Annotated in this window: 200 protein-coding genes and 3 tRNA genes (2 of these 203 cut by a window edge); 75 read left to right on the top strand and 128 right to left on the bottom strand. The window is 35.2% G+C overall.

Annotated features, from left to right (window positions below; genetic code table 11):
* Positions 1 to 351, top strand: the 3' portion of a protein-coding gene (locus tag FVB9532_RS05295; protein ID WP_150544163.1) for a GNAT family N-acetyltransferase. 93 nt of this gene lie to the left of the window's left edge; 351 of the gene's 444 nt are visible here — the last part of the coding sequence; its start codon lies beyond the left edge, outside the window; the stop codon is at positions 349 to 351.
* A 322-nt stretch (positions 352 to 673) separates the two neighbouring features.
* Positions 674 to 1,750, top strand: coding sequence for an alanine racemase (locus FVB9532_RS05290; RefSeq protein WP_150544162.1), 1,077 nt, complete (start codon positions 674 to 676; stop codon positions 1,748 to 1,750).
* Here FVB9532_RS05290 and FVB9532_RS05285 read toward each other — a convergent pair.
* A complete protein-coding gene (locus FVB9532_RS05285; protein ID WP_150544161.1) occupies positions 1,739 to 2,539 on the bottom strand; it encodes a DUF2797 domain-containing protein in 801 nt (266 codons plus the stop codon). The two genes, FVB9532_RS05290 and FVB9532_RS05285, sit on opposite strands and share 12 nt — an antisense overlap.
* 91 nt (positions 2,540 to 2,630) lie before the next feature.
* Between FVB9532_RS05285 and FVB9532_RS05280 the strand changes: the two genes are divergently transcribed.
* Entirely contained in the window at positions 2,631 to 4,154 is a 1,524-nt protein-coding gene (locus tag FVB9532_RS05280; protein ID WP_150544160.1) for a GH3 auxin-responsive promoter family protein, read from the top strand.
* A 2-nt stretch (positions 4,155 to 4,156) separates the two neighbouring features.
* Here FVB9532_RS05280 and FVB9532_RS05275 read toward each other — a convergent pair whose 3' ends face one another.
* The 4 genes from FVB9532_RS05275 to FVB9532_RS05260 are packed head-to-tail and all read right to left on the bottom strand — an operon-like array spanning position 4,157 to position 7,698.
* Positions 4,157 to 4,591, bottom strand: coding sequence for a GNAT family N-acetyltransferase (locus FVB9532_RS05275; RefSeq protein ID WP_150544159.1), 435 nt, complete (start codon positions 4,589 to 4,591; stop codon positions 4,157 to 4,159).
* 19 nt (positions 4,592 to 4,610) lie between these two features.
* Positions 4,611 to 5,900: a glutamate-1-semialdehyde 2,1-aminomutase gene (gene hemL, locus FVB9532_RS05270; protein WP_150544158.1), complete on the bottom strand. Its 1,290-nt coding sequence runs from the start codon at positions 5,898 to 5,900 to the stop codon at positions 4,611 to 4,613.
* 14 nt (positions 5,901 to 5,914) lie between these two features.
* On the bottom strand, positions 5,915 to 6,790 hold the full coding sequence (locus FVB9532_RS05265; RefSeq protein WP_150544157.1) for a glucosaminidase domain-containing protein: 876 nt from the start codon (positions 6,788 to 6,790) through the stop codon (positions 5,915 to 5,917).
* Positions 6,790 to 7,698, bottom strand: coding sequence for a 1-aminocyclopropane-1-carboxylate deaminase/D-cysteine desulfhydrase (locus FVB9532_RS05260; RefSeq protein ID WP_150544156.1), 909 nt, complete (start codon positions 7,696 to 7,698; stop codon positions 6,790 to 6,792). Before FVB9532_RS05260 ends, FVB9532_RS05265 begins: the two co-directional genes overlap by 1 nt.
* A gap of 160 nt (positions 7,699 to 7,858) precedes the next feature.
* On the opposite strand from FVB9532_RS05260, the gene FVB9532_RS19425 reads away from it, so the two are divergent.
* From FVB9532_RS19425 to FVB9532_RS05240, 6 genes are all read left to right on the top strand, one after another.
* Positions 7,859 to 8,170, top strand: a complete 312-nt coding sequence (locus tag FVB9532_RS19425) for a hypothetical protein (RefSeq protein WP_194716487.1) — start codon at positions 7,859 to 7,861, stop codon at positions 8,168 to 8,170.
* Positions 8,171 to 8,247: 77 nt separating this feature from the next.
* Complete coding sequence (locus FVB9532_RS05255; protein ID WP_150544155.1) at positions 8,248 to 9,036, top strand: phage tail-like protein; 789 nt, start codon at positions 8,248 to 8,250, stop codon at positions 9,034 to 9,036.
* Positions 9,037 to 9,132: 96 nt separating this feature from the next.
* Positions 9,133 to 9,297 carry a C1orf53 family protein gene (locus FVB9532_RS19420; RefSeq protein ID WP_194716486.1) on the top strand — a complete coding sequence of 55 codons (165 nt, stop codon included), beginning with the start codon at positions 9,133 to 9,135 and terminating at the stop codon, positions 9,295 to 9,297.
* A gap of 131 nt (positions 9,298 to 9,428) precedes the next feature.
* Positions 9,429 to 11,411, top strand: a complete 1,983-nt coding sequence (locus tag FVB9532_RS05250) for a urocanate hydratase (RefSeq protein WP_150544154.1) — start codon at positions 9,429 to 9,431, stop codon at positions 11,409 to 11,411.
* Between the two features lie 126 nt (positions 11,412 to 11,537).
* Entirely contained in the window at positions 11,538 to 12,077 is a 540-nt protein-coding gene (locus FVB9532_RS05245) for a DUF4136 domain-containing protein (protein WP_150544199.1), read from the top strand.
* Positions 12,078 to 12,160: 83 nt separating this feature from the next.
* Complete coding sequence (locus tag FVB9532_RS05240) at positions 12,161 to 13,306, top strand: geranylgeranyl reductase family protein (protein WP_150544153.1); 1,146 nt, start codon at positions 12,161 to 12,163, stop codon at positions 13,304 to 13,306.
* Positions 13,307 to 13,388: 82 nt separating this feature from the next.
* Here the strand turns inward: FVB9532_RS05240 and FVB9532_RS05235 are convergent, their stop codons facing one another.
* From FVB9532_RS05235 to FVB9532_RS05100, 28 genes are all read right to left on the bottom strand, one after another.
* A complete protein-coding gene (locus tag FVB9532_RS05235) occupies positions 13,389 to 13,835 on the bottom strand; it encodes a ferritin-like domain-containing protein (RefSeq protein WP_150544152.1) in 447 nt (148 codons plus the stop codon).
* A 228-nt stretch (positions 13,836 to 14,063) separates the two neighbouring features.
* A complete protein-coding gene (locus FVB9532_RS05230) occupies positions 14,064 to 16,109 on the bottom strand; it encodes an alpha-ketoacid dehydrogenase subunit alpha/beta (protein ID WP_150544151.1) in 2,046 nt (681 codons plus the stop codon).
* A gap of 182 nt (positions 16,110 to 16,291) precedes the next feature.
* The gene (locus FVB9532_RS05225) at positions 16,292 to 17,596 is read right to left on the bottom strand and encodes a dihydrolipoamide acetyltransferase family protein (RefSeq protein ID WP_150544150.1); all 1,305 of its coding nucleotides are present in this window, start codon (positions 17,594 to 17,596) and stop codon (positions 16,292 to 16,294) included.
* A gap of 43 nt (positions 17,597 to 17,639) precedes the next feature.
* Positions 17,640 to 18,236 (bottom strand): acyltransferase, encoded by a 597-nt coding sequence (locus FVB9532_RS05220; protein ID WP_150544149.1) that lies wholly within the window; start codon positions 18,234 to 18,236, stop codon positions 17,640 to 17,642.
* Positions 18,237 to 18,280: 44 nt separating this feature from the next.
* Positions 18,281 to 18,604 carry a GIY-YIG nuclease family protein gene (locus FVB9532_RS05215; protein ID WP_228482254.1) on the bottom strand — a complete coding sequence of 108 codons (324 nt, stop codon included), beginning with the start codon at positions 18,602 to 18,604 and terminating at the stop codon, positions 18,281 to 18,283.
* A 41-nt stretch (positions 18,605 to 18,645) separates the two neighbouring features.
* Positions 18,646 to 19,404: an enoyl-CoA hydratase/isomerase family protein gene (locus FVB9532_RS05210; RefSeq protein ID WP_150544147.1), complete on the bottom strand. Its 759-nt coding sequence runs from the start codon at positions 19,402 to 19,404 to the stop codon at positions 18,646 to 18,648.
* 223 nt (positions 19,405 to 19,627) lie between these two features.
* Complete coding sequence (paaZ, locus tag FVB9532_RS05205; protein WP_150544146.1) at positions 19,628 to 22,144, bottom strand: phenylacetic acid degradation bifunctional protein PaaZ; 2,517 nt, start codon at positions 22,142 to 22,144, stop codon at positions 19,628 to 19,630.
* Positions 22,145 to 22,212: 68 nt separating this feature from the next.
* Positions 22,213 to 23,424 carry a 3-oxoadipyl-CoA thiolase gene (gene pcaF, locus FVB9532_RS05200; protein WP_150544145.1) on the bottom strand — a complete coding sequence of 404 codons (1,212 nt, stop codon included), beginning with the start codon at positions 23,422 to 23,424 and terminating at the stop codon, positions 22,213 to 22,215.
* Between the two features lie 171 nt (positions 23,425 to 23,595).
* A complete protein-coding gene (locus FVB9532_RS05195; RefSeq protein WP_194716485.1) occupies positions 23,596 to 24,024 on the bottom strand; it encodes a hotdog fold thioesterase in 429 nt (142 codons plus the stop codon).
* Positions 24,021 to 24,392, bottom strand: coding sequence for a four helix bundle protein (locus FVB9532_RS05190; RefSeq protein ID WP_150544144.1), 372 nt, complete (start codon positions 24,390 to 24,392; stop codon positions 24,021 to 24,023). The genes FVB9532_RS05195 and FVB9532_RS05190 overlap by 4 nt, the downstream gene beginning before the upstream one ends.
* A gap of 35 nt (positions 24,393 to 24,427) precedes the next feature.
* Entirely contained in the window at positions 24,428 to 25,600 is a 1,173-nt protein-coding gene (locus tag FVB9532_RS05185) for a 3-hydroxyacyl-CoA dehydrogenase NAD-binding domain-containing protein (protein ID WP_150544143.1), read from the bottom strand.
* A 73-nt stretch (positions 25,601 to 25,673) separates the two neighbouring features.
* A complete protein-coding gene (locus FVB9532_RS05180) occupies positions 25,674 to 26,042 on the bottom strand; it encodes a four helix bundle protein (RefSeq protein ID WP_150544142.1) in 369 nt (122 codons plus the stop codon).
* A 157-nt stretch (positions 26,043 to 26,199) separates the two neighbouring features.
* Positions 26,200 to 26,982, bottom strand: a complete 783-nt coding sequence (locus FVB9532_RS05175; RefSeq protein WP_150544141.1) for an enoyl-CoA hydratase-related protein — start codon at positions 26,980 to 26,982, stop codon at positions 26,200 to 26,202.
* Positions 26,983 to 27,060: 78 nt separating this feature from the next.
* Positions 27,061 to 27,561: a 1,2-phenylacetyl-CoA epoxidase subunit PaaD gene (gene paaD, locus FVB9532_RS05170; protein WP_150544140.1), complete on the bottom strand. Its 501-nt coding sequence runs from the start codon at positions 27,559 to 27,561 to the stop codon at positions 27,061 to 27,063.
* A gap of 139 nt (positions 27,562 to 27,700) precedes the next feature.
* The gene (gene paaC, locus FVB9532_RS05165; RefSeq protein WP_150544139.1) at positions 27,701 to 28,456 is read right to left on the bottom strand and encodes a 1,2-phenylacetyl-CoA epoxidase subunit PaaC; all 756 of its coding nucleotides are present in this window, start codon (positions 28,454 to 28,456) and stop codon (positions 27,701 to 27,703) included.
* Positions 28,457 to 28,532: 76 nt separating this feature from the next.
* Positions 28,533 to 28,826 (bottom strand): 1,2-phenylacetyl-CoA epoxidase subunit PaaB, encoded by a 294-nt coding sequence (gene paaB, locus FVB9532_RS05160; protein WP_027885981.1) that lies wholly within the window; start codon positions 28,824 to 28,826, stop codon positions 28,533 to 28,535.
* 78 nt (positions 28,827 to 28,904) lie between these two features.
* Complete coding sequence (locus FVB9532_RS05155) at positions 28,905 to 29,252, bottom strand: four helix bundle protein (RefSeq protein WP_150544138.1); 348 nt, start codon at positions 29,250 to 29,252, stop codon at positions 28,905 to 28,907.
* Positions 29,253 to 29,296: 44 nt separating this feature from the next.
* Positions 29,297 to 30,253, bottom strand: a complete 957-nt coding sequence (paaA, locus tag FVB9532_RS05150) for a 1,2-phenylacetyl-CoA epoxidase subunit PaaA (protein WP_150544137.1) — start codon at positions 30,251 to 30,253, stop codon at positions 29,297 to 29,299.
* A gap of 193 nt (positions 30,254 to 30,446) precedes the next feature.
* Positions 30,447 to 31,520, bottom strand: coding sequence for a 1,2-phenylacetyl-CoA epoxidase subunit PaaE (gene paaE, locus FVB9532_RS05145; RefSeq protein ID WP_150544136.1), 1,074 nt, complete (start codon positions 31,518 to 31,520; stop codon positions 30,447 to 30,449).
* A gap of 72 nt (positions 31,521 to 31,592) precedes the next feature.
* A complete protein-coding gene (locus tag FVB9532_RS05140; RefSeq protein WP_150544135.1) occupies positions 31,593 to 32,165 on the bottom strand; it encodes a TetR/AcrR family transcriptional regulator in 573 nt (190 codons plus the stop codon).
* A gap of 230 nt (positions 32,166 to 32,395) precedes the next feature.
* Complete coding sequence (locus FVB9532_RS05135) at positions 32,396 to 33,010, bottom strand: DUF4230 domain-containing protein (protein WP_150544134.1); 615 nt, start codon at positions 33,008 to 33,010, stop codon at positions 32,396 to 32,398.
* A gap of 84 nt (positions 33,011 to 33,094) precedes the next feature.
* Complete coding sequence (locus tag FVB9532_RS05130; protein WP_150544133.1) at positions 33,095 to 33,745, bottom strand: response regulator; 651 nt, start codon at positions 33,743 to 33,745, stop codon at positions 33,095 to 33,097.
* A 6-nt stretch (positions 33,746 to 33,751) separates the two neighbouring features.
* A complete protein-coding gene (locus tag FVB9532_RS05125) occupies positions 33,752 to 36,580 on the bottom strand; it encodes a CHAT domain-containing protein (protein ID WP_150544132.1) in 2,829 nt (942 codons plus the stop codon).
* Positions 36,581 to 36,734: 154 nt separating this feature from the next.
* Positions 36,735 to 37,205, bottom strand: a complete 471-nt coding sequence (locus FVB9532_RS05120; protein ID WP_150544131.1) for a hypothetical protein — start codon at positions 37,203 to 37,205, stop codon at positions 36,735 to 36,737.
* Positions 37,206 to 37,278: 73 nt separating this feature from the next.
* Positions 37,279 to 39,375: a tetratricopeptide repeat-containing sensor histidine kinase gene (locus FVB9532_RS05115; protein ID WP_150544130.1), complete on the bottom strand. Its 2,097-nt coding sequence runs from the start codon at positions 39,373 to 39,375 to the stop codon at positions 37,279 to 37,281.
* A gap of 326 nt (positions 39,376 to 39,701) precedes the next feature.
* A complete protein-coding gene (locus FVB9532_RS05110) occupies positions 39,702 to 40,805 on the bottom strand; it encodes a hypothetical protein (protein ID WP_150544129.1) in 1,104 nt (367 codons plus the stop codon).
* Positions 40,806 to 41,003: 198 nt separating this feature from the next.
* A complete protein-coding gene (locus FVB9532_RS05105) occupies positions 41,004 to 41,507 on the bottom strand; it encodes a DUF6252 domain-containing protein (RefSeq protein ID WP_150544128.1) in 504 nt (167 codons plus the stop codon).
* A 98-nt stretch (positions 41,508 to 41,605) separates the two neighbouring features.
* On the bottom strand, positions 41,606 to 42,553 hold the full coding sequence (locus FVB9532_RS05100; RefSeq protein ID WP_150544127.1) for a GSCFA domain-containing protein: 948 nt from the start codon (positions 42,551 to 42,553) through the stop codon (positions 41,606 to 41,608).
* 82 nt (positions 42,554 to 42,635) lie between these two features.
* Here FVB9532_RS05100 and FVB9532_RS05095 point away from each other — a divergent pair, with 82 nt between their 5' ends.
* From FVB9532_RS05095 to FVB9532_RS05080, 4 genes are all read left to right on the top strand, one after another.
* Positions 42,636 to 43,148 carry an O-acetyl-ADP-ribose deacetylase gene (locus FVB9532_RS05095; protein ID WP_150544126.1) on the top strand — a complete coding sequence of 171 codons (513 nt, stop codon included), beginning with the start codon at positions 42,636 to 42,638 and terminating at the stop codon, positions 43,146 to 43,148.
* 102 nt (positions 43,149 to 43,250) lie between these two features.
* Positions 43,251 to 46,100 carry an aminomethyl-transferring glycine dehydrogenase gene (gene gcvP / locus FVB9532_RS05090; protein ID WP_150544197.1) on the top strand — a complete coding sequence of 950 codons (2,850 nt, stop codon included), beginning with the start codon at positions 43,251 to 43,253 and terminating at the stop codon, positions 46,098 to 46,100.
* 191 nt (positions 46,101 to 46,291) lie between these two features.
* A complete protein-coding gene (locus tag FVB9532_RS05085) occupies positions 46,292 to 47,356 on the top strand; it encodes a 3-oxoacyl-ACP synthase III family protein (RefSeq protein WP_150544125.1) in 1,065 nt (354 codons plus the stop codon).
* A gap of 8 nt (positions 47,357 to 47,364) precedes the next feature.
* On the top strand, positions 47,365 to 48,213 hold the full coding sequence (locus FVB9532_RS05080) for a glycosyltransferase family 2 protein (protein WP_150544124.1): 849 nt from the start codon (positions 47,365 to 47,367) through the stop codon (positions 48,211 to 48,213).
* A 111-nt stretch (positions 48,214 to 48,324) separates the two neighbouring features.
* Here the strand turns inward: FVB9532_RS05080 and pafA are convergent, their stop codons facing one another.
* Positions 48,325 to 50,016, bottom strand: a complete 1,692-nt coding sequence (pafA, locus tag FVB9532_RS05075; protein WP_150544123.1) for an alkaline phosphatase PafA — start codon at positions 50,014 to 50,016, stop codon at positions 48,325 to 48,327.
* Between the two features lie 116 nt (positions 50,017 to 50,132).
* Here pafA and FVB9532_RS05070 point away from each other — a divergent pair, with 116 nt between their 5' ends.
* Both FVB9532_RS05070 and FVB9532_RS05065 read left to right on the top strand, forming a co-directional pair.
* Positions 50,133 to 50,870, top strand: a complete 738-nt coding sequence (locus FVB9532_RS05070; protein WP_150544122.1) for an MlaE family ABC transporter permease — start codon at positions 50,133 to 50,135, stop codon at positions 50,868 to 50,870.
* Positions 50,871 to 51,635 (top strand): ABC transporter ATP-binding protein, encoded by a 765-nt coding sequence (locus FVB9532_RS05065; protein WP_150544121.1) that lies wholly within the window; start codon positions 50,871 to 50,873, stop codon positions 51,633 to 51,635.
* 10 nt (positions 51,636 to 51,645) lie between these two features.
* On the opposite strand, the gene FVB9532_RS05060 is transcribed toward FVB9532_RS05065, so the two are convergent.
* From FVB9532_RS05060 to porU, 12 genes are all read right to left on the bottom strand, one after another.
* Positions 51,646 to 52,224, bottom strand: coding sequence for a hypothetical protein (locus FVB9532_RS05060; RefSeq protein WP_150544120.1), 579 nt, complete (start codon positions 52,222 to 52,224; stop codon positions 51,646 to 51,648).
* A gap of 9 nt (positions 52,225 to 52,233) precedes the next feature.
* Positions 52,234 to 53,844: a hypothetical protein gene (locus tag FVB9532_RS05055; RefSeq protein ID WP_150544119.1), complete on the bottom strand. Its 1,611-nt coding sequence runs from the start codon at positions 53,842 to 53,844 to the stop codon at positions 52,234 to 52,236.
* A gap of 95 nt (positions 53,845 to 53,939) precedes the next feature.
* Positions 53,940 to 55,376, bottom strand: a complete 1,437-nt coding sequence (locus tag FVB9532_RS05050) for a DUF389 domain-containing protein (protein ID WP_150544118.1) — start codon at positions 55,374 to 55,376, stop codon at positions 53,940 to 53,942.
* Between the two features lie 3 nt (positions 55,377 to 55,379).
* The gene (locus FVB9532_RS05045) at positions 55,380 to 56,468 is read right to left on the bottom strand and encodes a mannose-1-phosphate guanylyltransferase (protein WP_150544117.1); all 1,089 of its coding nucleotides are present in this window, start codon (positions 56,466 to 56,468) and stop codon (positions 55,380 to 55,382) included.
* A 2-nt stretch (positions 56,469 to 56,470) separates the two neighbouring features.
* Positions 56,471 to 57,070, bottom strand: a complete 600-nt coding sequence (locus tag FVB9532_RS05040; protein ID WP_150544116.1) for a SprT-like domain-containing protein — start codon at positions 57,068 to 57,070, stop codon at positions 56,471 to 56,473.
* Positions 57,071 to 57,751 (bottom strand): SDR family NAD(P)-dependent oxidoreductase, encoded by a 681-nt coding sequence (locus FVB9532_RS05035; RefSeq protein ID WP_150544115.1) that lies wholly within the window; start codon positions 57,749 to 57,751, stop codon positions 57,071 to 57,073.
* Between the two features lie 9 nt (positions 57,752 to 57,760).
* The gene (locus FVB9532_RS05030) at positions 57,761 to 58,759 is read right to left on the bottom strand and encodes a M20/M25/M40 family metallo-hydrolase (RefSeq protein ID WP_150544114.1); all 999 of its coding nucleotides are present in this window, start codon (positions 58,757 to 58,759) and stop codon (positions 57,761 to 57,763) included.
* Between the two features lie 61 nt (positions 58,760 to 58,820).
* The gene (locus tag FVB9532_RS05025; RefSeq protein WP_150544113.1) at positions 58,821 to 60,497 is read right to left on the bottom strand and encodes a pyruvate dehydrogenase complex dihydrolipoamide acetyltransferase; all 1,677 of its coding nucleotides are present in this window, start codon (positions 60,495 to 60,497) and stop codon (positions 58,821 to 58,823) included.
* A 9-nt stretch (positions 60,498 to 60,506) separates the two neighbouring features.
* Positions 60,507 to 61,505: a pyruvate dehydrogenase (acetyl-transferring) E1 component subunit alpha gene (pdhA, locus tag FVB9532_RS05020; RefSeq protein WP_150544112.1), complete on the bottom strand. Its 999-nt coding sequence runs from the start codon at positions 61,503 to 61,505 to the stop codon at positions 60,507 to 60,509.
* Between the two features lie 100 nt (positions 61,506 to 61,605).
* Positions 61,606 to 62,088, bottom strand: a complete 483-nt coding sequence (gene cdd, locus FVB9532_RS05015) for a cytidine deaminase (protein WP_150544111.1) — start codon at positions 62,086 to 62,088, stop codon at positions 61,606 to 61,608.
* A gap of 89 nt (positions 62,089 to 62,177) precedes the next feature.
* Complete coding sequence (porV, locus tag FVB9532_RS05010; RefSeq protein WP_150544110.1) at positions 62,178 to 63,347, bottom strand: type IX secretion system outer membrane channel protein PorV; 1,170 nt, start codon at positions 63,345 to 63,347, stop codon at positions 62,178 to 62,180.
* A gap of 40 nt (positions 63,348 to 63,387) precedes the next feature.
* Complete coding sequence (porU, locus tag FVB9532_RS05005) at positions 63,388 to 67,161, bottom strand: type IX secretion system sortase PorU (RefSeq protein ID WP_150544109.1); 3,774 nt, start codon at positions 67,159 to 67,161, stop codon at positions 63,388 to 63,390.
* 208 nt (positions 67,162 to 67,369) lie between these two features.
* Here porU and gldJ point away from each other — a divergent pair, with 208 nt between their 5' ends.
* Positions 67,370 to 69,040, top strand: coding sequence for a gliding motility lipoprotein GldJ (gldJ, locus tag FVB9532_RS05000; RefSeq protein WP_150544108.1), 1,671 nt, complete (start codon positions 67,370 to 67,372; stop codon positions 69,038 to 69,040).
* Between the two features lie 66 nt (positions 69,041 to 69,106).
* Positions 69,107 to 70,381, top strand: a complete 1,275-nt coding sequence (locus FVB9532_RS04995; protein ID WP_150544107.1) for a UDP-N-acetylmuramoyl-tripeptide--D-alanyl-D-alanine ligase — start codon at positions 69,107 to 69,109, stop codon at positions 70,379 to 70,381.
* 8 nt (positions 70,382 to 70,389) lie between these two features.
* Here the strand turns inward: FVB9532_RS04995 and FVB9532_RS04990 are convergent.
* The 9 genes from FVB9532_RS04990 to FVB9532_RS04950 all read right to left on the bottom strand — a co-directional run bounded on the left by FVB9532_RS04990 (position 70,390) and on the right by FVB9532_RS04950 (position 77,944).
* A tRNA-Val gene (locus FVB9532_RS04990) sits at positions 70,390 to 70,464 on the bottom strand.
* Positions 70,465 to 70,512: 48 nt separating this feature from the next.
* Positions 70,513 to 70,587, bottom strand: a tRNA-Val gene (locus FVB9532_RS04985).
* Positions 70,588 to 70,657: 70 nt separating this feature from the next.
* The gene (locus tag FVB9532_RS04980) at positions 70,658 to 71,878 is read right to left on the bottom strand and encodes a bifunctional folylpolyglutamate synthase/dihydrofolate synthase (RefSeq protein ID WP_194716490.1); all 1,221 of its coding nucleotides are present in this window, start codon (positions 71,876 to 71,878) and stop codon (positions 70,658 to 70,660) included.
* 14 nt (positions 71,879 to 71,892) lie between these two features.
* Positions 71,893 to 72,774, bottom strand: a complete 882-nt coding sequence (locus tag FVB9532_RS04975; protein WP_150544105.1) for an energy transducer TonB — start codon at positions 72,772 to 72,774, stop codon at positions 71,893 to 71,895.
* A gap of 4 nt (positions 72,775 to 72,778) precedes the next feature.
* Complete coding sequence (locus tag FVB9532_RS04970; RefSeq protein WP_150544104.1) at positions 72,779 to 73,168, bottom strand: ExbD/TolR family protein; 390 nt, start codon at positions 73,166 to 73,168, stop codon at positions 72,779 to 72,781.
* Between the two features lies 1 nt (position 73,169).
* Positions 73,170 to 73,862 (bottom strand): MotA/TolQ/ExbB proton channel family protein, encoded by a 693-nt coding sequence (locus tag FVB9532_RS04965; protein WP_150544103.1) that lies wholly within the window; start codon positions 73,860 to 73,862, stop codon positions 73,170 to 73,172.
* An 84-nt stretch (positions 73,863 to 73,946) separates the two neighbouring features.
* Positions 73,947 to 75,416 (bottom strand): sodium/proton antiporter NhaB, encoded by a 1,470-nt coding sequence (gene nhaB, locus FVB9532_RS04960; RefSeq protein WP_150544102.1) that lies wholly within the window; start codon positions 75,414 to 75,416, stop codon positions 73,947 to 73,949.
* Between the two features lie 26 nt (positions 75,417 to 75,442).
* Positions 75,443 to 76,669, bottom strand: a complete 1,227-nt coding sequence (locus tag FVB9532_RS04955) for a Glu/Leu/Phe/Val dehydrogenase dimerization domain-containing protein (RefSeq protein WP_150544101.1) — start codon at positions 76,667 to 76,669, stop codon at positions 75,443 to 75,445.
* 138 nt (positions 76,670 to 76,807) lie between these two features.
* Positions 76,808 to 77,944 carry an anhydro-N-acetylmuramic acid kinase gene (locus tag FVB9532_RS04950; RefSeq protein WP_150544100.1) on the bottom strand — a complete coding sequence of 379 codons (1,137 nt, stop codon included), beginning with the start codon at positions 77,942 to 77,944 and terminating at the stop codon, positions 76,808 to 76,810.
* Between the two features lie 92 nt (positions 77,945 to 78,036).
* On the opposite strand from FVB9532_RS04950, the gene FVB9532_RS04945 reads away from it, so the two are divergent.
* The 3 genes from FVB9532_RS04945 (at position 78,037) to FVB9532_RS04935 (ending at position 85,396) form a co-directional block, all read left to right on the top strand.
* Complete coding sequence (locus FVB9532_RS04945; protein ID WP_150544099.1) at positions 78,037 to 79,179, top strand: acyl-CoA dehydrogenase; 1,143 nt, start codon at positions 78,037 to 78,039, stop codon at positions 79,177 to 79,179.
* A gap of 239 nt (positions 79,180 to 79,418) precedes the next feature.
* Complete coding sequence (gene gltB, locus FVB9532_RS04940; RefSeq protein WP_150544098.1) at positions 79,419 to 83,936, top strand: glutamate synthase large subunit; 4,518 nt, start codon at positions 79,419 to 79,421, stop codon at positions 83,934 to 83,936.
* A complete protein-coding gene (locus tag FVB9532_RS04935) occupies positions 83,936 to 85,396 on the top strand; it encodes a glutamate synthase subunit beta (RefSeq protein WP_150544097.1) in 1,461 nt (486 codons plus the stop codon). Before gltB ends, FVB9532_RS04935 begins: the two co-directional genes overlap by 1 nt.
* Before the next feature lie 31 nt (positions 85,397 to 85,427).
* Here the strand turns inward: FVB9532_RS04935 and FVB9532_RS04930 are convergent, their stop codons facing one another.
* The 23 genes from FVB9532_RS04930 to FVB9532_RS04820 form a co-directional block, all read right to left on the bottom strand.
* Positions 85,428 to 86,186: a formyltransferase family protein gene (locus FVB9532_RS04930; protein ID WP_150544096.1), complete on the bottom strand. Its 759-nt coding sequence runs from the start codon at positions 86,184 to 86,186 to the stop codon at positions 85,428 to 85,430.
* Between the two features lie 3 nt (positions 86,187 to 86,189).
* The gene (locus tag FVB9532_RS04925; protein WP_150544095.1) at positions 86,190 to 86,513 is read right to left on the bottom strand and encodes a hypothetical protein; all 324 of its coding nucleotides are present in this window, start codon (positions 86,511 to 86,513) and stop codon (positions 86,190 to 86,192) included.
* Positions 86,506 to 87,117: a sugar transferase gene (locus FVB9532_RS04920; protein WP_150544094.1), complete on the bottom strand. Its 612-nt coding sequence runs from the start codon at positions 87,115 to 87,117 to the stop codon at positions 86,506 to 86,508. Before FVB9532_RS04920 ends, FVB9532_RS04925 begins: the two co-directional genes overlap by 8 nt.
* A gap of 37 nt (positions 87,118 to 87,154) precedes the next feature.
* Entirely contained in the window at positions 87,155 to 88,336 is a 1,182-nt protein-coding gene (locus tag FVB9532_RS04915) for a glycosyltransferase family 4 protein (protein WP_150544093.1), read from the bottom strand.
* Complete coding sequence (locus FVB9532_RS04910; protein WP_150544092.1) at positions 88,333 to 89,526, bottom strand: glycosyltransferase; 1,194 nt, start codon at positions 89,524 to 89,526, stop codon at positions 88,333 to 88,335. The genes FVB9532_RS04915 and FVB9532_RS04910 overlap by 4 nt, the downstream gene beginning before the upstream one ends.
* A 3-nt stretch (positions 89,527 to 89,529) precedes the next feature.
* Positions 89,530 to 90,666, bottom strand: coding sequence for a non-hydrolyzing UDP-N-acetylglucosamine 2-epimerase (gene wecB, locus FVB9532_RS04905; protein WP_150544091.1), 1,137 nt, complete (start codon positions 90,664 to 90,666; stop codon positions 89,530 to 89,532).
* A gap of 13 nt (positions 90,667 to 90,679) precedes the next feature.
* Entirely contained in the window at positions 90,680 to 91,096 is a 417-nt protein-coding gene (locus tag FVB9532_RS04900; RefSeq protein WP_150544090.1) for a WxcM-like domain-containing protein, read from the bottom strand.
* A 17-nt stretch (positions 91,097 to 91,113) separates the two neighbouring features.
* Positions 91,114 to 92,259, bottom strand: coding sequence for a capsular polysaccharide biosynthesis protein CapF (locus FVB9532_RS04895; RefSeq protein WP_150544089.1), 1,146 nt, complete (start codon positions 92,257 to 92,259; stop codon positions 91,114 to 91,116).
* A gap of 38 nt (positions 92,260 to 92,297) precedes the next feature.
* Entirely contained in the window at positions 92,298 to 93,305 is a 1,008-nt protein-coding gene (locus FVB9532_RS04890; RefSeq protein ID WP_150544088.1) for a polysaccharide biosynthesis protein, read from the bottom strand.
* A gap of 31 nt (positions 93,306 to 93,336) precedes the next feature.
* Complete coding sequence (locus FVB9532_RS04885; RefSeq protein ID WP_150544087.1) at positions 93,337 to 94,317, bottom strand: sulfotransferase; 981 nt, start codon at positions 94,315 to 94,317, stop codon at positions 93,337 to 93,339.
* 5 nt (positions 94,318 to 94,322) lie between these two features.
* Positions 94,323 to 95,780: an oligosaccharide flippase family protein gene (locus FVB9532_RS04880; protein ID WP_150544086.1), complete on the bottom strand. Its 1,458-nt coding sequence runs from the start codon at positions 95,778 to 95,780 to the stop codon at positions 94,323 to 94,325.
* Complete coding sequence (locus FVB9532_RS19860; protein WP_262714384.1) at positions 95,780 to 96,124, bottom strand: hypothetical protein; 345 nt, start codon at positions 96,122 to 96,124, stop codon at positions 95,780 to 95,782. Before FVB9532_RS19860 ends, FVB9532_RS04880 begins: the two co-directional genes overlap by 1 nt.
* Positions 96,125 to 96,225: 101 nt before the next feature.
* A complete protein-coding gene (locus FVB9532_RS19855; protein ID WP_150544084.1) occupies positions 96,226 to 96,750 on the bottom strand; it encodes a sulfotransferase domain-containing protein in 525 nt (174 codons plus the stop codon).
* Positions 96,738 to 97,694, bottom strand: a complete 957-nt coding sequence (locus tag FVB9532_RS04865; protein ID WP_150544083.1) for a sulfotransferase domain-containing protein — start codon at positions 97,692 to 97,694, stop codon at positions 96,738 to 96,740. The genes FVB9532_RS19855 and FVB9532_RS04865 overlap by 13 nt, the downstream gene beginning before the upstream one ends.
* A complete protein-coding gene (locus FVB9532_RS04860) occupies positions 97,684 to 98,937 on the bottom strand; it encodes a glycosyltransferase family 4 protein (RefSeq protein WP_150544082.1) in 1,254 nt (417 codons plus the stop codon). The genes FVB9532_RS04865 and FVB9532_RS04860 overlap by 11 nt, the downstream gene beginning before the upstream one ends.
* Positions 98,934 to 100,217: an O-antigen ligase family protein gene (locus tag FVB9532_RS04855; RefSeq protein ID WP_150544081.1), complete on the bottom strand. Its 1,284-nt coding sequence runs from the start codon at positions 100,215 to 100,217 to the stop codon at positions 98,934 to 98,936. Before FVB9532_RS04855 ends, FVB9532_RS04860 begins: the two co-directional genes overlap by 4 nt.
* A gap of 676 nt (positions 100,218 to 100,893) precedes the next feature.
* Positions 100,894 to 102,150, bottom strand: a complete 1,257-nt coding sequence (locus FVB9532_RS04850) for a sulfate adenylyltransferase subunit CysN (RefSeq protein ID WP_150544080.1) — start codon at positions 102,148 to 102,150, stop codon at positions 100,894 to 100,896.
* A 60-nt stretch (positions 102,151 to 102,210) separates the two neighbouring features.
* Positions 102,211 to 103,116, bottom strand: a complete 906-nt coding sequence (cysD, locus tag FVB9532_RS04845; protein WP_150544079.1) for a sulfate adenylyltransferase subunit CysD — start codon at positions 103,114 to 103,116, stop codon at positions 102,211 to 102,213.
* A 59-nt stretch (positions 103,117 to 103,175) separates the two neighbouring features.
* Positions 103,176 to 103,760 carry an adenylyl-sulfate kinase gene (gene cysC, locus FVB9532_RS04840; RefSeq protein ID WP_150544078.1) on the bottom strand — a complete coding sequence of 195 codons (585 nt, stop codon included), beginning with the start codon at positions 103,758 to 103,760 and terminating at the stop codon, positions 103,176 to 103,178.
* Positions 103,753 to 104,196 (bottom strand): DUF2061 domain-containing protein, encoded by a 444-nt coding sequence (locus FVB9532_RS04835; RefSeq protein WP_150544077.1) that lies wholly within the window; start codon positions 104,194 to 104,196, stop codon positions 103,753 to 103,755. Before FVB9532_RS04835 ends, cysC begins: the two co-directional genes overlap by 8 nt.
* Before the next feature lie 4 nt (positions 104,197 to 104,200).
* Positions 104,201 to 104,491 carry a hypothetical protein gene (locus tag FVB9532_RS04830; protein ID WP_150544076.1) on the bottom strand — a complete coding sequence of 97 codons (291 nt, stop codon included), beginning with the start codon at positions 104,489 to 104,491 and terminating at the stop codon, positions 104,201 to 104,203.
* Between the two features lie 338 nt (positions 104,492 to 104,829).
* The gene (locus FVB9532_RS04825; protein ID WP_150544075.1) at positions 104,830 to 106,134 is read right to left on the bottom strand and encodes a nucleotide sugar dehydrogenase; all 1,305 of its coding nucleotides are present in this window, start codon (positions 106,132 to 106,134) and stop codon (positions 104,830 to 104,832) included.
* A 140-nt stretch (positions 106,135 to 106,274) separates the two neighbouring features.
* The gene (locus FVB9532_RS04820; protein WP_150544074.1) at positions 106,275 to 107,279 is read right to left on the bottom strand and encodes an SDR family oxidoreductase; all 1,005 of its coding nucleotides are present in this window, start codon (positions 107,277 to 107,279) and stop codon (positions 106,275 to 106,277) included.
* 664 nt (positions 107,280 to 107,943) lie between these two features.
* Here FVB9532_RS04820 and FVB9532_RS04815 point away from each other — a divergent pair.
* Positions 107,944 to 109,212 carry an OmpA family protein gene (locus FVB9532_RS04815; protein ID WP_150544073.1) on the top strand — a complete coding sequence of 423 codons (1,269 nt, stop codon included), beginning with the start codon at positions 107,944 to 107,946 and terminating at the stop codon, positions 109,210 to 109,212.
* An 820-nt stretch (positions 109,213 to 110,032) separates the two neighbouring features.
* Here the strand turns inward: FVB9532_RS04815 and FVB9532_RS04810 are convergent.
* Positions 110,033 to 112,408 (bottom strand): GumC family protein, encoded by a 2,376-nt coding sequence (locus tag FVB9532_RS04810; protein ID WP_150544072.1) that lies wholly within the window; start codon positions 112,406 to 112,408, stop codon positions 110,033 to 110,035.
* A gap of 9 nt (positions 112,409 to 112,417) precedes the next feature.
* Positions 112,418 to 113,182, bottom strand: a complete 765-nt coding sequence (locus FVB9532_RS04805) for a polysaccharide biosynthesis/export family protein (RefSeq protein WP_150544071.1) — start codon at positions 113,180 to 113,182, stop codon at positions 112,418 to 112,420.
* Positions 113,183 to 113,334: 152 nt separating this feature from the next.
* Between FVB9532_RS04805 and FVB9532_RS04800 the strand changes: the two genes are divergently transcribed.
* Positions 113,335 to 115,275, top strand: coding sequence for a polysaccharide biosynthesis protein (locus tag FVB9532_RS04800; RefSeq protein ID WP_394349647.1), 1,941 nt, complete (start codon positions 113,335 to 113,337; stop codon positions 115,273 to 115,275).
* A gap of 45 nt (positions 115,276 to 115,320) precedes the next feature.
* On the opposite strand, the gene fsa is transcribed toward FVB9532_RS04800, so the two are convergent.
* Positions 115,321 to 115,977: a fructose-6-phosphate aldolase gene (fsa, locus tag FVB9532_RS04795; protein ID WP_150544070.1), complete on the bottom strand. Its 657-nt coding sequence runs from the start codon at positions 115,975 to 115,977 to the stop codon at positions 115,321 to 115,323.
* A 222-nt stretch (positions 115,978 to 116,199) separates the two neighbouring features.
* Here fsa and FVB9532_RS19975 point away from each other — a divergent pair, with 222 nt between their 5' ends.
* From FVB9532_RS19975 to FVB9532_RS04750, 9 genes are all read left to right on the top strand, one after another.
* The gene (locus tag FVB9532_RS19975; protein WP_150544069.1) at positions 116,200 to 119,472 is read left to right on the top strand and encodes a collagen-binding domain-containing protein; all 3,273 of its coding nucleotides are present in this window, start codon (positions 116,200 to 116,202) and stop codon (positions 119,470 to 119,472) included.
* Positions 119,473 to 119,666: 194 nt separating this feature from the next.
* Positions 119,667 to 120,203: an RNA polymerase sigma factor gene (locus FVB9532_RS04785; protein WP_150544068.1), complete on the top strand. Its 537-nt coding sequence runs from the start codon at positions 119,667 to 119,669 to the stop codon at positions 120,201 to 120,203.
* Between the two features lie 42 nt (positions 120,204 to 120,245).
* A complete protein-coding gene (locus tag FVB9532_RS04780) occupies positions 120,246 to 120,452 on the top strand; it encodes a hypothetical protein (protein ID WP_150544067.1) in 207 nt (68 codons plus the stop codon).
* A gap of 2 nt (positions 120,453 to 120,454) precedes the next feature.
* On the top strand, positions 120,455 to 121,303 hold the full coding sequence (locus FVB9532_RS04775) for a FecR family protein (RefSeq protein ID WP_150544066.1): 849 nt from the start codon (positions 120,455 to 120,457) through the stop codon (positions 121,301 to 121,303).
* A gap of 22 nt (positions 121,304 to 121,325) precedes the next feature.
* Positions 121,326 to 123,932: a TonB-dependent receptor gene (locus tag FVB9532_RS04770; RefSeq protein WP_150544065.1), complete on the top strand. Its 2,607-nt coding sequence runs from the start codon at positions 121,326 to 121,328 to the stop codon at positions 123,930 to 123,932.
* Between the two features lie 6 nt (positions 123,933 to 123,938).
* Positions 123,939 to 124,778 carry a DUF4249 domain-containing protein gene (locus FVB9532_RS04765; RefSeq protein WP_150544064.1) on the top strand — a complete coding sequence of 280 codons (840 nt, stop codon included), beginning with the start codon at positions 123,939 to 123,941 and terminating at the stop codon, positions 124,776 to 124,778.
* A 273-nt stretch (positions 124,779 to 125,051) separates the two neighbouring features.
* Complete coding sequence (locus FVB9532_RS04760; RefSeq protein ID WP_150544063.1) at positions 125,052 to 125,447, top strand: hypothetical protein; 396 nt, start codon at positions 125,052 to 125,054, stop codon at positions 125,445 to 125,447.
* 165 nt (positions 125,448 to 125,612) lie between these two features.
* Positions 125,613 to 126,026 (top strand): DsrE family protein, encoded by a 414-nt coding sequence (locus tag FVB9532_RS04755; protein WP_150544062.1) that lies wholly within the window; start codon positions 125,613 to 125,615, stop codon positions 126,024 to 126,026.
* 3 nt (positions 126,027 to 126,029) lie between these two features.
* A complete protein-coding gene (locus FVB9532_RS04750) occupies positions 126,030 to 127,049 on the top strand; it encodes a TQO small subunit DoxA domain-containing protein (protein ID WP_150544061.1) in 1,020 nt (339 codons plus the stop codon).
* A 46-nt stretch (positions 127,050 to 127,095) separates the two neighbouring features.
* Here the strand turns inward: FVB9532_RS04750 and FVB9532_RS04745 are convergent, their stop codons facing one another.
* Positions 127,096 to 131,586, bottom strand: coding sequence for an ATP-binding cassette domain-containing protein (locus FVB9532_RS04745; RefSeq protein ID WP_150544060.1), 4,491 nt, complete (start codon positions 131,584 to 131,586; stop codon positions 127,096 to 127,098).
* A 181-nt stretch (positions 131,587 to 131,767) separates the two neighbouring features.
* On the opposite strand from FVB9532_RS04745, the gene FVB9532_RS04740 reads away from it, so the two are divergent.
* Positions 131,768 to 132,319, top strand: a complete 552-nt coding sequence (locus FVB9532_RS04740; protein ID WP_150544059.1) for a hypothetical protein — start codon at positions 131,768 to 131,770, stop codon at positions 132,317 to 132,319.
* 297 nt (positions 132,320 to 132,616) lie between these two features.
* Here the strand turns inward: FVB9532_RS04740 and FVB9532_RS04735 are convergent, their stop codons facing one another.
* The 6 genes from FVB9532_RS04735 to FVB9532_RS04710 form a co-directional block, all read right to left on the bottom strand.
* A complete protein-coding gene (locus tag FVB9532_RS04735) occupies positions 132,617 to 134,413 on the bottom strand; it encodes an ATP-dependent nuclease (protein WP_150544058.1) in 1,797 nt (598 codons plus the stop codon).
* Between the two features lie 3 nt (positions 134,414 to 134,416).
* Complete coding sequence (locus FVB9532_RS04730; protein WP_194716484.1) at positions 134,417 to 134,848, bottom strand: hypothetical protein; 432 nt, start codon at positions 134,846 to 134,848, stop codon at positions 134,417 to 134,419.
* 132 nt (positions 134,849 to 134,980) lie between these two features.
* Positions 134,981 to 136,180, bottom strand: coding sequence for a response regulator receiver domain (locus tag FVB9532_RS04725; protein ID WP_150544056.1), 1,200 nt, complete (start codon positions 136,178 to 136,180; stop codon positions 134,981 to 134,983).
* Between the two features lie 6 nt (positions 136,181 to 136,186).
* Positions 136,187 to 139,060 (bottom strand): ATP-binding protein, encoded by a 2,874-nt coding sequence (locus tag FVB9532_RS04720; RefSeq protein WP_150544055.1) that lies wholly within the window; start codon positions 139,058 to 139,060, stop codon positions 136,187 to 136,189.
* The gene (locus FVB9532_RS04715) at positions 139,027 to 140,106 is read right to left on the bottom strand and encodes a DNA cytosine methyltransferase (RefSeq protein ID WP_150544054.1); all 1,080 of its coding nucleotides are present in this window, start codon (positions 140,104 to 140,106) and stop codon (positions 139,027 to 139,029) included. Before FVB9532_RS04715 ends, FVB9532_RS04720 begins: the two co-directional genes overlap by 34 nt.
* A 510-nt stretch (positions 140,107 to 140,616) precedes the next feature.
* A tRNA-Asp gene (locus tag FVB9532_RS04710) sits at positions 140,617 to 140,690 on the bottom strand.
* A 460-nt stretch (positions 140,691 to 141,150) separates the two neighbouring features.
* Here FVB9532_RS04710 and FVB9532_RS04705 point away from each other — a divergent pair.
* The 8 genes from FVB9532_RS04705 (at position 141,151) to FVB9532_RS04670 (ending at position 146,621) form a co-directional block, all read left to right on the top strand.
* Positions 141,151 to 142,266: a T9SS type A sorting domain-containing protein gene (locus tag FVB9532_RS04705; protein ID WP_150544053.1), complete on the top strand. Its 1,116-nt coding sequence runs from the start codon at positions 141,151 to 141,153 to the stop codon at positions 142,264 to 142,266.
* A gap of 25 nt (positions 142,267 to 142,291) precedes the next feature.
* A complete protein-coding gene (locus FVB9532_RS04700) occupies positions 142,292 to 142,804 on the top strand; it encodes a hypothetical protein (RefSeq protein WP_150544052.1) in 513 nt (170 codons plus the stop codon).
* A 79-nt stretch (positions 142,805 to 142,883) separates the two neighbouring features.
* Complete coding sequence (locus FVB9532_RS04695; protein ID WP_150544051.1) at positions 142,884 to 143,582, top strand: helix-turn-helix transcriptional regulator; 699 nt, start codon at positions 142,884 to 142,886, stop codon at positions 143,580 to 143,582.
* A gap of 68 nt (positions 143,583 to 143,650) precedes the next feature.
* The gene (locus tag FVB9532_RS04690) at positions 143,651 to 144,073 is read left to right on the top strand and encodes a DUF1761 domain-containing protein (protein ID WP_150544050.1); all 423 of its coding nucleotides are present in this window, start codon (positions 143,651 to 143,653) and stop codon (positions 144,071 to 144,073) included.
* A complete protein-coding gene (locus FVB9532_RS04685; RefSeq protein WP_150544049.1) occupies positions 144,070 to 144,669 on the top strand; it encodes a YdeI/OmpD-associated family protein in 600 nt (199 codons plus the stop codon). The genes FVB9532_RS04690 and FVB9532_RS04685 overlap by 4 nt, the downstream gene beginning before the upstream one ends.
* Positions 144,670 to 144,865: 196 nt before the next feature.
* Entirely contained in the window at positions 144,866 to 145,123 is a 258-nt protein-coding gene (locus tag FVB9532_RS04680) for a redox-active disulfide protein 2 (RefSeq protein ID WP_150544048.1), read from the top strand.
* A gap of 1 nt (position 145,124) precedes the next feature.
* Complete coding sequence (locus tag FVB9532_RS04675; RefSeq protein ID WP_150544047.1) at positions 145,125 to 145,919, top strand: DUF3667 domain-containing protein; 795 nt, start codon at positions 145,125 to 145,127, stop codon at positions 145,917 to 145,919.
* 234 nt (positions 145,920 to 146,153) lie between these two features.
* Positions 146,154 to 146,621 (top strand): DinB family protein, encoded by a 468-nt coding sequence (locus tag FVB9532_RS04670; protein WP_150544046.1) that lies wholly within the window; start codon positions 146,154 to 146,156, stop codon positions 146,619 to 146,621.
* A 54-nt stretch (positions 146,622 to 146,675) separates the two neighbouring features.
* On the opposite strand, the gene FVB9532_RS04665 is transcribed toward FVB9532_RS04670, so the two are convergent.
* The 11 genes from FVB9532_RS04665 to FVB9532_RS04615 form a co-directional block, all read right to left on the bottom strand.
* Complete coding sequence (locus FVB9532_RS04665) at positions 146,676 to 147,605, bottom strand: DUF58 domain-containing protein (RefSeq protein WP_150544045.1); 930 nt, start codon at positions 147,603 to 147,605, stop codon at positions 146,676 to 146,678.
* A 184-nt stretch (positions 147,606 to 147,789) separates the two neighbouring features.
* Complete coding sequence (gene trxA / locus FVB9532_RS04660) at positions 147,790 to 148,107, bottom strand: thioredoxin (protein ID WP_150544044.1); 318 nt, start codon at positions 148,105 to 148,107, stop codon at positions 147,790 to 147,792.
* A gap of 244 nt (positions 148,108 to 148,351) precedes the next feature.
* Positions 148,352 to 150,100: an LVIVD repeat-containing protein gene (locus FVB9532_RS04655; RefSeq protein ID WP_150544043.1), complete on the bottom strand. Its 1,749-nt coding sequence runs from the start codon at positions 150,098 to 150,100 to the stop codon at positions 148,352 to 148,354.
* A 69-nt stretch (positions 150,101 to 150,169) separates the two neighbouring features.
* Entirely contained in the window at positions 150,170 to 151,582 is a 1,413-nt protein-coding gene (locus tag FVB9532_RS04650; protein ID WP_150544042.1) for a glycosyltransferase family 2 protein, read from the bottom strand.
* A 2-nt stretch (positions 151,583 to 151,584) separates the two neighbouring features.
* The gene (locus FVB9532_RS04645; protein ID WP_150544041.1) at positions 151,585 to 152,604 is read right to left on the bottom strand and encodes a HEAT repeat domain-containing protein; all 1,020 of its coding nucleotides are present in this window, start codon (positions 152,602 to 152,604) and stop codon (positions 151,585 to 151,587) included.
* Positions 152,605 to 152,611: 7 nt separating this feature from the next.
* Entirely contained in the window at positions 152,612 to 152,965 is a 354-nt protein-coding gene (locus tag FVB9532_RS04640; RefSeq protein WP_150544040.1) for a response regulator transcription factor, read from the bottom strand.
* A 3-nt stretch (positions 152,966 to 152,968) separates the two neighbouring features.
* The gene (locus FVB9532_RS04635; protein ID WP_150544039.1) at positions 152,969 to 153,718 is read right to left on the bottom strand and encodes an Hpt domain-containing protein; all 750 of its coding nucleotides are present in this window, start codon (positions 153,716 to 153,718) and stop codon (positions 152,969 to 152,971) included.
* A 13-nt stretch (positions 153,719 to 153,731) separates the two neighbouring features.
* Complete coding sequence (locus FVB9532_RS04630) at positions 153,732 to 156,839, bottom strand: PAS domain-containing hybrid sensor histidine kinase/response regulator (protein ID WP_150544038.1); 3,108 nt, start codon at positions 156,837 to 156,839, stop codon at positions 153,732 to 153,734.
* Positions 156,840 to 156,883: 44 nt separating this feature from the next.
* Entirely contained in the window at positions 156,884 to 158,131 is a 1,248-nt protein-coding gene (locus tag FVB9532_RS04625) for a YaiO family outer membrane beta-barrel protein (protein WP_150544037.1), read from the bottom strand.
* Positions 158,132 to 158,264: 133 nt separating this feature from the next.
* A complete protein-coding gene (gene dnaE, locus FVB9532_RS04620; RefSeq protein ID WP_150544036.1) occupies positions 158,265 to 162,653 on the bottom strand; it encodes a DNA polymerase III subunit alpha in 4,389 nt (1,462 codons plus the stop codon).
* 242 nt (positions 162,654 to 162,895) lie between these two features.
* The gene (locus FVB9532_RS04615; protein WP_150544035.1) at positions 162,896 to 163,552 is read right to left on the bottom strand and encodes a DUF6252 domain-containing protein; all 657 of its coding nucleotides are present in this window, start codon (positions 163,550 to 163,552) and stop codon (positions 162,896 to 162,898) included.
* A gap of 143 nt (positions 163,553 to 163,695) precedes the next feature.
* Here FVB9532_RS04615 and FVB9532_RS04610 point away from each other — a divergent pair, with 143 nt between their 5' ends.
* From FVB9532_RS04610 to FVB9532_RS04580, 7 genes are all read left to right on the top strand, one after another.
* Positions 163,696 to 164,259: a 30S ribosomal protein S16 gene (locus tag FVB9532_RS04610; RefSeq protein WP_150544034.1), complete on the top strand. Its 564-nt coding sequence runs from the start codon at positions 163,696 to 163,698 to the stop codon at positions 164,257 to 164,259.
* A 12-nt stretch (positions 164,260 to 164,271) separates the two neighbouring features.
* Positions 164,272 to 164,799: a ribosome maturation factor RimM gene (rimM, locus tag FVB9532_RS04605; protein ID WP_150544033.1), complete on the top strand. Its 528-nt coding sequence runs from the start codon at positions 164,272 to 164,274 to the stop codon at positions 164,797 to 164,799.
* A gap of 50 nt (positions 164,800 to 164,849) precedes the next feature.
* Positions 164,850 to 165,566 carry a tRNA1(Val) (adenine(37)-N6)-methyltransferase gene (locus tag FVB9532_RS04600; protein WP_150544032.1) on the top strand — a complete coding sequence of 239 codons (717 nt, stop codon included), beginning with the start codon at positions 164,850 to 164,852 and terminating at the stop codon, positions 165,564 to 165,566.
* A 73-nt stretch (positions 165,567 to 165,639) separates the two neighbouring features.
* On the top strand, positions 165,640 to 166,815 hold the full coding sequence (locus tag FVB9532_RS04595) for an acyl-CoA dehydrogenase family protein (RefSeq protein WP_150544031.1): 1,176 nt from the start codon (positions 165,640 to 165,642) through the stop codon (positions 166,813 to 166,815).
* Between the two features lie 379 nt (positions 166,816 to 167,194).
* Positions 167,195 to 167,977, top strand: coding sequence for a DUF3050 domain-containing protein (locus FVB9532_RS04590; RefSeq protein ID WP_150544030.1), 783 nt, complete (start codon positions 167,195 to 167,197; stop codon positions 167,975 to 167,977).
* Positions 167,970 to 168,341 carry a hypothetical protein gene (locus FVB9532_RS19415; RefSeq protein WP_194716483.1) on the top strand — a complete coding sequence of 124 codons (372 nt, stop codon included), beginning with the start codon at positions 167,970 to 167,972 and terminating at the stop codon, positions 168,339 to 168,341. Before FVB9532_RS04590 ends, FVB9532_RS19415 begins: the two co-directional genes overlap by 8 nt.
* Positions 168,342 to 168,468: 127 nt before the next feature.
* Complete coding sequence (locus FVB9532_RS04580; RefSeq protein WP_150544028.1) at positions 168,469 to 169,512, top strand: transporter; 1,044 nt, start codon at positions 168,469 to 168,471, stop codon at positions 169,510 to 169,512.
* Positions 169,513 to 169,730: 218 nt separating this feature from the next.
* On the opposite strand, the gene FVB9532_RS04575 is transcribed toward FVB9532_RS04580, so the two are convergent.
* The 7 genes from FVB9532_RS04575 to trmB form a co-directional block, all read right to left on the bottom strand.
* Positions 169,731 to 170,063, bottom strand: a complete 333-nt coding sequence (locus tag FVB9532_RS04575; protein WP_150544027.1) for a 2Fe-2S iron-sulfur cluster-binding protein — start codon at positions 170,061 to 170,063, stop codon at positions 169,731 to 169,733.
* Positions 170,063 to 171,130 carry an NAD(P)/FAD-dependent oxidoreductase gene (locus FVB9532_RS04570; protein ID WP_150544026.1) on the bottom strand — a complete coding sequence of 356 codons (1,068 nt, stop codon included), beginning with the start codon at positions 171,128 to 171,130 and terminating at the stop codon, positions 170,063 to 170,065. The genes FVB9532_RS04575 and FVB9532_RS04570 overlap by 1 nt, the downstream gene beginning before the upstream one ends.
* An 85-nt stretch (positions 171,131 to 171,215) precedes the next feature.
* Complete coding sequence (locus FVB9532_RS04565; RefSeq protein WP_150544025.1) at positions 171,216 to 171,467, bottom strand: NifU family protein; 252 nt, start codon at positions 171,465 to 171,467, stop codon at positions 171,216 to 171,218.
* 4 nt (positions 171,468 to 171,471) lie between these two features.
* The gene (locus FVB9532_RS04560; protein ID WP_150544024.1) at positions 171,472 to 172,605 is read right to left on the bottom strand and encodes an Mrp/NBP35 family ATP-binding protein; all 1,134 of its coding nucleotides are present in this window, start codon (positions 172,603 to 172,605) and stop codon (positions 171,472 to 171,474) included.
* Positions 172,606 to 172,725: 120 nt separating this feature from the next.
* A complete protein-coding gene (locus FVB9532_RS04555; protein WP_150544023.1) occupies positions 172,726 to 173,058 on the bottom strand; it encodes an MGMT family protein in 333 nt (110 codons plus the stop codon).
* The gene (locus tag FVB9532_RS04550) at positions 173,055 to 173,681 is read right to left on the bottom strand and encodes a LysE family translocator (RefSeq protein ID WP_150544022.1); all 627 of its coding nucleotides are present in this window, start codon (positions 173,679 to 173,681) and stop codon (positions 173,055 to 173,057) included. Before FVB9532_RS04550 ends, FVB9532_RS04555 begins: the two co-directional genes overlap by 4 nt.
* Before the next feature lie 7 nt (positions 173,682 to 173,688).
* Complete coding sequence (trmB, locus tag FVB9532_RS04545) at positions 173,689 to 174,363, bottom strand: tRNA (guanosine(46)-N7)-methyltransferase TrmB (protein WP_150544021.1); 675 nt, start codon at positions 174,361 to 174,363, stop codon at positions 173,689 to 173,691.
* 67 nt (positions 174,364 to 174,430) lie between these two features.
* On the opposite strand from trmB, the gene FVB9532_RS04540 reads away from it, so the two are divergent.
* Positions 174,431 to 175,483, top strand: a complete 1,053-nt coding sequence (locus tag FVB9532_RS04540) for a glycosyltransferase (RefSeq protein WP_150544020.1) — start codon at positions 174,431 to 174,433, stop codon at positions 175,481 to 175,483.
* Here FVB9532_RS04540 and FVB9532_RS04535 read toward each other — a convergent pair.
* Together FVB9532_RS04535 and FVB9532_RS04530 are read right to left on the bottom strand one after the other, a co-directional pair.
* The gene (locus FVB9532_RS04535; protein WP_150544019.1) at positions 175,430 to 176,509 is read right to left on the bottom strand and encodes a sensor histidine kinase; all 1,080 of its coding nucleotides are present in this window, start codon (positions 176,507 to 176,509) and stop codon (positions 175,430 to 175,432) included. The two genes, FVB9532_RS04540 and FVB9532_RS04535, sit on opposite strands and share 54 nt — an antisense overlap.
* Positions 176,509 to 177,192, bottom strand: coding sequence for a response regulator transcription factor (locus tag FVB9532_RS04530; RefSeq protein WP_150544018.1), 684 nt, complete (start codon positions 177,190 to 177,192; stop codon positions 176,509 to 176,511). Before FVB9532_RS04530 ends, FVB9532_RS04535 begins: the two co-directional genes overlap by 1 nt.
* A 185-nt stretch (positions 177,193 to 177,377) precedes the next feature.
* On the opposite strand from FVB9532_RS04530, the gene FVB9532_RS04525 reads away from it, so the two are divergent.
* The 4 genes from FVB9532_RS04525 (at position 177,378) to FVB9532_RS04510 (ending at position 184,369) form a co-directional block, all read left to right on the top strand.
* On the top strand, positions 177,378 to 180,134 hold the full coding sequence (locus FVB9532_RS04525) for a TonB-dependent receptor (RefSeq protein WP_150544017.1): 2,757 nt from the start codon (positions 177,378 to 177,380) through the stop codon (positions 180,132 to 180,134).
* A gap of 41 nt (positions 180,135 to 180,175) precedes the next feature.
* Complete coding sequence (locus FVB9532_RS04520) at positions 180,176 to 181,393, top strand: beta-helix domain-containing protein (RefSeq protein WP_150544016.1); 1,218 nt, start codon at positions 180,176 to 180,178, stop codon at positions 181,391 to 181,393.
* A gap of 145 nt (positions 181,394 to 181,538) precedes the next feature.
* The gene (locus FVB9532_RS04515; RefSeq protein ID WP_150544015.1) at positions 181,539 to 183,305 is read left to right on the top strand and encodes a T9SS type A sorting domain-containing protein; all 1,767 of its coding nucleotides are present in this window, start codon (positions 181,539 to 181,541) and stop codon (positions 183,303 to 183,305) included.
* Positions 183,306 to 183,388: 83 nt separating this feature from the next.
* Positions 183,389 to 184,369: a LuxE/PaaK family acyltransferase gene (locus FVB9532_RS04510; RefSeq protein WP_150544014.1), complete on the top strand. Its 981-nt coding sequence runs from the start codon at positions 183,389 to 183,391 to the stop codon at positions 184,367 to 184,369.
* A 157-nt stretch (positions 184,370 to 184,526) separates the two neighbouring features.
* Here the strand turns inward: FVB9532_RS04510 and tyrS are convergent, their stop codons facing one another.
* Positions 184,527 to 185,822 carry a tyrosine--tRNA ligase gene (gene tyrS / locus FVB9532_RS04505; protein ID WP_150544013.1) on the bottom strand — a complete coding sequence of 432 codons (1,296 nt, stop codon included), beginning with the start codon at positions 185,820 to 185,822 and terminating at the stop codon, positions 184,527 to 184,529.
* Positions 185,823 to 185,954: 132 nt separating this feature from the next.
* On the opposite strand from tyrS, the gene FVB9532_RS04500 reads away from it, so the two are divergent.
* The gene (locus FVB9532_RS04500) at positions 185,955 to 186,971 is read left to right on the top strand and encodes an SDR family oxidoreductase (RefSeq protein WP_150544012.1); all 1,017 of its coding nucleotides are present in this window, start codon (positions 185,955 to 185,957) and stop codon (positions 186,969 to 186,971) included.
* A gap of 93 nt (positions 186,972 to 187,064) precedes the next feature.
* Here FVB9532_RS04500 and FVB9532_RS04495 read toward each other — a convergent pair whose 3' ends face one another.
* The 3 genes from FVB9532_RS04495 to FVB9532_RS04485 are packed head-to-tail and all read right to left on the bottom strand — an operon-like array spanning position 187,065 to position 189,646.
* On the bottom strand, positions 187,065 to 187,520 hold the full coding sequence (locus FVB9532_RS04495; RefSeq protein WP_150544011.1) for a DUF4296 domain-containing protein: 456 nt from the start codon (positions 187,518 to 187,520) through the stop codon (positions 187,065 to 187,067).
* Positions 187,520 to 188,860, bottom strand: a complete 1,341-nt coding sequence (locus FVB9532_RS04490) for a dihydroorotase (RefSeq protein WP_150544010.1) — start codon at positions 188,858 to 188,860, stop codon at positions 187,520 to 187,522. The genes FVB9532_RS04495 and FVB9532_RS04490 overlap by 1 nt, the downstream gene beginning before the upstream one ends.
* A gap of 57 nt (positions 188,861 to 188,917) precedes the next feature.
* Entirely contained in the window at positions 188,918 to 189,646 is a 729-nt protein-coding gene (locus FVB9532_RS04485) for a polyprenol monophosphomannose synthase (protein ID WP_150544009.1), read from the bottom strand.
* An 85-nt stretch (positions 189,647 to 189,731) separates the two neighbouring features.
* Between FVB9532_RS04485 and FVB9532_RS04480 the strand changes: the two genes are divergently transcribed.
* Positions 189,732 to 190,403, top strand: a complete 672-nt coding sequence (locus tag FVB9532_RS04480) for a DUF4271 domain-containing protein (RefSeq protein WP_150544008.1) — start codon at positions 189,732 to 189,734, stop codon at positions 190,401 to 190,403.
* A gap of 24 nt (positions 190,404 to 190,427) precedes the next feature.
* Positions 190,428 to 191,174, top strand: coding sequence for a uroporphyrinogen-III synthase (locus FVB9532_RS04475; protein WP_150544007.1), 747 nt, complete (start codon positions 190,428 to 190,430; stop codon positions 191,172 to 191,174).
* A 77-nt stretch (positions 191,175 to 191,251) separates the two neighbouring features.
* On the opposite strand, the gene pckA is transcribed toward FVB9532_RS04475, so the two are convergent.
* Positions 191,252 to 192,850 (bottom strand): phosphoenolpyruvate carboxykinase (ATP), encoded by a 1,599-nt coding sequence (gene pckA / locus FVB9532_RS04470; RefSeq protein ID WP_150544006.1) that lies wholly within the window; start codon positions 192,848 to 192,850, stop codon positions 191,252 to 191,254.
* A gap of 72 nt (positions 192,851 to 192,922) precedes the next feature.
* Positions 192,923 to 193,312 (bottom strand): DUF423 domain-containing protein, encoded by a 390-nt coding sequence (locus FVB9532_RS04465; RefSeq protein WP_150544005.1) that lies wholly within the window; start codon positions 193,310 to 193,312, stop codon positions 192,923 to 192,925.
* A 72-nt stretch (positions 193,313 to 193,384) separates the two neighbouring features.
* On the opposite strand from FVB9532_RS04465, the gene FVB9532_RS04460 reads away from it, so the two are divergent.
* Positions 193,385 to 194,755 carry a saccharopine dehydrogenase family protein gene (locus FVB9532_RS04460; protein WP_150544004.1) on the top strand — a complete coding sequence of 457 codons (1,371 nt, stop codon included), beginning with the start codon at positions 193,385 to 193,387 and terminating at the stop codon, positions 194,753 to 194,755.
* A 139-nt stretch (positions 194,756 to 194,894) separates the two neighbouring features.
* Here FVB9532_RS04460 and FVB9532_RS04455 read toward each other — a convergent pair whose 3' ends face one another.
* From FVB9532_RS04455 to FVB9532_RS04445, 3 genes are all read right to left on the bottom strand, one after another.
* Entirely contained in the window at positions 194,895 to 195,590 is a 696-nt protein-coding gene (locus tag FVB9532_RS04455; protein ID WP_150544003.1) for a zinc metallopeptidase, read from the bottom strand.
* A gap of 3,204 nt (positions 195,591 to 198,794) precedes the next feature.
* Positions 198,795 to 199,895: an alanine dehydrogenase gene (gene ald, locus FVB9532_RS04450; RefSeq protein ID WP_150544002.1), complete on the bottom strand. Its 1,101-nt coding sequence runs from the start codon at positions 199,893 to 199,895 to the stop codon at positions 198,795 to 198,797.
* A gap of 103 nt (positions 199,896 to 199,998) precedes the next feature.
* Complete coding sequence (locus FVB9532_RS04445; RefSeq protein WP_150544001.1) at positions 199,999 to 203,301, bottom strand: leucine--tRNA ligase; 3,303 nt, start codon at positions 203,299 to 203,301, stop codon at positions 199,999 to 200,001.
* Between the two features lie 283 nt (positions 203,302 to 203,584).
* Between FVB9532_RS04445 and FVB9532_RS04440 the strand changes: the two genes are divergently transcribed.
* From FVB9532_RS04440 to FVB9532_RS04395, 9 genes are all read left to right on the top strand, one after another.
* Positions 203,585 to 204,994, top strand: coding sequence for a glycogen synthase (locus FVB9532_RS04440; protein ID WP_150544000.1), 1,410 nt, complete (start codon positions 203,585 to 203,587; stop codon positions 204,992 to 204,994).
* Position 204,995: 1 nt separating this feature from the next.
* Positions 204,996 to 206,264, top strand: coding sequence for a glucose-1-phosphate adenylyltransferase (locus FVB9532_RS04435; RefSeq protein ID WP_150543999.1), 1,269 nt, complete (start codon positions 204,996 to 204,998; stop codon positions 206,262 to 206,264).
* On the top strand, positions 206,264 to 208,174 hold the full coding sequence (gene glgB, locus FVB9532_RS04430; RefSeq protein ID WP_150543998.1) for a 1,4-alpha-glucan branching protein GlgB: 1,911 nt from the start codon (positions 206,264 to 206,266) through the stop codon (positions 208,172 to 208,174). The genes FVB9532_RS04435 and glgB overlap by 1 nt, the downstream gene beginning before the upstream one ends.
* Before the next feature lie 154 nt (positions 208,175 to 208,328).
* Positions 208,329 to 210,743, top strand: coding sequence for a glycoside hydrolase family 31 protein (locus FVB9532_RS04425; RefSeq protein ID WP_150543997.1), 2,415 nt, complete (start codon positions 208,329 to 208,331; stop codon positions 210,741 to 210,743).
* Positions 210,744 to 210,858: 115 nt separating this feature from the next.
* Positions 210,859 to 211,737, top strand: a complete 879-nt coding sequence (locus FVB9532_RS04420) for a cell division protein FtsX (RefSeq protein WP_150543996.1) — start codon at positions 210,859 to 210,861, stop codon at positions 211,735 to 211,737.
* Between the two features lie 28 nt (positions 211,738 to 211,765).
* A complete protein-coding gene (locus FVB9532_RS04415; protein ID WP_150543995.1) occupies positions 211,766 to 211,975 on the top strand; it encodes a hypothetical protein in 210 nt (69 codons plus the stop codon).
* The gene (locus tag FVB9532_RS04410) at positions 211,963 to 212,286 is read left to right on the top strand and encodes a type II toxin-antitoxin system RelE/ParE family toxin (protein WP_150543994.1); all 324 of its coding nucleotides are present in this window, start codon (positions 211,963 to 211,965) and stop codon (positions 212,284 to 212,286) included. Before FVB9532_RS04415 ends, FVB9532_RS04410 begins: the two co-directional genes overlap by 13 nt.
* Positions 212,287 to 212,303: 17 nt before the next feature.
* Complete coding sequence (locus FVB9532_RS04400) at positions 212,304 to 212,564, top strand: DUF3098 domain-containing protein (RefSeq protein WP_150543992.1); 261 nt, start codon at positions 212,304 to 212,306, stop codon at positions 212,562 to 212,564.
* Positions 212,564 to 213,352, top strand: a complete 789-nt coding sequence (locus tag FVB9532_RS04395; RefSeq protein ID WP_150543991.1) for an undecaprenyl-diphosphate phosphatase — start codon at positions 212,564 to 212,566, stop codon at positions 213,350 to 213,352. Before FVB9532_RS04400 ends, FVB9532_RS04395 begins: the two co-directional genes overlap by 1 nt.
* Before the next feature lie 24 nt (positions 213,353 to 213,376).
* On the opposite strand, the gene FVB9532_RS04390 is transcribed toward FVB9532_RS04395, so the two are convergent.
* Positions 213,377 to 213,871, bottom strand: coding sequence for a hypothetical protein (locus FVB9532_RS04390; protein ID WP_150543990.1), 495 nt, complete (start codon positions 213,869 to 213,871; stop codon positions 213,377 to 213,379).
* Between the two features lie 211 nt (positions 213,872 to 214,082).
* Between FVB9532_RS04390 and truB the strand changes: the two genes are divergently transcribed.
* Positions 214,083 to 214,802, top strand: coding sequence for a tRNA pseudouridine(55) synthase TruB (gene truB / locus FVB9532_RS04385; protein WP_150543989.1), 720 nt, complete (start codon positions 214,083 to 214,085; stop codon positions 214,800 to 214,802).
* A 13-nt stretch (positions 214,803 to 214,815) separates the two neighbouring features.
* On the opposite strand, the gene FVB9532_RS04380 is transcribed toward truB, so the two are convergent.
* Together FVB9532_RS04380 and FVB9532_RS04375 are read right to left on the bottom strand one after the other, a co-directional pair.
* A complete protein-coding gene (locus tag FVB9532_RS04380) occupies positions 214,816 to 215,538 on the bottom strand; it encodes a YqjF family protein (RefSeq protein WP_150543988.1) in 723 nt (240 codons plus the stop codon).
* 26 nt (positions 215,539 to 215,564) lie between these two features.
* A complete protein-coding gene (locus tag FVB9532_RS04375; RefSeq protein ID WP_150543987.1) occupies positions 215,565 to 216,170 on the bottom strand; it encodes a thioredoxin family protein in 606 nt (201 codons plus the stop codon).
* A gap of 74 nt (positions 216,171 to 216,244) precedes the next feature.
* On the opposite strand from FVB9532_RS04375, the gene FVB9532_RS04370 reads away from it, so the two are divergent.
* Together FVB9532_RS04370 and FVB9532_RS04365 are read left to right on the top strand one after the other, a co-directional pair.
* Positions 216,245 to 216,820, top strand: a complete 576-nt coding sequence (locus FVB9532_RS04370) for a DNA-3-methyladenine glycosylase I (protein WP_150543986.1) — start codon at positions 216,245 to 216,247, stop codon at positions 216,818 to 216,820.
* 89 nt (positions 216,821 to 216,909) lie between these two features.
* The gene (locus FVB9532_RS04365; RefSeq protein WP_150543985.1) at positions 216,910 to 217,629 is read left to right on the top strand and encodes a DUF2490 domain-containing protein; all 720 of its coding nucleotides are present in this window, start codon (positions 216,910 to 216,912) and stop codon (positions 217,627 to 217,629) included.
* On the opposite strand, the gene aat is transcribed toward FVB9532_RS04365, so the two are convergent.
* The 3 genes from aat to FVB9532_RS04350 form a co-directional block, all read right to left on the bottom strand.
* Positions 217,612 to 218,259, bottom strand: a complete 648-nt coding sequence (gene aat, locus FVB9532_RS04360) for a leucyl/phenylalanyl-tRNA--protein transferase (RefSeq protein ID WP_150543984.1) — start codon at positions 218,257 to 218,259, stop codon at positions 217,612 to 217,614. The two genes, FVB9532_RS04365 and aat, sit on opposite strands and share 18 nt — an antisense overlap.
* A gap of 216 nt (positions 218,260 to 218,475) precedes the next feature.
* Positions 218,476 to 218,853: a DUF3127 domain-containing protein gene (locus tag FVB9532_RS04355; RefSeq protein WP_150543983.1), complete on the bottom strand. Its 378-nt coding sequence runs from the start codon at positions 218,851 to 218,853 to the stop codon at positions 218,476 to 218,478.
* Between the two features lie 7 nt (positions 218,854 to 218,860).
* Positions 218,861 to 219,733: a flavin reductase family protein gene (locus FVB9532_RS04350; protein ID WP_150543982.1), complete on the bottom strand. Its 873-nt coding sequence runs from the start codon at positions 219,731 to 219,733 to the stop codon at positions 218,861 to 218,863.
* A gap of 114 nt (positions 219,734 to 219,847) precedes the next feature.
* On the opposite strand from FVB9532_RS04350, the gene FVB9532_RS04345 reads away from it, so the two are divergent.
* Complete coding sequence (locus FVB9532_RS04345; protein WP_150543981.1) at positions 219,848 to 220,999, top strand: sensor histidine kinase; 1,152 nt, start codon at positions 219,848 to 219,850, stop codon at positions 220,997 to 220,999.
* Here FVB9532_RS04345 and FVB9532_RS04340 read toward each other — a convergent pair.
* The 3 genes from FVB9532_RS04340 to FVB9532_RS04330 are packed head-to-tail and all read right to left on the bottom strand — an operon-like array spanning position 220,996 to position 224,673.
* The gene (locus FVB9532_RS04340; protein WP_150543980.1) at positions 220,996 to 221,385 is read right to left on the bottom strand and encodes an HIT family protein; all 390 of its coding nucleotides are present in this window, start codon (positions 221,383 to 221,385) and stop codon (positions 220,996 to 220,998) included. The two genes, FVB9532_RS04345 and FVB9532_RS04340, sit on opposite strands and share 4 nt — an antisense overlap.
* A gap of 29 nt (positions 221,386 to 221,414) precedes the next feature.
* Positions 221,415 to 222,530: an ABC transporter permease gene (locus FVB9532_RS04335; RefSeq protein WP_150544195.1), complete on the bottom strand. Its 1,116-nt coding sequence runs from the start codon at positions 222,528 to 222,530 to the stop codon at positions 221,415 to 221,417.
* Between the two features lie 7 nt (positions 222,531 to 222,537).
* Entirely contained in the window at positions 222,538 to 224,673 is a 2,136-nt protein-coding gene (locus tag FVB9532_RS04330; protein WP_150543979.1) for a carboxy terminal-processing peptidase, read from the bottom strand.
* 227 nt (positions 224,674 to 224,900) lie between these two features.
* Between FVB9532_RS04330 and surE the strand changes: the two genes are divergently transcribed.
* From surE to FVB9532_RS04295, 6 genes are all read left to right on the top strand, one after another.
* Positions 224,901 to 225,683 (top strand): 5'/3'-nucleotidase SurE, encoded by a 783-nt coding sequence (surE, locus tag FVB9532_RS04325; RefSeq protein WP_150543978.1) that lies wholly within the window; start codon positions 224,901 to 224,903, stop codon positions 225,681 to 225,683.
* Positions 225,676 to 225,957 carry a hypothetical protein gene (locus FVB9532_RS04320; protein WP_150543977.1) on the top strand — a complete coding sequence of 94 codons (282 nt, stop codon included), beginning with the start codon at positions 225,676 to 225,678 and terminating at the stop codon, positions 225,955 to 225,957. The genes surE and FVB9532_RS04320 overlap by 8 nt, the downstream gene beginning before the upstream one ends.
* A 1-nt stretch (position 225,958) precedes the next feature.
* Positions 225,959 to 227,080, top strand: coding sequence for a lipid-A-disaccharide synthase (gene lpxB / locus FVB9532_RS04315; RefSeq protein ID WP_150543976.1), 1,122 nt, complete (start codon positions 225,959 to 225,961; stop codon positions 227,078 to 227,080).
* On the top strand, positions 227,073 to 227,588 hold the full coding sequence (locus FVB9532_RS04310; protein WP_150543975.1) for a C40 family peptidase: 516 nt from the start codon (positions 227,073 to 227,075) through the stop codon (positions 227,586 to 227,588). The genes lpxB and FVB9532_RS04310 overlap by 8 nt, the downstream gene beginning before the upstream one ends.
* A gap of 32 nt (positions 227,589 to 227,620) precedes the next feature.
* Positions 227,621 to 228,112: a DUF4131 domain-containing protein gene (locus tag FVB9532_RS04305; protein ID WP_150543974.1), complete on the top strand. Its 492-nt coding sequence runs from the start codon at positions 227,621 to 227,623 to the stop codon at positions 228,110 to 228,112.
* A gap of 116 nt (positions 228,113 to 228,228) precedes the next feature.
* Positions 228,229 to 229,653 (top strand): ComEC/Rec2 family competence protein, encoded by a 1,425-nt coding sequence (locus FVB9532_RS04295; protein WP_194716482.1) that lies wholly within the window; start codon positions 228,229 to 228,231, stop codon positions 229,651 to 229,653.
* A 40-nt stretch (positions 229,654 to 229,693) separates the two neighbouring features.
* Here the strand turns inward: FVB9532_RS04295 and FVB9532_RS04290 are convergent, their stop codons facing one another.
* Positions 229,694 to 230,233: a thioredoxin family protein gene (locus FVB9532_RS04290; protein ID WP_150543972.1), complete on the bottom strand. Its 540-nt coding sequence runs from the start codon at positions 230,231 to 230,233 to the stop codon at positions 229,694 to 229,696.
* A gap of 70 nt (positions 230,234 to 230,303) precedes the next feature.
* On the bottom strand, positions 230,304 to 230,686 hold the final stretch of the coding sequence (locus tag FVB9532_RS04285; protein WP_150543971.1) for a peptide MFS transporter. The gene runs 1,684 nt beyond the window's last position; 383 of the gene's 2,067 nt are visible here — the last part of the coding sequence; its start codon lies off the right edge, out of view; the stop codon is at positions 230,304 to 230,306.

Genomic DNA, 230,686 nt, shown 5'->3' with positions numbered 1-230,686 from the left:
TACGGAGACCCTAAACAGCATATTTTAAATTGCATTAACTATGCAACTGGCAATCTACCTAATCAAACCGGAGGATTTGCACTTATTGCAAAAGATGAAGATAAAATTGTAGGAGCTACGATAATCAATGAAACCGGAATGTCTGGGTACATTCCCGAAAACATTCTGGTTTACATTGCTGTTCATGAAGATACCCGTGGTCAAGGTATTGGAAAACAATTAATGCAAAAAGCTACCGAGCTAACCAAAGGAGATATTGCACTTCACGTGGAACCTGATAACCCGGCAAAGAAGCTCTACGAAAAATTAGGTTTCACCAATAAATACCTAGAAATGCGACTAAGCAAATAAAACTCTATCACAGACTGCTTTTATGTTGCATTTACCTACTCTTAATTTTAGCCATTAGGCTTTTTAGATTTACAAAAAATAAGCGAACAAAATTAGTATATTAGCATTCCTGAAATGCGCTGGTTTCGTTTTAGACTTTCTGTAGTAGCTACGCTTGCCTTGGAAATCCTGATTTAGTACCTCTCTCCTAATTCTTTAGTGGTTTCGGCTTTACTTCATTGCTGCTTATATTTTTCAAAATTAACATCCAGCTTGGCTTTGAACTTATTCTTATTCGAATAATCAGTTCACTATTCGTATATTTAATGATTAAAAAACAGCTATGGCTTACGTTACCCTAAGCAAATCTTCCTTAGAACATAATTACTCCTATTTACAAAATTTATTTGGGGAGCACGACATGGACTGGGCTCCGGTTTTAAAGATGCTCTGTGGTAACAAAACCTTTTTAGACTATATCTTAAATTTAGGTGAAGAGCAAGTTTGCGACGCCCGGTTAGGTAATCTTCAAATCATTAAAGAGTTACATCCCGAAAAGGAAACCATCTATATAAAACCGCCTTCCAAGAATAGCATTAAAGACATTATTCAATATGCAGATGTAAGTTTTAATACAGAGTATATCACTATCAAGTGGCTTTCGGAAGAAGCAAAACGCCAAAACAAAATTCACCGAATTATTATCATGATTGAACTAGGTGATTTACGTGAAGGAATTATGGGAGATCATCTCATTGATTTCTATCAAAAAGTATTTGAACTTCCCAATATTGAAGTTGCCGGTATTGGTGCCAACCTCAACTGCCTAAATGGAGTCATGCCCAGTAAAGATAAATTGATTCAATTAAGTTTATACGAGCAATTAATTGAAGCTAAATTCGGTAAAAAAATCAAAGGCGTTTCTGGAGGTTCTTCTGTAATGGTTCCATTATTACTGAAAGGACAAATTCCTAAAGGTGTGAATCACTTTCGAATTGGGGAAACGCTGTTTTTTGGTAGTGACCTTTTTGAAAATTCAACAATTGAAGGCATGAAAGATGATGTATTTCTATTGAATTCAGAAATCATCGAAATCACCGAGAAACCCGTTGTTCCGTATGGTAGAATTGAAAATAATCCTTCCGGGGAAAAAACTGAAATTAACGAAGACGATTATGGTTCAACCCAAAAAAGAGCCATTTTAGATATTGGCCTGCTCGATATTTCTAAAGTTGACTTCCTCTTCCCTACCGATAAAACCTTGAAATTTATCGGAGCGAGTTCAGATATGTTGGTACTCGATGTCTCCCAATCTAAAAAAGACTATAAAATTGGTGATACCATTAGTTTTAAAATGACTTATATGGGAGCTCTCCGGGTAATGAATTCAAAATATATTCAGAAAAAATTAATCGACTAATACCTGAAGCTCTACTTTATAGCCTTCGTAGCTTCGTACATTAAAAACAGTATGATCATCAAAAATCAGGTATTGCCCTTTTATCCCTTTTAATTTGCCTTCGTAATCAGGTTGCTTATCAAGGTTCAAGGTTTTTAATTTCTTTGGATATTCCAATACAGGAAATTTAATCTCAGTCTCTTTGTTGGAAGCTAAATAATATTCCTGCACTTCGTCGGGAAGATACTGCTTTAACTTATCACGGGTTTCCTCCAAATTCACATCCTCAATCTCATTTTTCAGCATCGTTCTCCAATTTGTCTTATCAGAAATATGAGGTTTTAGAGCTACTTCTGTAATTCCGGCTAAATACCGATTAGGTACTTCAACAATTTCAATCGCTTCGTGCGCTCCTTGATCTATCCACCTTGTTGGCACTTGAGATTTTCGGGTTACCCCAACTTTTACATTACTCGAATTTGCCAGATAAACAATATGCGGTTGCAACTGTGCTTTTTTCTCATACTCCAAATCACGATCTTCTTCATCTAGATGTGCTTTACTTAACTCTGGTTTCATGATCCAATCTCCGGCACGCGGAGTTTCATAAAAACAATCATAACAGAAACCTTGTCTAAAAATCTTCTTATCCTTGCCACAATTTAAGCACTGATAGCCGATAAAAGTGATACTTATTTTTTTATCCAACAGCTGATTAACGTGAATAAAATCATTTTCAAAAATCATAAAATACTGAACCTCAGAATTTAATTCTGTTTTCATTTTACGAAGTACACCTTTGTATTGCATAAGAAGAAATTTTACCTGAAAGCTTTTGAGGAGCTTAAAATAATTATATTTTTATAGTTAGTACAACCCGATTTTAAATATACGCGATTAAATGCCAATTCCTATAGTAAATTCCATTGCTTCTTGGTTTTTGAAGAAGCGCATCCACCAGATGGAACTTTTCATGAAATACCCAAATGAGGTACAAAATGAACTGTTGCATCATTTAATAGGGATGGCCAAAAATACCCAAATAGGAAGAGAATACGATTTCAAATCGATAAAGAATTATAAAGATTTTGCTGAGCGTGTTCCCATTCAAAATTACGAAAATGTAGAACCGCTAATTGAACGCTCCCGAAGGGGAGAAAACAATATTTTCTGGCCAACTCCCATAAAATGGTTTGCCAAATCTAGTGGCACCACCAATGCCAAAAGTAAATTTATCCCTGTAAGCCCTGAATCTTTAGAAGATTGCCATTATGCGGCCAGTAAAGATTTGCTTTGCCTCTACTTAAACAATAATGAAGATTCTCAATTATTTACCGGCAAAAGCTTGCGTTTAGGAGGAAGTAAAGAATTGTATCGGGAAAATGGAACGGCATTTGGCGACCTTTCCGCTATTTTAATTGACAATATGCCGTTTTGGGCGAGTTACAGCAGCACTCCAAACAGTGAAATCTCTTTGATGAGTGATTTTGAAAAGAAAATGCAAGCGGTGGTAGATTGTACGATTAAAGAAAATGTCACCAGTATTGCCGGTGTTCCTTCTTGGATGCTCGTTTTGCTGAATAACATTATTAAAACCACACATAAATCCAGTTTATTGGAAGTTTGGCCGGATTTGGAAGTTTACTTTCATGGCGGCGTAAGCTTTGAGCCTTACAAAGAGCAATACAGAAAATTAATCCCTAGCGATAATTTTAAATATTATGAAATTTATAATGCTTCGGAAGGATTCTTTGCGGTACAGGACCAGAACTTTAGTAATGAATTATTGCTAATGCTTGACTACGGAATTTTCTATGAGTTTATTCCGATGGATTCTTACGGAAGTCATGAAGAAGAAATTATTCCATTAAGTGAAGTAGAAACCGGAAAAAACTATGCCGTGGTTATTACCACCAATGCCGGTTTATGGCGTTATAAAATTGGTGACACCATTAGATTCACTTCCTTAAGCCCATACCGAATTAAAGTTACCGGAAGGACTAAGCACCATATTAATGTTTTTGGAGAAGAGTTAATCATTGAAAATGCAGAAGAAGCTTTAAAAAAAGTATCCCAACTTACCGATTGTGAGATCGTTGATTACACCGCAGGCCCTATTTTTATGGAAGGTAGCGAAAAAGGGGCACACGAATGGATTATTGAATTTAAAACACCCCCTGATAACTTAATGCATTTTCAAAAAACCTTAGACCAAACATTACAAACCTTAAATAGTGATTATGAAGCCAAACGCTCTAATAACACGACCTTAAATATGCTGAAAATAAACCAAGCCAAACAAGGCTTATTTTATCAATGGTCTAAAAATCACGGAAAACTTGGCGGTCAACATAAAATCCCTCGGCTTTCTAACAAGCGAGATTATATCGAAGAATTATTAGAAATCAATAAACATTTAGAATAGAATCACTTTAAAAACTTACAAAAGTGAAACCCTAAAATGGAGTAAGCATTTTGATGATAAAATTTGTGCGATCTTCGGTTTTCTAAATACGTATTTAATTCAACCGAATTGCAATCTTGCTCTTTCGCCCAATTTTCAATATGCTGAAATAAAAGCTTACCGTAACCTTTAGATTGAAACTTTTGATCTACTACTACATTATCTACTTCCAGTTGCTTTCCTGAATAGAACCTTACCGTAACCCAACCGCTAGAAATAGCTATTAAACTATTGTTTTCTCGCAAACCAAAACAATAGTAATTAGAAAACCCAAACATCTGAAAAAGAAAATCTTTTAATTCTTCTTCAGAAAGTTTGGGATTTAATTGATGTGCTAACGGAATAATTTCAGCAAAATCGTCTTGTGACAACACACAAAATTCAACTTCATTTTTCATCGTTAGACTTTATAATATTCTAAAAATCTTTGTAGGTTACTTTATCTACTGCTTGGATCGTCGCATCTAAATCTTCGGTAGAAAGCGCTTCAGAAATAAACCAAGTTTCAAAAGAACTTGGTGCAATATAAACGCCATTTTCCATCATTCCGTGGAAAAATTTCTTGAAGCGTTCATTATTCCCCAAAGCAGCCGATTCGAAATCGATTACCGGTTCTTTCGCAAAATGTACCGAAATCATCGAACCTAATTGATTGATGGTATGGTCTATTTTATTTCTATTGAGCACATTTTTAATTCCGTCCCTTAGGTAAGCGGTTTTCTCATTAATACTATCAAAAATTTCTCGTTTTTCATTCAACTCAGTAAGCATGGCTAAACCTGCCGCCATGGCTAATGGATTCCCACTTAAAGTTCCTGCTTGGTAAACCGGCCCATTGGGTGCTAAATGGCTCATAATTTCATCTCTTGCCGCAAAAGCTCCGACAGGCAAACCGCCACCAATTACTTTTCCGAAGGTCACAATATCGGCATTTACGTTAAGTAATTCTTGTGCACCACCTGGAGCTAATCGAAACCCGGTCATCACTTCATCAAAAATGAGAAGGATATCGTTCTCATCACACAACCTTCGAAGTCCTTCTAGAAATCCTTTTTGTGGCGGAATACAGCCCATATTTCCTGCCACCGGTTCTAAAATAACACAGGCTATTTCTCCTTGATTGGCGTTGATTAGTTCTTCTACAGAAAGTAAATTATTGTACTGTGCCAACAAAGTATCCTGAGCAGTTCCCTTGGTAACTCCAGGGCTGTTGGGCGTTCCAAAAGTAACGGCCCCACTTCCTGCTTGTATTAAAAAAGAATCACTATGCCCGTGATAGCAACCGGCAAACTTGATAATTTTGTCTTTTTTGGTAAAACCTCTTGCCAGTCTTACCGCACTCATACAGGCTTCGGTCCCACTATTGACCATTCTTATCTTATCGATATTAGGAACCATAGAAACGGCTAGTTGAGCAATTTTAGTTTCTATTTCGGTGGGTGTTCCAAAAGAAGTTCCTTTTTTTGTTTTTTCAATGACGGCATTAATTACCGGCTCGTGAGCGTGGCCTAAAATCATGGGCCCCCAAGAGTTGATATAATCGATCAATTTATTGCCGTCTTCATCATACAAATACGCTCCTTTGGCTTCTTTTATAAAAATTGGATCGCCACCAACAGCACTAAAGGCTCGAACTGGTGAATTCACCCCACCGGGAATATATTTTTTTGCTTCTTGAAAAAGTTGACTGCTTCTTTGGTATATCATAAATTATATTTTTGTTATAAAGACTTCACGTAGAGTTTTTGTCCTATAGCAAGATTGTTTGATTTTAAGTTATTAAGTTTTTTTAATTCCTCTATGCTTAATCCATATTTCTTAGAAATACTATACAATGTATCGCCTTTTTTCACAGTATAGCGAATACTGGTATAATCCACTTTCTTTTCATCATTAGCTTTTCCTTTTCGGTTTCCATTACCTAAAACTTCATCATCATATTTGTAAAGCTCGTAACGCTCAATAATACTAATTAATTTAGCGGGATACTTGGGATCTGTTGCATAACCGGCAGATTTTAAGCCATAAGCCCAAGCTTTATAATCATCACGATTCAATTTGAATAAAGCAGCGTATCTCCTTCTATCTGTTAAGAAAAGTGAGTGATCCCGAAATGAATATTTTGGATTGTTATATTTTCTGAAACATTCATCCAATGCATCATCATCATGATATACTTTTTCACCTTGCCAGCCATTGCATTTTATCCCAAAATGATTATTGGACTTTAATGTTAATTCACCTTGACCAGCATTCGATTCCAAAACCCCTTGTGCCAAAGTAATACTTGCAGGAATACCATAAAGTTTCATTTCATCTTTGGCAATGTCTGCAAAATTATAAACGTAGCGTTCTACGTTATTTTTAAAAACCGGAGCGTTATTCTCTCTTGAACTCTCAGTTTCATTAATTTCCTCAACTTTTCCTTCCGCTACCTTTTTGGGAGTTTTTGCTTCAGAAGACTTTGGCCTTTCTACCACCTCTGTATTAGCTGCTCTTTTTCTTTTATTATAGCCATTACGTTTCTTCTTTGCGCCTCCGCAAGCAGAAAGTATTAACGCTATTATCACAATACTTGTTACTAATTTTAATTTCATCACTTAATTAAAGGTAAATTTTTCTTTGCTAATCGTTGATTCATTCCTTCTATTCCTTGTAATCCTCCTGTATGGATCATCAATACTTTTTTATTATCTAATTTTCCTTTCTTCAACATATCGAAAACTCCATAAGCCATTTTGCCGGTATAAATTGGATCTAACGGAATATTATTTTCTAGCTTAAACTTATTAATAAATTCAATTAACTCCACATTTACTTTAGCATAACCGCCAAAATGATAATCTATTATTAATTGATAGTTCTTTTTTTGGGCAAATTTATCGATTTCTTTTTTCAAAAAATCACCTTTAAGCGCCGGAAATCCATAAATTGTCTGATGTTCTTTGGAAGAATTGATTAAACCTGAAATAGTTCCACCGGTTCCCACTGCACAACAAATAATATCGAATTGACTATCTTCATCGGCTAAAATTTCTTCACATCCTTTTACAGCTAAATCATTCGTACCTCCCTCTGGCACGAGAAAACTATTAGGAAACTCTTTTTCTATGGAAGCTAAAAAATCAGCACTATTCTTTTCTCGATAAGTAGTTCTTGAAACAAACTTAAATTTCATTCCACAGCTATTTGCAAATTCTAAAGTTGGATTGCCTGCTAAGGTTTGTTGAAGATTATCACCCAATTCATCGCCGCGAATAATCCCCACACTTTTTAGACCTCGTTCCTGACAAGCAGCAGCTGTAGCTGCGATATGATTTGAAAAAGCTCCGCCAAAAGTTACTACAGTTTCTTTCTGCTCCTTTTGAGCTTGCAATAGATTATATTTTAGTTTTCTGAATTTATTTCCAGAAACAAACGGATGTAATAAATCTTCCCGCTTAATGTAAATCTCTACAAGAGAACTCTTTAGAATTCTTTGATTTTTTTTAATAGAACCTATCATAAGATTAAGTGAAACAAAATTAGATTATTAAATATAAAAAATCACCGTAAACCCATAAAAAACAGTTAATCGAAAGACTTTGCTCTTTTATCGAAAACTACTAATTTTTAGAAATTTAAATTAATGATATCTCTAATTTTAGCCTTTTTTTTAACTCTTTATGCAAAAATTAATAGCTCTATCTTTTCTTTTTCTATCTATTTCAGGTTTCGCAAAAATTAGAACAGAAACTATAAAGCTAGACAATGAATTAGAGATAAATTCTTTAAATCCCGAAATATTATTTTCGCATTTAGTGTTATCACAAAATAATTCAGCAACTCCAATTATTATTGATTTTGATATCGATAATTCAATTTTAATTTACCGCAGACGAACTGTAAGCCACTATACTTCGGAAAGGGAATCAATTTACGAAAACACATTTGTAATACCTACCTGCAACAAAAACATAACAACAAAACAACTATAATAATTTCATGAGGCGCTAATCAAGAAGTTGACTCAGTAAAAATTAACGTGAAATAATTTATAATTGAAAAATAAACTATGAGAAAATTTTTAGCATTTTTTATTGCTTTGAGTATTTTTAATTTTACAGAAGCTCAAGTAGGTGTCAATACAAATACTCCAGAAGCTGCTTTAGACATTTCAAGTTCAGATTCAGGAATTTTAATTCCTAGGGTTGCTTTAAGCAACAGCACTTCCGCTTCACCAGTAATTAATCCAAACACAGGGGATGGTAATCTCACCAACGGGACCCTTATCTATAATACAGCAACAGCAGGAGACTCCCCTAACAATGTTACAGAAGGCTTTTATTTTTGGAATAACAACCAATGGAATAAACTTTCTTCTAAAGCAGAAAATAAAACGGTAACTACTGGAGTACAGTATTACTCTTATGATATTACTCCACAGGTTTCTCCTAGAATAGATACAATTGTATATAACAAAACTACTGACAAATCTGGCTACTATGATGGTCAACTTGACTCTGAAAATGCGATGACCACAATGCAACCAACTGGAGTAGAAGATGGTTTTGTAATTAAAATAGTAGGAACTTACGAAGTAAAAAATACAGGAACTTTTAATTTCAGTATCGTTTCAGACGATGGTTCTAAGCTTTATATAGATGGTTCTTTAATAGTTAGTGAATGGACTGACGGAAGTGCAAACAATGCATCTGGGTCCGTAAATTTAGCAAAGGGCAAACACAAATTTGAATTTTGGTATTACGAAAATTCAGGAGTTCAAAACTTTTCTATTTCTTGGGGAACAAACCCTGATGGAAACTCTGGTGTAATCAATGCTCAAAGCTTTACAATTGAATAACAACTTTTAAAACTTCAGAATAATAAAACCTTCCTCACTCAGGAGGGTTTTTTATTTACATATTTCCAAAATTTAATGCTTATTTTTGGGAATTACATGAAAAAACGAATCCCCATAGAAGACGGAGATTATTATCTAACCCCTGAGGGTTACCGTTGTTTTACCGAGCAATATCATCTAAAACGTGGCTATTGCTGTAAAAGTGGATGCCGACATTGCCCTTATGGTTATGATAAGAAAACAGACAGTTTCAAAAATTAATAAATGAAACATTTAGTATTAAAATTTAAAATTGCCATTGTTTACAGTCGACATAGAGTTGATATTCGATATCCTTAGTCGAATAATTTTCTAATTGAAAATTAAACCTTTAACTAAAAATCGAAAAACAAATGTACGACTTCAAACAAACCATACTACAAGGAATTCCCAACGAATTACCTCCTAAAAAAGAATATGATCCCACTATCAACCATGCTCCTAAAAGAAAAGAAATCTTATCGGAAGATGAGAAAAAATTAGCCTTGCAAAACGCCTTGCGCTATTTTGAGCCTCAACATCACGCTACATTACTTCCTGAGTTTAAAGAAGAATTAGAAAAATACGGAAGAATTTACATGTACCGTTTTCGTCCAGATTATAAAATTTATGCGCGACCTATTGATGAATATCCCGGGAAAAGTCAGCAGGCGAAAGCTATCATGTTAATGATTCAGAATAACCTGGACAATGCCGTGGCACAACATCCGCACGAATTGATCACTTATGGTGGAAACGGAGCGGTTTTTCAAAACTGGGCGCAATATTTATTGACGATGAAATATCTAGCTGAAATGACCGAAGAGCAGACACTTGCGATGTACAGTGGTCACCCCATGGGCTTATTTCCTTCACATAAAGATGCACCAAGAGTTGTGGTCACTAACGGGATGATGATTCCTAATTATTCTCAACCCGATGATTGGGAGAAATTTAATGCACTTGGTGTAACTCAATACGGACAAATGACTGCCGGAAGTTATATATATATAGGTCCGCAAGGCATTGTTCACGGCACCACAATTACGGTATTAAACGGTTTTAGAAAAATAAAAAAAGAGCCTAAAGGCGGACTTTTTGTAACCTCCGGACTTGGAGGAATGAGCGGCGCACAGCCTAAAGCTGGAGATATTGCCGGTTGTGTGACCGTATGTGCGGAAGTGAACCCAAAAGCAACCCAAACCCGTCATTCGCAAGGTTGGGTAAAAGAAGTGATTGAAAATGTAGACGAATTGGTCACTCGCGTACGAAAAGCACAAGAAGACAAAGAAACAATTTCCATCGCTTATGCCGGAAACGTAGTAGATGTATGGGAAAAGTTTGACGAAGAAAACTTACATATTGATTTAGGAAGTGACCAAACCTCACTTCATAACCCTTGGGCGGGTGGTTATTATCCCGTAGGCCTTTCTTATGAAGAAGCCAACGAAATGATGGCTAACAACCCTACACAATTTAAAAAAGAAGTACAGCGTAGCTTAAAACGCCAAGCTAACGCGATTAACAAACACACTGCTAAAGGAACTTATTTCTTTGACTACGGAAATGCTTTCTTACTGGAAGCTTCTCGTGCCGGAGCCGATATTATGAGTGAAGACGGGAAGAACTTTAGATACCCAAGTTATGTACAAGACATTATGGGACCTATGTGTTTTGATTATGGTTTTGGTCCATTTAGATGGGTTTGTACTTCCGGGAAAGCTGAAGATTTGTTGAAGACCGATGAAATTGCGACTTCTGTCCTAGAAGAATTAAAGCAAGAAGCCCCAAAAGAAATTCAGCAGCAAATGCAAGATAATATTACATGGATTAAAGGCGCGCAAGAAAATAAATTGGTGGTAGGCTCTCAGGCCCGAATTTTATATGCCGATGCTGAAGGGAGAATAAAAATAGCCAAAGCTTTTAATGAAGCGATTGAAGCCGGAAAAATTGGCCCGGTGGTTTTAGGTAGAGATCATCACGATGTCTCTGGAACCGATTCTCCTTACCGCGAAACTTCCAATATTTATGACGGTAGCCGCTACACCGCAGATATGGCCATCCAAAATGTGATTGGCGATAGCTTTAGAGGCGCAACTTGGGTAAGTATCCATAATGGAGGTGGCGTTGGCTGGGGAGAAGTAATTAATGGTGGTTTTGGTATGCTTCTTGATGGTAGTAAAGATGCTGCAAGACGCTTAGAGTCAATGCTTTTTTGGGATGTAAATAACGGAATTTCCAGAAGATCTTGGGCCAGAAATGATGAAGCCATTTTTGCCATTAAAAGAGCTATGGAAAATGAACCTAACTTAAAAGTTACATTGCCCAATAAAGTAGATCCGAGCTTGCTAAGTTAACCCCGCGTTAGGGATGGAGTGATTTGTTGGAGCTCTTTTTGTTTTGTTATTGCTAGCGGAATCGAAAAAACAAAACAAAAAAGCGACTCACGAGAGCCCGCTCGAACGCCACAAAACATTGTTATGATGAAAATAAAAAACTTTTTAGCGCCCTTAGCATTTTTATTGGTGCTTACCTCGTGTAGTTCGATAAGAGTAGCGACAGATTACGACCGTGAAGCCAACTTTAATGAGTACCAAAGTTTTGCTTTTTACAAACCAGGTATTGATAAAGCAGATGTTTCTGATTTAGACAAAAAAAGGATTTTACGTGCAATTGAGTCAGAAATGATTGCTAAAGGATTTACCAAATCTGAAAACCCAGATTTATTAGTGAGCATTTTCACCAAAACCAAAGAGAACATCAATATTTACCAAAATAACTTTGGCTGGGGTTACGGTTGGGGCTGGAATCCTTGGTATTGGGGCAATGGCTACAATACCGTGTCGAGTACTACAGAAGGTACTTTGTATATTGATTTTATTGACGCCAAATCCATGGAATTGGTTTGGCAAGGTATGGGTTCTGGAGCGTTAACGATGGATATGAAAAATAAAATTGAACGTATTCATGAAATGGTTCAAAAAATTATAGAACGTTATCCACCGGGAAGCGACAAGAAGTAAAATTTTGAATGAATTAAAAATAGCCTTGGATTTTCCAAGGCTATTTTTTTATACTATTTTTAGCCCTTGATATAATCAAAAACATGGAAAATTTATTTGATGTTGCTGTGATAGGAAGTGGTCCTTCGGGTGCAACTGCCGCCTATGAATTGGCAAAAAAAGGACTAAAAACCATACTTATTGAAAAAGAAACTTTACCACGCTACAAAACTTGCGGAGGCGGTTTTGTGTATCGCGGGCTAAGAAATATGCCTTTTTCGGTAGATGAAGCCATCGACATTAAATTTAAGGAAGTAGATATTATATTTGGTTCTAAAAATCTTTCCTTTAAAGCGAAAAGAGAAAAACCGATTATCAGCATGGTGATGCGTGATCAATTTGATCATCTTATCGTAAAAAAATCACAGGCTGAAGGAGTTGAATTGTTTGAAAATGCCAAGGTTGAAAATTTAGTATTCCAAGAGAATTATACACAAATAGAAACTTCACGAGGAAAAGTTAATACTAAATTTATCATTGCTGCTGATGGTGCTTTGAGCCCTACAGCCAAACTAGCGGGATGGGAAGAAACCCGGAGAATGTCTCCAGCATTAGAATATGAAATCACGGTAAGCGACGAAACTTTTAAAAAATTGGCTGGATCAGCTAGATTTGATATTGATGCGGCTCCCCAAGGTTATGGTTGGTGTTTTCCTAAAGCAAATCATTTATCGGTAGGATTAGGTTGCACCATGAAATCTAGTAAAAAGGTCAATCTAAAAAAAGCTTATCAGGAGTACCTTAAAATGCTAGGTATAGAAGAAGTTTTAAGTGAGGAAGCGCACGGATTTATCATCCCAACTTCTCCGCGAACTGACGGCTTTGTAAAAAAGAATGTTTTCCTTACCGGTGATGCTGCAGGTTTTGCAGACCCTATTACGGCCGAAGGAATTTCTAATGCAATCGCTAGTGGCATAATGGCTGCTCAAGCTATTATTGAAAGTCAATTAAACTTAGAGAAAGCCAAAGCTATATACTTAGAAAAATTAAACAAAAAGTTACTCCCTGAACTGGAAACAGGTATAAAATTGGCTAAATTTTTCTACGGTCAAAAAAAATTACGCAACATTTTATTGAAGAAACATGGACAGAGAGCTGCAGAATATATGACTAATATTTTTATGGGCGACAGCACTTACCCACAAAATTTCTATGCGGAAGTCAAGAGAAAATTTAAAATCCCTTTTTAAATATAAAAAAGCCTCTTCAAATGAAGAGGCTTTTTGTTTGCTATTTCCAGTCCTGAAATAAGTTGACATAAATTCGACTTATTTACGAAATCACTTCAAAGTTTTTAGCGCTTTGTTGTGCTTCAACAATCTGACTTTTTTGATTATTCAAAATCGTCTTAACCGATGGCGGCAAGCTTGTTTCTGAAATCACTTCATTGTACTCATCAATCGCAGCTTGTTCTCCTCGTTGCACTTCTTCCATCACTTGCTCTTCACTGCTGGAAGCGACTGCTGCTTTTAAATCCATCCAAGCACGGTGAATGGTTCCTGCTGCACTCCCGCCTTTGTCTGGCTCTTGTCCGTAGTTTTTAATTTCAGCTTTAATCTCGTGACCAAAATCGTAACGTTTTTGCGCTTGTTTTTGCAGAAAATCTTTCATTGTTGGATTTTCAATTCGTTCTGCAGCATCTTTATAACCTTTTTCAGCATCATAGTTCTTTTCTAATAGGTTATTCAATTTCTTAGCAACTTCTTTTGTAAATTCCATAGTTTTTTTATTTAAAGATAGCTAGGTTTCTAACTACAAATCAGTCAATTAACTAAGCTTAACATCACCTTTAACGAAGATTAACTCACAAGGCATTAATTGACTATGGAATACATTTTTTTTAACATTCAATATCACAAATTCATCAAATTTTCATAAATTAATGAATATAAAAAAGCACCTCTACAGAGATGCTTTCAGATACTTTTTTAGTTGAGTAAGGAATCTTTAGTAGTTTAATAATTCCTCAATTTTCTTTTTCACTTTTGCAGTAGAAGGAATCATGGTCTCTTCTAAGGTTGAATTTAAAGGTATCGCCGGCATATTTTCTGAACCGATGGTCATTACCGGAGCGTCTAAATATCTAAAACATTCTTCCTGAATTTTTCCGGAAAGTGCTCTGGCAAAACTATTATTGGAAGGCTCTTCGGTTACTACTAAACATTTACCACATTTTTTGACCGATTTCATCACCGTTTCTTCATCCAACGGAGCAAGGGTTCTTAGATCGATGACTTCAATTTGATCTTGCATTCCTAATTCTTCGGAAGCATTCATTGCCCAATGCACGCCCATCCCATAAGTGATAATAGAAATAGTTTCTTTTTCTTCTTGTTTCCAGATTTCTTGCAATACCCAAGCTTTCCCAAAAGGCAGTACATAGTCTTCTGCTGGTTCTATGGAAGTAGCGCCTTTAGTTCCGGGCACTTTGCTCCAATACAAACCTTTATGTTCAAAAATCACCACTGGATTCGGATCGTGATAAGCTGCTTTCAGCAATCCTTTTAAATCGGCTCCATTGCTTGGATAAGCGATTTTGAGTCCACGAATATTAGTGACTACACTTTCTACAGAAGAAGAGTGATAAGGACCTCCACTACCATAAGCGCCAATAGGTACACGCAGCACCATCGACACCGGCCATTTTCCGTTTGATAAGTAACAACTTCTACTTACTTCGGTAAATAATTGGTTAAGCCCCGGCCAAATATAATCGGCAAACTGAACCTCAACAATTGGTTTTAAACCAACGGCAGACATCCCAACGGTAGAGCCAATAATAAATGCTTCTTGAATAGGTGTATTAAAGACACGGTTATCTCCAAACTTCTGCGCTAAGGTTGCCGCTTCACGAAAAACCCCTCCTAGCCTACCACCAACATCTTGACCGTATAGTAAGCTCGTTTTATCTTCATGCATAATTTCTTCAATGGCATGTAAAGCACAATCTACCATGACAACTTTCTCTCCGTTAGTGGGAGAACGCTCACCTTTCTCTTCTGTTATCGTAGTAGGAGCAAAATCATGAGTAAATAAGTCTTCTGGTGAAGGATCATCCGCTTTTTCTACTTCTGAATAATCTTCTTTCACTTTTACACGAGCTAAAGCTTCGATCGCTTCTAATTCATCTTCGGTAAATCCGTTTTCAGCTAAGTATTTTTTCATCTTCGGAAAAGGATCTCGCGTTTTTGCTTCCTCTAAATCATCCCGATAAAATTCCATTCTCACACCTGAAGTGTGATGATTTAACAACGGAACTTTCGCATGAATCAACATTGGTCTTCTTTCTTCCCGAATAGTTTCAATGGCATTTTTTACGGTGGTATAACTTTCTTCAAAATTAGTTCCGTCAATAGAAATAGCTTCTAAACCATTAAAACCTTTAGCGTATTCAGCTGCATTTTGCGCTCGTGTTTCTTTTTCATTGGCAGAAATATCCCAACCATTATCTTGAACCACATAAAGAATCGGCAATTTCTTTAAAACCGCCATTTGAAAAGCTTCTGCAATTTCTCCTTCTGTAACGCATGCATCTCCTAACGAACACACAACAATAGGTTTTTCTGTGTCTTGAATTCCTTCGGTTTCTTTATACCACATTCCCAAGGCAACGCCGGTTGCCGGAATGGCTTGCATCCCGGTAGCGGAACTTTGGTGAGGTATTTTGGGTTTATCATCATCCCGTAAACTTGGGTGTGAATAATAGGTTCTTCCGCCAGAAAAAGGATCGTCTTTTTTAGCAAACAATTGCAACATCAAATCTTTGGGCTCCATCCCAATCGACAATAAAATGGAATCATCTCGGTAATATGGGAACACATAATCTTGTGGTAATAACTGCATCCCAACTGCGGTTTGGATCACTTCGTGCCCACGAGAAGTAGCGTGTACATATTTGGAAACTACCTTAAAATTTTCTTCGTATAACTCGGTCATCGCTTTAGCGGTACAGAGATTACGAAATGCTTGTTTGAGAATATCTTTGGTTATCATTTTCTTTTATTTTGAAACAGGAAACAGGACTTTTTGAAACAAGATGCTTTCTGCTTTTTTAAAAAATTATTCATTCATATCTAATGAATCAATAAAATTTGAAATTTTACTTTGTAACTTTTGAACTTTCTTTTGCAGGTTTTGAAAATTATGTCTTCTCATTAAAATTCAATTATCTTGAATCAAAAAGTCTTTTCAACATCAAAATCTTCAAAATAATCGGCGACTCTTCTTAAAAAGCTTCCGCCTAGAAAGCCATCGACTACCCGATGATCAAACGATAGCGATAAATACATCATTTGTCTGATTTCAATTTTATCACCATCTTCATATTCCATCACTTCTGCACGTTTCTTTATGATTCCTGTTGCAAGAATGGCAACTTCCGGCTGATTGATGATGGGCGTTCCCATCAGACTCCCAAAAGTTCCTACATTAGAAATAGTAAACGTACTTCCGCTGGTTTCATCGTGTTTCAGTTTGTTATTTCGGGCTTTTTCAGCCAACGCATTGACTTCCGCAGCAACGGTTTGTAAATCTTTTTGATCGGCATTTTTCACCACGGGAACAATTAAATTTCCACTAGGTAAGGCGGTTGCCATCCCAATATTAATAGCTTCTTTTACAATGATATTTTTACCATCGACCGAAACATTAATCATCGGGAAATCCTTCACTGCTTTGGCCACAGCTTCTACAAAAAGTGGTGTAAATGTGAGTTTTTCTCCGTATTTCTCTTGAAAGGCTTTTTTATTTGCATTTCGCCAGTTCACCATATCGGTTAAATCTGCTTCCACATAAGCGGTCACGTGTGGCGAAGTGTGTTTTGAAAACACCATATGATCGGCAATCATTTGGCGCATACGATCCATCTCTACAATTTTGCCTTTGCCTTTATCTAATTTCAAATTAGGAACTTGAAATCCTGAAGCTTCAGGAACAGGTTGTGCAAATTGTGCCGGACGTCCTTCTTCTAGGTATTTAAAAATATCGCTTTTTCGTAACCGACCTTCATTTCCGGTAGCCGGTATTCTTGCCAACTCTTCAAAACTAATATGATGTTGCTTGGCAATACTCACCACTAAAGGTGAAAAAAATGTATTTTGATTGGAATTGATTTGATAACTGGAAGATGAATTTGAATTAGAAGTTGAAACCGGTTTTTTAACCGCTTTTGGAGCTGTTTTTTTAGAGGTTTCCTTTTCTAAAGTTTTTGGTGTTGCTTTATTTTTAGAAGACTGTATTTCTCCTACTTCCATTTTAGCAATTACTTGCCCCACTTTGACCACTTCATCTGGTTGAACTAAAATCTGAGTAATGGTTCCATTGGCCGGAGCCGGAACTTCAGAATCTACTTTATCGGTGGCAACTTCAAGAATAGTTTGGTCTTGTTCTACTTCGTCGCCTTCTGCAACCGACCAACTGATGATGGTTCCTTCTTCTATACTTTCTCCCATCTTCGGGAGTTTAATTTCAATTTCTTTCATTACTGAATATTCCTTTTTTGGAAATTGCTCTTCAAATTTAATCTTATTTTTCCCGAAACTCGTTTAAGGTTTTGTAAAAGTTCTCTTGTTTAGGACGATCTTTGGGGATCTCTCGTAAAGGTTCAACCTCTCGTAAACTTTCGTGGCAATCTGCCGGTAAACGTTGGTAAAGTTTTGTTCCTGCGGTTTTCCAAGCGATCATTTCATCAGAAACTTCTTTAACTATTTTTGCGGGATTACCCACGACCAAGCTTCTCTTTGGTATTTTCGTTTCTGCCTTTACAAAAGCCATAGCACCCACGATACATTCATCCCCAATTTCTGCATCATCCATAATTACCGAATTCATCCCAATCAAGCAATTTTCTCCTAAATTGGCTCCATGAATAATGGCTCCGTGACCTACGTGCGCTCCTTTTTTAAGCACAATGCTTTTACCGGGAAACATATGCACGGTACAATTTTCTTGCACATTAACCCCATCTTCTAAAATAATTTCTCCCCAATCGCCACGAATGGCCGCTCCCAGACCAATATAACAGTCTTTTCCTATAATCACATTACCGGTGACCGCTGCCAACGGATGCACAAAACTGCTTTCGTGAATGACGGGGATATGGTTTTTGAATGAATAGATCATATGTATTATTCCTGCGGAGGCAGGAATCTTATTATCGTTTAACTTTATTTTCTTAATCTAGAATTTTTATAATCTAGATTCCAATTTTCTGAAATATCAATCCACCTAGGATTCATTTCCTCAATTAATTTAATTTTCCAATCTCTTTTCCACTTTTTAAATTGCTTTTCTCGCTTCGCTGCTTCTACTCCATTTTCAATTTCTTCTAGGTACACAAGCTTATCACAATTGTACCTTGCTGTGAAAGACTTCGGATAAACTTTCAACTTATGCTCTTTTACTCTTTCTTCTAAATTATCGGTAACACCAATGTACAAAACGCCATTTGGTTTGTTTGTCATAATATAGATGTACCAAACTTCATTCATTTAAAATCACGATCAAAGAGATTCCTGCCTGCGCAGGAAATTTATTGATACTTCTCCAGCTTCTTCTTCGTAAACTCACTCAATACCAACCGCCCACTAATTTTAGCTCGCTCGTTAAGCAATTCATCCCAATCTTCGGTACCACGCCAGAACATTTGCTTCATTTCTTTTACGGCTTCAGGGTTGTAGTTGCATAGGTTTTGAGCAAATTCTTCAATGGCTTCATCTAATTCTTCCGTCGTTTCATAAACTTGTGCATATAAGCCTTTTTGTTTAGCCCACTCCGGAGAATAAAACGAATCGGCATCAATAGCGATTTGGGACATCCCGCATACGCCTAATTTGCGCTCAACCGCAGGACCGACTACAAACGGACCAATACCAATATTTAATTCACTTAATTTAATCGCTGCAAATTTTGTCGCCATACAATAATCCATCGCCGATGCTAAACCTACGCCACCGCCTACAGTTTTACCCTGCACGCGACCAATAATAAATTTCGGGCATTTACGCATGGCATTGATCACGTTGGCAAAACCCATAAAGAATTTCTCTCCGGTTTGTTCATCGTTAATCGAAATAAGTTCTGTAAAACTTGCTCCTGCACAAAACGTACGATTGCCACCAGACTTTAAAATAATGACTAAAACCTCATCATTCTGTCCAACTTCTGTAATTGTATCGGCTAATTTTGCCAAGATATTTCCCGGCAAGCTGTTATGTGCCGGATGAAAAAACTCAATTGTGGCTACTTTATTTTCAATATGCTTTTTTACGTATGCTTCTTCTGTACTCATAAAATCGCTTTTTATTTTTATATTTTTTGGCGTTTCCCTTCGGGTCGGGCTATTCCCTGTGTTTTTTTTGCTCTCTAACACCTTTCGACTCCGCTCAAGGTGACAGCAAAAAAAGATTAGTTTATTCTGAGCGGAGCCGATGGGCTTCTATCCCTAACACAAACCACCCCGCCCTATTGGGACCCCTCCTTCAAAAGGAGGGGAACTTTAATTTTATACTTTTCTATTTCTCTAATAATCCAAACTGCTCAAAATGGTGATTGAGGTGCTTTCTGTGCAACAATTTCCATTCAAATTTGTTGAGCTCGCCAAATACCGCATTTTTCGTAATTGCTTCCGGATGTTCCTGAAAGTAATTTTCGTATTGCTCCTTGGCTTCCTTTAGCTTTTCTTTTGCCGTAGCTAAATCTTCATGTTTCAACTTGAACAATTCTCCTTCTTTATAAAAAGGAAAGTTGAAATTCTTCGGCATTGGTTTATAGTTCCACAAGGTTTCCTGCACCATTTCCAGTTTATCTTCTGGAGTGGCAACCTCAAAATCTTGAATTTCACCGGCTGCAATTCGGTAACTATCTTCTAAATGTTCCACCATATGTTGGGCTGTCATCATCCCCCAATTCGGTTTGGTATCTTCCGTTAACCCATTCAAAGCTTTTTCAAAAACTGAATCGGTAATTTCTGTAAAGGTGGTTTGTTTTTTCTGTACCATCGTTAAAATAGTAGCAATGGCAACCAATTTCTCTTCTTCTTCCGTAGCATTTACATCAAAAACTTCTACATACCATTTTACGATTCCGCTTGGCAATTCTTTTCCTTTTTGATCGCGATCTACTTTTTGCTTACAAGTCAATCGTACATTAATGGTATCGTTATGATACAGCGGACGCAAGAATCTAATTTCTTCTAGACCATAATTTGCTGCTACCGGACCTTTATTTGGGTACACAAACAATCCTGCCGCTGCAGAAATGATAAAATAACCGTGTGCGGTTCGTTGTTCGAAAATACTTCCTTCCAACGAAGTAATATCGGTATGCGCATAGAAGTGATCCCAAGTTAGATTTCCGAAGTTAATAATATCGGTATCGGTAAGCGTTCGGTTATGTGTTTGCAAGGACATTCCCGGTTTGATATCTTCCCAATGATAAGCAAACGGATGTTTTTCTGCTTCTTTATAATCGGCATTCGGTTGGTAAATTCCCGTAATCTCGCTGATGGTCGTTGGTGAACCTTGAATCGCGCAACGCTGCATATAATGCTTAATTCCTCGTTTACCGCCCATTTCTTCTCCACCACCGGCACGTCCCGGACCTCCGTGAATAAGATTTGGTAATGGCGAACCGTGACCGGTACTTTGCTTGGCACTTTCGCGATTCAGTACTAAAATACGACCGTGGTGCGTTGCTGCTTTTACGGTATATTCCGCTGCAACTTTATTGTCATTCGTAGCGATGGAACTCACTAACGAACCTTTTCCTTTTCGAGAAAGTTCTATTGCTTCATTTAAATCTTTATACGGCATTAGGGTACTTACCGGACCAAAAGCTTCGGTAATATGGGCTGCTTCGTTACTAAAAGGATGGTCTTCTCGAAGCAAGATAGGTTTGATAAAGGCACCTTTATCAAAATCGGCACCAATAGCTTTTCCTCCTTCAAAATCACCATATACGATATTCGCCGTTTTGGCAATTTCTTGTACCTGATTTTTAACGCTTTCTACTTGTTTTTTATCAATCAACGTTCCCATTCTCACCTCTTTTAAGCGAGGATCACCGTAGGTCACCTTATCGAGTGCTTGCCCTAAAGCAATTTGTACATCTTCTACTAATTTTTCCGGAACGATAATTCTTCTAATGGCCGTACACTTTTGTCCGCATTTCACCGTCATTTCATTTCGGACTTCTTTGATAAAGAGGTTGAATTCAGGTGTTCCAGGAACGGCATCTTCGCCCAAAATACAAGCATTGAGTGAATCGGCTTCCATCGTAAATGGCACGGACTCTTCGATTAATCTTGGATGCGTTTTTAGTTTTCTACCTGTTGCCGCAGAACCGGTAAAAGTGACTACATCTTGAGATGCGATGGTATCGAAAATATCTTTTTTGGTTCCGCTAATCAATTGTAATGCCCCTTCCGGTAAAATTCCGGAAGCGATAATTACCTTCACTACTGCTTCGGTTAAATACGCACTTTGAGGTGCAGGCAGCACGACTGCCGGCATTCCTGCCATCCAATTGACGGCACATTTTTCTAACATTCCCCAAACCGGAAAATTGAATGCATTGATATGAACGGCAACACCATTTTTAGGAACCAAAATATGATGCGCCATAAATTTACCGCCACGAGAAAGATCAATCGGTTCTCCTTCTACATCGAAAGGCTGATTCGGGAATAACTTACGAAGTGAAGCGTTGGCAAACAAGTTACCAAAACCACCTTCAATATCGATCCAACTATCAATTTTGGTACAACCACTTCGATAACTGATTTCATAAAAAGAACGTTTATGTTTTTGAAGATGAAAGGCCAGCTTCTTCAGCATATTTCCGCGTTCTTGAAAGGTCATTTTACGAAGGGCCTCTCCTTTTACTCTTCCGTATTGAAGTACTTCCGGAGCGTCAATTCCTTCGGTGGTGACATTGGTAAAATGTTCGCCGGTTACCGAATCTAGAATCGGGGTTCCCTCTCCTTGACCGTCGACCCATTGTCCTAAAATATAGTGTTGTGTTTTTTGCATTCTTATGTGTTTTATGTTTGACCTCTCGACTCCGCTCGAGGTGACATTTTGAACTTCAAATTTCCTACCTAAGCCGAAACATTTTCAATGACTGCAGCATAACCTTGTCCTACGCCTACGCACATCGTCACTAAAGCATATCTCTTACCGGTTAATTGCAATTCTAAAGCGGCAGAATGTGCTAATCTTGCTCCGGTAACTCCCAGCGGGTGACCAATAGCAATAGCACCACCATTCGGGTTTAATCTGGGATCGTCATCTTCTAAGCCCCATTCACGAATACAAGCTAAGGCTTGCGCAGCGAAGGCTTCATTCAATTCGATCACATCCATATCATCCATGGTCAACCCTGCTTTTTCTAAGGCTTTATTGGAAGCTTGTACCGGACCAATCCCCATAATTCTTGGTTCTACACCAACTACTGCTGAACTTAAGATTTTTGCCATCGGTTTTAATCCGTATTTTTCTACGGCTTTTTCTGAAGCAATAATGGTGGCAGCAGCTCCATCGTTTAATCCTGAAGAATTTCCGGCAGTTACGCTTCCGCCTTCTTTACGAAAAGCCGGACGTAATTTTGCTAAAATTTCTTTGGAAGTAGAAGGTTTGATAAATTCATCTTTACTAAATTGAATAGGGTCTTTTTTACGCTGCGGAATTTCTACGGTGACAATTTCTTTGTCTAAACGACCGTTTTCTTGTGCCTTGCTCGCTTTCATCTGACTCCAATATGCAAAGGCATCTTGATCTTCTCTGGAGATGTTATATTTATCAACTAAATTTTCTGCGGTAACGCCCATTCCATCGGTGCCATACATGTCGTGCATTTTTGGGTTAACGAAACGCCACCCGAAACTGGTATCGTACATTTTAGCATCGTTCCCAAAAGCACTGGAAGGTTTGGCAATGGCATAAGGGCCGCGCGTCATATGTTCGACTCCACCGGAAATAAACACATCTCCGTCACCGGCTTTTATCGCACGATTGGCGTGAATAATAGCGGAAAGACCACTGCTGCATAATCTATTCACTGTTTCTCCAGGAACAGAATAGGGTAAACCGGCCAATAATGAGCACATTCTGGCCACGTTTCTGTTATCTTCTCCAGCTTGGTTAGCACAGCCTAAAATGACGTCGTCGTAAGCTTCTTTAGGAATGTTAGGATTTCGTTTGACTATTTCTTTGATGACCAAAGCTCCTAAATCGTCGGTTCTTACGGGAGATAAAGTTCCTTTGTAATTTCCGATGGGAGTTCTTATTCCGTCTATAATGTATGTGTTCATTTTTCTCTTCTTTTTAAGTTTTTGCGCAAGGGATTGAGTGATTGTTGGAGCTCTTTTGAGATTCCTGCCTGCGCAGGAATTGAAAAAAGCGACTCACGAAAGCCCGACCCGCTAGGGTTGCGCCCTTACTATTTTAATTTTACACTTCAACAAATTGAGTGTTGCATTTGTTTATTCCCATTTTGCACTGGTTTTATAGGTGACTCCTTTGAAAAGTGCCACTAATTGATTTTCTTTTTTCACTTCAACAATATAAAAACCGAGTTTATTTTTTTGACTTTTCACATCAGACTCTGCAATAATTACATCGCCTTCTTCTAAGGCTTCTATGTGATTGATGGAAGTTTCGATGGAAACGGCTTTATTGCCATACGTATTGGTAGCAAAACCAAATGCCGTATCTGCCAACGAATAGGTGATGCCACCATGTGCTTTTTTCATACTGTTAAGCATCTCTTTTCTCACTGTCATTTTCACCTTGCAATAGCCTTCGCGAACCTCTACAATTTCAATACCTAGCCATTGACTAAAAGCATCAAGGGAAAGCATCCTTTTAGGTATTAGGCGAGGGGAAATAGGTTTTAGGTTATCTTCTTTCATAATCTTTGTGATATTTTCTTGCGAAGTATACTTATCATTTTTGCAAGTTCTGTTAAGTTTTTTCGGTTTTCCTCATTTTTTTCTTCATCAATATACTTTCGAAGAAATGCTTTAGAACTACAAGAAACGCATTCATGCATACTATGATATGCATTACCTAAATAATTATAAAATTGTTTATCTGTTCCAGCAGAACCTTCTGCTATATTTAGAGCGATCGAATCGCTTGCTCTCTTAAATTGTGAGGTCAACTCAAATCTTTCTTCTTTTGGAAACGTTTTGGTCTGATGATGCACAAGTTCCCCAAAATCCATTGCCTTTTGGTAAACTTTTAAATCTTCGAATTTAAAATGATAATTTGACCTCATAATTTTCCTAATTCCTATTCCCTAAAACCTACTACCTAAAACCTATTCCCTTCACGTGCCATTTTTCTCAATAACGGGCTGCAACGGTAACGGTCCTCGTGGTATTCGTTGTAAAGCGCATCCATACTTTCAACACACCAATCGATTCCTTTTTCGTTAGCCCAAGCTAACAATCCTTTAGGGTAATTTACGCCTTTGGTCATGGCTAAATCGATATCTTTTGCGGTGGCGATATTTAAAAACAAAGCATCTGCTGCTTCGTTGATAAGCATGACTAAAACCCGGTCGAGTATTTTTTGGGAAAACTCATTTTGATGAGATCCTGAATCAAGTTCAGGATGACGACTTTTATCAATCTTTCCTTCCTTGTAATCGTAGAAACCTTTTCCGGTTTTACGACCTAAATAGCCTGCTTCTTTTAAACGTTTTTGCGTAAAAGAAGGTTTGTAACGCGGATCGTAATAAAATTCTTTGAACACGGTTTCTGTAACGGTGTAATTCACGTCGTGACCAATAAAATCCATCAACTCGAATGGCCCCATTCGAAAGCCTCCTAAATCTTTTAATGCTTGATCGATGGTTGGAATATCGGCTTTGCCTTCTTCATAAATTCTTAGTGCTTCTCCATAAAACGGCCGTGCTACTCGGTTGACAATGAATCCCGGTGTATCTTTCGCTAATACTCCTACTTTCTTCCAGTCGGCTATAATTTGAACTACTTTTTCTTTTACAGCTTCAGAAGTTTGTACGGCCGGAATAATTTCGACCAACGGCATTAATGGTGCTGGGTTAAAAAAATGAACGCCAATCACTCGTTCCGGATGTTCTAATGCCGATGCAATGGAAGCTATGGATAAAGAACTGGTATTAGAGGCTATAATTGCATCTTCTCGTTGGCAAGCTTCTAATTCGCGAAATACTTTTTGTTTGATTTCAAGGTTTTCGATAATCGCCTCAATCGTTAAATCGGCGTCAGAAAGTTCTTGTATCGTATTTACATAAGTGATATTTCCTTGAATCCTATTTTTTTCAGCTTCGTCAATTCGTTCTTTTTCAATGAGACGAAGTAAAACTTTATCGAGCTTCGCTTCACTTTTGGTTAAAGCTTCTTGGTTGGTATCGTAAACTTTCACGGTACAACCGGCCGTGGCTGCTACTTGTGCTATTCCACTTCCCATGGTTCCGCTACCTATGATTCCGACAGTCATATATTTCAAATTTTTCAGGTTTCATTTCAAAATTCAAATTTAGTTTTAGTTCTAAACCGAATTTTTATGTCTTTTAATTTTTTAATTTATTTTTCTTTTTTGAGGTAGAAATACTTTTAGAAAATATTAAAATAAGCTGATTAGACTCATCTATTAATTTGTCTAATTTCTCAATCTGTTTCAGAAGATTTGCTCCTTTTTGAATTCTTAAATTTGTTTTAGATTCTCTTAGTTCCTTCAAACAAATTTGCATTTTATGAATATAATCTCTTGCAGATTGCGCAGCAATAGCTTCTGAATAATTTAGTGCAACACTCGTAGCTGAACGTATTAATTGACTACATAAATGTTGAGACGCAAAACTTTGATCTGAATGCTTAGTTGCTTTAATACAACTTACAGCAAAATCAATTAATCTATTTTCTAATTCTTCCGAGGTCATATTTCTTTCAAATTTTTATTTTTAATTTCAGTTATCTACATCAAATATTCATGACTTTTATTATATCATCTACCTTCATAAATTACCTAATTAAGTTTTACTACAAGCTCATTCAAATTTGAAATAGAAAATTTGCAATTTCTAAGTTTGAAATAGTTTATTTCCCTTTAAAATTTGGTTTTCTTTTTTCGATAAAAGCGTTTACGCCTTCTTGATAATCTGCTGTGGAAGCGGCTTCAATCTGGTTTTTAGATTCTAAAGCCAATTGCTCTTCTAAATTACTGGTTAAGGATTGATTAAGGGCTTCTTTGGTTAAGGCTAATGCTTTGGTTGGCATTTTAGCAAGTTGGCTAACCATCTTCCAAGTTTCTTCTTCAAAGGAAGCTGCTGAAAAATATTTATAAATCATTCCTATGCGTTCGGCTTCTTCCGCAGAAACTTTATCACCTAACATCGCTAATGCTGATGCTTTTTGAAAACCGATTAATCTGGGTAAAAAGAACGTTCCCGCACTATCGGGAATTAAACCTATCTTACTAAATGCCTGAATAAAGGCAGCGTGTTCTGTAGCAACCACGATATCGCAGGCTAATGCAATATTTGCCCCGGCACCAGCAGCTACTCCATTTACAGCAGCAACAATCGGTTTACCGATGCTCCTGATTAATTGAATAATAGGATTGTAATGTTCTTCTAGAATAGATTTAAAGCCTGGGTTTAGCTCGGGATCGGTCACTTCTTTTAAGTCTTGTCCCGCACAAAAGGCTTTGCCGTTTCCGGTTAATAAAATAGCTCGAACCTCTTTATTGGAAGCGCAGTTTTTTAACTCATCTTGCAATGCAAATGCCATTTCTCGATTAAAGCTATTGAAGACTTCAGGTCGGTTAAGGCTTATTTTAGCTACTTGATCTTTTATTTCAACTTGAATGCTTTTACTCATATTTTTTAGAAAATGAAATTGAAGTCGAAAACCTCTCAACTCTTTTCAATTTCGAGTTCAGATTTGATTTCAATTCCTTCAGATTAAACATTTAAAATAGTCAAACGGTTCTTGGCAGTCGTTGCACTTAAACAAGGCTTTGCAAGCGGTAGAACCAAACTGACTGACCATTTGTGTATTTTTAGAACCACAGTGGGTACATTTTACAACTTGGGTTTCTCCCAGTAAAGCTTTTTTATCGGCGCTAGCTTCTAGTGGTGCGGCAATCCCGTAATCTTCCAAAGCTTTTCTTCCTGCTTCAGTAATCCAGTCGGTGGACCAAGCGGGCGACAAAACTAAATCGACTTTGGCTTCGTAACCGGCCTCTAAAAGTGCGCTTTTAATATCGTCTCCAATCACATCCATCGCCGGGCAACCACTATAGGTAGGGGTGATTTTCACCTCAACAATCCCGTTATGAATTTCTGCTGAACGAACCACACCTAAATCGATAATGGAAAGCACGGGTATTTCAGGATCCGAAACTTGCATAAGAATCGGTTCTAATTCTTCTGAAATATGTGCTTTTTCTTCGATCATTATTTTATGCTTTTCGGTTTTAGGTTAGGATGTCATGCTGAAACAAGTTCAGCATGACACTCCAATTCGATTCTTTCTATGTATTACTACACTTTGACTCGGCTCAGTATGACTATAAGATTCCTGCCTACGCAGGAATTTACCACTTCATTCCGGGATAGGTACGTTGCATGTATTGCATATCGCTTAACAAATACCCCATATGTTCTGAATGGATTCCTTTTTTACCGCCTTCTTGAAAAAATTCTAATACTGGTTTTTGAAGTGTGGCTTCTTCTAAAACTTCAGCTACATTGGCTAAATATTTTTCTTTGAGTTTATCGGTATCCACACCAACTCCTTCTTTTATGGCTTCTATATCGGCTTTGGTCTTATGAAAGAGCTCTTCGGTAAATCGCCACAAATCGTTGATGGCTAGTTGAATTTTTCGGTTACTTTCTTCGGTTCCGTCTCCTAAACGCTTGATCCAATCGGAAGAAAACCTTCTGTGATAGCTTGCCTCTTTTAAACTCTTTTTTGCAATAGCTACCAAGGTTTCATCTTTGCTATTTTGCAATTCATTGAGCAATAAAAAATGAAAATGATCAAACAAGAACTGACGTGCAATCGTGTAAGCAAAATCGCGGTTGGGCTGCTCGACCAATAATACATTTACATATTCACGTTCGGTACGCAAAAAAGCAAAGTCGTCTTCGGTTTTATCTTCCTCAGAAAGTTGTGCAGCATACTGAAAATAACTACGAACCTGACCGAATAAATCGAGTGAAATATTTGTCATGGCGATATCTACCTCCAGCGTGGGACCGTGACCGGTTAACTCTCCCAAACGTTGACCTAGAATAAGAGAATTATCGGCAATCCCAAGAATGTATTTTATTAAACTATCGTTATTCATTAAATTTTATTTTAGTTGAAAAAACTACTTTGATTCTTCTGAAATAGTTTTAGAGATTCCTGCCTAGCCCGGAATTTTACATGTGTTTGACCTCATCGGGTAAATCGTAAAATGTTGGATGGCGATATACTTTATCTGCCGCAGGTTCGAACATTTCTCCATTTTCATCAGGATTGGAAGCTTTAATATGCTTCGATTCTACCACCCAAATGCTTACGCCTTCGCTTCTTCTGGTATATACATCTCTTGCATTTTCCAAGGCCATTTCTTCGTCGGCAGCATGCAAACTTCCGAAATGCCGGTGTTCTAATCCGTTTTTACTTCTTACGAAAACCTCCCAAAGTGGCCAGTTTTTTTTCTTGTCTGACATAACCTTATTTAAATTGAAATTGAAATTGAATTCGAAATTGAAAACAAGAGTTTATCATTTAGATTCAAAGACAACTTATTATTTAATATTTTTTATTCTAGTAACTATTATTCTAATGAGCTGATCATTTTCATCTACTAAATCTGAAATATCAGTTTTTGAAATTAAGTCAGCTTTTACTTGAATATTTAAATTTCTTAAACATTCTCTGAGTTCTTTTAAGCAAATTCTAAGTTTATTAATCTTATCCTTAGAAGTTCCGGCTCCTAATACTTCTCCGTAATTCAAAGCTGCGGAACAAGATGAACGAATTAATTGTTTAGCTAAATAATCTCCCGCATAGCTTAGCGGTTTCTTATCGTATTTTACTATAATATTAGCAGCAAAATCTTCCAAACGATCACTCAAATCAAACTTATTATTCATCTTTCAATTTCAGCTTCATTTTCGAATTCAAATTCGTTGTTTACCTAGCTTGCTTTTTGAACTTTTTTAGCGGCTTGCTTTTCTGAATAAGCCATTGCTGCATCACGCACCCATTCTCCGTTTTCCCAAGCATCAACTCGGGTTTGCAAACGTTCTTTATTACAAGGCCCGTGACCTTTTACTACTTGCCAGAACTCATCCCAGTTAATTTTTCCGAAATCGTATTGACCGGTTTCTTCGTTCCATTTTAAATCATCATCAGGAATGGTTAGGCCTAAAATTTCGGCTTGTGGAACGGTCTGATCAATAAATTGTTGACGTAATTCATCGTTGGTTTTACGTTTCAACTTCCATTTCATCGATTGCTCGGTGTGTGTAGATTCTGCATCGGTAGGACCAAACATCATTAAACTTGGCCACCACCAACGGTTTAGAGAATCTTGAGCCATTTGTTTTTGCTCTTCTGTACCGCGGCAAAGCGTAAGCATAATCTCATAGCCTTGACGTTGATGAAAACTCTCTTCTTTACAAACTCTCACCATCGCACGAGCATAAGGACCAAAGGAAGTATTACACAACGGAACTTGATTAATAATAGCCGCACCGTCTACTAACCAACCAATAGCGCCCATATCTGCCCAAGTTATGGTTGGATAATTAAAAATACTGGAGTATTTGGCTTTGCCAGAATGCAATTGATCGTACAACTCATCACGAGAAATCCCTAGCGTTTCGCAAGCGCTGTAGAGGTACAAACCGTGACCGGCTTCATCTTGAACTTTTGCCAGCAAAGCTACCTTTCTTCTTAAGGATGGTGCACGGGTAATCCAATTTCCCTCTGGTAACATCCCTACAATTTCGGAATGGGCATGTTGAGAAATTTGACGAATATGTGTTTTTCTATATTTCTCTGGCATCCAATCTTTAGGCTCTATCTTTTCATCACGAGCAATTTTTTGCTCGAACATCTCTTCTAAATTCTTTACTTCTTGCTCACTCATAATTCCTTTTTTAGTTGAAATTGAAAATATTCTCTGGATAAGAACCTGTACAACACTTCGACTTGGCTCAGTATGACAATTCAGGTTGATACTACAATTTCAAATTTTTTAAAAGATAATAATTATACTTCTGAAAATAAAACACTTAAACTTAATTTAAGGTTTCTATATGAGATTCCCACCTGTGTGAGAATTATACATCAAAATCGACCACCAGCTTTTCTGATGTGGGTACCGACTGACAACTTAAGACAAAGTTGTTGGCGACCTCATCATCTTCTAACGCATAATTAATTTTCATTTCTACGCTACCTTCAAGTACTTTACATTTACAAGTACTGCAAACCCCACCTTTACAAGCAAAAGGTAAATCTGCTCCGGCTCCTAAAGCGGCATCGAGTACATTATCGTAATCGTCTGTCATCCCGAAATGGAATTCTTTTCCTCCATCGAGAATGGTCACCTCAGTCCCTTCAAATTGATGTTCTATTGCTTTTGCTGCTCTTTTCTTATCTTCTTCTGAAACTCCGGTGACAAACAATTCGTAATGAATTTTATCTGTTGAAAGCCCGGCTTTCTCCAACTCATCCCGTAAGAGGAAAATCATTTGTTCTGGACCGCAGATAAAACATTCATCTACCGATTCTACATCGATCAAGCTTTTGGTAAGTTGTTGAATTTTCTCTTCATCAAACCTTCCGTTAAACAAAGGGATATCGCGTTGCTCACGAGTTAAGAAGTAGAAAATCTCAAAACGCCCGAAATATTTATTTCGCAGTTGTTCTAATTCTTCTTTAAAGATGATCGATTTTGCATTTTTATTGAGGTAGAAAAGTTGAAATTTACTTTCCGGCTCCATCGCCAAATGCGTCTTAATCATCGAGAGGATGGGTGTGATTCCACTTCCGGCAGCGAAAACGATATAGTTTTTTGCCACGCCAGAAGAAACTTTTACGCCAAATTTACCACTAGGAACCATCACTTCTAGATGGTCTCCTGCCTGTAATTCTTCATTTACAAAAGTTGAGAATTTACCGGTCGGTATTTTCTTTACGGCCACTTGCCATTTTTTATCTACCGGACTTGAACATAAGGAATACGAACGCCTTACGTCTTCTCCATTAAAATCTTTTTTTAAAGTTAAATGTTGCCCTTGATTAAACTTGAATTCTTCTTCTAAATCTTTAGGAACATCAAACTCAACAACCGTACAATCGTTGGTTTCTTTGTAAACGCTTTTTACGGTAATTTCGTGAAATTTTGCCATTTCATCATTTTTGATACCTAACAAAACTAACGATTGTTAGTTTAAATTCCAAATGATGCCTGTTAAAGAAGTTTAGCGAATAATTCCGTGAAGTAAATTCTGTTTCATTTCTTCAAATAAAAGCTGCGGAGAGACTTCTTTATTTTTAGAATACCATAAATGAAGTGTTCTTAAAGTAGATAGTAAAGAGAATAAGACTAAATCTATATTGCGCTCTTGCAATTCTTTTTGCTGAATGCCTTGCTCGATGATGTTTCTCATTTTAGCTTCGTAAGTGTTACGCATCATCAAATAATTTTCTAGATCTAATTTTTCCAGATGCATCCAGTCATTATTTAAACAAGCTAAGGCATCGGTTTTTTCGATGGTGATTTGAATATGATTTTCAATCACCGATTCTAGCTTTTTAATAGAACTAATATTCTCCGGTGAAACTGAATTCATATGCTGGGTGAAATTTTCGGCAACATCCAAGATGATAATTCCCAAAATTTCTTGTTTAGAATTGATATGATTATATAAACTTGCGGCTTTTATTTCTAAAGCTTGCGCCAAATCCCGCATAGAAACTGCATTATATCCTTTTTTTCTAAAGAGTTTTGCTGCTGTAGCAACAATTTCTAATTTTCGTCGGGTTAATTTCATAGAATGGCAAGATAATATTTTTAAAGTTTTTATGTGAAAAGGAATTGAAATGAAATTAAGCTCTATTATTAGAAACTAGAGTGCTTCGCTGTTAGAATTAAGAATCTAAACTTAAATTATCTTTATACTGAATTTGATCCAAAATCTCGAAATCAAAGTCTTTTTATTTCTGAATGAGATTTCTGGTCAAGCCCGCCTGCCGGACGGGCAGGCCCGGAATGACGAAAAGTCTATAATTTCAACTCTTGAAGTTCTTCGGAAGAATTAAGGTTTTGCTGATTGTATTGCAACGTCCATCCCATCGAATTGGTAAGTACAAAAAGCTTTTGCAATTCTGAAACCAATCTGTTTTCAGCATTTTTCATCAATACTGAATTTTTGATTTGCTTTTCTAAATCTGATTGAATCTTGTTTTTAATCTTATTATAGTCTTTCGCTTCAAACTGATTCAAGTAATCTTGGGTAACATCGTAATACTTTATATCGGGATTGATGTTGAGTTCCGGTGCTGGGATATGAGTAATTTTCAACACTTTATTTGCTGCATCTACTTCGTATTTCATCTCGCGCAAATCGTAACTTACATTGGCCTTGGCATTCACTACCACTAAGGCTTTTTTACGCGCTGAAAGAAATTTAAACATAAAACTTTCGGTATTCTCGTAATTATAGACCTTAGCATAACTCCCTTCAGAAACGACCAGTTTACTTACATTTTTTATTTCCTTTTCAATTAAATTGGAAGCTTGTAGCAAATCTTCTTTTTCTTGAAATTGGTTTTTGAAGTATTGGTAACCCAAAAAACAAACAAGTGCAACTAAAACGCCGAGTAAAAACTTTCTCATAGGTAGATTTTGCTCCTAATTTACGAGAAACTACTTCAACTTTATTTAATTTGAAATTAGATTAACAGTTTTACCCCCTTTTGACTAAATAAGGTTATGGTTTTTTGCTTTTTGAACGGCTTCAATTTTACTATGTACGTGAAGTTTTTTATAGATATTTTCGATATGTTTTCTTACCGTACTTGGCGATAGTACTAAATACTCTGCGATTACGGTATAGCTATGTCCTTTACTCAAGCTTTCTAAAACTTCAATCTCCCGTTTTGACAGGGAGAGTTCTTCTTGGTCTTTTTTATTTTGTATATGCGTTGGATTTCTAAGTAACTTTAAGGTTTTTAAAGCAATGGAAGGATTCATAGCTGCACCGCCATTAAAGGTTTCTAAAATGCCTTTGTACAATTCATTTGGATTGGTTTCTTTCAACAAATAACCATCTGCTCCGGCTTGGATGGCGTTAAAAATATGTTCATCATTATCGAAAGCGGTAAGCATTACGATTTTAATATGTGGATATTTTTGTTTGATGATTTGTGTGCTTTCAATACCATTTAAAACCGGCATTTCAATATCCATTAAAATAAGATCGATATGAAAATTATCTTCTAACTTTAAAAGCAAATCGCTACCGTTAATTGCTGAAAACTTAAACTTCAGCTCTTCAAAAAAAGATAACTTTTCTTTAATTGCGTGAATTAAAAATGTGTTATCATCGACGATGGCGATTTTTATACTCATAGTGATCTACTTTCCATTAATTACAAAGGGCGCCCAAATTACCGGACTTGCAAATTGCGCTCCATATTTACCCGACAACATTTCTCTTTTTGCTGTATTTACGGCATCTTCTACGCTCATTTGACCCTGATTTAAATTATTGTACACCAAGGTCATTAAAATCATTGTTCCTGCATCGTTCACCGGCCATAAACTTAATAAGGTGTTATTTGCTCCCGCAGTAAGCAAAGCTGAATTCAACCCGTTAACGCCTTCGCCTTTATAAACTTTACCCAACGCAGTTTCACAGGCACTTAAAACCGCCATATCTGCCTTAAGATTTAATTGTGCAATTTCGTGTGCCAATAAAAACATATCTTCTTCGCCATCGCCGCCTGGTGGTTGCATCATCATTACTCCCGAAAGCTGCGGAAAATTGTCTAGCGCAAAACCGTGCGTAGCAATATGTAACCATTTATACTTAGCCAGTTCATCATTTTTATTTAAGCGTTTGATGTCTGACTCTTTCATTTGATCGTTTATCAAAACCGTTGCATCTGGAACTATCATTTTTAAGTTTTGCACTTCTTTTAAAGTTCCTGCCAAATAATTAGCTCCACCAAAGCCTAACAGACTTAATTCTTCTTTTAAATTTACTTTATTTTCTGAAATTTTTTGAGAAAGCTGATTTTTTATTTGATACACATCGGGCATACTCCTGTTTTCTGATCCAGATGTTTTGGGCTTAGCGTAAGTAGCTCCGCCCATCGCCAAAAGACTTTTTCTGGTTGCAGGATAGTTTCTGTTTTGTAAACTTGCCCAAATAGTTGCTGAAGGAATATACTTTACATTAAAATCTTCAATTAAATAATGATTTGAAGAATTGATAAAAGCTTCAAAAGGCATAAAACCTAGCTTTCCTTCGGCACTTATAAGGAGTGTTTTCTTTCCTTGAATTTGATTGGCAACAGGCTGAATTAAGAACTGATACCAATGCTTTAAAAATTCGGTTTGTAAATCGGCAAGCTTCTCGTCGTGTGATTGTAAAAATTCTCTTGAAATACTAATGAATTGATCGTAATCTTTAACTGTAAAACCTTGCTTTTTATCGCTATAACTCACCAATTTACCATCTACGATCTCTTCGTTTAATTTGGTTACGTAATTATTGATCGAGTTGGGTTGCTTGTTAACTATATTGATAAATTTCCGTTTGATAGTTAACCAATCGTCTATGGGAAAATTATAACTGATTTCTGCGGAAGTTGAAGTTATGACGGAAACAATCATTTCTCCCGGCTCTCCATTAGAATAATAGAGCATCACCTCATCGTTCGCTAACAGCGATTGAACTTGCGATAGACTAACTTGTGGAATATTTTTGTTTAGGTTATTTTTTAAAATTCTGCTTCGGTTTAAGTCTTGCGCTTTAAAGAGTTTTTCTGTTTCGTTTAAATTTCGATAAGACATTACCAAACCACTGTAAGCACCAGCGTGATTGTTCATCACCAATAATTGTTCTTGCTGCGGAAGTTTTTTGAGATGGTTTTCTGTAATGGCTATTGCTTTTTCAAATAATTCTGCTGCTTGCCCATAATCCTCATTCATATAGAACATAAAGGCTAAGTTATTGGCTAAGTTTTGCGCGTCTAAATACTTCGCATTTTTCAGCGAATATTCATATTCTTTTTCCACCATTTGTTTTGCTCTCGACTTCTCTCCTCTTTTCCATAATGCCAGTGCATAATTTGTGGCTATTTCACTTTGCAAATCAGGTTCATTAAATTTTAGAGACTCGTTATAAGCTTCGAATAAGTATTTATAGGCCAAGCCTGCAGCACCAGGTTTTCTGCTTTCTATGTAATAAGCGCCAATGGTATTTTTAGCCTTTAGCGCGGCAAACGTGAAATTTATTTTTTCGGCTTTGCTCAATAGGTGTTGAGCTGAAGCGAACTTATTTTCCAAATCATTTAATTCGGCATACGCGTGCATTTTTCGCATAAGCAATTCACATTGTATAAAGCTTGTGTTGAGTAAACCTTCTATATAGTTTAACCCCTGATTGGCTTTTGCGATGATAAGCTCACCATCGGCATCGAAGTAAGATAATCGCAATAAGCTATGCGCTGCCGCAAAACCTAAATGACCCTTTTTTACGATTGGCAATTCTAAAAATTGTTGATAAGCTTTCTGCGCTTGATCCCATTGTTGCGTATCGTAATATGCTGAGGCTCGGTTAAACTGAATTTGCGCTATAATTTCTTCGTTTTTAAATTTTTGGCTATTGAGGTAATTAAGGGTTTCTGTAATAGCGCACTCCTTTTTTTGCCACCATGCTGCTGTACAATCAGCATATATTTTCATAGCACTAATGGCTCCACTTGTATTTTTGTCGGCTTCTTGCGCTACTGTTTTTAACGCGGCAAGATCTTTTTGAAGAAAGCGTTCTAACTGAGAAATGTCTTCTAAAATTTCTGAAAGCACAGCGGTATTTGTTTTTAATTGAAAAGCATAATTCATCAATTTTTCGGCTTCTTGAGGGTTGCCATTTAAAAACGCCGCATAAGCTGCGATGGAGTAAGAACCTAAATCTGCCGGATTTAAAATTTGTACTGATTGCAGGTTTATTTCTGCTTCGCTTAGCTTATTTTCTAATAAACTTGTGTAAGCAGCAAAGGCATAACCGGCATAATCATCGGGATAGTATTGAACTAGCTGATGGGCAATTTGCTTCATTCCCGCAAGATCATCTACTTTATAATATTGTTGAAAAGACTGAACAGTTTCATTATAATCTTGCGCCTTGCAAGCTACCGAAATGAAAAGAAAAAAAGCGAAGGTAATGAAGTGTCTCACGATCTAGTTTAATTGGTTATACCTCAAAGCTCTAATAAATTCAGCTTGAAAGAAATACGACAATTGCCTTATATTTTTTAGAAGTTTCAACAAACTAAAAACCACCTACCAATTAGGTAGATGATTTTAAGTTAAATTCAATAAAATTGGCTAATTATTGCAGTTTAAACTGTCCGTAAAAACCTTCTCCTACAAGAGGTTGTACATTTACTTCATTAAAATTATCGCTGGTATCGAAAGAAACATTGAATGCCAAATCGTGTAAGCATTCATCTTTATAGAAAAAATTATTGGAATCCGGCTCGAAATAATCTTTTGCATAGGGATTTTTTACTTCAACACAATCAAAACCATCGATACTCACAATTAAAGATTCATCTTCTGTAATTTCAAAAGTTGCTGTGGTTCCAATGGCAAAAGGAGAGTCGTCGCTCGCATAATCGTAAACGGTTTCATAAACACCAACAGTATATGCAGGCATATCGATAGCTACCTCATCTGATGCTGCTGCGGCATCACAAACTTGTCCAGAACTACAACCGGAGGTTGAACTATTGCTTTGATCATCGTCATCAGAACAAGAAAACAAGGATATTAAAACCAAACTAAGTACTAATTTCTTCATTACATATATATTTAGATTAATGTGATAAAGATGCACCTTGTTTAATTACAGTACCATAAGGCAATTGACGTATTTATGCTGAATATGATGAAGCCGGAGTTGTAAGAATAATTTTTGTGCCTTCGTATGGAGTTGAAGTTAGCTGAATTTCTCCGTGAATTTCTTTCGCTCTTTTTCTAATATTATTGATTCCGTTGCCTAGTTCAACTTTATCTATAACAAACCCTTTCCCGTTATCTACAATTTCGATTTTGAAAGTATCTTGAATCTTTTCGATATGCACTTTTATTTCTTTGGCTTCAGCGTATTTTAGGGCATTATTAACAGCTTCCTGAATTATTCGATAGATATTCATCCCTACTACAGAAGAGAACTCATCCTCTTGATTAATTTCTGCATCGAATTGAAAACTAAAAACTGTTGTAGGAGATGCATTTCTGGCTTTTTCAATGAAGTTTGAAATTCTGGCCTGCAAATCTTCTACCGTGATTTTTTCTTTATTCATCGCCCAAATCGTATCGCGCAACTCGTAAATGGTTCTACGGGTAAATTCGCTGATATTTTTAAGCTTTTTAGAGATATTTGCTTCCATACCCGGAAAAGCAAAATGAAGATTATCGATACTGGAAATGATAAAAGTTAACTGAGCTCCTATATTATCATGCAAGTCTCTAGAAATTCTTAGCCGTTGTTCTTGTAGTTTATTTTGAGTTTCTATTTTAACCAAAGCCGACTTTAATTCTGATTCTTTTTGTAACTGTCGGTTTTTTATTTTTTGCTGATTGTATAGCAAATACCCCAATAAACCTATGATAAAAGCAAGGGCGATACTCCCATAGATAAAGGTATTTTTGCGCTCTAAGTCTAATTCTTTTTCAGCTAGATTAGCTCGGGTAGTTGCTAGTTCTGCTTCTTTTTTTTCGGTTTGGTATTTGGTTTCTATTTCTTTAAATTTTTCTTGGGTATCAAGTCCTAAAATTTTTTCACTCAACACTTGATACTTTTCTTGGTAACTATAAGCTAACTTATACCTTCCTTTATTTGCATATATTTCTGCTAGCGATTTTGAAATGTATGCTTCCTCTCCAATAAGATCCAAATCTTTAGACTTTTCCAATAGTGAATTCAAAAGTTCTAGCGCCAAATTTTCTTCCTTTAGATAAATATAAGTTTTAGCTAAAATGAAATTATAATTAAATGTCTCTCCAGCGCCATAGCTATACTTATCTAATAAAAATTTATTCTTCTCTAATAATTTTAAAGCTTTATCATATTCTTTATTATGGATTAAGATTTCTGCTTTTTGTATGGAAGAATACAGTTTAAAATACTCTAAACCAACATCGTTGATTATTGAATCTGCTTTCTTTAGGTTCTGTTCTGATTTTTGCAAATCACCTCTATCATAATAAATTCTTGCTAAGTTTTGATACGCTTCTACCTTATAATCATTTACATTATCTTTTAATACTTCCTTTAAATTTAACTGAGCGTATTTAAGCCTTTTATCATGTTGATCTAATTCATTATATATACTACTTAAATTAAGATAGAGTTGACCTTTAATATGGTAATGGTCTGTTTTAAATTCATCTAAAATCCTAATCGATTCAAGGTAAAGTTTAATTGTATTTGGATAATCACTTTTGTAATAGTAAATATTCCCCAAATTTACTTTTGCGATAGCCACACCTAATGTATCCCCTACTTGATCGTAATATTCATTAGAGTTTTGATAATATTCAAATGCTTTATCAGGAAGTTCATTTCGGTTATATGCTTCTGCAAGTTCACTATAAAGATGCGCTTTTAATCCTCGATCTTTTAGCTCCTTCCCTCCTAAAGAATCTGTTAGATTACTATAATATTGAAGGCCTTTTTTAAAATAATATTCTGCACTATCAATTTCTCCTGAGATTCCTTTTTGCGCGATAAGCTTTCTATAAAAATAGCCAATATCTACTTCATTTTTTTGCTTTAACGCTAAAACCATGCCTTGTCTTAAAGCATTATTGGCAGCAAGTTTATCGTTAAATCGTAAATCCCATGCAGTTATTTTATATTCACGTATAAGTGAATCGGGATGTTTCTGAACAGTATTTGTAGAATTTTCTTGTGCAGCTCCTAAATGAGAAATCAAAACAAGTATGAGAGTAATAATTTTCTTCACCGTTAACTATTTAAAGAACTACTTATCTAATTGTATTTTTTGAACCACTAAAACTTCCTCTAAATTGTAGCTCAAAAAATGATACCTATCTAAACAAAGATTTCTTTCTCTAATTTGCTGACTTGCCAGCCGAAACCTCTTTTGTATCAATTTTATATTTTTCTGGTGCTCATAGTTTGAGATACGTTTGAAATGAAAAAAAGTTGAAATAAACACCAACCCAATAAAAATAGTAAAAAATAAAATACACCAACCCATTTGTATAAAATTAGAGAAAAGAACAGCAGGTTATAAAAACCCACCATTCCTTTCTCATCCCACAATTTTTATTTAGTCTTTTCTGCAAATTCTTGGGTATGGAAACTTAAAAATTTACCCAATGCCTTTTTTGTTCCAGCTAAATATTTGGATTTATCGACATCAATAAAAGCCGAATTCTCAATTGTTTCATTATCGGCTCGATAGGCTCTCCCATAAATTGTTTCAAGTCCTACATAATCTACATCTGCCTTAGCAAAACTTTGTATTTTTTCTTTCCCAATAACCCCATCGATATTTAAATCTTTTTTTAAAGTACCAGAATATTGCGCTAAAGGTGAACCTCCTATTTTATATTTCCCTTGAACAAAATCGATAGCATTCACGCAAGAGACTACCTTTTGCTTTGTATTCTTCAAAAGACTCATCGCACCGGTAGTTTTTTCGGTAAAAGAGTAATTCTCGATTGCCGGAAGGTGCAAATTGGTACTTACAGTAATTTTTGCACCCCGACCTTGGTAAGCTTTTTCGTCGTTTAAAAACAAGACATACAAATCTACATCTACGATATTGGCATCATTAAGTTCTGAAGAAAGTTTGCTATAGGTTTGTACTTGCTGAAACCTATCCATATTATTACTACCCTGAAGTCTTGAAACTGCGCCAAAAAAACCTCCCTGCTTTTTTTGACCAGCTTTAGTAAAGCCTTTTACAAAAAATACGCGGTTTTGAGGATAAACGGTTACCAACCCTGGAGCTTCAGACAGACTCATCTCCATATTAGTAAAACGCTCGTAACCTTCATAATAATTAGTATTCGCCGCCGCATCACCTTTTAGGATGGTGTATCCCTTACTTTCTAGATCGCGAATAAAATCTTGATAAAGCTCATTGGTTAATTGTTGTAAGTCTTCTGCACTAATATTATTTAAACCTACCGATAGCTTGGCTTTTGTTTTTCCTGTTAACATTCTTCCTGTAAAACTTCCTCCCTTTTGTGCCTCTTTTTGGTTATAAACTTGATAGTTTATTGAAAAGTTAGCTATATAAATTTCTTTAGAGACCAGTTTCCCATGCACCTTATCTTTGGGCTTAAATTCCCCTAGCGATTGTGCAAATAAATTAAACGCTATAAAGAAGCCCGCTAAACTAAAAATTATATGTTTTTTCATGTGTTAGATTTTTAAGTACACTCCAAAAGTGATCTATTTAACGGGTTGAATCAATACGGCAATTGCCGTATTTTTTTGATAATGAGCTATAAAAAAGCCGGAAAATAAATATTCTATTTTTCCGGCGCTTCATAAAAACCCAAACCTATAGCTGTTTATGCATATTTGAAAACTCCTATTATGGAAACTGCAGTCAGGTTAAAAAGAAACATTAAACGAACCACTGCTAATTTCTTTAAACGTACCGTTTTCTTCATCTTTCGCTTTAAAAGAAAAAGTGCCTTTTATCTTTGCATCGGTTTTCTCACTAATTTTAACTTTCCCGGCTACAGTTTCATCATAAGGAGCTACCCAAGTTTTAGAATTCATCGGGTCATTGATATTTGCTTCTGTATAAATTGCAGTAGAATAAATATTGGCACCTCCTCCTAAATCGTAAGTTCCTACACCATCAAAACCAGAAATTGTAATTGAAATTCCCTTACCATCCACATTAGAACCTTGAATCAATATAGTAGTCATTCCACCAGCAGTTTGCTCTACTGCGGTAGTAGCTATTTCCATGGAACTAAATGAATTGCCATCTACTGTTGCTTTTAATTGTCCTTCAGCAGCACTACCGCCATCCCCTCCATCGTCGTCTTTACTACAGCTTACGAAGACTAACGATAATCCTAAAAATAAATACACTAATTTTTTCATCCTATTTTGTTTTACGCTTCTATTTGAAGACGGTTATTTTTTATAGAACAAAAATGCAATAGATGAAAAGCGCTATCAATAAGGCAATTGACGTATTTTTAAAACTCCATAAAAGGAAATTGCTGCTGAAGCTGCACTATTTGCTGCTGAAGTTTTTGTTGAAATTTTTGATGAGCTGTAGAATTGGGATTAAAGGGTCGATGAGACAGTCCTTGCCTAATCTGTTCGACTTGCTTCATTACCGGAAGAGTTTCTTCTGCCAACCAAGTTTCTTGAAAACGCTCCCAAATGTAATTGACTGCTATTTGATTTGGATGCAGTAAATCTGAAGCATAAAATCGATAATCGCGCAATTCATCCATCATTAATTCGTAGGAAGGAAAATATTTCAACCCATTTTCGCCTTCTAAAACTTGATGTATTGCAGTAATTAAATGTGATTTACTTCTTGTACTTTCTACCAAACCATCTTTAGCGTGCCGAATTGGAGAAACCGTAAACACAAATTGACAATCAGGGTTTAATTGCCGAATATATTCAACACTTGTTTGAATACTTTTTTCTAGTTCTGCTACGGAAGAAAGTTCTTTTGTGAAATTTTTCTGTGGAATCTTATGGCAATTTGCCACATATTCATTTTGATCCACATGTTTATAAATCCAGGAAGTGCCTAATGTGATCATCACGTGCGAAGCTTTTTTTAGAAACAGAAAAGTTTCTTCTAGGGCCGAATTCAAGTTTTTTAAAATTTCATCTTCCGACAAGGCATTCATTCTAGAATGCGCTTCAAAACAGCTATAAATTTCCTGATATTGAAAAATAGCTTTCCCCGTAAATTCTTCTTGCTGAACCACGCGCTGTAAAAACTTTTCTATCGCAAACGGATGAAACAAAATCCCTAACGGATTTTGCAATTGCTGAAACTGATAATACGCAAATTTCTCTCCCATATTTTCTGAAAAACAAGAACCTAACAACAGTACGCTAGACGAATAGTCTATTTTAGGTTGTTCTTGAGGAATATTAAGTTGCGTTTGGAGTTTCAATGGGTAATTTTATTATTGTTTTAAAATAGAATATTTTTATTGCTAACTAACTTTTCAAAAATAAAAGAAAAACTGATATTAAATGGAAATTGAGGTTATTAAAGGAGATATTACAAAACTAGAAGTAGATGTTATTGTAAATGCTGCTAATTCTTCATTACTCGGTGGCGGAGGTGTTGACGGCGCTATTCATAGAGCAGGTGGTTCTCAAATTTTAGATGATTGCAGAGCTATTAGAAACAAACAAGGAAAATGCAAAACTGGAGAAGCTGTAATCACTAGAGCCGGGAATTTGGCGGCAAAAAAAGTAATTCACACGGTAGGTCCGGTATGGAATGGTGGTCACAAAAATGAAGCTAAATTATTAGAAAACTGCTATAGCAACTCCCTTTTATTAGCAGAAAAGCACCAATTAAAAACCATTGCATTTCCTAACATCAGTACGGGAATATATGGATACCCCAAAAAGGAAGCCGCTAAAATTGCGATAGAAACTATTCAAAATTTCTCTTCTTCCATTATTGAAAAGGTAATTTTCGTTTGTTTTGACGAAGAGAATTTTAACATCTATCAGGACAAAGATATATTCTGTTAAGAAATTGTCAACAATTCATCTATTTAAAGTGAATAACTTCAATTAAAAATCAACTTTAAAATTGTATTTTTGCAGCCACAATTACAACAATTTATAAAGCTGATGAATACAGATTCTTTTGCGTTAAGACACATTGGCCCAAGGCCTGAAAATATTTCAGAAATGCTAAAAACCATCGGGGTAGATTCACTCGACCAGTTGATCTACGAAACTCTACCGGATGGTATTAAATTAGAAAAAGAATTAGACTTACCGGAAGCCTTAAGTGAGCAGGAATATTTAGAGCACATCACCAAGCTGGCTCAAAAAAATAAGATGTTCAAAACCTACATTGGTTTAGGCTATCACCAAGCTATTATTCCGCCGGTCATTCAACGAAATATTTTAGAAAATCCGGGTTGGTACACGGCATATACCCCTTACCAAGCAGAAATTGCACAAGGTAGGTTAGAAGCTTTGGTTAACTTCCAAACCATGATTGTAGATCTTACCGGCTTAGAATTAGCAAATGCTTCTTTATTAGATGAAGCCACCGCAGCTGCAGAAGCGATGACTTTGCTTTTTGCAGTAAGAGATCGCGCACAAAAGAAAGATAATGTAGTTAAGTTTTTTGTTTCTGAAGAAGTATTACCACAAACCCTTTCTTTATTAGAAACCAGAGCAGAACCTTTAGCCATAGAATTAGTGGTAGGAAATCATGAAGAGTTTGAATTTTCTTCTGAATTTTTTGGAGCCTTAGTGCAATATCCCGGAACTTCAGGAAAAGTTTATGACTATGCAGGTTTTGTACAAAAAGCTAATGATGCAGGAATTAAAGTAGCTGTTGCTGCCGATATTTTAAGTTTAGTAAAACTTCGTGCTCCGGGAGAATTTGGAGCCGATGTAGTGGTTGGTACTACACAACGTTTCGGGATTCCATTAGGTTATGGAGGACCACACGCTGCATTTTTCGCTACCAAAGAAGCTTATAAAAGAAATATACCCGGGAGAATTATTGGAGTTACCAAAGATGCTGATGGAAAACCAGCCTTAAGAATGGCTCTTCAAACCCGCGAACAACACATAAAAAGAGACAAAGCCACTTCAAATATTTGTACCGCTCAGGTATTATTGGCTGTTATGGCAGGAATGTACGCGGTATATCACGGGCCAAAAGGTTTAAAATATATTGCCAATAAAGTACATCGCTCTACCGCTGAACTAGCTGATGCCCTTGAAAAATTAGGATATTACCAAACAAACGAGTTGTATTTTGATACGATTCAGTTAAAAGCGGATGCTGAAAAAATAAAAGAAGTAGCGGAAGCCAGTGAGATAAACTTCTATTATCCGGATGCTGAAACGGTTTCTATTTCCATTAACGAAGCTACTTCTCTCAACGACTTAAACAACATCATTGCTGTTTTTGCACACGTTGCTGGGAAAGAATCCATCAAAATCACGTCTTTAGAAAAAAGCGTTTTAGAAAACCAATCGGTTTCTCGTGATACAGCATTTTTAACGAATGAAGTTTTCAACAAATACCATTCGGAAACTGAATTGATGCGTTACATCAAAAAATTAGAGCGCAAAGATTTATCCTTGAACCATTCGATGATCTCCTTAGGTTCTTGTACTATGAAGTTAAATGCTGCTTCAGAAATGCTTCCGTTAAGTTATCCGCAATGGGGAAATATTCACCCATTTGTACCTGTAGAGCAAGCTGCAGGTTATCAAGAAGTATTAAAACGATTAGAAGATCAGTTAACAGAAATTACCGGTTTCTCGGCAACTTCACTTCAGCCTAACTCAGGTGCGCAAGGAGAATTTGCAGGATTAATGGTTATTAAGGCTTATCACGAATCACGTGGCGATCACCATAGAAACATTTGTTTAATTCCTTCTTCTGCTCACGGAACGAATCCCGCAAGTGCAGTCATGGCAGGAATGAAAGTAGTCGTTACCAAATCTACCGATAAAGGAAATATTGATGTCGATGATTTACGTGAAAAAGCTATTAAGTATAAAGACAATCTTTCAGCTTTAATGGTCACTTACCCATCTACACACGGTGTATTTGAGTCGGCTATCCAAGAAATCACACAGATTATTCACGACAATGGCGGACAAGTTTATATGGATGGAGCCAATATGAATGCTCAGGTTGGATTAACCAATCCTGGGAAAATTGGAGCCGATGTTTGTCATTTAAACTTACACAAAACTTTTGCCATCCCTCACGGTGGTGGAGGGCCAGGAGTTGGACCTATTTGTGTAGCCAAACAATTAGTTCCGTTTTTACCAAGCAATCCGGTAATTAAAACCGGCGGAAATAATGCAATTTCAGCTATTTCTGCAGCACCTTGGGGATCTTCCTTAGTCTGTTTAATCTCTTACGCCTACATTTCTATGTTAGGACCTAAAGGATTAAAATTAGCTACAGAACATGCGATTTTAAATGCGAACTACGTAAAAGAACGGTTGAACAATCATTTTAAAACGCTTTACTCTGGAGAACGCGGAAGAGCAGCACACGAGATGATTCTTGACTTAAGACCTTTTAAAGAAAAAGGAATTGAAGTGGTAGATATCGCAAAACGTTTAATTGATTATGGTTTTCATTCACCAACCGTTTCTTTTCCGGTAGCAGGAACTATGATGATTGAACCTACCGAAAGTGAAAGCAAAGCGGAATTAGACCGTTTTTGTGATGCCTTAAATTCAATTAAAGAAGAGATTGATGCGATTGAAGATCAAGAAAACAACTTATTGAAAAACGCACCACACACTATGGAAATGCTTACCGCCAACGAGTGGGATTTCCCTTACTCTAGAAAAGAAGCAGCTTTTCCGTTGGAATATGTTGCCGCAAATAAATTCTGGCCATCGGTAAGACGTGTCGATGATGCTTACGGGGATCGTAATTTAATGTGTACTTGCGAACCGATCGAGACCTATATGGATTCTGAATAGATTCAATTTTTACTATAAAACGAAAAGCCCAGTCGATTGATTGGGCTTTTTATTTGCTGATATTTATCATTTTCTCATGAAATAGATTCATTTACTTTCGATTTTTGAAAAAAATCATATCTCTTCATTTTTCTAATCATTTTAAAAAAATTTATGCTTAGTTTGGTGCTTAGGTAGGTAAAAAAGAAACTATGTCTATAAAAATAACAGGAGTGGGTAGTTGTATTCCGGAAACGAAAGTGAAAAATGCTGATTTTCTGGAACATGTATTTCTTAATGAAGATGGAACTCCTATTCCCGGCGGGAATGAATTAATCATTAAAAAATTCAAAAAAATCACAGGAATCGAAGAGCGCCGGTATGCGCATAACGATTTAACCGCTTCAAATTTGGCAGGAATTGCGGCAGAAAACGCCATTAATGATGCCAAGTTAGACCGAGAAACTTTAGATTACATTATCGTTGCTCAAAATTTTGGGGATGTAAAATATAAAAATACACAAAGTGATTCTGTACCCAGTTTAGCAAGTCGGGTTAAAAATTATTTACAGATTAAAAACCCTTCCTGTGTATGCTATGATGTGGTTTTTGGCTGTCCGGGTTGGCTAGAGGGAGTCATCCAAGCACAAGCCTTTATCAAAGCGGGAATAGCTAAAAAATGTTTAGTAATTGGAGCTGAAACGCTTTCACGCGTGGTCGATATTCATGATCGGGATAGTATGATTTTTAGTGATGGTGCCGGCGCTACAATTATTGAAAAAGTAGAAGATGAACACGATAACGGAATTATTGCCCACGAAAGTGCCACTTATGCTAACGATGAAGCTTTCTACTTAACTTTTGAAGCCTCATACAACCAAGAGCTCAAAAGGGAAACCCGTTATATTAAGATGAACGGTAGAAAAATTTACAATTTTGCACTGACTTATGTTCCGCAAGCGATGAAAAATTGCTTGGACAAAAGTGGTTATGGGATTAATGAAGTTAGTAAAATATTCATTCATCAAGCCAACGAAAAAATGGATCAAGCCATTTGTGAACGTTTTTATAAGCTTTACGAAAAAGAAATGCCTGAAAACGTAATGCCGATGAGTATTGCTGAATTAGGAAATAGCTCGGTAGCGACACTCCCTACTTTATTAGATTTAGTAAAGAAAAATCAGCTGGAAAATCAACACATAGAAAAAGGAGATGTTGTTATTTTTGCGAGTGTCGGCGCCGGAATGAATATTAATGCGCTGGTTTATAAAATTTAAAAGTTTGAATGAAATTTTACATCATCATTCCTGCGCATAATGAAGCCGATTGTATTGAAAAAACACTTCAATCCTTAGTTTCACAAACACTTTTACCGAAAAAAGTGTTGGTCGTGAATGATCATTCTACCGATGAAACTTCAAAAATCGTTGAAAAGTTTTCTGCTGAATTTCCATTTATAGAACTTTTCAACAATATTTCTTCTTCCCAACATTTACCGGGAAGTAAAATTATTAATGCCTTCTACAAAGGCTTTCAACAAGTAGATGAAAACTACGATGCTATCTGTAAATATGATGCTGATTTAATTTTTCCGAAGAATTATTTAGAACGCTTAGCAGAAGAGTTTCAGCAAGATAAAAATTTAGGAATGGTCGGCGGCTTTTGTTACATCTACAAAGAAGGCGATTGGAGATTAGAAAGCTTAACCAATAAAGATCATATTCGTGGAGCATTAAAAGCTTACCGAAAAGAATGTTTTAAAGCTATTGACGGGCTCAAACCTTCGATGGGTTGGGACACAGTAGACGAACTGCTTTGCCTTTACCACGGTTGGACAATAAAAACCCTACCCGATTTAAAAGTTAAACACTTACGACCTACCGGAAACACCTACAATAAAGCAGCAAAATTTAAACAAGGGGAAGCTTTTTATAAATTAGGTTATGGATTTCCTATCACTTTTATCGCTTCCTTAAAATTAGCGATGCGCAAAAAGCAACCGCAATTATTGAAAGATTATTTACAAGGATATTGGAAGGCCAAGCAAAAAAAATTGCCTTCTCTGGTAACTCCCGAAGAAGGCAAATGGATTAGAAAATACCGTTGGAAAAAAATGAGGGAGAAATTCTTATAAATTTCTTCATACGTTTTCAATCCATCGTAGGTTTTCCTCTACTTAAGATACCTCCCTACAAAATCTAAGCAAGACCTTGTAGGGAATATTATTAACTGAAAGTAGCAACTTTTATTTATCGATAATTTTATAAAGTACTTCTCCCGTCATTCCATTTGGGAAAGAAATTCCTAACAATGCAGAAATGGTTGGTGCAATATCTGTAATTTCTGTCTGTTCGGTAGTTGCTCCTTTTTTAATTCCTTTTCCAAAGAAAATAAGGGGCACGTGGCTATCGTAACTTAATGCACTACCATGAGTAGATCCTTTTTCAGGATAATCGATGTATGCCGGATCAAACTCAAAATCAATATCTCCACTTCTTTTTTGGTTAAAACCATTTTGCACCAAAGCAGGAATTCCGTTTTGATAAGTTCCGGTCTCTAGCATTTCTCTTGTGAACACCTTATAAATATGCTCGTAATTAAGGATAAAACTCTTTAAGTTTTCGGCAAATTCCTTTTCATTGATATTTCTGCTTTTTAAGCTTTCATGATTAAAAAACACTTGATTATTAGAGATGTTTTCTATTAAATCAATCGCTCCGTACTCGTTTCCTAAATAGTTTTTTATAGCTTCTTCAAATTCTTTCATTGGGAAATAGCCTGAAGGTATTTTTTTTGAATTTAAATATTTAGGGACATCAACCGCTCCGTGATCTGCGGTAAGAAAAACAGTATAGTTCCCTTTACCTACATTTTCATCTAAATAAGTAAGAAGCCTTGCAATATCTTGATCTAAACGTAAATAAGTATCTTCAATTTCTTTTGAATTCACTCCAAAATTATGACCTACATAATCGGTACAGGAATAACTTAAAGTCAATACATCGGTCACCTTATCTTGCCCCAATTGTTCAGCTTCGACAGCGGCAATGGCAAAATCTGTAGTTAAATTGTTTCCAAAAGGTGTATTCTTTAAAATACTCGTAATCCCATTATCTTTACTTAACTTTTTTAAATCGTACGGAAAAGTAGCCGAAGTATTACCTCTAAAACTATATTCATAATCGTTTTCATCGATTCCACTTTCGATATAGGTTTCAATCGGGTAAAGTGTATTCCAAGTTTTCAGGTATTTTTCGGCGCGCTTTTCAGCATTAAAATTTTTCACCCAAGCAGGTAATTCATCAAAATAATAAGAGCTTGAGATAAAATTACCGTTTTTGCCACCTTCAAACCAATAAGCTCCGTTGGCTGAATGTCCTGCCGGTAAAATAGCTCCGCGATCTTTCACGGAAACACCAATGGTTTTTCCTTTAAATTGGGTATTCAATCGGTTTTGATCGGCAAAAGTAGTTGTCACCATTCGGTGCGGTGACATTTTTCCTGCACCAGAAGTGGTCCCTAAAGGTGTTACCGAAGGATCTCCAGCACAATACACCATTTGTTTTTCAAATTTATCATACCAATCATTAGCAATAATGCCATGATTTTTTGGACTTGTACCTGTAAAAATAGAAGCATGACCGGGACCAGTCTTTGTAGGAGCATAATTATAATGGTTGTTTTTACAGTTATAACCTTCATTTATCATTCGTTGAAAACCATCTTCACCAAATCGATCCCAAAACCTAGTAAGATAATCATAGCGCATTTGATCGACGACAATTCCAACCACTAATTTTGGACTTTCATTAATGGTTTTTAAAGTATCTTTGGCCAAAACAACATCTTCTGGATTGGATACTTCGGTTGTATTTTCGGAAGGTTTGCAGCTTATTAACAAAATTGTGAGCAAAAATAAAGCTTGAATTCTTTTCATAAGGAGTTTTACATTTGAATTGCAAAAATAGAAATGTTGAAACTTTTAAAGATTAATTCTTAGTTAAATAGTTTTATGATAATTTTTTCTATTTTAGTTTTACAAAAACTGTGTGAATGAAGTACCTCCACGATATTGGCGAATATTTTTTAATGTTGAAGAAAGTTTTCGGGAGAATGACGAAAACTTCTGTGCTTAGAGGTTTAATTTTTAAAGAAATTGATGATTTAATTATTAGTTCTTTAGGGATTGTTATATTCATCTCTTTCTTTATTGGTGGAGTAGTAACCATTCAGACCGCATTGAACTTAACCAATCCACTTATTCCTAAGAGTTTAATTGCTTTCACCGCAAGACAATCTATTATTTTAGAATTTTCCCCTACTTTCATTTCCATTATTATGGCTGGTAAGGTAGGTTCTAACATTACTTCCAGTATTGGGACGATGCGGGTGATGGAACAAATTGATGCTTTGGAAGTAATGGGTATTAACTCTGCTAACTACTTAATCTTTCCTAAGATTATTGCTATGCTATTATATCCTTTTGTGATTGCTATTTCTATGTTTGTAGGAATCGCAGGAGCCTATGCCGCAGGAGTTCTTGGGGGCTTTGTTGCCGGTGAAGAATTCTTAAACGGCTTGCAAAACGACTTTATTCCCTTTCATTTGGTATATGCTTTTATAAAAACTTTCTTCTTTGCCCTTATTTTGGCTACTATCCCCTCCTATCACGGTTATTACATGAGAGGTGGAGCTTTAGAAGTTGGTAAAGCAAGTACCACTGCCTTTGTTTGGACAAGTGTGGTACTTATCCTTGCCAATTATTTACTAACCCAATTACTTTTGAGCTAGATGATACAAGTAAATAATTTACATAAAAGTTTTGGACAGGAAGAAATTCTTAAAGGAATTAACACCCAATTTTATCAAGGCAAGACTAATTTGATTATTGGTCAATCGGGAGCTGGTAAAACTGTATTTTTAAAGTGCTTATTAGGTTTATTTGAACCTACTGAAGGAACTATTGAATATAATGGCAAAGCCTATTCTAGTCTTGATGTCGAGAAACAAAGAGCATTAAGACAAAAAATGGGAATGGTATTTCAAGGAGGAGCTTTGTTTGACTCGATGACCATTGCTGAAAATGTGATGTTTCCCTTACGGATGTTTACAAAGCAGAAAAAATCTGAAATGATGGATCGTGTAGAAGAGGTTTTACAGCGTGTAAATCTAGAAAACGTCAATCATAAATTTCCTTCTGAAATTAGTGGAGGAATGCAAAAAAGGGTCTCTATTGCCCGGGCGATTGTCAATAAACCGGAATATCTTTTTTGTGATGAACCTAACTCCGGATTAGACCCAAAAACAGCTATTCTTATTGACAACCTCATTCAGGAGATCACAAAAGAATATGAGATTACTACCGTGATCAATACACACGATATGAACTCAGTGCTAGAAATTGGAGAAAATATCGTTTACCTTAAAAACGGGAATTTAGCTTGGAACGGATCTAAAGATGAAATCTACAAATCTGAGGATGAATCGTTAACCGATTTTGTGTACTCTTCTGAGTTATTTAAGAAAGTGAGAAAAGCACAATTAAAAGGCTTGTAAAAAACAAAACTCAATTTTTCCCATAATCAGGATCTAGCTTATATTCCATATACAAAGTCACCTCTTCCCAAGTTCCTGCTGAGGTATAAAACTCTTTTTTAAAGGTAAAATAAGCTATTTCATCCTCCCAAGTAACTTCTTGAATCCAAACCCTAAATTCGTCTTCAAATTCAGGGTAGGTATATATGATATTTAGTTCTGGGCTTTCTTCACTTATTTCAATCTCATAAAATCGATAATTATCAAATAAACAAGTACTATAGCTTTCTTGTTCCAAAATATATTTTGATGCCGGAGTATATACTGCGATTTTTACTATATTACGATTCTCTCTGTAGGTAAAATGGCTAGTATAAGATTCAAGATGAAGTGACATATTACAATAAGTCACTTCATCAAAAAGGTTAGTATTTGCCATACCATCATGATTTAAATCTAAAGGAATATCTGTATAAGCAGCTTCTAACCTATACCAGCCTAAAAGACTATCCCTAAATTCATGGCTTTCTTCCTTGTGTACATCATCGTCATTACCACAAGAAACCAAAGCAAAAAGAAATAATAATAATGCTAGAATATTTGCTTTCATAAAAATAAATTATTGCACTTTTCTAGGTACTAAAGAAAAAGAACATTCATTAGTTTTATACCTTCTTAATCTGTAAATAGTATCTTTAATTTGAATAAAGGGTAAATTCATAACAAGTTCAAATTCATCAATAATAACATTATCACCAAAATGCACCACAGTCATGCCTAAATCATCTGAAGATTCTGTCCATTCCTTTGTTTTTGAACTAGAATGCGTTTCCTCAGAACTAGCCCCATATTTTCCACCTATTTTCACTACATTAAAAAGTTCTCCACTTGCTTCAAATTCAAAGTTGGTATTGTGTTTGGTTGAACTGGAAGTAGTAGAAGTGTTTTTAACCTGTAAATCAACTTCTTCCACTCTAAATCTCCATTCATTACTATAATCATGCAAACGCCATGTTAATACTTCTAAATCTAGAGGTAAGCTTTTTTGTTTTATATCTGTGATTGTATAGATTTTTAAATCTATCCATAATAAACCTATATTTTTTTCACTATAAGTAATATCAAACAAGCTTTCTGGAGTAGCATCAAAAACTTTTACAAGGTCTGGACTATCTGCATTGTAATTAATATAAATTTTAAAATCAAATTTCCCATCCGTCCAAAAACTTCCTTGCGAAGGCGTGCCACTCTGTATTAAAACATCTTCTAAATCCGGATCTGATAAATTATTGTTTACAGAAGAAGGATCTGATATGTTATGAAGGGCATTGTATGGCGTTGAACCTTCTATTCGAAAATCACGTATTGTCTCTGCAAAATTATTAATAAAAGGACCATCAGGGTTTGTTGGGTTAATGGTATAATAAATATAATCTCTTTGCCAACCTAAATTTTGGTGTTTGCCATTTACATTCCAAGCCTCTGCCAAAGTAATTTTGTCAGGGTCGACACCCGCACCTCCACCAGTACCGGTAAGATGATTGTAATAGGGACTTTCAAATTTAAATTTAAAACCATTTGCTGCGGTAAATTCCCTATTTTTATTTCTATCATAATTAGGGAAACTTTCTACTACTACCCTTTCCGATTCTTTAATCACAATTACAGGAAAGCCGGGAATAGCATTTTCATCTAACAAAAAGCTTTGCCCTTCACTATTTATAATGGGGGTCTTTCTGTTATTCAGTAACCTTATGGCAACTAAGGGAACTTCTTCTGTAACATTCCAAGTTTGTGCAGAAAATGAATTTTCCGGTAAAGTAGGCACAAAAATAGTTAATGCTCCAAGAGTACTTTCTATTTGAGATAACTCACTTTCTTTTTCAAAAAATGGCAATAATATTTCTCTAAATGTTTTATCGCCTATTTTTTCATCTCGTATATAGTTATAAAGGATATCATAATCTCCATCAAATTGTTTTATTGCCTCTTCTTTAAGAAATCGACGAAGATTAACATTCTGCACCATCGCTTTATGTAAAGCCATTGCAAATTTTTTCTTTAGCCAGTAATAATCGTCTTCAGTTTTTATTCTTGAACTTTGTGTTAAATTCTGACCATTTACATCATACTGTTGATTAGTTCCTGATATTTCATTATCTGTTACAAAATCATCAGAACAAGAAAATAAGAGTAAAGCAACAACTGCTAAGAAGCTAATTTTTTTCATTTCAATCACGTTTTAATTAAAATAAATTAATACGGATTCAAATATACAAAAATAAATTATACTTAAAAGGGTTGATAAATTTTATTCATATCAACTTAATCCCTTTTAAAGACCAAAGTATCTAAACTTAAGGTATACTGTAACCATTCTTTTAATTTCAACTCATTTTTTTGAATTTCTTGCTGGGGTATTGAATCTGCCCAAACTACTCTAAATTCTGGAATGGTATCGGTGGTATGGAAGTTTGAAATGATTTTATCGGCATAACTAAAACTAGCTAAACCTTCGTAGTTGATCTTTGCTTCTTTGCTAATCTTTTTAAATGGTATTTGATGTTCTGCCAATTTGGAAAGTTTTTTTAATTCTCCTTCCAAAAATGAAATCCGCTCATCTTTATTTAAAATATTCAATGAATCCCTACGCTTAAATTCTCGCATATATTGTAATTGATCGTACGACTCGGTATTTTCATTCTGAAGGATGATCAAAGATGCATCTTGAAGATTTTTATAATTCTTCATTTTGGTTCTCCAAAGGTTAATTACCGAACCCGGGATTTCTTTTCCCAAAAAAGAAACTTCAATTTTAGGATCATTTCCGCCATTGTATGCGAAAATAGTAGCATTTTTCTGAAGGAAAGAATCTTCGTAGATCATCAATTCTTCTTCTACAAATCGAGTTGCTTCTTGTTTAAAGTAAGATTCTTTCAGCATATTATAAAACAAATAAATACTGGGAACCATTACAATAATTGCTATGATAGAGGCTATCTGGGCAATAAACCTTCTTCGCTTGGAATTTGCATATTTTACTAACGGAAATCCTAAAAGTTTAGAAACTACAAATGTGGAAAGTGCAATAAAAGTAGCATTAATAGAAAAAAGGTAAAGAGCTCCACCGGCATCAGATAAATTTCCTTGTGCCAAACCATAACCTACGGTACAAAGTGGAGGCATTAAAGCTGTCGCAATGGCTACACCAAAAATAACACTGGCAATGGTGCCTTTTTTAGTTTTAGCAACAATAAGTGCTAAGCCTCCAAAAATAGCTACTAAAACATCTAGAATGGTAGGATACGTTCTTGCTTCTAGTTCAGAATTACTTCCGGTTAATGGCGAAATCCAAAAGTAAAGAAAAGCGGTAATTACACTCAAACCAACCATCACCCCTAAGTTAATAAGGGAACGTTTTAAGGTATCCAAATCATTAATAGCAACGGAGAGTCCAATCCCTACGATTGGCCCCATTAATGGGGAAATAAGCATTGCTCCAATAATAACCGCTGTACTGCTTACATTTAGACCAATGGAAGCTACAAAAATAGAAAAAATAAGAATCCAAGCGTTATGCCCCTTAAAGGTGATATCTTTCTTTACTGCTTCAATAGTAGAATCACGATCAGTGTCGCTACGTATATCAAGTAAGTCTGAAAGAAAACTTTTAAAGCTTCCAAATGTACCTTTTAAATCTTCAGAAAGTTTCTCTGATTTAGAGGTTGATCCTTCTGTGTTTTTTTCTATGTTTTCTTTCATGGATTAAATAAGGTCTTCTCCAAACTTATCTTTTGCTAAATTTCTTACATTTTTGATTCCTTGTTCATCACCACGTGGATAAATTAACAACACCTCTTCATCTTCAACAATAATGTAATTATCTATATCTTTTAAAACTACTAATTTATTTCCTAATGTTCGTACTATATTATTAGAAGCATTTTCTGTTAAGCTTTTTGAATTGATAAAAACATTCTCATTTTCATCATGATCAAGTTCTTCGTGCAATGCTCCCCAAGATCCTAAATCGTTCCAATCGAAACTAGCGGGTATCACACAAACATTCTCTGCTTTTTCCATAATGGCATAATCAATAGAAATATTTTCGGCATCTTCATAACTCTCATTAATAAATCGCTGCTCTTGCGTAGTATTGTAATAAGGTAGCCCTTCTTCAAATATTTCGTACATCTCAGGAACGAGTTTTCTAAATTCTCCTGTAATGGCTTTTGCGCTCCAAACAAAGATTCCCGCATTCCACAAATAATTCCCGTCAGATAAATATTCTTTTGCAGTATTGTAATCGGGTTTTTCTTTAAAATTAACTACTTTATTAACTTTAGAAGAAGGATTTGTTTGATGTTGAATGTAGCCATAACCTGTATGCGGAAATGTAGGTTGTATCCCTAACGTCATCAATAAATCATCTTGACGCTGGCAGGCATCAAAAGCAGTTTGCAAATCATTTACAAAAGCGTCTTCATCCTCAATCCAATGATCACTGGGTGCAACCACCATCATTGCATCTTCATTTTGCTTCTGAATTTTTAAAGCGGAAAGTAAAATACAAGGAGCGGTATTTCGCATCACGGGTTCCAAAACAATTTGGTTATCGGTCACATTTGGAAGCTGTTGCTTCACCAAATCGTTATACATTCCGTTGGTAAGAATTAGAATGTTTTCTTCTGGAATAAGTCTTGCCAATCGATTAAACGTACGCTGAATAAGTGTTTCTCCCGTTCCCAAAATATCATGAAACTGCTTGGGAAATTTTTTCTTACTTACTGGCCAAAAACGTGAACCTACGCCACCAGCCATTAATATTGCATAATAATTTTTATTCCTATTCATAATTACACCACTTTTACCAATTCTACTTCTACATTAGGCTGAAATATATAAACGCTTCCCGAAGACACTTCTTGGCATTCATACCTTTTTATTCTTTTTTTCCCTTTTTTAAACACCCTGCCATTGTCAATCCTAAAAATACTTCCGTAGGGTATTTCAAAAATATAATTTTTACTGTTTTGCGGATCAAACTGTTTTAAAGCTACAGAAAGTCTCGCATCTGTATCACTACTCGCTTTAGGATTTCTAAAATGATTTGCCAAAAGCGGTAATATATGCTGTGGAAAAATACTCGGATTTATAAATGGTAACATCAACTGCTGAAAGGTATATTTCCATTCCTTTCCGTGAGGTTTGATAAACCTTCCGTATTTCTCAAAAGCAACGGCATGCGCAATTTCGTGAACCAATGTAATTAAAAACCGATACGGATTTAAATTAGCATTTACCGTGATTTGGGCTATTCCATTTTGCTTTCTGTAATCGCCATGCCTCGTTTTTCTTTCATTTACAATTTTAAGGTAAATACCATTTTCAGCAATTAACTCAAACGCAGGTTCTACTGCTCGTTCAGGAAGATATTTATTTAAAATTTCTTTCACTTATGGAGTCGAATTTGATACCTGAAGCAATTTACCATTATAATATTTATTTCCGGTTAAGGCAAAATCAACAATATATGCTGCCATTTCCTCTGCTGTTGTTGGCGGTTCATAACCGGGAAATGCTTCTTCCAGCATTTCTGTCTTTACCGCTCCTAAGGCCAACACATTAAAAGCCGGGCCTTTTTCTTTATATTCTTCAGCAAGTAGTTCAGTTAAAGTAATTATCGCCGCTTTACTTGAACTGTAAGCTGCCAAGCCGGGAAATTTCACACTTCCTTGAACGCCACCCATCGTACTAATATTTACCACATGCCCATCCGTTTTCATAAAAGGAACTACTTTTTGTGTTAATTGAAAAGCTCCTAAGGTATTGGTTTGATAAACCGCCATTAATTCTTCTGATGTAATTTCTTCAAAATTTTTGTTGACCAACTTTCCGGCATTATTAATTAACACATCTACTCTTTTCCAGTTGTCTTTTAAAAACCCTTCTACTTTAGTTAAATCTTCTGCAGAAGAAAGGTCAAAAGAAAAAGTGGTTACATTATCCAAGTTTAACTCTTTTACAGGCTGGTCATTTCTTGACAAGGCTAAAATTTCACAATCTTGTTGAGCCAAAAGCTTAACCATTTCAAAACCTATTCCTCGGCTTGTCCCTGTAATAATAATTCTTTTCATAAAGAGCAATTAGTTGTTTTCGTTCAATTGAATTTCTTTCTCGTTAGAATTCGCCATTCCTTCGATACCCGGAATGACTTGTTCTATCAAATTTTTCATATGGGAAATATCCATTAATTTGGCTTCATCATCTACGTGATGATAATAAGGATAATTTGAAAAATCGAACGTACATAAGGTTTGTGCTGGAATATTCATTTCTTGATAAAAAGGGTAATTATCACTTCTTTTGAACAGTTGAAACTCCTTGGCCTTTTCGAAAAAACCAAACACTTCAGCATTGGCATATTCATTAAATTTTTCAGCCAAATTTGATTCTCCAAAACCAGTTAAATAAGCCAAATAACTGGTATCTTCTAATGGAACACCAATCATTTCAAAATTCAGCATCACATAAATTGATGCGTTTTCTTTTGCTAATCTTTTAGCTAAATGCTTAGCGCCTATCAACCCTTCTTCTTCGGCTGAAAAAAGAACAAACATTAAGCTTCGCTTGGTTTCTTTAGTTGAAAAATATTTTGCCAATTCTAAAATGGAAACGGTTCCTGCAGCATTATCATTAGCACCGTTGGCAATAGAATCTCCATTGACCTGTTTGCTTTCCGGAACAATTCCAATATGATCGTAATGTGCTCCTAAAACAATAATTTCATTTTTCAGTTTAGGATCAGTTCCTTCTTTAAAACCTACCATATTATATCCGGTTTTACCTTTGTATGAAAAACTATCGCAATAGGTTGAAAAATAAGGCCTTAAATGAGCTTTCTTAAATTGCTTTTGAATATAATCAGCGGCTTTTTCAATACCTTTAGTACCAAATTGCCTTCCTTCTAAATCATCTGAAGACAAATAATTCAAAGATTCTTTAATGGATTGTGCCGTAATCTCAGAGGATAATCCTGTTTTTTCGGTTTGATGTTTAACCGACTTTTGTTTTTCGTTGCTTTTTGCTTCTCCACAAGAATAAATGAGGAAAGGCAATGCCAGGTAGAGTAAAAATTTCTTCATATTTAAATATAAAAAAATCCCGTTGGTTTAACGGGATTTTATTCTTATAAATTTATTGGAATTAAGCCAGCATCGTAACCGGATTCTCCATATAAGTTCTTAATGTTTGTAAAAATTGAGCTCCTGTAGCCCCATCAACCGTTCTATGATCACAAGCTAAGGTCAATTTCATGGTATGTCCAACCACAATCTGTCCGTTTTTCACTACTGGTTTTTCAACAATAGCTCCTACCGATAAAATTGCGGAGTTAGGCTGATTGATAATACTGGTAAATTCCTGAATACCAAACATACCTAAGTTAGAAACGGTAAAGGTACTTCCTTCCATTTCTTTAGGTTGAAGCTTTTTGTTACGTGCTTTCCCTGCAAGTTCTTTTACATTTGCACCAATTTGAGTCATTTGCATTTGATCTGCAAACTTCAATACCGGTACTACCAAACCTTCATCTACAGCAACAGCCACTCCCATATGAATATGCTTAGCAATTTTCATATGGTCTGGAGTCCAACTAGAATTTACTTGTGGGTGCTTGCGCAATGCCATGGCAGAAGCTTTAATCACCATATCATTAAAAGACACTTTCACGTCTGGCATCTCATTAATTTGCTTTCTGGAAGCCATTGCGTTTTCCATATCTACTTCAATGGTTAAGTAGTAATGTGGAGCGTTAAATTTAGATTCTGAAAGACGCTTAGCAATGGTTTTACGCATTTGTGAGTTCTTCACCTCCTCAAAGCTTTCTTCTCCTGCCGGTGTATAGGTTTGAACTGCCGGAGCATCAGAAGCTTTCTCTTCTTGTTTTGCTGCCGGAGCAGATTTTTCAGAAGGTTTAAAGTCTTCGATATCCTTTTTAACAATTCTTCCATTCTCACCGGAACCGTTTACCTCATTTAAATCGATTCCTTTTTCTTCTGCCATTTTCTTCGCTAATGGAGAAGCAAAAATTCTTCCGCCATCTTTTGTTTCAGAACTTGAACTTTCTGAAGAGCTAGAAGACTCTGATGAAGATTCCTCTTTTGATTCTTTATCATCAGATGATGCGGGCTTTTTCTTACCTGAAGATTTATTACCAGATTTCGCTTTATCTAAAAACGCAGAAACATCGGTTCCTTCAGGACCTATAATTGCTAAAAGTGAATCTACGGGAGCACCTTCGCCTTCTTCTATACCAATATGCAATAAGGTACCTGAATAGAAAGACTCAAATTCCATGGTAGCCTTATCGGTTTCGATTTCAGCTAAAATATCACCTTCTTCTACTTCGTCTCCTTCTTTTTTCAACCAAGAAGCAACAGTACCTTCTTCCATGGTGTCTGAAAGACGTGGCATAGTAACAATTTCTACACCTTCTGGAATTTCACTATCACTAGAAGAATCATCATCTTCAGAAGACTCTTCTTTATCTGAACTTTCTTCTTCCTCTTCCTTTTCTTCTTTTTCTTTTTTATCCTCAGATTTATCTTCGCCTTTACCTTCGATTAGGTCTGAAATATCCTCACCTTCTTCACCAATAATTGCTAACAAGGCATCTACGGGAGCTCCTTCTCCTTCTTCTACGCCAATATGAAGCAAAGTCCCTTCATAGAAAGACTCAAACTCCATGGTAGCTTTATCGGTTTCAATTTCAGCTAAAATATCACCTTCTTCTACTTTATCTCCTTTTTTCTTTAGCCATTGCGCGACAACACCTTCTTCCATAGTGTCACTAAGGCGTGGCATTTTAATTACTTCAGCCATAATATTTTTTTATAATTTATGAGGTAAAAACGGATAATCTTCTTGTTCGTAAACTACGTCATACATAATATCCTTTTCTGGGAAATCTGACTCGTCTGCGAATTTTTCACATTCACTCACTCGGTCTTTAACGCGTTTATCGATTTTCTTTATTTCGTCTTCGGAAGCCCACTCGTTCTCTTTTATTTTATCTAGAACCTGGGTGATAGGATCAATTTTTTGATACTCTTTTACTTCGTCCTTGGTTCTGTATTTTTGCGCATCACTCATCGAGTGTCCTCTATAACGATAGGTTTTTAAATCTAAGAAGGTAGGACCTTCACCTGCTCGAGCACGAGAAATAGCTTCATCCATAGCTTCGGCTACTTTTTCAGGGTTCATGGCATCTACAGGACCACAAGGCATTTCGTAACCCAATCCGAGCTTCCAAATATCTTCGTGACTTGCTGTTCTTTTAACAGAAGTACCCATGGCGTATCCATTATTTTCCACACAGAAAACAACTGGTAATTTCCAGTTCATCGCCATGTTAAAAGCTTCGTGTAAAGTACCTTGTCTTGCTGCTCCATCACCAAAAAAACAAAGGGTCACATTATCTCTTTTGAAATATTTATCTCCAAACGCCATCCCGGCACCTAATGGAATTTGACCTCCAACAATACCATGGCCTCCAAAGAAGTTATGTTCTTTAGAAAAAATATGCATAGAACCACCAAGCCCCATAGATGTTCCAGTAGCTTTTCCGTAAAGTTCAGCCATTACTCTTTTAGGATCTACTCCTAAACCAATAGGCTGCACGTGGTTACGATAAGCGGTAATCATACGGTCTTTGCCAATTTCCATCGCATGTAGCGAACCAGCTAAAATTGCTTCTTGACCATTGTATAGGTGCAAGAAACCTCTTACTTTTTGTTGAATATATACTTGGGCTAATTTGTCTTCAAATTTACGCCAGAAGAGCATTTCTTCGTACCAATTCAGGTAAGTTTCTTTGGTTATTTTCTTCATGAATTTTTAATTATTTACGCTCTAAAAAAATTGCGAAGTACAAAAATAAAATAATAAGTCTTAACGAGAAAACTCTTTTTGATTAATTATAGAGATCATTTTATAAATAACTACTATCAAACGCTAAAGGTAATATATCTAAAAGGGAGTTTACCTGAATAACCTTACCTATTTCTGCCATAAACATAATTTTTATGGGGGATTCTTGTTTAAATTCGTATTCTGCAATGGCCTGTCTACAAGCTCCGCAAGGTGGAGCGGGAACAATCACTTTTTTATTTTGTGATTTTACAGAAATGGCAATAGTCAAAATTTTCTCATTGGGAAATTGTGCCCCTGCTTGAAAAATAGCATTTCGCTCTGCACATAATCCTGAAGGATAAGCAGCATTCTCTTGGTTATTTCCGGTAATTATTTCCCCATTTGCTAAGTGAATGGCGGCCCCAACCATAAATTTAGAATAAGGCGCATAGGCTTTATCTCTAATTCCACAAGCTTTTTGCATAAGGGATTGATCAGCTTCTTCTAATTCTTCTAAATTATCGTAAACAAAATAGCTTGTTTTAATTTCTTTTTCTGTCATATTAATTGAATTACCATCCAATATAAAACAAAAAAGTACCGAATTAAAATCCGGTACTTTTATTTATAACTTTTATAACTTCTTAGAATCTAATACTCATTATAATTTTCTCCGAAGTTAAATGACAAACTGAATCTCAAACTTCCTTCTAATGGATTGGTCACCGCTTTTGCGGTTGAAAACAAATAGGACGCATCTATATTAATAGCGTTGTACTTAAATCCGGCTCCAAGAGTCAAAAATTTTCTAAATCCTTTTTCTTCACTTTCATTAAAGTAACCTACTCTAAAAGCAAAGCTTTCCCTGTACCAGTATTCAGCTCCAAGCGACCAAGTAATTTCTTTTAATTCTTCACTAAAACCTCCCGGCGCATCACTCCAAGAAGAGAAAATAGCTCCGATAGAACTTTCATTATACCAATCGTCTTCATTTGTAATTCTATTATCACCATTTGTATCGGAAGGTGTTGGCACTAATAATTTATTCATTTCCCCATACACACCTACAGTATTATCTGCATCTAAGATAAAGTCAAAACCTAAACCTGCTTTAAAATTGGTAGGAATAAAATTTTCTTGACCACTATCGTCATATTTTATTTTAGGACCAATATTAGAAATATTAATCCCCCCTCGCCAACGACCATCAAAATCACCATAAGCTATTTCCTCACTTTGATAAAAAGCTGAAATATCAACGCCTATAGAATTTGCTGCTGTAGCATCATTATTTCCTGTTGGGATTTGTAGATTAGATCGTATGTACCTACCGGTAACTGCCATAGAAAATCGCTCGCTCAATCTTAAAGCATAACTAATATCCAATCCCATTTCGTTAGGCTCTACAATTTGCGGCTGTTGATCTGGAGTCTCTCTTAGTTCTACTTCTCCTTGACCAAAATAACGCAAGCTTGCCGCAACAGCACTTTTCTCATTCAATCTATTATAATAGCTAAGCACTCCTAAATTGATATCTGTCACCAATTCTCTTAAATAAGGAACATAAGAAACTCCTACTCCGTTTTGAATTTCAGCAAAAGCAAATTTTGCTGGATTCCATTGTTGTGAAAATGCATCTGGCGAAGTTGCCACCCCTTGATCTCCCATACCTGAAGCTCTAGCATCTCCCGATATTAATAAAAATGGAACAGCAGTTGTGATGGTTCTATCTGATATGGTTGGTGCTTCGGTTTGTTCCTGTGCACTTATATAATTTGAAATAAATACAAATCCTAATAATAATGTAAGCGTCTTTCTCATAAATTACTAAATGTTTGGCAAATATATATTTTTATTTAAACTAGAGGATGACTAGTTTTTCAAATTTCTCTACTTTTTTGTTTGTTAAGGTTGATTTTACAGTTAGTTTATACACATAAACACCTTTACCTATGGCATCTCCAAAATCATCTTTTCCATTCCAAGTAATTTCCCTCGCCAAAAAACCGTCTGTGGTAATCGTTTGATTTTTTGTCCATACAATTTTACCGGATATGGTAAAAACTTGCACCTGAACTTCCAATGGTTCAAAAGGACGGTTATGATTAAACCAGAATTCTGTATAGTTATGAAATGGGTTGGGGTAGTTTAATACCCTTGTGATTTTTAGCTCATCGTCACCGGTAACTCTAAATTGAATTTCTGCGGTACTGGAATTATTGTAAACATCCCAGGCTTTAAAAGTTAACGTATGTAAGCCTTCTTCCAAATCTCTTAACTTATAATTGACAGTCCCTTGGGTATAATCGTCAAGTTCTGTCTCATAATAATCGTTCACTACATAGGGATTAGTTTCATCCCCATCTAAAATTGCCACTAAATCATGACCAATACCACTGGCTGTATTAATCCCATTTTCATCACTTAATTTTGCCAAAAGAAAAGGTGAGCTATTAGTGATTCCTCCAGAGACAAAATTTTCATCATTCATATATAACTGAATTTCTGGCCCTAAATTGTCTTCCGGGGCATTTTCATTTATTCCTCCGACCAAAATCTCATTATTATAACCTGTATTATCCTGAAGCTCATTATTTTTCTCAGCGTAAAAACTTATCCGCCCTTCCCCTACTGGAACAGCTATATCTTTTGGCACCACAAAATCAAATTCGAATTTACCGTTGTTTACGGATGCTTTTCCACGGAAAATGATTTCCCCCAGGGTCGTAAAATCAAAAACTCCTTCACCATCATTATTAAGGGTACTTCTATCAATTCGCTTATCAAAAATCACGGTCGATAATTCACCGTTATAATTGGAAAGCAAACCACCTTCTGCATTTTGAACTTCCCCTCCCAGCTTCACTCTACCCAAAGCTTTTAAGGTATCTATTTCTGGAGAAAAGGGCTGCTCATTAATGGTGGTTAACCTAATTTGAGGATCGGGCATAGCCAATTTCATAGCTGGATCTCCAAAATAAAACACTACTCTTTTATCTGAACCTCCTATATTGTTTTTAGCCTTCCTTACTGCTTCTGCAATTGAATCGTCACCACCATCATAATTAAAAAGAAAAGGTGCTATTTGCTGATTAAAATCTGTACCCGTAGAGACACTTATGGTACGAGTAGTGGTTACCATTGCTGCTGAGCCTCCATTTTCATTCAATAAATTATATTCTCCAGGTGATAATTCTGTTGGATTATCAAAACGGGTAAACTCGCAGGTTACGGTAACAAATAGATTATACTTGTCTTTGTTTTGCCAACTATTGATATTATTAATGGTTACGATTCGCTCTTGTGCTAACCCATTTTCACCTCCATGCCCGAAATAATTCACCACCAACGCACCTACTTCTACAGCTTCGGTTATCGCTTTATTTACATCAGGATAGCGAAAACCTCCTGAAGAAGAAACCTGCCGATAGGCATCGGAATGAATCTTTTTCACATTTATAAAAGGCTTATTTAGTGAAATATCATCTCCTATTTGATCTAGCCCAACTTGCAGTTGGTAATCACCTGGTTTATCTGCATCATCTGAGATAAGCACAAAGTTGTTTCGCCATCTTCCATATGATTCTTTACGCTCATAGTCGATAATTTTATCCACTAAGATTTTAGCTGTCCGATTATTATCTGCTAAAATTCGCCCTACCGCTATATCTAAAATCCCAGGAGACCCCGGCTCTAAATTACCTTCATTAGCACCCATCATGCCATAAAAATCATCTGAAGCTGAAGAACTTGAACCTACAGAATTCCATGACAACCTTTCATAAACAGGCACCATATTATTGTTATTCGGCAATCTATTTTTAAAATCTACTGAAGCATCTCCGAAAAGGCATACATATTTGATTCTTGACGATGGACTTTCTGCATTATCGTAAATATATTTTACCAGATTTCTAATTGCTCCAATATCCTGCTTTCCTGAATTGAACTCTTGATATATATCTTCTAACAGAACAACTTTAATATTCAAATTATCTTTTTCACTTCTAAATTCTGCTAGACGTGTCGCTTGTTGAGAAAGTTCTTTAGGTGTTACCATTAAATAATCTATAGTATTAGAATCATTAAAAGAAAAAATATTCCCTTTAATGTTCACATTCTTTACCGATGGATTATCAATCAATGGTGTATAATAATCTGATGAAACCAATGCTACATATTCCCTTATTTCCCCTAAATTAGCTTTAAAAGAAAAGTTAGGCTGCTGATTATTCTCAACACTTCTTATTTGAGTTATATTGGTTACATCCCAAACTTCTTCTACTTCACTTGTATTACTTAAATTATAAAGAGCAACACCAGATTGACTTGCTGCATCCCTATTTCTAAATCCCAATTGCCTATTCCCTACCTTCAACTCTCTTTTTGCCCAGATATTTATATAATCTAAATAACCTACACTAGCAGGATTACCACTATTATTATAAGTTACATTTACCGTAAAACTATCATTATTAACATTTGCTAAAAAAGTAGCCGTATTACTTTGTCCAAAAAAATCATCATTAATTGCTGCAAAAGAAAGTGTTTGAGCATCTCCATTCAAGCTAAGCTCCATACTAGTCCCTATTTCTGAAACTGCTGCGGCATACACCTTTATTTCTAAGTCTTCTGAAGTTACTAAATTAGGAAAGGTGAAATCGTATGATTGTTCATTTTCTACATCGTAACGATCACCAAACCACCTTCTCCCCACATGAGCAATACTATATAGATCTTCCTCATAATATTGGTAATCATCAAAAGTATTGTAAGTAACTGAAACACCTCCTGAAGGTTCTACATAAGTAGCAACCCGATTACCGTTTGCTCCATCTGCAGTTATATAATAGTAAGACTTATCTGCATAAAGATTTAAATTGGTTTTATTTTCTTCACTCCATCCATTATCAACCGCTTTTCCATAAAACAAAATATAATCACCATTATCAAAACTACCATCTTCACCTCCCACAACTTTAACCGCTAACTCAGGCGGATCATAATATTCATTATCAGCATTTCTCAAAGGAAGCATATCTCCACCGTGCCCTACAATTTTAAGTTGATTTGGATTTATAGCGGAAGTATTCATCCCCAAATTATCCAAAAAGCGCTTAGTGATTTTATGAACACCGGTTTTTTCTACATAAAACTTATACCAATTTCCTGTAGCAAAAATGGAGTTTGACATAGAAGGGGTATCAAAAGTTCTTGCCGAACTAACCGAATTTCGATAATTAAGTACAAAAGAAGTAAGCAAATAAATATTCCCCTGTCTTTTCACGATAGGGTTTAAACTTAGTACGGCATACGATTCCTCTCTCGCTTTAGCATTATCAAGTTCAAATTCAATTTCTGAAACAACTTCTGAAATATTTATTTTTTTTAAAATTGATGCCGGCGCCAAAACATAATTAACATTTGAAATTCCTTCAGCAGAAACACTTCCACTCTTCCATTGATTTTGATAAAGAAAACTTTTCGTTTCATGATCATAAGACAACGAAAGACCAGAAACCTCTTTTTCTTCTAACGATGAATCCCACGCCCCCCAATTCACAGAAAAAGTTTTTTGTTGAGCAAAAGCAAACGCACAGCAGCCTAATAAAAAAAATGTAATTTTAAACTTCATCGACAATAGTAACGGTATTTAAATAATTGTATTATATTTAAAGCTTCAAAAATAAATTTTTATATTGACAATGCACTAAAAATGGTAAGTTATCGTTATAAAAGTGCTAACAGAACTAAAGGTTTTTCACTAATTAACAAAACAATCTTGTTAATTTAGCGTTAATTACTATATTGCAAACCCAAATTTTACAAACCTTATTGTAATTATGAGATTTAATATTGCTCTTAAAACGATGATGATTGTTGCGCTAACTACCTCTGTAGTAAGCTGTAACAAGTCTAAAGACTACAAAGACAATTCTAGAGCCACTGGATGGAGACTCGACGGAAAAGACGGCTCACTGAAGTATCAAACCGACTATAAAGGACAAGAAACCGGACCCGGTTTAGTTTTTGTTGAAGGAGGTACCTTTACTATGGGACGCGTTCAAGACGATGTAATGCATGACTGGAACAACAGTCCTACTCAACAACATGTTCAATCTTTCTACATGGATGAAACTGAGGTGACCAACCGTATGTATTTACAATATTTAGATTGGTTAAAACTAACGTTTCCTCCAACAGAAAAAAAATACACCAACATTTATAAAGGAGCCCTTCCTGATACATTGGTATGGAGAAACCGTTTAGGATACAACGAAACCATGACCAATAACTATTTACGCCATCCTGCCTACCAAAACTATCCGGTAGTAGGTGTGAATTGGATTCAAGCAACTGAATTTAGTAAGTGGAGAACAGATCGTGTAAACGAATTGAATCTTGAAGAAAAAGGTTATATCGGTGAGAACGCAAGATATGCTGCCGATGCTAATACAACTTTCAATACTGAAACCTATATTAACGCTCCTACTAAAGTATATGGCGGGAATGACTCCTTAAGCAAAGGAAGAAACAGCGAAAGACTTGTAGAATTAATTGGTAAAGACAAAAAAGATTCCACACATAGTTTCATACAACGTAAAGACGGTGTTCTTTTACCTGCTTATCGTTTACCAACCGAAGCAGAATGGGAATATGCCGCTTTAGGCCTTTCAGGAATTAGAGAATACAACCAATATAGAGGTAGAAAAAAATATCCTTGGGACGGACAATATACCCGTCAAGGGGGAAGAAGAAAAAGAGGTGACCAATTAGCCAACTTTAAACAAGGAAATGGTGACTATGGAGGAATCGCAGGATGGAGTGATGACGGAGCAGATATTACTGCTGAAATCAAATCATACCCCCCTAATGATTTTGGACTTTATGATATGGCTGGTAACGTAGCTGAATGGGTTGCTGATGTTTACAGACCTATTATAGATGATGAATTTAACGACTTTAACTACTACAGAGGAAATGTATTTACCAAGAATGCTATTTCCAAAGACGGTACCGTTAAACTAGTAACTTCAGACTCTATTGTATTTGACACCTTAAGCAACGGTAGTATTGTAGCGAGAAGTTTACCTGGTGAAATTGTTCAAGAAGCAGTAACTGAAAAAGACACCTACCTAAGAACGCAATTTACTGATAGCGACAACAGAGACTTTAGAGATGGAGATAAAGCCTCTTCAAGATACTACGGACAGTCAACAACTAACGAAAGAATGTACAACTCTCCTCAACATCAAGTAAACGCTATTATAGATTCTACCGGAACATCTAAAGGATTAGATAGACAGTATGATACTAATTCTGACAGAACCACTTTAATCGACAACGAAGTTAGAGTATTTAAAGGAGGTTCTTGGAGAGATAGAGCATATTGGTTAGATCCTGCACAAAGAAGATATTTCCCACAAGATATGGCAACCGATTATATAGGTTTCAGAAATGCGATGTCACGTGTTGGCTCTAAATCTCAAAAAGGAAAAAGAGCAAGAGATTAAATAAAAAATTTCAATTGTTTTCAAAAGCCCTTTCTAACGAGAGGGCTTTTTTTATATCTTTATTCTATGGAAATAAATCAACTACACCACCTATTTTTAGAAAGTACAGGAATTTGTACCGACACTAGAAAACTTAAAAAAGGAAATATTTTTTTCGCTTTAAAGGGAGATAATTTCAATGGAAATAATTTCGCCAAAAGCGCTTTAGAAGATGGAGCTAATTATGTTGTTATTGACGAAAAAAAAGAAACCAATAACAATCGATTTATTCAAGTAAAAGACTGCCTAAAAACATTACAGCAGCTCGCTAATTACCACCGGAAATTCTTGAACATACCTATAATTGCCATTACCGGAAGTAATGGTAAAACCACCACTAAAGAACTTATTAGAGAAGTTCTAAGCAAGAAATTTAAAACCGTTTCCACTCAAGGTAATCTCAACAACCATATTGGAGTTCCCCTCACCTTGCTTTCTATGAACAAACAAACCGAAATGGGTATTGTAGAAATGGGCGCTAATCATCAAGGCGAAATTGAAGCGCTTTGCAAAATCACTCAACCAGATTACGGATATATCACTAATTTTGGAAAAGCCCATTTAGAAGGATTTGGAGGCGTAGAAGGAGTCATCAAAGGCAAAAGCGAACTTTATCGACATTTAATCAAAAATGAAAAGACCATCTTCATCAATTATGATGATGAAATACAAGTTGAAAAAAGCAAAGGCACAGAAGTTATTTCTTTTAGCGAAGGAAATGAAGCCACTTACCAAATTACTTTTGTAAAAGCCTCTCCGTATGTTGAAATATCCACCGAAGAACTGGAAATACATTCCAAATTAATCGGAAACTACAATGCTAAAAATATCGCTGCAGCTATTTGTATAGGATCATATTTTAAAGTACCACAGCAAGCTATAAAAGAAGCCATTGAAACATATTCCCCTAACAACAACAGATCACAAATCATCCAAAAGAATACTAATCAAATTATTCTTGATGCTTACAACGCTAATCCAACCAGTATGAAAGCTGCTTTAGAAAACTTAAAAGCAATGGATACCAAAAACAAAGTGGTTGTCTTAGGAGATATGTTTGAAATAGGCAATACAGCTTCAGAAGAACACCAAAACATCGTTAACTTATTAGAAGAATATAATTTTTCTCAAGCCTATGTCTGTGGAAGTAATTTCCACGGAGTCCACACGAATAACATTCAAAAATTTAAAGATTTTGAATCGCTTTCAAAACATCTAAAAAATACAACTATTAAAAATTCAACCATCCTCATAAAAGGTTCACGAGGGATGAAACTGGAAAGAGTATTAGATTTTATATAAATAAAAAGTGGGCTATACTGGATTCGAACCAGTGACTTCCACGTTGTCGACGTGACACTCTGAACCAACTGAGTTAATAGCCCTTTTCATTTTAAATAAAAAACCCGAAGTTTTCACTTCGGGTTTTTTTGTGGGCAATGAGGGATTCGAACCCCCGACCCCCTCGGTGTAAACGAGGTGCTCTGAACCAACTGAGCTAATTGCCCTCTGTTGCTGTAATGCGAGTGCAAATATAATCGTTTTTTACATTCAACCAAACAAAAAAAATATTTTTTTTTAAATTATTTCAGCTACTGTAAACGTGCTTCCGCCGACATATATCAAATCATTTCTTTTAGCTTTTTCATTAGCAGATAAATACGCATTTTGAACAGAAGAATAAACCTCTCCTTCTAGCTTAAATTTTTCTGAATTTTTTTTTAATTCTTCAGCATCAAGTCCACGTGGGATAGCAGGTTTAGCAAAATAATAACTCGCCTCTACAGGAAATAGAGGTAAAACTTCCTCTAGATTTTTATCATTCACCACTCCTAATACGATATGTAAATGCTCATATTTTTGTTTACTTAATTGATTCATCACATAAGTCAGGCCTTCTTTGTTATGAGCCGTATCACAAATCACTTTCGGTTTGTCTTTTAAAACATCCCAACGCCCTCTCAATCCGGTATTCTTTTTTACCGATTTTAATCCATCTTCAATAGCAGAATTACCTAACTGCCATCCTTTAGATGTAAGCACTTCTAAAGCGCACAAAACAGTTCTTAGATTATATTTTTGGTATTCGCCTTTTAAATCAGATTCTAAGATCGAGGAGAAATCATTATCTTCAGCAAAAAGAATACAACTTTTAGTGGAATTTGCTTTTGCGATAAAAACTTCTTTAGTCTCAGCGTTCGTTTCCCCAATAACAACAGGGATATTTTTTTTGATAATTCCGGCTTTTTCGGCGGCAATTTCCCGATAAGTAGTTCCTAAAAATTGTGTGTGATCCAAACCGATATTGGTGATAACAGAAAGATCTGGTGTCAAAATATTGGTTGAATCCAACCTTCCACCCATCCCAACCTCAACAATAGCGATATCCACTTCTTGTTCAGAAAAATATTGAAATGCCATTCCTACGGTCATTTCAAAAAAGGATAATTGTTGTGTTTCTAAAAAGTTGCGATGCTTCTGAATGAAATCAACTACAAAACTTTCTGAAACTTCCTTGCCGTTTATTTTGATTCGTTCCCGAAAGTCCCTTAAATGTGGTGAAGTATACAAACCAACTTTATAGCCCGCTTCCTGAAAAACCGAAGCTAACATATGACTGGTAGAGCCTTTACCATTGGTTCCTGCTACGTGAACAGATTTGAAGTTATTCTGCGGCTGCTGAAGTACTTCTGAAAACTTTAAAATATTGATTAAATCTTTTTTAAAGGCGGTCTTACCTTGCCTTTGATACATTGGAAGTTGCTGGAACATCCAATCAAGGGTTTCTTGGTATGAAATCATAAAAGGAATACCTATTCGGAAAGCTTAAATTCGTATTCTATATAACCGGTTTGTTTTACGGGGGCATTGGCATCACCGTTGAATTTGGTAGCTAAGGCAGCTCTTCTAGCAGGCTCCATTAAACAACTGGCATTATTAGTGGTTCCTTTAGCTCCGGGAATTGCATTAACCACTTTACCTTGTTGATTAACTTCAATCTTAACGACCACAATTCCAGATTCATTACAATCTTGTACAAACTTTTCTTTATTCAAAGCTTTTCTACCACCTAAACGGTAGTTTCCGTCGCCATCGAGTCCTTTTCCTTGTCCATAGTAAGAAGTAGCATTAGGGTCACCATTAGGATCTCCTTTATCTCCAGATTGATTATCATTACCTTCTCCTCCATTGGCTTTACCGTCTTTTTTAGGTCCGTTAATCAAACTGTTTAACGCATCTGAAGTATTTTTATCCGGTTTAGGATCGGGCTTTTTCACCTCTTCAGGTTTCTCTTCTACCTTTTTGGGAGTCTCTTTAGTCTCTACAGGCTTTTCCTTCGGTTTCTCTTCCGGTTTTTTTTCGTTGACTTTTTTATTTTCTTCTTCCTCTTTTATCACCGGAGCCTCTTCAGTCTCCTGCGTGGTCACCTTTTCATTTACCTCAGGTGTTGTTTCGGTAGGTTGTGGTGGTGTAGGCTGTGAAGTGCTTTGCTGCGGAGCAGATTTTACCGGTTCGGTGGGTTGAACCTCTCCTGAGCCCACGTCTGAAGTTCCAAAATTAACCGCAATCCCATTTTCCGGTGGCGGGTCTAAATAGGTAAAACCGAACAAAAACAACAAAATCAGGATTACTCCTGAGATAATTGCCGTAATCGTTGCCGATTTCTTTTCATATTTAGTTTCAAAAAAAGCCATATAGTTACGGTTTCACCGCTAATACAATTTTGTATTTATTTCTTTTAGCAATATCCATTACATTAACCGCATCTTGAATAGGAACACTTTGTTCTGCTCTTAAAATAATGGTGGGATCTTCTTCACCCCGCAAACGTTTTTGAAGTTCCAACTCCAATTGGTTTTGATTTATTTTTTCTGAATTAATAAAAACCTCCAAATCCTTATTAATACTTACGGCTACATTCTGTTTATTAGAAGTTTTTCCTTTCGCTTTGGGTAAAAGCAAATCTAATGCTTCAGGGGTTACCGCAGGTGAAGTTAGCATAAAGAAGACCAATAACAGAAACACAATATCTGTCATGGAAGACATACTAAATTCTGGACTTACTTTATTTCTTCCTCTTAAATTCATATTAAGCAGGTTCGTTTAATAAGTCTAAGAAATCTACAGCAGTAGCTTCCATTTGATGTACTACTTTATCTGTTTTCACCACCAAATGATTATAGCCAATATAAGCAATAATACCTACAATTAGACCTGCTACGGTAGTTGTCATCGCTACATAAATTCCTTCGGCTAAGGTTCCCATTTCTGCTTGACCACTACTGGAAGCTAATTCATGAAAAGCTAAAACCATACCAATTACAGTACCTAAGAAACCAATCATAGGACCTGCTCCGGCAATAGTTGCTAAAATGGAAACATTTTTCTCCAAGTTATAAACTTCCAATCGACCTGCATTTTCAATAGCGGTATTGATATCCTCCAACGGGCTTCCGATTCTAGAAACTCCTTTTGCTGTTAAACGAGCTACGGGAGAATTTTCTTGCGCACATCTAATTTTTGCGGCTTCGATATTGCCATTAGCAACGTGATCTTTAATTTGGGCCATAAAATTATTATCGGTCTTTGAAGCTGCTTTTATAGCGAACAGTCTTTCAAAATAAATATATAAGGCCACGACTAATAAAATAAATAGAATGGCAATCACAACAGTACCTGCAATACCTCCATCTAGGATTAATTCAATAAAAGACAAGGTCTTTTCTTCTGGCATTTGCTCGGCTGTTTCTTCAGCCGCTTGTTGCAAAAATGTAGCTAGCATATGTTAAGTCAGTTTAATAAAGATAACGTTAAATAAATTCAGAAATTATAATCTCTGCCATAAAGCTAAGTTATTTCTAATTCATTACAAAAAAAACAAAATTCCCAATAAACCTAATCCGGTTAATACAATAGTATAGGGCAAAGCCATCTTTACCATTTTTAAATATGATAAGTTAATTAATGGCGCTAAAGAAGAGGTTAATAAAAACAAGAAAGCTGCTTGACCATTAGGCGTAGCTACACTTGGCAAATTAGTACCCGTATTAATGGCAATTGCTAAACTCTCATAATGTTCTGCTGTAATATCCCCATGTTCAAAAGCATTTTTCACTTCCCCAATATAAACCGTCGCGACAAATACATTATCACTTATAGAAGAAAGAAGTCCGTTGGCAGCATAAAAAATGGCAGGCTGATTGTTCAAATCAAAAGTTAAAGCCCAATCGATGATTGGATGAAACAAATGCTGTTGGTGAATCATCGCTACAATCACAAAAAACACTACGATAAGTCCGGTAAAAGGCAATGCTTCTTCAAAAGCTTTTCCCAAACTGTGCTCATCGGTAATTCCCATAAAAGCAGTTTGCACAATAATTAAGCCTAAACCAATCATACCAACTGGAGCAATATGCATCGCTAATCCGAAGATTAGTAAAACCGCAGATATCGCCTGAACGACTAATCCAAATTTTTCTGAAGAAGTCCTATTTTTATCTTGTTCATCGGTATAATTTTCAATAATTATTCTTGCTACCCGAGGAAGTTTCTGACCGAAACCAAACCACCCTGTGGTTTCTAAAATAACCGTAGTAAGCAAACCGCCTACTAAAACCGGAAGAGTAACCGGAGCCATTTTCACAAAGAAATCTATAAAATCCCATTGCATTTTTTCACCAATAAGCAAATTTTGAGGTTCTCCTACCAACGTACAAACTCCTCCGAGAGCAGTACCAACCACTCCATGCATAATCAAACTTCTTAAAAATGAACGGAACTCTTCTAGAGTTTCTCCACTTAATTCTTTTCTATCTAAAACACCGCTATCATTATAGTCTGTATCTGCCGATTGAATTCTATGATAAACTCCATAGAAACCAACAGCCACACTAATTAATACAGCGGTGACGGTTAACGCATCTAAAAATGCGGAAAGTATTGCCGAAAGCGACAAAAAGAGTAATGAAAGAAAAAGCTTCGATTTGATTTTAGTAAATACCTTACTAAAAATATACATCAGCAAAGGTTTCATAAAGTAAATCCCTGCCACCATAAACATAAGCAGGAAGATGACTTCAAAATTCTGCACGACTTCATGTTTTGCTGCTTCCGGAGAAGTTAATTTTAAAATTAAAATTTCTAAAGCTAACAAACCACCGGTTTGCAAAGGGTAACATTTTAAAGCCATCGCCAAACAGAAAATAAATTCTGCGATAAATAGCCAAGCGGTAATCGTTGGTCCTAACAAAAAATTAAAAAAAACATTTAAGACCAAAAAAGAGATTATGGTATATTTCAACCATAACGGGCTATTGCCCAAAAAATTTCGCAACATTTTTTAAGTTATAAAGTTAGTTGAAGTTAAACGAGTTGTTTTAGGGCAATCTCAAACGCAGTTTTACTAATATTGGTTTTACTGCTATTATTATCAAAGGTATTTTTAATGGCGTTCTTTATTGTCATGGAAGTATCGTTAAAAATAGACTCATCGGTCATTTGCACCCTTCTTTCCATAAAATAAGCAAACACCCTTGCCATTCCGCAGTTAGAAATAAAATCTGGAATTAAGCTTACACGTTGGTCAGTATATTCCATAATACTTCCGAAGAAAATCTCTTTATCAGCAAACGGCACATTTGCCCCACAGGAAATTACCTCCAAACCGGTTTCTATCATTTTAGAAATCTGGTCTTGCTTGATTAATCTTGAAGCGGCACACGGAGCAAAAATCTCAGTTTCCAGACTCCAAACCTTTTCATTGATTTCTTCAAAAGGAATTAAATTTTCTGCATTTAGAGTATTCCCTTTTTTATTAAGGAAGAGTTCTTTTATTTCTTCAAAAGAAAATCCTTCTTCGTTAATTAAGCCTCCGGCACGATCAATAATCCCAACTACTTTAGCTCCCATTTGCGCTAAATAATAAGCCGCTGCAGAACCTACATTCCCAAAACCTTGCACTACTGCACGTTTTCCTTTCACATCACCGCCATAAATTTCGTAATAATGACGAACCGCTTCTGCTACACCATAACCGGTAATCATATCGGCTACTGTATATTTACGGGTAATATCTGGAGAATAAGTTGTGTTTTCTAATACTTTAATCACTCCTTGACGAAGTTGACCTATTCTATTAATTTTATCTGCCTCGGTTGGTTGAAAGTGTCCGGTAAAAACCCCTTCCTGAGGATGCCAAACTCCACAATTTTCGGTAATCGGAATTACTTCGTGAATTTCATCTACATTTAAATCTCCTCCTGTTCCGTAATAACTTTTCAACAAAGGCGAAACCGCTTTGTACCAACGCTCCAAAACACCTTTTTTACGAGGATCTTGTGGGTTAAAATTAATTCCGGATTTTGCTCCGCCAATCGCTGGGCCGGAAACGGTAAATTTCACCTCCATGGTTTTTGCCAAAGAAAGTACTTCATTCATATCTAATCCCTCACGCATACGCGTTCCACCTCCGGCAGCGCCACCTCTCAAAGAGTTAATGACGGTCCAGCCTTCAGCTTCGGTTTCAGAGTCTTTCCAATTAAATACTATTTCAGGTTGTTTATTTTCGTAAAGTTCGAGTAGTTCCTTCATCTGCAAATGTTTAGGTTTTAATTTTTAATCAGATGTTATTCATTCAAATTTTGAGAAACAAATTAAATTTATTGTCCCAAATTTTTGCTCACAAATATAGTTAAACAGATAGGTGTTTGTGAATGAAATCTTAATTTTTTAGGGAAGATAAATTTTACCGGAAGAATGATTTTTTGAAGCTCCCGTGACACTAGCTAAAACGTTAATTTGGTTTTCTAGACGCAAGACCCCTAAAAAGCCAAAAATCAAGGCTTCTTTAAATTCGATTAAATCGGTTTGCGGAAGCACGATTTTTGCAGCTGTTTTTTGCTGAAGCAACTCTATTAAATAAGAATTATAAGCCCCTCCACCGGTTACTAACACTTTTTTAGCAGAATTATTCTGAATATTTTCTGAAAGCTGAAAAGCCACATGCGCTGTAAACGTTGCTATAATTTCTTCGGAAGTACAGCCACTTTCATTTAATAAAGGAAAGATGATGGAATTCACCCATTCAATTCCCAACGATTTTGGTGGTTGCTGCTTATAAAAATTCAACCCATTTAGTCTTGCTAACAATTCCTGATTTACCTCAGCATTTCTTGCAATTTCCCCACCGCTATCAAAAGTAACACCCAATCTTGAAGCATATTCGTTCAGCACCGTATTCATCGGACAAATATCGTAGGCGACACGCTTAATTTTACTTTTCTTCCTTGACTCAATCGAAAGGTCATTTTCAATTTCATGTTCGATTTCAACTCCAACTTCGATTTCTATTTCCTTCGAAATATTCGCAAATCCACCTAAATTCAAACAATAATTATACTCGCCAAACAATAATCGATCACCAATGGGCACCAATGGAGCGCCTTGTCCGCCCAACTCCACATCTTGCACACGAAAATCGCAGACTACTTTTTGCTGAATGAGCTTCGCTAGTTTGGCTAAATTGCCGATTTGAACCGTCAAGCCTTTGTGCGGTTGATGCAACACCGTATGCCCGTGAGAACAAACCGCATCAAGGTGTTCTATAGTATTTTCTCGAATAAATTGTTGAATGATACCTGCTAAGTATTCCGTATAGCGTTCATCTAAATTATAAATATCCTTTAACGGTAATTCAGCAGAATTTTTAAGCAAATCGTACCATTCTTTTGTGTACGGAATAGTTTCCGAATGCAAAATAGTTGCTTTCCAATTGTTTATGTATTCAAATTCGAGGTAAGCTATATCTATTCCATCCAAAGAAGTTCCCGACATCACTCCTAAAACCTTGTATTGTTTTGTTCCCATATTCGCAAAAATAACCGATTATGATTGATAATTTAATCACATAAAGCTATATTTGCGAAGTTTCACTAAATATTTGACAAACACAAAACAGAATGGATTTTAAGCTTACTGAAGAGCATCTTATGATTAGAGATGCAGCAAGAGATTTTGCAAAAGCAGAATTACTTCCGGGAGTCATAGAAAGAGATAATAAACAAGAGTTTCCCGCTGAACAGGTAAAGAAGATGGGAGAACTAGGTTTTTTAGGAATGATGGTTTCTCCAGAATATGGTGGTGGCGGAATGGACACGACTTCTTACGTGTTGGCGATGGAAGAACTTTCTAAAATAGATGCTTCTTGCTCGGTCATCGTTTCTGTAAACAACTCTTTAGTTTGCTGGGGATTGGAGACTTATGGTAACGAAGAACAAAAGAAAAAATACCTTACTAAATTAGCTACCGGAGAATCGATTGGTGCTTTTTGTTTAAGTGAACCGGAAGCTGGAAGTGATGCAACTTCACAAAAAACGACTGCGATTGATAAAGGTGACCACTATATTTTAAATGGAACCAAAAACTGGATCACCAACGGAGGAAGCGCCGATTATTATTTAGTGATTGCACAAACCGACAGAGAAAAAGGACACAAAGGAATTAATGCCTTTATTGTTGAAAAAGGTTGGGATGGTTTTGAAGTTGGTCCAAAAGAAGATAAATTAGGAATTAGAGGTAGCGATACGCACACGCTTAACTTTAACGATGTAAAGGTTCCTAAAGAAAATAGAATTGGGGAAGATGGATTTGGGTTTAAATTTGCCATGAAAACACTTTCCGGTGGGAGAATCGGGATTGCCGCACAAGCACTTGGTATTGCCAGTGGTGCTTATGAATTGGCCAGAGAATACTCTAAAATTAGAAAAGCTTTTGGCACTGAAATCTGCAATCACCAAGCCATCGCTTTTAAATTGGCAGATATGTACACCGAAATTGAAGCAGCTCGCCATTTAGTAATGAAAGCAGCTTGGGATAAAGACCAAGGGAACAACTACGATATGTCTGGCGCAATGGCAAAACTTTACGCTTCCAAAACGGCGATGGATGTTACTGTTGAAGCCGTACAAATTCATGGCGGAAATGGCTTCGTAAAAGAATACCACGTAGAGCGTTTAATGCGTGATGCAAAAATCACTCAGATTTACGAAGGAACTTCAGAAATTCAAAAAATAGTGATTTCCAGAGGCTTACTCCGTGATTAAGAATGGTTATAAATTATTTCAAAAACCCGATTTTTTAAGAATCGGGTTTTTTATTTCCCAATATTTCAGCTTTAAAATAAGAAATAAGGATTTTATTCGATTCTAATTCAGATATTATCAAAAATTCAAGCATTCATTAAAAAATCGTGAAATAAACTGCTATTTTAGGATATAAACCCCTTTTTCTTTACCTTATCATTTCGTTTTTACTAAAAATTTTAAGTTAAAGAAAAAGATATATGAAGCCACAAAAACAGGGACTTTACTCGCCGGAATTTGAACATGATAATTGTGGAGCCGGTTTTATCTGTAACCTCGAAGGGAAGCAAACCAACGACATCATTCACAAAGCAATCGATATTCTTATTAGACTGGAACATCGGGGTGCTGTCGGATCTGATGGAAGAACCGGAGACGGAGCAGGAATCCTGATTGAAATCCCACATCAATTCTTCAAAAAAGTATGTGATTTTGAATTGCCGGAGTTTAAAGACTACGCTGTAGCGATGGTCTTTTTACCCAAAAGTGCGAATCAACTTAAAATTTGTAAAGAAATTTTTCAAGAAGAAATCAGTGCGCAAAAGCTTGATTTAATTGGTTGGCGGGAAGTTCCGATAGACCGTTCTTGCTTAGGAAGTATAGCAAAACTTTCTGAACCTAGCGTTTACCAAGCTTTTATCGTTAAACCAGAAAAAGATTCAGCAGAAGAGTTTAATGCCAAATTATTTGCAGCTCGTAAAATTGCGGAACATCGCATTGATGATTCAGAACTTTCTGAAAAGGATCATTTTTACGTTTGCAGTCTTTCTACAAATACCATTATTTATAAAGGCCTATTAATGCCCAACGACATTAATAGTTATTATCCCGATTTAAATGATGACGATGTAGTGACCAAGTTAGCCTTGGTGCATCAACGTTTCTCTACAAATACCTTTCCTACTTGGGATTTGGCACAACCCTTTCGATATATGTGTCATAACGGAGAAATCAATACACTTCGTGGAAATTTAAGCCGGATGAAGGCCCGTGAAGAATTATTTGAAAATGAATTTTTCGGAGAAGATTTAAAAAAGATTATTCCCATTACGATGGAAGGAAAATCAGATTCTGCTTCTATGGATATGGCGCTAGAGTTATTATTACACACGGGGCGATCCTTACCTGAAGCCATGATGATCATGGTTCCGGAAGCTTGGGAGAAAAACCCGGGAATGTCTGATGAGAAAAAAGCCTTCTACGAATACAATGCTTGTATTATGGAACCTTGGGACGGCCCGGCTTCTATTCCATTCACCGACGGAAATTACATTGGTGCCTTATTAGATAGAAATGGCTTAAGACCTTCTCGTTATACGGTAACCAAGGATGGTTATGTGATTATGGCTTCAGAAACGGGAGTTATCGATATCAAACCCGGAAATGTAGAATTTCACGGACGACTAGAACCGGGAAGAATGTTCTTGGTCGATATGGTAAAAGGTCGAATTATTGAAGATCAAGAAGTAAAATACGATATTGTCACCAAACGTCCTTATCGAGAGTGGTTGGATAATAATTTGCTTCCGTTAGCTAATATTCCCTATACAGGAAACCAAACTCCAGTAGAAAAAGTAGACATCAATAAACGGCAGAAATTATTCGGTTATACCTTAGAAGATATTAAAACCATTATTACTCCAATGGCTACGCAAGGAAAGGAAGCCATAGGTTCTATGGGAGCCGATATTCCTTTGGCGGTGTTATCAGATCAGCCACAATTGCTATTCAATTACTTTAAACAACTATTTGCGCAGGTGACCAATCCACCATTAGATGGTATTCGCGAGGAAATTGTTACCGATATAAGTTTAACCATTGGTGAGGACAAAAACTTGTTCGACATTACTCCGGAGCACTCTAAGAAATTACGCATTCAAAATCCAGTAATCTCCAACGAAGATTTAGACAAAATTAAATACATTGATTACCCTGGCTTTAAAGCGAAATCTATTTCTATGCACTACGAAGCTGAAAAAGGCTTAAATGGTCTGGAAACTCGCTTAGAAGAAATGATTCACGAAATTAATGATGCCGTAGATGATGGTTGCAACATCATTATTTTATCAGATCGAAATATCAACGATAAATTGGCTCCCATTCCTTCACTATTAGCCTGTTCATTTGTGCATCATCGTGTAAAAGACCACGACCGCCGCTCTTCCTTTGGAATTGTGATTGAATCTGCCGAACCACGGGAACCTCATCATTTTGCTTTATTATTTGGTTATGGCGCGAGTGCCATTAACCCTTACATGGTGAATGAAATTATATTTAATCTTGCCAAAGAAGATGAAATTGAAGAAGAACCGGAAGTAGCTGTTCAAAATTACAACAAAGCCATCGGAAAAGGAATTGTAAAAATTATGAATAAAATCGGAATTTCTACCCTCCTTTCTTATCGTGGTTCTCAGATTTTCGAAATTCTCGGGCTTAATAAAAAATTCGTCGATAAATATTTCTGCAATACACCTACCCGAATCGAAGGAATTGGTCTCTATGAAATTGAAAAAGAAATCCAGAAACGCTATCACAAAGCATTTTACCCTCAACCTACCGATGTTGGTCTAGATTTAGATATTGGAGGTGATTATCGTTGGCGTAGAAACGGTGAACGCCATATGTTTAATCCGGCAAGTGTGGCAAAATTGCAACAAGCGGTTAAACAAAATAATCCGAAGAGCTACAGCGAATATTCCAAGCTCATCAACGAACAGAATGAACGCTTAATGACCCTTCGCGGATTGTTTAAATTCCGTGATCTCAACCCGATCCCGATAGAAGAAGTAGAACCGTGGACCGAGATCGTAAAGCGTTTTAAAACCGGTGCCATGTCTTTTGGTTCTATTAGTAAAGAAGCACACGAAAATTTAGCGATTGCGATGAACCGCCTGAAAGGGAAAAGTAATTCAGGAGAAGGAGGTGAAGATGCCGATCGTTTTCATAAAGACTTAAATGGGAACTGGCGAAATAGCGCTATAAAACAAGTTGCTTCCGGTAGATTTGGGGTCTCTATTAATTATTTGAGTAATGCGCAAGAAATTCAGATTAAAATGGCTCAAGGGGCAAAACCCGGAGAAGGCGGACAGTTACCCGGCGCCAAAGTAAATCCAGATATTGCCAAAACTAGAAATTCGACTCCTTATGTTGGATTGATTTCTCCACCTCCACATCACGATATTTACTCTATTGAAGATTTAGCACAGTTAATTTTCGACTTAAAAAATGCAAATCGTGAAGCTAGAATTAACGTAAAATTAGTCTCTAAAGTTGGTGTGGGTACCATTGCAGCCGGAGTAGCGAAAGCAAAAGCCGATGTGGTGCTTATTTCAGGCTATGACGGTGGCACAGGAGCTTCTCCACTCACCTCATTACGCCACGCAGGATTGCCATGGGAATTGGGAATTGCCGAAGCACAACAAACCTTATTGCTCAATAACCTTAGAAACAGAATTACCGTTGAATGTGACGGACAATTAAAAACCGGTCGTGACGTAGCGATTGCGGCTCTATTAGGAGCTGAAGAATTTGGTTTTTCCACCGCTCCATTAGTGGCTTCCGGTTGTATTATGATGCGAGCTTGCCACTTAAATACGTGTCCGGTTGGGATTGCTACGCAAGATCCTGAATTGCGTAAAAACTTTAAAGGAACACCGGAAGATGTGATTAATTATATGTATTTCGTGGCTCAGGAACTCCGCCAGATTATGGCAGATTTTGGATATCGCACCTTGAATGAAATGGTAGGACAAAGTCAAAAATTAGACATGAACCGAGCCATCAAACACTACAAAGCACAAGGTATTGATTTATCCAACATTCTTTACAAGCCCGACATCCCGGAAGATATGCCTCTTTATCGCACTCAAAAGCAAGATCATCAGCTAGAAAAAGTTTTAGATTTTGAAATTCTCAGTAAAGCACATCCGGCGATTTATCGTAAAGAAAAAATGACTTTAGATTTTCCTATTCACAATATGAACCGAACCACAGGAGCTATTTTAAGTAATGAGATTTCTAAGATTCACGGGGAAGCCGGTTTACCAGAAAATACGTTAACTATTAATTTCACCGGTTCGGCAGGACAAAGTTTTGGTGCTTTCGCCACTAAAGGACTTAACTTAAATGTGATTGGAAACACGAATGATTACTTTGGCAAAGGACTTTCCGGCGCCAAATTGAGTGTACGAAAACCTGCTTCAGCCACCTTCAAATCTAATGAAAATATCATTATCGGTAATGTCGCTTTATACGGCGCCATTAACGGTGAAGCCTACATTAATGGTATTGGCGGAGAGCGTTTTTGTGTGAGAAATTCTGGAGCTAAAGCCGTTATCGAAGGCATTGGCGATCATGGGTGTGAATATATGACCGGCGGTATTGCCGTCATTCTCGGAAAAATCGGAAGAAATTTTGCTGCAGGAATGAGTGGCGGTATTGCTTATATCTATAATCCGAAAAATGAATTGGATCATCATCATTTCAATATGGAAATGATCGAATTGGAAGATCCTTCCGAAGAAAATAAAAATGAACTAAAACAACTTATTAGCAATCATTACAAATTCACCCAAAGTAATGTCGCTAAAGAAATATTGGAAAACTGGGAAGCAGCTTCCAAACAGTTTATCAAAGTAATGCCAACCGAATTTAAAAAGGCATTGCAAAAAATTGAAGAAGAGAAAAAGAATAACAACAAAGAATTAAAAACGGCATAATGGGAGAGTTAAGAGGATTTATTGAACACGATAGAAAGACGGAAGAGACCATTGATCCTAACGAAAGGATTAAAAATTATAAAGAATTTGCAAAACCTTTAAGCGAAAAAGAACTCAACACCCAAGGTGCTCGCTGTATGGACTGCGGAATTCCATTTTGCCACAGTGGTTGCCCATTAGGAAACCTGATCCCTGATTTTAATGATGCGGTTTATCAAAATGAATGGAAAAAAGCGGTTCAAATTTTACATTCCACCAATAATTTCCCTGAGTTCACCGGAAGGCTATGCCCCGCACCTTGCGAATCGGCTTGTGTGTTAGGAATTATTGAGCCTCCTGTTGCTATCGAATTAATTGAAAAATATATTGCTGAAAAAGGTTTTGAAGAAGGCTGGATAAAGCCGGAACCTCCACAGATGGAGACCGGCAAACGTGTAGCTGTTGTAGGTTCGGGTCCGGCAGGATTAGCTGCTGCCCAACAATTACGAAGAGCGGGACATACGCTTACCGTTTTTGAACGCGATGAAAAATTAGGTGGACTGTTACGCTATGGAATCCCTGATTTTAAAATGGAAAAACACGTAATTGACCGCCGTATAGAACAAATGGAAGCGGAAGGTATTACGTTTAAAACAGGCATTCATGTTGGAAAAAATTATGAAGCAAAGCAACTAGAAGAATTTGATGCAGTAGTTTTATGTGGTGGCGCTACGCAACGTCGGCCGCTTCCTATTGACGGAGCCGATGCAAAAGGTGTTGTACAAGCCATGGAATTTTTGGCCCATAACAATCGTGTGGTTGATGGTTTAGCCAAACCAAAAGAGGAACTATCTGCAAAAGACAAACATGTGATAGTCATTGGAGGTGGTGATACTGGTTCTGACTGTGTAGGAACTTCCAACAGGCATGGAGCAAAATCGGTGACCAATTTTGAAATTATGCCGATGCCGGCAGAAAATAGAACCAAAGAACATCCTTGGCCTTATTGGCCGTTCACGTTAAAAACAAGTTCTTCTCACGAAGAAGGCGTTGAAAGGAATTGGAGTATTCTTACCAAAGCGTTTATAAAAGACGAAGAAGGTAATCTAAAAGCCTTAAAAACGGTAGCGGTTGAATGGATTAAAAATGAAAATAATCGTCCGCAATTAAAAGAAATTGAAGGATCAGAAAAAGAATGGCCTTGTGATTTAGCTTTATTAGCATTAGGTTTTACAGGTCCTGAAAAAACTTTGGCTGAGCAATTAGGTATCAAGACTAATGAACGTACCAATTTTGAAGCTGAAAAAAATTATCAAACCAATAGAAAGAAATTTTTTGCGGCCGGTGATATGCGCCGAGGACAATCTTTAATTGTATGGGCAATTTCTGAAGGTCGAGAAGCAGCTTATGAAGTAGATAAATTTTTAATGGGAAGCTCAGAACTACCAACAAAAGGACCTGGGGATTTACCGGGAGTTTAGATTATAAATTTTAAAATTGGGGTGTAACCTATTATGATTCCAACTCTTCAAACATAATTTTCACCCCTATTTTTTTTCCTTCACTTTCAAAATATGACAATTCATTATGATCATTAGTGGTTAACGCTCTTAATTTATCAAGTAATTCTTTAGCAGTTAATTTTTCCTCTAAATCTATCTTCCTTATTTTCTCTAAATCTCTTTTTATATGTGAAGAACCTTTTTCAACTTGTTTTGATCTATTGGGATCTAAACTTTTTAAGTCATCAAAAGCTTCAATAAACACTTCTTCTTCCAACTTCAAAACTTTTTGATAGAGTGAATTAGCCGTATCATTTTGAGCAACTTTTATTTCTTTTTGGTGTATAATATCGCCTTCGTCTAGCGCTTCCGACATAAAATGTAAAGTTGCCCCATATGGTTTTCCTTCAATTATTGCCCAGCTTGGAGTATGCCAGCCTTTATTATAGGGTAAAAAAGCAGGGTGTAAATTTAAAAAGCCAATGGATGGAATTGCAAGTACTTCTGAAGGAATTATATAAGGAAAATGAATACCAATTATATAATCTAAGTTTAAGTGTTTTAGTTTTTCAATATTTGCTTTCACCTTAAAGTCATTCCCTTTAAAAATATAATTTTCAGATAAATCGGAGATTTGCATTAAGGTTTCCGAATGACTTTCATTTTCCCCACTACTTACTAATAAAGCTGAAGGCTTATACCCCCTTTCAATTAAAAATTTTAAAATATTACAGCTGACCTGTCTATCTCCTGCAAATGCATATTTCATATCTTACTTTTTTAACTTTTCTACAAATTGTTTAGGAAATGCTACCGCTCCTTCCCAACGTTTAAAAATAAAGGAAGTAGTATAATTTTTATTCTTTTCCTCATGCTCCTTAAACTGATTCATCCAATCTTCTAAATGAAATAAATATTCACAGACCTCATCTTGCTCCCTTTCTTCACATACCAACAAATAATCTTCTAATAAGCCATATAGCTTTCTATTTGCTCTATATATCCGCAAAGCTTGAAAATAGAATTGCTGTTCTTGGTATGCTTTATAAGCTTTTTCAGAACGCCTTATAGCACGCTGTAATTTTTCCTTAATCATTATTGTTTCCTGTAAAATAAGTTGTAGTGACCTGTCCCTCGGAATTAATTCCTTCTGAAATAAACACTTTTTTTACTGTTTTAAAAAGTATTCTTATATCCAGCAAAAAACTAATATTTTCCACATACCATACATCATACTCAAATTTCTTTGGCCACGAAATTGCATTTCGTCCATTGACTTGTGCCCAACCCGTTATCCCGGGTCGCACAAAGTGCCTCTTTTTTTGTTCTTCACTATATAGCGGAAGATATTCCGGAAGTAAGGGTCTGGGACCAATTAAACTCATATCGCCTTTTACCACATTAATTAGTTGCGGAATTTCATCGAGGGAGGTTTTACGTACAAATTTCCCTATACGGGTTAAACGTTTGGCATCCGGCAGTAAATTTCCATGCTCATCTTTTTTATCGTTCATCGTTTTAAATTTGATGATGCTAAATATACGTTCATCTTTACCCGGACGACGTTGAAAAAAAAAGGGTTTGCCGTTATTAGCAATACTTAGACCTAGCCACACTATAATAAAAATGGGGCTTAGCAAAAGTAAACCTATAAATGCAGCTACAAAATCTCCTATGGGTTTTATATAGGTTTTATACATGATAACAAAAGTAAAAGATTTTGTGGTAATAAAAAGTTTAGTTTTCTAAAGAGGAAATGCCCTTTTCTTGAAGTAAAATTTGATACTCTTCTAATAAAGCTTGCCAAACTTCTTCCCGCTGATAGCGATTAACAATCATTTCTCTTGATGTTTGTTGAAGATGATTGTATAAATCATTATTAATTATTAAACGTTCCATTGCTTTTTGAAGTGCTACAACCTCTTTAGGAGGTATGATAAGTCCATTTTCACCATCTTTAATGATTTCATTACAGCCGTTAATATCTGTTACAATACTCGGCAAGCCCATAGCTCCTGCTTGCATCACTACATTAGGAAAACCTTCGCGATAACTTGGAAAAGCTAAGGCATTACTTATCGAAAAGTAAGGACGTACATCTTGCTGAAAACCGACCGAAATGATATTCGAGTTTTCTTCTATTTCTTTTAAAGTTGGATGCTTTAACGGATCTAGCGCGCTCTCAAATGGCCCAACAAGTAGTAATTTTAAATTTTTGAATTTTGATTTTAAATTTTTGAAGGCTTGTACTAATTCATTAATGCCTTTATCTCCGACCAAACGTCCTACAAAAATGAATACAAAGTCATCTGAATGTATGCTTAATTCATTTCTTAATTTCTTTTTGGTATTTTGATTGTATAGTTGCGGATTAAAGTGAGTTGTATCTATTCCGTTAGAACTTCCTTTTCCTATGATTTTTAACTTCTCAGGCTTGGTAAGCTTTTCCTTTTTAATAAAATCATACAAACCTTTACTATTGGGATATACTTTTGTAGCACAACTATAAGTCATTTTTTCTACCATGTCTAAAAGTTTTCTCTTTTTACCGGTAGCTTCCATTAAGGGTAAACCCGCAACGGTATGTAAACGTATAGGCACCTTCGCCAATTTGGCCGCTAACATCCCCACGATTCCTGCTTTTGGGGTATGCGTATGTACGATAGTGGGTTTTTCTTTTTTTAGGTATTTATAAAGTTTAAGTAAAGCCTTTGTATCAGAAATTGGGGTTATCTGGCGCGTCATTTCTACTGGAAAAACATTTAAATCATTTTGTTTTCCATATTTTTTTAACCTATCCGTATCAGAAGAAATCGCCGTAACCTCAAAATAATTTTGCATAAAGCCTAACTGACCCTCTAAGAGTTTTTCTAAGGAAAGTGGAACGGTGGTTATTCGAAGGAGTTTTGGTTTAGTCATTGCTCTATAAAACCTTTAACTTTACCTATATACGTTCTATAATCAAAAATACTTTTGTTCTTCTCAGTATAAAATTCAATATTAGTTTGTTCTTTTGTATCTAATTTAAAAACTTCATCCAAAATTTTAGTAATATCATCCGCATTAATACTATTTATAAGAAAACCGTTTTTACCATTTTCTATATACTCATCTATATTTGAGCTGCGATTCGTAATAACAGCGGTAGCTGCAGAAATAGCTTCTGTTAACTTAGTAGGAAAGCCTGCTTTTGTCGTTAAAGTGTCATCTCTGAAGAAAATAGAATAATGAGATTTTTTCAACATTGAAATTGCTTCTCTATGTGATATTCTACCTTTAAATATCAATACGCCCTTCATCTGATTGACTTTATTTGAAAATGAGGGATATGCAGTTAGAAAGTTTTCTTTGGTAATTCCTATAATATTAAATAAAAAAGATTTTCCAGATATATGAAACTGATATAAACTATCAATAATTAAATCAACCCTATCTTTGGCAGAGGCTACAGCTTCACCTTTCGTAATTAAAAAAGGTGAACCTGCATAAACAAATTTTATTGTATTTGAAGCTTTATGCTTTGCCCCTTCTAATATCCATTTATTATCTTCGATATCTACTAGAGGTGGTAGTAATAATGTGCTAACATTATTATTTAGGTAATAATTATGTAGATATCTGCTTATTGATATTACTCCTGTTACCTTCTTATTATAATATTCCATCCTAAGCTTGACATCTATCCTTTTTATTATGTTTTTAAAGTTTACCTTTTTTGTTACTTCATACCACTCTGTACAATCTGAAAAAGTTTTAATATTATTTTTATTTGCATAACTTATCAACCTTCCCATTGAAAAAGCAGGTAAATTGTAAAAAATAAAAGAATAAATATTGTGATACTTTTCTGTTATGTCTTTGTAAAATTCATATTCTGTTATATACTTTAACCAGTTTATTTTTGATTGTGGGTATTGAATGCTATAGCATTTAAATCCATAAAAACTATTTTCAACATATTTTGATTCTAATTCTTTATAAACTCCCACTAATATTACATTATAACCTATGTCTCGAAGAAGCTTTGCGTTCCCTACAACTCTTTGTGCAGCTGCATTTTTATCTGGTAATTCAAAACCTCCAATATAGATTATTGTTCCTTTACTCATCCCCTAATATTTACTCCAAACTACTCTATTGATATAATCAGTATATCCCAATATAATGCGGACAACTTTTTCTGAAACATTCGGCATGCTGTAATCCGATACTTCTCTAAAGTTTCTTTCTGCCTTAACTTCTTGACCCTGTACTTGTACTAATGCTTGTAAAACACGATCCGGTTGCAAGCCTACCATCATTACGGAAGCTTCTTCCATTGCCTCGGGACGTTCATGCGCTTCCCTGATATTTAAGGCTCTGAAGTTGAGTATGGAAGATTCTTCAGAAATGGTACCACTATCTGATAATACAGCAAAGGCATTTATTTGTAGAGCATTATAATCATGAAAACCTAAAGGTTTTAAAAACTTTACTAATGAATGTACCTTCACCTTTTTTTGTTCAATCATATTTCTTGTTCTAGGGTGCGTAGACACAATGATTGGGTATTGATATTTTTCTGCAATTGCATTTAAACTTTCAATTAACCCGTTAAAGTTTTTATCGGAATTGATATTTTCTTCCCGATGTGCCGATACCACAAAATATTCTCGTTGTTGCAAGGCTAACTTTTCAAGAACAGTCGATTGTTTAATCTCTGGTAAGTAATGTTGTAAAACTTCATACATGGGAGAACCGGTCTTTATAATACGATCGGCCGGTAAGCCTTCTCGTAACAAATATTCTCTTGCAATGCTGCTATATGTTAAGTTAATATCACTTACATGATCTACAATTTTCCTATTGGTCTCTTCGGGTACGCGTTGGTCAAAACAGCGATTCCCAGCTTCCATATGAAAGATTGGGATATGTCTTTTTTTAGCAGGTATCGCACATAGGCAAGAGTTAGTATCCCCTAGCACCAAAAAAGCTTCCGGCTTCACTTCTTCCAGTAAAGGGTCTACTTTTATCAAGATATTTCCCACCGTTTCTGTTGCAGTTTTACCCGCGGCTTCCAAGAAATAATCGGGTTTTCTTATCCCTAAATCCTCAAAAAAGACTTCGTTTAATTCATAATCATAGTTTTGCCCGGTATGGACTAAGATATGTTCTATCGCTTCAGATCGATCCAAAGCTGCCAATACTCGGGATAAGCGTATAATTTCAGGCCGTGTTCCCACCACCGTCATTACTTTTAATTTTTTCATGAGTTGTTAGTTATTAACTTGTAAAATAATCTTTGTCGAATCTATATTCGTCATTCACTTCTCCCAATTGATAATCTGACATAGCTAAAAGTTTGGCTCCTTCATCCAAAGCCTGAATACTGCTTATATACCCTGGAGGCACATACAATATATGGAGTCCCTCATCAGTTAACTCAAAGCTAAGCACTTTTGAATTGGGATTGGGCTCTTCCCAATTGTCAATTAGAATCAGCTTTATTTGAAATCGTCCTTCCAAGGCAGAAAACCATCTTGTTTCAATGCTATGACCTTGCCAGGCTCTTACAAAAGATGTATCTACATTTTCAATGGTGTATATGCGTTTGACTTGGGTTGTATCGAAATCGTTATTAAATTGAATTTCACCTCGCTCGTCTTTATGTTTTCCTCCGTTGATTAGTTTTGGTTGCATGTGTATCTTTGCTTTAGCTATACCTCTTCAAAATAAGTATCCGGTCGTTTCATATCGAAAATTTCATTGACCCACATCACGGTTACCATGTCAGTATCTCCCAGATTTTCGATGTTATGCGTATAGCCAACGGGAATATCAAGGACTTCCAATTTATCTCCCGAAACTATATATTCAATGACTTCTGAAGGTTCATCTACACGTCTAAAACGAATAGCTCCTTTTCCCGATACCACTAAAAATTTTTCATTTTTCGTATGGTGCCAATGATTCCCTTTAGTGATGCCCGGTTTTGAAATATTTACAGATATTTGTCCACGGTCGGGCGATTTTAAAAATTCTGTAAACGAACCTCTATCATCTACATTCATTTTTAAGGGATATGAAAATTGATCTTCCGGTAAATAACTTAGATAAGTTGAATATAGTTTTTTTGTAAATGCTTCTGATAAATTGGGAACCTGCAAGGTTGAACGACTTTCTTTGAATGATTCAATTAATGCCACGATTTTCCCTAATTTAATAGTGTGCGCAACCGCTACTTTGCTGTAATCGCCATGCTGATTTTCCTCGCCAATCAGCGCACTGATAAGTTCCTTTACCACATCATCAATGTACACGAGGCTCATGACCACATTAGGGTCATTCACTTGAATAGGAAACCCATGGGCGATGTTGTGACAAAAAGTAGCCACTGCACTGTTATAGTTGGGTTTACACCATTTACCAAATACATTGGGAAACCGATAGATCAATACCTTAGCCCCGGTTTCTTTACTGTAATTGATGAGCAATTCTTCCCCTGCTTTTTTTGATTTACCATACGGGTTTTCAAGCTCAGCTTGAATGGAGGAAGAAATCATTATCGGGCACGTGTTATGATATTTTTTTAGTAGTGAAAGTAGTTTACTCGTGAACCCATAATTCCCTTCCATAAATTCACTTTGCTCCTTGGGTCTGTTAACCCCGGCTAAATGAAACACAAAGTCTGCTTCTTTGCAGTAAACATCTAATAGTTCAGGATCGGTATTTCTATCAAACTTCAAAATACTTATTGCCGACGGTAAGTCTTTATACTTTACTTTTCCTTCTTTTATGTTATAAAGTTCTGCTGAGAGGTTTTTTCCAATAAAACCATTTGAACCTGTGATGAGTATTTTCATAATAGAATTGCGATTTAATTTTTTAATACGTTACCTATTTATTTCATGATTTCTTGAACAATAGGTAAACTTTTAAGGAGCTTTTTCATTCCCTCTACATCTTGCTGTTCAGTATTATGTGAATTATAATCTTCAATAGCAGAAATCGCTTCTTCTCCTTCCGAAAAATACTGGTCATAATTTAAATCTCGATTGTCAGCCGGTATTCTGTAAAAATCGCCCATGTCTTCTGCTTTAATCATTTCTTCACGGGTACAAAGGGTTTCGTAAAGCTTTTCACCATGACGAGTGCCTATTATTTTCGTGGCGTTATCGGCTCTGCATAATTCCTTTAAGGCTTGTGCCAAATCACCAATCGTACCTGCCGGTGCTTTATTTACAAATAAATCACCCGGATTTCCATGTTCAAAAGCAAAGAGTACCAATTCTACTGCATCATCTAAAGACATTAGAAAACGGGTCATCTTAGGGTCGGTAATCGTAATTTCTTTTCCTTCTTGAATTTGCTGAAGAAACAATGGTATCACCGAACCGCGTGAAGCCATCACATTTCCGTAGCGGGTTAAGCAAACTGTAGTTTCTTTTAAATTTCTTGAAGCAGCCACTGCTACTTTTTCCATCAAGGCTTTGGAGATCCCCATTGCATTGATTGGGTATGCAGCTTTATCGGTGCTTAAACAAATTACTTTTTTCACCTTATTAAATGCAGCGGCATCAATGACATTTTGTGTCCCCAGCACATTGGTTCGTGTGGCTTCCAAAGGAAAAAACTCACATGAAGGCACTTGCTTTAAAGCTGCCGCATGAAAAACATAATCAACTCCACGCATCGCCCGCTCTATACTATCATAATTGCGCACATCTCCAATATAAAACCGAAGCTTATCGTTGCTTAAAGCTTTACGCATATCGTCTTGTTTTTTTTCATCCCGCGAAAAAATACGGATTTCTGAAAAGTGATCTGTCTTTAAGAAACGTTTTAAAACTGCGTTTCCAAAAGAGCCTGTACCACCTGTGATGAGGAGAGTTTTATTATTGATTTTCATTATTTTTAATAATTATTCTTATTTAACTAGACTACTTTTCACCAAAAAAAAGATTAAGTGCAAGTAGTTCAATCTTATTTAAAGACTTTTTCCATCTATTATCATATTTCACTTTTTGACGTCCTTTGTATCTCATTGGATTTCCAGCTACTAAATGCTGCTGAGAAGGATCTATATAAAAACTTTCATTAACTTGTTTTTTGTATTCATTCTTCAACTCTAGTTTTTGTACAACTTTTCCTAAAAAATCAGATGGTTTACTTACAAAATAATCGTAATCTACCTCTAGGTAAGTAAGATCTTTAATATTCTTTTTGATAGCCCTAATTTTAAATCTATATTTCAGTTTAGTAAAAATCACATAAGGCAAAGCTAATATCTCTGAGCGCCCCATTTTTTTTAAACGACGCTTCATCGAGGAGGTTAATCCACGTGAATTTCTATTAATAAATATGACCATAACATCTTTCGGTCTGTATTTTTGTAACAGTAACATCCTTAGAAAACTTTTAGAGGAGTCAATGACAACAGATTTATCAGCAACTTTAGACATAGATTCATACAACAACCAGTTATTTTTAAGCCAATCTATAATTTTAGGCTCAATTTTCAACATATCTTCTAGGGACTTACCACGCATTAAACCTTTATAAACTTTCTTTTCATTATTCTTATTTTCTTTACTTATTTTAAATCCCCCTCTTTCTTTAAAGGAAAATTCACCAAAATAAGCAGTATCAAAGGAAGTTGGTTCTTCAGCTATATTTTTATTTGATTTATCTTTTACTTCATCAAAAACCTTTGACCAATAATCACAACTCCTGAAATCTTTTTTACAAGTACAAAGTGTTTGTGTTTCTACTTTTGTTTTCTTTTGATCTTTTGTTCTCTCTAATTGCCAATTCAAATACATTAGCTCTCCATTTGATATGAATTCGGGATGTGTACCTAAAATACAATCCATCAATGTGGATCCTGTATGCCCCTGAGCTATAATATATACTAGTTTCATATTTCTTACTTTTTGATTCGTTCTATAAACTTCAAATCCTCTCTCCAAAACACTTTAAAATGGAGCAACACCAAACTTACTAGACCAATTATCAAAAGAGAAGACTTCATCACTATACTAGCTTCTCCTGTATATTCTTTGTATAGAAATAAAATAGCTAATATGGCAAATTGAGTTGAAAAATATACAAAAGTCTTATTTGAAAAAGCTCTTATATTAAATTTCTTTGATATATACCATGCACTTAAAAAGTTATATACCATTAATGACAAAGCCGTCCCGACAGCAACTCCATAAAGACCAAAATAAGGTGTAAGAAAAAACATAGTCGCAATACTAAAGAGTAATGCAATTACGCTAAAAGCTGTTAAAGCCTTTGGTCTTCCCATCATCGTTATTATTTGAGAACTTGAGCCTGTAATTGCATTAACAAGTTGTCCTAAACACATAATTAGTAAAATACCATATACTATTTTAAATTCTTTCCCAAAAAAAGTTAATATCATTTGCCCAAAAGTAATAACTACTAAAATAAATACATAATTCCCTAAAGCTAAAAACCTTGTGGATAATCGATAGATGTTTTCTATTTCATTCAATTTATTTTTTCCAAATAATTCTGATATTAAAGGTGAAATCAGCATATTCAGACTAATTAAGAAAAATGAAGAAAAAGAAGCGATTTTTATAGCAACAGAATAAACACCCAAATCTGTTGAATTTAAAAAGTATTTTATGAATAAAGGGGCAAATTTGTCTTGAAAAACCAAAATAAATCCTGTCAGAACTACGGGGTAAAAGCTTCTAACCATTAAAAAATAGTATTTAAATGTTTTAAGATTTGCACCTGTAAAGGCTTTAATTTTAAATGCAACCACTACATAAAACAATGTAGTGAGTATAGCCCCTCCAAAATAAGCGATGATAATGACATTAGAATTAAAGGAAAAAAAATATAGTGTTAGTACTAATATTATCCTAAAGAGAGTCGTGATAAAAAGCCCTATTGAAAAGTACCCAAAATCTTTTAATCCTCTAAAAATTGATGAAAATAGTTGGTTAAGACCTTCAAAGATTATAATACTACTGAACCACCAAAAAACAGGCAGATTGTTAAGGTTATTTTCGAAAAACAGTAGAATTTTATTATCAAATAAAACAAATATGAGCCAAATAAGAAATCCCAAGACAACAGTACCTAATAAGGATGTTGTAATTAAGTTGGACATTCTTGACTTCAATTCATTCTTACTACCCCAAATTGGTAGATAATACATTAAGCCCTGTTTTCCTCCTAAAGTTACTAATGGTGTAAAAAGTGAAACTAAAGAATATAAAAAAACATAATTTCCCAACTTTTCGGCACCATAAAACTTTGCTACCAAAAATGTAAAAATAAAAGATAAAAAGTATTGAAGAATACGCGAACTAGTAATTAATCCTCCCTGTTTAATAAGACTCATTAATTAAACTTTAACCAATCTGTAAATTTTTGACCTGTTATTTTTTCGAGTTCAAAAATGTCTTCTTTATAATATCTATAAAGCCTTTGTTCATCTTGTAAACTCAGTGTCTCAGTCTGATCATTATTCACTTCTCTATTCCAATTTTTATACTTATAAAATAAACGAGTTAAAATTTTGCTATTTGAAATCATTTTATTGACCCTTAAAATTCGAATAATCATGGAAGCTTTTTTCATAAACTTATGCAGAACAACATATTTTATCTTACCAGATGGATTTGCATAATTGAGCTTAGAGGTAGTCTTTTCTTCAACCCCTATAAAGGCATATACTTTTTTCATTACGTCTTGTTGATTTTGAATGAAATCTTCAAACTTGACAATTAACATGTTATTGAGCGAAAAATACTCTAAATAATCACCTAATATTTCAGAATAATTCCCTAAAAAAAATAGTTTAACATTTTCCAGTCCTGCTGCTCTTTTTCTGTTAATTCTCCAAAATTAGCTGAAAGTTTATCTGTATAAGCTTTTGAAAAAGCTTTTTTATCAAAAACCAATTTTGAAACTAAAGAGCTAAAATCTTCTTCTTCACTTAAATTATTGAATTTCCTCATCTTATAGTGAGAAAACGCTCTTTTAGCAGGGTTTCTCAATATAAAAATTAGTTTAACTTCAGGCCCTAAAGTTTCATAAATTCTTTTGGCTGCTAACTTTGAATAAGTCATATAGTTTGTTGAGATATCTCCTGAGACCTTATTAGACTTGTTCTCTGAGAAATAATTTTTCTTATACCAATTATATCCTTTGCTATATCGGTCACCTTTTCCAAAGTATCCAATTTCTTTTCCAGAATATAAGTATATCCCCATATGAGTTTCAAGTATTGAAAAAAGCGTTGTAGTACCTGATTTGGCTGCTCCAGGACAAATAAAACTAGGAACAATATTTTGCTTCATTTCTTCCATATAGTTAAATTCATATTCAATAATTCTTCTAAACGAATAATATTTGGTAGATAGAACTTATAAATCCTATCCCTTTCTTCCTCACTGATTTCAATTTTTTTGCTATCGACAAATGGTGTTTCTAATGTTTTCTTGAATTTTTCATATTTATTAATTCCTACTAGATTTGCTATTTTCCGTTTATATTTCGCAGGTACAAGAAAAGTCGAATTTCTAATTTTTTTTGAAATTGAATTTTTATATGTCTTTCTTTTGTTACTTCTCTGATCTGGTTTATAATCAAATTTATCATCAATATTAAGAAAGTCAGTAATGTCCTTCACACCTTTGTTGATATCAATAATAAATTCTTCGAACAAAATAATTTTAATATTTTCTCGTGAAAAGTATTTAAAATATTCTTCTATAATATCCGCATAAAGGCCAGGATATATATAGCGGCTGTACCTATATCCTAGCGCATCATTTTTATCATTCTTAGCTTCTCCGTAAAGCGTATATTTAAGATGCTTATTAATGTACTCCCGATCATTATTATCAAAATCCTCATAATAATGCAGGGTTTGATCTAGTACCTCTTGAAGTGATTTATTTTCAAAAGTACGAGTTTTCATTAAAAAATGGGAAATTAAACGATCTACAGGATTACGGAGCATTAAAATAATTTTAGTGTCTGAACCTAGTATATTATAAATCCTTTCCGGTATTCGATCAGAAGACATATACTGAGGACAGATTTCTCCTTTAAGTTTATCGTTTTGATGAAAATATGTGTTTAAATAGAATTCTTTACCTTTTTTTAGTTGTTCTTCATTTACGAAAAAACGTGTTTCTTTAATATTTGTTAAATTCAATTCTGGATGAAATTTCAAAATATCATACAAACTACTCGTCCCTGCTTTTGAAGCTCCCGGGCAAACGAAAAAGCTAGTCTTATTTTTCATTTAATATACTTTTATATGCCATAAATAAATCTTTAGCATTATTCTCTTTATCGTGGCGTATTTGCGCTGCTTGTCTCGCATTATTTGATATTCTTAAAGCTAGTTGATCATTTTGAAATATTTCATTAATTTGACAACTTAATTCTACATAGTCATTATTAGAATATAATAAACCAGAATAGTTGTCTTCCACATAAGTAGGAATACCTCCCACATTGGAAGCAACACAAGGTAATCCCAAAATTTGAGCTTCAGCTAAACTATTAGGACTGTTTTCAATAGTAGATGGACATACAAAAACATGTGTTTTTTGTAATCTATCTATTAATTCTGATGCATTAAGCCAACCTGTAAACTCTATGTTTCTTTTCAAATCATATTTCTCTATAAGTCTGATAAGGTAGATATCATATTCAGTCCTCTTTAATTTTGGTATAAACTTACTATTAAAAAAATTTTTCCCAGCGACTATTAACTTTATTTCAGGATAGTCTTTTTTTAAAGTATGAATAGCCTCTAATAGGATATGTAATCCTTTTATTGGATAATGAGCCTGTGTTGTAAATAACTGATATCGATTAACATTCTTAATTTCCCATTGTTGGGTATAGAATTCTTCTCTCAAATTTCTTCCACAATAAAAGTAAGATGCATTTTCATTAATCCCCAAACAATGAAATTTATCCCAGCCTGTTCTACCTAAAAAATACTTTCCTTTCTTTAACAAAAACTCCTCATTTTCTCCTCTAATTTTATACTTCATTTGTCGTTTAACTAAACTATCATTTAAAAATAGCCCTCTAAAGGTATTAAACCTTATAACTTTATATACATCTATATCATTAAAAAATTTTCTCCAAATTTGAGAAACCAATCCTTGTAATGTAAAAACAATTTTTGTCTTATTTTTATTGTCAATTACTAAATTACCAATAAAAAATTCTACTCCTTGAACATCAATAATGTCTGGCTGAAATTTATCAATATAGCGATCTAACTTTTCTTTTAACTTGGCATTATAACTAAAAACTCCTCCTTTTGCTTTTATTTGAATATATTCTATATTGTTTTCTATAAGCTCGAAGGCTTTATAATTGCCAATAGATAAAACTTGAATTTTATTAACCTCTTTATTATTGTTTAAAGAATGAATCATAGAACCTATCCAACCTCCCGAAGATTTTAATTTTTGACTAGATGCAATGTTCTTAATGGGCATTGCTGTAATCCATAGTATTCTCATAGTTTAACTTTTTTTAGAGTTGCTACTGACACAAACAGTAAAATCCATACACAAAATTGCCAGATAGTACCCATATTTACAAATGAATGTTGAGTCATTCCATTTATAAAAATTATAACAAGAGGAAGATATATTATAAAATTTACTTTGTTTATTCTTACTATGTTTTTTTTATAAAAACTATAAAACACATAAAACATATTCAAAAACAACATTAAACCTATAAGACCAACAGCGGCCACTGTCTCTATAATTGAATTATGAGCAACTTGATCTAAATCATATTGCTCTTGTGTATTGTATGCTCCTTTACCTAACATCAAGGCAGTAGGATCTTTCAAAAAAGCATTTAAATAACTTAACCAGAGAGCACTTCTTCCACTAGAAACATCTCCTCCCTTTGGATTCAAGACCCTATCGATGGGAGCATTTATCAATTTTTCTATAAGTGTTGGAAAATAGTAATCACTTGCTATTATAAAAAAGAAAAAGAATATTGAGATTAAAATTCCATTTGCTAGGTATCTAAATTTAAATAGACTTAATAAATAACCTAGTAAAATGAATACAATTGATAACAAAAAAGATCTAGATTGTGTTAAAAGTCCGAAAAAAAACAAAAAAAGCATTATTATATATATATACTTCTTTTTCACCAAACTAGTTAGTCCTAGTATTAATAATAATGCAATAGAAAAAGAAAACTGAGATGAAAGTATATTTGCATTATTTATATCGCCTCCAGAATACCTTTCAGAAGTCCCTAAAACCACACCTCCTTCTAGAAATATACCTATTATTCCCGTAAAAACTACCCCCAACACAAAAAATAATATTGGTTTTATAATTGTTGCTTCATTAATTGATTTTGATACAAAGTAATTTAGTATATAAAAAAGAAGCACGATTTTTAATGCTAATAATAAGGTAGTTAATTCAAAATTAATTATTGAAACTAGTAGACAATAAAAAATCATGATAATACTCACAATTTTAAGTTGAATTGGATTTTTAAAACGAGTAAATAAAATTTTAAGAAAAATCATTATTAATATAATATTAATAATAGATATGCCCCCGCCTCCAATTGTTAACAATCTTTGATTGGGTATAAGAAAAGTAGTCACCAATAGACTTTCATAAGGTTTTAAAATAAAAGCAACAATCAGATATAATCCAAACCCTGAAATACTTATAATTAAATTTTGCTGCCCTAGAGCAAATAACAACTCTATTAAAGCCGCTAATATCAACACCTTAGCCCCTCCCTTCTCAATCATTAACAAATCATATTCTTTAAATATTCAAAATACTTCTCTTTCATACTTTTATTCGTTTCTTGAATGTTTTTACATCATTCCTAATTATTTCCCGTTTATTAACTGGCTTCCCCGTTCCTTTCTTAACTCTACCTCCTATTGACTATAACAATTGATTTTACTTAGAATACTTAGACTAAAAACAAAATTAACTCAATTAATGGTATGAGCGAAACGTACTTAACCATACATAGATATTTAGAAGAACATTAAAAAAAATAACTGTGATTACCTGTTGTATCTTTTATTTCCTTGCTTTATTTTTATTTTCACTCACTCTAATCTGCCTTCCAAGCTTGTTGACACAATTACAACTCTCATATATAGCCTAGTACAACCGGATACTTCCTGCGGTGTTAATTGTATTCTTTTTCAGTTATGATATGAAGGGAGTCTTGTTCATGGATTAGTTATCAAACTATTTTGTTATTCTATGATGTGTTTTTACTTAAACGTTTATTTAATCATCCTTTTCATTTTATACTGAAACCTAAAAACTTCCGATCACGAAACAAACCTATCCTTATTAAGCTTTTATAATCTGTAACTTCGTTTTAAGCTAAATTGCTGCAAAAATGATCAGTATATTATTCGGAAGTTTTAAAAATTATCTCGCTATTTATTTTACCCCTCATTATCAAACAATCATTCCTGCAGCAACGGTTTCATTGCTGCGCTCATCAATGAGAATCAAACTTCCTGTATTTCGATTTTCGCGATAGGCATCTATCATTAACCGACGAGAAGCACGCACCGTAACACGAGCAATATCATTCATTGCTAAATTCTCATCATCTCGAATACGGTCATAGGTATTGATATCTATTTTATAGACTACTTTTTTAATGATAGCTTTTTGTTCATTTGAAGTATGCATTAATGTGTACTTGGCACGTGGCTTGGCAGCTTCATTGTTCAGCCAACAAAGCATTACATCAAATTCTTGTTCAATTTCCGGTTGGTTATTGGTTTTCACCAACATATCCCCTCGACTTATATCAATATCATTCGTTAAGGTGATGGCTACCGACATTGGCGCAAAGGCTTCTTGAACCTCTTCTTCTCCGGCATTAATACTTTTAATGGTCGAGGTAAAACCGGATGGCAATACACTTACCTCATCGCCTACCCGGTAGATCCCGCTAGCAATTCGTCCGGCATAACCTCGGTAATCGATAAATCCTTCTTTTTGCGGCCGAAGAACAGTTTGTACCGCAAAGCGCCCGTCTACCTTATTGATATCACTACTAATATGCATTGTTTCCAACTCGTGCAATAAGGGAGCCCCCTGATACCAATCCATATTAGTAGAGCGGTTAACTACATTATCGCCTAATAAGGCACTTATAGGAATAAACCGTACATCTTTAATTAAAAGTTTAGAAGCAAATTCTTCAAACTGACTCATAATATCTTCATAAACCTCCTCTTTAAAATCGACTAAGTCCATTTTATTGATACACACAATAATATGTGGAATCTGCAATAAAGAAGCGATAAAGGTATGCCGCTTGGTTTGTTCGATCACTCCATTTCGGGCATCTATTAAAATAATAGCTGCATTGGCGGTTGAAGCCCCGGTTACCATATTCCGCGTATATTGAATATGCCCTGGCGTATCGGCAATAATAAATTTTCGCTTGGGCGTAGTAAAATAGCGATAGGCTACGTCAATTGTTATTCCTTGCTCACGTTCATCTTTTAAGCCATCGGTAAATAAGGCTAAATCTACCCCTTCTTGGCCTTTTTTCTTGGTGGTATTCGTCACCGATTCTAATTGATCTTCAAAAATTGATTTTGAGTCATATAACAAACGTCCAATTAGTGTACTCTTCCCATCATCTACACTTCCTGCTGTTGTAAATCGTAATAATTGATTTTTATTTATTTCCATCGTAATCTCTTTATAAATTAACTATGAGCTTTAAAATTGAGTTCAACTTTAGGAATATATTTAGAAATAACCTTCTCGTTTTCGATCTTCCATAGCCGTTTCAGAGCGTTTATCATCACTTCGGTTACCGCGTTCTGTTTGTCGCATAGCTGACACTTCTAAAGCTATTTTTTCTAAAGTATCGGCATCACTTTCTATCCCTCCGGTAATGGTGATATCTCCTAGGGTTCTAAAACGGATTTTTTTTGTTAGAATTTCTTCATGATCTTCTAATTGGAGGTATTCGGAATTCGGAATCCAAGAGCCGTTGCGCCAAACCACTTCCCGTTCGTGCGCAAAATACAAGGAAGGGATTTGAATATTTTCCTTTTTTATATAATTCCACACATCCATTTCAGTCCAATTACTAATGGGAAAAGCTCTAAAATGCTCCCCCTCAAAATGTTTTCCGTTAAGTAAGTTCCATAATTCCGGACGTTGATTTTTAGGATCCCATTGCCCAAAATCATCGCGGTGAGAGAAGAAACGTTCTTTAGCACGCGCCTTTTCTTCATCCCTTCGACCTCCCCCAATAGCACAATCAACTTTATTAGACTCAATAGCATCTAATAAAGTGGTAATCTGCAAAGCATTACGGGTTGCGTTTTTTCCTTTTTCTTCTTGTACGCGTCCTTGATCGATCGACTCTTGAACCGAACCCACGATAAGCCGCGCTCCTAAGTTTTCAATTAAACCATCACGAAACTGAATGGTTTCTGGAAAATTATGTCCGGTATCTACATGCATTAACGCAAAAGGTATTCGAGCTGGATAAAATGCCTTTTTTGCCAAATGAGTTACCAGAATGGAGTCCTTTCCTCCCGAAAATAAAATAACCGGATTTTGAAATTGCGCATATACCTCTCGTAAAATATAGATCGCTTCCGATTCTAATTCATCAAGGTAACTTAAATAGTATTTATTCATAATGATAGCATTATCTAGATTATCTATATTTTTAGTTAAAAAAAGAGAATTTTATGATTTTAACAATAACCAATTTGATTCACCAACTTCTCTAATCCTTCTTCTAAACTCATTCGTTCCGTATCAATCACCATATCGGCTTTTTTTGGCTCTTCATACGGTGCAGATATACCTGTGAAATTTGATATTTCTCCAGAACGTGCTTTTTTATATAGCCCTTTTACATCTCTTTTTTCACACGTTTCTACACTTGCTTTTATATATACTTCTACAAAATGATCAGCGCCTACTATTTCTTTTATGCTTGACCGATCTTTAATCAAAGGAGAAACAAAAGCAGCAATGGTTAATATCCCTGCATCAACGAAGAGTTTTCCTATTTCAGCTATGCGCCGTAAATTTTCTGCTCTACCTTCGGGAGTAAAATCTAAATCTCGATTGACTCCTCTTCTGATGTTATCCCCATCCAATACATACGTATGTAAACCCTGATCGTGCCAATATTTTTCTAAAGCATTGGCCAAGGTTGATTTACCGGATCCCGATAAACCTGTAAACCATATTAATTTTCCCGGGTGCTGATGAAGCCCTTCACGTTCTTTTTGCGTAACTTGAAAATCTTGCTTAAAAATATTCTCACTCATACCCTTTTTTATTCGCTGTTCTTAAGCCATAGGTAGATTTATACCAAACACGTTCGTGCAAATAGTATAAAAGCATTTTACTAAACACCTCCGCTAAACCTATTTGAAGACCTGCAATAGGATTACCTGTTATAAGCCAAGCTAAAGTCATCGTGTCCAGCGTACCTACCAATCGCCATGTTAGGGTTTTGACCAAATGACGCTTACGACTTTCTAATAATTTTCCTTCTTTGGATAAATTTACATTAAACCATACCCGTTCATGAACATAATACAATACCATTTTAGTAATAACTTCTACCGCACCTATACTTAAGCCCATCAGGGGATCGCCGGTAATAAGCCAAGAAAGCAAAATGGTATCTATTGTACCAACTATTCTCCAGGTTATAGTCTTTGCAATATGCCGTTTTTTTTCAACTAACTTAGTTCCCAATTTCTTATGCTTTCAGATACACGTTCCTTATTTTGCCATGGAAACTAGCCACCCGCATCCGAAAATCGAATTCAGTCGCTTTTAATCCTTCTTTTTCATTTATATTTATGAAATGTTCCTTCGGCAGCCATGTTGAATAAATATTTACCAAGGCCGGCATGACTTTTTGATCCACCCCTCTTTGTCTCCCATGTACTAACAAGCAATGAGGTTTTCTCAACTCTTTTAGGCGAAAATTTTTATTTACCATAGTGCTTTCCCTATAACCTTCAGCGATACAAACTATGTTTTTCATAGGCATATGCATTCTTTTTTAAGGCTTAATTCTAAGCGATTTAAAATATGGCGCAAGCTAAGAAATTTTGTCAACTTATACTTTGTACAAAGTAAGGAAGTTTCTCATTCACTTCTATATTACTTTACCCTCGCTTTAGTATTATTTAAGTATTTGTAATCTCCGAAGTGTATTTTTCATTACTAAAAAACACACTCCTTTCGCCATGTGGGCTGGATGCTTTAAAAAATTCACACTCATATTTTCGAATTTAAAAATTCCTAATCCTTTTAAAAGTATAGATAATTATCGGATTCAGTTTAAGCTTCAGCTTACTCCTTTTTTGAATTCAGCCATTCTTATAATTTGGCGTCTATCTTTTGCTTCAAAAAGCTTTTTACATCATATACCACCGCTTTTGGGCCTTTTAGCTTTTCTAAATCAAGCTTGAGGAATTGGTGATGCGACACGGCTAAAACAATGGCTTCATAATTATTTATCGGATCTATTTCCTTATACGAGGTGATGTTATACTCGTGTTTTACCTCTTCAGGATTTGCCCAAGGGTCATATACATCTACTTGAGTTTCATATTCTTCGAGATTGCGTACTACGTCGATGACTTTGGTATTTCGAACATCGGGGCAATTCTCTTTAAACGTAATCCCTAATACCAAGATCTTACTTCCTTTTACCTTGACATCGTTTTTAAGCATCAGCTTAATGATTTCACCGGCTATATATTGCCCCATAGAATCGTTCATCCGCCGACCAGCAAGGATGATCTCGGGATGATAGCCTATTTCCTGTGCTTTCTGCGCTAAATAGTAAGGATCCACCCCAATACAATGCCCCCCAACCAAGCCCGGTCTAAATGGGAGAAAATTCCACTTAGTCCCTGCTGCTTCCAATACTGCCAAGGTATCGATATCCATTTTATTGAAAATTTTGGCGAGTTCATTTACGAAAGCTATATTAATGTCACGCTGTGAATTTTCAATAACTTTTGCCGCTTCCGCTACTTTAATCGTCGGGGCTAAATGTGTTCCGGCCGTAATGATAGAAGCATAAAGCTCATCCACTTGTTTACCGATTTCCGGGGTGCTACCGGAAGTTACTTTTAAAATTTTTTCTACCGTATGTTCTTTATCTCCCGGATTAATCCGCTCCGGTGAATAACCGACATAAAAATCTTCATTAAATGTTAAGCCTGAAGTTCGCTCTAACACAGGCACACATTCTTCTTCTGTAGCGCCGGGATAGACAGTACTTTCATAAACCACCACATCTCCTTTTTTTAAGACTTTCCCTACAGTTTCACTTGCCTTTACCAAAGGCGTCAGCACTGGGCGATTATTTTTATCTACCGGTGTAGGAACAGTAATAATATAATAATTACAGTGTTGAATATCTTCTAGACGAGAAGAACAATATAAACCTTTCTCCACTATACCCGAAACGATATTGGTTATCGGATTCTCTTTGACCAAGACCGATTGCAAAATCTCATCTTCTACTTCTAAGGTATTATCATGACCGGCTTGTAACTTTTGCACCCGCTTCACGTTTATATCGAAACCCACCACGGGATACTTAGTGGCAAAAAGTCGGGCTAAAGGAAGACCTACATAACCGAGGCCTATAACTGCAATTTTTGGATTCATCTTCTTTATTTTAAAGCTCCAAATTTACATTTTTTACATAGAAGTTCAGTAGGTTTTTATACGTTGTCTTTTTTTTTAACAAGAAACTGATTAATGAAACTATGTTAATTGACTCCTTTTAACTAGGCCAACATAATACATTAAAGATTCTCCCAATACCATTTGACCGCTTCTTTTAAGCCTTCTCCGAATGTATGGGTAGGTTGGTAATTCATTTTTTGCTGTGCTTTTGCAATCGAAGCTAAGGAATGTGGAATATCTCCTTGACGATTAGGCCCGTGCTTAATTTCTACCTCAGCAATTTTAGCATCATATTCACTTAAGAAATCCCGCAATTGTTCTGCCATAGCTTTAATCATCGTTCTATCCCCAACGGCCGTATTGTAAACTTCGTTTAAAGCATCTTGGTTTCCGGTAGTGATCGCTAACATATTCATTTGAATCACATTATCTATATAGGTGAAATCTCGCGAATATGTTCCGTCACCATTAATTACTGGACTTTCATATTTCATGAATTGCATCACAAATTTAGGAATCACCGCTGCATAAGCACCATTGGGATCTTGTTTTCTACCAAAGACATTAAAATAGCGTAAACCAATAGTATCTAGATTATAGGTACGTTTAAAATTATCAGCATATAATTCATTTACATATTTGGTAATAGCATAAGGTGACAATGGCTTCCCGATAACGGCTTCCTCTTTTGGTAAGGTTTTAGAATCACCATAGGTGGAAGAGCTGGCTGCATAGACAAAGCGCTTTACTTCCTGATCGCGTGCAGCCACCAACATATTTAAAAATCCGTTCACATTCACTTCATTACTAGTGAGCGGATCTTCAATAGAACGCGGCACCGACCCCAAGGCTGCTTCGTGCAATATATAATTTACTCCACCACAAGCCTTTTGACAGGTTGCTAAATCTCTAATATCTCCTTCTATTAATGTGAAGTTTTCTTTTTCTAAAAGGTGTTGAATGTTTTTACGATGTCCAGTCGCAAAATTATCTAAGCAACGAACGATAGCATGATTATCGACTAGGTATTCACATAAATTAGAACCAATAAAGCCGGCACCACCGGTTACTAAGATAGTTTTGTCTTTTAATTTTCCGGTATCTACGCTAGGAATTTGTATCATTAAATGTTTCGTTTATTGCAAATATAGAATTTGTTCGAAAAGGAAGCTCTTTATTAAAAAAAAAAAAAAAACGAACTCCATAATTTATTTTTTTTCACAATCAATATAAAATACCCATGAACGCAAAAGAAATATCTTTAGAGAAATAATTTCACAATTCCAATCTCTATCTTGAAGAAAATTTATCTCTGTCAATTCACAGAAATGACGGAACGTTTTCAGAAGAAGGAGTAACAGTTTTAGATATCATAAAAATGCGGTTAAAATCTTCGCAATTTGATGTAGTAAATATTTATTATTTTTCATTATTTGTGCCTAAAATCAAGCAATATTTAATACTTTCAAACAGTCTGTTTTCAAGGGAAGCACACTAATCCTATATAACTTCAGCAAGAACACCAAACACAATTAGGTTTTTCTCCATATAATTTAAGAGTAATTATTATTATTTCAAAAAAGTAAACCCAAATAGCATTTAGCAATAAACAAATTACTTTTAATCCTTCTTTATTTACAGAACACTAATTACTGAAGCAAACAGATAGAAACAAACTATTAGTTATATTAATAAAATCATAATTTATAGGCTTTCTTTTCATATTGCACAATCTATTTTTATCTTTACCCAAAAATTCAGAAAACTGAAATAAAATAATTTAATATCATGAAAAAACTTACATTATTATTTTCTTTATTTATAGCTTTTACAGCTATTGCTCAAGAAGAAAACACCACAAAAGAGTACAACCACTGGTCGATTGATGTGATGGGGGGAGTAAATAAACCTGCAAGACCTATGAACAGTGGTTTTTATAGCTCTACACCAGGATTATGGAATGCCGACCTAGGGGTGCGCTATATGATTAACGACAAATTTGGTTTAAAATTAAACTTAGGCTATAACCAACTGGAGAATGATGATAATTCTCGTGAGTTTGAATCTAAATACTACCGCACCAGTATTGAAGGGGTAGTTAATTTAGGAACTTTATTAGGGTTTAGAGAATGGACCAACACTTTTAACTTATTAGGACATGCTGGAGCCGGTGTATCTCGTTTAGATATTGGTGACAATGTACGTTATGCCGACGGAGAAGACTATATGGGAACGGTAGTTGCCGGATTAACACCACAGCTACGTTTAGGCGATCATTTTGCTTTAGTAGGTGATTTAAGTGTGATGGGAAACGTACGCCAAAACTATACATGGGATGGAAACGGAAAAACTTCTACTCGCGGATTTAATGGTATGCTAGTGAATGCATCTGTAGGACTAAACATTTACTTAGGCGGTGCAGAAAAACATGCCGATTGGGTTAATGTATCTAACACTACATTATTACGTGAAGAATTAGAAGCGACCAAAGAAAAAGTAGCTAAAATTGAAGGGGATATGATGGACGAAGATCAAGACGGGGTCCCTAACTACCTAGATAGAGAACCAAATACCACGAATGGTGTTGCGGTAAATTCTAAAGGAGAAGCTATCGATAAAAACGCGAATGGAATTCCAGATGAATTGGAATCTTCTCTAGACAAAAGATATCAAAACAATTCAAACACTACTAGTGGCGAAAGCAACGGAACCATCGAAAAACTACTTAATGAGGGCTACGTGAATGTATATTTTAAATTCAATAGCGATCAACCGGAAACCTATTCTTTGGAAGCCATCAATTACTTAGTTAACTATATGCACGAAAACCAAAATGCTTCTGCGGAATTGGTTGGTTATGCAGACGCGATCGGAGGAGACCAGTATAACAAACAATTATCTGAAAGAAGAGCTAAGAAGGTTTACGATATTGTAATAGCTAGTGGAATAGAAGAGTCTAGACTTAGCTATAGAGGTGCAGGTGTTGATGATTCTGTAGAAAAATCTTCTTCTGATGCTCGACAAATTGTAAGAAGAGTAACCTTTAAACTTAAATAAAAGTTTCTTGATATTCCCCAACAGGAATTAAATAAATAGATAAAAAATAGGCTGTCTTTGTGACAGCCTATTTTTTTGGTTTTACAACAGCCGCCCAACTATTCACCACAACTCAGTCCCCTAAATAGCCCTCGAATTAGCTTAAAAGCAAGATAACTGAGATTTATACATGATCAAATGAAATACAAAACTTACAGCAAAGAAGAACAGTACTTGCCACCTAAGCAAATTCATATAAATATGAAAACTAGTTTTAAACCATGACTCCCTTTACACAAAAAACAACACCCTACTCCCCCCACCTTATTAACTAACTTAGCTATAAAACATCTCCCGAAACCCTATTGAATGGGTAACCAAAAAAGCGGATATAGATAACAAGCACGAGCACCCTTAAAGCGATACATCAACATTCAAGTCTTAATCACACTAGATCAATTCAACTGTATTGGATTCAGCTAAGCGCAATTGAAAACTTAATCTATCTTCCCAAAGACAAAGACTACCACCTACCTACCAACCCTAATCAGTCTATTCACGTAAAAGCTAGGGCTGACATCGGATAAATATCTCACGTTCCCACAAGCCCACCTTAGATTAGCAAGCAAAAATCATCTTTGGGTAGTTGCTTCGTTGGAAAATGTAATTTTATCGATTTATAAAATTATTTGTAAACACTAAAAACCCAAACAGATAAGATAAGATAAAACTTAACCTTGTTTTAATTCAAGATGAAACTAAAGCTAACTTACAAAAACAAAAAGAGTTGAATTTAAAAAAATCCAACTCTACTAATTTAATTTGCAAAACATTATTTTAACTACCAGAATTTCCAAAATGGAGTTTCAACCTCATCATCAGAAATATATCCATAACCATACCCATAATTAACATTATTCTTAACTCCATTCAAAACAATTGAAATATTATTCAACTTATTGTTATTGTTCAAATTTTTAATATGATCAATCAATCTTTTATCGGTCACATCCTGTTTTACCATATACACCGTCACATCTGCATTTTCCGCAATCAAAAGACTATCGGTAACATAAACCGTAGGTGCTGTATCTACAATTATATAATCATAGATCTTTCGCGCTTCGCTAATTAAGTCTGAAAACCTTTCATTGCGCAATAATAATTCTGCAGGATTAGGAGGCACACTTCCGGAATACAGAATATCTAAATTTTCAAAATCTGAAGAGGATTGTTGTATGTACTTCCGAAAGTCGGAAGATTCATTATTAAGATAATCTGAAAGACCGGGTATATTTTTATTAATTTCAAAATATTGATGAATTTGAGGGTTTCTCAAGTCACAACCTATCAAAAGTACCTTCTTGGAAAAAGAAGAGAATATTTTAGATAAATTAAGTGCCGTGAAAGTTTTCCCTTCACCTTTTATAGAGGAGGTAACAAAAATCACTTTATCATGTTCAGCTCCATTTCTTTTAAATTGAGATATAATATTGGTGCGGACTATCCTAAATGACTCCGCCAAAACGGATTGATCACTTCTTGTGATGATCTTGGACGCATTATTACCCAGCAACGGAATTTCCCCTATAATAGGAATGCTCCTATGCAAATAAATTTCCAAGTCTTCCCGACTAGCCACACTGGTTTTAAAAAGAAATTTTAAATACAGAATTCCAAAAGGCAATAACCCACCTATTACCAAGCCCGCTAGCAGAATTATATTCTTTTTAGGAGCCACTGGAAGCGTATTGGTATAAGCATAATCGACTATCTTTATGGTAGGGGAAGTTATCGCATAAGAAAGAGCAGCTTCTTCTCTTTTTTGCAAAAGAAATAAATAAAGACGCTCTTTAATACCCTGCTGCCGAAGAATGGTTTTTAATTCTTTTTCTTTTTGTGGCAAACTATTGATCTCCCCAGAATATTGATTCTCCCTTCCTTCTAACTTTGCATAAGAAGTTTGCAAACCGTTGAGGTACGAATCTAAACTGACCAATATATTGTTTTTAAGCTGTTCTAATTGATCGTTCAATTTTAAAACTACCGGATTTTCTTCTGTAGAAGACATAAGTAGTCGATTTCGTTCGATAATCAACTCGTTATACTTCGCGGTCAATTCGTTTATCGTTTTGCTTTCAATCCCCAAATTTGCGGGTAATAAATCATACTCTGTTTGACTTTTTAATAGATTCTCAAAATCATTAGCGAGTGCTAATTGAGTTTCGATTTTAAATTTTTCAGCCTCAGAATTGGCTTCCTTACTAAATAACTCTTGCACGCTAGATTCAACTGTAACTACATCATTTCTCTCTTTAAACTCCACCAAGCCCGATTCGACCGTATCTAAATCTTGAACCAGCAACTCTAAACGCTCTTCCACAAATTCTTTCGTTCGTTTAGATACAAGTCTATTATCCTCTATCCCATCTTGGTTAAACACATCGATCAAGGTATTGACAATCGCCTCATTTTTACTTCGATTGGAACCATTAATACTAAGACTAAGAATATCACTTTTATCACCTACAGTTACTATCTCCAAGCTTCTAGCGAGAAAATCCAGTAAACTATTTTCGCTTTGATAAACTATTTTATAGGTAGCTTCTTCTTCTGTAAAATTAGGATGCGCCAAAAGTTTTGGTTTTACCAGAAATGAAGTGCCAAATTTATTGATGGTATCGTAAAGGGAATAGGTAAAACTAGAATCCTTGTATTCGTTGTACAAAGTAAATACCGAATCATTTTTAAAACGAAGCTCATAGGCTATTCCCTCTTTCAGCTCGCCATAATCTACATGAAACCACTCTACCTGAAAAGGCACCTCGTTACCAAACAGCAATTCTTCTTCAAAACCCGATATTTTATAATAAGAAGTTTTTAAATTTAATTTTCTTATCACTTCTCGATGGAGACGTCTTGATTTAAAAATTTGTATTTCATTTTGTAAATTTACCTTATTGTAATTAAACAAGGTAGAGGCATCACTTAGGCCCGATAAATCGATCCCACCTTCATCATCTTTTAATATTTTTACCTCTGAAGTAGTTTGATAAATAGGAGTAGCATATTTAACATATAGCACTGCTAATAATATAAAAACTATAACAGAAATTAAAAACCACGGCCAATAACGCAGATACTTATATAATACATATTTTAAATTTTCTTCTTCGCCATGTTGCGTTTGCAAATTACCGGTATTATACTCTTCCATTTCCTTTCCTTATCTAAAAATCAATACTGCTGCACTCATTAAAATTGATACCACGGAAATTACACTTCCTACATTACCTATAAATCCTGCTGATTTTATTCTAGGATTATTAGGTTGTACATAGACCATATCATTTTGTTTTAAAAAATAATATGATGTATTCATCCAATCTGTTTGAGTAAGATCAATTCGTTTTGTGGTTAAAACCCCATTTTCATTTCTAAAAACGAGGAGATTTTTTCGCTCTCCCTGTATGGTTAAATCACCGGCCATTGCCAATGCCTGTGGCAAAGTTATAGTTTCTTCCGATAATGTATAGGTCCCTGGAGCTTTTACTTCGCCCATTACTGTAAATTTAAAATTCACCAACCTCACCTTGACACTAATATCTTTAATAAACTTAGAGAGCCTCTTTTCAAGAAGTTCTTGTACTTCTTGCGTACTTTTACCTTTTACATTTACCTTTCCTAGGCCTGGATAATTTATGTCTCCATTTTTATCTACAAGATACCCTTCCAACTTTAACAATTCAATTTGCCTATTCATTCCAGTAGCTGATATGTTTTTTTCAAACATAAAAGGCATTAGAGTTTCAGGCTCCAATGCGGTTAAGTCTATTTTTAAAATGTCATTCACTTGAATTTTCGGGTGATGGTATATAGAATCTATACCTACGGAAGAAAAATCGTTACTGTCCTGAAAATAAACCACTTGCTCCTTAGTAGCACAACTCCCTAAAGAAATAATCAACACTAAAAATAAAATTTTTTTCATAAGCGCAAATATATATAACTTTTGTTTTTAAAAAAATGTAGATTTGCAACAAATTTTTAAACTACTCCCACACCAAACTATTATTAAAAAGTTAAAAAAAACTCTAATTAAGATTAAAAATTTAAATTTAATCCCTTTATAACTTTAGTGTGTTGAAAAAGAGCTTACAAATAAAAAGAACAACCCTTAAACTTGCGCAAAAAACAGTTAAAAATTATGTCCCTAGATGGATGATTTTTACTATAGATTTATTCTTATGTTTTCTTGCCGTAAATACCGCCTTCTTTTTTGTCTCTACGCTTTCACCCAGTGGCTTATCATTTTTAAATATAACTTGGGAAGCAGGAGTTATATTGCTTACACAATGTGTTTTCTTTTTTATTTTTCGATCCTACCATGGTTTAGTAAGGTACTCTAGCTTTAAAGATGCAATTAAACAGCTACAAGTTACCGTATGTTGTGTCGCAACAGTATTAATCATAAATCATATTGATTTTTATTTTTTCTCTCATAAATTAATTTATGATGCTGGTATTTTGATTTATGGTTTTATCGCTTATTCACTATTATTTTTCTTTAGAATTACCGTAAAAAGAATTTATGAGATACTTAACCACTCTAACAGCAAAGGCATCAGGAAAGCCTATATATTGGGCACTTCGGTTACTGATGTAGCGATGGCTGAAGGTTTGGTTTCTCAAAATTTCAATCAATTCAATATTATAGGATTTATAAGTAATGACAATAATTCTACAAGAAACAGGATTTTCAACTTACCTATTTATAGTATAGAAGAAATAAAAAATTCGAATTACTATTCTAATTCTGTAATTGTTAGTGACCAAACTTTAACCAGACTCAAAAAATCTTCAAAAGACACTATTAATGAATTGTTAGAATTAAAAATAAAAATTTACAAATTACCGAAAATTGTTGATTGGGATCATACGGATTTCAAAAACCTTAAAGAAATAAAAATTGAAGATTTATTAAGAAGAAACCCGATTAAGCTCAACAATAAGAAACTTTTTCAAATCTATGAAAACAAAACTGTTCTGGTTACCGGAGCTGCGGGATCTATAGGAAGTGAAATTGTAAGACAACTTATTGCTTTTGATCCTGAGAAAATTCTTTTACTGGATCAAGCAGAAACTCCTCTACATGAGTTAACAGTAGAATTAAAGAGAGATCACCCTCATCTAAAATTTGAAAAAATTATTGCTAATGTTAGGGATAAAAACAGGATCAATCAAATATTCCAGACCTACTTACCTGAGATTGTTTTTCATGGTGCTGCTTACAAACACGTCCCTATGATGGAAGATAATCCATTAGAATCATTAAGTGTAAATTATAAAGGGACTCGAATTTTAGCTGATCTAGCCATAAAGTATAAAGCGGAACGTTTTGTTTTTATTTCTACTGATAAAGCAGTCAACCCTACCAATATTATGGGAGCCTCTAAGAGAGCTGCAGAACTCTATATACAATCGCTATCAAAAGATCTAAATACCCAAGTCAATTTTATAACTACCAGATTTGGAAACGTTTTAGGGTCTAACGGCTCTGTAATCCCCCATTTTCAAAGACAAATAAAAAATAATGGCCCTGTTACTGTAACTCATCCCGAGATCACTCGTTATTTTATGACAATTGATGAAGCTTGCCAATTGGTTTTGGAAGCCGGAGCCATGGGAAAAGGTGGGGAAATTTATGTATTTGACATGGGCAAACCCGTAAAAATTGTAGACTTAGCCCACCAGTTGATTCGTTTGACGGGATTAACCCCTAACGTAGATATTAAAATTGAATTTACAGGACTTAGACCGGGAGAAAAATTATATGAAGAATTACTTGCTGATAAAGAGACAACTTTACCCACTCATCATAACAAAATCATGATTGCCAAAGCCTCTCATTGTTTTGATCAATCAAAAATCTCTTTACTACATTCCCTTAACTCAAACATAAAGGACTATAAAAAAGAAGAAACCTTAATAGATTTAAAGAAATTAGTTCCTGAATACGCTACTGCTATAAATAAAAATGAAAAAGATAAATCTTACTATACAAAAAAAAGGCTACAGAACTAACTGTAACCTTTTATAGTCTATTATTTTTCTTATTTACTAATTTACCTAAGAATTTAATTTCTTAGCATCTTCTAAAAATTTCTCTAGCCCACTATCAGTTAATGGATGTTTTAATAAACCTTCAATAGAAGAAAGCGGACCTGTCATCACATCTGCTCCAATCCTAGCACAATTCACCACATGCATGGTGTGTCTTATAGAAGCCGCAAGGATTTGCGTTTCGAAGGCATAATTATCATAAACCTGTCTAATATCTGCAATTAAATCTAAACCATCTGTAGAAATATCATCTAATCTTCCTATAAATGGCGAAACATAGGTTGCCCCTGCTTTAGCCGCTAAAAGCGCTTGACCAACAGAAAAGACCAACGTACAATTAGTTTTTATATTGTTATCAGAAAAATACTTAATAGCCTTTACACCTTCCTTTATCATGGGAACTTTCACTACTATTTGTTCGTGAAGTTCAGCCAATTCTTCTCCTTCTTTTACAATTCCTTCATAATCCGTAGCTACTACTTCAGCAGAAACGTCCCCGCTTACTATTTCGCATATATCCACATAATGTTTTAAAATATTATTCTTGCCGGTAATCCCTTCTTTTGCCATCAAAGAAGGATTAGTGGTAACTCCATCTAAAATACCCATATCCTGAGCTTCCCTTATTTGTTCTAAATTGGCAGTATCAATAAAAAATTTCATTTGCTATCGTATTAATCGTTTAGAAGTATAAATAAATAGAAAATTTAGACTAAAAACTAGCATTTAATATTAAATTTTTAATACATACATATGATGGTTACCATCAAAAAAATTTCAAAAAAAAGCACTTTATCGTATATTTTAAACACTTTATAGATTATTGATTATTAATTGTTTACCTGTACTTGTTTTTTTCTTAATTTCGTCTAAAAATCTAACGAAATGTCATTCAGTCTTAAAGAAATTGCTTTTGTAATATTCATGGCCTCATTTGCTTTTTTTTATTCAAATGGGTCCTATGCTCAATCGCCTACATACTCGGCAAAAGGATTTAATGTTTTTATTGAAAATAACATGACCCTTGTCTCCAATGAATCTGAAGGTCCAGTAGCTTGCGGTAATGATTTAACGCTGCAAGGAAACTATCAAGTAGCTGTTAACCATCCCGGTAATTTTACGGTGGGAGGCAATAAAATTGGTCTTTTAGTAGGAGGTAAAGTAAACTATCAATCGGGTAATGCATTACAAGTTAATCAAAATACCTATGTAAAAATTGGAAATGGTCAAAATTCCAATGTTTGGTATTATGACCAGAACAACGCAGCCTCACCTATTCGTGTTACCCCAGGTTCAAACTATAATTCTTCTCCAAGAATAATGTTACAAGCCAACTCGAATCAATTAAATGTTGGGGTAAACAACAATCCTGTTTTTGAAGATAACCTGATAGATTTTTCAAGTGCATTTCAAGAAATGAGAAATATAGCTTCCAGTATTGCTCAATGTAACGGAAATGCTCAATTAACCAACCCTAACGGTCAGCCTATTTCCACTACAAACCTTCCTAATCAAGTAAAAATAAATTTACAAGATGGAATCAATTACTTAAATGTTAGTGGTGCTGACATGAATAGCGTTCAAGTATTCACCTATAACCAACAACCAAGCGCTTCAAAAATATTGGTGGTGAATGTAGACGCTTCAGGGACATTTAATTGGAATGTATGGAACCAAGCAGGAATAGGCTTCCAAAATTGCCCATATATTTTATATAATTTCTACAATACAACTACCTTAAACATTCAAGGTAACTCTACAATCGAAGGTACTGTTTATGCTCCTTTTGCAGATATCGTAAAAACAGTTAACCAGTCTAATATTGAAGGCCAAATTATAGGTAAATCTTTAGTTCATAGTGGTGGTGAAATGCACTATGCAGTGTTCCAACCATCCCTTACAGGCTGCGCTCCAGTTACAGGAGTTGCTCCAACTGCTGAATTCAGTGTAAACTCAGCGGGACAATGTTTAGTAGATAATGAATTTACATTCACTAACACTTCCAATACAGGTACTGCAACTCAACCTGAAGCTCCATTAAGCTACCTTTGGGATTTTGGAGACGGGACTACAAGTACTGCTATGAATCCTTCTAAAAACTATAATTCGGCGGGTACTTACACCGTTGAACTTACTACTACTAATACTTATGGTTCAGATTCTAAATCTATACAAATAGAAGTATTTTCAACTACTACAGCAACTGTTTCTCAATCTACTTTAAACAGTGGCTCCGGAACAGTAACCAAAGAATTTACACTTACCAATAGCAGTCAGTTCACTAATTACTCTTGGGAACTTGCAGGGGTGGGAACAAGTTTATACCCCAACCAAAGTACCGTTAATTTTGATTTTACTCAAGCAGGCTATTATGAAGTTTTTGTAACCACCACCGATCTTAATGGTTGCGAAAACACTACTATGACTCCTGTGACAATAGAGTCTGATGATGTAAATACCGGAAATGACGGTGGTCTAGAAAGTGAGAGTTTAGGAGATGTAGTCTCTAAACAATACGTTAAGCGTAAAAAGAAAAGTATCGCTACCAATTTTAAAAAGGAAAATGCATTAAAATTCAATAAACTTGAACTCACATCCAATAGAACTTCAAGAGGACAAAACGGGCAGACACTTTTAGATATGTTCCCTTCAGAATTGATGCCGGGCAATACATCTTACATTACCTCTCCAACAGATATTTTAGATTACACTGTAGCTGAAGAAGTATTAAGTGTAGATTTTTCTATGGAAGGAAAAACAAAAGGAGTTGTATTAGGTATTAAAACCATCGATAAAGTTTACAACCATACCAAAGCTTCTTGTGATAGATTAAAAGGTGCTGAAATTTTAAAAATCCAATCTGTTCAAATTCAAGGTTACAACTTTATCATGCAAGCCATCAAACAAAGAAACGGTGTTACTGAATACGCTATTTCTTTTGCGGTTGGTGAAAATTCAAACGAAGAAAACTATAGCTTACAAACTAATTGGTATGTAAATGGCTATACCCCTTCTAACGAAGTTTTCAACTTTCAAGTTTGGGCCACAAAACCAGAAAGCACTAAAAAGTTAGTAAAAGATATCATCCAAAACTTGAAGAACCATACTTCAGTTATTCAAAATGAAATTCAAAAGTTACCAAAAACTTATGCTGCTAAAGTAGATAGAGAGGGTACAGATTTAATCTTAAAACTAAGAAGTACACAGCAAGACCAAAATATTGAAATCTTGATGGACGAAGTATATAGCGAAACCAATGGTTTTGCATTAAGATACAACCCCTTTAAATCTGATAACGTGCAAACCGTAAAAATTGACATTAAAGATGGTTATGAGTACGATGGAAGGATTAACGTAAATGGAGAAATTCAAGATGTTTTTTACCATGCAGACGGAAACTGGGGACTAGATTACGATGCTACCTATACTAACATCGAAGAATACCGGGTGTCTAATAACTTCGAAAGAGTTTATCAAGAAGATGAAATGCCTGTCCATAGAAATGTGCATATAAAAGCGCATAGTGAATATGACTATTTAACGCTGTACAAATCTTTATTACCTGGGAATTTACCTTCAGATTACACAGAATACAAATACCTTTCTTTTACAGCTAAAGGAAGTGGCTTATTAGAATTAGGCTTGGTAAAATCTTCTATTGAAGAATGGAAAAAACAATACCGAGCTAACATTAATGTGAAGGAAGAAGAACAAACCTATTATGTACCGTTTGACTTCTTTGCCTCATCCGGAACCAACAAATCTATTACTCCGGATGATTTAACGATGTTAACTTTTACATTTTTACCGGTAGAAGCAGGCACAAATGATTTAGACCTAACTATTGAAAATGTAAAATTCACAAAAACTGCTCCTGCTGGCTACGAAGATTTATTGATCAATATGAAAAATGAGTTCATGGTTTACCCTAATCCTTCAGAAGGAGATTTAAACTGTATGCTGTACAGTGAAGATAAAACTTCTGCAGAACTCAAATTATACGATATTACAGGTAAGATTGTTTATTCAGAAAAAATCCAATTAAGTGAAGGAAGAAATGACCTAAGATTTAATATAAATGTTGCTCCAGGCATTTTATTCTGTAACATTACTTCATCTAAAACCAATTACGGAACTACTAAAGTAATGTTCAAATAAAGAAGAATTAGAATATATCAAGAGCTATCAGAAAACTGGTAGCTCTTTTTTTATTTAACTTGCTTGTATGAATAAGATACAGAAGTTAGCTGTAATAATCCTCTAAGAAAATTTTAATTTTACATTCCAAAACTAACTTCAATTCCCATACTATTTTTTAACAAGTCAAGTTATATAAGCACAGATTAACATCTATGTTTAACAATTCACAAGAAAAAAAACTTATACAAGGATTAAAAAAAGGAAAAGAAGCTAGTTTTAAAAAAGCTTACTTTCTCTATTACGATCATCTTATTGGGGTGGCTAAGCATTTTAATTTTCAATTGTTAACACCCGAAGATTTTGTACATGAAACCTTTTTAAAAGTATACGAAAAGCGAAAACTTTTAAAGGAAGAAGTGGCTTTTGACAAGCAGCTTTTCGTGATCTGTAAAAACCTAATTCTAAATCATCTTCAGCGAGAGCAAAAAGTAATTCGCTTAGAACCTTCTTTTATAAAAGACCATCCAGAAGAAGAATCAATTATAGAAGAATATCAACTTCAAAAAGAAAAGCTGGAAGCGCTTATTAAACAACTACCAGAGCAACGCCAGAAAATTTTTATTCTTCATAAAATCAATAACTATTCTTACCAAGAAATTGCTGAATTTACGCAGCTTTCAACCAAAACCATTGCCAATCATATTTACCTCGCCAATCAATTTATTTCAAAAAAAGTAAAAAAAGCTTAGGAACTTTTTCAACTTCATTTGTCTAGTAAATAAATACATTAGATGGTTGAAGTTTTTAAGACGAATGTCTCCCAAAATAAACAAGCGAACTTTATTATTCAGGAGTTGCAGCTTTACTTTCCCGACTGTCTCATCAATTTCGATTTGGAAGATGTAGATTGTATTCTTCGTATTGAGGGTAATCGTGAAAGTTTTGAAAACATTCCCAATCTTTTAAAGGAACAAGGTTTCCAATGTGAACTATTGTAAAGATGAAAGAAGAATTAGAAAATAAAATAAAAGAAAGCTGGGAGCAATCAGAAATCACCCCACATGCTGATTTACAAAAAGAGACTTCTTGGAAAAAATTTCAAGCTGAAAAATTTCCGCAGAAAAAATCTACTTGGCTCCCTTATGGTATTGCCGCTTCATTTTTAGTCATCATAGCGATTACATCAGGTCTATTATTTCAAAAAAGCGATTTATTTACAGCTCATCCAGCCGTAAGTGAAACCATTATTGAAAATCCAACTTCTCAACTTAAAACAATCTATCTACCTGATAGTTCTAAAGTTGAATTGGCTGCCCATGCAAAATTAAGTTTTCTTTCCGATTTTAAAACAAACCGAAATGTAGAACTTCATGGAGAAGCCGTATTTGAAGTTCAGAAAGATGCAGTACATCCATTTCAAGTAAAAAGTCAAAAAACCACCACCACCGTATTAGGAACTATTTTTAAGGTAAATAATCTTTCAGCGAAACATACCGAAGTTACTTTATATGAAGGCAGTATACAATTGCAAGTAGAAGGTTATTCTAAAAATTGGATCATTGCCCCGGGAGAAGCTTTCGTTCTCAAAGACAATGAAATTGCGATAAATACCTTTAATAGGTTTAAAGAATTTAAAGAAGCACCATTAAAAGATTTTGTGACCTATATAGAGAAAAATTATGGATATCAACTTCTATTTCAAGAAAATATAAGCGATAAAAAAATTACCCTCAAACTTAACCAACGTGAAAAATTAGCGCATATTTTAGAGATTATCACTAAACTCTACCGTGTTAATTATCATCAGAACAAAACAGACCAAAAGATCTATTTTACCCCAAAAAACTAACTCCCAATAAACGTTAACCTCTATGAAGCAATTGCTTTTCCTGCTTTTTTTAATGGGCTATTTTCCCATGAAAGCACAAACCATTCAAATGGAACCAATTCCCAAAACCTTAACAGAACTCATTTCGCTGGTAGAAGACCAAACCTCCTACAGCTTTGCTTACAGCAATAGTGTTCATCTTGACCAAACCTTAGGTACTTCCATTCTAGGTTCCTTAAGTGTGGAGGAGCTTTTAAACAGACTCAACAAAAACAATTCCTATAAGTACGAATTAGTGGGAAACACCATCACCATCAAACAAGCAAAACTCCCTAATCCCCAACGAACCTATACCCTATCGGGAACCATTACCGATCCTGAAAATGCCCCTTTAATGGGAGCCAATATTTATGTGGAAGAAACAGGAACCGGAATATCTACCGATAAAAACGGAAAATTCTCTATTCAGCTTTTGGCGGGCAGCTATACCATCATCGTGAGCTATATGGGATTTATCTCTCAAAAACATAAAATCAATCTAGAGAAGAACATTACCCTACAAGCAAGTTTAGAAGAAGATGGAGAAAGTTTAGAAGAAGTGATCATCACCCAAAACTCAAAAGCAGTCGATATCAAAAAGCCACAAATGAGCATGAACACGCTCACCATGGAAGACATCAAACAACTACCGGTAGCGATGGGAGAACCCGATCCCTTAAAGTCCTTACTGACTTTGCCTGGCGTTACCAATGCCGGAGAAGCCTCCTCGGGTTTTAACGTCCGTGGTGGTGCAGCCGATCAAAATTTAATTTTACTTGATGGGACTCCTATCTATAGTGATTCGCATATGTTCGGCTTTTTCTCGGTCTTCAACGCTGATATTGTCAATAATCTAGAATTATACAAAGGCGGAATCCCCTCACGATTTGGAGGAAGGGTTTCTTCCGTCTTAGATGTCCACCAACATACGGGGAATGATCAGAATTATAAAGCGACCGGAAGTATAGGGTTAATTTCCAGTAAACTCATGGTTGAAGGTCCCATTCAAAAAGAAAAAGGTTCATTTATGATAGGAGGAAGAACCTCTTATGCGCATTTATTCTTAAAATTAGCAGATAACGATAATTCCGTTCAATTTTACGATTTGAATACAAGACTAAATTACCGTTTAGATAAAAAAAATGCCATTAGCTTTTCCGGTTATCATGGAAATGATCTTTTCGATATTGGTGATAGCTTTTCTATTATTTATGGGAATACTATGGGAAATTTTAAATGGGAACATCGTTTTAATGAAGATTTACTTACCCATTTATCTCTATTCTATAGTGATTATAAATTCAACCTCAACCTAGACACTCAAAGTTTTGAATGGAAAAGTGCTATCAAAAGTTATGGCTTAACATACGATTGGAAACATTACCTCTCTGAAGCGATACAACTGGATTACGGTGCAGAAGCTATTTATTATGACATTAATCCCGGCAAACTGGCACCAAAGGATGAAAGTTCTTCGTTAAACTTTAAGCAATTAGATAAGAAATACGCCTTAGAACCTTCTCTCTATCTAGATGTCAACCATAAAATTTCAGAAGAGATCAATTTAAGGTACGGTCTGCGTTATAGCATGTTTTTCCGTTACGGACCTCAAAACATTAATACCTATGCCAATAACCACCCAGCAGTTTACAATCCTACTTTCAATATTTATGAAGAAGCAATTCCCACGGGAAGCATAGACTATAAAAGCGGTGAAGTGATTAAAAGTTTTGGTAATTTTGAACCTCGTGCAGCCTTATCTTTTGCATTAAACGAAACCACCTCCTTAAAAGCAAGTTACAATAGAATGGCGCAGTATATGCATATTATTTCCAATAGCCAATCACCAACACCACTAAACATGTGGACGCCTAGCGGCCCCTTTATTAAACCTCAAATTTTAGATCAATACGCTTTAGGTTATTTTAAAAATTTTAGCAACAAAAAATATTCTTTAGAGACCGAAGTATTTTACAAAAACATTAAAAACCGTGTAGATTATGTAGATGGTGCAGACCTTATTGGCAACAATAACCTCGAACAAGTCCTGCTCAATGGCAAGGCTCGAGCATACGGATTAGAGTTTTTATTTAGAAAAAATACCGGAACATTAACAGGATGGCTTTCTTACACCTTATCGAGAGCAGAACAACGCACCCAAGGAAATACGGCAGAAGATCCGGGAGTAGCGCAAGGGGAATGGTACCTTTCGCCTTACGATAAATTACACAACTTGAGCATGGTCGCTAATTATGAGCATACCGATAAATGGTCATTCAGTGCTAATTTCTCTTTACAATCCGGACAGCCCGTTACGTATCCCAATGGTTATTATGAGATTGGAGGCATTCCTATCCCCAACTATTCCAACAGAAATGAAAACCGATTACCCACCTACCACCATTTAGATATAGCCGCCACTTACACACCTAAACCTAACAAAAATAAAGGATGGCAGAGCTATTGGATATTTAGTATTTACAATGTCTATAACCAAAAAAATGCGGCATCTGTTAGGTTTACCACTAATGAGGATACGGGAGTTAACGAAGCCCGAAGGCTTTCTATTTTCGGAATTTTACCGAGTGTTTCTTATAATTTCAAATTTTAAATCGCTATGACAACTTTATATCAAAAAAATAAACCCATTTGGAGCTATATCCTGCTCTTCAGTTTTAGTATTTTATTCTATTCTTGTGAAGATGTTATTGAAGTAGATGTAAAACCAGGCGATAACCGCCTAGTCATTGATGCTGAAATCCTTTGGAACACAGAAAATTCAGGAAACACACAGCACATCTATTTAAGCAGACTTACGAATTATTATGAAACCGAAACCACCAAAGTTTCTAATGCCGAAGTACAAGTCTCCAATACTAACGGAGATGTATTCACCTTTATAGAAACCGAAGAAGCCGGAACCTATCAATGTAATGATTTTATTCCTGAACTTGGAGCAAGCTATCAATTAGAAGTACTGGTAGATAATGAAGTATATACGGCTAGTGAAACTTTGGTAAGCACTCCAGAGATTATTAGAATTGAACAGGGAGCCGAAGGCGGTTTAACAGAGGATCAGTATGAAGTAATCTTTTACTTCAACGATCCTATAGAAGAAGAGAACTACTATCTCGAAGATTTTAAAGCTGATTTTTTAATCTATCCGGAATACGGAATAAGTAAAGATGAGTTTTTCAATGGTAATGAAATAGACTTTAGCTTTTCAGATGAAGATTTAGAAGTAGGAGATACCGTAGACACTAGATTTAGAGGAATCTCAGCGCAGTTTTATCATTACATGAGCCTTATTTTAGAGAGCTACGGGGCCAATCCTTTTGGAACACCTCCTGCTAATATTCGAGGGAATATTATTAATGAAACCAACGAAGATAACTACGCCTTAGGCTACTTTAGGCTATCACAAGTGAGGGAGTTTTCTTATACAATTGAAGAATGAAGAAGTTTTCAGACTATAACAAACTATCAGTCTTTTGATCAAAAGTAAATAAACAACTGAGCGAAATTAACCTCTGAACGGATTTGGACTTAAAAAGATAAAAAGAGTTCGATGCAGGCTTAGAGGTTTTGTTTCTATAAAAGCACCAATTAAAAATACTATTTTATCCAAAAAGGCGTTCATCTAACAAATCCCGTAAGCCTATAGTTCCAAAAAAACTTGTATTTTAGCGGTATTAGAGGCTCCATCAAAATGATCTATTCAATTTAATTTTTGGAAGTAAGTAAAAAACATACGGCCCTTTTTCATAGTGTTTCTGTAACGCTACTCATAGCCTTGTTATTACTTTCACCTTGCAAGGTCCGAAATTTAATTCAGGCTGAAATTGGAGTAACAACCACTGCAGCCAGCAATAAAAGCAAATCGACACTCAGCAAAACAGCTTGTGTTACTGCTAAAGAAATTGCTACAATTTCATCTGCAAATACTGCAGAAGTTCAACTTTATGCAGTTTTACCAACTCCTATTTCGTTCTGTTGGAACGCAGCTGAAATTAAAAATCAGCCTTGCCTGATAAATGCTTCTCAAACTCGGAGAAACAAATCGGTTCCCCTATACATTCTCTATCAAAATTTCAGGGATCATCTTCCAAATCCTACTTTAGCTTAAGCTGAATTATTGCTTCAAGTATTTCTTTCTATTTCACAAAACGGAAAAGAAAATTCTAGCGTAAGCTTTATACAGCAAATTTCACTTAAGCCATTACTACATTTTTAAAACGCTTATTCAACATAAGGGTTTATTTAACTATATCATCAATTTAATATATGAACAATGAAAAATTTAATGCTCATTTTCTGTTCCTTATTTTTCTTCTTCGGAATAGGAAATTCAACCATAAACGCACAGACCAAAAATAATTATGTGGTGCTTTCTAAAAACATTCAACAACTGCAACCCATTTTACAAACCGCCACAGCACTTCAAGAAGAGGACGGCAATAAATTTGGAGAATTTCATGTGATTTTCTGCGGAAAAACCCTTCAAGAGACTCAAGATAATCCCGAATTTACGGCACTTCTGAAAACGGCTCATAAGCAAGCGGTGAAAGTTTTTGCATGCGGAATTTCATTAAAGAAATTGAACCTCAACGAAAAAGATTTACCGACTGAATTGAAAGTCACCGAAAATGGAATTTTATACGGTTTTCAACTCGCCAAAAAAGGATTTTTAACGCTAAGCATATAAAATATGAATCATTTAACCATAAAAAACGATAGTGGTCTTTTGGCCTTAGCCTTACGACTTGTCGTGGGCTGGACGTATTTTTCTGCTTTTTGGAGAAGAACTGTATTGGCACCCAAACTCGACCCCGAATTTGCCGGCTATATCGGTAAGAAATTTAATCACTTTTTACCCAATGCACTCGGCATCAAACCCCTTATAGAATACCTCGTTGAACATCCCGATATATTATGGATCAATATGCTAGCATTTACCATTATTGAAGGTTTGGTAGGTTTAAGTTTAATGCTTGGAGCGTTTACACGATTAATGAGTATCGGAATAATAGGCTTAGCCCTTGGGATCCTATTAGGTTCCGGTTGGATTGGCACCACTTGTCTTGACGAATGGCAAATTGGGGTCTTAGGGATCGCTGCAGGATTTGTACTGTTTCTTACAGGAAGTGGCAAGTATTCTATGGATGGATATTGGCTTCAAAAGCAATATCCATTCACACAAAAGAAATACTTTGCTTGGTTAGGCTCAGGCAGCATTCCTATAAAAACAAGTATTTTCCCAAAAGTAGTTTTGATAAGTTCTTTGGTGATTTTAGGCATCACGCTAGGCACGAATCATATTTTTCATGGCGGCTTGTGGGGTAAACTTCACAACAAATCGGTGAAACCCAAATTGGAAATCAGTCAAGGAAAAATAAACGAAAACAAGCTTTCTTTTCAAGTTTATCGAACAGAAGGCGTTGATGTATATGGGTCTTGGCTGATAAAAGTGGAAGTTTTTGATGCTGAAAACAAAGAAGTCATCGCTTATCATCAAGAAGACTTAGCGCAACTCGAAAGCCATCAAATCGAGAATAAGTATGTGTCCAAGATTGAACCCGGAAAACATAGTTTGGTCATTCCTTTAGGTGCTAAAGCCACCTTAAGTTTTAAAAATGAACAATTCAAGCATTTATCCAAAGGCAATTACAAACTTAAATTGACCGATATTAGTGGTGCCAGTTGGTCTCATCAACTGGAAAAATCCTAAGCTAACTTCATCAGGGAAATTAAAAAATTTCCCTGATTTTTTTAACCTAATCCAATACCATACCTACTCCTATTTTTTCTAACAAATAAGGGTTATGGTCAATAACGATCACCTCATTGGTTTTACTAAGTTGCCGGAGGATGTTAAATAACAAATCAATATCGGCATAATGCAATCCGGTACTGGGTTCATCTAACAAATAAAGCTGATTTTCTTCAGGCTTCTGAAGCCAATTTAATAATAGCAAGCGCTGTTTTTCTCCAGAAGATAGCGAAGTAACCGCCTGATCAATAGCTAAATGTCCCAAACCTATCTGAATTAACTGCTGAAGAAAATTTTCTACGGAAGATTTTAGGTTAAAATTTTGCAACCAATCTCCTAATTCTGAAATGCTGCAGGCAAGTACCTCTGCAATATTCTTGTCTTCTACTTTAAAACCCAATACCTCTTGTTGATAGCGTGTTCCTTGGCAAAGCTCACAAACCTCAACGGCATTGGCTACTACATCCAAGCTGGTTTCTACCACGCCTTTTCCTTTACAGTTTGGGCATTGGCTACTTTTGTTTTTATAAGAAAAATAGCGCGCCGGTTTTTCGGTTTCCTTGGCAAATAATTTAGTGATCGGGTTCAACAAATCTAAATAATCCACCAACAAGGTTTTGTGATGCGCACGAAGCTTTTTCGGCTCAAAATAATCAACGCCGGAGTAATCTGAAGGAAAATCAATTGATAAACAATTGACCGGTTTTCCTTGTTCAATACTCGGCATTAATACTTCTTTGATCAAAGTTGTTTTCCCAACACCCGATTTCCCGGTGATCGCCGTAATTCCGCCCACAGGAATGGCTAAATGTTCCTTCTGTAAACTGTGTTTTTTAATTTGCTGAAAATGAATATGCTTCTTCCCCTCTTGAAGTTGTACCGGTGCCGCAGCTTTTTTTAGAAATGGATGACATGTAGATGTTTTTAAATAATCTTGCGGACTGCCTTGAAACATCAATGCTCCACCCAATTTCCCGGCTTTCGGTCCAATTTCATATAATTGATCGGCTGCCAAGATAATATCTTTATGATGTTCAATCACAATTACCGTATTTCCCTTCTTAACCAATTCTTGCAACAACTTGATCAAATCAGGAATATTGTCTTGTGATAAGCCTGCGGAAGGTTCATCTAATAAATACGTCACTCCCTGCAATGGGCTATTCAACTGCTTAATTAAGGCTACCCGCTGTTGCTCTCCACCGCTTAAGGTTTTCGATTTCCGATTCAATTGTAAATAATCAATATGCAATTGTTGAGCTCGCTGAAGCGTCGTTTTTAAATGCTCTTCTAAGCGTTTCCCTAAATCTCGATCGATGTTGATGAACTTGGAGCTTCCCGCTAAAAATTCAGCAAAAACCTTAAAATTCATCGTTTTTAATTCGTGTATTGACTTTCCACCAATTTGAATAGCTAAACGTTCAGGTTGTAAACCACTCCCTTCACAATGGCTACATACCTGTGGGGAAAGTAAGGCTTGTAAAGCTTTAATGTTTTTGTTTTTTCGGGTCTTTAAATATTCTTCCCGCAGGTAAGAAAATAAGCCTTCCCAAACCATATTCAATGCTTGCGTTCCTGTTCGGGTTTTGGTTTTAAACTCCCAAATGGCTTCCCATTGTTGATCTGGAATTCCAAAGAAAATAATCTCTTTCCGCTCAGGCGTCAGCTTTTGAAACGGTGTTTGCAAATCGAAACCATATTCCTTCCCCACTTCTTTTAAAATCGCCATATATTGTCCATCAGGATTACCATAATAAGCCAAGGCTTTGTTATGCAAAAACACTCCTTCAGCAATACTTTGTTGCGCATCGATAACCACTTTCTGTGGGTCGGGCAATTGCTCTTCGCCTAAGCCGTCACATATAGCACATTTCCCTAATTCATGCTGATTGGAAAAATGACTTGCCGTCCAATCTTTGCCTTCATATTGTGCCTTTCTGGAAAAAGCAAAACGCAAACTTTTATCTATATCGGTCTGTTTGGCGATATCAGAACGTTCGGTAAAGTTTTTCTCCTTTCGGCTAATGCAAATACTTGGTGTTAAACCTTCAATATGCTCCACTTCTAATTGAAAATTCACGCCCACTCTTGATTGTTCGTAACTTGAAAACTGCTTGGTCATTTCTTGCAGACCATAACCATGCAAGGTATCGATAACCAACGAGGATTTTCCAGAACCCGAAATACCGGTAACCACCGATAATTGCTGCTTCGGAAATTCGACATTCAAATCTTTTAACGAATGTGTTCGCGCTCCGGTAATCGAAATCACATCTTGGCGTTGCGCTTTAGGAAGTGGTGGCTCTTCGTACGGAACTACTTCAGCATTATCGAGCCAAACATCAGCGGCATGTTGAAATAATTCATGATTCTCTATGCAAATAATACCGGCGGTTTGTGTTTTGAGTTGATGTAGGGCTGCCAGTAATTGTTCTACATTTTGTTGGTGCAAACCTATACTGGGTTCCTCTAGAAGCAACAAGGTTTTTTTAGCCGATTTCGCGAAATGCTTTGTCAATTTAATTCGTTGCGCTTCCCCTCCCGACAGGGTATTGGAGGCTTGCCCAAGTTTCAAATAGCCTAAGCCTAATTGTTGCATAAGCGATAAAATCACAGCCAACTTTTTTTCTTCAGAAAAGAACTCAATTGCCTCATCGATGCTAAGTTCATAAATATCAGCAATGTTTTTATGGTTCCAGTTTACTTGTAATACTTCGGGTTGAAAGCGCTTCCCCAAACAATGCGGACAGGTTTGATTGACCGTTCCCAACATGCTCATCGACAAAGTAATCACGCCGGCGCCTTCGCAATGCGGACAACGTCCCGTTTTGTTGTTAAAGGAAAATGCACTTTTGCTAAGTTTTGCTTGTTTCGCATCTTTTGTTTTTGCCAGTAAATCCCGAATTTTATCGGCCAATCCGGTATAGGTAGCAGGATTACTTCGGGGTGTTTTTCCGATAGGCTGATCGTCTACTTGGTACAGCTGAAAGTCATTTTTCTTACAGAAACTAGTGATTTTTTCAATCATCACTTTTGTCTTTTTACGAATGACGCTTAAGCCTTGTTTTTTAGGTTGAAAATCATCCGCATTTGCGGAAGTAGGTTTTTCGGCTTCAACTGATTTTTCTTGTTCAAAGGCTTTTCGGGTAGGTGTTATTAATGCTTCTGCTGTTAAGAAATCTTGTAATTTACCGTTGAAAAGAATTTCCCCTCCTTCAATTCCCGCTCCGGGACCTAACTCGACCACCCAATCGGCCGACCTAATAAACTCGAGGTCATGTTCTACCACCATCACGGTATTTCCGTTGCGGATAAGTCGACGTAAAATATAAAGCAAATGCTGTTGATAGGCAGCAGAAAGCCCAATAGAAGGCTCATCAAATACATATAAAATCCCCTGTAAGCTACTGTTTACTTGCTTAATGAGTTTAATACGCTGCCCATCGCCTGAAGAGATTTCTGTACTTGGGGTATTCAAGGTATAATGCTCCATCCCCAACCGAATTAAATCGAACAATTGCGTCTTTATTTTATCGACTAAAACCTGCTCTCCTTCAGACAGTTTGAGTTGCTGCAGATGATCGTATAAATCATTTAACGGAAGTTGCATCCATTCTTGAAAATTCAATCCTTGCCACAAAAACTGAAGATGATCCGCTTTAATTCGGGCTCCATGACATTTTGGGCAGGTTCGTGAACTCACAAAACGTAAAATACTTTTGTTGCGGTCGAGTCGAAGAATATTTTCCATAATGGGCATCACGCCTTTGTAATAGCCTTCTTCCCGGGGTTTCGCTTTTAATCCTTGCCAACGTAAGCGGGACTCAATACTATGCTTGCCATAAAACACCTGAATACGCTCGCTTCCGTAGAGGATCACATTTTTTTGCTCGTCGCTTAACTCTTTCCAAGGCATATCAACGCTAAACCCATGTGCTTGGCAAACCTTGTTCAATTCCTCAACCGTGACTTGTGAATAGACAATATATCCGTTAGGTAAAGTGGTTACAATAGCACCTTCCCGTAGTGTTTTGTTTTCATCACCAATTAACTTATTTAAATCGATATACTCCTCTTCACCAATGCCACGGCATTGTTCACAGGCTCCTTTGGGATGGTTAAACGAAAAAAGGGACTTGCTCATCTTTTCTTCACCGGCATAGCGGGCAAACAAAACTCTAAAGATGGTAGCGAGCTCTGCTAAAGTTCCAAACGTCGCTTTGATCGATTGAAAGCGTTTGGATTGCTCGACTTTTACCACCGGCGGCAATTCTGTAATGTTATCTACTTCTGCGGTGGGAATGGCTACACTATTTTGTTGATGATAAGCCGGCAAACTTTCTAAAAAATAGCGATAACCTTCATTGGCAATAGTTCCCATCGCAAGGGAAGATTTCCCGGAACCCGAAAGCCCGGTGACTACGATCAATTGGTTTTCAGGAAGGTTTAAGGATACATTTTTAAGGTTATTTTGATAGGCATTTTTAAGGCGCATAAATAGGTATTTGCATGGGTAAAGCTCAAAGGTATAAAGAATTCTAAGGATGGGGTAAGATTCTATGGAAGGCTTTTGTTTAAGAACATTGTATCAATTTCTTATTTTCAGGAAATAATTACCTTTGCATTTATTAACCATTTACTAATTCCATTTTAGTTTATAATAATTTTCAATCCATATGAACAAGTATCACACTACGTCTTTACTTATTCCTATTATCGCTATTTGCCTATTCTTTTCTGCCTGTAATAACGATGATGATGATTCAGCTTCCTCCAATAAAACCGATATTCAATTGGTTACAGGTTTATATGCTAGACAAAGTCCGAATATGCAACCCTTAACCTTAGGAAATCCAAATGTTTTTATGGACTACAATAAGGTTAGCGTTTACCCTATTCCTACCATAAACCAGCTCTCTATATCTGCTAACTATACCCATGAAATCGAAAAAATATGGTTAGTTCCGGCAGAAGAAGATAAAATCTATCAAGATGAAGATTTTAATGCTGTTTTTAATGAATATACTTATAAGGAAGAAAGCATATCCAATAAAGCTATCATACAAATAGAAGACATCAATGCTACAGACCTTTCAGTAAACCTAGAAGATAAAGCTCCCGGATATTATAAAGTATTTATAAAAATAGAGAACACTATCTATTGGGATAATATTTATAAAGTTGGCAACAATGAAAATGGAGATGAGGTATTTAATTATTGGCAGTAGTGGTATGTAAATGAGTTTTTCACAAAACCCAGTGCTTTTACGATTTTAACTTCATTACCACCTATTTAAGTGAAAATAGCTTAAGATTTTTGTCTCTACAATTTGCCTCTATACTTTTATTTCTGGAATTTCCATAACTGTTGTATACGATACGCTTTTATCTGAATTTTTATAATCATTCCAGATTTCGAGTATTCTATTTTTTTTATAAGAGTTTATCATTTTATCTAATTTGATACAGTTCTTTCAAATAAAATCGTTAAAGTCAAAATAGTAATTAATTAGATTATGCTAAAGCTAAATTTTTTCCAGAATACATTTAAAAATTCCTTTTATTTCTTTAAAGTCATCATTTTTTTTCTGCTCCCAATAGTTTAAAAATATTTTATGTAATGATTTAATATTTTCAGATTTGTCATCACCATAAATTTTCTTTGCTATTATAGCATATTTACCTTTAAGATTTTTATCATTTAATTTATTTATATATTTCGATTTATTATTAAAAACACCATCATATAATTGCATAGTTTTCAAAGCTAAATCTTCATCCCATATAATTTCTTCAGGTGTTTTTTTTGGTAAATAATAAACTTGCTCTAAATAATAATCCAAAATTTTTTTTTGAAGTTCTATTTTTTCTAACTGACTTGAGTTACTGTTTAAGTTTAATTTCAATGGTACTCCCGTTTGCAACTTTATCTTTTCCTGTAGATAATTTGTATTTAAATTTTTAGAAGGAATATTACGCCAATCAAGATGATCATTAATAGGCTTTTGATCTCCATCAAAAATCACAAAAGTTTTTGAATCCTTCTCTTGACAAAAAACTTTTATAAATTCACTTTTTATAATTGTCTCTCCTCCTGGGTTAAATTTTGTTAAAAATAAATTTTTTGTTTCTTCTCCTAAATCATTCAAAACTCTGTCAATAATTGATTTTGCTAAAAAATCCTCTACTAAAATGTTTATTTTACTTTTATTAAAATACTCTAAATGAAAAAAAGCCTGTTCAGGAATTAAATTTTCTTTTATTAAAAATCTACCATTACTTGGGTTTTGATAAAAGACTTTTATCGATTCCTTAGGTAGACCACTAACTAAAGAAGGGGAATGTGTAGTTAATACAATTTGATGTTTTTTTTGTTTAATTTGTTCTAATAAAAAATATTTTAGTCGTTCTTGAGCTCCAGGATGTAAAAAAACTTCGGGTTCATCAAGTAAAATTAGCGATTCTTTCTCTGCACTCACAATCTCTCTTACCAACCTTACAATTGCCATTTCTCCACTACCCGCAACTGCCTCAGAATAACTGGCAAATTCAGTAGAAAATAAAACAGAATAACCTTCACTATGAAATAACCTATGTTTAATTGAAATACCTGATTTATATGCCCTCCCTAAGATAAAAGAAATCCATTCTAATTCTTTATTTGATATTATTTCTAATTCTTCATTTAGATTTCTAGTTGAAGAATAAATAGTTTTTTTCTTACCTTTAAAAAGTTTATTGAGAGAAGAGGACTTTCTTCTTAAAAATTCTTGCTTATTTCTTGATTTTCTGTTTTTTACAGTACCGAAATAAAAAAATTTATCGAAAGCACTGAGTTCAGACCTAAAATCGAGATAAACAACATTTTTCTTAATAGGCTTATCTCTATCATTTCTTTTTTTTCTAGTTTCCATTCCTGCCCAAGCTAATGGGCGGCTAGTCTCCCAATAATTAGGATCATTATTCCTTTTTATTCTAGCTTTTATTACTTGTTTAGTTTCCTTCCCAATTCTAAACGAGTACCAAAAAGAATGCCTTTTTCGCTTATCATCATAGTAGTTTATTGGATCAACTTTAGTATCAAACCAAAATCTATAGGGGGTATATCTATCGGGTGCACCATATAATGCGTGTAAGCAAGAACTCTTACCACAACCATTTTGACCAACGAATACTGTTAAAGGAAAATCAAACGTTATACGGGTGTCAATTTCTAGATTTCTATAAAAGGGGAATTGAATAAATTCAATATATTTTTTGAATACCTCGTTCTCTTTAAGATTTTCACATATCTGTATAAGATCATCGAGCTTTTCCTTCATTAATCAACCCTTTAAATTAGGTAAATCTACACCTATTCTATACCCATAACCAAAAGAATTATTAGATATTCTTTGGGCATAATTTTCTTTTAGAGTACAAATGTATTCAAGAGGATAAGACTCATTTCTAAATGAAATTGTCTTTTCAATCTTAACATTATCTTCATCTGAGATATAAGATGAAAAAGGTTTGCATATCCATTCAATTGATAAAGGTCTTCCTTCAATAATACAGAATGTATAATCCCCTGTTTCCGCTCCTTTTAAAGCCGTTTCGATTTTTATTTCTTTTCCATGGATAAAATAAAACTCATTGTTTATTTTGGAGGGTCTTAAGCAATCGCAGTGGGGTGTTATACATAAAAAATAATAATCTTTACTTTTAAAGAGATTACCGAAACCTAATTTATAATTACTCCGATTTTTTAGATTCACGCAGGATACCATAGCAGCATAATCAGCTAAAGCATTATGGAATTGCTCAGTATTAGGACTATCATAAAACTTTATGAGTTCTTTAATAAGATCAAAAGAACTTAAATTAAGATCTAAATTATATTGGGATAATTAATGAATCCAAGACTTAACCACAAAATTCTTAAATGAATTTAAACTGAACTCACCGCCTATTTCGTAATTCTTAGCATGATGAAGAAAAGCTTTCTCATCAACAGTGTTAAATTTTGTTCCAATAGTAGAAAAGTCATTTCTAAACTTATCTTTCAATTCCAAAGAAATTAAATGAATTAAATTATGAGGATTACTGGTTATTGCCTCACTAAAAACATTAAAAAGATCGTTAGGGCTTACTCCGTTTTCTTCACCTTGCTTGTGTAAAATCAATACGATTATTCCACCAAAAGAATAGCAATGCTTTTCGATATGTATTCGATTATTTGTAATCTTTAAAGAATCAACCTCTTTAATTTCATTGCATAAATTAATGTTCGCAATTTGATTAAATCCATCTATATGATTATGACATTTCTGGAAGTAGGAACTAATTTTTTTAATTTTTTCTTCGAAGAGAGGAAAAAATTCTCTTTTAAACTTTTTTTCACCAGCTTCTATACACTTCTCTAGAGGTTCTCCCGATAAACCTTTCGATCTACAACTTTCTTGGTGATTAGAAATAAACTTATCTTTTATTCCGAGTGTATCGAAAAATTTGTTTCTGAATTCCAAAAATAATTCATTTCTTTTGTCATGACTTTTTATAAATTCGTAGAAGAAATCAGAATGGTCTTCAAAGAAAGATTCAATCTCGTCTTGTTCTTCAATAAAATCTTTAAATTCTTGAGTAAAAAGCTCTATTAATTTTCCGTAATCTGTTTCAGTATAATTATTGAATTCCTCCAATAAAGTTTTGGATACATTATCAAGATCCTGAGTTTGAGTATAAATGACCACAAATGGAACATTTTTGTCCCTAATATTATGTTTCAGTATTTCTAAAGTGTCAGAATATTTATTTTTTGAAGTTTGATCTAATTCCCAATCTAGAACCATTAAATCTTTATTACAAAGTAAATTTTTATGCTTTTTCCATTCTTCAATGCCTTGGAATCTATATATATCTAGATCACACTTGCCGTCTTTGCGAAAAGAATAATATAGTTTTTCTGGTTGTTCAGAATTCAAACCTTCCGAATTTCTATAAGGAGCGGCATAGTTATCGTCTATACAAATTGCCGAACGAATAGCATTTCTTACTATTCTGGAGGGAATCTGATCATGAATTGAACCGGTGTTAACTTGACTTTCCAAATTTTTCTATTTATTAATCTTACTTATAACAAAACAGGCTCCGTTTAACTTATTATAATCCTTAGCATTAGTGCTATAAATTTCGTAGCCAGCCGAATTTAGGTTTTTCTTGGCTAGATATAATCCTATTCCTCGTCCATCTTTTTTTCTTGTATAGAAAAGAGCAAAAATATCTTCAAGAGCATTATCATCAATTTTTTCACCAGAGTTCATTATGGCTATATTTCCATTAATTAGCTCTATTCTTATCCGTCTATTTTCTACAGGAATTAACCAATAAATCGCATTATTGATCAGGTTTAGAAATACCGGTTTTATTATGGAGTCAAAGCTGAAAAATTCATAATCTTTAAAATTATCATCAACCGAGAAATCTATTCTATAACGCTTAAATTCATTTTTAAAAAACTCTTTAATATAAGAGTACAATTCATTTCCTGTAATTACTTCACGAGTTCTGCGACTAGTCCTATAAAGAGGTTTTAGAAGTTTATAGTTCATTTCTAGATGTTGAAAAGCATTTCTAAGCTGATGAAAACTATAATTTAGTTCAGGATTTCGTCGTGTGTATTTATCAATTTCACTGATTGCATCATTCATTTGAGAATACATCACATTAAATTGATGATCGATAATCTCAATAGACATTCCCAATTGGGCAAGTTCTTCAAAATCACTTAGACGTTTTTCCAATTTCTCATTTTGTTCTTGATACCAGCCTCTTAAAAAATCATCATCGACATCTATTTGCAGGTTTGAAATGTGTTTTATAAAACCTTTGAATAAATGATCAATTAGGCTTACATGTTCCTCAATAATTTTATCCAAACCTGAAATCTTGGCTGCAATGTCTTCCTTTTTATCCTCGGCAGTAGATCCAAACAGTTTAGAACTTTCGACAAATGCCTCGGTCTGCTGGGTCTTTTCAATTTCAAGACTTTTTTGAATTCGTTCAAAACTTTCTTTGGTAGTTGTTTGAAAACTCTGAAACTGTTTTTCAATGTATTTTATATGCGAACGGTATTTATCATTTAATTCCAGTTTCAGGTTTTCGACATTAATACGTTCTCTTGTTTTATCTACAATCTTAGTGCACTCCTTAAGCTTGTTTTCGGCAATATGATATTGTTTCCTGTAATCATCATACTGTCGTTCCTGCCTTTTAGTGATATTTACACCCTGTGGTTTCTGTACCTTAATATTGTTGAGATAAACTTTTTTATCATTGAGTTTCCCTAAAAGATCATTATAAACATTGTAGTTAATTTCAAGTTTCTTTGTTTCATTAACTAGAGATTTTTCCAGAAGAAGAATTTCTTCCGTAAGCTTCTCAATTTCTTTTTCGTGTTGATTTAATTGTTCAAGAAATGCCTTTTTGGTTTTGGCGTTTTTTCTTTTAGCTGCAGCAGATTGTTTCTTGTATTTTTCTTCAATTTCAGTAATTTGAGATTCGCGTAAAGTTTCATCATCATCACTACTACTAGCGCGGAGATATTTTTTTGCTATATCTACAAAAAAATCGATTAAATCACTTCTAAATTCTCTGTATGCTCTATTTTGTATAAAACCTTCTCGTCCGGCTTTATCCCTTAATTTGGGATTTCGTTTTCGGGACAGGTCAATATATCCAATAAACCTTCGATGGCTGAAAAAATAGTAACCAGCACCTAAACTTCTTCTTTTTTCAAATTCTAAAAAGTCGGTTTCCGTTCTGCCATACGGTAAAACTCGAAAATCATCTCGATAAATATATAAACCACCGAAATATTTTAATTTCTCATTTACTATTTTGTATTCTTCATCATTTAGTAAAGAACTGGATTTGTTACCCTCTAAAGATCCCCATTCTATCTTAAAAGGTCCGTATGGAGTTTCACCTGGGGGGCGGTTAGGTTTAAATGTGTATTTTTCTCTTTTATTAAAAACTTTTATCTCACCGGTAAAGAAACCGTTCTCATCAAATTCTCCTTTTAACCAATGATCAGCAGTTCTCATTTCATCCTGAGTAAAAAAGTCGTTAATGAGATCATATTTTCCAGCAGCATCGTATAAAAGAAAATGCGTTTCGAAATCTTTATTTGGATTTTTCAAATCGTTATGGAGTCCGCTTAATGAACTCCTCAAGTAGTTTATCGAATCATCATTTTGAAATTCTATTCGATCCAAACTGGAGAAATCTAGTAATTGGTCATGAGGAGTAAATATCAGAAATGTTGTGCCATGATAATCCTTTTGACAGAAATCATTTATTACCTCTTGTTCAATAAATTTGTGAATTTTTAGTTTTTGTAAATCAGTGGAGATTTGATTTCTTATTTTTCCCTGTTCTTTCCAATTATCTGATTTTAAATTGGTTTGAAAAGAATTTTTACTTTCATTCAATTTCTTAATGAATTCACGAACAGAATCAAAAGCAAATAATGGAATATTAAGATCCTCGAGGAAAAAATTATAATTATCCAAGATTCTCCAGTCCATCAAAAAAGCATTTGCCGTTTCACCTTTTTTCTTAGTAAGCATTAACATTTGAGGTCCTAAATAAGATACTGATAATCTACCAATTCCTTTTTCTCCCATTGGAATTCTTCTTTTCAGACCAAAAGCAGGATTAATTTTTTCTCCTCGAGCTTTGGAGTCTGTGCCTAACACGAACCATTTATCGTTAATATCTGTTTCAGACATTCCGAAACCATCATCCGATAGAAGAAAAACAGGAGATTGATTGTCCTTATATGAATCTAAATAGAGTTTACAATTCAAGTTTTTAGCATAAGCATCATAACCATTTTTCCAAAGCTCGGTAATAGCTGTTGGTAAATCGGCAATTTGTCCTTTTCCTAAAAGTTCTACTGCTCTTGCTTTTGCCTTAAATGTTGCCATGCTTGCCAATGGTTTTTTATAGAGGCACCAACTGCCTTTGCTAAGTTAGGAGGCACCGCATTACCTATCATAGTTGCTATAGCACCTTGATTATTAGAGTGAAAAACATAATCTTTAGGGAAAGACTGTAAAGTAGCTCCTTCTCGTAAAGATAAACCTCTGTTTTGTTCAGGGTGAGAATATCTTCCTGTACTTGTATAAATAAATCTAGTGGTTATTGTTGGGGCAGGTTTACTCCATTTAAGCCTACCATACACATCAGTGTGACCTTTATGATTTTTATAGCATTCTAGTTGTAATTGCGCATCATTTTCCCAAGCCTTTCTACTACCACCATTTAAAGGTGTTTTTGAAACTCTTAATAAATTAAGATCTGATAGTCGAGCAGTAGAGTGCTGAAAATCACTTAAATCCTTATGACCGTGTTGGATTTGAGGAAAATCTTGATAATTTCCAATAGCTTCTTTAACAGTAATATTTTTTTTATTTATTTTATTTTCTGGAAGTTTAATATCTCCCATAACTCTAGAAGCAATTAATACAAATCTTCTTCTGTTTTGAGGTACCTCAAAGTGTTTTGCATTTAAAACATTGAAGTCAAAACTATAACCTTGCTTGCTCAATGTTTTTTTAAAATTTTCAATAGGACTACCTTTCTTTGTATTTAAACCGGGAACGTTTTCTACAAAAACATAACCAGGCTTGTAAAATAGAATAAATTCCTTAAAATCTTCTAAAAGAAGCCTTCCTTTAGCTGATTTTCGTTTATCTGATTTGATATTAGAATAATACTGACAAGGACTACAACCTACAAAAATTAAATTATTATCGTTTTTTTTAATAGGCAGTAATTCTTGTAATTTCGAGGTATCGAGGTTAGAAACATCCTCATTCAGAAATTTAGAACCGTTATTTTTTTCATAGGTGTCCTTGAATTTAGAGTCTATATCGATTCCTCCTAATACTTCGATACCGATTTGAGAAAAACCACAAGTAACGCCACCGGCGCCACAAAAAAAATCTACGGCTTTAAGGGAATTGCACATTAATTTTTTTATTAAAAATACAATATATTAATTTATTAACAATATGCAATCATTACACTAACACAATTACATAAATAATTTAAAAACACCCTAAATCATGCATATTATAATCAATAAAATTCATTAATGAAACTATTTCTAGCGCTACTTTTACCTACTGCGTGAAATCGCTTTAAATTTTCTTCTGGACATCAAATTCTTGCTGCAAGCCATTACAGTCTTTAAGAAATACCATTCCTAAACCCCAATCTCTTAAAATTTTACCACATTTACTCCAAAAATCTGCATTATAATCATCCAGAAGCAAATCAAAACAAAGATAACTAGCTTTAATGCATCCTAAAAAGAAAATTTATAACTTAAAATAAAAAAAGCCTCTCCTTACTACAGGAAAAGCTTCTCATTGGTTGAACACTTACAACCTACTAAATACCAAATCCTTAAATTTAGTATTCACAACACAACTTCGTAAAAAAAGCCTCAATTTTACAATTGAAGCTTTTTATTTTGCGGTCTGGACGAGACTCGAACTCGCGACCCCCTGCGTGACAGGCAGGTATTCTAACCAACTGAACTACCAGACCGTTGCATAATTGCGAGTGCAAATATAAGCGTGTTTTTAGTTCCTGCAAACTTTTTTTCAACTTTTTTTTACCCTATTCTGCTTCTATCTAAACAAAGCTTTGAAGTTCAATTCTTTAATATCTTATAATTTTTTATTTTAATTTAAAAATAAAAGCATTCGCTTATTCTTTTGTGATTTTTTGAACTATCTTTTTTGGGAACAGGCATGTAGTTTTCAAGGTAGGCAAGCAAGATTTATCGATGGGAATGGCTTTGTTGGCTAACAACTATCAAGGTGAGCTTTTTACTTATGTATTTCGCATTCCTATCTATGTCCACCAACCAGAGACGAGTCGCTAGGATTCTATTTAACTGAGCCGCTGTATGGATTATTACTTCAATGCTCTTCATGATGAATAGTTTTAATAAGAATACAACTAATTCATTTATATTTGAGATAGTGATACTTGGTAAATACTTATGAAAAAAATAATTACAATCACCACATTTATTTTAGTTACCTTCAATCTCATCGCTCAAATAGCGAACGTTGAAGAAAAGTTTGACTTACCAATAGTATTGAGTGAATCATCCGGAGCTATATTTTTTAACGATAAACTTATTATTCATAATGATTCGGGTAATGAAAATAAACTTTATGAGCTAGATACGATTTCTGGTTTAGTTAATAGAACAGTGACAGTTACCAACGCAACAAATGTAGATTGGGAAGATATCACACAAGATGAGACATCCATATATATTGGCGATATAGGCAACAACCGTGGCGATAGAACCGATTTAAAAATTTATATATTAAATAAAAATGATTATCTAAGTTCTTCCAATGTAACAGCAGAAATTATAAACTTTAGCTATTCAGATCAAGTAGATTTTGTACCTAACCCTAATAATACAGAATGGGATGCAGAAGCCCTAATTTCTTTGGACGCAAATAACTTGATTCTATTTACTAAAAACTGGGTCAATGGCACTACAAAAGCTTACTCAATCCCCAAAAACAGCGGAACATTTACGGTAGTCCCATTAACCACAACGCTATCTAGTGGAGGGTTAATCACCGGGGCTACCCACAATCCATCAACAGGAAAAGTATATTCAATAGGTTATAATTCGTCATTACAACCTTTTGTTTGGGTTAGTGAAAACTTCACAAACAATGATGTTTTTTCTGGCACTAATACACAAACAGCACTTACCAGCTTAGCGTTTGAACAAGCAGAAGCGATAACATATATTGGGGCTAATAGGTATTTTATTACATCTGAATCATTTACTATTGGTCCCATATACGATAATGCAAAATTGGTTTCATTTACAACAAATGACGATGTATTATCTACTACAGAACAAGCAGCTAGTGTAGTTCGCTTATACCCAAATCCTGTCCAAGATGTGCTGTATATTGATGGCCTAGAATTTACTTCAATTGAAATTTACGATACCAAGTGTTCACTTGTTTATCGAGGATACAACGAAAAAATAGATGTTTCAGAACTTAACAAAGGGCTTTTTTTGGTTAAGATTAATTTAAAAGATCATACCTATACCACCAAGAAAATAATTAAGTATTAATTGAATATTGATTAAAATAAAAAAAATGAAGAACTTGCTCGTCCTAATATTTATAATCTTTGCTTGCTATTCTTGTCAAGAAACTACTCAGACAAAATTTGAAATTGATGGGGTATCTCTAGTTAGTCCCAAAGGATGGAAAATAACTGACGAAGAAAACTTAGATGACCAAGGTTATTACTTATCAATAGAAAAGGAAGGTTTAAACTCTAGCGGCTTAATTACTCTTTCTTGGATTAACAGTGAATTAGATTTGAATGATTGGATAAACATTCATAAAGACGAAATGAAAAATAATATTGTTTATGAGAATGCTAATTTGATTTTTGGAGAAGAGAGTAAAAACAAGTTCAACGATTTGAACACTACATCTATAAAATTTACTGTTAGTTTGCTTGGACTAAAACATGAGGGTATTATTCACTTTTTTCATGAAAAAGAAAAAACCTTTTCCATATTCATGCAAGAGGCAATTGAAGACAAAGTCAAGAATAAAGATGGATTTGAATTCATTGAGAAAAGCTTTAAAGTCGAATAACAGCAACTACTCATATCTAAAACCATTGGATACCATTTTAGGATACTCTAACTAAGTTAATTTTTCTGACATTTGAAAGATGAATGATAACCATACAAAAAGACTTTCCAGACTTGTTGCTATCTTAACGCAGTTACAAACAAGACGACTTGTAACAGCTACAAAACTTGCAGAAAAATTTGGTGTTAGCACCAGAACAATTTACAGAGATTTAAAAGCCTTGGAACAAGCAGGTGTGCCTATTTTAACAGAAGATGGCAAAGGCTACACATTGATGGAAGGCTACAAAATCCCGCCTATTATGTTCAGTGAAAATCAGGCAAACGCATTAATTCTTGCAGAACAGTTGGTATTAAAAAATAGAGACAGCTCTTTAATTAAGGATTATGCTGAGGCCATCGACAAGGTAAAGGCGGTTTTAAGGCAAAGTGAAAAAGACAAAGCCAATCTACTTTCTTCGAGAACCAAATTTGCAAAGCTTGAAAATTATGAAATCAACAGTACTGTTTTATCTTCTTTGCAAAACGCAATCACTAATTTTCACCTTGTAAAATTAAACTACACCAATGCCAAAAATATCTTGAGTGAAAGAGTGGTTGAGCCCTTTGCCCTTTTAAGCATATTGGAAGGCTGGTTAATGGTTGCCTATTGTCGTTTAAGAAAAGAATTTAGATATTTTAGGTTAGACAGAATTCAAAAATTGCAAATTCAACAAGAGCAATTTACACCTCATCAAATGACACTTCAAGAATTTTTTGAAAAATATCACGCCCAGTAAACACCCTTGACATACTGTTGTCAAGGAGGCATTTTAATTTTGTGGCATTACTAATTAAAACAAAAGTTATGTTACAAAAAATTTCTAAAATCAGTTGGTTGGGGGTATTCCTCTCTTTAGTATTCTATTCTTTTCTCGGTTGGCTTTGGTTCGCGGTATTATTTCCAAATCAATATGCCAACGCATTAGACAAATTAGGTGCAATGCCTGCCCATCCTGACCCCATTTATTTGTATGGACCACCTTTAACACTTCTACCCACAATTATTACAATAGCTTTATTGATGGTAGTGCTCAACATAAATACCAAGAAAGCAGTGATTGAATTTGCCTTCGTAATAGGTTTAGGATTTTTGGTCGCCAACACATTTGACATTGCCATTAATCCCAATATTCCACACCCCATAAGTTATGGAATATTAGTTGGTGGATATCAATTGGTTGGTATATTAGGATCTTGCTTCATTTTACATGCAATACGTAAAAAATGAGTAAACAAGAAATAGAACAATTCTATCCTGAGACCAAACAGCAGTGGCGAAAGTGGTTAGAAAAAAACCACCGTCGTAAAGATGCTGTTTGGCTTATTTTTTATAAAAAGCACACAAGCAAACCATCCATGAATTGGAGTGATGCCGTTGATGAAGCCTTATGTTTTGGATGGATAGATAGCAAAGCTGAAACCATAGATAAAGATACATACCGGCAATATTTTTGTAAACGAAAGCCCAACAGCACTTGGAGTAAAATCAACAAGAAAAAAATTGAAACTTTAACGGCAAAAGGTTTGATGACTAAAGCTGGTTTTGCCGTAATCGATATAGCAAAACAAAATGGTTCTTGGACAATTTTAGACGAAGTAGAAGAATTAATTATTCCATCAGGATTGGAAAAGGCATTTGAAAAATTTGAGAACTCAAAAGACTATTTTTCTTCGTTAAGTAAAAGTAAGAAAAAGGGGTTGCTACAATGGATAGCACTTGCAAAGAAAGACACAACAAGGCAGAAAAGAATTTTTGAAATAGCAGAAAATGCTTCTCAACAACAACTTCCTAAACAATTTAGACCCCAAAAAAGCGACCTATAACAATGCTAAGAATTTCGATTTAAACAAGCCTCTTTATGGGGTTTTGCTATTTGTGTTATTTTAGAAAACAACTAATTTATTTATATTTGGAGAAGTGACATGGTTTAAGCAAATGAAATTGAGTTGATTGGCGTAGGTTGGCAGTAATTTTTCAGAATGAGATGAGGTCAAAAAATCATTAAAAATATTATATTTTATGAATCAAAAAGAGTTATCAAATTTAAGTTTTGAAGAACTTCAACATAAAAAAACATCTATAAAAACGCTTACATGGATGCTTACAATAGTTTTGATTGGTTCTTTAGGTTTCTTTATTTTCATGTCAATTAAAGACGGACTTACACCATTACTTGCAGTTCCTTTTGCTCTTTCTGCTATTCTACCTGCAAATTTTAAAAACATTAAAATTCTGACCCAAGAAATAGAATCCAGAAAAAGCAGAAAGCCAAACTAATATGATGGAGTCCTGTTTTAATTGTGGTAATTCGGTAACAGAAAATTACTGCGCACATTGTGGTCAAAAGAAATATAGTAGAATTGACAAAAAATATATAGTAAACGAACTGCAAGACACCATTTTACAGACCAATAAGGGTTTTTTATTTTCTTTAAAAAACATACTAAAAAATCCTGGAAGAACAGCAAAAGAATTTATCGATGGTAGTAGGATTAGTCACTATAAGCCTATTTTATTAGCTTTTCTTTTAAGTGGAATATCAGCTTTTATTTCTTTCAAAATTATAGGCTTTAAAGAAATCATAGAACAGTATTACTCACAGCAAAATATGAGTTCTCCATTGATGATCGATATTCTATCTTTTACGACAAGCTATAATTCTATAATTATGCTATCTTTTATCCCTTTGTTGGGGATTGTTACTAAGATAGCCTTCAGAAAATGGGGACAAAACTATTATGAACATATCGTGATGAATGCCTACATATTATCGGTTTATACGATCGTAAATATTGTTATCATTTACCCTGTACTATTTTTTTTAAAGACTGATGCAAACTTATTTTTTCAAACTTCAGGGCTATCTATCTTTACCATACCGCTGATCATGATTTGGTTTTTCAAAGGCTTTTATAAAGATAAATCATTGAAAAGTATATTCGTGAGAGTTTTACTAATTATACTACTTTCGTTTTTAGGATTTATAATTTTAATCATACTTGCTATAATTGCAGGGTTTATATTTGCCTTTATTAAAGGACCAGAAGCATTAGAATATATACAACCACAATAAAAACTTCTGCTAAACACCAACAACTACCTCAACAATTTAGACCCAAAAAAAGCGACCTATAACAATGCTAAGAATTTCGATTTAAACAAGCCGCTTTATGGTGTTTTGCTATTTGTGTTGTTTTAGAAAATAAGTAATTTATTTATATTTGAAATAGTGATAGAGTTAGTAATTGCAATGCGTTTATTGACCATATTGGCTGTAATGTGAAATTACATCCTCGAAAACAAAAAAATGACCCAATCTGAACTCATAATTTTAAATTTCACAGAAATAAGGAGAAGAAGTATAAAGCTTTGGAATGGACTCCCTGAGAAATATTACAATTGGAAACCTGACGAAAAAGCAATGAGTGCTTCACAAATGATAAGACACGTTTTGGAAGCTGATTATGGTTGGAATATAATTATTAATCAAGGAGATATGAAAAATTATAAAACACCTTGGGAAAACCGACCATTCATCAACCTAAAAAATGAACTTGAATTTGCTGCGCCTATTAGAAAAACATTTTTAGAAAGTGTCCGACAATTTTCGGACTCAGAGCTAAACGAAATCGAAATTATACATCCAGGACATGAAGGTAAGAAAATCCTTGGAAAATATTTATTACGGATTGGGTACCATGAAGCTGTTCACGCGGGACAATTTTTATCGTACCTAAGAGCCATGAAAATTGACAGACCAAAAATATGGGATTAAAAAACACTACCTCCAATAATGCTAAGCTTTATAGAAGTTTTTAAAAAATAAAAATCATCCAAAACGTTGTCGCTCTACTAAATAAGTGGTCAATACTTTATCAAAAGAAGCATGGATATCGACAGGCACATACTTAATTTGGTACTGCATACATTTTAGTTTTAAGGCTTCAAAATAACTGGTGACTGCTGCCGCATAATTTTCTTTTATGCTATCGGCATACAAATTCACACTTTCCCCACTTTCTACATCAATAAATTTTTTAGGGGAATTATCAAAATCAAATTTTAATTCGTGTTCGCTATCATAGGTATGAAACAGCACCAATTCGTGCTTGTTATATTTTAAATGTCGCAGGGCTTCAAATAAACGATCTTCTTCCTCATCGGCTTGAAACATATCGGTAAACAAAAAGATAAGCGACCTGCGTTTCATCTTTTCGGCAATTAAATGGAGATGGGTATAGGTTTCGGTTTTTCGTTCTTTAACGGGATTTGTGACCAGTTGTTCTAATTGATTCAATAACATTTGATGGTGACGCTCACTTCCTTTTTCTGGAGCATAATAATCGTAAGCATCACTATAAACACTTAATCCTATAGCATCACGTTGCTTTTTTAAAATTTGCATTAAGGATGCTGAAGCCAAGGCAGAAAAACCTATTTTGTTTAAATGGTCAATATGCTGTTGCTTGATAAACGGATAATGCATAGATGCTGAATTATCTATGATTAAATGACAGCGCAAATTGGTTTCTTCTTCGTAACGCTTGGTATAGAGTTTATCGGTTTTGGCAAATAACTTCCAGTCGATATGCCTAGTACTTTCACCGGGATTATAAATTTTATGTTCGGCAAACTCTGCAGAAAAACCGTGAAACGGACTTTTATGCATGCCGGAAATAAAACCTTCTACCACTTGCTTGGCCAAAAGTTCTAAATGGGTAAACCCACTGGTTTGGTTAACTTCGTCTTGTAACTTCATCGTTTTGTTTTTCCTGCAAGGGGTTGAGCGGCCTGTTGGAGCTCTTTTTCTGGACAGCTTTGGCTGAACAGAAAAAAGCGACTAGCGAAGACCCGGCCACGCCAGAGCGTGGTGCAGCATCTCTAAAAATAAAAAAGGTTCGGCAAAAGCCAAACCTTTTTCAAATCTAATTGTCGATTTATTTTTATAGCAAATCATCCAAGGCTTTAGTATAAGTATCTTTAGGAGATACTCCTACTTGACGGTTAACTAACTCTCCTCCTTTAAATACTAAAACGGTAGGGATGTTTCTTACTCCATATTTAGCTGCGAATTCTTGATTAGCATCTACGTCTAATTTACCTACAACAGCTTTCCCGTCATATTCTTTACTTACCTCATCAATGATAGGTCCTACCATTCTACAAGGCCCGCACCAAGCAGCCCAAAAATCTACCATGACAGGCTTATCACTCTGTAATACGGTTTCTTCAAAATTTGCATCTGTTATCTCTAAAGCCATAATTATCTTTTTTTGTTGAATAATCAAAAATACAGAAATATTTTAATCTGTACATCATCTTTTAGATTACATTAGGTTATGCAAATATTGATGTTTTTTATATGAAAATTATTCGGTCTTAATTCATGACTGCTAGTGCTATAGGAATTCTTATACGGATGAATTAAAAACCGCTTAACAATGATTAAAAAACCCGAAGTAGAAACTACTCCGGGTTTTTATATGTAAGGGTAAAAATTAGGGCCTAAAATTTATTTTGCAGATCGGTAAATTGACCACTTACCGTACTGTTTTGATGTCTATTTACAGCACCAAAGACATTGGCGGTTGAAGTATTTCCTTGAAATTCTAAATTAGAATTTGCCTCCATGTTCACATCGCCATAGACGGTTAAATCTCCATTAATTTGAAGTGTACCTCCACTTTTAATTTTTAAATTACCATATATAATTACACTGCCTTCTATTTGTGCGAGAGCATTAGAACTTATATCGAATGCCAGCAAAGGGTTAGCTGTAGTCCCTTGTACTAAAGATCCATTCATGAAAAATTTTCCATTGCTACGTACTTTTAGTGTTTGACTTACGGCAAGGTTACCACAATAGGTCAACTCTCCTTTTACATCTATTCCGCTTATACTTGTTGAACCGCTATATGCTTTTACCTGATTAGCATTTATATTCATCCAAGTTGATCCGTTATATGTCGGAAAGTTTTCACAAGCAATCACTCCGTCCAAGGAAGAACCTTCTGTTTGGGTTAAGCGCTTTAAAATTTTAAAACCACCGGCACCATTAGCCACAAATAAATAATCACCTTTAGCTTTTACGTAATTGGCAGAACCTTCTAAATCGAGTAAACCTATATCATTGATATCGGTTAGATCGTTTCCTACTTCAAACAAACTTACTCCAGCAGCTCCTTGTGCCACAAAAATATGATCTTGAAGTGTTGAAACCGAATTGGTAACAACTTCTGTGGGATCTATGCTTGATGGTAGATCGCTGATGTTGGGTAATGCTAAGGTATTAAGTTGATTTCCTGAATTTAAATCGTAAATCCCTACCCCATCCATACCTTCTGCCGCTAAAAGGTAGTCATTATAAAAAGTGATGGTTCGTTTTGCTTGAGGAACATCTTGAAGCGTAGAAAAATTTAAGCTTGAAGAAAAATTATTGGCATTATACACATGAACTCCTGAGCTACCACTTAAGGCAACAAGCTTATTATTATTTACCCCTAAAGCTCTCAGATCTGTTACAGAAATACTATTCTGTAAATTTCCATTTTGGTTATACTTTCCCACTACGCCATTATCGCCCGAAGCGCCATAAATATTATTGCCTTCTACCGTAACATCTACTCCGGAAAATCCCGGCATATCCATGAGGACGAGATCATCTGATGTAGGAAGATTTTGCACTAATCCTATTTTAAATAAAAGTGCTGGATCTGTACCGGCTGCATTAAGTGAAGGATTAGCTCCTGCGATGTATAGATTACCATTATGATAAACCACTGAATTAATATCGGTATTGGGGAACAGCGCTTGTCCTGCCAACAATGGATTGTTAGGGTCTGAAATATCAATTACATCGATAGCTCCTTTATACACAGCACCTTCTACATTATAAGATACATACGCATAATTATTATGAATGGCTACGTGGGTAGCTCTAAGGGAAACACCATCTATTTCAGGAGGGTTAACACTGGCTATCATAATTAACGGTAAATCGCTGCTTGGCGTTTCTTCTGTAGTACTAAATGTAGTCATTGCTGGTCTTCCTGAAGGATTTTCTCCTATCCCTTTTATCCCTACAACACCAACATCTGTATTACTCAATCGGGAAGCATCGCCTTCTTGAATAATTATTTCTTCGTCCTGAAATTGTTGATCAGGATTCTGGTCACGATCGTCATTTTGACAAGACTGAAGCAAGACAGTAAACACTACTGTCAATCCTAGTAATAATTTCGTAGCTTTTTTCATATCAAATACTTTTTATTACAAAATCAACTCTTTTATCTTTTCTAAGCTTCTTATGCTTTAGCTCATTTTTTATTTAGTAAATCCTTTTCTGGTCATTTTCCCCCAGCCCTTCTTTTTTCTAAATAAATCTATATTCCCTCTTATGGAATACCACATGACTAAAGGGTGAAAAATTAAGGGGTCTAAAAATGAAGCCAATATGAGTTTAAAAATATCTTTCAAGTTTTTGTATTGCTGAAATGAATATTCTTCAAAAAAAATAGCCGTAATCGAAAACAAAACCGAAAGAAAATACACCACTATAAAAAAACTAATGGAATACACCCAATTGACTTGCCCTGTAAAAGTAAGATAGATAAAAAACAGAATTCCTATAAATTCGATGATTGGCGCTAACCATTCGAAGAAAAACCAATAGGGTGCGCTCAACAGTCCTAACGTTTTATAATAGGGGTTAAATAACATACGACGATGGATCCATAAGGTTTCAGCACAACCTCTTGCCCAACGGTTGCGTTGTCTGGATAATACATTTAAATCTTCAGGGACTTCTGTCCAACAAAGGGGATTGGGGATAAAGCCCACTTCGTAGGGTACTTCTTTTTTCCGCATCATTTTCCGCATTCGCACTAAAAGCTCCATATCTTCACCAACAGTCTTCGTGTTATAACCTCCGGCTTCAATAATTAAATTTTTATCAAACATTCCAAAAGCTCCCGAAATAATTAACAAACCATCTATTCTGGACCAAGCCATTCTTCCCATTAAAAACGCTCGGAAATATTCTAATAATTGGGCCCTGGCAATAAAACTTTTAGGGAGTTCTACTTTTACCAATTTCCCATCTTCTATGGTACAAGAATTGGCTATACGAATTACACCGCCGGCAGCGATAACCTTTTTTTTGGTGCTGTTAAGAAAAGGTTTTACCAGCTTTACCAAAGCATCTTGTTCTAAAATACAATCTACATCGATACAACAAACCAGCTGATGTTCGGCGATATTTACCCCAGCGTTGAGCGCATCTGCCTTGCCCCCGTTTTCTTTATCGATAACGGTAAGACTGGCAAACGAAGAAAGTTGTGATTTATAAACGGCTTTTACTTCTGCCGTTGCTATGAAATTATAATGTGGGCTGGTATCTTTTTTGAGTTGAAAAGTAGCAATTAGTTTTTCTAAACTATCGTCACTACTGCCATCGTTAATAATTACTATTTCAAAGGCAGGGTAATTTAGGGTGAGTAAGGATCTTACATTTTCAATAATAGTGACCGACTCATTGTAGGCGGGTGCTAAAATAGATACTGCGGGAAGGTTGGAGGTTTTTAAAAGGGGGACCTCATTCTCCAATAAATTATTTTGTTTGTACTCTCGAAGTTCTAAAAAAGAAAATAAAGCTCCCACTAAATAGCCTAGGTAAACCAGTATGCTATACGCAATAAATAACCAAGCAAATATGGAAAATAAATGATCTACCTTCATCGCTAATGTAGTTTTAGCTGATATTGTGCTTTTTCAAATGCAAATGCTAAAGAAGGATTATTTAAATTAATATCCAGTGCTACAAGCATTTCATAATTTCCCATTTCTGTGATAGCCCGCAAGACTTCTTGTTGCACCAGCAAAACATTGGTTTTCAATGCCTGCATAATGAAAGGCAAAGCTTCTATTATATTTAAAGCAGTTAAGGTACGGATTACTTCTTTTTTAACCTCCGGTTCTTCTTCGTTTAACATAGGGATTAAAGCTTTGGTACTTTCAAATTGGTTAAAAAGACGTATCATCCTAACGGCAAAAATGCGAACGCTCTCCAACCGATGCTTTAAATAAAGGGAAAAGTTGGGCATTTCTCCTAGATAATAATAACGTAGAATATGTTCTATATGAATTTGCTCCCACAGACTTAAGTCATCTTGTAAATGACCTAAGAAAGACAAAGGTTTATTGTCTGCTGTTTTAACGAAATACAGAATGGCATGGGCTTTTAGTTTAGGATGATCACTTAGCAATAGCGGAAAGATCAAATCATCTCTTTTTTTTATATTCAGTTCAGATAACACATACACCGCCTTTACTTTTTCTGCCCAAAAGCCTTTTTTTAAAATATGAAAGAGGTAATCGGCCAAACCTACTTTTTCAAAAAGCAATCTTAAGCGTTCAATATAATCTCCTCGGAAGTTTTCTGTAAAAATCAAGAATTGCTCTATGGCTACTTCCTTAGCTAAGCTTTGCTGCTGAAGGTAGTTTTTAAAGTCCTCAGTAGGCTGCTCTTCATATTCGTCTGAAAACAAATATTCATTAATGAGCCCGGACAGTTTTTTTTCAATAGTTTTTCGTTTGGCTTCGATAACAGATTTCCGATAACGGGTATTTACTATAAATAGTATAAACAGGAAAATCATCAAAAAAAACAACAGGCTTGCGCATAGGTTAAACTTCACGTAAAAAGGTGAACCGTTATAAAATTGCTCAAGCTGTGCTATCAATTGATGATATAAATCCATAGTTAATCTACAATACTCGTTTTACTCTTAAGATAAGCTCGTTAGGGTTAAATGGCTTAGAAATAAAATCTTCTACGCCAAGTTGAAAAGCATTCATCACCATTTTTTCTTGGTTAGCCACCGATAGTACAATAATGGGAATGCTGGGATAATTAGTTTTCGCATATTCAATAAGTTCAATCCCATTCATATAAGGCAACATGATATCTGTAATAATAAGTTCAAACTTTTTCTGTCCGAGTTCTTTTTTTGCTTCTCTGCCATCTAAAGCAAGGACCACCTCATACCCTTCCCTTTTTAACTTAAAAGCTACGGCATTAGCTACCATTTCATTATCTTCTACTACTAATATTGTACTCATTGCTTATAATTTTGGATGGTTTTTTTTGATTTGCTCCATAATTAAATCGTATTGAACCTTAAGCTTCATCACATAAGCTGAAATTTCTTCTTTATTTTCTGCGGAAACTTCATAACATAATTCGTTAGCCAAGGTGGATCCTGTTTCATTATTCAACATTTGAAAGGAAGGCTTTAATTGATGAGCGGTTTCTTTAATCTTATTGATATGTTCCTCATTTAGATTTTCCCTCCACGTTAAAAGATCTTGTATTCTTTTTCCTACAAAATCCCTAAAAGAGATTAAGGATTGCTCTACAAACACTTGATCACCATCAGAAATATCGTTTAAATAATCTAGGTCATAAACTGGATTTACAGTTGGAGCTGCCGTACTTTCATTATTTTTTAGTTGCTCTATTTCTTGCACCAATTGTTTGATATCATCTTTAGCTTGCAAAAAAGGCTTTTTAATAAACTTAGTGGAAGCTAAATATTCTTCTTTATGAATAGTTTCTGAATAATTGACTACATAGGTAAACCGAAGACCTCCTAGCTGGTGTAGATAATCTTGGATTTTCACGGTATCTAAAGGAAATGTTGGTACTGATACAAAAATTAAGCAATAGGACTCCGCATTATCTTTTAAAAACTGAAAAGCTTCAAAACAATTAGAAAAAACTTCGCATTCCCAGTTATTCTTTTTTGCTAAAGCGCTAAATTCAGCTTTATCCTCCTCAACACTTTCAATAAGTATAATTTTAAAATCTTGCATCTATGAAATAAAATTATTCGTAATTAAACTCTCCTATAACTTTTTTAATCGCTTGGTACTTCAAAGGTTTTATAAGAACACTATTCATACCGCTCTCTAAGCATTCATCACGCTCTTTTTGTAATATTCTTGCCGTTAACGCAATAATGGGAGTATCTTGATAAGCTTCTAGTTGACGTATTTTCTCGGTAGCTTCTAAACCACTCATCACCGGCATTTGTACATCCATAAACAGGAGGTCAAACGAAGAATTTTCACATAGGGCTACGGCTTCTTTCCCGTTAACAGCACAAGTTAAATGAGCGGTAGGCAATAGCTTGGTTAAAATCTCTTTAATCAATAAGGTATTTACGGGGTTATCTTCTACAACAAGTACGTTTAGACCTGTAGGGGGTGAGCTAGACATTACTATATCGTCTAATATTTCTTCTTCACCGGGTTCCATTTCCGGCTTGATTACCTTCCCTAAATCTTTAAAGCTCAAAGGTTTTTCAAAAACATACTCAAGGTTTAATTCTTTAGCTGCTTGCCCAACAATTTGATCGTCGGCTATACTGTGCAAAAGCATTATATCTATATCTTTTAGCTTGTCTTCAAAATTATTTCTTAGGTAAGTTATAAAGTCTACCCCATTCATAAAAGGCATATCATAATCTGAGATAATCAAATCAAAATCCTTTTCATTCATTAAGGTTTGGATAGCTTCGACCCCATTAGCTTCTTCCCGACAGTTTACTTTTAGTTGTTGAAGCATTTCGCGTAATATTTCACGGTTTTGCTCATTATCATCTACAACTAAGACATTTGTATACTTTTTTGTACGCAATAAATCTATCGCTTCTTCTGTAGCGATTGGAAAACTTACTTCAAAATAAAAAACACTTCCTTTTCCTAATTCACTGGTTACCTTTAATTCGCTTTCCATCAATTTTAGTAACTGGTTGCTTATGGTTAAGCCCAAGCCGGTACCTCCGTACTTTCTGGTAATGGAAGCATCTTCCTGATCAAAAGCATTGAAAATTTTTGAAAGTTGTTCTTTCGCGATGCCTTTTCCGGTATCTCTTACAGAAAACCTTAACTTCGCATTTCCATCGTTTTCCTGCTCTTTAGCAATACTTACTTTTAATTCTATTTCTCCCTCTTCTGTAAACTTAATGGCATTATTTAAAAGATTGGTCACAATTTGTTTTAACCTTATTTCATCGGCGTATACATTCTTCTCCAAATTAGGCGAAATGTTTAATAAAATTTCTACTTTTCTTTTATTCACCTGATGTTTAAGAATGTCTATCGTTTCTTTGCAGAGTTCATGAATATCTACGGGACTTGTGTTTAACTCTAATTTTCCTGCTTCAATTTTTGAGAAATCCAAGATATCATTAATCACATCTAACAATAGATTAGCCGAATTATTCACCGTCTTTAAATATCCCATCTGATTTTTAGTCAAGGAGGTTTTCATCAGTAAATCTGTAAAACCAATTACCCCGTTAAGTGGGGTTCTAATCTCATGGCTCATATTGGCAAGAAACTCTGATTTTGATTTGCTGGCGGCTTCAGCTTTTTGCCGGGCTTTCACTAAAGTTTTTTCATAATTTTTGGAGTTGGTGATGTCTTGAAAAATACCATATAAACGTTTATTTTTTCCTTCCACCTGTTCCAGCAGCCCAATACTTTTTACCCATCGCTTATTCCCTTTTGCTGTAATAATTTGAAATTCACCTTCAAAAGTCTTTCCTGTGTGTAGGGTTTGCTCAATAGAGGAGCTAATTCGCTCTCGATCTTCCTCCACATAGAAGTTGATGCCTTCTTCCAGCAAAGGCATATAGTCTTCTTCCACTTCGTGGATTTCTTTGGTAGTAGAGCTCCAATAAACCTCATTGCTTTCCAAGTTGATCTCCCAAAATCCTATACCGGCCACCTCATTAACCTCATTAAGCATATTTTGGAGCCGTAACTTCTCATGGTAATTTTCTTTAAGTGAAGTTAAATTAGCGGTATACATTAAAATACCTCCTATTTCGTTCTTATTTATATACCATGGTTTTATCTCCCAAGAAATCCATTGTACACTACCATCTTCACGTTCAAACATAGATTCATCACTAATATCTAAACCCCCTTTTAGACATTTTTGATGTATTTCTTTCCATTCTTCAGGAATTTCAGGGAACACTTTATAATGAGATTTCCCTATAATATTTCTGGTGAGTTTGTAATCGGTCATCCATTTTTTGGAGGCTGCCAAATAACACATATTTTTATCTAGCATAGCAATGGCTGTAGGAGCTTGCTCTATAAAGAGTTTATTTCTTTCGTAATTTTCTTTTTGAATAACCTGGTACTCACGTTCTGAAGTAATATCTATATTAGTACCCAAGATACGGATGGGCTTGCCTGACTTATAAAAAATAACCTTCCCCCTAGATTTTATATAGCGCACATAACCACCAGGCACGATAATGCGAAAGGAATCTTGATAATTACGTTGGTTGATTATTGCTTTTCTAAAATTGTCTTTAACTCTAGTTGCATCCTCAGGATGTATTCTTTTTTTCCAATTTTCTTCAAAAGAGTCTACTTCTTCTTCCGGGGCTAATTCGTAAAGCGCTCTCATGTTATCATCATATTTCATCTCATTGGTAGCAAAGTCATATTCCCAGATGCCAATCATGGAAGAGGACAATGCTATTTGTAATTTCTGAAAAACTTGCTTATAATTTTTTTCCGCTTGGGCTCTTTTAGAGATATTGGTGAATGAAATTAGTACAAACAACCCGGCTTTTGAAGGTAAAGCGTTAAAAACAATTTCTACCGGAAATAGTTCTCCAGATTTACTGACAACTCTGTTTTTATCTTTTAAACCATCTAGAAGTATTTCTTGATTTTTATTTAATTCATATTCGTTAAGAAAAGTTTCTAATTGTAATGTAAATCTATTTTGTTGCTTAACCGGGAAGAGTTCAAGGACATGCTTACCCAATAACTCTTCTTCTTCGTAACCAAATAATTTCAATAATAGATTATTTGGCATTTCAATGTTTCGCTGTTCATTGATAACCAATATAGGATGCGGAACAGCTTTAAAGAAATTATAAAATGACAATGAAGTACTTTGCATAAAAACAATATTAATTATCCAACCGGAGTAAGCAATTTAAAATCTTACAACAGATAAGACATTTGAATAAAAAAGCTATATTCTTGCTGCTTTTTATTTTTTCTGTATTCTAAATTATTGTAATAAACCTTAGCCCCTAGTAGAAGCTTTTTTAAGAATAAATGTTGGTAGGCTACTCCAAAATTATAACTTTCTAAACTTAGCCTTTCCCCTATCTGGTTTTGCACAAAAGTATTATCTGGGGAGGTTCCATAGCCCAAGGAAGCTTCCCAATAATCAAAACGTGTATTTCTATAATAACGAGTTCGAAAAGCTAACACCGGATAAAGAGAAGCATCTTGATAAGTTGAAAAACTTCTTAAGTTGATCCAAAAAGAACCTAAGTATTTGCTACCTCCCATTACTAAAGCATATAAATCTTCGGTTCTTGTTTGTGTATATCTTGCGCCCAACTCTGCTTCCCAACCCTTATTGAAATTATGATAAAAAGAATACCTAGCTTGAAGTTTAGGAAAAATTTCGTCTTTGCTGTAGGCTAAGGCTAAAAAAGAATAGTCTGATTGACTAGTAAAAAAATACGATTGAAGGTCTAATTGCGCCCCCTCTATCTGTAGATTTCCATTAGACCTCCGTTGGTTATAATTTATATTGGCTATGAGTGATCCCCAAGTTCTTTCTCTCACATATTGAAAAGTTCCTAAATGCCAAGGCCCTATCGCTTCTCTATCTATAGCAGTGTAGGTGTAAAGCACTCCTAAACGATCTGTCTTTATTTGGGAGGCCAACAAATAATATTGCTGGGCAATTTGTGAATTATCAGGAAAAGTTTTTCGAGTGTTCTTCAAAAACTCAAGTTGCTCTTGAGTACTTAATAAATGATGGTTCACCTCATTTTTCTGTACATAGAAAGAAACGTCTTCTGGAAACTCCTGTATAGCTAAATTTAAAACACTATCCGATTTTTGGTACCTTTTCTCGTCAATTTCCAGCGAACTCCAAAACTTATAAGCATCTTTATAGTTAGGAGTTTGCTCGATGACCTGCTTATAATAATACCTTGCGCTATCCGGCTGTTTGGTCATTTGGTGAGACCTCCCCAGAAAAAGCTTAAAATCTACATAATCCGGTGTTTCGCGGAGTGCCTGATAAGCTTGTTGTTTTGCTTGGCTATATCTTCCTTTTTTGACATTATTAATAGTTTCAACCAGTAAACTATCCACATTGAGTTGCTGGGCGTTTATTACACCACAACTTATCAAAATTAAAAAATAAAGGAGCTGTATCTTTTTCATATTAGTTACCCTATGCTCCGCTATTCATTCATTTTATTTCACCAAAATGAACAACCTAGTTTTAAATGGAGACTTTCAGGAACCTAATATATAAAATATCAGACTAAGATTAAATTTCTTCGACCAAAAACAACTAATTGACTTTATATGCCAGTTTTTCTTCTTTCAACTGTTCCAACAATTCATTACAGATTTTCACCTTTTGCTTTCTACTGGGCATATGTAGTTTTACCCGTTCTTTCATCTCATAAACCACAAAATTAAGGGTATGGTCGCCTTTAAAAGTTACAAACAAATCTTTTAAAAACTCGATCCGCTCTTCTTTTAATTCATGAACATCCAACTGAATAGTGAGTTTTTTTGCAGACTCTTCCATTACATCCTGTAATTGCTTAAATGAATTAAACTGAATACGGGGATCGCCAGCCTTTCCGGTATCTTTATTTACCCAACCTTGCTTGATAAATGCTTTGATATACACAAAACTATTCATCATTAAAAAGTGGCGGTGTTTTAAGTATTCTTCTCCAAAAATCCTGAACTCATAAGATTCTAAATAATCTTCTACCGTAAATGCAGCCCAGCCTTTACCTGTCTTACTCACACGGTGTTGCACATCAGTAATAATTCCCGCAAAGGAAAGTTCCCGATTGGTCTGACTATGTAAATCACCGAAGTTTTCCAGAGTACTGTTACAAAAATGTTTGATCTCGTGGGTGAAGTCATCCAACGGATGTCCTGAGATATAAATTCCCACCACATCACGTTCTTTTTTAAGTTTTTCCATGGTCGTCCACTCTTCGCAAGGGGGCACTTGAGGCTCGGGGATTTGTACTTCACTAGCTTCGCCAAACAAACTCACCTGAGAGGAATTTTGACTTTCTTGAAATTTCGAAGCAAACTTCATTACTTTCTCTAAAAAAGTAATTCCATCACCATCATCATGGAAGTATTGTGCCCGATGTGTAGGTGTAAAGCAATCAAACCCGCCAGCTAAAGCAAGGTTTTCAAAAGCTTTTTTATTGGCAGCACGTAAATCGATACGTTTGGCCATATCAAAAATAGAACGATAAGCTCCATCTTCTTTTCGGTTTTCCACGATGGTAGCTACAGCTCCACTACCAACTCCTTTTATCGCTCCCATCCCAAAACGCACCGCATTATCTTTATTTACCGAAAACTTGTAATAAGATTCATTTACATCAGGACCTAATACCGGCAACTTCATACGTTTACATTCTTCCATAAAGAAAGTAACGTTTTTAATATTGTTCATGTTATTAGAAAGTACCGCTGCCATATATTCTGCAGGATAATGCGCTTTTAAATAAGCAGTTTGGTAGGCAATCCAAGCGTAACATGTGGAGTGAGACTTATTAAAGGCGTAACTAGCAAAAGCTTCCCAGTCTTTCCAGATTTTTTCTAATTTCTCGGGATCATGACCTTTAGCGGCAGCTTGAGAAATAAACTGCGGTTTCATTTTATCAAGTACCGCTCGCTGTTTTTTCCCCATCGCTTTACGCAATACATCGGCTTCACCTTTGGTAAAGTCTGCCAACTTTTGCGATAGTAACATCACCTGCTCTTGATAAACGGTAATCCCATAGGTTTCTTTTAGGTATTCTTCCATATCATCGAGATCGTAGGTAATCTCTTCATCGCCATGTTTACGTGCAATAAAACTCGGAATATATTCCATAGGTCCCGGGCGGTACAAGGCATTCATCGCAATTAAATCTTCAAACACTGTTGGTTTTAAGGCTTGCATATGTTTTTGCATTCCGGGAGATTCGTATTGAAATATACCTACCGTTTCTCCACGTTGGAAGAGTTTATAGGTTTCTTCATCATCTAACGGAAATGTTTCCGGGTCTAATTCAATTCCGTGACGGCCTTTTACAATTTTGATGGTATCTTTAATAAGCGTTAGTGTTTTTAACCCCAAGAAATCCATCTTCAGCAATCCAGCACTTTCTACCACCGAGTTATCAAACTGGGTGACATACAAATCGGAATCTTTAGCTACAGAAACCGGAACATAATTGGTAATATCACTTGGTGTGATAATCACCCCACAAGCGTGAATCCCTGTATTTCTCACCGAACCTTCTAAAATTCTGGCTTGATTTACAGTTTGCGCTTCTAAATCTTCCCCTTCGGAAATATTAAAAAGCTCATTTATTTTTTCTACTTCTTCACTACGGAATTTTGCTTTCACTCCCTTTTCATCCAAAGCAAAAATCTTATGTAACTTCGACATATCGGGAATTAGCTTCGCAATACGATCGGCATCACTAAGCGGTAAATCCAATACTCTCGCCGTGTCACGAATAGAAGACTTCGCTGCCATCGTTCCGTAGGTAATAATTTGCGCTACCTGATTGGCTCCGTATTTCCCAATCACATAATCCATTACCCGACTTCTTCCTTCATCATCAAAATCAATATCGATATCGGGCATACTTACACGATCCGGATTTAAGAAACGCTCAAAAAGCAAATCATACTTAATCGGATCGATATTGGTAATCTTTAAGCAATATGCTACAGCACTTCCTGCCGCAGACCCACGACCCGGGCCCACCGAAACGTCCATGTTTCTAGCTTCACGAATAAAATCTTCTACAATCAAAAAATAGCCGGGATAACCGGTTTTTTCAATCACTGAAAGTTCAAAGTCTAACCTTTCTCGAATGGCATCTGTAATTTCTTCGTAGCGCTCTTCGGCCCCTTTATAGGTTAAATGTCGTAAATAGGCATTCTCCCCGCGCTTACCACCATCTTCCTTATCTTTTTCATCTAAAAACTGTTCAGGAATTGTAAAGGCAGGTAACAACACATCTCTTGCTAAGACAAATGGCTCTACCTTATCTACCACCTCTTGAATATTGGTAATCGCTTCCGGCAAGTCTTTAAAGAGCTCTTTCATCTCTGCCGCCGACTTGAAGTAGTATTCTTGATTGGGTAACCCGTAACGATAACCTCGACCTCTTCCTATAGGCGTAGATTGTTTTTCTCCATCCTTAACACAAAGTAAAATATCGTGTGCATTGGCATTCTCTTTATCACAATAATAGGTGTTATTAGAAGCTACTAATTTCACTTGATGCTCTTTAGCTAACCGAATCAACACCTCGTTTACACGATCTTCATCTTCTTGCCCATGGCGCATAATCTCCATGTATAAATCATCACCAAATTCTTCTTTCCACCACAGTAGAGCTTCTTCTGCTTGCTTTTCTCCAACATTTAAGACTTTACTTGGCACTTCACCGTATAAATTTCCGGTGAGGACCATCACATCTTCTTTGTACTGTTTGATGACCTCCTTATCAATACGCGGCACATAATAAAACCCGTCTGTATAAGCTTTAGATGACATTTTTGCCAAGTTATGATAGCCTTTCTTATTCTTTGCTAAAAGTACTATTTGATAACCATTATCTTTTCTGGATTTATCGGTATGATTTTCACAAACAAAAAATTCACAACCCACAATTCCGGTCATTTCCCTACCACTGAATGTTTCGCCATTTTCTTCTGCTTCTGCCCGCATCTTTTTGACCTCATCATTATGCCTGGCTACTGCAGAAACAAAATGAAAAGCTCCCATCATATTGGCGTGGTCGGTAAGCGCTACGGCCGGCATATTTTTATCTGCAGCCGCTTTTACCAAATCTTGAACGCTGATGGTAGACTGTAAAATAGAATATTGACTGTGGTTATGCAGATGAACAAAGTCTTCATCTTGCAAGACTTCAATATTCTCTTTTATTTCTTCTTCTGAAAGTTTTGATTGCGGCTCCTGCTTGGCCATTTTCCTCCGAATTACTTCGGAAGCTTTTTTCAGGTTAATGTGCTTTAACCCGATAAGTTGAATGGGCTGCGGATTGGTTTCTGAATAATTTTCAAAATAGTCCGGCGTAACATCTAATTCTTCTGCCGTATAAATTCGCTGTCTTATCAATTCTAAAAAGCAACGAGTTGTAGCTTCTACATCGGCAGTTGCATTATGGGCTTCAGAAAAAGGTTCTCCAAATAAATGCTCATGAAGTTCGGTGAGTGTTGGTAACTTAAATTTACCGCCACGCCCTCCGGGAATCTGACAAAGCTGCGCGGTAGTTTCGGTACAAGTATCTAATACCGGAAGTTCGGTGAGATTTGTTTCAATCCCTTCCCGGTAAAATTCAGCCCCCATAATATTTACATCGAAGCCTACATTTTGACCAACAATAAATTTGGTTTTCCCTAAAGCTTTTTGAAAACGAGCTAAACCTTCTTGCAAAGCAATTCCGTCTTCAGCAGCTAATTCGGTAGAAATTCCGTGTATTTTTTCAGCATCATAAGGAATGTTGAAACCATCGGGTTGAATAAGAAAATCATCGTGTTCAATCAACTTTCCCATTTCATCGTGTAACTGCCAAGCAATCTGAATGGCTCTTGGCCAGTTCTCTGAATCGCTTATAGGAGCATCCCAACGCTTTGGTAATCCGGTAGTTTCGGTATCAAAAATTAAATACATGAGCGGTGACTATTTTTGAAGAATTGAACGTATAAAATTAGAAAAAGATAAGCTTAAAAGAAAGGGAAGTTATCAACAAAAAAAGCCACCTACTTATCAAGCGGCGGCCTTTTAAAACTTGGGGCAAAGTGAATTTAATCAACTTTGTTTTTAAAACGTAATAGTTATCTAAATATTGTATAAAAACAAAAAAACTTCAGAAAATTCCTGAAGTTTTTAAAATAAATAATAGATATATTTTCTTACTGATTACATTCTAAACCATCAATAGTATTCTGCAAAATATTATCTTGATCCCCACAAGCTACTATTTGAGCGTTTAAAGCATTCTTGTAGTTGTTACAAATAGTTTCAAATTCTTCAGAACCTGAATCTTCGCCTTCATAAGCTGTTTGAGCAGCTGTAGTTAATTGTTGTGCTTGGTCACAAGTTAAAACACCTTCATTCCCGCCACCACTTACATTAGTAACAGGTATATCAAAAAAAGAACCTTTATTTACATTAAGCGTATCCTGATTTCCGTTGAGGTATGCATTAAAATAAAACTCTCCAGAAAGTGTAGTTGTAGTAACTCTTGTGATCTCAATAGCTCCGTCCCCTGTATTACCAGTTGAAAAAACCCCTACCCCATTAATTTCATAAGCCGCCTCACTCTGAGAACTAACCCCTAATTGATACGTTCCAACCGCAAACTCAGCTGCCTTTAATGTAATTTTATCTAGCCCTGTCTCTCCAGTTAAAGTTATAGAACTATCTTGATTTTTATAAGCAGATGAAATACTAGTCCTAAAAAACTCACCGTTTACTTCACCTTGAATGGAAGGGTCATTACCTGTAATATCATCACTACAAGCAATAGTAATGGTTACTAAAAGTAAAAGTAGGCTTAATTTTTTCATAAATTTGAGGTTTCTTTAACTATTTGAGTGTTACAAATGTAAAATAAAAATTAATAATATTTTCACTTGATTTAAAAAATAATACAGTACATTTGCAGACTTATTAATAATCGGGGTCGAGAACCCCAAAATTTAATTTAAATATGCCTGTAAAGATTAGATTACAAAGACACGGGAGAAAAGGTAGAGCTTTTTTCTGGATCGTAGCCGCAGATGTTCGCTCAAAAAGAGACGGTAAATTTTTAGACAAATTAGGAATTTACAATCCAAACACCAACCCAGCAACTATTGATTTAGATGTTGACGGTGCTGTGAAATGGTTACAGAATGGTGCTCAACCAACTGATACCGCTCGTGCTATCCTTTCTTACAAAGGTGCTTTATTAAAACATCACTTAGCTGGAGGTGTTCGTAAAGGTGCTTTAACAGAAGAGCAAGCTGAAGAAAAATTCAAAGCTTGGTTAGAAGAAAAAGAAGGAAAAATTAACGCTAAGAAAGAAAACCTTTCTAAAGAAGAGCAAGAAGCTAGAGAAAAAGCCCTTGCTGCTGAAAAAGAGGTGAACGAAAAGCGTGAAGCAGAATACAAAGCTGCTCAAGCAGAGGCAGATGCTGCTGCGGTAACTGAAGAAGGTGAACCGGAAGCAGAAGCTACTCCAGAAGCAGAAACTGCAGAAGAAGCGAAAGCTGAAGAGAAAAAATCTGAATAAATTAGTCTAACGATGCGCAAGGAAGATTGTTTCTATCTTGGAAAAATCGTTAGTAAATTCAGTTTTAAAGGAGAAGTCTTAGTCAAACTTGACACCGATGATCCTGAAAGTTTTTTAGAAATGGAATCAGTTTTTATTGATATGAATAAAAACTTGATTCCATTTTTTATTGAGAAAAGTTCACTTCAGAAATCAAATTTACTTCGAATCAAATTTGAAGAAATCACTGCTGAAGAAGATGCTGACCGTATCCTTAAAAAAGAACTTTATCTTCCTCTTTCCTTTTTACCTGAATTAGAAAACGATCAGTTTTATTTTCACGAGGTTATAGGCTTTAAAGTAACCGACAAAAATTTTGGAGAAGTTGGTATTTTAAAAAGTATCAATGACTCTACACCGCAGGCCTTATTCGAAATTGAACATGAAGGTAACGAAATTCTAGTTCCCGTAAATGACGATTTTATCGATAAGCTTGACAGACCCAATAAAACTCTACACCTCAACGTTCCCGAAGGCCTTATTGAAATGTACTTAGATTAGTCTTTGAGTATTTAGGTAATAGGTTTTAGGAATTAAAAACTCAAAACTTTATGTCAAAGGTATTCCAGTTTAAGCAATTTAACGTTGAGCAAGATCGATGTGCTATGAAAATTGGTACTGATGGCGTTTTATTAGGAGCCTGGGCGAGTTTAGATCAACATCCCGAGTCTATTCTGGATATTGGCGCGGGCACCGGTGTAATTGCCTTAATGCTCGCTCAACGCAGCACTGCTGAATTAATTGATGCCTTAGAAATTGAAGAAAACGCCTACGAACAATGCGTGGACAATTTTGAAAATAGCGATTGGGGCGACCGACTATTTTGCTATCATGCAGCTTTAGATGAATTTGCGGAAGAAATGGAAGGTGAAACTTATGATCTCATTATTAGCAATCCACCTTTTTATGATGAAAATTTCACTTCAACAGAAGAAAATCGAAATTTAGCTCGGTTTACCGAAGCACTTCCATTTGAAGATCTCGTAAAATATTCAGCGCAATTGCTTGCTGAAAAAGGTAGATTTTGCACGATTATTCCGTATAAAAATGAAGAAGAATTTATTCAACTAGCTTCAGAAGTAAACTTATATCCGCAGAAAATCACACGAGTTCGCGGCAATGAAAACTCACCACTAAAGAGAAGTTTACTTCAATTTGGATTTGAAAAAACACTTATCAAAACTTCAGAATTAATTATAGAAATTGATCGCCACGTTTACACCGAAGATTATAAAAACTTAGTAAAAGATTTTTATTTAAAAATGTAGCCGATAATATTGCTCTCTTTTTAAGCTTTCCTTAAATTTACCCATAAATTTTTAAGAATTTCAAAAATAGTTTATGGCAGATTTATTTCAAGCTCCAGATTATTACCATATAGACGACTTACTTACCGATGAACATAAAATGGTTCGTGATGCAGCTCGCGACTGGGTAAAAAGAGAAGTATCACCTATTATCGAAGAGGCAGCACAAAAAGCAGAATTCCCTAAATCAATCGTAAAAGGTTTAGCAGAAATTGGTGCTTTTGGTCCTTATATTCCAGAAGAATACGGAGGTGCCGGGTTAGATCAAATTTCTTATGGTTTAATCATGCAAGAAATTGAACGTGGGGATAGTGGTGTTCGTTCAACCGCTTCAGTTCAATCCTCGTTGGTGATGTACCCTATTTGGAAATACGGTAACGAAGAACAACGTAAAAAATACCTTCCTAAATTAGCTACGGGAGAATTTATGGGAAGTTTCGGATTAACCGAACCCGATCACGGATCGAATCCCGGTGGAATGATCACTAACTTCAAAGATAAAGGCGATCATTATTTATTAAATGGCGCTAAAATGTGGATTTCCAATGCTCCATTTTGTGATATCGCCGTGGTTTGGGCTAAAAATGAAGAAGGCAGAATCCACGGTTTAATCGTAGAACGCGGGATGGAAGGGTTCACCACTCCAGAAACGCACAATAAATGGTCACTTCGTGCATCTGCTACTGGAGAGTTAATCTTCAATGACGTAAAAGTGCCGAAAGAAAATTTACTACCTAACAAAACCGGATTAGGCGCTCCACTTGGTTGTTTAGATTCTGCCCGCTATGGAATTGCTTGGGGAGCGATTGGCGCAGCTATGGATTGTTATGATACCGCTTTGCGTTATGCTAAAGAGCGTATTCAGTTTGACAAGCCAATTGCTAGCTATCAGCTTCAGCAGAAAAAATTAGCAGAGATGATTACTGAAATCACCAAAGCACAATTAATGGCTTTACGCTTAGGCCAATTAAAAAATGAAGGGAAAGCTACTTCTGCTCAGATTTCGATGGCAAAACGTAACAATGTAGATATGGCGATTAAAATTGCCCGTGAAGCCCGACAAATTTTAGGAGGAATGGGAATCACCGGTGAATACAGTATTATGCGACATATGATGAATTTAGAAAGCGTAATCACCTATGAAGGAACTCACGATATCCATTTATTAATTACAGGATTGGACATTACAGGAATTTCAGCTTTTAAATAATTTACAATAATGATGTGATGCTGAAACAAGCCTGCCTGACGGACGGGAAGGTCCAGCATGACAAAAAAACCATAAGCTTCGACAGATTTAGTAGATCTAAATCAAGAAAGCAAATCGAAACAAGGGCAGCGTTTACAGCGTTTGCCCTTTTTTAAATATTTCTCACAGCATTTCTTTTTTAGCTTCACATCTTTTTTGGGCAAAACGTCTTCTGCACGCAAAATACCTTTTGATTGATCGGAATAAAAAATAAGAATATTCAATAGCATAAATCAAAGACCCTTAAAAATCCATTATTTATAGATGAAACTATCGTTAAACTTTCATTTGCATTTTAATAAACAAGAATCGCGCCTTATTTTTGCATAAAATTTAGAGTATGAGCATTATCCGCATTGAGCAAGCTACTAAAGAACTACGTGAAAAGTTACTGAATCATTCTTTATACGAAAAAATTCAGACGCCTAAAGATCTTCAGGTTTTTATGGAACACCATGTTTTTGCCGTGTGGGATTTTATGTCGCTACTCAAAGCACTTCAGTCTAAATTAACCAATACTAATTTCCCATGGTATCCTGTTGGCAATCCTGAAGTTCGCTATTTAATAAATGAAATTGTTTTAGCAGAAGAAACCGACATCAACCTCTACGGAAATCGCCAAAGTCATTACGAAATGTATTTGGATGCGATGAAAAAAGGTGGTGCCAGTACCAAAGCTATTTCAAAATTTATGGAGCAGATTCAGCATGGTACCGATATTTATTTAATTATTGCCGCTTCAGATTTGCCCATTAGTGTAAAAAAATTCATCAAGTTTACTTTTGAAACTATTTATACCAATCGCCCTCATGTAATTGCTGCAGCTTTCACCTTTGGGCGGGAAAATTTGATTCCTGCCATGTTTAATTCAATTATCACCAAAATTCAAGAGCAATTTCCAGAAGAAGATTTAAGGTTATTCAAGTATTATTTTGATCGCCATATTGAATTAGATGAAGATGAGCACGGTCCGATGGCCCTAAAAATGATTGAAGAGCTTTGTGAAAATGACGAACAAAAATGGCAAGAAGTAGAAGAAGCCTCCCTAAAAGCATTGGAAAACCGAATTGTATTGTGGGACGGGATCGAAGAAGAAATCATTCAACAAAAAGTCATTGTCTAAAATTCTTTCCATAATATTTACTGCTCTTTATTTGGTGGCGATGCTTCAACCCGTCGAACCCATCTTACAGTATTGCTTTAACTACAATTACATCGTAGAGGTACTTTGCGTAAACAAAGACAAACCACGTTTAAATTGTAACGGAAAATGTTATTTAATGAAGCAACTTCAAAAACAGAATGATGATAATTCCCCTACAAAAACACAAAACATTCAACTAAAGAATTATCCAATTGGTTTTATAGAAATTGCTGAAATCAGCCAACCTCAACACTTCAACTTTAATAGTAAATCGGATTACTTTTACCTTAATTATTATTCTTTTTTAAGCGAAAATATTCCTTTTCAACCGCCACAAGCTTAATTGTTCTTTCAATTTTAAATGCTGAAAACATTTCGGCATCCAAATTACATTTACGCAATGGTAAACTTCTGTTTCAAATTCAATAAAAAGCAGAAAATAAATTATATAACTTTTAAAAATTCAATTCATGAAAAATATTTTATGGTTAGGTATGGCATTATTTTGTCTTCACCTTAACGCACAAGAAAACAAAAAAGAAGAAAATTTATGGAGTGCTCATCGAGCTAGTAGTCACGCACCTATTGGAGTGATGGGCGACCACACCCATCACAAAGGAGAATTTATGGTTTCGTATCGCTATATGACTATGCAAATGCAAGACCTTCGCTACGAAAGTGATGATGTAAATGAAGAGTTCGTGTATCAAAATTACATGACCGCACCACAAGAAATGATGATGGGCATGCATATGTTGGGAGCAATGTACGCACCTTCTGATGGATTAACTTTTATGGTGATGGCCAATTATATTACTAACGATATGGATTTAACCATGCGAATGTCCAACGATATGGGAATGGCAATGGATACAGATTTTTCTACAAGCTCTTCCGGTTTTGGTGACGTGAGCGTGAGTGCATTAGTAAATTTAATGAACAAAAACCAACAAGCCCTACACGCAGAATTTGGCATTGGCATCCCAACTGGTTCTATCGATGAAAAAGATGAAACCGCCATGTCCAACGGTGAAGAAGTAATTTTACCTTACCCAATGCAAATTGGTTCTGGTTCTTTTTCAACTAAATTGGGAATGACCTATTTGTGGCAAACTGAAAAACTAAGTGGTGGAGCGCAAGCCAATGCTAAGTTTTTCTTGAATGAAAACGATAATGACTACCGCTTAGGGAATCAATACCTAGCAACTTCTTGGTTAGCTTTAGATGCTACTGAAAACTTCAGCTTTTCAGTAAGAGCCGAAGCTAATTACACAGAACAAATTGAAGGAAACAATCCGGTATTAAACCCGATGATGGTAACGACTGCCAACACCAGCAATAGTGGAGGCATGCAATTGAATTATGCTATTGGCGGAAATTACTATTTCACAAAAAATACTTTAAAAGGATTACGCTTTGCTGCGGAAGTAAAATTACCGGCTTATCAAGAACCTAACGGAGTTCAGCTAAAACAAAAATATTCGGTTACATTAGGGACTCAATATTCGTTTTAGTTTTTAAAAGGATAAAATTAAATCTGCGAGACAGTATATATCTTGCAGATTTTTCTTTTACGTCCTAAAATTTCCGAACTATTAAAATCAAGAAAATAGTTGAGCGCATTATAAAATTATAATTCAGACCTACAAGGTTTCCAAAACCTTGCAAGAAAAAAAGGAAAGCCTTATCAAAATTTGATAAGGCTTTTTCCATTATATATTTATCAGAAAGTTTATTCTTCAGGAGCTAATTGCACTTTAAGCCCTGCTAATTCTTCGGTAATAGGAATTTGGCATCCTAAACGACTATTGTCTTCTACGTGAAAAGCTTCTGCAAGCATGGCTTCCTCATCGTCTTGCATTTCGGGCAATTCTGTATCGCTTAGTACGTAACATTGGCAAGAAGCGCACATAGCCATTCCACCACAAATCCCGATGGTTCCTTCCGGAGCTAGTTCGTAAGAACGAACTACTTCCATTAGATTCATATTCATATCGGTAGGTGCATCAATTTCGTGCGTTACCCCTTCACGATCGATGATGGTAATTTTTACGTCTTGTTCCATTAATCGATTGCTTTTACGACCGCTTTGGGAGCTTCTTTTTTGGTTCCATCGAAACCGGTTACTCCGCCAACCGTAGTATATTTCATCACGTATTTTTTATCGGGATAAATTTTCTTGTAAGCGCTTTGACACATCAAGGTCGCTTCATGAAAACCACAAAGAATCAATTTTAATTTTCCGGGATAGGTATTCACATCTCCAATGGCATAAACCCCGGGAATATTGGTTTGGTAATCTAGCGCATTATCTACTTTGATAGCGTTCTTTTCTATTTCTAGCCCCCAATCAGCAATTGGCCCGAGCTTTGGAGAAAGTCCGAATAATGGAATAAAATGATCTACCTCAAGCTGAATTTCTTCGGTAGCTTCACTTTTCTTTTTGATGATTACAGAAGCAAGGTGACCGTTTTCGTCGGCTTGTAAACCATCTACTTCTCCAGGGGTAATTAAATTAATCTTTCCAAGATCTTTTAATTCTTTTACTTTCTCTACAGAATCTAATGCACCACGAAATTCGTTTCTACGGTGAACTAAAGTTACTTCTTCAGCCACATCGGCTAAAAATATACTCCAATCTAAAGCCGAATCACCTCCACCGGCAATGATCACTTTTTTGTTTCGGTACACTTCCGGGTCTTTCACCATATAAGCCACTCCTTTATCTTCAAAATTTGCGATGTTTGGAATCGGTGGTTTTCTTGGCTCAAAACTTCCTAATCCTCCTGCAATAGCTACGATAGGCGCATTATGCTGAGTTCCTTTATTAGTGGTTACCAAAAAAGTATCGTCTTCTAATTTTTCAATAGTTTCTGCTCTTTCAGCTAAGGTAAAACCAGGCTCGAAAGATTTGATTTGTTCCATTAAATTATCGACTAAATCTCCGGCCAACACTTCCGGAAAACCGGGAATATCATAGATAGGTTTTTTAGGGTATAATTCTGCACATTGTCCGCCGGGTTGCGGTAATGCATCTATTAAGTGACATTTTAGTTGAAGTAATCCTGCTTCAAAAACAGTAAAGAGGCCGGTAGGTCCGGCTCCTATAATTAATATATCTGTCTTAATCATAAATTTTATTTCTTAAGATACGAGATGCGATATTAACTTTTAAGACTCAGTTAAAAAATGACAATCATCAGCTTTCAGAAAAATCTTAAGCTTCAATATTGATTACTTTTTCTATTTGCGGAGCGTATTTTTTGATAGTCATTTCTACTCCAGATTTCAGTGTCATTTGGTTCACACTGCAACCTACACAAGCACCTTCTAAACGTACACGAACAACATTGGTTTGTTCATCTATTTCAATTAAAGAAATATCGCCTCCATCATTTTTTAAAAACGGACGGATTTCATCTAATGCTTTCTCTACGTTTTGCTTTAAGTCTTTGCTAATCGTCGTCATATCTCTATTTTTTTACGGCACTGCAACCTGCCATTGTTGTAATTTTAATAGCTTCTGTAGGCGGTATATTTTCGTTTCTCTTTACCGTCTCTTCTACTACATTTCTGGTGATATCTTTTAAAGCATCAGCAATTGGCGTATCTTCCTGCAAGGCTGCAGGACGACCAATATCTCCGGCTTCACGTACACTTTGAACTAATGGAATTTCACCTAAAAATGGAACTTCTAAATCGTCTGCTAAATTTTTAGCGCCTTTTTCGCCAAAAATATAATACTTATTTTCAGGCAATTCAGCTGGAGTAAAATACGCCATATTTTCAATAATACCTAATACCGGCACATTAATACTTTCTTGCTGAAACATCGCTACTCCTTTTTTTGCATCGGCTAAAGCTACATTTTGCGGTGTACTTACAATCACCGCTCCTGTAATGGGCATAGATTGCATAATAGAAAGATGAATATCTCCTGTTCCCGGAGGAAGATCTACTAAAAGAAAATCTAACTCTCCCCAATCGGCATCAAAAATCATTTGGTTTAAAGCTTTTGCTGCCATTGGCCCACGCCAAATTACCGCTTGATTAGGCTTGGTAAAAAAGCCTATAGAAAGTATTTTCACTCCGTAATTTTCTACGGGTTTCATTTTAGATTTTCCATCTACATTTACCGATAGGGGTCTTTCTCTTTCTACATCAAACATAATGGTTGCAGAAGGCCCGTAAATGTCGGCATCCAGTAAGCCTACTTTAAAGCCCATTTTAGAAAGACTCACGGCTAAATTTGCCGTAACAGTAGATTTACCAACACCTCCTTTACCCGAAGCGACCGCCACAATATTTTTAATTCCCGGAATTGGTTTTCCTTTAATTTCTGGAGCTTTATTTTTAGGAGCATCTACCCTAATGTTTACTTTCACTTTTGCTTTTTCGTAAACATGCTTGTGAATAGCTTTCATCACATCTACTTCTGCACGTTTTTTAATGTGCATAGCAGGAGTTTTCAGTACTAAATCCACTTCAACCTCATCTCCAAAAATATTGACGTTTGTTACAACGTCTGCTTCTATCATATTTTGCCCTTCACCGGAAACACTAATGGTTTCCAAGGCTTTTAAAATATCTTTCTTATCTAATTTCATATAGAAATTTTCTTTTCTTCTTACTTAGAATTATTCTAAAGTGCAAATATACGGGATAGCAATGTAATTTTGAAGTTCATCTATTGAATTTATCGATGCTATGTATAAGGCTTATCAATTTTATTCTGAAAGTATTTCCGGTTCCCACAAAACCTCTTGGAAATTTTGAATTTGGTTGTCTTTTACTTGAACACCTTCACTTTCTAAAAGTTGTTGCATTAAATTGGTTCCTGAAAAATGATGCTTGCCGGTAAGCACTCCTTTTCTATTGACCACCCGATGCGCAGGAACATCTTCCCGCTCCCCTGCACCATTCATCGCATAACCTACCATTCTAGCACTTTTTGCAGCACCTATAGCCTTGGCAATGGCTCCGTAAGTAGTTACTTTTCCGTAAGGAATTTGTCGGGCAACTTGGTAAACCTTTTCAAAAAAGTTAGCAGAAGTACTCATGAAAAAGGCTTAAAAATTCTAATTAAGGTGATAATCACCAAGACAAGCATCAAACCAGCCATAAAATAATTAGAATATTTACTGAAAGATTGGGTATGTTTTTCAATTTTAGCAAAACCTATTACGTAACCATAAAGAGTGGCAAAACTCCCCATAGCAGCAGCAAAAGCAAAAATCACCATATCTACCATATCGTAACCTCCTTTTTCAGGAGAAAGGGCAGTACTCAAAGCGACAAAATAAGGAATAGGAAATACGTTAAACAATGCAATCGTCAATCCTTTTAAATAACTTTTACCGGAATCTCCCTTTTTACTGGTTTTTACTTTTTTGTTCTTTTTTGCTTGAATAAAGAAATAAATCATCAATAAAAGAAAAATAACTAATCCTGCCCGAAGCAACATTTTATTGACATAAGGATGCCCTAGAATATACTTGGAAAGCATAATTGCCAAAAAAGATTGAATAAGCACAATGGTACACGAGCCTAAAGCAACAAAAATCCCGCTACGTTTACCTCTTTCTAGACACGATTTGGCGACCGTCATATTTACTAATCCCGGAGGAATCACCCCACCAAGTGCTGCTAAAAAAGTAAATAAAAAGAGCTTCGATTCTTCCAAGGTTGAATTATTTTATGCGAAATTGAATATACGTAATTCTTTTATTTTCTTCAAGGTACTGTTTTTCGTAAAAAGTTTGAATACCAATCACTTCTTCGGGTGAATATTCATTTTTGTAAACGTCGTGATTCGCATGTAAAATTTCGTGTCCTTCCCCGTGTAGCAACCCCAAGGTATAACCGTGCATAAATTCGCTATCAGTTTTTAAATTGACTACCCCGTCTGGTTTTAAAATCTTTTTATACTTCTGAAGAAATTCAGAATTGGTCAATCTATGTTTAGTTCGCTTGTATTTTATTTGTGGATCTGGGAAAGTAATCCAAATTTCATCTACTTCACCTTCAGCAAAAATCTGATCTACCAATTCTATTTGGGTTCTTAGAAAACCTACATTCGGCATTTCTTCTTCCAATGCTGTTTTTGCACCTCTCCAGAAACGGGCACCTTTAATATCGATTCCCAGAAAATTCTTTTCAGGATATTTTTCAGCCAAACCTACGCTATATTCACCTTTTCCGCAGCCAAGTTCTAAAACGATGGGTAAATCATTCTTAAAAAAATCTTGAGCCCATTTTCCTTTCAACTTAAAATTACCATCAACAATTTCATTCCTAGTTGGTTGTACAACATTGTTAAAAGTTTCGTTTTCTTTAAACCTTTTTAATTTATTTTTACTTCCCACGGATATTATTTAATATTTTGGTAAAATTAAATAAAATAAAGCAGAGGTAAATACGCTATCTTTGATTATGGCGAAAAAAAAGATTTTAGTTGCACCGTTAAATTGGGGATTAGGCCATGCGACCCGTTGCATCCCCATCATTAAGGCTTTAGAAATCAATAATTTTGAACCTATCTTAGCCTCAGACGGGAGTGCTTTAGCCTTATTAAAGAAAGAATTTCCTCATTTGAAGTTTTATGAGCTTCCTTCTTATAACATTAAATACGCCAGAAAAGGTTTTTTCTTTAAGTCGAAATTGTTTTTTAAAAGTTATAAGATTTTAAAAACAGTAAATAACGAAAGGAAAATCACTCTTGAGATTTATGAAAAGGAAAAAATTAGTGGAGTTATTTCTGACAATCGATTAGGTGTGTTTTGTAAATTTGTCCCTTCGGTTTTTATAACGCATCAATTAAATGTATTAACCGGAAAGACAACGTATTTCAGTTCTAAAATTCATCAATTTTACATTAAAAAATTCAAAGAATGTTGGATACCTGATTTTGCCAAATCTCCTAATCTTAGCGGGAAATTAGGTCATTTAAAAAAAGAATCGCAATTCAACCTTAACTATATTGGAGCTTTAAGCCGTTTCGAAAAAAAGGAATTACCTATTGAATATGATTTGATGATTTTACTTTCGGGTCCGGAACCTCAACGCACTTTACTCGAAGAAAAACTTTTACTGGAATTTAAAGATACCGACAAGCGAATCATTTTTGTAAGAGGCGTAGTAGAAGAGGTACAAACCAAAGGCACTATTGGTAATATCACAATTTTTAATTATTTAAGCGGAAAAGATTTAGAGGAAGCCATTAATAAAAGTGAAGTTATCCTATCACGTTCAGGCTATACTACGTTGATGGATATTGCTAAGCTGAAGAAAAAAGCTTTTTTTATCCCGACTCCCGGTCAAACGGAACAAGAATACTTAGCGAAAAGACTAAAAGAAAACAGAATTGCACCAAGTTGCTCTCAACACAGGTTTAAGGCTGAAAAATTAAGGGAAGTTAATTTTTACAGCGGATTAAGTTTTAGCAGTACTGGTTTGGACTGGAGCTCTTTGTTTAGACTTTTCTAAAGTAAAAGAAAATTCACTCCCAACGCCAAAATCACTTTCTACATAAATTTTTTCGTTGTGCGCTTCTAAAATATGCTTCACAATGGCCAAGCCGAGTCCGGAACCTCCTTCTTTACGAGATCCACTTTTATCTACTCGATAAAACCTTTCAAACAATCGCGGAATATTTTTTTGTTCGATCCCTTCTCCATTATCAGTAATTCTTACAATTACTTTATTTTTTATTAAGTCTTCAATACTCACTTCAGTAGTCCCTCCTATTTTTCCATATTTAATGGAATTAACCACTAAATTGGTAATCACTTGCTGAATTTTCTCTTTATCCGCATAAATATAAATAGGTTCTTCATAATCGAGATCGAAGGTTAATGAAATGTTCTTTTTGGCAGATTTCATTTCAAATAAATCGAATACATTTTGAATAACTTCAATAATATCAAATTCTTCTTCCCGTAAATGAAGTTCACCCGCTTCCAATTTGGTAATCATATCTAAATCTTTTACAATATAGATAAGTCTATCCAAACCTTTACTTGCTCGGTTTAAATATTTATCACGTACTTTTTTATCTTTTATGGCCCCGTCAATTAATGTAAGTATATAGCCTTGAACAGTAAATAATGGAGTTTTTAATTCATGAGAAACATTTCCCATAAATTCTTTTCGGTAATTTTCTCGGATTTTAAGGGCTTCTATTTCCAGTTTTTTTCCTTCAGCAAATTTTTCAACCTCTCTAGTCAATGTTGCCATATCGGTAGTGACTTGCTGTTTTTGAAGGGAAGAGGATTCTAAAAGTGAAACATTATCGTAGACCGCTTTTACGCGTCGGTAGATAAAATGTTCAATCCTTAATTGAATAATCAAAAAGGCAAGACAATAGCATAAAACAAAGAAAACTGCTGTATGAATAAAAGAAAAGTTTGCATAAAAAACCTGATATGCCGCTAATGCACCAGTGGTAAAAAGGGTAATAAATAAAGATGTATAGAATGCAAACTTATATGATCTTTTAAACTCTTTCGCCATTAAACTACAAACTTGTAACCTACTCCTTTTACGGTTTTAAACTTTTTATCTCCAATTTTCTCCCGAAGTTTTCTAATATGAACATCTATCGTTCTACCGCCAACCACAACTTCGTTACCCCAAACATTGTTTAAAATATCTTCTCTTTTAAACACTTTACCGGGATTAGAGGCTAATAATGAAAGTAATTCAAATTCTTTTCGTGGCAAAATGATTTCCTCTTTTCCTTTGATTACTTTGTACTCGTCACGATCTATCACAATTTCACCAACTTCCATCACATTACTTTCCTCACCTTCTGAACGACGGCGTCTTAATAAGGCTTTTACTTTGCTTAAAAGTAATTTAGGTTTAATGGGCTTAGTAATATAATCATCTGCTCCGGCATCAAAACCGGCCACTTGAGAATAATCTTCTCCTCTTGCGGTCAAGAAAGTAATGATTGTATCTTGAAGTTCTGGTATTTTTCTAATCTGCTCACAAGCTTCTATACCATCCATTTCTGGCATCATTACATCTAAAATAATGAGATCAGGCTTTTTCTTTTTAGCCATTTTCACGGCTTTTGCACCATTATCTGCGGTAACCACCGTATATCCTTCAGAAGATAAATTGTATCCTACAATTTCTAAAATATCCGGCTCATCATCTACTAGTAAAATGGTAATCTCTTGCTTTTCCATGTGTAAAAAACTTAAAAATTGATCGGCGTAAAAGTAAAGATAATATTAAAACACCTAAGTTAACAAATCTTTTATAGTCATAACATTAATAACAATTTAATAACATACTTCGGGTTTATTCTTAACCACAAGCTAACACTTATTGAAGCCTGCTTAGTTTCCTTTGCAACGAAAAGTAAAAGTAAATGAAACGAATTTTTAGTATTTTAATCTGCTTAGTATCCGTGATATCATATTCACAGGAGAAAGGCTCTATTGCCGGGAAGATCACCGACAAGGAAACAGGAGATCAACCGCTGCCATTCGCAAACGTCACTATTAAAAACACCAGTAAAGGAACTACTTCCGATTTTGATGGTCTTTATGAAATCAACACTATCGACCCAGGAACCTATACCGTTGTGTTTAGTTTTGTAGGATATGAAACTTTAGAAGTACCTAATGTAAAAGTAGTGGCTAACAAAGTAACCGAAGTAAATACCGGATTAGGAGCTAGTGCTGCTGCGTTAGATGAAGTGATGATCACTACAGTTGCCAGAAGAGATTCTGAAACCGCACTTCTTTTAGATCAAAAAGACGCTTTAGAAATTAAAACAGCCATTGGTGCTCAAGAACTTGCCCGTAAAGGAGTAAGCAACGCTGAGGGAGCTCTCACCAAAATTTCAGGTGTAAGTAAACAAGAAGGCGAAAAAAACGTATTTGTTAGAGGTTTAGGAGATCGCTATAATTTCACGTCCCTTAATGGTTTACCACTTCCCTCTGACGATCCAGAATACAAAAACATAGCCTTAGATTTTTTCTCATCAGATATTATTAATAGCGTAGGAGTAAATAAGACTTTCAATGCAAGTAACTACGGTGATGTAGCAGGAGCATTGATAAATATTACTTCTAAAGAACTATACAAGAAAAGTATATTACAAATAGGCTTAGAAACAGGTTTTAACAGTCGTGCTGTAAACCAAAATTTTAAGTTACCACAAGGAGCTTCTTGGTTTGGTACAGGTATGAAAAAAGGCGTTGCTCCCATTAACAGCTTAGAAAATTATAATTTTTCTAACTCTTACAACCCTGATCAAAGCCAAAAAAACCCAATAAATAGCGGTATATCTTTACAAGCTGGCAGAAAACTTGATTTTGAAAATGGAAATACCCTAAAAGGATTACTTATAGGATCTGTAGCCAACAATTATGTTTACCAAGAAGGGAATACAAAACAAATCAATGCGCAAGGCTTACCTTTAAGAGATTTAGACTTTAAAAAATATTACTATAACGTATCCCAAATATTAATGGGTAATATTTCTTACGGACATCAATATGGATCCATAAGTTATAATTCATTATTCCTTCACAATAACTCTCAAAATTTGGGTGAATATGCTGGTCAATCTGCTAATATTTCAGAAGAAGTAGGCGATTCAGCCTATATCCTAAGACAACAAATAAACGACAATGTAACTTTTGTAAATCAAATACTAAGTAATTTTGAAGTGAATGATCGCTTTGAAGTAAATTTAGATTTAGCTTACAACACCACCCGTAGTGATGAGCCAGACCGAAGACAAAATACATTTGTAAATGACGGAACAAATTATCGTACAGCGGTAGGAACACCAGCTTACAACCATCGATTCTTTTCAAAACTTAAAGACGATGAAATAGCAGGTAATCTTAAGTTTGACTATCAATTTGGAGGAGAAAGTGCTGATGAGAGTAAAGGTGTTTTAAGTTTTGGCGCCAACTATCGTAAAAATGAACGTCGTTTCGACTTTATACAGTTTAACCATGATTTTGGAAGTCCAATTAATATTGACCTTTCCAATATTGATGGTGTATTCAATCAACAAAATCTAGATGATAATGTATTCCGTTTAGTTACCAGTAATGGTTTCGGTGCCGATTTTAATCCTTTAGCTCCTTTCTTCTATGAAGGAGACAAAACAATCTATGCAGGTTTCGCCAGTGCTTCTTATAATTTCACAGAGAATTTTTCGGCTAATTTAGGTTTACGTTATGAAAATTTAGACCAATGGGTGAATTGGAATACAAATCTTTCCAGTAGTGCTTTTAGTCGAAATGTAGATCCTGCACAACTTAAAGAAAATTACTTGTTACCGAGTTTTAACTTAAAATACAATTTAAGCGAAGATGGTATTTTAAGACTTGCAGGAAGTAAGAGTTATATTTTTCCACAGTTTAAAGAAGTTGCCCCATTTGTTTATGAAGATGTAAACTTCGCAAGTTTCGGTAATCCACAACTTACGCCTTCAGACGTATACAATATAGATGTAAAATACGAATATTATTTTAGCTCCTCTGAACTTGTATCTTTAACCGGGTTTTACAAAGAAATTATAGACCCTATTAGTAGGATAGAGGTAAATTCAGCAGCCAACCAACTTTCCTATATTAATTCAGGAGATAAAGCAACTATAGCTGGAGTTGAGTTAGAGTTAAGAAAAGATATTTTCAATGTTGAAGAAAATGAAAATAACAGCTTCTCTCAAAATCTGTCTTTTGGTATTAATGCCTCTTACTTATATTCTCATCAAGATCTAAAAGATCCATCTACTAATTTTACCAATAAGGAAGATAAATTACAAGGAGCTTCACCATTCCTTTTAAATACAGATCTAACTTTTAATTACAAGAAAAATAATTTTGAAATCACTCCTTCTTTGGTACTCAATTATTTTAGTGACAGAATATATTCATTAGGCGTACAACAGAAAGGAAATATTATGGAAACCGGAATCCCTACACTAGACTTTGTTTTACAATCTAAATTAACTGAGTCTTTAGGGATAAGTATTAAAGCAAGAAATTTAATAGATCCTAATTTCGAGCTTACACAAGAAAATATTGAAGGGGAAGAAACTGTAATTAATACGTTCAAAAAAGGAAGAATTTTTAGCTTAGGAATTAACTATAATTTTTAAAATTTTTTATAAATCAAATCTTTAATTTAAATTTAACAATGATGAAAAAGTTCAAATTTTATTTAACTTCTATGGCAATTGCAGCAATTTTTGCAGCTTGTTCAGATGACGACGACAACAATAGTACTCCAGATAACCCTAATGGAGAAGTTAGAGACGAAATAATTGCCTCTCAAGATGATCCAGATTTAGATCCTGAAGCATTATTTGGAGATGTAACAGGAAATGTTACTTTATCAGCTGATACCGAATGGAATTTAACCGGAGCTTTAGAAGTAAAGGAAAATGCTACTTTAACTATTGAACCAGGAACTGTTATACGTGCTGCCGCAGGTGGTACAGATGTATATATTGCAATTGAGCAAGGCGCTAAGATCGATGCTCAAGGTACTGCTACAGAACCTATACTTATTACTTCTGCTGCTGCTAACCCAAGATCAGGTGACTGGGGGGGGTTAATGCTTGCAGGTTACGCTCCCATTAACACCGGAGATACTGCTGAAACAGAAGTTGCAGGGATAACCTATGGAGGTAATGATGCTGCCGATAACTCAGGTAAAATCAATTATCTTATCTTAGAATATACAGGTGCTCGAATTGGAGGTGAGCAAGAATTTAACGGTCTTACTTTATACGGAGTTGGAAATGGAACTAGTGTAAAAAACATCGTAATTAACAATGGTGATGATGACGGTATCGAATGGTTCGGTGGAACTGTAAATGTTGAAAACGCTTTAGTTATAAATGCTAAAGACGATTGGTTTGACTGGACTGAAGGATGGAACGGTGAAGGTACAAATTTCTACGGTCTTCGTCGTGTTGGATTTAATGATGTAACAGAAGATCCTAGAGGTATTGAAGCTGACAACAACTCTAACAACAATGATGCTTCTCCACGTTCTAACCCAACTATCACTAACTTAACTCTTCATCACCAATCTACCATCACAATGGCAGATATGATTAAAATTAGAAGAGGAAGTAGTGTAACTATTAACAATGGATTAGTTGCTATTGTAGCTGCAGAAGGTGAAGATGCAGGGGAAGCAAGCGATTTTATCGACTTAACAGACGGTTCAGGTCCTGCAAGTTCTATGACTGAAATTAATGTAAGCGCTATTGGTGATATCGACGCAACTGATATTAAAAATGAAGTAGGAGCTACCATTAATGTAACTCCTGGAAATACAGGAACTGATAAATCTATTTTTGATTGGGCTACCCAATGGGTTGGAGAGCTTCCTAACTTAATGGAGTAATCTCACTATAAGAATATCAATTCTCACAAAAGCCACCTTAATGGGTGGCTTTTTTTATTAAAAAAAAGTTATTAACCTACAGATAGTATAGTAACTAATCGGTATTTATTATATTTGTACATATATTTAATTTAAATATCTTTTTATGAAGAAAATTACACTTTTTTTTGCTCTTATGGTTACTTTTTTCTCCTTTGGGCAAACTCCTATTATTACGATGATAGCTGATGGCGACTGTTCTGGTGGAACCCCTAAAGTGGTAGAAATTTATGCTGACGGTACAGTAGATTTTTCTAACTACACGTTACAAAAATCTGCAAATGGAGGCGAATTTGGCTCTAACCTTAACCTAACTGAATTAGGTACAGTAACCGATGAATTTGTTTATCTCTATAAAGACGGAGAGACAGATGGTGGAGAATCTATTTTTGCTGCTGAATTCCCTTCAGCAACAAATACCCTAGCTACTACTTCTGATGCTGTAAACTTTAATGGTGATGACGCTATTAGAATAATTTTAGATAGTGACAGCTCTGTTGTTGACCAATATGGTAACGAAGAAGACGGTACTGGTACCGCTTGGGAATACAAAGATGGTTATGCAAAAAGAAATAATGGCTCTACTCCTAATGGTGCTTTTGTAGTCACAGATTGGACTTTTAACAATTCTGCTTTAGACGGACAAGGAAGCTGTCAAAGTGCTACAATTTTTGAAGATGTAATTGACATTGCTACTTACGAAACTACTGGAGAAGGAGGAGATGCTGCTTTAATAATCACTTCTCCTGCAGATGGTAATATTTTTTCACCAAGCACAACAGAAGTAACTGTAGAATTTGCTGTTTCTAACTTTACGATCTCTTCAAGTGCTACAGAAACAAACGGTGATGGTTATGTTCAATATAGTACTGATAATGGAGCAACATATATCAACAAGTTTGATGCTGAAAACATTGTATTAGCAGATTTAGAATCTGGTGATTATACCGTTATGATTCAATTAGTAGATAATGACGGAAATGAATTAGACCCTACTGTAGAAGATATGGTAACTTTCACCATAGCATCTTTAAATGAAGTTAGTACTATAGCTGAACTTAGAGCAGGTAATGATGAAGATTATTACAAATTAACAGGAGAAGCTGTGATCACCTATTTAAGAGATACTAGAAATCAGAAATATATTCAAGATGATACTGCAGCAATTCTTATAGATGATGCTGCTGGAATAATTACCGGAGAGTATAATATGGGAGACGCTATCCAGAATATTACGGGAACACTTTCAGATTATAATGGTATTTTACAATTTGTACCTTCTGAAGATATCGCTGCGGCAGTTTCTACAGGAAACACAGTAGCACCTCAAATAATTACCATAGCAGAATTCAATACCAACTATGAAGATTATGAATCTGAATTAATTGCTTTTGAGAATATCACTGTTAGTGACATTACTGATGGTAACGGAAATTTCCAAAGCGCAAAAAGCTATGAAATCTCTAATGGAAACGAAACTAGCATTTTGAGAACAAATTTCAGCGAGGCAGACTATATTGACAGTGCACTTCCTACAAGTACCATCAATTTAGTTGGTTTAGGTGCAGAATTTAACCAAACTGCTCAAATCTATCCTAGAAATTCTAATGATATAGATGCTAACTTAGCCACAAAAGCTAACGCTAAAACTAACTTTAGTCTTTACCCTAATCCAGCAAAAGGACAGGTAACTATCCAAACAGAATCTACAAATGCTATTCAAGTACAAGTGTTTGATATTCTTGGAAAACAAGTAATCGCTAAAAAAGTAAGTAATGGTAGCTTAAATATTTCTAGCTTAAATGCGGGAATATATTTAGTAAAAGTTTCTCAAAACGGAGTTGCTTCTACCAAAAAGTTAATCGTGAAATAATCTTATTTCATTCTTATAAATTTAAAGCGCCTCTTAGTAGGCGCTTTTTTATTTTCTATTTTTGCTGAAAATTTCAATCATAAATGAAACTGGAAGAACAACTATTCAACATTAAAAATGAAGATGACTTTCTGCAAACAGCGATTCAGGTATTTCAGTTTCAATATCAAAACAATTCGGTTTACCGAAAATTCTGCGATTTACTAAAAACAAATCCGGAACAAGTAAACTCCTTAGAAGAAATTCCATTTTTACCCATTGAGTTTTTTAAATCACACCTAATACTTTCTTCAACAAAAAAAATTGTAGAAACTTTTACGAGTAGCGGAACCACAGGAAACCTTACCAGTAAGCATGTTGTTACCGATTTAAGTCTTTACGAAAAAAGCTTTATCAATGCTTTTGAAGGTTTTTACGGACCTATTGAAGAGTACACCACCTTAGCCCTACTTCCCGCTTATTTAGAACGCAAAGGCTCCTCTTTAATCTATATGGCCAACTATTTCATAGAAAACAGTAACTATCCGGAAAGTGGCTTTTATTTAGATGAATTAGACGAGCTGGCGAGCATTTTGGAAAAACTCGATGCAACAGGAAAAAAAATACTGCTCATCGGCGTTTCTTTTGCTTTGTTGGATTTAGTAGAGAAACATCAATTCCACTTAAAAAACACAATTATTATGGAAACCGGCGGGATGAAAGGTAGGCGCAAAGAAATGATTAGAAAAGAACTTCATCAAATTCTAAAAATGGGCTTTGGTGTTGAAAGCATTCATTCAGAATATGGAATGACAGAATTACTATCGCAAGCCTACTCTAAAGGAAACGGAATTTTTCACTGCCCATCGCATATGCAAATCCTTCTTCGTGATCCTGAAGACGCGTTAAGCTATGTTCCTGATGGAAAAACAGGCGGAATCAACGTAATAGACCTTGCCAACCTTAATTCTTGCTCTTTTATCGCAACACAAGATTTAGGAAAAAAAATAAATAAAAATGCTTTTGAAATCTTGGGAAGATTTGACAATAGCGACATAAGAGGATGCAATTTAATGGTGCTTTAAGCTAACAATTGTTATTCTTATGTTAATCTCAAGATATTTTGTAATTCAAAGGGAATCTCTTCGTCTTATTAAGTGCTAAGATGAAGTTTTTTCATAATAGATTGGTTAGTTATTTAGAGAGCCCGGGAGTAGTTACCCGGGCTTTCGCTTTTTAAAATTATACCGCTCTAATAATATAGGTATTTTTCTTGCCCTTATTAATAATGATATATTTTCCGCTAATTAAATCTTCTGCAGTAATCGTATAATCTTCTTTCACTTTTTCTTTGTTAACAGATACCGAATTCTCTTTTAAAGCTCTTCTGGCTTCCCCGTTACTAGCTAAAAAATTGGTTTCTACAGCAAGTGCAGCAATCATATCCAATCCGGCTTCAACTTTAGACTTTTCTACATCAGCTTGTGGCACACCTTCAAAAACATCTAAGAAAGTTTTTTCATCTAAAGATTTTAAATCTTCTGCAGTACTTTTTCCAAACAAAACATGAGAAGCTTTAATGGCATTATCCAACTCTTCTTTAGAATGAACCATTTCGGTAATTTCTTCCGCCAAACGCTTTTGTAAAACACGTGCGTGAGGAGCCTCCGCATGTTCCGCAATTAAACTTTCTATTTCTTCTTTCTCTAAGAAAGTGAAAATTTTAATGAACTTTTCTGCATCTTCATCACTCGTATTAATCCAGTATTGGTAAAATTTGTAAGGAGAAGTTCTCTCTGGGTCTAACCAAACATTACCACCTTCAGACTTCCCAAATTTACTTCCGTCGGCTTTGGTAATCAAGGGTGAAGTTAAAGCAAAACCTTTTCCGCCACCAATTCTTCTAATCAATTCGGTTCCGGTCGTAATATTCCCCCACTGGTCACTTCCTCCCATCTGCAGCGTACATTTTTCAGCATTATATAAATGAAGAAAATCGTAACCTTGTACCAATTGGTAGGTAAACTCCGTGAAACTCATCCCTTCACTCGATTCTGAAGAAAGACGCTTTTTCACAGAATCTTTCGACATCATGTAATTTACGGTAATGTGTTTTCCCACATCTCTAATAAATTCAAGAAAAGAAAACTCCTTCATCCAGTCATAGTTATTCACCAATACTGCTCCGTTTTCTTCTTTCCCTGAAAAATCTAAAAATTTAGAAAGTTGCTTTTTTATTCCTTCCTGATTTTTATTTAAGCTTTCCTCATCCAATAAATTACGCTCTTGGGATTTTCCACTTGGGTCTCCAATCATCCCTGTGGCCCCACCAACAAGTGCATAAGGTTTATGCCCACAACGTTGAAAATGTGCCAATATCATGATGGGCACCATACTACCAATATGCAAAGAATCTGAAGTAGGATCAAAACCAATATAAGCAGAACGCATTTCTTCTGCTAAATGCTCTTCGGTTCCCGGCATTACATCGTGTAACATTCCTCTCCACTGTAATTCTTCTACAAAATTTTTGGCCATTTTAATCTAAATTTTACGTATTAATGTTGAATAATTTTCAGCTAATTCATTTTTATGCTGAAATTTTAATAGGTTTGACAAAGATAGGAGAAACTCAAAATTTTCCTATTCAGAAAAGCTTATATTTATACTATGATTCTAGTTACAGGTGCTACCGGATTAGTAGGTGTTCAATTGTTGGCAGATTTACTGCTGAAGGAAGTAAAAATAAGGGCTTTATACCGAACGGAAGCTAAAATTGCTTCCTCCCAAAAAATCATTCAGCAAAAATTAGGTAAACAAGCTGAAACACTTTTAACAAAAATTGAATGGGTGAAAGCCGATATTACCCGCATTCCCGAACTGACTGATGCTTTTGAAGGAATTGACCATGTATATCATTGCGCCGGACTTATTTCTTACGATCCCAAAGACTACAAAGCACTTAGAAAAATAAATATTGAAGGAACCGCCAATGTGGTCAATATTTCGTTAAGTAAAAACATTAAGAAATTTTGCCACGTAAGTTCTATTGCGGCACTGGGAAGCGAATTGAATAACCAAAAAGTAACTGAAAATTCTCCCCGAAATAACGAATTGGAATACGATAACTATTCCATTTGTAAATACGGAGCCGAAATGGAAGTTTGGCGAGCTTCTCAAGAAGGATTAAATGTGGTGATTGTAAACCCCGGGGTAATTATTGGGAGTGGAAATTGGAATACGGGCAGCGGACAAATTTTTAGCCGTATTGATAAAGGTTTAAGTTATTACCTTCCGCTTGTTACTGGTTTTGTGGCGGTGGAAGATGTTAGCTCAGCGATGATTAAATTAATGGAAGCCGAAATAAAAAATGAACGCTTTATTGTAGTGGGAGAAAATCTTTCTTTTAAAGAAGTGCAAGGCAAAATAGCAGAAGCCTTGAACAAACCTCAACCTACCAAAGCCCTACAACCCTGGATGGTATTTTTGGGCTGGATTTTTCAATCGATAGGCAGTTTTTTATTCAACACAAACAAAGAGATTACCAGAAAATCAATCAAAGCAGCTTTTAATAAAACATATTACGATCATACCAAAATAAAAACGGCTTTACCAACTTTCGAATTTACTTCTATTGATAAAGCCGTGAAAACTACTGCTGCTTTTTATGTGGAAGATCAACAGTAATTACCTAAGTATTGTCTTTAAAAAATAAAAATTCTTATCACACTGAGCAGAATCGGATTATTGATGCTGGGGCGCCTCCCGAAGAGTTTTTTTTTAATCCTCTTCCCAATCTTCCTTCACTTCTACTTTTTTAGTAAAACTTTTAAATTTCTCTTTTCCCTTTTCTAAATCTTTTTCTTCTTTAGATTGTTCCCTTTCTTTTTTCACCAAAGAATCCAATAAGGTTTTCTCCCGTTCCAATCTGGCTTGAACGCTATCGTAGATACGCTTGTTTACTTTAAAATTTTCAGCGTAATACGTAGTGCTTTTTACAAACTGCAAACTATCTACTTGGTATTTTTTAAAAATAAGGTCTTTGGTTTGTACGTCCCTTTTTTCAAACTCGATAGAAGACATACTTTCTGCTCCGTCAAGTTTTAAAAGATCTACCAATACATTTACCATCTTCGATTCAGGAATAAGGTTTTCTGGTTGTTCTGCTTTTTCAACATCCTGACAAGCAAAAAACCCAATGCATAAAAAAAGGTAAATAGTTTTAGAAAACTTCATTATCTATCAAATGTTAGACGTTCTGCATTTTTAACGTTTAAAACCTTAAAATTCTTGTACACCAAAGCTCCGTTAACAAACGTATGGGTAATTCTAGATTTAAAAGTGGTTTTTTCAAAAGGTGACCAACCGCATTTATAAAGGATATTGTCTTTTTGCACGGTCCAAGGTGCATTTAAATCAACCAACACTAAATCTGCTTTATAGCCTTCCCTAATATAACCACGCTTTTCAATCTCAAATAAAATGGCCGGGTTATGACACATTTTTTCTACAATTTTCTCTAAGGATATTTTTCCTTTATGATAAAATTCTAACATCGCAGGAAGTGCGTGCTGTACTAACGGCCCTCCACTTGGTGCTTTTGTATAAGGATTGTCTTTTTCTTCTTTGGTATGCGGGGCGTGATCTGTTGCGATCACATCCAGTTTATCATCCAGCAAAGCTTTTAATAAAGCTTCTTGATCTTTCTTGGTTTTAACAGCAGGGTTCCATTTAATTAACGTCCCTTTTTCTTCATACATTTCGTTATTGAACCACAAATGATGAATACAAACTTCTGCCGTGATCTTTTTATCTTTTAATGGCTTTTTATTGCTAAACAGCTCTAATTCTTTAGCTGTTGAAAGATGAAAAACATGCAACCTAGCTCCAGTTTTTTTGGCAAGAGCCACTGCTCTGGAAGAAGATAGGTAACAAGCTTTTTCGCTTCTTATTTCAGGATGGTAAATAATGGGGATATCATCTCCAAACTCTTCTTTATATTTGGCTAGATTATCTTGAATGGTCTGTTCATCTTCACAATGAGTAGCAATTAATAAAGGAGAATGTTTAAAGATTTCTTCCAGTACTTTCTCGTCATCTACCAACATATTTCCGGTAGAAGATCCTAAAAACAATTTTAAAGCGGCTGTATTTTTAGGATTTACTTTTTTAATCTCTTCTAAGTTATCGTTGGTTCCACCAAACATAAACGAATAGTTCGCGTAGGCCTTTTCTGCAGCAATAGCAAATTTTTCCTCCAGCTTTTCTATGGTCGTAGTTTGCGGGACGGTATTGGGCATTTCAATAAACGAAGTGATTCCGCCGGCAATAGCCGCTTTAGAACCGTGCTCGATATCTTCTTTATGGGTTAAGCCCGGCTCTCTAAAATGTACCTGATCGTCAATTACCCCGGGAAGTAAATGTTTTCCTTCCGCATCGATGATTTGTACATCTTGAGATTTTGCGCTAATAATATTGGCCACTTCAACAATCGTATCATTTTCAATATAAACATCACCTTCAAAGACTTTTCCTTCATTAATGATGTTGGCATTCTTTATTAAAATCTTTTTCATCTGCTTTTTTTAATTTTCTATTTTCAGATGTTACTCCGCAAATAAATAATTTTAAACTTAAACCTCTTTACCAAACAAACTTTTTAATTTCATTTTTATTACTCCAAAAACAGCTTCAGAAATAATATTACTACTTAGCTTAGATTCACCTTTGGTTCGGTCTGTAAATATAACAGGAACTTCTACAATATTAAATTTATGAAGATAAGCTTTAAACTTCATTTCAATTTGAAAAGCATAGCCCACAAACTGAATGGTATCTAAATTAATCTTTTCTAATACTTTTCTACGGTAACAAACAAAACCGGCGGTTGTATCCTGGATATTCATTCGGGTGATCAACTTCACATACTTAGAGGCAAAATATGACATTAATACTCTGTTCATAGGCCAATTAACCACATTCACCCCTTTTACATAACGTGAACCAATGGCTAGATCTGCTTCTTGCTTTACACAAGCATTATATAGCCTAATTAAATCATTGGGATTATGAGAGAAATCGGCATCCATCTCAAAAATAAATTCATAATCTCTTTTTAAAGCCCATTTAAAGCCATGAATATAAGCCGTCCCTAAACCCGATTTTTCTGTTCTTACCTCAAGAAATAATCGATCTTTATATTCTGATTGTAATTCTTCTACTTTACTGGAAGTTTGATCTGGAGAATTATCGTCTACCACCAAAATATCAAAAGATGCCCGCTGAGAAAATACGTTGCGTACGATACGCTCAATATTTTCAATTTCATTATATGTAGGGATAATTACGAGCCGCCTCGACATTTTGCCATTTTTGGCAAATGTAATTATTTTTAAGCTGTCTTATTTCAGAAATTGTACCTATTTAGTCTTAAATTTGCAGTAAAAATTGAAGTTGGAAGTTTTTACCAGAAATTACATTTCTAATGACTGGATTACGATTGTTTTCGTAATTATCCTGTTATTGCTGGCATTTTCTAAAAAGTTTTTTCAAGAAGACTTTTTTGATTTCTGGCGTATATTCAAATCCAACAAATATTTTACTTCCCATAAAAGGAGCCTTTCTGTTTTTAATTTATTTTCCTTTTTATTTTTTATAGCTCAAGGACTCTCCATCTCTTTAGGAATTTATTTTCTACTTAAAACTTTATCGCTATTACCTAGTGACACTTCAGACCTCATCATTTTCATACAGATTTACTTAGCATTTAATATTTTTATTGGAGTAAAATACCTAATTGAAAAAATTATAGGAGAAATTTTTAACATCAGTAATTTATTGGATAATTACCTTTTCTATAAAATCACTTATAAAAATTTCTTGGCGCTTGCAGTACTTCCTATATTATTAATATTGGCTTATTCTGTACTTTACATTAAGATTTTTTTATTTATAAGCGTAGGTATTTGGATAATAGCCAATATGGTAGTGTTAGCGAAATACTATTCTCAAAATCAAAAACTTATTTTAGGTAATTGGTTCTATTTTATTTTGTACCTTTGCACTCTCGAAATTGCACCGTATTTCATTTTGTTTAAAGTGATTACGAAAGTTTACTAATATCGAGCCAAAAAAGTCGCAACAATGAAAGTGAAAACAATTTTAATTTCTCAACCTGAACCAAAGGTTGAAAATTCTCCTTATGCTGAATTAGAAGAAAAGCAAAAAGTGAAAATTGATTTTATTCCTTTTATACACGTTGAAGGAGTAACTTCTAAAGAAGTACGTCAACAAAAAGTCGATCTTTCCCAATTTACTGCTATTATCTTAACAAGCAGAAACGCGGTCGATCACTTTTTCAGACTTGCTGAAGAAATGCGCTTTAAGGTGCCAGACTCTTTAAAATACTTTTGCCAGAGTGAAGCCGTTGCTTATTACCTACAGAAATATGTAGTATACAGAAAACGTAAAATTTATGTAGGAAAAAGAACCTTTCCTGAATTAATTCCTACTATTAAAAAATACAAAAACGAAAAGTTCCTACTGCCTTGTTCAGATATGTTGAAACCTGCCATTCCTAAACAATTGGATAAAGCCGGGGTAACTTGGAAAAAAGCAGTTTTCTATAAAACCGTAGTAAGCGATTTATCACACTTAGAAAAAGTATTTTATGATATTGTTGTTTTCTTTAGTCCTAGCGGAATTAAATCATTATTTGAAAATTTCCCAGACTTTAAGCAAAACAATACCAGAATTGCAGTTTTTGGGAATAGCACCATAAAAGCTGCTAAGGAGCATGGTTTAACCGTGAACATTAAAGCTCCCACTCCAGAAACACCTTCTATGACTATGGCCTTAGAGAAGTACATTAAAGAACAAAACAAAAAATAAATCGCTTAGATTAAATAATTACATGAAAAAAGGGCATTGAAAATTCAATGCCCTTTTTGGTTCAAACTTAAAAACCACTAAACAATAGGACCTCCTTTTAAGATCTCATCATTAGCGAAATCATCAAACTTTTCAAAATTATCTTTAAAATAAGAAGCTAGCAAACCAGCTTTCTTATCGTAAGCTTCTTTATCTTTCCACGTCTTCCGCGGATTTAATACTTCTACAGGAACATGAGGACATTCTGTTGGCATTTCGAGTCCAAAAATAGGATGCTGTTCAAAACTAACATCATCCAATTTACCTTCTAATGCTGCCGAGATCATAGCTCGTGTATATTTCAACTTCATTCTAGAACCGGTTCCATAAGGACCACCTGTCCACCCTGTATTGATTAGCCAAACATTTACTCCGGAAGCTTTCATTTTTTCACTAAGCATTTCAGCATACCTGGTTGGATGCAAAGGCATAAATGGTGCTCCAAAACAAGCTGAAAAACTTGGAATAGGCTCAGTAACACCTTCTTCTGTACCGGCAACTTTAGCGGTATAACCACTTATAAAATGATAAGCTGCCTGTCCCGGATTTAATTTACTGATAGGAGGCAAAACCCCAAAAGCATCTGCAGTTAAAAAGAAAATATTTTTTGTATTTTCCCCTACAGAGGGTTGCTGTATATTATCAATATGGTAAATGGGGTAACTTACTCTCGTATTTTGGGTAATGGTAGTATCTTCAAAATCTACTTCTCCATTTTCATCTAAAATAACATTTTCTAATATAGCACCGCGTTTAATCGCTTTATAAATATCTGGTTCCCCTTCTTCAGAGAGATTAATTACTTTTGCATAGCATCCTCCTTCAAAGTTAAAAACCTTATTATTAGGTGTCCAACCATGCTCATCGTCACCAATAAGTTTACGTTCAGGATCTGCAGAAAGGGTGGTTTTACCGGTACCTGAAAGGCCAAAGAAAAGAGCGGTATCATGATCATCACCTACATTGGCAGAGCAATGCATCGGCAACACATTATGATATATGGGTAAGATAAAATTTAGGGCAGAAAAAATACCTTTTTTAATTTCTCCGGTATATCCGGTTCCTCCTATAAGAGCTATTTTTTCACTAAAATTAAGGATTGCAAAATTGTGTTGTCTTGTTCCATCTGTTTCAGGATCCGCTTTAAACCCGGGGGCATTCACAATTAACCAGTCTTCTTGAAAATTTTCCAGTTCTTCCTCCTCAGGACGCAGGAACATATTATAGGCAAACATATTGCTCCAAGGATATTCATTAATTACCCGGATGTTCAATCGGTAATCTTGATCTGCACATGCATAAGCATCCCTTACATATAACTCTTTATCAGAAAGATACTGAGCGACTTTTTTATAAAGAGCATCAAATTTATCTTTATCAAAAGGAATATTAATGTTTCCCCACCATACTTCGTTTTCCGTAATTTCATCTTTTACGATAAAACGATCTAAGGGTGATCTCCCCGTAAACTCTCCTGTGTTCACTGCCAAAGCCCCAGAATTGGCTTCCACTCCCATATCCTTATCAATAGTAATTTGATGAAGTTCCTCTGGAGATAATTGATAATGAAAATCTGCTTTTTTTATTCCGTAATCGGACAACGAAAACGTTTTCGAAGTTACATTGTTTGAAAGCATAAAAATTAATTTGTTGTGTTTGTACAGCAAAAATAGAAATAAAACTTTTAAAGACTAATAAGTTTATAATTTTTATTTCTTGTTCATTCTCAACAAGTTAACAAATAACAACAACCAAGCCAAAATTAAAAGAAGTCCCCCTACTGGAGTTATAAAAGCTATACTTTTAAAAGAAACCCCCGTTAAAGCATAGGTTGACAACAAATAAATAGAACCAGAAAACAAGATAACCCCCACTAAAATCAAGTAAAACACAATGTTCTTAGTTTTTGAAGTAAAAAAAGAAGAATTGGCAACAATAAGCGCTAAAAACGCATGATAGAATTGATATCGCACTCCGGTTTCGTAACTTGTTAAGCTTTCTTCGCTTAAAACTTCTTTTAAACCGTGAGCACCAAAAGCCCCTAGAATAACAGCTAACATTCCCAAAACACATCCAAGAATTAATAGGTTTCTTTGCATGATTTATTTTTTTAAGTAAGATTTTATTAAGTAATTTGAAAGAACTACAAAATTAACCAAGTAATTTTAAACATGCGAAGAATATTATTGATTGGTGCAGGAAAATCTACCTCCTCACTCGTTAAATACCTAAAAGAAAAATCAGAAAAAGAACAACTTCAAATTATCATTGGTGATTTATCACTTGAAAATGCTGAGAAATTTGCAGGAAATCATCCCAATACAAAAGCAATTCAGCTAGATATTTTTAAAGCTGAAGAAAGGCAAACTGCTATCAAAGAAGCAGATATTGTTATTTCCATGCTTCCGGCACGTTTTCATATTGAAGTCGCCAAAGACTGTGTGAATTTCAACAAAAATTTAGTGACCGCTTCTTATGTGAGTGACGAAATGCAAGCTTTAGATGAAGAAGTAAAGAAAAAAGGACTCACTTTTATGAATGAAATTGGTGTAGATCCGGGAATTGACCATATGAGCGCCATGCAGGTAATCGACAGGATTCGAGAGAAAGGCGGAAAAATGCTACTCTTTGAATCGTTTACCGGTGGACTCGTAGCTCCGGAAAGCGACACCAATCTTTGGAATTATAAGTTTACGTGGAATCCCAGAAACGTAGTGGTTGCCGGACAAGGAGGAGCTGCTGTTTTTATGCAAGAAGGCACCTACAAATACATCCCTTACCATCGTTTATTTAGAAGAACCGAATTTTTAGAAATTGAAAACCACGGAAGGTTTGAAGGCCTCGCCAACCGTGATTCTTTAAAATACAGAAGTGTTTACGGACTTGATAACGTTAGAACACTTTACCGTGGGACCTTACGCCGAGTAGGCTTTAGTAAAGCTTGGAATATGTTTGTTCAATTAGGAATGACCGATGACACCTACACCCTACAAAATTCTGAAAATATGAGTTACCGGGAGTTTGTGAATTCTTTCCTTCCTTATTCTCCAACAGATTCAGTAGAATTAAAAACACGCTACAACCTCAAAATAGATCAAGACGATGTCATGTGGGAAAAGCTATTGGAGTTAGATATTTTTAATCCTCACAAAAAAATAGGAATTAAAAATGCAACTCCTGCCCAAGCGCTTCAAAAAATACTAGAAGATAAATGGACACTTGCTCCCGATGATAAAGATATGATTGTCATGTATCATAAATTTGGTTACGAAATAGATGGCAAAACCAGTCAAATCGACTCAACAATGGTACATATTGGAGAAGACCAAACCTATACAGCCATGGCAAAGACGGTTGGTTTACCGGTAGGAATCGCAACACTTAAAATTTTGAATAAAGAAATTACCACACCCGGAGTTTTAAGACCAATTACCAAAGAAGTTTACGAACCCATCTTAAAAGAACTCGCCGAAAACGGAATTGTTTTCCAAGAAAAAGAACGTGAGTATTTAGGCTATAATGTAGACAACGTAGTTGGATAGATTTTAAAAAATTCTTTCCGCTTCGAGATGAGCGACAAACTTTTAAGTTATCAAAAATGCTCGACTCCACTCTAAATCATAAACAAAAAAGCCTTCAACAAAAACAGTTGAAGGCTTTTCTTTATTTAGTATAAAACTCTTAATCTCTTCCTCCTAAAAATATTCCGATGAAGTAAAGCAAAGTTGCTAACGAACCAACTGCTGCAACTACATACGTTCTGGCAGCCCATTTTAAAGCATCTTTAGAATCTCCATATTCCTCTGGAGTTACTACATTTTCAGCTTTTAACCAAGCCAATGCTCGATGACTCGCGTCATACTCTACCGGCAAGGTGACAAAACTGAACAAGGTCCCCATCCCAAAAAGAATAATTCCCGCCAATAACACCATTTGCCCTAGATTAAAAGAAACTATTGCCATCAAAATAATACCTCCTATAATCACAAACTGACTAAAACGGGAAGCCACGCTCACCACCGGCACTAAGGCACTTCTCATTTTTAACCAACCATAAGCTTTAGCATGTTGTACCGCGTGACCGCATTCGTGTGCGGCAACCGCTGCTGCAGCCGCATTACGCTGACTGTAAACCGCCTCACTTAAATTCACCGTTTTCTTTTGCGGGTTGTAATGATCGGTTAATTGTCCCGGCGTCGAAATTACTTTCACATCGTAAATTCCGTTATCTTCTAACATTTTACGGGCAATCTCGGCCCCACTCATCCCATTTTGCAAATGGGTTTTCGAGTACTTTTTAAATTTCGATTTCAGCTTATGGCTCACATACCAACTTACCAGCATAATGAGTCCGATAAGCACATAATATCCCATCATAATTTTATCTTTTTCAGTTTTTTTATAGGATAAAATCAAAAATCTAGCCAAGTTAAATAAGTGACGTTTTGTCTTTTGGGCATCTCCCTGCGGGTCTGGCTGTTCGCTGTACCTGCCTGTCAGCAGGCAGGTCTTTTTATTCTCAATACCTTTCGACTAAGCCCGTCTTGAGCGAAGTCTAAAGACTCAAGGTCACAATAAAAAGCATGCCGTTACCATCCCTGATGCAAAAATTTAGAATATTAAAACCTTACGTAAACAATGATAAAACCCTTCCGACTTACTCCGCTGCCGCTCTATAAGCCACCTTCCTTGAAAGGGAAGGAACTTTTAGTTGATCTAAAATGTCAAGCTGAATTCTATCAAGATTTTTCTTCAAACTCTTCTTACTATTTCAGTATTTTTAAGATGGGATGCTAAAATAAACCTCCCTACCGATAGATTTATCATGAGGTCAAATATCCTGCAAGGTTTATAAAACCTGGTAGGTATCAATTCTAAAAAACCTACAACGTCAAAAAAACCTTGCAGGAATGCTCAACAAAATTCTGCTTTAATATTTACAAGATGAATTGAGGAAAATAAGTTCGACTATCTATAGGTAGGTTCAGTATCACGTAAAGAAACCTAAAAAAGTAAACTCCATATTGTCCTGCAAGGTTTATAAAACCTGGCAGGTATCAATTCTAAAAAAAACGAAAAGGTCAAAAAGACCTTGCAGGAATGCTCAACAAAATTCTGTTTTAATATTTGCTAGATAACTTGGTAAAAATAAGCTTATCCATCAATAGGTAGATTCAGTATCACGTAAAAGAAACTAAAAAAGTAAGCTACATATTGTCCTGCAAGGTTTACAAAACCTGGTAGGTATTAATTAAAAAAAAAACCTACAAGGTCAAAAAAGACCTTGCAGGAATGCTCAACGAAATTCTGTCTTAATATTTGTAAGATGAATTGAAGAAAATAAGCTCGACTATCTATAGTTAGGTTCAGTATCACATAAAGAAACTAAAAAAGTAAACTACAAATATCCCGCAAGCTTTATAAAACCTGGTAGGTATCAATTCTAAAAAAAAACCTACAACATCAAAAAAACCTTGCAGGAATGCTCAACGAAATTCTATTTTAATATTTGCAAGATGAATTGAGGAAAATAAGCTTGCCCATCTATAGGTAGGTCCTGTATCACGTAAAAGAAACTAATAAAGTAAACTACAAATATCCTGCAAGCTTTATAAAACCTGGTAGGTATCAATTCTAAAAAACCTACAAGGCCCAAAAAGACTTTGCAGGAATGCTCAACGAAATTCTATTTTAATATTTGCAAGATGAATTGAGGAAAATAAGCTTGCCTATCTATAGGTAGGTTAAGTATCACGTAAAGAAACTAAAAAAGTAAACTACAAATATCCCGCAAGCTTTATAAAACCTGGTAGGTATTAATTCTAAAAAACGACAAGGTCAAAAAAGACCTTGTAGGAATGCTCAACGAAATTCTGTTTTAATGTTTAAAAGATGAATTGAGGAAAATAAGCTTGCCCATCTATAGGTAGGTCCTGTATCACGTAAAAGAAACTAAAAAAGTAAACATCATCCTGCAAGGTTTATAAAACCTGGTAGGTATCAATTCTAAAAAAAACGACAAGGTCAAAAAAGACCTTGTAGGAATGCTCAACGAAATTCTGTTTTAATGTTTAAAAGATGAATTGAGGAAAATAAGCTTGCCCATCTATAGGTAGGTCCTGTATCACGTAAAAGAAACTAAAAAAGTAAACATCATCCTGCAAGGTTTATAAAACCTGGTAGGTATCAATTCTAAAAAAAACGACAAGGTCAAAAAAGACCTTGTAGGAATGCTCAACGAAATTCTGTTTTAATGTTTAAAAGATGAATTGAGGAAAATAAGCTTGCCCATCTATAGGTAGGTTCACTATCACGTAAAGAAACTAAAAAAGTAAACATCATCCTGCAAGCTTTATAAAACCTGGTAGGTATTAATTCTAAAAAAAAACCTACAAGGTCAAAAAAGACCTTGCAGGAATACTCAACAAAATTCTATTTTAATATTTGCAAGATGAATTGAGGAAAATAAGCTTGCCTATCTGTAGGTAGGTTCAGTATCACGTAAAGAAACCTAAAAAAGTAAACATCATCCTGCAAAGTTTATAAAACCTGGTAGATATCAATTCTAAAAAACCTACAAGGCCCAAAAAGACCTTGTAGGAATACTCAACGAAATTCTGTTTTAATGTTTAAAAGATGAATTGATAAAAATAAGCTCGACTATCTATATGTAGGTTCTGTATCACGTAAAGAAACTAAAAAAGTAAACTCCATATTGTCCTGCAAGCTTTATAAAACCTGTTAGGTATATCAATTCTAAAAAAAACCTACAAGGTCAAAAAGACCTTGCAGGAATGCTCAACGAAATTCTATTTTAATATTTGCAAGATGAATTGAGGAAAATAAGCTTGCCTATCTGTAGGTAGGTTCTGTATCACGTAAAGAAACCTAAAAAAGTAAGCTACATATTGTCCTGCAAGGTTTACAAAACCTTGTAGGTATTAATTAAAAAAAAACTACAAGGTCAAAAAAGACTTTGCAGGAATGCTCAACGAAATTCTATTTTAATATTTGCAAGATGAATTGAGGAAAATAAGCTTGCCTATCTATAGGTAGGTTCACTATCACGTAAAGAAACTAATAAAGTAAACATCATCCTGAAAGCTTTATAAAACCTTATAGGTATCAATTCTAAAAAAAACCTACAAGGTCAAAAAAGACCTTGTAGGAATGCTCAACGAAATTCTATTTTAATGTTCAAAAGATGAATTGAGGAAAATAAGCTTGCCTATCTGTAGGTAGGTTCTGTATCACGTAAAGAAACCTAAAAAAGTAAGCTACATATTGTCCTGCAAGGTTTATAAAACCTGGTAGGTATTAATTCTAAAAAAAACCTACAAGGTCAAAAAGACCTTGTAGGAATACTCAACGAAATTCTATTTTAATATTTGCAAGATGAATTGAGGAAAATAAGCTTGCCTATCTATAGGTAGGTTCTGTATCACGTAAAGAAACCTAAAAAAGTAAACATCATCCTGCAAGGTTTATAAAACCTGGTAGGCATATCAATTCTAAAAAACAAAAAAGCGACTGCCGAAAGCTTACCTACCGGTAAGCAGGCCCGACCCGTAGGGAAACGCCCTATTGATGAACCTCTTCCCAGCCGAAAGCTTCAGCGATGGGTTGATATACGACTTTTCCTTTTATAATGTTAAGTCCTTTAAACAGCGTAGTATCTTCTTTACAGGCTTTTTCCCAACCTTTTTGTGCCAAATTAATCACATAAGGCAAAGTTACATTGGTCAGTGCAACGGTAGAAGTATGCGGAACGGCTCCCGGCATATTGGCCACGCAATAATGTACCACCTCATCAATAATATAAACAGGATCTTGGTGGGTGGTCGCTTTAGTGGTTTCAATACAACCACCTTGATCGACGGCTACATCAACGATTACCGTGCCGTGATCCATTTCTTTTAGCATATCTCGGGTGATGAGTTTTGGGGCCTTGGCTCCGGGTATTAATACGCCGCCAATAATTAAATCGTGTGTTTTAATGTGTTTTCTAATGTTATATTCGTTAGAGAATTCTGTAACAACGTGGCTTGGCATAATGTCATTCACATATCGTAAACGATCCATATTAATGTCGAGAATGGTGACGTGCGCACCTAAACCGGCTGCCATTTTCGCGGCTTGAATCCCAACGACTCCGGCACCTAATATCAAAACTTTTCCTGGAGAAACACCAGGAACGCCACCTAATAACAATCCTTTTCCTTTGACGGGTTTTTCTAAATATTTAGCCCCTTGCTGAATGGACATTCTTCCGGCCACTTCAGACATGGGAGTGAGCAAGGGTAGCCTGCCGTTGGCATCTTGTACGGTTTCATAAGCAATACAAACCGATTTACTATCGATCATCGCTTCGGTAAGTTCTTGATCGGCAGCAAAATGAAAATAGGTAAATACCACCTGATCTTCTTTAATTAAGCTATATTCTTCAGGAATGGGCTCTTTTACTTTTACGATCATATCACTTTTGGCATACACCGCATCGATCGATGGTAAAATTTGTGCTCCTACATGTTGGTAATCTTCATCTGAAAATCCGCTAGCAATTCCGGCGGTGGCTTGTACGTAAACCGTGTGGTTTCTTTTGGTGAGTTCTAAAACTCCGGCAGGGGTCATCCCTACTCTACTTTCGTTGTTTTTAATTTCTTTAGGAACACCTATAATCATAACGATAAATTTTAGTTGCCTAAAAATAAAATTAAAATAAAAAATAAGGGTGTTAAACTTAAAAAAGTTTAAAACACCCTTATCAACCCCTAAATTTATAGGGTTATTTTACAATATTTATGATTTTACCCGGAACAATAATCACTTTTTTAGGGGTTGACCCATCTAATTGTTTTTTGGTGCGCTCATCATTCATCACAATTTCTTCTAATTCGTCTTTCGATAAATCTAACGACAAATCCATGGTGAAACGCATTTTCCCGTTGAAAGAAACCGGATAGGTTTTTGAGCTTTCTTTAAGGTGCTTTTCTTCAAATTTTGGGTAAGCTGCAAAAGCTACGCTGCCTTCATTTCCTAATTTACTCCATAATTCTTCAGCTATGTGTGGCGCGTAAGGCGAAATCAACACGGCTAAAGGTTCTAGAATGGCTTTGGAAGTACATTTTTGCGCTGTCAACTCATTCACACAAATCATAAAGGTAGACACGGAAGTATTGAAACTAAAGTTTTCAATATCTTCAGTTACTTTTTTGATGGTTTTATGTAGTGTTTTTAAGGAGTCTTTACTCGGCTCGGCATCGGTCACAGCAAATTCTTCGTTGTTGTGGTACAATTTCCACAGTTTTTTAAGGAAGTTATGTACACCGGTGATTCCCGCGGTGTTCCAAGGTTTAGCTTGTTCTAGCGGACCTAAAAACATCTCGTACATACGAAGCGTATCGGCACCATAATCTTCACAAATATCATCGGGATTGACAACATTATACCATCTTTTAGACATTTTCTCAACTTCTCTACCTACAATGTATTTACCATCATCCTCTTTGATAAATTCTGCACTATTAAATTCTGGCAACCAAGATTTCAATTTCTCTAGATCTATTTCATCTGAACCATTCACAAAATTGACATCTACTCTAATTTCTTCAACATCATAATTAGACTTCAAGCCTAGTGAAACATATTTGTTCGTACCAGAAATCCTATAAACAATTGCACTTGTACCCAAGATCATTCCTTGGTTGATGAGTTTTTTAAAGGGTTCTTCTACAGGAACGAATCCGCGGTCTTTTAAGAACTTCGTCCAAAAACGCGCGTACAGTAAATGTCCGGTCGCGTGTTCGCTACCGCCAATATATAAATCGACATTTTGCCAATAGTTCAAAGCTTCGGGAGACGCAAACATCTCCTTACGTTTTTCATCTTCCATATAACGGAAGAAATACCAAGAGCTTCCAGCCCAACCCGGCATGGTGTTTAATTCGAGTGGATAAATCTCATTGTGATGTGATTCCGAATCAAGTTCGGAATGACGCTCAGAACCGTCATGCTGAACTTGTTTCAGCATCGCATTCGGCACTACTTTATTATTTTTTGTATCCCAAGCCCAAACATCGGCACGACCTAATGGCGGTTCACCTTCTTCCGTAGGCAAGTATTTTTCAACTTCGGGTAATTCTAAAGGCAAATATTTTTCTTCGATCATTCGCGGCATTCCGTTCACGTAATAGACTGGGAAGGGCTCTCCCCAATACCGCTGACGACTAAATACGGCATCGCGCAAACGATAGTTGGTTTTTCCTTTTCCTTGACCGATTTTCTCTAATTCAAAAATCGCTCGTTTCAAGGCTTTTTTATACAGTAAATCATTTAAGAAATCTGAATTGGTGATCACCGTCCCTTCTTTATCGGCATGGGCGGCTTCCGTAATATCAACATCCTTAAAAATGTTTTTAATTTTTGGCATTCCCGGTTTTCTCTCGAAATGTTTTGCAAAATCAAAATCACGTTGGTCACCACAAGGAACGGCCATCACGGCACCGGTTCCGTAGCTTGCCAACACGTAATCTCCAATCCAAATGGGTACCGGCTCTTTGGTAAACGGATGCTCCGCATAAGCTCCGGTAAAAACTCCAGAAATAGTTTTTACATCGGCCATTCGTTCCCGCTCACTACGTTTTGCGGTCGCTTCTACATAAGCTTCCACCGCTTCTTTTTGTTCAGGCGTGGTAATTTTTGAAACCAATTCGTGTTCCGGAGCTAAGGTCATAAAAGTCACTCCGAAAATCGTATCAGGACGTGTGGTAAAAACGGAAATCCTCTCCCCCGACCCCTCTCCGAAGGAAAGGGGAGCCTGTTTCTCTATGGCTTCAAGAATTTTTTCTAAAACATTATCAAGGTCACCAATAATTTCTTCATTCTTAAAACGGATTACCTTGAAACCTTTTTCTTCTAGAACTTTAGTTCGCTCTCCATCATATTCCTTTGTCGTCTCATGTATTTTTCCATCTACTTCAACAACTAGTTTTTTAGAAAGACACACAAAATCAACAATAAAGTCATCTATCAGATGTTGCTGCCTAAACTTGTAACCTTCTAATTTTTTACTCCTTAATTGTTCCCAAAGGATCCTTTCAGCTTCTGTTGGGTTTGCTCTATTTTCTTGAGCTTTTTTTATTAAAAGATGAGAATTATTTCCACCTGTCATATAACCCGGCTCTGCTTTCGCTTCCCCTTTGGGGAAGGATAGGATGGGGAATTCAACTTGTGCCCCTACCGATTTCCCGATCCAGTTACGTTGACTTTCTTTTAAGCTATCGGTCCAATCGATATCATTTAACCCTTGAAGCAAACGTTCTGCATAGGCAGAAATTCGCATACTCCATTGTTTCATTTTTTTACGAACCACAGGATAACCGCCACGTTCTGAAACGCCATTCACGATCTCGTCGTTGGCTAAAACGGTTCCCAATTGCGGACACCAGTTTACTTCGGTTTCCGCTAGGTAAGTTAATCTATATTTTAAAAGAATTTCTTCTTGCTCTTTTTCTGAAAAGGCTTTCCAATCTTCCGCAGAAAATTCAGCAACATCATCATCACAAGCCGCATTAACGCTTGTGTTTCCTTCTGCTGCAAAGCTTTCAATTAATGCTGAAATGGGTTTGGCTTTTCCTTCTACAACATCGTACCAACTTTCAAAAAGCTGAATGAAAATCCACTGTGTCCATTTGTAATAGTTCGGATCACTGGTGCGTACTTCACGGCTCCAATCAAAGGAAAACCCGATTTTATCAAGTTGTTCACGGTACCGTGCGATATTGGTTTTGGTGGTAATTGCCGGATGTTGACCGGTTTGTATGGCATATTGTTCTGCCGGCAACCCAAATGAATCATAGCCTTGCGGATGCAATACATTAAAACCCTGATGCCTTTTGTAACGCGCATAAATATCGCTGGCAATATACCCTAACGGATGCCCCACGTGCAAACCTGCTCCCGATGGATAAGGAAACATATCTAACACATAAAATTTCTCTTTATCGCTTTGGTTACTAGCTTTAAAAGTTTGGTGTTCTGCCCAATGTTTTTGCCATTTGGCTTCGATCTCGTTAAAGTTATAGTTCATTTTTATAGTTTATCCGTTTGATTAGCACAAAACTGCTTGAAAATTATTGACTGCAAATTTACAATTTTAAACCACTTATGGGAATTTATAGAAAATGGATTGATATAAAAATTAAGTCCTTAAATTTTTCAAAACAAACAGATAATTATCTTTCCATTTCATTAAATTTATACGTATTTTAACAAAATAATGCTTTGAAAATATAAATCTTATAAACTCAAGGCTGTTTTATTACGAATTAACCAAACACAATTCTAAAGATTAATTTTTTGTTTCTTTTATAATGAATGTAATACACATAAGTGCTGAATGTTACCCGATTGCTAAAGTTGGGGGTTTAGCGGATGTAGTGGGATCCTTGCCTAAATACCAAGAAAATGCTGGCGTGAAAGCAAGCGTATTGATGCCATTTTACAATAACCGTTTTACCCAAAAAAATGAGTTTAAAACAATTGCCACGGCTGAAGTCTCCTTAGGGGAGAAAACCTATGCTTACCAAGTTTTAGCACTAAAGAAAAACAGTTTAGCGGTAGAGGTAATATTTATTGATATTCCTGAACTTCTATTTAAAGAATATGTGTATTCTGAGGATGACACGGAACGTTTTACCGCATTTCAAATTGCTGCGTTAGATTGGATATTGAGTTTAAAAGATAAACCTTCCATTATTCATTGTCACGATCATCATACGGGGTTAATCCCTTTTATGCTACAAGAATGTTATAAATATAAAGCACTCAACCAAATTCCTACTGTACTGAGCATTCATAATGCACAATACCAAGGTTGGTTTTCCCATGAATTTATACACTACTTGCCTGCATTTGACATTTCCAGAAATGGTTTATTGGATTGGAATGGAGCTATAAACCCGTTAGCAGCAGGAATTAAATGTGCTTGGCGCGTAACTACGGTTTCTGAAAGCTATATGAAAGAGCTACAAAAAGACGCAAATGGTCTAGAGCTTTTATTAAGTCATGAAAAAGATAAATGTGTGGGTATTCTAAACGGTATAGATACATCGGTTTGGAATCCTGAAACAGATGACATGCTTACTAAAAATTACACCAGCAATAATGTTCAAACAGGGAAAACCGCTAATAAAAAATGGCTCTGTAAAGAGTTTGGTTTTTCTTTATCAAAGCCTTTGTTTTCTTTTATTGGGAGGTTGGTTTACGAAAAAAGTGCCGATCTTTTACCAGAGGTGATCGACAGTATTCTTACTGAAAAAAATTGCAGTATTTTAATTTTAGGTTCAGGAAATAAAGTATTGGAACAACAGCTGGAAGCACTAAAATCAAAACATAAAAGTAATTACAATAAATGTATAGGTTACAATGAAGAACTTTCTCACCGGATTTATGCTGGTTCAGATTTTTTATTGATGCCTTCGAGAATTGAGCCTTGCGGACTTAACCAACTGTATGCCATGCAGTATGGAACCATCCCGATTGTACACAGCACCGGCGGATTAAAAGATACCGTCACAGATGTAAAGCATGGCGGTTTTGGTTTTCGTTTTGACCATGTAAGTGTGGAGAATTGTCTTAAAACTATACAACGGGCAATTACCTATTACGAAGAAGTACCCAACCTCAAAAATATAAGAAAAACAATGATGCATATAGATCACTCTTGGGATGCATCTGCCAAAAAATACAACGACTTATATAAATCTTTAAAAACCAACTAACATGTACAATGAAAGTGTATTATCGGTAATTTTGGGAGGAGGGCAAGGCACACGTCTGCATCCTTTAACCGAAAGTAGATCTAAACCTGCGGTTCCTATTGCAGGAAAATATAGATTGGTAGATATTCCTATTTCCAACTGTCTTAATTCTGATATCAAACGCATGTATGTGCTTACTCAGTTTAATTCAGCTTCCTTAAACAGACATATCAAAAACACTTTCAATTTTAGTTTTTTTAGTTCGGCTTTTGTCGATGTGTTAGCAGCAGAACAAACCCCTAACAACAAAACTTGGTATCAAGGAACAGCAGATGCCGTGCGACAAGGCATGCATCATTTCCTAAAAAATAAATTTGATTATTTTTTAATTCTATCGGGTGATCAATTATACCACATGGATTACAACAAAATGATTGAACAGCATAGGGATACCGGGGCAGATATTACCATTGGAACCGTTCCGGTAAATGCGAAGGAGGCACCAAGTTTTGGAATTTTAAAAACCGATAAGGATAACCGTATTACTTCATTTATAGAAAAACCCAGTGCTGAACTCTTACCTGAATGGGTATCGCCTACCGGACCTGAAATGGAAGCAGAAGGAAGATCGTATTTGGGTTCAATGGGGATTTATATTTTTAACCGGAAGCTTTTGGAAGAATTGATGAATGATGAAAGTACCGTAGATTTTGGAAAAGAAATTATTCCGCAGGCCATTGGAAAAAGGAAAGTGTTTAGCTATCAATTTGAAGGTTATTGGACCGATATTGGGAACATTGAATCTTTTTTTGAAGCCAATATTGGCTTAACCGATTATATCCCAAAATTTAATTTATACGATATTACCAATAGGGTTTACACCCGCGCCCGAATACTGCCTACTTCAAAAATAGTGAACACGCAGCTCGAGAAAACAGTAATTGCTGAAGGCTGTCTTATCAGTGCCGATAAAATAGAATCTTCGGTAATTGGTATTAGATCCAGGATAGGGAAAGGTTCTATTATTAAAAACACCTATATGATGGGAAATGATTTTTACGAATCTTTAGAGGAAATTGAAAGTAAAAAAATAGATATTCTTGCAGGAGTAGGTGAGAATTGCCAAATAAGTTATACGATAATTGACAAAAACTGCAGAATTGGCGATAATACGATTATTGAAGGCGGAAAGCATTTAGAAGACAAAGAAACTGATTCTTACGTTATCAAGGAAGGTATTGTCGTATTAAAAAAAGGTGCGGTATTACCCGTAGGCACAATTATAAAATAATGGCTAAAGTTGATGTTCACAGTCTTTTTTCTGAATTTGATATTGATTTATTTAAAGCAGGAAAACATTTTAAATTATATGAAAAATTTGGTTCCCACCTCATCACCCTAGATGGTGTGGAAGGCACCTATTTTTCAGTTTGGGCGCCTAGTGCAAAACAAGTTTCGGTTATTGGCGACTTTAACTATTGGCATGACAGCGAACATTTACTTAAAGTTCGTTGGGATGGAAGTGGTATTTGGGAAGGCTTTATTCCCGGTGTAAAAAAAGGAAATCTCTATAAATATAAAATTCATAGTCATCACAATAACATCATTACCGAAAAAGCAGATCCTTACGCCAGAAGGTGTGAGCATCCGCCAAATACAGCTTCTGTAGTTTGGAAAGATGATTATGTTTGGAAAGATAATCCTTGGCTCAACAAAAGAAATCATCATAATTCTTTAGGAGCTCCATTTTCTGTATATGAAGTGCATTTATCTTCTTGGAAAAAGAAAATAGAAGAAAACAGATCGCTCTCCTATGTTGAACTCGCAACAGAATTAGTGAATTATGTAAAAGAAATGGGCTTTACCCATGTGGAGTTGATGCCCATTATGGAATATCCTTACGACCCGAGTTGGGGCTATCAAATTACGGGATATTTTGCACCGACTTCAAGATTTGGTTATCCGGAAGAGTTTAAATATTTAATCGATCAACTTCATCAAAACAACATCGGGATTATCCTTGACTGGGTGCCTTCGCATTTTCCGGAAGACAGGCACGGTCTTGGTTTTTTTGACGGAACTCATCTTTATGAACATCCCGACCCCAAAAAAGGTTATCATCCCGATTGGAAAAGCTTAATTTTTAATTATAGTCGTAATGAAGTTAGGTCTTTTTTAATTAGTAATGCCCTATTTTGGTTAGACCAATACCACATCGACGGCATACGGGTAGATGCCGTTGCTTCTATTTTATACTTAGATTATTCTAGGGAAGAAGGTGAATGGGAACCCAATCAATTTGGCGGAAATCATCATTTAGAAGCTATTTCTTTTTTAGAAGAACTCAATAAAGAGGTGTACGCACATTATCCGGATGTGCAAACCATTGCTGAAGAATCTACTGCGTATAGTGGCGTATCCAAACCTGTTCATCTTGGCGGACTTGGTTTTGGAATGAAATGGATGATGGGATGGATGCACGATACGCTTCAGTATTTTTCTAAAGAACCTATTTATAGAAAATACCATCAAAACAATATTAGTTTTTCGTTGACGTATGCTTTCACCGAAAATTTTATGTTGCCCTTATCTCATGACGAAGTCGTTTACGGTAAACGTTCCATCTTAGGTAGAATGCCGGGAGATGAATGGCAGCGTTTTGCAAATTTACGTTTACTCTACGCATATATGTTTATGCATCCCGGTACTAAATTACTATTTCAAGGCTGTGAATTTGGGCAAAGTGAAGAATGGAATTTTAATGAGAGTTTAGATTGGCACCTACTTCAATATGCGCCACACAAAGGCATTCAAGAAACCATCAAAGCTTTAAATAAATTCTATAAAAACGAACCTGCACTTTACGAAAGACAATTCATCCCGGAAGGTTTTGAATGGATTGATTATAAGGATGCTGAAAATTCTATCTTGTCTTTTATTAGAAAAGGAAAAGATCTCAAAGACCAACTGATTGTTATTTGTAATTTCACCCCTACTCCTTTTGAAGAATATCATATAGGAGTTCCGGAGTTAGGAAAAATAAAAGAGGTTTTCAATAGTGATCATAAAGCTTTTAACGGAACCGGTGATTATAAAAACAACATCACTTCAGCAAACAAAACACCTTGGCAATCGCAACAATATTCAGCAACTATCAAAATCCCGCCACTTTCTGCTATTGTATTCAAATACATTTCCTAAAATAAATTCATGAATTGAATTTTACCTCCATTTAACTTTTATAAAAACTTTATCGTTTTTATAATAATTCACTTCATACATTTAAATAAATTTTTTATTAGCAGCTTATATATCAAAACTATTCTGTTAATTTACTTATTATATTCTTTCATCTATGATTACAAATACAGAATTGGAAAAGAAAGGAAATATTTTTCCTTCTAAAATAACAGCCTTCGACAAAGATGTAAATTCATTTACATTTACTACTGAAAATGGCGTAGTTCTTCAAGTAACTATACTTCGTGGAGAATTGTTCAGATTTAGGTATTCTACCAACGATAGATTTGCCAATGATTTTTCTTACGCTATTAATAATCACTATCATACCAGTCACAATCAATTGGAGATGAAAGACGATAGTGAATATTATACCATTACTACTTCAAAACTTATTTGTAAGGTTGCTAAGAAAAACCTAAAAGTAAAAATGTATGATAGCATTGATGGGACATTAGTCAATCAGGATGAACTCGGTTTCCATTGGGAAGAAAGCTATGAGCATGGAGGCGATATTGTAAAAATGAGTAAAGTTTCTCACGATGGAGAAAGTTATTTTGGACTGGGTGATAAATCCAATAACTTAAACCTAAAAGGCAAACGTTTTGAAAATTGGGTCACCGATTCTTACGCCTATGGAAAAGAAACAGATCCTATTTATAAAGCCATTCCTTTCTATACAGGACTTTATAACAAAAAAGCCTACGGAATTTTCTTTGATAACACCTTTAGGTCTTTCTTTGATTTTTCACAAGAACGTAGATACGTTACCAGTTTTTGGGCGCAAGGCGGAGAGATGAACTATTATTTTATCTATGGCCCAAATATGGTTGATGTCGTTAAAAACTACACAGAACTTACCGGCAAGCCCAAACTTCCGCCATTATGGGCATTAGGTTTTCATCAATGCAAATGGAGTTACTTCCCAGAGAGTAAAGTGAAAGAAATCACCTCTACTTTTCGTCAACTTCAAATACCATGTGATGCCATCTATCTAGACATCGATTATATGGATGGGTTTAGATGTTTTACTTGGAACAAAGACTATTTTCCCGATCCTAAACGCATGGTGAAAGAACTGGCAGATGATGGTTTTAAAACGGTAGCTATTATAGATCCGGGAATTAAAATAGATCCGGATTATGAAATATTCCAAGAAGGTTTAGCCAAGGATTATTTTTGCAAAAGAGCCGATGGACCTTACGCAAAAGGAAAAGTTTGGCCGGGTGAATGTTATTTTCCGGATTTCACCAAACCTGAAGTCAGAAAATGGTGGGCAGGACTATTTAAAGAACTCATTGGAGAAATAGGTGTAAGAGGTGTTTGGAATGATATGAATGAACCCGCCATTATGGAAGTTCCCAATAAAACATTTCCTCATGATGTAAGGCATGATTACGACGATAATCCCTGCAGCCACCGAAAAGCACATAACATTTATGGCATGCAGATGGCAAGAGCCACTTATCACGGCGTTAAAAAATTCGCTCATCCCAAACGACCATTTGTAATTACCAGAGCCGCTTATTCCGGTACGCAACGTTACACTTCTACTTGGACTGGAGATAACATTGCCAATTGGGAGCATTTATGGATCGCCAATGTACAAGTTCAACGCCTAGCTACGTCAGGATTTTCATTTGCCGGAAGTGATATTGGAGGCTTTGCAGAACAACCACAAGGCGAGCTTTTTACAAGATGGATACAATTAGGAGCTTTCCATCCGTTCTTCAGGGTTCATTCTTCGGGAGACCACGGAGAACAAGAGCCGTGGACATTTGGTGAAGACATCACCGATATTGTAAGAAAATTTATCGAGTTACGCTACCAACTGCTACCCTATTTATATACCGCGTTTTGGGAATATACAGAAAGAGGAATTCCGCTCATCAAATCTTTGGTGATGTATGACCAAGAAGATGCGAACACCCATTACCGAATAGATGAATTTATTTTTGGGAACAGCATATTGGTATGTCCTGTTCTAGAACCCAATGCAAAAGGAAGACGTATGTACATTCCTCGTGGCAATTGGTACAACTACTGGACCGATAAAATTGAAATAGGCGGAAAGGAAATTTGGGTGGAAGCAGATATAGACACCATGCCTTTATTTATTAAAGAAGGAGCTATCATCCCTAAATATCCCGTTCAGCAATACGTAGGAGAGAAAAAGATTGAAGAAACCGTACTGGATGTTTATTACAAGGAAGGAGTTGAAGATTCTCAATTTTTTGAAGATTTACAAGACGGTTACGATTACACTACCGGCAATTATTGCCTTCGTACATTTAAGCTTACCGGAAGAAAAAACCAATTGGTTATTCAACAACATATAGAAGGCTCGTTTAAAAGTGATTCTAAAACATTTAAAATACAAATCCACGGATTGCCATTTAAAATTGACACCATACAATTAGACAATCAACTAGAAGCCATTGAAGCTGTAGAAGAACATGGATATTTAAGCATTACGGTCAATGAAGATTTCACAGAGTTAGATTTCAATTCAGCAACTTTAACTCCATAAACTATAATCGCTTTTAAACAATCTAGGTGTTCTTTCAATTTTTTAAAACTTTAAACGTTTTAAATATAGGAAACGACAAACTTTATTATTTTTACAAAAAACTTGTGCGGTATATATGAGTTCTTCTTTTGAAAGATATCAGAAAAGACGATTAATTTCGTCTTACTTTTCGGTAATAATTAGTATCTCTCTAGTCCTTTTTTTACTTGGGATTCTAGGAATTTTAGTATTGAATACGAAAAAAGTGGCCGATCATTTTAAAGAACAAATCGCACTTACCGTTTTCTTAAAGGATACCGCTAAAGAGGTAGAAATCGATCAGCTTCAAAAAAGCTTAGCGCTGGCAGACTATACCAAAAGCACGCGTTTTATTTCGAAAGAAGAAGCTGCCAAACAACATAGTGAAGAGATTGGCGAAAATTTCATGGATTTTTTAGGCTATAATCCACTTCAAAATTCGATTGATGTATTTTTTAATGCCGATTATGTTTCTGAAACCCAAATTGCAGAAATTTCCCGTGATCTTTCAGAAAAAAACTTTGTAGACGATGTGGTTTACGACAAGCCATTAATTGCCCTACTCAACGATAACGTCAAACGAATTAGTTTTTGGATTTTAGTGGTGAGTGGCATCTTCCTCTTTATCGCTGTATTATTGATTAACAGTTCTATCCGACTTTCCGTATATTCAAAACGTTTTACCATTAAAACCATGCAAATGGTGGGAGCTACAAAAGGCTTTATTCGCCGACCTTTTATTTGGAAAAGCGTTCGATTGGGAATTATCGGAGCTGTTTTGGCCTTGGGCGGAATGGCAGGTGTATTGTATTACATAAACCAAAGTTTCCCGGAACTTAATTTATTGGCCGATAGAAACTTATTGATCGCTTTATTTACAGCCGTTTTCTTGATAGGAATTATCATTAGTTGGATAAGTACTTTCTTTGCAACCCAACGTTTCTTAAACCTACAAACTGACGAGCTTTATTATTAAAGTATTATCTTTATAAAAAAGAGTTTTTATGGAAACTTTTGAAATTAAAAAGGAGCTACATTCAATCATCGATTCAGGTAACGATAAGTTTGTCAAGAATTTCTATAAAATTGCAAAAAGCTATTTAAGGCAATTGGAAAATGACAAGCGTATTTTTGAAGGCGAAGAAGACATCAAAGAAGGAAAAGTGCATAGTCAAGCAGAAGTTCAGAAAATGATTGAAAGTTGGATGAAGTAACAAAATTAGTAGTTTGGACTTCTAGAGCCACGAAAGATTTAGAAAAAACGGCTCAATTTTACTTAGAACTTTACGGAAAAGAAAAAGCCCTCAATATTCTTACTCAAATTAGAAAGAGTACTGAAATTCTTGAAAAACATTGTGGAGATTTTTCAAAAATTGGGGCTAAAGATGAAAACTTTGCTCATCTAAAACGTAATTATCGAAAACTAATCTCTCATAACTGTAAAATAACTTACCGTGTTGGCAAGCAATATATTTACGTTATTAGAGTTTTTGACACCAGACAAAACCCATCTAAAAATAAATAATTACTTTTGCGATTACTATGGGAGAACAAAAACGTAAACAAGAACAAAAACCGGAACCTTACTTTATTTTCAAAAAGAAAAATTATCAAGTGATGTTAATCGGGATGGCCGTAATTGCGCTTGGTTTTATTTTAATGGCCGGCGGTGGCAGCGATGACCCTGAAGTGTTTAATCCAGAAATTTATAGCTGGCGAAGAATTCGATTAGCTCCTATGTTAGTTTTACTTGGTCTGGGGATTGAGGTTTACGCAATTCTCTTAAATCCGAAGAAAAAATAATGGATGTTTTAGACGCCCTAATCCTTGGAATCATTCAAGGATTAACCGAATTCCTTCCTGTTTCTTCCAGCGGACATTTAGAGCTAGGAAAAGCCATTTTAGGCGACAATAGCATTCCTGAAGAATCCTTACTTTTCACAGTCGTCATGCATTTTGCAACTGCCTTAAGTACCATTGTTGTTTTTAGAAAGGACATTTGGGATATTTTAAAAGGATTGCTTCAATTTAAATGGAATGAAGAAACACAGTTTTCTTTAAAAATCATCATTTCCATGATTCCCGCAGCAATTGTTGGGATTTTATTTGAAGAACAACTTGAACAATTATTTGGAGGAAGCGTTTTATTGGTTGGCTTTATGCTCATCATCACCGCACTTTTACTTTGGCTCGCAGACAAAGCTAAAAACACCGGTAAACCTGTAAGCTATTCCAATGCGTTTGTTATTGGATTGGCCCAAGCTATTGCGTTACTTCCCGGTATTTCTAGGAGTGGTTCTACTATTTCTACTTCTGTTTTATTGGGTAACGACAAAACGAAAGCCGCTCGTTTTTCTTTTTTAATGGTGGTTCCGTTAATTTTAGGAAAAATCGCTAAAGATCTACTCGACGGAAACCTCACCCACACCGGTAATAGCACTGGACTCATTGTTGGCTTTATCGCAGCCTTTATTTCTGGACTTTTTGCCTGTACTTGGATGATATCGTTGGTTCGAAAAAGCAAGCTCAGCTATTTTGCCATCTATTGTTTGATTGTTGGGGTGATTGCGATTGTGGTGAGTTATGTTTAGACATATTCCTGCGTAGGCAGGAATCTAATTTTTAATAAAGATTTCTTTAGTTTTTAGGTTTCTCATTTTTGAAAGAAAGTATGCTAACCCGTCGTATTCTGATTTGCAGTAACCAAACTCAGTTTCTTCAGAATTATTAATACACATATTAAAATGATAAGCGGTTCCTCCAGAAGTGCCCCCACAACTTTTGATAGATTTTTTAGAATTCACTTCTAACTGTTCTACTTTTTTTATAATATTTTCTTTTCTACCTTCAAAAACCTCTACTGTATAGTTATCACCAAAATATTCATGAAAAAAATGAAATTTATCATCATAAGTTTTGATTTTAATTCTACCTCGAAAATGTCCCAAACAACCTTCCAAAACACGATAATTTATATTAATCACTAAAGAATCAGAACCCATAAATTGCCTACTTATTATTTTAGAGAAATCGTTACTTGGCTTTTTAGCTGAATTACAAGAAAAAGCCACACAAATCAACAATAAGAATATCGATTTAATTAAATTCATTGATAAGCATTTATAAAATCCCAGTTTCTATTACAGTCCAAATTAAAAATCCGAGAGCAATATCTACAAAAAATATCCCCCACAATAGTTTGTGTTTATTTTTAAGTAATTTTTTCATTTGAATAGTTTTAGAGGTTTCTTAAAATTACAAAAATGAAATCGTTTTGTAAATAGCAACGAAAAGTTCATCTTTGGGGCGAAATTGAAAATTATGACAACGTTTACCGCAGAAGATTTTAAAAACGGACAGATTTTATTATTCGACAAACCTTTGGAATGGACTTCCTTTCAAGTGGTAAATAAAGTACGTTGGCTTATTCGGAAAAACTGCGGCATCAAAAAAATAAAAGTAGGCCACGCAGGAACTTTAGACCCGCTAGCGACCGGCTTATTGATTATTTGCACGGGGAAATTCACTAAAAAAATTCAGGAGTTACAAGGACAAGAAAAAGAATATACCGGAACTTTTACCCTCGGTTCCACAACCCCTTCCTACGATTTAGAAACTGAAATAGATAAAAGCTATCCCATTGAGCATCTTACTGAAGAAAAACTTCAGCAAACCACTGAAAAATTCGAAGGAGATATTGAACAATTCCCTCCGGTTTTTTCTGCTTTAAAAAAGGATGGAAAAAGACTTTACGAATATGCACGTAAAGGCGAAGAAGTAAAAATTAACGCTCGAACCGTAACTATTTCTTCTTTTGAGCTAACGAACATCGACCTACCAAAAGTAGATTTTAAAGTCTCTTGCAGCAAAGGTACTTACATTAGGAGCTTAGCACACGACTTTGGAAAAGCAGTAGAAAGCGGCGCTCATTTATCTTCACTGCGGAGAACCAAAATTGGAGATTTCCGCGTGAATGATGCTTATTCTATTGACGATTTTATTAAGACTTTACCTGAAAAGAAACAAAACTCAGAAAAGTAAAATTTCAAATCATCTATCCTGTAATCGTTTCTTTTCCCCAAGCGACAACTTGAATCCCTTCAGAATAATGAATTAAATCGGGATTTTCTTTTAATAGAAAATTAAAACGAGAATAATTCACTTTTAATTTATCAATAGCTGTTTTTTGTAAATCCCAAGGTAAATGGTGAATTTCAAATTTATTCACGCTCTTTGGAGTATCTTGAAAAAGAGCGTAGCGTTCCGTTAACCATACATCTAATTCTGTTTTATCATCGATACGTTTTTTCGGTTCATAATTTACCATAAACTCATCGCCATAGGCCTCATTTTTAACAGAAAAATTCCCCGAATAACGTTTTATGTTGGAAAATCTATATGGTAAATCTGATAATTTTTTTGACAAAGCAACCGAAATCTTCTTACTTGCTTCTATACTTAAAAAGTAAACGCCACTCTTCCCTTTATGCCGAACATACGTTCGAAAGTTTAACTCATAAAAATTAGAAATTAAATTGAAAGAAGGTAAATTTTTAGGTCTGATATTTTTCATATCAAAACCAACTAACGAAATCCAAGCTTCATCTTCAAACAGGTCTACCTCTAAAGGCTCAGGAATAAACCTCAATAAGTCTTTTACATTAACTTTATAATGAAGAAAAATAACACGGTTCCATTCTTGGTAGAACTTCCAAGTTTCTTGAGGTATTGACCACGGGCGATGATGAGTTTTATTTAAAATCTCATTGATCTTCATAAAACTATAATAACTTCAATAATTCTTCAATAATTCTTCAATAATTCTTCAATAATAGATCGCCCTTTATCCTTATTGTACCAAAGCTGTAATTGTTCTTTAAGCTCGGCATCTAATTTTCCGTGTTCAAGTTTATAAGCTTCTACCAACTGGGTGGCTGGTGTTGGTCTTGGGCCCCAGCTCCCAATTACTTCTTGAGTTCCCGGATCATAAATAATCAACTTCGGAATAGATTTACCGCCATTGGTTAAAAACTGATTCATTAAAGTTTCGTGTTGATCTCGCAAAACCACTCGCATTTCAATATTCGGGTTTAATTCTGCCATTTTATTCATCACCGGTAAACTATGAGCAGCATCACCACACCAACCCTCAGATATCACCAACCAGATTAACTTTTTATCATAAGCTTTTATTTGAGATTTAGCTTCCTCAGAAATTTTTAAGGTTTTATCCCAACGCTTCATTCTTCGTTGGTTCATCTTTGAATATTCGGTAAGATTTTCGTCTTGTTCAGGTGCCGTAGATCTACTTTCTTGTAGTAAATCATCTATTAATTTTCGATAAGCTTGATAGCTGTAACTTCTAGCTAAACTTGCCTCTATTACTTGAGGTAAAGATGACGTTTTCATGGTTTTCTTTTAAAGCAAAGTTAATATAGGTAAATTAATTTTTAGGTTACTTTTGTTACTAAATCGGGATAAATATGGAGAAAAAACGATGTGGTTGGTGCGAAGGTGACACACTTTATGAAGCTTATCATGATGAAGAATGGGGCGTACCGGTTTATGATGATGATACCATTTTTGAATTTTTGATTTTAGAAACTTTTCAGGCGGGATTAAGTTGGATTACTATTTTAAGAAAACGAGAAAATTTCCGAAAAGCTTTTGACCATTTTGATTATAAAAAAATTGCGGATTATACAGAAGATAAAATTCAGGAATTGCTTCAAAATCCCGGAATTGTCAGAAACAAATTAAAAGTAAGAGCCACCGTAACCAATGCCCAACTTTTTATAAAAGTACAGGAAGAATTTGGAAGTTTTAGCAAATACATTTGGAGTTTTGTTAATGGAAAGCCTATTCAAAATGAAGTAGAAAATTACAAAGAAGCTCCAGCAACTACAACCATTAGTGACCGCCTAAGTAAAGATTTAAAGAAACGCGGATTTAAATTTGTAGGTTCTACTGTAGTTTATGCTCACATGCAAGCCACCGGAATGGTAAATGATCATGAAATTTCTTGTTTCAGGTATCGAGAACTAAAGAACATTAATTAATTGTTATTAAATAATTATCATTTTAGCATCTTGTTTTTCGAAGATTAATTAGTATTGTACTGTTAAAACATCGGAAGCGGACTATATTTATGATAATTGCATTTTCTAATAAATTTAGAATCTTATTATTCTTCTTAATCTTGGTATACGGAAAGCTTTCAGCTCAAGAAAATTTTACAGGATACATTAACCCTGAAGTTTCATTAAAACTAAATAATGAAACACTTTGGTCTTATCAATTTGGCATTGCACAAAGAGATATTGTTTACTATGATATCGAAGACAGAAGAAACTTTAGAGAAGAAATAAAATTTCAAGGTCAATTTATAGAGCTTAACCATTACACCAGCAGAAGTGTAGGTAAATACGGAAAAATTACTGGCGGGGTAAGGTATCGATTTATCGAAATTTATACTAAAAAGCAGAATGAAATTCGATTTAGTGAACAATACACGCATACCCATAATCTTAAAAAATTTGCACTAGCTCATCGCTTACGATTGGCGCAAAGATTTAGAGTTAAAAACACTTTTCGTACACGCTATCGCTTTTCAGTTATTGTACCGCTTAACCCTCAGCTTCAGACAAAAGATCACAAAAAACTTAACTTAGCGACAACTGTAGAAGGTGTTTGGGAATTTGGGAAAGAAGAAACACCAAACTATGGCATTAGGTATAGCAATTACTTAAACTATGCTATTTTTAAGGACACCTCTATTAATTTTGGTTTAGAATATCGTTACCGAGACTTTACAAGAAATCCTTACACACAAATATTTTTGGTAAGTGCTTTAAAGGTTTCCCTTTAAATACTCTAGAAAAACATTACGATTTATCTCTTCTGCGCCAAGACTTTCTAAATGCGGCGTATATACTTGACAATCTATTAATTTTACGCCCTCTCTTTCTAATTGTTGAACTAAATAAATAAAACCATATTTGGAAGCATTACTTACTTTGGCGAACATACTTTCACCACAAAAAATTTTCTGTTCTTTTAAATAGATCCCGTACAAGCCTCCCACCAACTCTTCTTCCTGCCATACCTCAACAGAAGTTGCAAAACCCTCTTGATGAAGTTGGATGTAGGCCGAAATCATCTCTTCAGTGATCCAAGTACCACGTTGTCCTTCTCGCTTAATCTCTGCACAGTTTTGAATTACCTTTTCAAAATTTTGATTATACGTAACCCTAAAAGCTTTTTTATTGAATAATTGACGCATACTTTTAGAAACTTTTAATCGCTGAGGGAACAAAACCATTCGAGGATCCGGACTCCACCATAAAATAGGCTGATCTTCTTCATACCAAGGAAAAATACCAGAACGATAGGCTAACAATAAACGTTCTGAAGATAAATCTCCACCTATTGCCAAAAGTCCTTCTGCATCTGAACTCTCCACGCAAGGAAAAATATTTTCTGCCCCTAAAATATGCATCTAATTGATAAATAATGATTTGATGATAATTAAAATATCTATTTGATTGTCTATTATCAAAAATTTAACGATATTTGAAATAACCTTTTGAGATAAATTTTGTTCATCATTGCTTTTTTTGAATTTCTTTTTAAAAGGTTAACTTAAACCACTATATGAAAATCCGACCCAATGGGTCGGATTTTCGCTTATTTACAATGATATTTTTCTCTTTCTTTAAAAAGGTAGATCGTCGTGATCTTCTTCGTTAAAATCCTGAGCAGGCTCAAATTGATCTGCCGGTGGTACCGGAGGGTTATTTCCTTGAGGTGCGGCAGCTTGTAAATTTTCAATTCTCCACCCTTGAATAGAGTTAAAATATTTGGTTTCTCCCTGTGGGCTTACCCACTCTCTCCCGCGTAAATTAACACCAACTTTTACTTGCTGTCCTACTTGGTAATTATTCAATAAATCACATTTATCTTGAACAAACTCAATCAATAAATGTTGTGGGTATTGTTCTTCGGTAGTCACTACCATTTCACGTTTTCTAAAACCATTATTTCCAAAGGTTTTAGTCTCATCAATCTTTTTAATTTTTCCTTGTACTTCCATCTAATTCTTACTTTTTTGCCAATAAAATTTTCCAAGCGTTAAGCACTTCTTCTTTCTTTAAATATTCCTGTGCAATAGCATGTATTTTTTCTGAAGAGCTTTCGCTTACGTATTCTTTTAATTTATTTTCTTCTATAAATTCTTTTACTTCACTTTCTGAAGGCACACTTTCTAAAGTTGCTAATTTTCCTAGATCATTTCCGGTTAAAATAGAACTTGTCTTAATATCTTCCGGTAATTGATCTACTCCCATCCCCATAGATGAAATAGGTTTCGGAATTTCAAAAATCCCTTGGTTTGCCCTCGAATACAAATTACCTCCCATTCGAGCTACCTGATCGAGTTTAAATTGATCTATTTTCTGATCCTCGTCTAAAACATCTTCAGCAATATGCATTTTCACTACTTCACAAACAACCATGTTTCCCGCGCCACCTTCTTCTCCTAACTTTACAATTTGAGTAACTTTACATTCAAATTGAATGGGAGATTCTTTCACCCGAAAAGGTTTCACCAATTCAGATTCCTGCATCGTTAAACCGGCTTTTTCAAATTCATTCACGCCTTCAGCATAAGCTGTACTGGAAAGTGACATTTGTTGTACAATATCGTAATTTACAATATTTATCACCACTTCTTTAGTTGTTTCAGCATTTTGCAAAGTATGCTTACTAGAGCTATCGCTAATTTTTAACAACGGAGAAAACACCAAAATTGGCGGGTTTGCACTCATCATATTAAAAAAGCTAAATGGCGATAAGTTAGCCTCTCCATTTTCATTAACGGTACTAGCAAATGCAATAGGTCTTGGGCCAACGCTACCTGCCATTAAACCGTATAATTTTTGGGTAGCGGTATCTTTAGGATTTATGGATAGCATTTAGAAAATAATTTTTACAAAGATAACTATAAGAAAGAGGAATATAAAACTGAGAAGAAACAATAATTAAAGAGAAAAACCTTTATATTTAAAACTTTCAAGATTTAGAATCTCATGACATTTAATGATGAAAACCGTTTTATCCGCTGGTTTATTTTAGTTTCTTCTGTAGCTATTGTAGGGATTTTTTTATGGAATGTCTCTATATTTTTCAATAGGCTAAAAAAAGAGGAACGCGATAAAATGGAAATTTGGGTGAATGCTTATTCCGAAATTTTAAACAGCGATTTAAATGAAGATATTCCGGTAGAATTGATGGTTCTTTCCAAGAATACTTCAACCCCGATGATTATCTATAACCAAAAAGATGATTTATACGATAGTCGAAATATTCCGAGAAAGCAAGCAGGAAATAAGGAACAAATTGAAGAATTAGTCACCGAGTTTTCTTCAGAATACAAACCCATTGAAATTGCTGTTAAAGGTGAAAAATTTGGGACTTTGTATTACGGGAATTCCAGTTTGTTGAACAAGTTAAAGTATTTTCCCATAGGTATTTTAATGATTGTGATTCTTTACCTAGCGATGCTCTACTATTTTTATTCGACTACCAAATCACATGACCAGAGCAAGCTTTGGGCCGGAATGGCAAAAGAAACTGCTCATCAAATAGGAACGCCTTTATCTTCTTTGGTGGGATGGACAGAAATTTTGAAACAAGAAAATGTAGATCCTTCCTATGTGGAAGAAATGGAAAAAGATATTTACCGACTTCAAACTATTACCGATCGTTTTTCTAAAATTGGTTCTTTACCGGTTTTAGCCCCTACAGATATTGTAGAAGAAACGGTTTCTTCTTATGAATATTTAAAAGCAAGAAGCTCTAAATTGATCAACTTTTCTTTAAAAGTTCCGAAGGAAAAAATATTGGTGAATTTGAATCCTCAATTATTTAGTTGGACGGTAGAAAATCTAGTAAAAAATGCCATTGATGCGCTAAAAGGGAAAGGAGATATTGATGTAGAAATTATCGATGAACCTAAACGTGTAAACATTTTAATTACCGATACCGGAAAAGGAATAGCTAAATCTAAATACAAAAAAATCTTTAAACCGGGATTCACTACTAAAAAACGAGGCTGGGGACTTGGCCTTTCACTAGCTAAACGAATTATTGAAGAATACCATAACGGCAAAATCAAGGTCCTTAAAAGCGAAGTGGGTAAAGGAACTACTTTTGAAATTAAACTAAAAAAAATAGATTAAAAGTTAGCTGCAATTTCTTTTGCCAGTTTTTCCATTTCGTCACCGGAGAGTTTTGTTTTTTGTTGAAATCTTGCATCTTCCATGGTATGCAGCGGTATTAAATGAACGTGTACGTGGGGCACTTCCAGCCCGATTACCGACATCCCTACTCTTTTACAATCTACCGTTTTTCTAACAGCAAGTGCTACTTTTCTAGAGAATTGCATTAATCCCATATAAGTTTCCTCATCTAGGTCAAAAATCTTATCAACTTCTTTTTTGGGGATGCAAAGAGTATGACCTTTTGAATTAGGGTTAATATCTAAAAACGCAAAAAAATCTTTGGTTTCTGCAACTTTATAACTTGGAATTTCTCCGTTGATAATTTTAGTGAATATAGATGCCATAGTTGTTTTTTAAGTGAAGATAACAAAAATTATGCTTTTACATCGAGTGCATCGCGTAAAGCATTCCCTATTAGCATAAAAGCCATCACCAAACTCATAATGGCCAAACCGGGAATAATGGCCAAGTAGGGTTTCCCTAAAATAATATAACTGTAATGGTCTTTAATCATCGCTCCCCAACTGGGCATGGGTGGCTGCGCCCCAATTCCCAAAAAGCTCAATCCACTTTCAATTAAAATAGCGGCAGCAAAATTAGCAGCAGAAATCACAATGATGGGCGCTAAAATATTTGGAATAATATGTTTTACAATGATTCTGATGTTACCAAAACCTAAAGCTCTTGCAGCTGTTACATACTGCATTTCTTTTACACTCATTACTTGTCCGCGGGTTACTCTGGCTACTTCCACCCACATCGTTAAACCAACGGCGATAAATACTTGCCAAAACCCCTTACCTAATGCCAAGGTAATGGCAATCACTAATAGCAATGTAGGAATTGACCAGGTTACATTAATTAGCCACATAATAGCTGCATCTACCTTTCCTCCAAAATAACCGGCAATCGCCCCTAATCCCATCCCGATAACCAAAGAAATAAAAACCGCCACAAAACCGATAGAAAGGGAGATTCTTATTCCGATAAGCATTCGACTCAACAAATCCCTTCCATATTTATCGGTTCCCAAGAGAAATGTTTTTTCCTGAATGTATTTTTTTTTGATTTCTTCAGCAGAAGTAGCTTTCGGAAAGGTTTCAGCTAAATTATAAGATTTCTCCAAACCTACAATTTCACCTTCATTATAAGTGACGATTCTCAATTCATCTTTTGTAAACGAATAGTGATTGATAGGAATTTCTGTTCCGGTAAATTGCTTCCCAAAAAACAATTGACTGAACCAAGATTTTTCTTCGGAAGGATTTTGATTGGGAAGATGAAGCATCATTACTTCAAAACCGGGAGCTTTGGAATGTATGGGCAAATGCATTTGATTGGCATTTTCTGAATCATCTGGAGTTAAGGCATAAGCGAAAATGGCTATTAAAAAGCATACTACGATAAACCAAAAACTTAAAACGCCCCAGAAGTTTTTTTTAAACCTCTGAAGCGCTAATTGACTTAATGAGTTGGAAGCTGTGTTCAACCGCAACTTAGTTTTTAATATTTGCCCAATCAGATTTTTTCATACTTGACATTCTCAGATCATTTAACACATTAACTGCTTCTTCTACATATACATCTTTGCTTAAGCTTTCGTGCCAACGTTCTCTTTTTTTCTGCAGAGTACTATCTTGAGTAAACATCTTTTCTTCTTTTGGTAAAGATAAAAAACTTAAATCTGTTTTGTATTCAGTAATGGAATCGAACTTTTTAGCTTGTTCTTCATTTTCTGAAATTTCTTTGGAATAAGCTTCATAAGCTAGCGGGTAAATATCCTTTTTTCGCTGTTCGCTAATCCATTTTGCACTTTCATCAATTAGTTGAAGCTGCTTGCTTTCTGCCATTCGTTTTTTACTGCTTTCTAAAGCTTTATCAAAATCTTTGTAACCCTCCCAAACGGTATAATCTGCTGGTTCTATTTTATCCCAAGGCAGTGGGTTTTCCATATCTCTTTCTCCTATATCAATGTAGCTGTAACGATCTGGAACGACCACATCACTCTTCACTCCTTCTAATTGTGTAGAACCTCCATTAATTCTATAAAACTTTTGAGTAGTTACTTTTAACGCTCCCATATCCCCTAAATCGCTGTTTCGCATCCAGCGGTTAAGATCTACTACATTCTGAACGGTTCCTTTACCATAGGTTTGTTTGCTTCCTATAATCACCGCTCTTTTATAATCTTGCATGGCTGCCGCTAAAATTTCTGAAGCCGAGGCAGAAAGTTCATTTACCAAAATCACTAATGGACCATCCCAAAGAATTTCATCATCTTCGTCTTTTAAAATTTCACGCTCCCCGTTTCCAGATTTCACCTGGACCACCGGCCCTTCTTCTATAAACAATCCTGCAATATCAATTACGGTAGCTAAAGACCCACCGCCATTATTTCTAAGGTCCAGCACCAAGCCATCCATATTTTGTTTTTTCAACTCAATGATTTCATCTTTAATATCACTCGCCGCTGTTCTTCTACTGGAGTCTTCCATATCAAAATAGAAACGTGGTAAATTGATTAAACCATAATTATGGTCATTCTTCTTCACCATAGTACTTTTTGCATAAGTTTCCTCAATCTCTACCACATCTCTTACAATCGTGATATCTTCCACAGTACCGTCTACTTTTTTTACGGTTAGTGTAACTTTGGTTCCTTTTGGACCTTTGATTAAATCTACAGCATCGTCTATGCGCATCCCCACGATACTCACCGGCTCTTTTTCATCTTCTTGCTTTACTTTTTGAATTAAATCTCCAACTTCTAATTCTTCTCCTCTCCAAGCAGGACCTCCTGAAATAATTTCAAGAACCTTAATGTTATCCATTTTCTTTTGAAGCCTTGCTCCAATACCCTCTAAACTTCCTGACATTTGAATATCGAAACGCTCTTTATCTCTTGGTGCGAAGTAAAAAGTATGTGGGTCAAACTCTTCTACTATTGCATTTAAATAAACAGAAAACCAATCTTTACGGCCTAAGTCATCATTTATATCAAAAGATTCATCTAAAGCAGTTTTCGTCATCTCCCGAGCTTCTTTTTCTAACTCTTCATCAGACTTTGGCTGAAAATCTTCTTCGTTTTCGGCCTTTGCTTTTTGCTCTTGTTTTAAATCATAAAAATTAGCTAGCGTAGCAAATTTCAACTGTGTCTTCCAACGCTCTTTTAATTCTTCTTTGGAAGATGCATAAGCCATATCATCATAGTTGGTATTGATTTCTTCTTGACTACTAAAGTCAAAAGGCTGCGCTAAAATTTCAGGATAGTAAGTTTCTGCTTCGGCAAGACGTTGTTGAAACTTATCGTAAGTTACCGAGAAAAAATCGATTTTATGATTTTGAATCTGGTCATCAATTTTGTCTTTATAAATATCAAAACTATCTAAATCTTCTTGTAAAAAATATCTTTTTCGAGGATCTAAATCGCTTAAAAAATCGTGATAAACTTTTTCAGAAAATTCATCATTAATATCTTTTGGGTCATAATGGCCTCTACTTAAAACAAATGAAATAAGTTCAATAAGAACCTCATCTTTATCTGAATCTGCATCAAACTCTTTGGTGGTAAAGCTACAAGAGGCAACTGCCAAGAGTAGTCCGAGTAAGAAAATTTTATAATTCCTTTTCATAAATCTTTTTAAATTCATTAGCAATTTCTTCTGTAAACCATTCTAAAATTGTGCCAGTTTAATTTTTTAAGTAGATAATTTAAACTGTACGTTGACAAAAATTTAAAAATAGTATTTTTTTTCAACTTAAAATCATAAAATAAAGATAATGCGAAGGTATTGAATATCCTTAAAAATCTTACAGATTGTGCGATAAATGCTTATTTTAGCTTTATAAAAAATTCCTTATGAGTAAAGAGAAACCCCTAATTTTAGTAACAAATGATGATGGAATTACCGCACCCGGAATTAGGCATTTAATAAAATTAATGAAACAACTTGGTGAGGTAGTTGTGGTTGCTCCCGACAGTCCCCAAAGTGGAATGGGTCATGCCATCACCATCAACGATAATCTGTATTGTGATCCGGTAAAACTTAAGGAAACCGAAAAACATCAGGAATATAGCTGCTCGGGCACACCGGCAGATTGTGTAAAAATTGCTACGCAAGAGATTTTACACAGGAAACCTGACTTGTGCGTAAGCGGAATTAACCACGGCTCTAATTCTTCTATTAACGTCATTTATTCTGGTACGATGAGTGCTGCGGTAGAAGCTGGAACAGAAGGTATTCCCGCCATTGGTTTTTCATTATTGGATTATTCGTTGACCGCAGATTTTGAGCCTACTACTAAATTTATAAAAGCCATTACTAAAAAAGTACTTAAAAACGGACTTCCGGATGGCGTAGTACTCAACGTAAATTTACCTAAACTAGAAGAAAAAAAGATTAAAGGAATCAAGGTTTGCCGTCAAGCTAAAGCACATTGGGTGGAAGAATTTGACAAACGTACCAATCCGCAAGGACGGGATTATTATTGGTTAACCGGTGAGTTTGTAAATGAAGACGGAGGTGAAGACACAGATGAATGGGCTTTGGAAAATGGTTATGTTTCTGTGGTTCCCGTTCAATTCGATTTAACCGCCCATCATACAATTAAAGAATTAAATACCTGGAATTTGAATGATTAAAAAAGAAATTTTCATAGGATTATTTGTAGGTTTATTTGCCAATCTTGCTGGCATATATCTTTATATAATGGGATTTTCACCCGATAGCTTAGAAGGAACTTTAAAAAGTGCGATGGAGGAAGGTTATATAGGAAGCTTAATTGCCCTTGGAGCCATTTTAAATTTTCTTCCGTTTTTTGTTTTCTTGAAGAAAAATCAGCCCTATCGTTCTCGCGGAGTTCTTATTGCTACTTTAATTGCAGCAATCACTATTGTGATTTTCAAATTTAATTAAGATGAAATATTACCTCATTGCCGGCGAAGCTTCCGGAGATTTGCATGCTTCCAACTTAATGAAAGCCCTCAAACAACAAGACCCGAAGGCAGATTTCAGGTTTTGGGGAGGTGATTTAATGCAAAAAGAAGGCGGCAAACTAGTAAAACATTACCGTGAGCTAGCGTTTATGGGGTTTGTAGAAGTTCTTTTTAATTTAAGGACGATTCTCAAAAATATGAAGCTCTGCAAAAAGGATATTTCTGTTTACCAACCCGATGTAATTATTTTTATTGATTACCCCGGTTTTAATTTCAGGATTGCAGAATGGGCAAGAAAAGAAGGCTATAAAACCCATTATTACATTTCTCCACAAATCTGGGCCTGGAAAGAAAACCGTATTAAAGCCATTAAACGTGATGTAGATGAAATGTACGTCATCCTTCCTTTTGAAAAAGACTTTTATGAGAAAAAACATAATTTCCCGGTACATTTTGTGGGGCATCCCTTACTGGACGCTATAGAAAATAGAAAAGAAATTTCTTTTGAAAAATTTACAGAGCAACATGGTTTAACTTCCCAACCCATTATTGCCTTACTTCCGGGAAGCCGAAAGCAGGAAATCACTAAAATGCTTTCGACAATGCTTCAACTTACCAAAGATTTTAGCGACTATCAATTTGTGATTGCTGGTGCTCCAAGTCAAGATAAAGAGTTTTATGAACCTTTTTTAAAGAAAAGCAATGTTTCTTTACTGATGAATAAAACTTACGACTTACTAAGTGTGGCTTCCGCTGCTTTAGTAACCTCGGGAACAGCAACCTTAGAAACAGCTCTATTTAACGTTCCCGAAGTGGTTTGCTATAAGGGAAGTACTATTTCTTATGAAATTGCCAAGCGCGTGATTAATCTTGATTATATTTCTTTAGTGAATTTAATCATGGATAAAGAAGTGGTCAAGGAATTAATTCAGCATGACTTCAATGTGAAAAACCTGAAAGCTGAACTTTCTAAAATTTTAGATGAAAAGCATCGTGAGCAACTTTTTGAAGACTATAAACTACTTCGGCAGAAATTAGGAGGAACGGGAGCCAGCCAAAATACCGCTCAACTTATTTACAAAAAAATCAAATCTGATGCATAAATATATTGTTCTCTGTTTATTAACCATAAGCCTTGTTTCCTGCGGAAGTAAAAAACGGATTGCCGATCATTCTCCGGCTAGTGGCCCAGTAAAAAAGAGTAGTTCTTATCGTTACGATCCTATTCCCGTAGCTACCAGAATTGCCGATTATGCGCTTGATTTTCAAGGAACGCGTTACAAATATGGCGGAACCACCAAACGCGGCATGGATTGTAGCGGACTTATTTACACTTCCTTTTTAAGTGAAAACATTCAATTACCCAGAGTTTCCCGAGAGATGGCTAAAGAAGGTAGAATGCTTCATGTAAATGAAATAAACGTAGGTGATTTGCTTTTCTTTCAAACCAATAAAAACCGGGCCGTCATCAATCATGTTGGCTTGGTGGTCGAACTTGTTCCCGGAAGCGTTAACTTTATTCATAGCACGACTTCTCGAGGTGTTATTGTTTCTTCTTTAAATGAGCGCTATTGGAATAATGCTTTTGTGATGGCAAAAAGGGTATTTTAAAGTTGAAGATTTTTCGTTAACTTTATCTTGTAATGAAGTTAATGAATCATCCCATTTTATTCATTACCCCACTTCTAATTCTTGGTATAATTTTAGGTTTTCAATTTTTGATTCCACTAAAATTAACAATGGTCGGCTTATGCTCGATTTTAATGCTTTTTTGTGGGAGCTACTTTTATAACAAATCTCATTTATTCCCTACTCTTTTTCACACCTTAATCACCGGCTTTTCCTTTATTAGCTTAGGATTTGGGATTGTTCAGTTTCAACGCGTAGAAAATCAACCTCAACATTATTCACATTTTGATTTAGCCGAAGAAGTTTTGGTAACAGGAACCATTTCTGAAAAGCTTAAGACAACTAGTTACTATACCAATTACATTTTGAAAACAGAAACCCTTGGAAAACGTGAAACGCATGGGGAAGTTTTGTTTTCTGTAAAAAAAGATTCGATTAAAAAATTCTTGAAATTGGAGATCAAATTGCAATTAAAGAAAGACTTACAGATGTCTATGCTCCTTTAAATCCTTATCAATTTAATTACCAAGAATACCTAAAGAAGCTAAAAGTATTTAAACAGATAAAAACTGATCATGCTTCTGTGAATGTAATAGCAAAGGGTTCTCCTTCTTTGAAAAAAATGGCTGTTGGCCTACGACAAGAAATCATTAAAAATCTTAATCAAAAAGGATTATCAAAAACACAGGTTAATTTAACTTCAGCCTTATTATTAGGTCAAAAAAAGGAATTAGACCCTGAAATTTACAATGATTTCTCTTCTGCTGGAGTAATACATATTTTAGCAGTTTCAGGCTTACACGTGGGTATTGTTTTAATGATCCTTAATTTTATACTGAATCCACTTGAACAAGTAAGAGGGGGTAAATACTTTAAATACACATTAAGTGTTTTGTGCATTTGGTTTTTTGCGTTATTGGTTGGTTTCTCTCCTTCCGTAATTAGGGCAGCAACAATGTTTACTTTTTTAAACGCAGGCTTGATATTTAAACGAAAGGCTTCTACTATCAATATGCTTTGCCTTTCGGCTTTAGTGATGTTGATATACAATCCTTACCTTATTTTTTCGGTAGGTTTTCAAATGAGTTATTTGGCGGTTTTGGGAATTATTAGCTTTCAACCTTTGATAAAAAGGAAATTTTATATTAAAGGTTGGCTAAGCAGGAAATTGTTTGATGTTCTTTTGGTAAGTTTTTGTGCGCAGTTAGGAGTTTTACCGTTGAGCATTTTCTACTTCCACCAGTTTCCATGTTTATTCTTAGTAGCGAATTTACTTATCATTCCTTGGCTTTTTATACTGATTGGCTTTGGAATAGTAGTGATAACAGCTTCTTTTATTAATTTCGATTTTGCATTGCTTTACGAATTATACGGAAGGACTTTAGATTTTCTATTACTTGTTATTCACGAAATCGCCAGTTATAAAAAACTTATATTCAAGAATATTTATTTCACTAAGGAAATGATGATTTCTTTATATATAATCATTTTCTTCAGCTTCCTATTTTTTAAATATCAACAGAAAGGATTTGTGTTTAGTTTACTCATTTCGGTACTACTTTTTCAATGTATCTACATATATGATTTTTATCAAATAAATCAACAGCAGAAGTTATTTGTATTGCACAAAAACAGAAAATCGATTATCGTAGATAAGACAGGAAATCACTTAAAAGTTTTTATCGATCCATATCATTCAATTCAAAACTCAAGCCTGTTAGAAAACTTTAAAACTCAATTAGCCAGCGAAATAGATACTTTTCAACTTAAGAATTTTCATCAAACACCTATTGGTAAAAATCTACTCATTATTGATAGCTTAGGAATTTGGCAATTGCCAAAAGGCATTCATGCTAATTATGTTTTATTAAGTAATTCGCCTAAAATAAATTTAGAAAAAGTTCTTTTGGAAATAAAACCTCAACATGTGATCGTAGATGGAAGTAACTATTTTTCTTATGTAGAACGCTGGAGAATTACCTGTAGAAAAAAGAAAGTCCCTTTTCACTACACTAGAGAAAAGGGAGCTTTTGTTATTGATTATTGAAACATCTTAGCACAATTTCAACATCACATTTAAAATTTCATTAAAAAGTACCTTCAAAATTTTGCTTATACTTATTCCACGCTTCATTGGTAGTTAGCTTTTTGTAATCGTTATTGGCAATCATCTTTAAATAGATTTCTAAATCTTTTGGAGTATGATAACCGGTAACTGGAGCAATTACATTCGACTCTTCATCAAAAAACACCATACTTGGGTATCCTGAGATTTTAAGAGCGTGTGCAAATAAATGCTGACTATTTCTTCCTTTTCGATTAGGATCGTGATTGGGATTGGTATAGGTGAAATCCTGATAATCTACTTCTTCGGTACCTTCAGCATTAAACTTTACGGCATAGAAATTTTCATTTACAAAATTCACTACATCTTTATTCTGAAAAGTGTTTTTATCTAATAACTTACAAGGCCCGCACCAAGAAGTATACACATCCATAAAAATCTTCTTAGGATTTTCTTCTTGAGCCTCTAAGGCCTCATTCATTGTCATCCACTCAATTTCTTGAGCGTAATTGCTTATGGCTACTCCTAAGAGAAGCACGAAAGTTAAATATATCTTCTTCATAACTATTTTTATTCAAAAACCATTCCAAGACGCTTGGACTATATACATATCAACGCCCGGAAAGAATATATTATTTCACTCCGTGCATTAATTTTTTGAGTACTGGGTTTAAGAAGAAAACCAACACCCCTGCCACAGCCGGAACAATAGTAAATATCAAAAAGAATGTTGAAAGGTTATATTCTTTTGTAATATTTTCAATCTGCCCTCCTAAGACCGCTGCTAATTTATTACCGATAGCGATAGCTAAATACCACATCCCGAACATAAGCGCGATCATTCTCGCGGGAACTAATTTACTTACATAAGAAAGCCCCACCGGAGAAAGGCATAACTCTCCCAAAGTATGGAATAAATATGCCAATATAAGCCAAATCATACTCACCTTCATAGTTCCTGAAACGCCATTTGCACCCCAAGCTAACAATCCAAAACCAATCGACATAATGATAA

It is taken from the genome of Mesonia oceanica (assembly GCF_902499555.1).
Classification (GTDB): domain Bacteria; phylum Bacteroidota; class Bacteroidia; order Flavobacteriales; family Flavobacteriaceae; genus Mesonia; species Mesonia oceanica.
The sequence above is the reverse complement of the archived record's forward strand: the minus strand, read 5'-3'. Positions and strand labels throughout refer to the sequence as shown.

Bases quoted from the DNA above. Each gene is read 5' to 3' on its own strand.
- FVB9532_RS04995 (WP_150544107.1), top strand. From the start codon at position 69,107: ATGGAAATAAATCAACTACACCACCTATTTTTAGAAAGTACAGGAATT.
- FVB9532_RS04400 (WP_150543992.1), top strand. From the start codon at position 212,304: ATGGGAGAACAAAAACGTAAACAAGAACAAAAACCGGAACCTTACTTT.
- FVB9532_RS04695 (WP_150544051.1), top strand. From the start codon at position 142,884: ATGAATGATAACCATACAAAAAGACTTTCCAGACTTGTTGCTATCTTA.
- FVB9532_RS04735 (WP_150544058.1), bottom strand. From the start codon at position 134,413: ATGAAGGAAAAGCTCGATGATCTTATACAGATATGTGAAAATCTTAAA.
- FVB9532_RS05110 (WP_150544129.1), bottom strand. From the start codon at position 40,805: ATGAAAAAACATATAATTTTTAGTTTAGCGGGCTTCTTTATAGCGTTT.
- FVB9532_RS04655 (WP_150544043.1), bottom strand. From the start codon at position 150,100: ATGAAAAAAGCTACGAAATTATTACTAGGATTGACAGTAGTGTTTACT.
- FVB9532_RS04570 (WP_150544026.1), bottom strand. From the start codon at position 171,130: ATGATTAAGACAGATATATTAATTATAGGAGCCGGACCTACCGGCCTC.
- FVB9532_RS04355 (WP_150543983.1), bottom strand. From the start codon at position 218,853: ATGGAAGTACAAGGAAAAATTAAAAAGATTGATGAGACTAAAACCTTT.
- FVB9532_RS04595 (WP_150544031.1), top strand. From the start codon at position 165,640: ATGGCAGATTTATTTCAAGCTCCAGATTATTACCATATAGACGACTTA.
- FVB9532_RS04890 (WP_150544088.1), bottom strand. From the start codon at position 93,305: ATGAAAATCAATAATAAAACTCTCCTCATCACAGGTGGTACAGGCTCT.
- FVB9532_RS05140 (WP_150544135.1), bottom strand. From the start codon at position 32,165: ATGAAATTAACCCGACGAAAATTAGAAATTGTTGCTACAGCAGCAAAA.
- FVB9532_RS04540 (WP_150544020.1), top strand. From the start codon at position 174,431: ATGGCGAAAAAAAAGATTTTAGTTGCACCGTTAAATTGGGGATTAGGC.
- FVB9532_RS05085 (WP_150544125.1), top strand. From the start codon at position 46,292: ATGTCTATAAAAATAACAGGAGTGGGTAGTTGTATTCCGGAAACGAAA.
- FVB9532_RS04465 (WP_150544005.1), bottom strand. From the start codon at position 193,312: ATGCAAAGAAACCTATTAATTCTTGGATGTGTTTTGGGAATGTTAGCT.
- FVB9532_RS04820 (WP_150544074.1), bottom strand. From the start codon at position 107,279: ATGATACAAATTCCTAGCGTAGATACCGGAAAATTAAAAGACAAAACT.
- FVB9532_RS04865 (WP_150544083.1), bottom strand. From the start codon at position 97,694: ATGAAAAATAAGACTAGCTTTTTCGTTTGCCCGGGAGCTTCAAAAGCA.
- FVB9532_RS04645 (WP_150544041.1), bottom strand. From the start codon at position 152,604: ATGGATTTATATCATCAATTGATAGCACAGCTTGAGCAATTTTATAAC.
- FVB9532_RS04930 (WP_150544096.1), bottom strand. From the start codon at position 86,186: ATGAAATATGCATTTGCAGGAGATAGACAGGTCAGCTGTAATATTTTA.
- FVB9532_RS05180 (WP_150544142.1), bottom strand. From the start codon at position 26,042: ATGACCTCGGAAGAATTAGAAAATAGATTAATTGATTTTGCTGTAAGT.
- FVB9532_RS04515 (WP_150544015.1), top strand. From the start codon at position 181,539: ATGAAGAAAATTACACTTTTTTTTGCTCTTATGGTTACTTTTTTCTCC.
- FVB9532_RS04610 (WP_150544034.1), top strand. From the start codon at position 163,696: ATGCCTGTAAAGATTAGATTACAAAGACACGGGAGAAAAGGTAGAGCT.
- dnaE (WP_150544036.1), bottom strand. From the start codon at position 162,653: ATGTATTTAATTTTTGATACCGAAACTACCGGATTACCAAAGCGTTGG.
- ald (WP_150544002.1), bottom strand. From the start codon at position 199,895: ATGATTATAGGTGTTCCTAAAGAAATTAAAAACAACGAAAGTAGAGTA.
- FVB9532_RS04495 (WP_150544011.1), bottom strand. From the start codon at position 187,520: ATGAAGTTTTCTAAAACTATTTACCTTTTTTTATGCATTGGGTTTTTT.
- FVB9532_RS04780 (WP_150544067.1), top strand. From the start codon at position 120,246: ATGGTTGAAGTTTTTAAGACGAATGTCTCCCAAAATAAACAAGCGAAC.
- FVB9532_RS05070 (WP_150544122.1), top strand. From the start codon at position 50,133: ATGAAGTACCTCCACGATATTGGCGAATATTTTTTAATGTTGAAGAAA.
- lpxB (WP_150543976.1), top strand. From the start codon at position 225,959: ATGAAATATTACCTCATTGCCGGCGAAGCTTCCGGAGATTTGCATGCT.
- FVB9532_RS04290 (WP_150543972.1), bottom strand. From the start codon at position 230,233: ATGAAGAAGATATATTTAACTTTCGTGCTTCTCTTAGGAGTAGCCATA.
- paaE (WP_150544136.1), bottom strand. From the start codon at position 31,520: ATGGCAAAATTTCACGAAATTACCGTAAAAAGCGTTTACAAAGAAACC.
- FVB9532_RS04530 (WP_150544018.1), bottom strand. From the start codon at position 177,192: ATGGAAAAGCAAGAGATTACCATTTTACTAGTAGATGATGAGCCGGAT.
- FVB9532_RS04565 (WP_150544025.1), bottom strand. From the start codon at position 171,467: ATGACGACGATTAGCAAAGACTTAAAGCAAAACGTAGAGAAAGCATTA.
- FVB9532_RS04460 (WP_150544004.1), top strand. From the start codon at position 193,385: ATGCGAAGAATATTATTGATTGGTGCAGGAAAATCTACCTCCTCACTC.
- FVB9532_RS04630 (WP_150544038.1), bottom strand. From the start codon at position 156,839: ATGCAAAGTACTTCATTGTCATTTTATAATTTCTTTAAAGCTGTTCCG.
- paaC (WP_150544139.1), bottom strand. From the start codon at position 28,456: ATGAATAACGATAGTTTAATAAAATACATTCTTGGGATTGCCGATAAT.
- porV (WP_150544110.1), bottom strand. From the start codon at position 63,347: ATGAGAAAGACGCTTACATTATTATTAGGATTTGTATTTATTTCAAAT.
- FVB9532_RS04365 (WP_150543985.1), top strand. From the start codon at position 216,910: ATGATAATTGCATTTTCTAATAAATTTAGAATCTTATTATTCTTCTTA.
- FVB9532_RS04380 (WP_150543988.1), bottom strand. From the start codon at position 215,538: ATGAAGATCAATGAGATTTTAAATAAAACTCATCATCGCCCGTGGTCA.
- FVB9532_RS04440 (WP_150544000.1), top strand. From the start codon at position 203,585: ATGAATGTAATACACATAAGTGCTGAATGTTACCCGATTGCTAAAGTT.
- FVB9532_RS04700 (WP_150544052.1), top strand. From the start codon at position 142,292: ATGAAGAACTTGCTCGTCCTAATATTTATAATCTTTGCTTGCTATTCT.
- FVB9532_RS04555 (WP_150544023.1), bottom strand. From the start codon at position 173,058: ATGAGTACTTCTGCTAACTTTTTTGAAAAGGTTTACCAAGTTGCCCGA.
- paaA (WP_150544137.1), bottom strand. From the start codon at position 30,253: ATGAGTGAGCAAGAAGTAAAGAATTTAGAAGAGATGTTCGAGCAAAAA.
- FVB9532_RS04575 (WP_150544027.1), bottom strand. From the start codon at position 170,063: ATGGAACAAGACGTAAAAATTACCATCATCGATCGTGAAGGGGTAACG.
- FVB9532_RS04815 (WP_150544073.1), top strand. From the start codon at position 107,944: ATGAAAAAACTTACATTATTATTTTCTTTATTTATAGCTTTTACAGCT.
- FVB9532_RS19855 (WP_150544084.1), bottom strand. From the start codon at position 96,750: ATGGAAGAAATGAAGCAAAATATTGTTCCTAGTTTTATTTGTCCTGGA.
- glgB (WP_150543998.1), top strand. From the start codon at position 206,264: ATGGCTAAAGTTGATGTTCACAGTCTTTTTTCTGAATTTGATATTGAT.
- paaB (WP_027885981.1), bottom strand. From the start codon at position 28,826: ATGTCAGACAAGAAAAAAAACTGGCCACTTTGGGAGGTTTTCGTAAGA.
- FVB9532_RS04305 (WP_150543974.1), top strand. From the start codon at position 227,621: ATGAAGTTAATGAATCATCCCATTTTATTCATTACCCCACTTCTAATT.
- cysC (WP_150544078.1), bottom strand. From the start codon at position 103,760: ATGAGTGAGAATATTTTTAAGCAAGATTTTCAAGTTACGCAAAAAGAA.
- FVB9532_RS04880 (WP_150544086.1), bottom strand. From the start codon at position 95,780: ATGAGTCTTATTAAACAGGGAGGATTAATTACTAGTTCGCGTATTCTT.
- FVB9532_RS04510 (WP_150544014.1), top strand. From the start codon at position 183,389: ATGAAACTGGAAGAACAACTATTCAACATTAAAAATGAAGATGACTTT.
- FVB9532_RS05245 (WP_150544199.1), top strand. From the start codon at position 11,538: ATGAAAATAAAAAACTTTTTAGCGCCCTTAGCATTTTTATTGGTGCTT.
- FVB9532_RS05240 (WP_150544153.1), top strand. From the start codon at position 12,161: ATGGAAAATTTATTTGATGTTGCTGTGATAGGAAGTGGTCCTTCGGGT.
- FVB9532_RS04665 (WP_150544045.1), bottom strand. From the start codon at position 147,605: ATGAAGTTACAAGACGAAGTTAACCAAACCAGTGGGTTTACCCATTTA.
- nhaB (WP_150544102.1), bottom strand. From the start codon at position 75,416: ATGTTGCGAAATTTTTTGGGCAATAGCCCGTTATGGTTGAAATATACC.
- fsa (WP_150544070.1), bottom strand. From the start codon at position 115,977: ATGAAATTTTTTATTGATACTGCCAATTTAGAACAAATAAGGGAAGCT.
- FVB9532_RS04680 (WP_150544048.1), top strand. From the start codon at position 144,866: ATGAATCAAAAAGAGTTATCAAATTTAAGTTTTGAAGAACTTCAACAT.
- FVB9532_RS04600 (WP_150544032.1), top strand. From the start codon at position 164,850: ATGTCAAAGGTATTCCAGTTTAAGCAATTTAACGTTGAGCAAGATCGA.
- FVB9532_RS19860 (WP_262714384.1), bottom strand. From the start codon at position 96,124: ATGAAAAAAGTATATGCCTTTATAGGGGTTGAAGAAAAGACTACCTCT.
- FVB9532_RS04580 (WP_150544028.1), top strand. From the start codon at position 168,469: ATGAAAAATATTTTATGGTTAGGTATGGCATTATTTTGTCTTCACCTT.
- FVB9532_RS05080 (WP_150544124.1), top strand. From the start codon at position 47,365: ATGAAATTTTACATCATCATTCCTGCGCATAATGAAGCCGATTGTATT.
- FVB9532_RS04935 (WP_150544097.1), top strand. From the start codon at position 83,936: ATGGGAGAGTTAAGAGGATTTATTGAACACGATAGAAAGACGGAAGAG.
- FVB9532_RS05060 (WP_150544120.1), bottom strand. From the start codon at position 52,224: ATGAAAGCAAATATTCTAGCATTATTATTATTTCTTTTTGCTTTGGTT.
- FVB9532_RS04670 (WP_150544046.1), top strand. From the start codon at position 146,154: ATGACCCAATCTGAACTCATAATTTTAAATTTCACAGAAATAAGGAGA.
- FVB9532_RS05175 (WP_150544141.1), bottom strand. From the start codon at position 26,982: ATGAGTAAAAGCATTCAAGTTGAAATAAAAGATCAAGTAGCTAAAATA.
- gldJ (WP_150544108.1), top strand. From the start codon at position 67,370: ATGAGATTTAATATTGCTCTTAAAACGATGATGATTGTTGCGCTAACT.
- FVB9532_RS04770 (WP_150544065.1), top strand. From the start codon at position 121,326: ATGAAGCAATTGCTTTTCCTGCTTTTTTTAATGGGCTATTTTCCCATG.
- paaD (WP_150544140.1), bottom strand. From the start codon at position 27,561: ATGATCGAAGAAAAAGCACATATTTCAGAAGAATTAGAACCGATTCTT.
- FVB9532_RS05135 (WP_150544134.1), bottom strand. From the start codon at position 33,010: ATGAGAAAGTTTTTACTCGGCGTTTTAGTTGCACTTGTTTGTTTTTTG.
- FVB9532_RS04675 (WP_150544047.1), top strand. From the start codon at position 145,125: ATGATGGAGTCCTGTTTTAATTGTGGTAATTCGGTAACAGAAAATTAC.
- FVB9532_RS04525 (WP_150544017.1), top strand. From the start codon at position 177,378: ATGAAACGAATTTTTAGTATTTTAATCTGCTTAGTATCCGTGATATCA.
- FVB9532_RS05045 (WP_150544117.1), bottom strand. From the start codon at position 56,468: ATGAATAGGAATAAAAATTATTATGCAATATTAATGGCTGGTGGCGTA.
- FVB9532_RS04475 (WP_150544007.1), top strand. From the start codon at position 190,428: ATGAAAGTGAAAACAATTTTAATTTCTCAACCTGAACCAAAGGTTGAA.
- FVB9532_RS04855 (WP_150544081.1), bottom strand. From the start codon at position 100,217: ATGATTGAGAAGGGAGGGGCTAAGGTGTTGATATTAGCGGCTTTAATA.
- pdhA (WP_150544112.1), bottom strand. From the start codon at position 61,505: ATGAAGAAAATAACCAAAGAAACTTACCTGAATTGGTACGAAGAAATG.
- FVB9532_RS05260 (WP_150544156.1), bottom strand. From the start codon at position 7,698: ATGATAGGTTCTATTAAAAAAAATCAAAGAATTCTAAAGAGTTCTCTT.
- FVB9532_RS04650 (WP_150544042.1), bottom strand. From the start codon at position 151,582: ATGAAGGTAGATCATTTATTTTCCATATTTGCTTGGTTATTTATTGCG.
- FVB9532_RS04640 (WP_150544040.1), bottom strand. From the start codon at position 152,965: ATGAGTACAATATTAGTAGTAGAAGATAATGAAATGGTAGCTAATGCC.
- FVB9532_RS04705 (WP_150544053.1), top strand. From the start codon at position 141,151: ATGAAAAAAATAATTACAATCACCACATTTATTTTAGTTACCTTCAAT.
- FVB9532_RS04490 (WP_150544010.1), bottom strand. From the start codon at position 188,860: ATGAAAAAGATTTTAATAAAGAATGCCAACATCATTAATGAAGGAAAA.
- surE (WP_150543978.1), top strand. From the start codon at position 224,901: ATGAGTAAAGAGAAACCCCTAATTTTAGTAACAAATGATGATGGAATT.
- hemL (WP_150544158.1), bottom strand. From the start codon at position 5,900: ATGATATACCAAAGAAGCAGTCAACTTTTTCAAGAAGCAAAAAAATAT.
- FVB9532_RS04685 (WP_150544049.1), top strand. From the start codon at position 144,070: ATGAGTAAACAAGAAATAGAACAATTCTATCCTGAGACCAAACAGCAG.
- FVB9532_RS05265 (WP_150544157.1), bottom strand. From the start codon at position 6,790: ATGAAATTAAAATTAGTAACAAGTATTGTGATAATAGCGTTAATACTT.
- FVB9532_RS04370 (WP_150543986.1), top strand. From the start codon at position 216,245: ATGGAGAAAAAACGATGTGGTTGGTGCGAAGGTGACACACTTTATGAA.
- FVB9532_RS04425 (WP_150543997.1), top strand. From the start codon at position 208,329: ATGATTACAAATACAGAATTGGAAAAGAAAGGAAATATTTTTCCTTCT.
- FVB9532_RS04635 (WP_150544039.1), bottom strand. From the start codon at position 153,718: ATGCAAGATTTTAAAATTATACTTATTGAAAGTGTTGAGGAGGATAAA.
- FVB9532_RS05290 (WP_150544162.1), top strand. From the start codon at position 674: ATGGCTTACGTTACCCTAAGCAAATCTTCCTTAGAACATAATTACTCC.
- FVB9532_RS04950 (WP_150544100.1), bottom strand. From the start codon at position 77,944: ATGGGAACAAAACAATACAAGGTTTTAGGAGTGATGTCGGGAACTTCT.
- FVB9532_RS04850 (WP_150544080.1), bottom strand. From the start codon at position 102,150: ATGGAAATAAATAAAAATCAATTATTACGATTTACAACAGCAGGAAGT.
- FVB9532_RS04955 (WP_150544101.1), bottom strand. From the start codon at position 76,669: ATGAAGGAACTACTCGAACTTTACGAAAATAAACAACCTGAAATAGTA.
- FVB9532_RS04785 (WP_150544068.1), top strand. From the start codon at position 119,667: ATGTTTAACAATTCACAAGAAAAAAAACTTATACAAGGATTAAAAAAA.
- pckA (WP_150544006.1), bottom strand. From the start codon at position 192,850: ATGCTTTCAAACAATGTAACTTCGAAAACGTTTTCGTTGTCCGATTAC.
- FVB9532_RS04535 (WP_150544019.1), bottom strand. From the start codon at position 176,509: ATGGCGAAAGAGTTTAAAAGATCATATAAGTTTGCATTCTATACATCT.
- FVB9532_RS05195 (WP_194716485.1), bottom strand. From the start codon at position 24,024: ATGAAAGAAGATAACCTAAAACCTATTTCCCCTCGCCTAATACCTAAA.
- FVB9532_RS05120 (WP_150544131.1), bottom strand. From the start codon at position 37,205: ATGAAGAAATTAGTACTTAGTTTGGTTTTAATATCCTTGTTTTCTTGT.
- wecB (WP_150544091.1), bottom strand. From the start codon at position 90,666: ATGAAAAAATTAAAAGTAATGACGGTGGTGGGAACACGGCCTGAAATT.
- FVB9532_RS04825 (WP_150544075.1), bottom strand. From the start codon at position 106,134: ATGAATCCAAAAATTGCAGTTATAGGCCTCGGTTATGTAGGTCTTCCT.
- FVB9532_RS04975 (WP_150544105.1), bottom strand. From the start codon at position 72,774: ATGGCTTTTTTTGAAACTAAATATGAAAAGAAATCGGCAACGATTACG.
- FVB9532_RS04970 (WP_150544104.1), bottom strand. From the start codon at position 73,168: ATGAATTTAAGAGGAAGAAATAAAGTAAGTCCAGAATTTAGTATGTCT.
- FVB9532_RS04345 (WP_150543981.1), top strand. From the start codon at position 219,848: ATGACATTTAATGATGAAAACCGTTTTATCCGCTGGTTTATTTTAGTT.
- FVB9532_RS05250 (WP_150544154.1), top strand. From the start codon at position 9,429: ATGTACGACTTCAAACAAACCATACTACAAGGAATTCCCAACGAATTA.
- FVB9532_RS04965 (WP_150544103.1), bottom strand. From the start codon at position 73,862: ATGCTAGCTACATTTTTGCAACAAGCGGCTGAAGAAACAGCCGAGCAA.
- FVB9532_RS05095 (WP_150544126.1), top strand. From the start codon at position 42,636: ATGGAAATTGAGGTTATTAAAGGAGATATTACAAAACTAGAAGTAGAT.
- pafA (WP_150544123.1), bottom strand. From the start codon at position 50,016: ATGAAAAGAATTCAAGCTTTATTTTTGCTCACAATTTTGTTAATAAGC.
- FVB9532_RS05185 (WP_150544143.1), bottom strand. From the start codon at position 25,600: ATGACTGTCGGAATCATAGGTAGCGGAACCATGGGAAGTGGAATAGCA.
- FVB9532_RS04375 (WP_150543987.1), bottom strand. From the start codon at position 216,170: ATGAAAACGTCATCTTTACCTCAAGTAATAGAGGCAAGTTTAGCTAGA.
- FVB9532_RS04455 (WP_150544003.1), bottom strand. From the start codon at position 195,590: ATGATGGGATATTATGTGCTTATCGGACTCATTATGCTGGTAAGTTGG.
- FVB9532_RS04395 (WP_150543991.1), top strand. From the start codon at position 212,564: ATGGATGTTTTAGACGCCCTAATCCTTGGAATCATTCAAGGATTAACC.
- FVB9532_RS05025 (WP_150544113.1), bottom strand. From the start codon at position 60,497: ATGGCTGAAGTAATTAAAATGCCACGCCTTAGTGACACTATGGAAGAA.
- FVB9532_RS04720 (WP_150544055.1), bottom strand. From the start codon at position 139,060: ATGGCAACATTTAAGGCAAAAGCAAGAGCAGTAGAACTTTTAGGAAAA.
- FVB9532_RS04390 (WP_150543990.1), bottom strand. From the start codon at position 213,871: ATGAATTTAATTAAATCGATATTCTTATTGTTGATTTGTGTGGCTTTT.
- FVB9532_RS05280 (WP_150544160.1), top strand. From the start codon at position 2,631: ATGCCAATTCCTATAGTAAATTCCATTGCTTCTTGGTTTTTGAAGAAG.
- FVB9532_RS04295 (WP_194716482.1), top strand. From the start codon at position 228,229: ATGGCTGTTGGCCTACGACAAGAAATCATTAAAAATCTTAATCAAAAA.
- FVB9532_RS04915 (WP_150544093.1), bottom strand. From the start codon at position 88,336: ATGACTAAACCAAAACTCCTTCGAATAACCACCGTTCCACTTTCCTTA.
- FVB9532_RS19975 (WP_150544069.1), top strand. From the start codon at position 116,200: ATGTCATTCAGTCTTAAAGAAATTGCTTTTGTAATATTCATGGCCTCA.
- FVB9532_RS04340 (WP_150543980.1), bottom strand. From the start codon at position 221,385: ATGGCATCTATATTCACTAAAATTATCAACGGAGAAATTCCAAGTTAT.
- tyrS (WP_150544013.1), bottom strand. From the start codon at position 185,822: ATGGCCAAAAATTTTGTAGAAGAATTACAGTGGAGAGGAATGTTACAC.
- FVB9532_RS04485 (WP_150544009.1), bottom strand. From the start codon at position 189,646: ATGTCGAGGCGGCTCGTAATTATCCCTACATATAATGAAATTGAAAAT.
- FVB9532_RS04330 (WP_150543979.1), bottom strand. From the start codon at position 224,673: ATGAAAAGGAATTATAAAATTTTCTTACTCGGACTACTCTTGGCAGTT.
- FVB9532_RS05190 (WP_150544144.1), bottom strand. From the start codon at position 24,392: ATGAGGTCAAATTATCATTTTAAATTCGAAGATTTAAAAGTTTACCAA.
- FVB9532_RS05255 (WP_150544155.1), top strand. From the start codon at position 8,248: ATGAGAAAATTTTTAGCATTTTTTATTGCTTTGAGTATTTTTAATTTT.
- FVB9532_RS05055 (WP_150544119.1), bottom strand. From the start codon at position 53,844: ATGAAAAAAATTAGCTTCTTAGCAGTTGTTGCTTTACTCTTATTTTCT.
- FVB9532_RS04415 (WP_150543995.1), top strand. From the start codon at position 211,766: ATGGAAACTTTTGAAATTAAAAAGGAGCTACATTCAATCATCGATTCA.
- FVB9532_RS04420 (WP_150543996.1), top strand. From the start codon at position 210,859: ATGAGTTCTTCTTTTGAAAGATATCAGAAAAGACGATTAATTTCGTCT.
- FVB9532_RS04740 (WP_150544059.1), top strand. From the start codon at position 131,768: ATGAACAAGTATCACACTACGTCTTTACTTATTCCTATTATCGCTATT.
- FVB9532_RS04615 (WP_150544035.1), bottom strand. From the start codon at position 163,552: ATGAAAAAATTAAGCCTACTTTTACTTTTAGTAACCATTACTATTGCT.
- FVB9532_RS04310 (WP_150543975.1), top strand. From the start codon at position 227,073: ATGCATAAATATATTGTTCTCTGTTTATTAACCATAAGCCTTGTTTCC.
- FVB9532_RS04775 (WP_150544066.1), top strand. From the start codon at position 120,455: ATGAAAGAAGAATTAGAAAATAAAATAAAAGAAAGCTGGGAGCAATCA.
- FVB9532_RS05035 (WP_150544115.1), bottom strand. From the start codon at position 57,751: ATGAAAAGAATTATTATTACAGGGACAAGCCGAGGAATAGGTTTTGAA.
- FVB9532_RS04745 (WP_150544060.1), bottom strand. From the start codon at position 131,586: ATGCGCCTTAAAAATGCCTATCAAAATAACCTTAAAAATGTATCCTTA.
- FVB9532_RS05210 (WP_150544147.1), bottom strand. From the start codon at position 19,404: ATGAGTACAGAAGAAGCATACGTAAAAAAGCATATTGAAAATAAAGTA.
- FVB9532_RS04830 (WP_150544076.1), bottom strand. From the start codon at position 104,491: ATGAAAAACATAGTTTGTATCGCTGAAGGTTATAGGGAAAGCACTATG.
- FVB9532_RS19420 (WP_194716486.1), top strand. From the start codon at position 9,133: ATGAAAAAACGAATCCCCATAGAAGACGGAGATTATTATCTAACCCCT.
- aat (WP_150543984.1), bottom strand. From the start codon at position 218,259: ATGCATATTTTAGGGGCAGAAAATATTTTTCCTTGCGTGGAGAGTTCA.
- FVB9532_RS04560 (WP_150544024.1), bottom strand. From the start codon at position 172,605: ATGAAATTAGATAAGAAAGATATTTTAAAAGCCTTGGAAACCATTAGT.
- FVB9532_RS04715 (WP_150544054.1), bottom strand. From the start codon at position 140,106: ATGTGCAATTCCCTTAAAGCCGTAGATTTTTTTTGTGGCGCCGGTGGC.
- FVB9532_RS05155 (WP_150544138.1), bottom strand. From the start codon at position 29,252: ATGAATAATAAGTTTGATTTGAGTGATCGTTTGGAAGATTTTGCTGCT.
- pcaF (WP_150544145.1), bottom strand. From the start codon at position 23,424: ATGAACACATACATTATAGACGGAATAAGAACTCCCATCGGAAATTAC.
- FVB9532_RS05275 (WP_150544159.1), bottom strand. From the start codon at position 4,591: ATGAAAAATGAAGTTGAATTTTGTGTGTTGTCACAAGACGATTTTGCT.
- FVB9532_RS04350 (WP_150543982.1), bottom strand. From the start codon at position 219,733: ATGCTATCCATAAATCCTAAAGATACCGCTACCCAAAAATTATACGGT.
- gltB (WP_150544098.1), top strand. From the start codon at position 79,419: ATGAAGCCACAAAAACAGGGACTTTACTCGCCGGAATTTGAACATGAT.
- FVB9532_RS04625 (WP_150544037.1), bottom strand. From the start codon at position 158,131: ATGAAAAAGATACAGCTCCTTTATTTTTTAATTTTGATAAGTTGTGGT.
- FVB9532_RS04750 (WP_150544061.1), top strand. From the start codon at position 126,030: ATGAATCATTTAACCATAAAAAACGATAGTGGTCTTTTGGCCTTAGCC.
- FVB9532_RS04755 (WP_150544062.1), top strand. From the start codon at position 125,613: ATGAAAAATTTAATGCTCATTTTCTGTTCCTTATTTTTCTTCTTCGGA.
- FVB9532_RS05225 (WP_150544150.1), bottom strand. From the start codon at position 17,596: ATGAAAGAAATTGAAATTAAACTCCCGAAGATGGGAGAAAGTATAGAA.
- FVB9532_RS04590 (WP_150544030.1), top strand. From the start codon at position 167,195: ATGAGCATTATCCGCATTGAGCAAGCTACTAAAGAACTACGTGAAAAG.
- gcvP (WP_150544197.1), top strand. From the start codon at position 43,251: ATGAATACAGATTCTTTTGCGTTAAGACACATTGGCCCAAGGCCTGAA.
- FVB9532_RS05285 (WP_150544161.1), bottom strand. From the start codon at position 2,539: ATGCAATACAAAGGTGTACTTCGTAAAATGAAAACAGAATTAAATTCT.
- FVB9532_RS05030 (WP_150544114.1), bottom strand. From the start codon at position 58,759: ATGAAGAAATTTTTACTCTACCTGGCATTGCCTTTCCTCATTTATTCT.
- FVB9532_RS04445 (WP_150544001.1), bottom strand. From the start codon at position 203,301: ATGAACTATAACTTTAACGAGATCGAAGCCAAATGGCAAAAACATTGG.
- FVB9532_RS19425 (WP_194716487.1), top strand. From the start codon at position 7,859: ATGCAAAAATTAATAGCTCTATCTTTTCTTTTTCTATCTATTTCAGGT.
- FVB9532_RS04810 (WP_150544072.1), bottom strand. From the start codon at position 112,408: ATGGAAGAGTATAATACCGGTAATTTGCAAACGCAACATGGCGAAGAA.
- cysD (WP_150544079.1), bottom strand. From the start codon at position 103,116: ATGAATAAATACTATTTAAGTTACCTTGATGAATTAGAATCGGAAGCG.
- FVB9532_RS04945 (WP_150544099.1), top strand. From the start codon at position 78,037: ATGGATTTTAAGCTTACTGAAGAGCATCTTATGATTAGAGATGCAGCA.
- FVB9532_RS04520 (WP_150544016.1), top strand. From the start codon at position 180,176: ATGAAAAAGTTCAAATTTTATTTAACTTCTATGGCAATTGCAGCAATT.
- FVB9532_RS05130 (WP_150544133.1), bottom strand. From the start codon at position 33,745: ATGAGTATAAAAATCGCCATCGTCGATGATAACACATTTTTAATTCAC.
- FVB9532_RS04925 (WP_150544095.1), bottom strand. From the start codon at position 86,513: ATGATTAAGGAAAAATTACAGCGTGCTATAAGGCGTTCTGAAAAAGCT.
- FVB9532_RS04320 (WP_150543977.1), top strand. From the start codon at position 225,676: ATGATTAAAAAAGAAATTTTCATAGGATTATTTGTAGGTTTATTTGCC.
- porU (WP_150544109.1), bottom strand. From the start codon at position 67,161: ATGAAGTTTAAAATTACATTTTTTTTATTAGGCTGCTGTGCGTTTGCT.
- FVB9532_RS04920 (WP_150544094.1), bottom strand. From the start codon at position 87,117: ATGTATAAAACCTATATAAAACCCATAGGAGATTTTGTAGCTGCATTT.
- FVB9532_RS05235 (WP_150544152.1), bottom strand. From the start codon at position 13,835: ATGGAATTTACAAAAGAAGTTGCTAAGAAATTGAATAACCTATTAGAA.
- rimM (WP_150544033.1), top strand. From the start codon at position 164,272: ATGCGCAAGGAAGATTGTTTCTATCTTGGAAAAATCGTTAGTAAATTC.
- FVB9532_RS04910 (WP_150544092.1), bottom strand. From the start codon at position 89,526: ATGAGTAAAGGAACAATAATCTATATTGGAGGTTTTGAATTACCAGAT.
- FVB9532_RS05220 (WP_150544149.1), bottom strand. From the start codon at position 18,236: ATGATCTATTCATTCAAAAACCATATCCCCGTCATTCACGAAAGCAGT.
- FVB9532_RS04500 (WP_150544012.1), top strand. From the start codon at position 185,955: ATGATTCTAGTTACAGGTGCTACCGGATTAGTAGGTGTTCAATTGTTG.
- FVB9532_RS05105 (WP_150544128.1), bottom strand. From the start codon at position 41,507: ATGAAAAAATTAGTGTATTTATTTTTAGGATTATCGTTAGTCTTCGTA.
- paaZ (WP_150544146.1), bottom strand. From the start codon at position 22,144: ATGCAAAAAACACAACACTATATTTTAGGACAATGGGTCGACGGTCAA.
- FVB9532_RS04895 (WP_150544089.1), bottom strand. From the start codon at position 92,259: ATGAAAATACTCATCACAGGTTCAAATGGTTTTATTGGAAAAAACCTC.
- FVB9532_RS04765 (WP_150544064.1), top strand. From the start codon at position 123,939: ATGACAACTTTATATCAAAAAAATAAACCCATTTGGAGCTATATCCTG.
- FVB9532_RS04805 (WP_150544071.1), bottom strand. From the start codon at position 113,182: ATGAAAAAAATTTTATTTTTAGTGTTGATTATTTCTTTAGGGAGTTGT.
- FVB9532_RS04860 (WP_150544082.1), bottom strand. From the start codon at position 98,937: ATGAGAATACTATGGATTACAGCAATGCCCATTAAGAACATTGCATCT.
- FVB9532_RS05230 (WP_150544151.1), bottom strand. From the start codon at position 16,109: ATGATAACCAAAGATATTCTCAAACAAGCATTTCGTAATCTCTGTACC.
- trxA (WP_150544044.1), bottom strand. From the start codon at position 148,107: ATGGCTTTAGAGATAACAGATGCAAATTTTGAAGAAACCGTATTACAG.
- FVB9532_RS04885 (WP_150544087.1), bottom strand. From the start codon at position 94,317: ATGAAACTAGTATATATTATAGCTCAGGGGCATACAGGATCCACATTG.
- FVB9532_RS04690 (WP_150544050.1), top strand. From the start codon at position 143,651: ATGTTACAAAAAATTTCTAAAATCAGTTGGTTGGGGGTATTCCTCTCT.
- FVB9532_RS05215 (WP_228482254.1), bottom strand. From the start codon at position 18,604: ATGAATGAAGTTTGGTACATCTATATTATGACAAACAAACCAAATGGC.
- FVB9532_RS05050 (WP_150544118.1), bottom strand. From the start codon at position 55,376: ATGAAAGAAAACATAGAAAAAAACACAGAAGGATCAACCTCTAAATCA.
- FVB9532_RS04435 (WP_150543999.1), top strand. From the start codon at position 204,996: ATGTACAATGAAAGTGTATTATCGGTAATTTTGGGAGGAGGGCAAGGC.
- FVB9532_RS04900 (WP_150544090.1), bottom strand. From the start codon at position 91,096: ATGCAACCAAAACTAATCAACGGAGGAAAACATAAAGACGAGCGAGGT.
- cdd (WP_150544111.1), bottom strand. From the start codon at position 62,088: ATGACAGAAAAAGAAATTAAAACAAGCTATTTTGTTTACGATAATTTA.
- truB (WP_150543989.1), top strand. From the start codon at position 214,083: ATGACAACGTTTACCGCAGAAGATTTTAAAAACGGACAGATTTTATTA.
- FVB9532_RS05065 (WP_150544121.1), top strand. From the start codon at position 50,871: ATGATACAAGTAAATAATTTACATAAAAGTTTTGGACAGGAAGAAATT.